Source organism: Kitasatospora sp. MAA4 (assembly GCF_029893355.1).
Lineage (GTDB): Bacteria > Actinomycetota > Actinomycetes > Streptomycetales > Streptomycetaceae > Kitasatospora.
Map to the genome: position 1 here is coordinate 115,343 of NZ_JARZAI010000003.1, position 225,798 is coordinate 341,140.

Annotated in this window: 214 protein-coding genes and 4 tRNA genes (2 of these 218 only partly in view); 102 read left to right on the forward strand and 116 right to left on the reverse strand. The window is 71.6% G+C overall.

What is annotated here, in order from left to right; genetic code table 11:
• A protein-coding gene (locus P3T37_RS05095) for a helix-hairpin-helix domain-containing protein (RefSeq protein WP_280722193.1) crosses the window boundary here: on the forward strand, positions 1–844 show its 3' portion. It extends 188 nt beyond the left edge of the window; 844 of the gene's 1,032 nt are visible here — the last part of the coding sequence; its start codon lies off the left edge, out of view; it ends in the stop codon at positions 842–844.
• Between the two features lie 57 nt (positions 845–901).
• Here P3T37_RS05095 and P3T37_RS05100 read toward each other — a convergent pair whose 3' ends face one another.
• The 3 genes from P3T37_RS05100 to P3T37_RS05110 all read right to left on the reverse strand — a co-directional run bounded on the left by P3T37_RS05100 (position 902) and on the right by P3T37_RS05110 (position 3,288).
• A complete protein-coding gene (locus tag P3T37_RS05100; RefSeq protein WP_280722194.1) occupies positions 902–1,282 on the reverse strand; it encodes a hypothetical protein in 381 nt (126 codons plus the stop codon).
• 1,145 nt (positions 1,283–2,427) lie between these two features.
• Complete coding sequence (locus tag P3T37_RS05105) at positions 2,428–2,652, reverse strand: hypothetical protein (protein ID WP_280722195.1); 225 nt, start codon at positions 2,650–2,652, stop codon at positions 2,428–2,430.
• A gap of 279 nt (positions 2,653–2,931) precedes the next feature.
• Entirely contained in the window at positions 2,932–3,288 is a 357-nt protein-coding gene (locus tag P3T37_RS05110; RefSeq protein ID WP_280722196.1) for a hypothetical protein, read from the reverse strand.
• Positions 3,289–3,746: 458 nt separating this feature from the next.
• On the opposite strand from P3T37_RS05110, the gene P3T37_RS05115 reads away from it, so the two are divergent.
• A complete protein-coding gene (locus P3T37_RS05115) occupies positions 3,747–4,430 on the forward strand; it encodes a DUF4232 domain-containing protein (protein WP_280722197.1) in 684 nt (227 codons plus the stop codon).
• A gap of 15 nt (positions 4,431–4,445) precedes the next feature.
• On the opposite strand, the gene P3T37_RS05120 is transcribed toward P3T37_RS05115, so the two are convergent.
• Complete coding sequence (locus P3T37_RS05120) at positions 4,446–4,730, reverse strand: hypothetical protein (RefSeq protein ID WP_280722198.1); 285 nt, start codon at positions 4,728–4,730, stop codon at positions 4,446–4,448.
• A 61-nt stretch (positions 4,731–4,791) separates the two neighbouring features.
• Here P3T37_RS05120 and holA point away from each other — a divergent pair, with 61 nt between their 5' ends.
• Positions 4,792–5,787, forward strand: a complete 996-nt coding sequence (holA, locus tag P3T37_RS05125; RefSeq protein ID WP_280722199.1) for a DNA polymerase III subunit delta — start codon at positions 4,792–4,794, stop codon at positions 5,785–5,787.
• 12 nt (positions 5,788–5,799) lie between these two features.
• On the opposite strand, the gene P3T37_RS05130 is transcribed toward holA, so the two are convergent.
• The 3 genes from P3T37_RS05130 to P3T37_RS05140 form a co-directional block, all read right to left on the reverse strand.
• Positions 5,800–6,534 (reverse strand): hypothetical protein, encoded by a 735-nt coding sequence (locus P3T37_RS05130; RefSeq protein WP_280722200.1) that lies wholly within the window; start codon positions 6,532–6,534, stop codon positions 5,800–5,802.
• Between the two features lie 286 nt (positions 6,535–6,820).
• Positions 6,821–7,084 (reverse strand): 30S ribosomal protein S20, encoded by a 264-nt coding sequence (gene rpsT, locus P3T37_RS05135; protein WP_035806135.1) that lies wholly within the window; start codon positions 7,082–7,084, stop codon positions 6,821–6,823.
• 131 nt (positions 7,085–7,215) lie between these two features.
• A complete protein-coding gene (locus P3T37_RS05140) occupies positions 7,216–7,521 on the reverse strand; it encodes an antibiotic biosynthesis monooxygenase (RefSeq protein ID WP_280722201.1) in 306 nt (101 codons plus the stop codon).
• Positions 7,522–7,709: 188 nt separating this feature from the next.
• Between P3T37_RS05140 and lepA the strand changes: the two genes are divergently transcribed.
• Entirely contained in the window at positions 7,710–9,581 is a 1,872-nt protein-coding gene (lepA, locus tag P3T37_RS05145; protein ID WP_280722202.1) for a translation elongation factor 4, read from the forward strand.
• Positions 9,582–9,647: 66 nt separating this feature from the next.
• On the opposite strand, the gene P3T37_RS05150 is transcribed toward lepA, so the two are convergent.
• Both P3T37_RS05150 and P3T37_RS05155 read right to left on the reverse strand, forming a co-directional pair.
• Positions 9,648–11,546: an ABC transporter ATP-binding protein gene (locus P3T37_RS05150; RefSeq protein ID WP_280722470.1), complete on the reverse strand. Its 1,899-nt coding sequence runs from the start codon at positions 11,544–11,546 to the stop codon at positions 9,648–9,650.
• Between the two features lie 95 nt (positions 11,547–11,641).
• A complete protein-coding gene (locus P3T37_RS05155) occupies positions 11,642–13,375 on the reverse strand; it encodes an ABC transporter ATP-binding protein (protein WP_280722203.1) in 1,734 nt (577 codons plus the stop codon).
• Between the two features lie 280 nt (positions 13,376–13,655).
• Here P3T37_RS05155 and P3T37_RS05160 point away from each other — a divergent pair, with 280 nt between their 5' ends.
• The 3 genes from P3T37_RS05160 to P3T37_RS05170 are packed head-to-tail and all read left to right on the forward strand — an operon-like array spanning position 13,656 to position 17,455.
• On the forward strand, positions 13,656–15,569 hold the full coding sequence (locus P3T37_RS05160; RefSeq protein WP_280722204.1) for an AMP-dependent synthetase/ligase: 1,914 nt from the start codon (positions 13,656–13,658) through the stop codon (positions 15,567–15,569).
• Positions 15,570–15,627: 58 nt separating this feature from the next.
• Positions 15,628–16,857 (forward strand): radical SAM family heme chaperone HemW, encoded by a 1,230-nt coding sequence (gene hemW / locus P3T37_RS05165; RefSeq protein WP_280722205.1) that lies wholly within the window; start codon positions 15,628–15,630, stop codon positions 16,855–16,857.
• 40 nt (positions 16,858–16,897) lie between these two features.
• Positions 16,898–17,455 (forward strand): Uma2 family endonuclease, encoded by a 558-nt coding sequence (locus P3T37_RS05170; protein ID WP_280722206.1) that lies wholly within the window; start codon positions 16,898–16,900, stop codon positions 17,453–17,455.
• Positions 17,456–17,462: 7 nt separating this feature from the next.
• Here the strand turns inward: P3T37_RS05170 and P3T37_RS05175 are convergent, their stop codons facing one another.
• Genes P3T37_RS05175 through htpX form a run of 3 tightly spaced genes read right to left on the reverse strand, consistent with a single transcriptional unit; the run spans position 17,463 to position 19,893 of the window.
• Complete coding sequence (locus P3T37_RS05175) at positions 17,463–18,290, reverse strand: DUF3097 domain-containing protein (protein WP_280722207.1); 828 nt, start codon at positions 18,288–18,290, stop codon at positions 17,463–17,465.
• Positions 18,291–18,348: 58 nt separating this feature from the next.
• Positions 18,349–18,933 (reverse strand): hypothetical protein, encoded by a 585-nt coding sequence (locus tag P3T37_RS05180; protein ID WP_280722208.1) that lies wholly within the window; start codon positions 18,931–18,933, stop codon positions 18,349–18,351.
• A gap of 30 nt (positions 18,934–18,963) precedes the next feature.
• Positions 18,964–19,893: a zinc metalloprotease HtpX gene (gene htpX, locus P3T37_RS05185; RefSeq protein WP_280722209.1), complete on the reverse strand. Its 930-nt coding sequence runs from the start codon at positions 19,891–19,893 to the stop codon at positions 18,964–18,966.
• Positions 19,894–20,320: 427 nt separating this feature from the next.
• Between htpX and hrcA the strand changes: the two genes are divergently transcribed.
• The 11 genes from hrcA to era all read left to right on the forward strand — a co-directional run bounded on the left by hrcA (position 20,321) and on the right by era (position 29,517).
• The gene (hrcA, locus tag P3T37_RS05190; protein WP_280722471.1) at positions 20,321–21,343 is read left to right on the forward strand and encodes a heat-inducible transcriptional repressor HrcA; all 1,023 of its coding nucleotides are present in this window, start codon (positions 20,321–20,323) and stop codon (positions 21,341–21,343) included.
• An 82-nt stretch (positions 21,344–21,425) separates the two neighbouring features.
• Positions 21,426–22,562 (forward strand): molecular chaperone DnaJ, encoded by a 1,137-nt coding sequence (gene dnaJ / locus P3T37_RS05195; RefSeq protein ID WP_035806116.1) that lies wholly within the window; start codon positions 21,426–21,428, stop codon positions 22,560–22,562.
• Between the two features lie 90 nt (positions 22,563–22,652).
• Positions 22,653–23,402, forward strand: coding sequence for a 16S rRNA (uracil(1498)-N(3))-methyltransferase (locus tag P3T37_RS05200; protein ID WP_280722210.1), 750 nt, complete (start codon positions 22,653–22,655; stop codon positions 23,400–23,402).
• 65 nt (positions 23,403–23,467) lie between these two features.
• Positions 23,468–23,827, forward strand: a complete 360-nt coding sequence (locus P3T37_RS05205) for a histidine triad nucleotide-binding protein (RefSeq protein WP_280722211.1) — start codon at positions 23,468–23,470, stop codon at positions 23,825–23,827.
• A 3-nt stretch (positions 23,828–23,830) separates the two neighbouring features.
• Positions 23,831–24,763, forward strand: a complete 933-nt coding sequence (locus tag P3T37_RS05210) for a ribonuclease Z (protein WP_280722212.1) — start codon at positions 23,831–23,833, stop codon at positions 24,761–24,763.
• 156 nt (positions 24,764–24,919) lie between these two features.
• The gene (locus tag P3T37_RS05215; RefSeq protein WP_280722213.1) at positions 24,920–26,032 is read left to right on the forward strand and encodes a PhoH family protein; all 1,113 of its coding nucleotides are present in this window, start codon (positions 24,920–24,922) and stop codon (positions 26,030–26,032) included.
• 14 nt (positions 26,033–26,046) lie between these two features.
• Positions 26,047–26,541, forward strand: a complete 495-nt coding sequence (ybeY, locus tag P3T37_RS05220; protein WP_280722214.1) for an rRNA maturation RNase YbeY — start codon at positions 26,047–26,049, stop codon at positions 26,539–26,541.
• Positions 26,542–26,545: 4 nt separating this feature from the next.
• Entirely contained in the window at positions 26,546–27,868 is a 1,323-nt protein-coding gene (locus P3T37_RS05225) for a hemolysin family protein (protein ID WP_280722215.1), read from the forward strand.
• 49 nt (positions 27,869–27,917) lie between these two features.
• Positions 27,918–28,286, forward strand: coding sequence for a cytidine deaminase (locus P3T37_RS05230; RefSeq protein ID WP_280722216.1), 369 nt, complete (start codon positions 27,918–27,920; stop codon positions 28,284–28,286).
• A gap of 51 nt (positions 28,287–28,337) precedes the next feature.
• Positions 28,338–28,487, forward strand: a complete 150-nt coding sequence (locus P3T37_RS05235) for a hypothetical protein (protein ID WP_280722217.1) — start codon at positions 28,338–28,340, stop codon at positions 28,485–28,487.
• A gap of 79 nt (positions 28,488–28,566) precedes the next feature.
• A complete protein-coding gene (era, locus tag P3T37_RS05240; protein WP_280722218.1) occupies positions 28,567–29,517 on the forward strand; it encodes a GTPase Era in 951 nt (316 codons plus the stop codon).
• A gap of 66 nt (positions 29,518–29,583) precedes the next feature.
• On the opposite strand, the gene P3T37_RS05245 is transcribed toward era, so the two are convergent.
• Positions 29,584–29,871 carry a protealysin inhibitor emfourin gene (locus P3T37_RS05245; RefSeq protein WP_280722219.1) on the reverse strand — a complete coding sequence of 96 codons (288 nt, stop codon included), beginning with the start codon at positions 29,869–29,871 and terminating at the stop codon, positions 29,584–29,586.
• 384 nt (positions 29,872–30,255) lie between these two features.
• Between P3T37_RS05245 and leuA the strand changes: the two genes are divergently transcribed.
• The 7 genes from leuA (at position 30,256) to P3T37_RS05280 (ending at position 36,906) form a co-directional block, all read left to right on the forward strand.
• The gene (gene leuA / locus P3T37_RS05250) at positions 30,256–32,037 is read left to right on the forward strand and encodes a 2-isopropylmalate synthase (RefSeq protein ID WP_280722220.1); all 1,782 of its coding nucleotides are present in this window, start codon (positions 30,256–30,258) and stop codon (positions 32,035–32,037) included.
• Between the two features lie 269 nt (positions 32,038–32,306).
• Complete coding sequence (locus P3T37_RS05255; protein ID WP_280722221.1) at positions 32,307–32,930, forward strand: TerB family tellurite resistance protein; 624 nt, start codon at positions 32,307–32,309, stop codon at positions 32,928–32,930.
• A gap of 86 nt (positions 32,931–33,016) precedes the next feature.
• Positions 33,017–33,763, forward strand: a complete 747-nt coding sequence (gene recO, locus P3T37_RS05260; protein ID WP_280722222.1) for a DNA repair protein RecO — start codon at positions 33,017–33,019, stop codon at positions 33,761–33,763.
• Positions 33,764–33,765: 2 nt separating this feature from the next.
• Positions 33,766–34,602: an isoprenyl transferase gene (locus P3T37_RS05265; RefSeq protein WP_280722223.1), complete on the forward strand. Its 837-nt coding sequence runs from the start codon at positions 33,766–33,768 to the stop codon at positions 34,600–34,602.
• 106 nt (positions 34,603–34,708) lie between these two features.
• A complete protein-coding gene (locus tag P3T37_RS05270; protein ID WP_280722224.1) occupies positions 34,709–35,023 on the forward strand; it encodes a type VII secretion target in 315 nt (104 codons plus the stop codon).
• Between the two features lie 2 nt (positions 35,024–35,025).
• The gene (locus tag P3T37_RS05275; RefSeq protein WP_280722225.1) at positions 35,026–36,219 is read left to right on the forward strand and encodes a WXG100 family type VII secretion target; all 1,194 of its coding nucleotides are present in this window, start codon (positions 35,026–35,028) and stop codon (positions 36,217–36,219) included.
• 66 nt (positions 36,220–36,285) lie between these two features.
• Positions 36,286–36,906 (forward strand): hypothetical protein, encoded by a 621-nt coding sequence (locus P3T37_RS05280; RefSeq protein ID WP_280722226.1) that lies wholly within the window; start codon positions 36,286–36,288, stop codon positions 36,904–36,906.
• A 13-nt stretch (positions 36,907–36,919) separates the two neighbouring features.
• On the opposite strand, the gene P3T37_RS05285 is transcribed toward P3T37_RS05280, so the two are convergent.
• The 4 genes from P3T37_RS05285 to P3T37_RS05300 are packed head-to-tail and all read right to left on the reverse strand — an operon-like array spanning position 36,920 to position 40,009.
• The gene (locus P3T37_RS05285; protein WP_280722227.1) at positions 36,920–37,372 is read right to left on the reverse strand and encodes a Fur family transcriptional regulator; all 453 of its coding nucleotides are present in this window, start codon (positions 37,370–37,372) and stop codon (positions 36,920–36,922) included.
• Positions 37,373–37,407: 35 nt separating this feature from the next.
• Entirely contained in the window at positions 37,408–38,340 is a 933-nt protein-coding gene (locus P3T37_RS05290) for a metal ABC transporter permease (RefSeq protein ID WP_280722228.1), read from the reverse strand.
• Positions 38,337–39,056 (reverse strand): metal ABC transporter ATP-binding protein, encoded by a 720-nt coding sequence (locus tag P3T37_RS05295; RefSeq protein WP_280722229.1) that lies wholly within the window; start codon positions 39,054–39,056, stop codon positions 38,337–38,339. The genes P3T37_RS05290 and P3T37_RS05295 overlap by 4 nt, the downstream gene beginning before the upstream one ends.
• Positions 39,057–39,067: 11 nt before the next feature.
• Entirely contained in the window at positions 39,068–40,009 is a 942-nt protein-coding gene (locus tag P3T37_RS05300; RefSeq protein ID WP_280722472.1) for a zinc ABC transporter substrate-binding protein, read from the reverse strand.
• Between the two features lie 246 nt (positions 40,010–40,255).
• Between P3T37_RS05300 and P3T37_RS05305 the strand changes: the two genes are divergently transcribed.
• Complete coding sequence (locus tag P3T37_RS05305; protein ID WP_280722230.1) at positions 40,256–41,638, forward strand: glycine--tRNA ligase; 1,383 nt, start codon at positions 40,256–40,258, stop codon at positions 41,636–41,638.
• A 59-nt stretch (positions 41,639–41,697) separates the two neighbouring features.
• On the opposite strand, the gene P3T37_RS05310 is transcribed toward P3T37_RS05305, so the two are convergent.
• Positions 41,698–42,276 carry an NADAR family protein gene (locus P3T37_RS05310; RefSeq protein WP_280722231.1) on the reverse strand — a complete coding sequence of 193 codons (579 nt, stop codon included), beginning with the start codon at positions 42,274–42,276 and terminating at the stop codon, positions 41,698–41,700.
• On the reverse strand, positions 42,273–42,479 hold the full coding sequence (locus P3T37_RS05315; protein WP_280722232.1) for a hypothetical protein: 207 nt from the start codon (positions 42,477–42,479) through the stop codon (positions 42,273–42,275). The genes P3T37_RS05310 and P3T37_RS05315 overlap by 4 nt, the downstream gene beginning before the upstream one ends.
• A gap of 108 nt (positions 42,480–42,587) precedes the next feature.
• On the opposite strand from P3T37_RS05315, the gene P3T37_RS05320 reads away from it, so the two are divergent.
• Positions 42,588–43,832 (forward strand): Ig-like domain-containing protein, encoded by a 1,245-nt coding sequence (locus tag P3T37_RS05320; RefSeq protein ID WP_280722233.1) that lies wholly within the window; start codon positions 42,588–42,590, stop codon positions 43,830–43,832.
• Positions 43,833–43,844: 12 nt separating this feature from the next.
• On the opposite strand, the gene P3T37_RS05325 is transcribed toward P3T37_RS05320, so the two are convergent.
• The 3 genes from P3T37_RS05325 to P3T37_RS05335 form a co-directional block, all read right to left on the reverse strand.
• Positions 43,845–44,255, reverse strand: a complete 411-nt coding sequence (locus P3T37_RS05325; RefSeq protein ID WP_280722234.1) for a type II toxin-antitoxin system VapC family toxin — start codon at positions 44,253–44,255, stop codon at positions 43,845–43,847.
• Positions 44,252–44,545, reverse strand: a complete 294-nt coding sequence (locus P3T37_RS05330) for a type II toxin-antitoxin system prevent-host-death family antitoxin (protein ID WP_280722235.1) — start codon at positions 44,543–44,545, stop codon at positions 44,252–44,254. Before P3T37_RS05330 ends, P3T37_RS05325 begins: the two co-directional genes overlap by 4 nt.
• A gap of 72 nt (positions 44,546–44,617) precedes the next feature.
• On the reverse strand, positions 44,618–45,943 hold the full coding sequence (locus tag P3T37_RS05335; protein ID WP_280722473.1) for an MFS transporter: 1,326 nt from the start codon (positions 45,941–45,943) through the stop codon (positions 44,618–44,620).
• A 239-nt stretch (positions 45,944–46,182) separates the two neighbouring features.
• Between P3T37_RS05335 and P3T37_RS05340 the strand changes: the two genes are divergently transcribed.
• On the forward strand, positions 46,183–47,106 hold the full coding sequence (locus P3T37_RS05340; RefSeq protein ID WP_280722236.1) for a helix-turn-helix transcriptional regulator: 924 nt from the start codon (positions 46,183–46,185) through the stop codon (positions 47,104–47,106).
• A 57-nt stretch (positions 47,107–47,163) separates the two neighbouring features.
• Here P3T37_RS05340 and P3T37_RS05345 read toward each other — a convergent pair whose 3' ends face one another.
• Complete coding sequence (locus P3T37_RS05345) at positions 47,164–47,559, reverse strand: hypothetical protein (protein WP_280722237.1); 396 nt, start codon at positions 47,557–47,559, stop codon at positions 47,164–47,166.
• Positions 47,560–47,596: 37 nt separating this feature from the next.
• Positions 47,597–48,010 carry a hypothetical protein gene (locus tag P3T37_RS05350; protein WP_280722238.1) on the reverse strand — a complete coding sequence of 138 codons (414 nt, stop codon included), beginning with the start codon at positions 48,008–48,010 and terminating at the stop codon, positions 47,597–47,599.
• A gap of 134 nt (positions 48,011–48,144) precedes the next feature.
• On the opposite strand from P3T37_RS05350, the gene P3T37_RS05355 reads away from it, so the two are divergent.
• The 6 genes from P3T37_RS05355 (at position 48,145) to P3T37_RS05380 (ending at position 56,006) form a co-directional block, all read left to right on the forward strand.
• Positions 48,145–49,446, forward strand: a complete 1,302-nt coding sequence (locus tag P3T37_RS05355) for a histidine kinase (protein ID WP_348533211.1) — start codon at positions 48,145–48,147, stop codon at positions 49,444–49,446.
• Entirely contained in the window at positions 49,434–50,078 is a 645-nt protein-coding gene (locus tag P3T37_RS05360; protein WP_280722240.1) for a response regulator transcription factor, read from the forward strand. The genes P3T37_RS05355 and P3T37_RS05360 overlap by 13 nt, the downstream gene beginning before the upstream one ends.
• Before the next feature lie 2 nt (positions 50,079–50,080).
• Entirely contained in the window at positions 50,081–50,875 is a 795-nt protein-coding gene (locus tag P3T37_RS05365; RefSeq protein WP_280722241.1) for a DUF4097 family beta strand repeat-containing protein, read from the forward strand.
• Between the two features lie 195 nt (positions 50,876–51,070).
• Positions 51,071–52,177, forward strand: a complete 1,107-nt coding sequence (gene dusB, locus P3T37_RS05370) for a tRNA dihydrouridine synthase DusB (protein WP_280722474.1) — start codon at positions 51,071–51,073, stop codon at positions 52,175–52,177.
• Positions 52,178–52,740: 563 nt separating this feature from the next.
• The gene (ppdK, locus tag P3T37_RS05375) at positions 52,741–55,449 is read left to right on the forward strand and encodes a pyruvate, phosphate dikinase (protein ID WP_280722242.1); all 2,709 of its coding nucleotides are present in this window, start codon (positions 52,741–52,743) and stop codon (positions 55,447–55,449) included.
• A 146-nt stretch (positions 55,450–55,595) separates the two neighbouring features.
• The gene (locus P3T37_RS05380) at positions 55,596–56,006 is read left to right on the forward strand and encodes a ribonuclease (RefSeq protein ID WP_280722243.1); all 411 of its coding nucleotides are present in this window, start codon (positions 55,596–55,598) and stop codon (positions 56,004–56,006) included.
• Between the two features lie 15 nt (positions 56,007–56,021).
• On the opposite strand, the gene P3T37_RS05385 is transcribed toward P3T37_RS05380, so the two are convergent.
• Positions 56,022–57,008, reverse strand: coding sequence for a hypothetical protein (locus tag P3T37_RS05385; protein ID WP_280722244.1), 987 nt, complete (start codon positions 57,006–57,008; stop codon positions 56,022–56,024).
• Between the two features lie 102 nt (positions 57,009–57,110).
• Here P3T37_RS05385 and P3T37_RS05390 point away from each other — a divergent pair, with 102 nt between their 5' ends.
• Positions 57,111–58,337 carry an ADP-ribosylglycohydrolase family protein gene (locus P3T37_RS05390; protein ID WP_348533212.1) on the forward strand — a complete coding sequence of 409 codons (1,227 nt, stop codon included), beginning with the start codon at positions 57,111–57,113 and terminating at the stop codon, positions 58,335–58,337.
• A gap of 1 nt (position 58,338) precedes the next feature.
• Here P3T37_RS05390 and P3T37_RS05395 read toward each other — a convergent pair whose 3' ends face one another.
• The gene (locus P3T37_RS05395; RefSeq protein ID WP_280722245.1) at positions 58,339–59,082 is read right to left on the reverse strand and encodes a GNAT family N-acetyltransferase; all 744 of its coding nucleotides are present in this window, start codon (positions 59,080–59,082) and stop codon (positions 58,339–58,341) included.
• Between the two features lie 697 nt (positions 59,083–59,779).
• Between P3T37_RS05395 and P3T37_RS05400 the strand changes: the two genes are divergently transcribed.
• Both P3T37_RS05400 and P3T37_RS05405 read left to right on the forward strand, forming a co-directional pair.
• Positions 59,780–60,736: a PAC2 family protein gene (locus P3T37_RS05400; protein WP_280722246.1), complete on the forward strand. Its 957-nt coding sequence runs from the start codon at positions 59,780–59,782 to the stop codon at positions 60,734–60,736.
• Positions 60,737–60,766: 30 nt separating this feature from the next.
• Positions 60,767–61,708, forward strand: a complete 942-nt coding sequence (locus P3T37_RS05405; protein WP_280722247.1) for an SGNH/GDSL hydrolase family protein — start codon at positions 60,767–60,769, stop codon at positions 61,706–61,708.
• Here P3T37_RS05405 and P3T37_RS05410 read toward each other — a convergent pair.
• From P3T37_RS05410 to P3T37_RS05420, 3 genes are all read right to left on the reverse strand, one after another.
• The gene (locus tag P3T37_RS05410) at positions 61,705–62,376 is read right to left on the reverse strand and encodes a spermidine synthase (RefSeq protein WP_280722475.1); all 672 of its coding nucleotides are present in this window, start codon (positions 62,374–62,376) and stop codon (positions 61,705–61,707) included. The two genes, P3T37_RS05405 and P3T37_RS05410, sit on opposite strands and share 4 nt — an antisense overlap.
• A gap of 62 nt (positions 62,377–62,438) precedes the next feature.
• On the reverse strand, positions 62,439–63,761 hold the full coding sequence (locus P3T37_RS05415; RefSeq protein WP_280722248.1) for an MFS transporter: 1,323 nt from the start codon (positions 63,759–63,761) through the stop codon (positions 62,439–62,441).
• Entirely contained in the window at positions 63,758–64,375 is a 618-nt protein-coding gene (locus P3T37_RS05420; RefSeq protein ID WP_280722249.1) for a helix-turn-helix domain-containing protein, read from the reverse strand. The genes P3T37_RS05415 and P3T37_RS05420 overlap by 4 nt, the downstream gene beginning before the upstream one ends.
• A 124-nt stretch (positions 64,376–64,499) precedes the next feature.
• Here P3T37_RS05420 and P3T37_RS05425 point away from each other — a divergent pair, with 124 nt between their 5' ends.
• The 3 genes from P3T37_RS05425 (at position 64,500) to P3T37_RS05435 (ending at position 68,957) form a co-directional block, all read left to right on the forward strand.
• Positions 64,500–65,807: a deoxyguanosinetriphosphate triphosphohydrolase gene (locus P3T37_RS05425; RefSeq protein WP_280722250.1), complete on the forward strand. Its 1,308-nt coding sequence runs from the start codon at positions 64,500–64,502 to the stop codon at positions 65,805–65,807.
• Positions 65,808–65,816: 9 nt separating this feature from the next.
• Positions 65,817–67,724 carry a DNA primase gene (dnaG, locus tag P3T37_RS05430; RefSeq protein WP_280722251.1) on the forward strand — a complete coding sequence of 636 codons (1,908 nt, stop codon included), beginning with the start codon at positions 65,817–65,819 and terminating at the stop codon, positions 67,722–67,724.
• Between the two features lie 138 nt (positions 67,725–67,862).
• Positions 67,863–68,957 carry an RNA polymerase sigma factor gene (locus P3T37_RS05435; RefSeq protein ID WP_280722476.1) on the forward strand — a complete coding sequence of 365 codons (1,095 nt, stop codon included), beginning with the start codon at positions 67,863–67,865 and terminating at the stop codon, positions 68,955–68,957.
• Positions 68,958–68,961: 4 nt separating this feature from the next.
• Here P3T37_RS05435 and P3T37_RS05440 read toward each other — a convergent pair whose 3' ends face one another.
• The 3 genes from P3T37_RS05440 to P3T37_RS05450 all read right to left on the reverse strand — a co-directional run bounded on the left by P3T37_RS05440 (position 68,962) and on the right by P3T37_RS05450 (position 72,215).
• Entirely contained in the window at positions 68,962–70,368 is a 1,407-nt protein-coding gene (locus P3T37_RS05440; protein ID WP_280722252.1) for a glutamate decarboxylase, read from the reverse strand.
• Positions 70,369–70,404: 36 nt separating this feature from the next.
• Positions 70,405–71,841: an FGGY family carbohydrate kinase gene (locus P3T37_RS05445; RefSeq protein ID WP_280722253.1), complete on the reverse strand. Its 1,437-nt coding sequence runs from the start codon at positions 71,839–71,841 to the stop codon at positions 70,405–70,407.
• An 80-nt stretch (positions 71,842–71,921) separates the two neighbouring features.
• On the reverse strand, positions 71,922–72,215 hold the full coding sequence (locus tag P3T37_RS05450) for a hypothetical protein (RefSeq protein WP_280722254.1): 294 nt from the start codon (positions 72,213–72,215) through the stop codon (positions 71,922–71,924).
• Positions 72,216–72,518: 303 nt separating this feature from the next.
• Between P3T37_RS05450 and P3T37_RS05455 the strand changes: the two genes are divergently transcribed.
• Positions 72,519–72,591, forward strand: a tRNA-Asn gene (locus P3T37_RS05455).
• Positions 72,592–72,642: 51 nt separating this feature from the next.
• Positions 72,643–72,715 (forward strand) — tRNA-Asn (locus P3T37_RS05460).
• 61 nt (positions 72,716–72,776) lie between these two features.
• Here P3T37_RS05460 and P3T37_RS05465 read toward each other — a convergent pair.
• Together P3T37_RS05465 and P3T37_RS05470 are read right to left on the reverse strand one after the other, a co-directional pair.
• Positions 72,777–73,556: a hypothetical protein gene (locus P3T37_RS05465; protein WP_280722255.1), complete on the reverse strand. Its 780-nt coding sequence runs from the start codon at positions 73,554–73,556 to the stop codon at positions 72,777–72,779.
• A 111-nt stretch (positions 73,557–73,667) separates the two neighbouring features.
• The gene (locus P3T37_RS05470; protein ID WP_280722256.1) at positions 73,668–74,540 is read right to left on the reverse strand and encodes a hypothetical protein; all 873 of its coding nucleotides are present in this window, start codon (positions 74,538–74,540) and stop codon (positions 73,668–73,670) included.
• 267 nt (positions 74,541–74,807) lie between these two features.
• On the opposite strand from P3T37_RS05470, the gene P3T37_RS05475 reads away from it, so the two are divergent.
• Positions 74,808–74,881, forward strand: a tRNA-Ile gene (locus P3T37_RS05475).
• A gap of 125 nt (positions 74,882–75,006) precedes the next feature.
• On the forward strand, positions 75,007–75,942 hold the full coding sequence (locus P3T37_RS05480; protein ID WP_280722257.1) for a tyrosine-type recombinase/integrase: 936 nt from the start codon (positions 75,007–75,009) through the stop codon (positions 75,940–75,942).
• Positions 75,943–76,486: 544 nt separating this feature from the next.
• On the opposite strand, the gene P3T37_RS05485 is transcribed toward P3T37_RS05480, so the two are convergent.
• The 3 genes from P3T37_RS05485 to P3T37_RS05495 are packed head-to-tail and all read right to left on the reverse strand — an operon-like array spanning position 76,487 to position 78,025.
• Positions 76,487–77,317 carry a helix-turn-helix transcriptional regulator gene (locus P3T37_RS05485; RefSeq protein ID WP_280722258.1) on the reverse strand — a complete coding sequence of 277 codons (831 nt, stop codon included), beginning with the start codon at positions 77,315–77,317 and terminating at the stop codon, positions 76,487–76,489.
• Entirely contained in the window at positions 77,314–77,835 is a 522-nt protein-coding gene (locus P3T37_RS05490) for a DUF6879 family protein (RefSeq protein WP_280722259.1), read from the reverse strand. Before P3T37_RS05490 ends, P3T37_RS05485 begins: the two co-directional genes overlap by 4 nt.
• Positions 77,819–78,025, reverse strand: a complete 207-nt coding sequence (locus P3T37_RS05495) for a hypothetical protein (protein WP_280722260.1) — start codon at positions 78,023–78,025, stop codon at positions 77,819–77,821. Before P3T37_RS05495 ends, P3T37_RS05490 begins: the two co-directional genes overlap by 17 nt.
• Positions 78,026–78,375: 350 nt before the next feature.
• On the opposite strand from P3T37_RS05495, the gene P3T37_RS05500 reads away from it, so the two are divergent.
• Entirely contained in the window at positions 78,376–78,594 is a 219-nt protein-coding gene (locus P3T37_RS05500; RefSeq protein WP_280722261.1) for a hypothetical protein, read from the forward strand.
• A 295-nt stretch (positions 78,595–78,889) separates the two neighbouring features.
• Here the strand turns inward: P3T37_RS05500 and P3T37_RS05505 are convergent, their stop codons facing one another.
• The 13 genes from P3T37_RS05505 to P3T37_RS05565 all read right to left on the reverse strand — a co-directional run bounded on the left by P3T37_RS05505 (position 78,890) and on the right by P3T37_RS05565 (position 95,399).
• Positions 78,890–81,805: an FAD-binding and (Fe-S)-binding domain-containing protein gene (locus P3T37_RS05505; protein ID WP_280722262.1), complete on the reverse strand. Its 2,916-nt coding sequence runs from the start codon at positions 81,803–81,805 to the stop codon at positions 78,890–78,892.
• 55 nt (positions 81,806–81,860) lie between these two features.
• Positions 81,861–83,123, reverse strand: a complete 1,263-nt coding sequence (gene kynU, locus P3T37_RS05510) for a kynureninase (protein WP_280722263.1) — start codon at positions 83,121–83,123, stop codon at positions 81,861–81,863.
• A gap of 27 nt (positions 83,124–83,150) precedes the next feature.
• Complete coding sequence (locus P3T37_RS05515; RefSeq protein ID WP_280722264.1) at positions 83,151–83,954, reverse strand: alpha/beta hydrolase; 804 nt, start codon at positions 83,952–83,954, stop codon at positions 83,151–83,153.
• Entirely contained in the window at positions 83,947–84,792 is an 846-nt protein-coding gene (locus P3T37_RS05520) for a tryptophan 2,3-dioxygenase family protein (RefSeq protein ID WP_280722265.1), read from the reverse strand. Before P3T37_RS05520 ends, P3T37_RS05515 begins: the two co-directional genes overlap by 8 nt.
• Before the next feature lie 57 nt (positions 84,793–84,849).
• Complete coding sequence (gene trpC / locus P3T37_RS05525) at positions 84,850–85,644, reverse strand: indole-3-glycerol phosphate synthase TrpC (protein WP_280722266.1); 795 nt, start codon at positions 85,642–85,644, stop codon at positions 84,850–84,852.
• Between the two features lie 43 nt (positions 85,645–85,687).
• Positions 85,688–86,755: an anthranilate phosphoribosyltransferase gene (gene trpD / locus P3T37_RS05530; protein ID WP_280722267.1), complete on the reverse strand. Its 1,068-nt coding sequence runs from the start codon at positions 86,753–86,755 to the stop codon at positions 85,688–85,690.
• A gap of 55 nt (positions 86,756–86,810) precedes the next feature.
• A complete protein-coding gene (locus P3T37_RS05535; RefSeq protein WP_280722268.1) occupies positions 86,811–88,229 on the reverse strand; it encodes an MATE family efflux transporter in 1,419 nt (472 codons plus the stop codon).
• Positions 88,226–89,671 carry an isochorismate synthase gene (locus tag P3T37_RS05540; RefSeq protein WP_280722269.1) on the reverse strand — a complete coding sequence of 482 codons (1,446 nt, stop codon included), beginning with the start codon at positions 89,669–89,671 and terminating at the stop codon, positions 88,226–88,228. The genes P3T37_RS05535 and P3T37_RS05540 overlap by 4 nt, the downstream gene beginning before the upstream one ends.
• 90 nt (positions 89,672–89,761) lie before the next feature.
• The gene (locus P3T37_RS05545; RefSeq protein ID WP_280722270.1) at positions 89,762–90,850 is read right to left on the reverse strand and encodes a phenazine biosynthesis protein; all 1,089 of its coding nucleotides are present in this window, start codon (positions 90,848–90,850) and stop codon (positions 89,762–89,764) included.
• A 200-nt stretch (positions 90,851–91,050) separates the two neighbouring features.
• Positions 91,051–91,338: an acyl carrier protein gene (locus tag P3T37_RS05550; protein ID WP_280722271.1), complete on the reverse strand. Its 288-nt coding sequence runs from the start codon at positions 91,336–91,338 to the stop codon at positions 91,051–91,053.
• Positions 91,335–93,221, reverse strand: a complete 1,887-nt coding sequence (locus P3T37_RS05555) for an HAD-IIIC family phosphatase (protein ID WP_280722272.1) — start codon at positions 93,219–93,221, stop codon at positions 91,335–91,337. The genes P3T37_RS05550 and P3T37_RS05555 overlap by 4 nt, the downstream gene beginning before the upstream one ends.
• Before the next feature lie 20 nt (positions 93,222–93,241).
• Entirely contained in the window at positions 93,242–94,267 is a 1,026-nt protein-coding gene (locus P3T37_RS05560) for a 3-oxoacyl-[acyl-carrier-protein] synthase III C-terminal domain-containing protein (RefSeq protein WP_280722273.1), read from the reverse strand.
• Between the two features lie 97 nt (positions 94,268–94,364).
• Positions 94,365–95,399: an alpha/beta fold hydrolase gene (locus P3T37_RS05565; protein WP_280722274.1), complete on the reverse strand. Its 1,035-nt coding sequence runs from the start codon at positions 95,397–95,399 to the stop codon at positions 94,365–94,367.
• A gap of 141 nt (positions 95,400–95,540) precedes the next feature.
• On the opposite strand from P3T37_RS05565, the gene P3T37_RS05570 reads away from it, so the two are divergent.
• From P3T37_RS05570 to P3T37_RS05585, 4 genes are read left to right on the forward strand one after another with little or no spacing between them, the layout of a single operon-like run.
• Positions 95,541–96,212 (forward strand): cyclase family protein, encoded by a 672-nt coding sequence (locus tag P3T37_RS05570; RefSeq protein WP_280722275.1) that lies wholly within the window; start codon positions 95,541–95,543, stop codon positions 96,210–96,212.
• Positions 96,213–96,256: 44 nt separating this feature from the next.
• Positions 96,257–97,468, forward strand: a complete 1,212-nt coding sequence (locus tag P3T37_RS05575) for a DUF362 domain-containing protein (protein ID WP_280722276.1) — start codon at positions 96,257–96,259, stop codon at positions 97,466–97,468.
• A 1-nt stretch (position 97,469) separates the two neighbouring features.
• Positions 97,470–98,843 (forward strand): aldehyde dehydrogenase family protein, encoded by a 1,374-nt coding sequence (locus P3T37_RS05580; RefSeq protein WP_280722277.1) that lies wholly within the window; start codon positions 97,470–97,472, stop codon positions 98,841–98,843.
• A 5-nt stretch (positions 98,844–98,848) separates the two neighbouring features.
• Positions 98,849–99,598, forward strand: coding sequence for an SDR family oxidoreductase (locus P3T37_RS05585; protein WP_280722278.1), 750 nt, complete (start codon positions 98,849–98,851; stop codon positions 99,596–99,598).
• Positions 99,599–99,674: 76 nt separating this feature from the next.
• Here the strand turns inward: P3T37_RS05585 and P3T37_RS05590 are convergent, their stop codons facing one another.
• Positions 99,675–100,937 (reverse strand): ATP-grasp domain-containing protein, encoded by a 1,263-nt coding sequence (locus P3T37_RS05590; protein WP_280722279.1) that lies wholly within the window; start codon positions 100,935–100,937, stop codon positions 99,675–99,677.
• Between the two features lie 78 nt (positions 100,938–101,015).
• Positions 101,016–102,308, reverse strand: coding sequence for a biotin carboxylase (locus tag P3T37_RS05595; protein ID WP_280722280.1), 1,293 nt, complete (start codon positions 102,306–102,308; stop codon positions 101,016–101,018).
• Positions 102,309–102,885: 577 nt separating this feature from the next.
• On the opposite strand from P3T37_RS05595, the gene P3T37_RS05600 reads away from it, so the two are divergent.
• Complete coding sequence (locus P3T37_RS05600; RefSeq protein WP_280722281.1) at positions 102,886–104,190, forward strand: helix-turn-helix transcriptional regulator; 1,305 nt, start codon at positions 102,886–102,888, stop codon at positions 104,188–104,190.
• A 166-nt stretch (positions 104,191–104,356) separates the two neighbouring features.
• Positions 104,357–105,418 (forward strand): 3-deoxy-7-phosphoheptulonate synthase, encoded by a 1,062-nt coding sequence (gene aroF, locus P3T37_RS05605; protein WP_280722282.1) that lies wholly within the window; start codon positions 104,357–104,359, stop codon positions 105,416–105,418.
• 85 nt (positions 105,419–105,503) lie between these two features.
• Here aroF and larC read toward each other — a convergent pair whose 3' ends face one another.
• Together larC and larB are read right to left on the reverse strand one after the other, a co-directional pair.
• The gene (larC, locus tag P3T37_RS05610) at positions 105,504–106,748 is read right to left on the reverse strand and encodes a nickel pincer cofactor biosynthesis protein LarC (protein ID WP_280722283.1); all 1,245 of its coding nucleotides are present in this window, start codon (positions 106,746–106,748) and stop codon (positions 105,504–105,506) included.
• Entirely contained in the window at positions 106,735–107,523 is a 789-nt protein-coding gene (larB, locus tag P3T37_RS05615) for a nickel pincer cofactor biosynthesis protein LarB (protein ID WP_280722284.1), read from the reverse strand. The genes larC and larB overlap by 14 nt, the downstream gene beginning before the upstream one ends.
• Positions 107,524–107,576: 53 nt before the next feature.
• On the opposite strand from larB, the gene P3T37_RS05620 reads away from it, so the two are divergent.
• On the forward strand, positions 107,577–108,425 hold the full coding sequence (locus P3T37_RS05620) for an asparagine synthase-related protein (protein WP_280722285.1): 849 nt from the start codon (positions 107,577–107,579) through the stop codon (positions 108,423–108,425).
• Between the two features lie 81 nt (positions 108,426–108,506).
• Here P3T37_RS05620 and P3T37_RS05625 read toward each other — a convergent pair whose 3' ends face one another.
• Together P3T37_RS05625 and P3T37_RS05630 are read right to left on the reverse strand one after the other, a co-directional pair.
• Positions 108,507–109,937 carry an MATE family efflux transporter gene (locus P3T37_RS05625; RefSeq protein WP_280722286.1) on the reverse strand — a complete coding sequence of 477 codons (1,431 nt, stop codon included), beginning with the start codon at positions 109,935–109,937 and terminating at the stop codon, positions 108,507–108,509.
• Positions 109,915–110,919 (reverse strand): zinc-binding dehydrogenase, encoded by a 1,005-nt coding sequence (locus tag P3T37_RS05630; protein ID WP_280722287.1) that lies wholly within the window; start codon positions 110,917–110,919, stop codon positions 109,915–109,917. Before P3T37_RS05630 ends, P3T37_RS05625 begins: the two co-directional genes overlap by 23 nt.
• Before the next feature lie 155 nt (positions 110,920–111,074).
• Between P3T37_RS05630 and P3T37_RS05635 the strand changes: the two genes are divergently transcribed.
• Positions 111,075–111,689, forward strand: a complete 615-nt coding sequence (locus P3T37_RS05635) for a PadR family transcriptional regulator (RefSeq protein WP_348533213.1) — start codon at positions 111,075–111,077, stop codon at positions 111,687–111,689.
• Here P3T37_RS05635 and P3T37_RS05640 read toward each other — a convergent pair whose 3' ends face one another.
• A complete protein-coding gene (locus tag P3T37_RS05640) occupies positions 111,690–113,006 on the reverse strand; it encodes an amino acid permease (RefSeq protein WP_280722478.1) in 1,317 nt (438 codons plus the stop codon). It lies immediately after the preceding gene.
• A gap of 362 nt (positions 113,007–113,368) precedes the next feature.
• Here P3T37_RS05640 and P3T37_RS05645 point away from each other — a divergent pair, with 362 nt between their 5' ends.
• From P3T37_RS05645 to argJ, 6 genes are all read left to right on the forward strand, one after another.
• The gene (locus tag P3T37_RS05645; protein ID WP_280722288.1) at positions 113,369–114,421 is read left to right on the forward strand and encodes an SGNH/GDSL hydrolase family protein; all 1,053 of its coding nucleotides are present in this window, start codon (positions 113,369–113,371) and stop codon (positions 114,419–114,421) included.
• Positions 114,422–114,567: 146 nt separating this feature from the next.
• A complete protein-coding gene (locus tag P3T37_RS05650) occupies positions 114,568–116,790 on the forward strand; it encodes an iron-containing redox enzyme family protein (RefSeq protein ID WP_280722289.1) in 2,223 nt (740 codons plus the stop codon).
• Between the two features lie 46 nt (positions 116,791–116,836).
• Entirely contained in the window at positions 116,837–118,675 is a 1,839-nt protein-coding gene (locus P3T37_RS05655; protein ID WP_280722290.1) for a carbamoyltransferase, read from the forward strand.
• A gap of 44 nt (positions 118,676–118,719) precedes the next feature.
• Entirely contained in the window at positions 118,720–118,851 is a 132-nt protein-coding gene (locus P3T37_RS05660) for a hypothetical protein (protein ID WP_280722291.1), read from the forward strand.
• Positions 118,852–118,925: 74 nt separating this feature from the next.
• Positions 118,926–119,081 (forward strand): hypothetical protein, encoded by a 156-nt coding sequence (locus tag P3T37_RS05665; protein WP_280722292.1) that lies wholly within the window; start codon positions 118,926–118,928, stop codon positions 119,079–119,081.
• An 82-nt stretch (positions 119,082–119,163) separates the two neighbouring features.
• A complete protein-coding gene (argJ, locus tag P3T37_RS05670) occupies positions 119,164–120,318 on the forward strand; it encodes a bifunctional glutamate N-acetyltransferase/amino-acid acetyltransferase ArgJ (protein ID WP_280722293.1) in 1,155 nt (384 codons plus the stop codon).
• A 14-nt stretch (positions 120,319–120,332) separates the two neighbouring features.
• Here argJ and P3T37_RS05675 read toward each other — a convergent pair whose 3' ends face one another.
• The 7 genes from P3T37_RS05675 to P3T37_RS05705 all read right to left on the reverse strand — a co-directional run bounded on the left by P3T37_RS05675 (position 120,333) and on the right by P3T37_RS05705 (position 125,157).
• Entirely contained in the window at positions 120,333–120,458 is a 126-nt protein-coding gene (locus tag P3T37_RS05675; RefSeq protein WP_280722294.1) for a hypothetical protein, read from the reverse strand.
• A gap of 73 nt (positions 120,459–120,531) precedes the next feature.
• On the reverse strand, positions 120,532–120,906 hold the full coding sequence (gene crcB / locus P3T37_RS05680) for a fluoride efflux transporter CrcB (RefSeq protein WP_280722295.1): 375 nt from the start codon (positions 120,904–120,906) through the stop codon (positions 120,532–120,534).
• Positions 120,903–121,262, reverse strand: a complete 360-nt coding sequence (locus P3T37_RS05685; RefSeq protein WP_280722296.1) for a DUF190 domain-containing protein — start codon at positions 121,260–121,262, stop codon at positions 120,903–120,905. The genes crcB (P3T37_RS05680) and P3T37_RS05685 overlap by 4 nt, the downstream gene beginning before the upstream one ends.
• Entirely contained in the window at positions 121,259–121,729 is a 471-nt protein-coding gene (crcB, locus tag P3T37_RS05690; protein ID WP_280722297.1) for a fluoride efflux transporter CrcB, read from the reverse strand. The genes P3T37_RS05685 and crcB (P3T37_RS05690) overlap by 4 nt, the downstream gene beginning before the upstream one ends.
• 27 nt (positions 121,730–121,756) lie before the next feature.
• Complete coding sequence (locus P3T37_RS05695) at positions 121,757–122,050, reverse strand: hypothetical protein (protein ID WP_280722298.1); 294 nt, start codon at positions 122,048–122,050, stop codon at positions 121,757–121,759.
• A gap of 68 nt (positions 122,051–122,118) precedes the next feature.
• Positions 122,119–123,717, reverse strand: coding sequence for an LCP family protein (locus P3T37_RS05700; RefSeq protein WP_280722299.1), 1,599 nt, complete (start codon positions 123,715–123,717; stop codon positions 122,119–122,121).
• A gap of 147 nt (positions 123,718–123,864) precedes the next feature.
• Positions 123,865–125,157, reverse strand: coding sequence for an FtsW/RodA/SpoVE family cell cycle protein (locus P3T37_RS05705; protein WP_280722479.1), 1,293 nt, complete (start codon positions 125,155–125,157; stop codon positions 123,865–123,867).
• A 277-nt stretch (positions 125,158–125,434) separates the two neighbouring features.
• Here P3T37_RS05705 and P3T37_RS05710 point away from each other — a divergent pair, with 277 nt between their 5' ends.
• Positions 125,435–125,788, forward strand: coding sequence for a metalloregulator ArsR/SmtB family transcription factor (locus tag P3T37_RS05710; protein WP_280722300.1), 354 nt, complete (start codon positions 125,435–125,437; stop codon positions 125,786–125,788).
• Positions 125,781–128,450, forward strand: coding sequence for an HAD-IC family P-type ATPase (locus tag P3T37_RS05715; RefSeq protein WP_280722301.1), 2,670 nt, complete (start codon positions 125,781–125,783; stop codon positions 128,448–128,450). Before P3T37_RS05710 ends, P3T37_RS05715 begins: the two co-directional genes overlap by 8 nt.
• Positions 128,451–128,454: 4 nt before the next feature.
• Here the strand turns inward: P3T37_RS05715 and P3T37_RS05720 are convergent, their stop codons facing one another.
• The gene (locus P3T37_RS05720) at positions 128,455–128,901 is read right to left on the reverse strand and encodes a MarR family transcriptional regulator (protein ID WP_280722302.1); all 447 of its coding nucleotides are present in this window, start codon (positions 128,899–128,901) and stop codon (positions 128,455–128,457) included.
• Positions 128,902–129,003: 102 nt separating this feature from the next.
• On the opposite strand from P3T37_RS05720, the gene P3T37_RS05725 reads away from it, so the two are divergent.
• Entirely contained in the window at positions 129,004–130,029 is a 1,026-nt protein-coding gene (locus P3T37_RS05725; protein WP_280722303.1) for an NADP-dependent oxidoreductase, read from the forward strand.
• A gap of 387 nt (positions 130,030–130,416) precedes the next feature.
• Positions 130,417–130,911: a DUF3145 domain-containing protein gene (locus P3T37_RS05730; RefSeq protein WP_280722304.1), complete on the forward strand. Its 495-nt coding sequence runs from the start codon at positions 130,417–130,419 to the stop codon at positions 130,909–130,911.
• A gap of 62 nt (positions 130,912–130,973) precedes the next feature.
• On the opposite strand, the gene P3T37_RS05735 is transcribed toward P3T37_RS05730, so the two are convergent.
• From P3T37_RS05735 to P3T37_RS05755, 5 genes are all read right to left on the reverse strand, one after another.
• Positions 130,974–132,239 (reverse strand): beta-ketoacyl-ACP synthase II, encoded by a 1,266-nt coding sequence (locus P3T37_RS05735; RefSeq protein WP_280722305.1) that lies wholly within the window; start codon positions 132,237–132,239, stop codon positions 130,974–130,976.
• 99 nt (positions 132,240–132,338) lie between these two features.
• Complete coding sequence (locus tag P3T37_RS05740) at positions 132,339–132,587, reverse strand: acyl carrier protein (RefSeq protein WP_280722306.1); 249 nt, start codon at positions 132,585–132,587, stop codon at positions 132,339–132,341.
• An 84-nt stretch (positions 132,588–132,671) separates the two neighbouring features.
• Positions 132,672–133,703 carry a beta-ketoacyl-ACP synthase III gene (locus tag P3T37_RS05745; protein ID WP_280722307.1) on the reverse strand — a complete coding sequence of 344 codons (1,032 nt, stop codon included), beginning with the start codon at positions 133,701–133,703 and terminating at the stop codon, positions 132,672–132,674.
• Positions 133,700–134,638: an ACP S-malonyltransferase gene (locus P3T37_RS05750; protein ID WP_280722308.1), complete on the reverse strand. Its 939-nt coding sequence runs from the start codon at positions 134,636–134,638 to the stop codon at positions 133,700–133,702. The genes P3T37_RS05745 and P3T37_RS05750 overlap by 4 nt, the downstream gene beginning before the upstream one ends.
• Positions 134,639–134,727: 89 nt before the next feature.
• The gene (locus tag P3T37_RS05755) at positions 134,728–135,915 is read right to left on the reverse strand and encodes a helix-turn-helix domain-containing protein (RefSeq protein WP_348533214.1); all 1,188 of its coding nucleotides are present in this window, start codon (positions 135,913–135,915) and stop codon (positions 134,728–134,730) included.
• A 183-nt stretch (positions 135,916–136,098) separates the two neighbouring features.
• Here P3T37_RS05755 and P3T37_RS05760 point away from each other — a divergent pair, with 183 nt between their 5' ends.
• Positions 136,099–136,884: a pirin family protein gene (locus tag P3T37_RS05760; RefSeq protein WP_280722309.1), complete on the forward strand. Its 786-nt coding sequence runs from the start codon at positions 136,099–136,101 to the stop codon at positions 136,882–136,884.
• Here the strand turns inward: P3T37_RS05760 and P3T37_RS05765 are convergent.
• Positions 136,881–137,717, reverse strand: a complete 837-nt coding sequence (locus P3T37_RS05765) for a serine hydrolase domain-containing protein (protein ID WP_280722310.1) — start codon at positions 137,715–137,717, stop codon at positions 136,881–136,883. The genes P3T37_RS05760 and P3T37_RS05765 overlap by 4 nt on opposite strands.
• A 100-nt stretch (positions 137,718–137,817) precedes the next feature.
• Here P3T37_RS05765 and P3T37_RS05770 point away from each other — a divergent pair, with 100 nt between their 5' ends.
• Genes P3T37_RS05770 through P3T37_RS05780 form a run of 3 tightly spaced genes read left to right on the forward strand, consistent with a single transcriptional unit; the run spans position 137,818 to position 139,631 of the window.
• Positions 137,818–138,216, forward strand: a complete 399-nt coding sequence (locus tag P3T37_RS05770) for a MerR family transcriptional regulator (RefSeq protein ID WP_280722311.1) — start codon at positions 137,818–137,820, stop codon at positions 138,214–138,216.
• On the forward strand, positions 138,213–139,229 hold the full coding sequence (locus P3T37_RS05775; protein WP_280722312.1) for an aldo/keto reductase: 1,017 nt from the start codon (positions 138,213–138,215) through the stop codon (positions 139,227–139,229). The genes P3T37_RS05770 and P3T37_RS05775 overlap by 4 nt, the downstream gene beginning before the upstream one ends.
• Before the next feature lie 15 nt (positions 139,230–139,244).
• The gene (locus P3T37_RS05780; protein WP_280722313.1) at positions 139,245–139,631 is read left to right on the forward strand and encodes a hypothetical protein; all 387 of its coding nucleotides are present in this window, start codon (positions 139,245–139,247) and stop codon (positions 139,629–139,631) included.
• On the opposite strand, the gene P3T37_RS05785 is transcribed toward P3T37_RS05780, so the two are convergent.
• Positions 139,616–140,794 carry an alpha/beta hydrolase gene (locus P3T37_RS05785; protein WP_280722314.1) on the reverse strand — a complete coding sequence of 393 codons (1,179 nt, stop codon included), beginning with the start codon at positions 140,792–140,794 and terminating at the stop codon, positions 139,616–139,618. The genes P3T37_RS05780 and P3T37_RS05785 overlap by 16 nt on opposite strands.
• Before the next feature lie 192 nt (positions 140,795–140,986).
• Positions 140,987–141,661 (reverse strand): TetR family transcriptional regulator, encoded by a 675-nt coding sequence (locus P3T37_RS05790; RefSeq protein WP_280722315.1) that lies wholly within the window; start codon positions 141,659–141,661, stop codon positions 140,987–140,989.
• Positions 141,662–141,845: 184 nt separating this feature from the next.
• Between P3T37_RS05790 and P3T37_RS05795 the strand changes: the two genes are divergently transcribed.
• Entirely contained in the window at positions 141,846–143,453 is a 1,608-nt protein-coding gene (locus P3T37_RS05795; RefSeq protein ID WP_280722316.1) for an MFS transporter, read from the forward strand.
• Between the two features lie 52 nt (positions 143,454–143,505).
• Here P3T37_RS05795 and P3T37_RS05800 read toward each other — a convergent pair whose 3' ends face one another.
• Positions 143,506–143,685 (reverse strand): hypothetical protein, encoded by a 180-nt coding sequence (locus tag P3T37_RS05800; RefSeq protein WP_280722317.1) that lies wholly within the window; start codon positions 143,683–143,685, stop codon positions 143,506–143,508.
• A gap of 119 nt (positions 143,686–143,804) precedes the next feature.
• Complete coding sequence (gene aceE / locus P3T37_RS05805) at positions 143,805–146,555, reverse strand: pyruvate dehydrogenase (acetyl-transferring), homodimeric type (protein WP_280722318.1); 2,751 nt, start codon at positions 146,553–146,555, stop codon at positions 143,805–143,807.
• A gap of 526 nt (positions 146,556–147,081) precedes the next feature.
• Between aceE and P3T37_RS05810 the strand changes: the two genes are divergently transcribed.
• The 3 genes from P3T37_RS05810 (at position 147,082) to P3T37_RS05820 (ending at position 149,025) form a co-directional block, all read left to right on the forward strand.
• Complete coding sequence (locus P3T37_RS05810) at positions 147,082–147,519, forward strand: DUF3052 domain-containing protein (RefSeq protein WP_280722319.1); 438 nt, start codon at positions 147,082–147,084, stop codon at positions 147,517–147,519.
• A 254-nt stretch (positions 147,520–147,773) separates the two neighbouring features.
• The gene (locus tag P3T37_RS05815; protein ID WP_280722320.1) at positions 147,774–148,232 is read left to right on the forward strand and encodes a peroxiredoxin; all 459 of its coding nucleotides are present in this window, start codon (positions 147,774–147,776) and stop codon (positions 148,230–148,232) included.
• 217 nt (positions 148,233–148,449) lie between these two features.
• Positions 148,450–149,025: a TerD family protein gene (locus P3T37_RS05820; RefSeq protein WP_280722321.1), complete on the forward strand. Its 576-nt coding sequence runs from the start codon at positions 148,450–148,452 to the stop codon at positions 149,023–149,025.
• A 67-nt stretch (positions 149,026–149,092) separates the two neighbouring features.
• Here the strand turns inward: P3T37_RS05820 and P3T37_RS37020 are convergent, their stop codons facing one another.
• On the reverse strand, positions 149,093–151,405 hold the full coding sequence (locus P3T37_RS37020; RefSeq protein WP_348533215.1) for a PQQ-binding-like beta-propeller repeat protein: 2,313 nt from the start codon (positions 151,403–151,405) through the stop codon (positions 149,093–149,095).
• A gap of 346 nt (positions 151,406–151,751) precedes the next feature.
• Here P3T37_RS37020 and P3T37_RS05835 point away from each other — a divergent pair, with 346 nt between their 5' ends.
• Together P3T37_RS05835 and P3T37_RS05840 are read left to right on the forward strand one after the other, a co-directional pair.
• Positions 151,752–152,336: a TerD family protein gene (locus P3T37_RS05835; RefSeq protein ID WP_280722322.1), complete on the forward strand. Its 585-nt coding sequence runs from the start codon at positions 151,752–151,754 to the stop codon at positions 152,334–152,336.
• Between the two features lie 119 nt (positions 152,337–152,455).
• Complete coding sequence (locus tag P3T37_RS05840) at positions 152,456–153,568, forward strand: DUF475 domain-containing protein (protein ID WP_280722323.1); 1,113 nt, start codon at positions 152,456–152,458, stop codon at positions 153,566–153,568.
• 79 nt (positions 153,569–153,647) lie between these two features.
• Here P3T37_RS05840 and P3T37_RS05845 read toward each other — a convergent pair whose 3' ends face one another.
• Positions 153,648–154,745, reverse strand: a complete 1,098-nt coding sequence (locus tag P3T37_RS05845) for a DUF2637 domain-containing protein (RefSeq protein ID WP_280722324.1) — start codon at positions 154,743–154,745, stop codon at positions 153,648–153,650.
• A gap of 388 nt (positions 154,746–155,133) precedes the next feature.
• Between P3T37_RS05845 and P3T37_RS05850 the strand changes: the two genes are divergently transcribed.
• On the forward strand, positions 155,134–155,820 hold the full coding sequence (locus tag P3T37_RS05850) for a Tellurium resistance (RefSeq protein ID WP_280722482.1): 687 nt from the start codon (positions 155,134–155,136) through the stop codon (positions 155,818–155,820).
• 21 nt (positions 155,821–155,841) lie between these two features.
• On the opposite strand, the gene P3T37_RS05855 is transcribed toward P3T37_RS05850, so the two are convergent.
• Positions 155,842–156,837, reverse strand: a complete 996-nt coding sequence (locus P3T37_RS05855) for a TerD family protein (RefSeq protein WP_280722325.1) — start codon at positions 156,835–156,837, stop codon at positions 155,842–155,844.
• A 393-nt stretch (positions 156,838–157,230) separates the two neighbouring features.
• Here P3T37_RS05855 and P3T37_RS05860 point away from each other — a divergent pair, with 393 nt between their 5' ends.
• From P3T37_RS05860 to P3T37_RS05870, 3 genes are read left to right on the forward strand one after another with little or no spacing between them, the layout of a single operon-like run.
• Complete coding sequence (locus P3T37_RS05860; RefSeq protein WP_280722326.1) at positions 157,231–158,403, forward strand: HpcH/HpaI aldolase/citrate lyase family protein; 1,173 nt, start codon at positions 157,231–157,233, stop codon at positions 158,401–158,403.
• Between the two features lie 46 nt (positions 158,404–158,449).
• Positions 158,450–160,897 carry a phosphoribosyltransferase gene (locus P3T37_RS05865; RefSeq protein WP_280722327.1) on the forward strand — a complete coding sequence of 816 codons (2,448 nt, stop codon included), beginning with the start codon at positions 158,450–158,452 and terminating at the stop codon, positions 160,895–160,897.
• A complete protein-coding gene (locus P3T37_RS05870) occupies positions 160,897–161,790 on the forward strand; it encodes an HAD family hydrolase (RefSeq protein ID WP_280722328.1) in 894 nt (297 codons plus the stop codon). The genes P3T37_RS05865 and P3T37_RS05870 overlap by 1 nt, the downstream gene beginning before the upstream one ends.
• A 20-nt stretch (positions 161,791–161,810) precedes the next feature.
• On the opposite strand, the gene P3T37_RS05875 is transcribed toward P3T37_RS05870, so the two are convergent.
• Both P3T37_RS05875 and P3T37_RS05880 read right to left on the reverse strand, forming a co-directional pair.
• Entirely contained in the window at positions 161,811–162,026 is a 216-nt protein-coding gene (locus P3T37_RS05875; RefSeq protein WP_280722329.1) for a zinc ribbon domain-containing protein, read from the reverse strand.
• Between the two features lie 29 nt (positions 162,027–162,055).
• A complete protein-coding gene (locus tag P3T37_RS05880; RefSeq protein ID WP_348533216.1) occupies positions 162,056–163,402 on the reverse strand; it encodes a hypothetical protein in 1,347 nt (448 codons plus the stop codon).
• 219 nt (positions 163,403–163,621) lie between these two features.
• On the opposite strand from P3T37_RS05880, the gene P3T37_RS05885 reads away from it, so the two are divergent.
• Positions 163,622–163,693 (forward strand) — tRNA-Val (locus P3T37_RS05885).
• 392 nt (positions 163,694–164,085) lie between these two features.
• Here the strand turns inward: P3T37_RS05885 and P3T37_RS05890 are convergent.
• From P3T37_RS05890 to P3T37_RS05915, 6 genes are all read right to left on the reverse strand, one after another.
• The gene (locus P3T37_RS05890; RefSeq protein ID WP_280722331.1) at positions 164,086–165,000 is read right to left on the reverse strand and encodes a terpene synthase family protein; all 915 of its coding nucleotides are present in this window, start codon (positions 164,998–165,000) and stop codon (positions 164,086–164,088) included.
• Positions 164,997–165,218, reverse strand: a complete 222-nt coding sequence (locus P3T37_RS05895; protein ID WP_280722332.1) for a hypothetical protein — start codon at positions 165,216–165,218, stop codon at positions 164,997–164,999. The genes P3T37_RS05890 and P3T37_RS05895 overlap by 4 nt, the downstream gene beginning before the upstream one ends.
• Entirely contained in the window at positions 165,215–165,646 is a 432-nt protein-coding gene (locus P3T37_RS05900) for a hypothetical protein (protein WP_280722333.1), read from the reverse strand. The genes P3T37_RS05895 and P3T37_RS05900 overlap by 4 nt, the downstream gene beginning before the upstream one ends.
• Before the next feature lie 121 nt (positions 165,647–165,767).
• Positions 165,768–166,991: a helix-turn-helix transcriptional regulator gene (locus P3T37_RS05905; protein ID WP_280722334.1), complete on the reverse strand. Its 1,224-nt coding sequence runs from the start codon at positions 166,989–166,991 to the stop codon at positions 165,768–165,770.
• Between the two features lie 328 nt (positions 166,992–167,319).
• The gene (locus P3T37_RS05910; protein WP_280722335.1) at positions 167,320–167,934 is read right to left on the reverse strand and encodes a hypothetical protein; all 615 of its coding nucleotides are present in this window, start codon (positions 167,932–167,934) and stop codon (positions 167,320–167,322) included.
• Between the two features lie 138 nt (positions 167,935–168,072).
• Positions 168,073–168,540 (reverse strand): nuclear transport factor 2 family protein, encoded by a 468-nt coding sequence (locus tag P3T37_RS05915; RefSeq protein ID WP_280722336.1) that lies wholly within the window; start codon positions 168,538–168,540, stop codon positions 168,073–168,075.
• A 318-nt stretch (positions 168,541–168,858) separates the two neighbouring features.
• Between P3T37_RS05915 and P3T37_RS05920 the strand changes: the two genes are divergently transcribed.
• The 3 genes from P3T37_RS05920 to P3T37_RS05930 all read left to right on the forward strand — a co-directional run bounded on the left by P3T37_RS05920 (position 168,859) and on the right by P3T37_RS05930 (position 172,092).
• A complete protein-coding gene (locus P3T37_RS05920; protein ID WP_280722337.1) occupies positions 168,859–170,568 on the forward strand; it encodes a carbamoyltransferase C-terminal domain-containing protein in 1,710 nt (569 codons plus the stop codon).
• A 29-nt stretch (positions 170,569–170,597) separates the two neighbouring features.
• The gene (gene gntD, locus P3T37_RS05925; protein ID WP_280722338.1) at positions 170,598–171,608 is read left to right on the forward strand and encodes a guanitoxin biosynthesis L-enduracididine beta-hydroxylase GntD; all 1,011 of its coding nucleotides are present in this window, start codon (positions 170,598–170,600) and stop codon (positions 171,606–171,608) included.
• A 244-nt stretch (positions 171,609–171,852) separates the two neighbouring features.
• Positions 171,853–172,092, forward strand: coding sequence for a hypothetical protein (locus P3T37_RS05930; protein ID WP_280722339.1), 240 nt, complete (start codon positions 171,853–171,855; stop codon positions 172,090–172,092).
• A gap of 236 nt (positions 172,093–172,328) precedes the next feature.
• Here the strand turns inward: P3T37_RS05930 and P3T37_RS05935 are convergent, their stop codons facing one another.
• From P3T37_RS05935 to P3T37_RS05945, 3 genes are read right to left on the reverse strand one after another with little or no spacing between them, the layout of a single operon-like run.
• On the reverse strand, positions 172,329–173,006 hold the full coding sequence (locus tag P3T37_RS05935; protein ID WP_280722340.1) for a hypothetical protein: 678 nt from the start codon (positions 173,004–173,006) through the stop codon (positions 172,329–172,331).
• A gap of 1 nt (position 173,007) precedes the next feature.
• Positions 173,008–175,260, reverse strand: coding sequence for a DUF6571 family protein (locus P3T37_RS05940; RefSeq protein ID WP_280722341.1), 2,253 nt, complete (start codon positions 175,258–175,260; stop codon positions 173,008–173,010).
• 6 nt (positions 175,261–175,266) lie between these two features.
• Entirely contained in the window at positions 175,267–175,725 is a 459-nt protein-coding gene (locus P3T37_RS05945) for a hypothetical protein (protein ID WP_280722342.1), read from the reverse strand.
• A 920-nt stretch (positions 175,726–176,645) separates the two neighbouring features.
• Between P3T37_RS05945 and P3T37_RS05950 the strand changes: the two genes are divergently transcribed.
• Together P3T37_RS05950 and P3T37_RS05955 are read left to right on the forward strand one after the other, a co-directional pair.
• Positions 176,646–177,101 (forward strand): RDD family protein, encoded by a 456-nt coding sequence (locus tag P3T37_RS05950; protein ID WP_280722343.1) that lies wholly within the window; start codon positions 176,646–176,648, stop codon positions 177,099–177,101.
• A 325-nt stretch (positions 177,102–177,426) separates the two neighbouring features.
• Positions 177,427–178,572, forward strand: coding sequence for an amidohydrolase family protein (locus P3T37_RS05955; protein ID WP_348533217.1), 1,146 nt, complete (start codon positions 177,427–177,429; stop codon positions 178,570–178,572).
• A gap of 112 nt (positions 178,573–178,684) precedes the next feature.
• On the opposite strand, the gene P3T37_RS05960 is transcribed toward P3T37_RS05955, so the two are convergent.
• The 4 genes from P3T37_RS05960 to P3T37_RS05975 all read right to left on the reverse strand — a co-directional run bounded on the left by P3T37_RS05960 (position 178,685) and on the right by P3T37_RS05975 (position 184,362).
• Positions 178,685–181,786, reverse strand: coding sequence for an SUMF1/EgtB/PvdO family nonheme iron enzyme (locus P3T37_RS05960; protein ID WP_280722345.1), 3,102 nt, complete (start codon positions 181,784–181,786; stop codon positions 178,685–178,687).
• Positions 181,787–181,822: 36 nt separating this feature from the next.
• Positions 181,823–182,572: a glucose 1-dehydrogenase gene (locus tag P3T37_RS05965; RefSeq protein ID WP_280722346.1), complete on the reverse strand. Its 750-nt coding sequence runs from the start codon at positions 182,570–182,572 to the stop codon at positions 181,823–181,825.
• Between the two features lie 66 nt (positions 182,573–182,638).
• Positions 182,639–183,526, reverse strand: a complete 888-nt coding sequence (locus P3T37_RS05970; RefSeq protein ID WP_280722347.1) for a DMT family transporter — start codon at positions 183,524–183,526, stop codon at positions 182,639–182,641.
• Positions 183,527–183,531: 5 nt separating this feature from the next.
• On the reverse strand, positions 183,532–184,362 hold the full coding sequence (locus tag P3T37_RS05975; protein WP_280722348.1) for a hypothetical protein: 831 nt from the start codon (positions 184,360–184,362) through the stop codon (positions 183,532–183,534).
• Between the two features lie 76 nt (positions 184,363–184,438).
• Here P3T37_RS05975 and P3T37_RS05980 point away from each other — a divergent pair, with 76 nt between their 5' ends.
• Positions 184,439–184,639 carry a hypothetical protein gene (locus tag P3T37_RS05980; RefSeq protein WP_280722349.1) on the forward strand — a complete coding sequence of 67 codons (201 nt, stop codon included), beginning with the start codon at positions 184,439–184,441 and terminating at the stop codon, positions 184,637–184,639.
• Here P3T37_RS05980 and P3T37_RS05985 read toward each other — a convergent pair whose 3' ends face one another.
• On the reverse strand, positions 184,640–185,155 hold the full coding sequence (locus P3T37_RS05985) for a pyridoxamine 5'-phosphate oxidase family protein (RefSeq protein ID WP_280722350.1): 516 nt from the start codon (positions 185,153–185,155) through the stop codon (positions 184,640–184,642). It lies immediately after the preceding gene.
• 188 nt (positions 185,156–185,343) lie between these two features.
• On the opposite strand from P3T37_RS05985, the gene P3T37_RS05990 reads away from it, so the two are divergent.
• Positions 185,344–186,255, forward strand: a complete 912-nt coding sequence (locus P3T37_RS05990; protein WP_280722351.1) for a diacylglycerol kinase family protein — start codon at positions 185,344–185,346, stop codon at positions 186,253–186,255.
• Between the two features lie 101 nt (positions 186,256–186,356).
• Positions 186,357–187,403: a ferritin-like domain-containing protein gene (locus tag P3T37_RS05995; RefSeq protein WP_280722483.1), complete on the forward strand. Its 1,047-nt coding sequence runs from the start codon at positions 186,357–186,359 to the stop codon at positions 187,401–187,403.
• A 68-nt stretch (positions 187,404–187,471) separates the two neighbouring features.
• On the opposite strand, the gene P3T37_RS06000 is transcribed toward P3T37_RS05995, so the two are convergent.
• Genes P3T37_RS06000 through P3T37_RS06050 form a run of 11 tightly spaced genes read right to left on the reverse strand, consistent with a single transcriptional unit; the run spans position 187,472 to position 197,717 of the window.
• Positions 187,472–188,740: a beta-ketoacyl-[acyl-carrier-protein] synthase family protein gene (locus P3T37_RS06000; RefSeq protein ID WP_280722352.1), complete on the reverse strand. Its 1,269-nt coding sequence runs from the start codon at positions 188,738–188,740 to the stop codon at positions 187,472–187,474.
• On the reverse strand, positions 188,740–188,988 hold the full coding sequence (locus P3T37_RS06005) for a phosphopantetheine-binding protein (protein WP_280722353.1): 249 nt from the start codon (positions 188,986–188,988) through the stop codon (positions 188,740–188,742). The genes P3T37_RS06000 and P3T37_RS06005 overlap by 1 nt, the downstream gene beginning before the upstream one ends.
• A 30-nt stretch (positions 188,989–189,018) precedes the next feature.
• Positions 189,019–190,020 carry a beta-ketoacyl-ACP synthase III gene (locus tag P3T37_RS06010; protein WP_280722354.1) on the reverse strand — a complete coding sequence of 334 codons (1,002 nt, stop codon included), beginning with the start codon at positions 190,018–190,020 and terminating at the stop codon, positions 189,019–189,021.
• The gene (locus tag P3T37_RS06015; protein ID WP_280722355.1) at positions 190,017–191,084 is read right to left on the reverse strand and encodes an acyl-CoA desaturase; all 1,068 of its coding nucleotides are present in this window, start codon (positions 191,082–191,084) and stop codon (positions 190,017–190,019) included. The genes P3T37_RS06010 and P3T37_RS06015 overlap by 4 nt, the downstream gene beginning before the upstream one ends.
• Complete coding sequence (locus P3T37_RS06020; RefSeq protein WP_280722356.1) at positions 191,081–192,037, reverse strand: VlmB-like protein; 957 nt, start codon at positions 192,035–192,037, stop codon at positions 191,081–191,083. Before P3T37_RS06020 ends, P3T37_RS06015 begins: the two co-directional genes overlap by 4 nt.
• A gap of 2 nt (positions 192,038–192,039) precedes the next feature.
• Positions 192,040–192,591, reverse strand: a complete 552-nt coding sequence (locus tag P3T37_RS06025) for a flavin reductase family protein (protein WP_280722357.1) — start codon at positions 192,589–192,591, stop codon at positions 192,040–192,042.
• The gene (locus P3T37_RS06030; protein ID WP_280722358.1) at positions 192,588–193,079 is read right to left on the reverse strand and encodes a hypothetical protein; all 492 of its coding nucleotides are present in this window, start codon (positions 193,077–193,079) and stop codon (positions 192,588–192,590) included. The genes P3T37_RS06025 and P3T37_RS06030 overlap by 4 nt, the downstream gene beginning before the upstream one ends.
• The gene (locus P3T37_RS06035; protein ID WP_280722359.1) at positions 193,079–193,588 is read right to left on the reverse strand and encodes an SRPBCC family protein; all 510 of its coding nucleotides are present in this window, start codon (positions 193,586–193,588) and stop codon (positions 193,079–193,081) included. The genes P3T37_RS06030 and P3T37_RS06035 overlap by 1 nt, the downstream gene beginning before the upstream one ends.
• Complete coding sequence (locus P3T37_RS06040; RefSeq protein ID WP_280722360.1) at positions 193,581–194,882, reverse strand: aminotransferase class III-fold pyridoxal phosphate-dependent enzyme; 1,302 nt, start codon at positions 194,880–194,882, stop codon at positions 193,581–193,583. Before P3T37_RS06040 ends, P3T37_RS06035 begins: the two co-directional genes overlap by 8 nt.
• 8 nt (positions 194,883–194,890) lie before the next feature.
• The gene (locus P3T37_RS06045) at positions 194,891–196,027 is read right to left on the reverse strand and encodes an acyl-CoA dehydrogenase family protein (protein ID WP_280722361.1); all 1,137 of its coding nucleotides are present in this window, start codon (positions 196,025–196,027) and stop codon (positions 194,891–194,893) included.
• Positions 196,028–196,058: 31 nt separating this feature from the next.
• Positions 196,059–197,717 carry an aldehyde dehydrogenase gene (locus P3T37_RS06050; RefSeq protein WP_280722484.1) on the reverse strand — a complete coding sequence of 553 codons (1,659 nt, stop codon included), beginning with the start codon at positions 197,715–197,717 and terminating at the stop codon, positions 196,059–196,061.
• Positions 197,718–198,041: 324 nt separating this feature from the next.
• On the opposite strand from P3T37_RS06050, the gene P3T37_RS06055 reads away from it, so the two are divergent.
• Positions 198,042–198,989, forward strand: coding sequence for a DUF2156 domain-containing protein (locus P3T37_RS06055; protein WP_280722362.1), 948 nt, complete (start codon positions 198,042–198,044; stop codon positions 198,987–198,989).
• 77 nt (positions 198,990–199,066) lie between these two features.
• Here the strand turns inward: P3T37_RS06055 and P3T37_RS06060 are convergent, their stop codons facing one another.
• The gene (locus tag P3T37_RS06060; protein WP_280722363.1) at positions 199,067–199,825 is read right to left on the reverse strand and encodes an AfsR/SARP family transcriptional regulator; all 759 of its coding nucleotides are present in this window, start codon (positions 199,823–199,825) and stop codon (positions 199,067–199,069) included.
• Positions 199,826–200,309: 484 nt separating this feature from the next.
• On the opposite strand from P3T37_RS06060, the gene P3T37_RS06065 reads away from it, so the two are divergent.
• From P3T37_RS06065 to P3T37_RS06075, 3 genes are read left to right on the forward strand one after another with little or no spacing between them, the layout of a single operon-like run.
• Entirely contained in the window at positions 200,310–201,029 is a 720-nt protein-coding gene (locus P3T37_RS06065; protein WP_280722364.1) for an SGNH/GDSL hydrolase family protein, read from the forward strand.
• Positions 201,026–201,655: a helix-turn-helix domain-containing protein gene (locus tag P3T37_RS06070; protein WP_280722365.1), complete on the forward strand. Its 630-nt coding sequence runs from the start codon at positions 201,026–201,028 to the stop codon at positions 201,653–201,655. The genes P3T37_RS06065 and P3T37_RS06070 overlap by 4 nt, the downstream gene beginning before the upstream one ends.
• 16 nt (positions 201,656–201,671) lie before the next feature.
• On the forward strand, positions 201,672–202,664 hold the full coding sequence (locus tag P3T37_RS06075) for a hypothetical protein (protein WP_280722366.1): 993 nt from the start codon (positions 201,672–201,674) through the stop codon (positions 202,662–202,664).
• Positions 202,665–202,675: 11 nt separating this feature from the next.
• Here P3T37_RS06075 and P3T37_RS06080 read toward each other — a convergent pair whose 3' ends face one another.
• The 3 genes from P3T37_RS06080 to P3T37_RS06090 are packed head-to-tail and all read right to left on the reverse strand — an operon-like array spanning position 202,676 to position 206,300.
• Entirely contained in the window at positions 202,676–204,157 is a 1,482-nt protein-coding gene (locus tag P3T37_RS06080; RefSeq protein ID WP_280722367.1) for an MmgE/PrpD family protein, read from the reverse strand.
• The gene (locus P3T37_RS06085; protein ID WP_280722368.1) at positions 204,154–204,657 is read right to left on the reverse strand and encodes a hypothetical protein; all 504 of its coding nucleotides are present in this window, start codon (positions 204,655–204,657) and stop codon (positions 204,154–204,156) included. The genes P3T37_RS06080 and P3T37_RS06085 overlap by 4 nt, the downstream gene beginning before the upstream one ends.
• Positions 204,658–204,716: 59 nt before the next feature.
• Positions 204,717–206,300: a DHA2 family efflux MFS transporter permease subunit gene (locus P3T37_RS06090; protein WP_280722369.1), complete on the reverse strand. Its 1,584-nt coding sequence runs from the start codon at positions 206,298–206,300 to the stop codon at positions 204,717–204,719.
• A 176-nt stretch (positions 206,301–206,476) separates the two neighbouring features.
• Here P3T37_RS06090 and P3T37_RS06095 point away from each other — a divergent pair, with 176 nt between their 5' ends.
• The 4 genes from P3T37_RS06095 (at position 206,477) to P3T37_RS06110 (ending at position 209,889) form a co-directional block, all read left to right on the forward strand.
• Complete coding sequence (locus tag P3T37_RS06095) at positions 206,477–207,091, forward strand: TetR/AcrR family transcriptional regulator (RefSeq protein ID WP_280722370.1); 615 nt, start codon at positions 206,477–206,479, stop codon at positions 207,089–207,091.
• A 136-nt stretch (positions 207,092–207,227) separates the two neighbouring features.
• Positions 207,228–207,650, forward strand: coding sequence for a DUF3052 domain-containing protein (locus P3T37_RS06100; RefSeq protein WP_280722371.1), 423 nt, complete (start codon positions 207,228–207,230; stop codon positions 207,648–207,650).
• Between the two features lie 99 nt (positions 207,651–207,749).
• Entirely contained in the window at positions 207,750–208,181 is a 432-nt protein-coding gene (locus P3T37_RS06105) for a MarR family transcriptional regulator (protein WP_280722372.1), read from the forward strand.
• A 76-nt stretch (positions 208,182–208,257) separates the two neighbouring features.
• A complete protein-coding gene (locus P3T37_RS06110; protein WP_280722485.1) occupies positions 208,258–209,889 on the forward strand; it encodes an MFS transporter in 1,632 nt (543 codons plus the stop codon).
• A gap of 13 nt (positions 209,890–209,902) precedes the next feature.
• Here P3T37_RS06110 and P3T37_RS06115 read toward each other — a convergent pair whose 3' ends face one another.
• From P3T37_RS06115 to P3T37_RS06125, 3 genes are all read right to left on the reverse strand, one after another.
• Complete coding sequence (locus P3T37_RS06115) at positions 209,903–210,346, reverse strand: ASCH domain-containing protein (RefSeq protein ID WP_280722373.1); 444 nt, start codon at positions 210,344–210,346, stop codon at positions 209,903–209,905.
• A 32-nt stretch (positions 210,347–210,378) separates the two neighbouring features.
• Complete coding sequence (locus tag P3T37_RS06120; protein ID WP_280722374.1) at positions 210,379–211,080, reverse strand: DUF899 family protein; 702 nt, start codon at positions 211,078–211,080, stop codon at positions 210,379–210,381.
• A 102-nt stretch (positions 211,081–211,182) separates the two neighbouring features.
• The gene (locus P3T37_RS06125; RefSeq protein ID WP_280722375.1) at positions 211,183–212,178 is read right to left on the reverse strand and encodes a TetR/AcrR family transcriptional regulator C-terminal domain-containing protein; all 996 of its coding nucleotides are present in this window, start codon (positions 212,176–212,178) and stop codon (positions 211,183–211,185) included.
• Positions 212,179–212,328: 150 nt separating this feature from the next.
• Between P3T37_RS06125 and P3T37_RS06130 the strand changes: the two genes are divergently transcribed.
• Positions 212,329–213,888, forward strand: coding sequence for an MFS transporter (locus P3T37_RS06130; RefSeq protein ID WP_280722376.1), 1,560 nt, complete (start codon positions 212,329–212,331; stop codon positions 213,886–213,888).
• Between the two features lie 48 nt (positions 213,889–213,936).
• Here P3T37_RS06130 and P3T37_RS06135 read toward each other — a convergent pair whose 3' ends face one another.
• The gene (locus P3T37_RS06135; RefSeq protein ID WP_280722377.1) at positions 213,937–216,831 is read right to left on the reverse strand and encodes a penicillin acylase family protein; all 2,895 of its coding nucleotides are present in this window, start codon (positions 216,829–216,831) and stop codon (positions 213,937–213,939) included.
• A 130-nt stretch (positions 216,832–216,961) separates the two neighbouring features.
• On the opposite strand from P3T37_RS06135, the gene P3T37_RS06140 reads away from it, so the two are divergent.
• Genes P3T37_RS06140 through P3T37_RS06160 form a run of 5 tightly spaced genes read left to right on the forward strand, consistent with a single transcriptional unit; the run spans position 216,962 to position 221,853 of the window.
• Positions 216,962–218,179, forward strand: a complete 1,218-nt coding sequence (locus tag P3T37_RS06140) for a glycosyltransferase family 1 protein (protein WP_280722378.1) — start codon at positions 216,962–216,964, stop codon at positions 218,177–218,179.
• Positions 218,176–219,324 (forward strand): glycosyltransferase, encoded by a 1,149-nt coding sequence (locus tag P3T37_RS06145; protein ID WP_280722379.1) that lies wholly within the window; start codon positions 218,176–218,178, stop codon positions 219,322–219,324. The genes P3T37_RS06140 and P3T37_RS06145 overlap by 4 nt, the downstream gene beginning before the upstream one ends.
• The gene (locus tag P3T37_RS06150) at positions 219,321–220,205 is read left to right on the forward strand and encodes an SGNH/GDSL hydrolase family protein (RefSeq protein ID WP_280722380.1); all 885 of its coding nucleotides are present in this window, start codon (positions 219,321–219,323) and stop codon (positions 220,203–220,205) included. The genes P3T37_RS06145 and P3T37_RS06150 overlap by 4 nt, the downstream gene beginning before the upstream one ends.
• Positions 220,206–220,238: 33 nt before the next feature.
• Positions 220,239–221,210 carry a zinc-binding dehydrogenase gene (locus tag P3T37_RS06155; RefSeq protein WP_280722381.1) on the forward strand — a complete coding sequence of 324 codons (972 nt, stop codon included), beginning with the start codon at positions 220,239–220,241 and terminating at the stop codon, positions 221,208–221,210.
• Between the two features lie 7 nt (positions 221,211–221,217).
• Positions 221,218–221,853, forward strand: coding sequence for a uridine kinase (locus P3T37_RS06160; RefSeq protein WP_280722382.1), 636 nt, complete (start codon positions 221,218–221,220; stop codon positions 221,851–221,853).
• A gap of 17 nt (positions 221,854–221,870) precedes the next feature.
• On the opposite strand, the gene P3T37_RS06165 is transcribed toward P3T37_RS06160, so the two are convergent.
• Together P3T37_RS06165 and P3T37_RS06170 are read right to left on the reverse strand one after the other, a co-directional pair.
• Positions 221,871–222,290 carry an STAS domain-containing protein gene (locus tag P3T37_RS06165; RefSeq protein WP_280722383.1) on the reverse strand — a complete coding sequence of 140 codons (420 nt, stop codon included), beginning with the start codon at positions 222,288–222,290 and terminating at the stop codon, positions 221,871–221,873.
• 347 nt (positions 222,291–222,637) lie between these two features.
• A complete protein-coding gene (locus tag P3T37_RS06170; RefSeq protein WP_280722384.1) occupies positions 222,638–223,426 on the reverse strand; it encodes an inositol monophosphatase family protein in 789 nt (262 codons plus the stop codon).
• Positions 223,427–223,524: 98 nt separating this feature from the next.
• Between P3T37_RS06170 and P3T37_RS06175 the strand changes: the two genes are divergently transcribed.
• Complete coding sequence (locus P3T37_RS06175) at positions 223,525–224,505, forward strand: Lrp/AsnC family transcriptional regulator (RefSeq protein WP_280722385.1); 981 nt, start codon at positions 223,525–223,527, stop codon at positions 224,503–224,505.
• A 5-nt stretch (positions 224,506–224,510) separates the two neighbouring features.
• Here P3T37_RS06175 and P3T37_RS06180 read toward each other — a convergent pair whose 3' ends face one another.
• Positions 224,511–225,002, reverse strand: a complete 492-nt coding sequence (locus P3T37_RS06180) for a hypothetical protein (RefSeq protein ID WP_280722386.1) — start codon at positions 225,000–225,002, stop codon at positions 224,511–224,513.
• 226 nt (positions 225,003–225,228) lie between these two features.
• On the opposite strand from P3T37_RS06180, the gene P3T37_RS06185 reads away from it, so the two are divergent.
• A protein-coding gene (locus P3T37_RS06185; RefSeq protein ID WP_280722387.1) for a choice-of-anchor A family protein crosses the window boundary here: on the forward strand, positions 225,229–225,798 show its start. The gene runs 771 nt beyond the window's last position; the window shows 570 of its 1,341 coding nt (coding positions 1–570); it begins with the start codon at positions 225,229–225,231; its stop codon lies off the right edge, out of view.

Genomic DNA, 225,798 nt, shown 5'->3' on the forward strand with positions numbered 1-225,798 from the left:
GCCGGTGGACTGGCCGCGCGGCTACGGGCGCCGCCGCGACCACCGCCGAGCCGATCCGGCCGCTGCTCCCCCTCCCCTCCCACCGGAGGCTGACGTCGGATCAGATCCCTCCGCCTCCACCACCCCTCCCCGTGCCGCTTCCCGGTTCCGGTTCCGGTTCCGCCTGCCGTCGGGTCTGCACTCGCTGCTCTGGGTGGACCGAAGAGCCGTCCTCGGCCTCAGCGTGCTCCTGCTGCTCGCGGTGGCCTACGCCGTCCAGCACTTCTGGTTCGGTCGCCCGCAGGCGGTCGCCGTGCCGGCGGCCTCCACCGCGACGGCCGGGGCTCCGAGGTCCGCCGTCGCCCAGGCCGGCACGCTGCCCCTCGCACCGGCGGCTGCCACCGTGCCGGCCGCGGCCGCCGGTGCGCCGGACGCCTCGGCACAGCAGGCCCCCGCCGTGGTGGTCGACGTAGCGGGCAAGGTCGCGCATCCCGGGCTCCGCTCGCTGCCGGGCGGGTCCCGGGTGGCCGACGCGGTCCAGGCCGCCGGGGGAGCCCAGCCGGGGGTGGACACCGACGAGCTCAACCTCGCGCGGATCCTGGTCGACGGTGAGCAGATCCTGGTGGGCGCACCGGCGCCACCCGCCGGGCATGCCGCGACGCCCGCTCCGCAGGCGCCGGTCAGCCTCAACCGCGCGACCTGGGAGCAGCTCGACGCCCTGCCCGGCATCGGTCCGGTTCTCGCCCAGCACATCATCGACTTCCGCGGTTCCCACGCCGGCTTCCGCTCCCTGGACCAGCTCCGACAGATCAGCGGGATCGGCGCACGGAAGTTCGCCGAGCTGAAACCACTACTCACGTTGTGAGCCCGAGCGAAGGGGGTGGCCGCAGTGTCCCAGCTCACCCGAGGCACTGATGACGCGTCAGCCCGTCGTCGGGACGTCCTCGATCTCCGCCTGCTGCTGCCCACCCTCGCGGCCTGGCTCGTTGCGGCCCTGCTGCTCGACGCCGACCCCCGGTACGCGCCGCTGCTGCTGGGCGGGGCCGCGCTGGCCGCCGTGGTCGCCGGTGTCCTGCTGCTCGGTCGGTGCCACTCCCGTCGGACGGGCGGTGCGGCGGCCGCGCTGGCGGTGGCTGCCGCCGTCCTGCTGACCGGCGCGGCGTCCACGGTCTGCACGGTGCTGCAGACCGCGGACCTCCACCGCGGCCCGCTCCCCGCGCTGGCGCGCGCAGCCTCGCCCGGCCGCGCAGCCTCGCCCGCCCGAGGCGTCGAGGTGGAACTCACGATCACGGGCGACCCGCACAGCCACACCTCCCGGGCCAGCGGTTCCACCCCCGGTCAGGACCTGCTGACCATCGATGCCACCGCCGACCGCGTCACCATCCCGTCGACCACCCCCGCCCCCACCCCGACCCCGACCCCGACCTCGCACCCCACCTCCGTGACAACACGGACCCGCACGCCCGTCACCGTCATCGTCCGCGCCCGCGACGCGGCGGGCTGGCAGGACCTGCTGCCCTCCGCCCGGGTTGCCGCCGGAGTTCGCGTTCTGCCGCAGTCCGGGCGGAGCAGCGACACCGGCGCCACGCTGCTCGCGGAGGAGTCGCCCCGCGTCCTGGCGCAGGCGAGCGCCGTCCAGCGGTTGGCCGGCCGGCTGCGCAGCGGCCTGCGGCAGGCCTGCGACCAACTGTCGCCGGACGCACGGGCGCTGCTGCCCGGCCTGGTCGTCGGCGACACCTCCGCCGTCCCGGATGAGCTGGACGAGGCCTTCCAGGTCACCGACCTGGTCCACCTGACCGCGGTCAGCGGAGCCAATCTCTCCATCATCCTGGCTGTCCTGCTGGGTGCCCCCGGCCGCGCCGGTACAGCCGAACGCGGTGGTCTGGCAGCCCTGTTGGGCGTCCCCTTGCGCGTCGCGGCGCTGCTCGGAGCAGTCCTGACGCTGGCCTTCGTCACCCTCTGCCGCCCCGACCCCAGTGTGCTCCGAGCCGCCGCGACGGGCTTGGTCAGCCTGCTCGCGCTGGCCACCGGCCGACCTCGGCAGGCCGTTCCCGCCCTGGCCGGCGCGGCGCTGGTCCTGGTGCTGGCCGACCCGTACCTGACCCGCTCGTACGGGTTCCTGCTCTCGGTCCTCGCCACCATGGGTCTGCTGACGCTGGGTCGGCGCTGGACGGCGGTCCTGCACGAGCGCGGCTGGCCGCACCATCTCGCCGGCGGTCTGGCGGCGGCCGCCGCCGCTCAGGCGCTCTGCGCACCGGCGACGATCCTGCTGGCGCCGCGGGTGAGCCTGGTGGGCATTCCCTGCAATCTGCTGGCCGAACTCGCCGTCGCACCAGCCACGTTGCTCGGTTTCGCGGCGTTGTTGGCCTCCCCGTTCTCGATGTCCGCCGCCCATCTGCTGGCGGGTCTGGCAGGCGTTCCGACTCAGTGGCTGGCCTGGGTGGCCCGCTACGGTTCGTCCGTGCCGGGCGCCGAGCTCGCCTGGACCCCCGGGTGGCCCGGAGTCGTGCTGCTGGCGATCGCCGTCGTGGCCGCCGTCACCGGTGTGCCGCTGCTCTTCCGCCGCCCACCCACCGCCCCGACCGCTCCCGCCGGGGCCACCCCCGAGCCGCCCGTCTCCTCCCTCCTCCAGTCGCCCGCTCCGCGCCCCGCCCGTCGCCGTCGGCTGCTCATCCCGGCGCTCCTTGTCGTCGCGGTCTCCCTGCTCCTGCTGCGCCCACCCCCGCTGGTGCGCATGGCGACGGGCTGGCCGCCGGTCGGCTGGCGGCTCGTCATGTGCTCGGTCGGTCAGGGGGATCTGCTGGTTCTGCCGGTTCGGGGCACGGGTGACGAGGCGCCGGACACGGCGGTGGTGGTGGACGCGGGGCCGGATCCGGTGGCGGCGGACGGCTGTCTGCGGGATCTGGGGATCACCCGGGTCGCGTTGGTGGTGCTCACGCACTTCCACGCGGATCACAGTGAGGGTCTGCCCGGGGTGCTGCGCGGTCGGGCGGTGGGGGCGATCGAGACGACGACCTTGGACGCGCCGCCGGGGGAGGAGGCCCGGGTGTTGGGGTGGGCGGCGACGGCGCATGTGCCGTTGCTGCGGGCGGTTGCGGGGGAGCATCGCAGTGCGGGTCCTGGCCTGTCCTGGGACGTGTTGTGGCCGGCCGGTCCGCTGGGGTTCGACACCCCTGGGCCGAACAACGCCAGCGTCTCGCTGCTGGTCACGGCGGGCCGGCTGCGGTTCGCCCTGCTGGGCGACCTGGAGCCGGCCGCGCAGGCCGCGCTGCTGAACCGCGCCCGCCCGGGCCCGGTGGACGTCCTCAAGGTCGCCCACCACGGCTCAGCCAACCAGGACTGGGACCTCGCCACAGCCCTGCGCCCCCGGCTGGCCCTCATCTCCGTGGGCCGCGGCAACCCCTACGGACACCCCGCCGCCCGCACGGTCGACCACCTGCGCACCCTGGGCGCCACCGTCCTGCGCACCGACCACTCCGGCGACATCGCTGTCCTCGGCGACACCCCCCAAACCCTGCGCGCCCTCGTCCACCCCCACCCCGACACCCCCGACAATCCCCCGGACACCACCACGGCGATGCTGCGCATCACCAGGCGGAGGAGGCCGGTGCGGCAGGGGATCGGGCCGCTGTTCTGGGACAGGACCGAGACACCGTCACAGCTCTGTCCCCACAGCCGTCATAGGCTGGACGACCATGATCGCCTGTGTGACGCTTCTGGTGATCGCGGCGGGGAGCCGCGATTCACCACTCTCGGGAGATCTTCAGATGCGTGTTCAGCGTGCCCTGGCGGCAAGTGCGATGCTGGTCGTGACAGGGCTGGCGCTGACCGCCTGTCAGGACGACGTCACCGTGTCGGCCAGCACGGGCGGCAGTCCCTCGGCGTCGGCGCCGAGCAGCGCCAAGGCTCCCGGTGGCACCGGTGGCGGCTCGTCCTCCGGCACCACGGGCTCGTCCTCGGGTGGCGCCGGGTCCAAGACGCCGTCCTCGGGCAGTACGGGTTCCAAGACCCCTGCCGCTGGGGGCACGGCGGCGACCGCCGCCTGCGCCACGGACAACCTGATCACGGACGTCTCCGCGGGCAACGCCACGCCGCCGTCGCAGGACATGGCGTCGGTCACCGTGTCGTTCTACAACAAGGGCAACACCTGCACCCTGGACGGCTTCGCCGGGGTCGACCTGGCCACCAGCCTGGGAGCCACGTCGGTGCCGCGCGGCCGGAACCAGCCGAGCGCCGTCACCCTCGCCAAGTCGCAGGACGCCATGTTCACCATCTGGTACCGCAGCAGCCCCAAGGGCCACCCCGGTGCCACGGTGACCACCATGACGATCACCCCGCCCGGGGAGACCCACTCGACCAAGATGACCTGGCCGGGCGAGCCTTTGGCCACGGGCGCGGACGCCGGCGGCACGGACACCCTGTACCTGGAGCCGGTCGCCCGCCACGCCTGATCCGTACCCCGCCGCTCAGGCGTCCTCGCGCCAGCCGTCCTGGTCGGCCACCGCGGCGTCGACGTCCGCGAGGAGGGCGCCGTCCCAGCCCGCGGCCGGGGGTTCCAGGACGACCAGCCACTGGGCGTCCTCGGCGTCGTCCTCGCCGGCCAGGGCGTCGCGGACGAGTTCGGGAGTGCCCAGCTCCGGGCGGCGGATGGCGAGGTCGGCCGCTACGGCTTCGGCCGCGTCGCGGTCGGCGAGGACGAGCAGCTGGCGCCCGGTGGTCACGGGCCGGTCATCGATGTCGTGGTCGGTCACCGCTCCATTGTGGCTGCTCGCGGGGCGGGCCTGTCGGTGGCCCGTGGGATGCTGGTGGGCGATGGCCAGGAAGAGTGCACCCGATGACCTGCTCGCCCCGCTGACCCTCGCGGTCGGCCAGGAGGAGCTGCTGCTCGACCGCGCGGTCGCCCAGGTGGTGGCCGCGGCGCGGGCGGCCGACCCGGACACGGACGTCCGCGATGTCGCTCCGGGCGCCCTCCAGCCGGGCAGCCTCGCCGAGCTCACCACTCCCTCGCTCTTCGCCGAGCGCAAGGTGATCGTGGTTCGTGCCGCCCAGGATCTCGGTGCCGATTCGGTCAAGGAGGTCAAGGCCTACCTCGACTCCCCGGTCGAAGAAGTGATCATGGTGCTGGTGCATGCCGGGGGAGTCAAGGGCAAGGGCCTGCTGGACGCCGCCCGCAAGGCGGGTGGCCGCGAGGTCGCGTGCCCGAAGCTGACCAAGGCGGGGGAGCGGATCGCCTTCGTACGCGGCGAGTTCAAGAACCTGGGCCGGTCCGCCAGCCCCGAGGCCTGCCAGGCGCTGCTGGACGCGCTCGGCGGCGACCTGCGGGAGCTGGCCGCCGCCTGCAACCAGCTCACCTCCGACGTCGAGGGGACGATCGACGAGCGGGTGGTCGCCCGCTACTACAGCGGCCGCGCCGAGGCGACCGGCTTCGAGGTCGCGGACTTCGCGGTGACCGGCCGGGCCGCGGAGGCCCTGGAGCGGCTGCGCTGGGCGCTGGCCGTGGGTCAGCCGCCCACCGGCATCACCTACGCGCTGGCCGCAGGGGTGCGCGGCATCGGCCGGCTGGCCACCGCCGACCGGTCGATGCGCCCGGGCGACCTCGCCCGCGAGCTGGGCATGCCGCCCTGGAAGGTGGACCGGGTGCGCCAGCAGATGCGCGGTTGGACGGGCGACGCCGTCGCCACCGCGCTGACCGCGATCGCGCTGGCCGACGCCGCCGTCAAGGGCGGCTCCGACGACCCGGCGTACGCGCTGGAGCGAGCCGTCGTCGCGGTGGCCCGAGCCGCCCGCTCGGGAGCCCGCCAGTACTGAGGGCGGAGGCCGTCAGCGCTCGCCCAGCGCGCGCAGCGCGTCGCGGGTGTCGATCACCAGGGCCTGCCGGATGCCGTCGCGGTCCGGCGCGCTCTCCTTGCCCTCCTGGTACGAGCCGGACCAGTTCAGGTAGCAGGTGAGCGCGCCGTCCCGGACGTAGAGGGTCTGCGTCAGGTAGTGCCGGGTCCGGTCCGCTCCGCTCTGGTCGTCGAGGTAGCCGACGAACGCCTCGTCACCCAGCTCGGGGACGTCGCTGACCTGGAACCTGCGCTGGTCGAAGCCGCTGCGCTGGGCCTCGAACTCGGGCGCCGCGCTCACCGCCCGGTGCAGCTGGACCTCCATCGACAGCGTGATGTAGCCGCTGTCGTTGGCGCTGCGCTTGAGGTACTGGCTGCAGTACATGTCGTCGAGCGCGCGGTTGCGGGTCGTGTAGTGGTACGCCGTACCGGAGGCCACCGGGTAGAGCTGGCCGAACCGGCTGAACGTCGCCGCGCTGCACAGGTCGTCGGTGGTCCGGTAGCTCCCCACCGGCAGGGGCGAGGAGGCTGTGCTGACCATCGACGGCACGGTCCACAGCGCGGCCGTCCAGACCACCGAGGCGAGCACCGCGCCGGCGAACCCCCAGAACGACCGCCGCAGCAGCCGACTTCCCCTCCCGGGTACGGGAGCGGGATGAGGCACCGGAGCAGGTGCGGGCGGCGGCTGCGGGAATCCGTAGCCGCGGGTGGTCTGGTGCGACGTCGACATGGGTGTCCCAGGGGCGGTGGGGGCAGCGGAGCGTGACGAAACCGGACGGAGCGTGGCACAGACGATAGCCGCCCCCTGCCGTCCCCCGAAACGCCTGCGACCGCCCCCGAAACGCCGACAGGCGCCGCGGCCGTCCCCCGAAGGGGCTGCCGCGGCGCCTGCCGCTCTGCTGTGTGCACCGCACCCGCGTGGCGAACGCAGGCCGCGTGCGGTACGTGTCGTGCGCCTCAGGGCTCCGGGTAGAGGGCCGGTATCACCCGAGGGGGGTAAGGCTGAAAGGCTGAAATCAGGCCGAGACGGAGACGCGCTTGGTGATCGCCGACTTCTTGTTGGCGGCCTGGTTCTTGTGGATGACACCCTTGCTGACGGCCTTGTCGAGGGCCTTGGAGGCGGCGCGGGCCAGCACGGTGGCCTTCTCGACGTCACCGGCGGCAGCGGCCTCGCGGGCCTTGCGCACAGCGGTCTTCAGCGAGGACTTGACGGCCTTGTTGCGCAGGCGCGCCTTCTCGTTGGTCTTGTTGCGCTTGATCTGGGACTTGATGTTCGCCACGAAGGAGCCTCAGTCTTGTCTATTCGGTCTGAACTCGGATGCACCCGCCACCCCGAACCTGCTGAGAGGGCATGCCGAGGTGAGGTGCAGCGACCTACGGTACCAGGGGCCTCGCACCCGCCCCAAACCGGTCAGGCCCGGTGGACCGGTTCGCCGTAGTGCTCGACCTCGGGAAACGGCGCGTAGAAGCGGTGCAGCAGCTCGCGCCACCGCTCGTACTGCGCGGAGCGGCGGAATCCCTCGGTGTGGTCGGTCAACTTCTCCCACCGCACCTGCAGCAGGAAGCGCGAGCCGCGCCCCTCGTCCAGGCAGCGCCGCAGTTCCAGCCCGTGGAACCCGGGACGGCCCGCGATCAGTGGTTTGGCCTCGGCGAACGCGGCGAGGAACTCGTCCTCCTGGCCGGGCAGCACGTCCAACAGAGCGCTTTCCAAGATCATGAGCTGCACCCTACGGTGCCCGCGGCAGGGTGGGGAAGAGCTGGACGCCGCAGTCGGGCGGGCTCGTGGGAGGATGGTGGCAGCCATGTCGATCGGACGAGACCGTCCGGTCCCCGGGAAGCGGCTCCTTCTGTTGTCGAAGACGGGGCGAGCACCCGGCCCCCGGAGCAACGGAGAATCGGACCAAGGTGCCCGCGACCCCTACGAACGTGCCACAGCCCAGCCGTACCGACCCGGCGCTGATCCGCAACTTCTGCATCATCGCCCACATCGACCACGGCAAGTCCACCCTCGCCGACCGCATGCTGCAGATCACCGGCGTCGTCGACCCGCGGCAGATGCGTGCCCAGTACCTCGACCGGATGGACATCGAGCGCGAGCGCGGAATCACCATCAAGTCGCAGGCGGTCCGCCTCCCGTGGGCGCCGAAGACCGGCGACAACGTGGGCACGACCCACATCCTCAACATGATCGACACGCCCGGCCACGTCGACTTCACGTACGAGGTGTCCCGTTCGCTGGCGGCCTGTGAGGGCACCATCCTGGTGGTCGACGCCGCGCAGGGCATCGAGGCGCAGACCCTCGCCAACCTGTACCTGGCGCTGGAGAACAACCTCACGATCATCCCGGTTCTCAACAAGATCGACCTGCCGGCCGCCCAGCCCGAGAAGTACGCCGCCGAGATCGCGCACATCATCGGCTGCGAGCCGGAGGACGTCCTGCGCGTCAGCGCCAAGAGCGGCCTGGGCGTCGAGGACCTGCTGGACCACGTGGTGGCGAAGGTCCCGGCCCCGGTCGGCGTCAAGAACGCCCCGGCCCGCGCGATGATCTTCGACTCGGTCTACGACACCTACCGCGGCGTGGTCACCTACGTCCGTGTGGTCGACGGCGAGCTCACCAAGCGCGAGCGCATCCAGATGATGTCCACGGGCGCGACGCACGAGCTGCTGGAGATCGGCGTCATCTCGCCCGAGCCGCGGGTCTCCGACGGCCTGGGCGTCGGCGAGGTGGGCTACATCATCACCGGTGTGAAGGACGTCCGGCAGTCCAAGGTCGGTGACACCATCACCTCGATGCACAAGGGTGCGACCGAGGCGCTGGGCGGCTACAAGGACCCGCGTCCGATGGTCTTCTCCGGCCTCTACCCGCTGGACGGCAGCGACTACCCGCTGCTGCGCGACGCCCTCGACAAGCTCCAGCTCAACGACGCCGCCCTGGTGTTCGAGCCGGAGACCTCGGTCGCGCTGGGCTTCGGCTACCGCTGCGGATTCCTCGGGCTGCTGCACCTGGAGATCGTCCGGGAGCGCCTGGAGCGCGAGTTCAACCTCGACCTGATCTCCACCGCCCCCAACGTGGTCTACCGCGTGGTGATGGAGGACGGCTCCGAGCACACCGTCACCAACCCGAGCGAGTTCCCCAGCGGCAAGATCGCCGAGGTGCACGAGCCGGTGGTGCGCGGGTCCATCCTGGTGCCGAACGAGTTCGTCGGCGCCGTCATGGAGCTCTGCCAGGGCCGCCGCGGCAACATGCAGGGCATGGACTACCTCTCCGAGGAGCGGGTGGAGCTGCGCTACACCCTGCCGCTCGCCGAGATCGTCTTCGACTTCTTCGACATCCTGAAGTCCAAGACCCGCGGCTACGGTTCCTTCGACTACGAGCCGATCGGCGAGCAGACCGCCGACCTGGTCAAGGTCGACATCCTGCTGCACGGTGACGCCGTGGACGCCTTCTCCGCCATCGTGCACAAGGACAAGGCCTACAACTACGGCGTCATGATGGCCGGCAAGCTCCAGAAGCTGATCCCGCGCCAGCAGTTCGAGGTGCCGATCCAGGCCGCGATCGGCTCGCGGGTGATCGCCCGTGAGACGGTCCGCGCGATCCGCAAGGACGTCCTCGCCAAGTGCTACGGCGGTGACATCTCCCGTAAGCGGAAGCTGCTGGAGAAGCAGAAGGAGGGCAAGAAGCGGATGAAGATGGTCGGCCGCGTGGAGGTCCCGCAGGAGGCCTTCATCGCCGCGCTGTCGACGGACGCGGACGCTCCCAAGGACGCCAAGAAGTAGGCGCACCTGGTACACCGAAGGCCACCACCCGCAGCGGGTGGTGGCCTTCGGCGTGTGCGGTGCGGTTCAGCCCGTCTCGGCGACGGCCTCGGCGAACTGCGCCTGGTAGAGCTTGGCGTACGCGCCCTCGGCGGCGATCAGCTCGTCGTGCGAGCCCTGCTCGACGATCGCGCCGTTCTCCATCACCAGGATCACGTCGGCGTCCCGGATGGTGGAGAGCCGGTGGGCGATGACGAAGCTGGTCCGGCCGGTGCGCAGGGTGGCCATGGCCCGCTGGATGAGCACCTCGGTACGGGTGTCCACCGAGCTGGTGGCCTCGTCCAGGACCAGGATGCTCGGCTGGGCGAGGAACGCCCGGGCGATCGTGATCAGCTGCTTCTCGCCCGCGCTGACGTTGGTGCCCTCGTCGTCGATCACCGTGTCGTAGCCGTCCGGCAGGGTGCGGACGAACCGGTCGACGTGCGCGGCCTTCGCCGCTTCGATCACCTGCTCACGCGTTGCACCCACCGACCCGTACGCGATGTTGTCGGCGATGGAGCCGCCGAACAGCCAGGTGTCCTGGAGCACCATGCCGATGCCGGAGCGCAGTTCCTCGCGGGACATCGCGGCGATGTCCACCCCGTCCAGGGTGATCCGGCCGCCGCTGACCTCGTAGAACCGCATCAGCAGGTTGACCATGGTGGTCTTGCCGGCCCCGGTCGGACCGACGATCGCCACCGTGTGGCCGGGCTCGACCTTCAGCGACAGGTCCTCGATCAGCGGCTTGTCCGGGTCGTAGCGGAAGGCCACGTCCTCGAAGGCCACCAGGCCGCGCAGTTCGGCCGGCCGCTCGGGGTGCAGCGGGTCGGCGGACTGCTCCTCGGCGTCCAGCAGCTCGAAGACCCGCTCCGCCGAGGCGACGCCGGACTGCACCAGGTTGGCCATCGAGGCGACCTGGGTGAGCGGCTGGCTGAACTGCCGCGAGTACTGGATGAACGCCTGCACGTCACCGATCGACAGCGCGCCGCTGGCCACCCGCAGGCCGCCGACCACCGCGACCAGCACGTAGTTGAGGTTGCTGATCAGCATCATCGCGGGCTGGATCGTCCCGGAGATGAACTGCGCCTTGAAGCCTGCGGCGTAGAGCGCCTCGTTCTCCTGGCGGAAGGTCTCGGCGGCCTCCTTCTGCCGGCCGAAGACCTTCACCAGCGCGTGGCCGGTGTACATCTCCTCGATGTGGCCGTTCAGCTTGCCGGTGGTCTTCCACTGCGCGACGAACTGCGGCTGGGCCCGCTTGCCGACCCGGGCCGCGACGACCACCGAGATGGGCACCGAGATCAGCGCGATGAGCGCGAGTATCCAGGAGATCCAGAACATCATCGCCAGCACACCGATGATGGTGAGCAGCGAGTTCACCACCTGGCCCATGGTCTGCTGCATGGACTGGCCGATGTTGTCGATGTCGTTGGTGACCCGGCTGAGCACCTCGCCGCGCGACTGCTTGTCGAAGTAGCTCAGCGGCAGCCGGGAGAGCTTGGTGTCCACGTCCGTGCGCAGCCGGTTGACCGTGCGGTTGATCGCGCCGGCCGCCAGCCGCCCCTGCAGGATGCCGAAGAGGCCGGAGGCGACGTAGATGGCCAGCACCCAGAGCAGGACGGTGCCGATGGCGCCGAAGTCGATGCCCCGGCCGGGTGTGAAGTCGATCGCGTTGAGCACACTGGCGAGGTGGTCGCCGCTCTTCTGGCGGACCTCGGCGATCACCTGGGCGTGCGTCAGGCCGGCCGGGAATCTCCCGCCGGTCGCCCCCTTGACGATCAGGTCGGTGGCCTGGCCGAGGATCTTGGGCCCGATCACCGCGCAGCCGACGCTGAGCGTGCCCAGCGCGATGACTCCGCTGAGCGCGGCCCGTTCGCGCTTGAGCATCCCCAGCATCCGCTTGCCGGAGCCCTTGAAGTCCATCGACTTCTCGGCCGCCTGGCCGCCCATGAAGCGGCCTGGGCCGGCCGGCCCGCGGCGGGCGGCTGCCTCCGCGGAGGCGTTGACCACGGCGGGTTTCGCGGTGGTCGAGGTCTTCGGGGTGGTCACGCCGCCTCCTGCTCGGTGAGCTGGGAGAGCACGATCTCCCGGTATGTCGGGTTGTCGGCCATCAGCTCGTGGTGCGTTCCGCTGCCGACCACCGTGCCCTCGTCCAGGACGATGATCCGATCGGCGTCGCGGATCGTGCTGACCCGCTGCGCCACGATCAGCACCGTGGCCTCGGCCGTCTCCCGGGCCAGCGCCTTGCGGAGCCTGGCGTCGGTCGCGTAGTCGAGCGCCGAGAAGGAGTCGTCGAAGAGGTAGACCTGCGGCTGGCGGACCAGCGCACGGGCGATGGCCAGGCGCTGACGCTGACCGCCCGAGACGTTGCTGCCGCCCTGGGCGATCGAGGCCTCCAGGCCGCCGTCCAACTTCTCGACGAAGTCCTTGGCCTGCGCGGTCTCCAGCGCCTTCCAGAGCTCCTCGTCGGTGGCGTCCGGCCGGCCGTAGCGCAGGTTGCTGGCCACCGTGCCGGAGAACAGGTACGGCTTCTGCGGGACCAGGCCGACGGTCTCGGCGAGCAGCGCGGGGTCGAGTTCGCGGACGTTCACGCCGTTCACCAGCACCTCGCCGCCGGTCGCGTCGAAGAGCCGCGGGATCAGGCCGAGCAGCGTGCTCTTGCCGCTGCCGGTGCTGCCGATGACGGCGGTGGTCTGGCCGGGCCGCGCGTCGACGTCGATACCGCGCAGCACCGGCGACTCGGCGCCAGGGAAGCGGAACTCGACGCCGCGCAGCTCCAGTTGGCCGTGCTCGCGCATCTCGGTGACCGGAGCGGACGGCGGGACCACGCTGGAGTCGGTGGAGAGCACCTCCATGATCCGCTCGGCGCAGACCTCGGCACGCGGCACCATCATGAACATGAAGGTGGCCATCATGACGCTCATCAGGATCTGCATCAGGTAGGAGAGGAACGCCGTCAGGGCGCCGACCTGCATCCCGCCGTCGGCGATCCGGTGCGCGCCGAACCAGAGCACGGCGACGCTGGAGATGTTCACGACCATCATCACGGAGGGGAACATCAGGGCCAGCAGGCGGCCGACCCGCAGCGAGGCGTCCGTCAGCTCGTCGTTGGCCTCGCCGAAGCGGGCCTGCTCGTGGCCGTCCTTGACGAAGGCCCGGATCACCCGGATACCGGTGATCTGCTCGCGCAGGATCCGGTTCACCTTGTCGATCCGCTGCTGCATGCTGCGGAACTGCGGGCGCAGGCGGCGGACCAGCAGCGTCACGATGACGCCGAGGACCGGCACCACCACGATCAGCAGGCCGGAGAGCGGGACGTCCTGGTTGAGCGCCATGATGATGCCGCCGACGCACATGATCGGCGCGGCCACCATCAGGGTGAACGTCATCAGGGTCAGCATCTGGACCTGCTGGACGTCGTTGGTGGTGCGGGTGATCAGCGAGGGGGCGCCGAACTGCCCGAGCTCGCGGGCGGAGAAGCTCTGCACCCGGTCGAAGACCGTGGCCCGGATGTCCCGGCCGATCGCCATCGCGGTGCGGGCGCCGAAGTAGACCGCGCCGATCGAGCAGAGCGCCTGCGCGATGGTGACGGCGATCATCACCCCGCCGGTCCGCATGATGTAGCCGGTGTTGCCGGCGAGCACGCCCTTGTCGATGATGTCGGCATTGAGTGTCGGCAGGTACAGGTTGCCGATGGTCGAGATGAGCTGGAGAAGGACCAGCAGGACGATCGGTTTGGTGTAGGGCCTGAGATGGGCCCTGAGAAGTCGGATCAGCACTCGGACACTCTCATTGTCGGCAGGGGGATTCGCATCCCTATTTTCGGTCTTCCATCCGGCCGCCGGACGGTATTACCGTGTCCCGGCCGCCTTGAGTCGTGCTGTCGACTGCACTGGGGTCGGCATGTCGTGCCAGACACCTCACCCCTCTTACGCAGCAGCCTTTTAGCCCCTAGGCTGGCGCCTGTCTAGTTACCAGCCAGTTAACAAGCCCGTCGGGCGGCCCCCACCACCTCCGCTCGACGTTCACCCTCGGCCACCTGGTCCCCCGGAGGTCTCGTTGAGTTCAGCGCAGTCCGTTATCGGCTCCGACAAGATCGCCGGCCGCCCAGCCTCAGTGGCACACCTCTTCCTCAGCAGGGTAGAGGCCACCCCGAACGCCGAGGCATACCGGTTCCCCGTGCCAGTGGACGAGCACGCGGCGGACAGCACGCCCGGCGCCGAGCAGTGGCGTTCACTGACCTGGGCCCAGACGGCCGTACGGGTCAGGAACGTGGCGGCCGGCCTGATGGCCCTTGGCGTCCGCGCCGAGGACCGGGTCGCGATCGCCTCCTCCACCCGGGTCGAGTGGATCATCGCAGACCTGGGCAACATGTGTGCCGGTTCCGCGACTACCACCGTCTACCCGAGCACCAACGCCGACGAGACGGCCTTCATTCTCGCGAACTCCGCCAGCAAGGCGCTCTTCGCCGAGAACGCCGTCCAGCTGGCCAAGGTGATCGCCCAGCGCGACCAGCTGCCCGAGCTGGGCCACGTGATCCTCTTCGACGCTCCCGCCGAGCGCCCCGCCCCCGAGGGGCTGGAGGTGCTCACCCTGGCCGAGCTGGAGGAGCGCGGCGCCGGCTACCTCAAGGAGCACCCGGACGCGGTGGACCAGGCGGTCGCCGCGTTGGACCGCGAGCAGCTGGCGACGCTCATCTACACCTCCGGCACCACCGGCCGGCCCAAGGGCGTCCGCCTGGTGCACGACTGCTGGGCGTACGAGGGGCTGGCCCAGCAGGAGAGCGGGCTGCTGCGCTCGGAGGACCTCCAGTTCATGTGGCTGCCGCTCTCGCACGTCTTCGGCAAGACGCTGATCTCCGGCCAGATCGCCACCGGTCACGTGATGGCGGTGGACGGCCGGGTGGACCGGATCATCCACAACCTGCCGGTCATCCGCCCCACCCTGATGGCCTCGGCGCCGCGGATCTTCGAGAAGGTCTACAACGGCATCGCCGGTCGGGCCAGAGCCGAGGGCGGCGCCAAGTACAAGATCTTCCTCTGGGCTGCCCAGGTGGCCCGCGACTACGCCCGCACCACCCAGGAGAACCGGATCGCCACCGGCCGCGACAGCGCGCCGTTCGCGCTCAAGCTCCAGCACGCGGTCGCCGACAAGCTGGTGTACGCCAAGATCCGTGCCGCGTTCGGCGGCCGGCTGCGCGGCTCGGTCTCCGGCAGCGCCGCGCTGACCCCGGACATCGGCTACTTCTTCCTGGGCGCCGGCGTGCCGATCCTGGAGGGCTACGGGCTCACCGAGACCAGCGCCGGCTCCACGGTCAACCGCGCCGAGGACATCCGGATCGGCACCTGCGGCATGCCGCTGCCGGGCACCGAGGTCCGGATCGCCGAGGACGGCGAGATCCTGCTGCGCGGCCCCGGCGTGATGCGCGGCTACCACGACCTGCCCGAGCAGACCGCGGAGGTGCTGGAGCCGGACGGCTGGTTCCACACCGGCGACATCGGCGAGGTCGACAAGGACGGCTACGTCCGGATCACCGACCGCAAGAAGGACATGTTCAAGACCTCGGGCGGCAAGTACGTCGCGCCCAGCGAGGTCGAGGGCAAGTTCAAGGCGATCTGCCCGTTCGTCAGCAACATCCTGGTGATCGGCAACGGGCGCAACTTCTGCACCGCGCTGATCTCGCTGGACGAGACGGTGATCATGCCGTGGGCGGCGGAGAAGGGCCTGACCGCCAAGACGTACGCCGAGGTGGTCGCGGCGCCGGAGGTGCACGCGCTGATCGAGGGCTTCGTGAAGCGGCTCAACACCGATCTTCAGCGCTGGCAGACGATCAAGAAGTTCACCCTCCTCCCGCGCGACCTGGACATCGAGCACGGCGAGCTGACCCCGAGCCTCAAGATCAAGCGGCCGGTCGTCGAGCGCACCTACGCCGACGCGGTCACCGAGATGTACGCGGGGGCCAACGAGGCGTGAGTCCCGCGGTCCGGTACGGCCGGTGCAGCATGCCCCGGCCGTACCGGACAATGGACGCATGCCCTCCGCACTCCCCGACGGCGAACCCGTGCCGTCCGACGGTTCCCTGCCCGCCCACGCCCTGACGGGGCTGGGCGAGCGGCCGTTCGGCTTCTACCTGCACGTGCCGTACTGCGCCACCCGCTGCGGCTACTGCGACTTCAACACGTACACCGCCACCGAGCTGCGCTCCTCGGGGGCGGTGGCCTCGCAGGAGACGTACGCCGAGAACCTGATCGGCGAGATCCGGCTGGCCCGTCGAGTGCTGGGCGAGGTCGACCTGCCGGTGCGCACCGTCTTCCTCGGCGGCGGCACCCCGACCCTGCTGCCGGCCCGCGACCTGGTGGCGATGCTGGCGGCGATCCGCTCCGAGTTCGGCCTCGCGGACGACGCCGAGGTGACCACCGAGGCCAACCCGGAGTCGGTCGACCCGGCCTACCTCACCGAGCTGCGCGAGGGCGGCTTCAACCGGATCTCGTTCGGCATGCAGAGCGCCCGCCCGCACGTCCTCCAGCTCCTCGACCGCCATCACACGCCCGGCCGGCCGGAGGCCTGCGTCGCCGAGGCCCGCGCGGCCGGCTTCGACCACGTCAACCTGGACCTCATCTACGGCACGCCGGGGGAGTCCGACGACGACTGGCGGGCCTCGCTGGACGCCGCCATCGGCGCCGGGCCCGACCATGTCTCCGCCTACTCGCTGATCGTCGAGGACGGCACCAAGCTGGCCGCCCGGATCAAGCGCGGGGAGCTGCCGATGGTCGACGACGACGTCCACGCCGACCGCTACCTGATCGCCGAGCAGGCGCTGGCCGCGGCCGGCTACTCCTGGTACGAGGTCTCCAACTGGGCCACCAGCGAGGCCGGCCGCTGCCGCCACAACGAGCTGTACTGGACCGGCGCCGACTGGTGGGGCGCCGGCCCCGGCGCGCACAGCCACGTCGGCGGCGTGCGGTGGTGGAACGCCAAGCACCCGGCGGCGTACGCGCAGGCGCTGGCGGAGGGCCGCACCCCCGCGCTCGGCCGCGAGATCCTGCCCGACGAGGACCGCCGGGTGGAGCGCATCCTGCTGGAGCTGCGCCTGGTCGACGGCTGCCCGCTCACCCTGCTCGCCCCCCAGGGCCTGCGCGCCGCCGAACGCGCCCTCGCCGACGGCCTCCTCATCCCCGACGCCTACGCCGACGGCCGCGCCGCCCTGACCCTGCGCGGCCGCTTGCTGGCGGACGCGATTGTGCGTGACCTGGTGGACTGAGCGGCGTTAACTCAGGAGCAGCCGTCCGAGGGAGCGTGTGATGACCACCGTGGATGACCGCGTGGCAGGGATCTTCGAGGGGCTTGAGGTCCCTGAGGGAGTCAAGGCGGAGCTCATCAGGGGTGAGATTGTGCTGACGGTCGGGCCTGACATGGTCCACAACCTCATCGTGGCGGCCATCCAGGACCAGATTCCCCACGCTCGCTGGCGCCGACTCCAGACACAGGACCTGACCATTCCCGGTGCGGCCAGTCAGCCGCAGCCGGATTTGGTGGTCTTCGAGCGCGGGGCTGTCGAGGAGTTCGGGCGTCTGCTGCCCGCCCCTGCGGTGACCCTGGTCGTCGAGGTGGTCTCCAAGACCAGCGTCGACCGCGACTACCGGACCAAGCGCCTGATGTACGCGGAGGGGACGATCCCGGCGTACCTGATCGTCGATCCGGTCGAGGGCGTCTGCGTCCTGCTCACCGAACCCAGCAGCGCCACGCCCTCGGGTCTCCCGGACTACCGGACCGAGCGGACCAGCCGGTTCGGCGACCCGGTGCCGGTCGGCGTGCTGGAGCTGACCCTGGAGACCGAGGACTTCCAGACCTACGCCTGAACCCGCCTCAGTCCGTCGGGCTGACGAAGTCGATCAGCTCCTCGACGCGGCCGAGCAGGGCCGGGTCGAGGTCGCGGTAGGAGTTCACCGAGGCGAGGATGCGCTTCCAGGCGGCGGGGGTGTCCACCGGCCAGCCGAGGCGGCGGCAGATGCCCTCCTTCCACTCCTCGCCGCGCGGGACCTGCGGCCAGCCGGGGATGCCCACGCTGGCGGGTTTCACGGCGGCCCAGATGTCGATGAACGGGTGGCCGACCACGAGGACCGCGTCGCCGGTGACCTTCGCGGCGATCCGGTGCTCCTTGGTGCCGGGGAGCAGGTGGTCGACCAGGACGCCGAGCCGCCGCCCCGGGCCGGGGGCGAACTCGGCGACGATCGCGGGCAGGTCGTCGATCCCCTCCAGGTACTCGACCACGACGCCCTCGATCCGCAGGTCGTCGCCCCAGACCCGCTCCACCAGCTCGGCGTCGTGCCGGCCCTCGACGTAGATCCGCGACTCCCGGGCGACCCGGGCCCGCGCGCCGGGGACGGCCAGCGAGCCGGAGGCGGTGCGGGCCGGGCCCCGGGCGGGTGCGGCGGTGGTCGGCCGGACGAGCGTCACGACCCTCCCCTCCAGCAGGAAGCCGCGCGGGGTGAGCGGGAAGACCCGGTGCTTGCCGTGCCGGTCCTCCAGGGTGACGGTCACCCCCTCCGCGGTCTTCTCGCACCGCACCACCGCGCCGCAGAAGCCGGTGGCGGCCTCCTCGACCACCAGGTCGCGTTCGGCCGCCACCTCCGGCACGGGCTGCTGCCGCTTCCAGGGCGGGGTGAGGTCGGGGCTGTAGTCAGTGCTGCGCATCCAGGGACTATACGAAATCCCACCCCGCGTCAGCGGACGGCACGTCAGACACGGGCTCTCAGAGGCCGGGCGCGCCCCAGACCGGGAACCAGCGGCTGAGATCCGACTCCACCCGCAGGTCGTTGCCGAGCATCGCCTTCACCTGGAGCTCCAGCGGGCTGTTGCGCCGCTCGCCCCCGCCGGGCATCGGCGCGAACGGGAAGAACGTTCCGCGCTTGTACAGGTACACCAGGGCCAGCGACTGCCCGGCCTCGTTGCGGAAGCCGACCAGCGAGCAGAGCAGCTGCGGCCCGAAGCCGTTCGCCTCCAGTTCGCTGTTGACCGCGTGCAGGTCGTTGACCAGCTCCGGCAGCTCCTCGGGGGTGTGCCGGGCGAGCAGCCAGGAGTAGCCGTACTCGTCCTGGCTCGCCTCCACCGGCACGCCGCCGTTCGCGGTGTCGGCGTCCAGCAGGGCCCGGACCTGGCGTTCCACCTCGCCGAACGCCCCACCCTCGACGGCGGCGAAGCAGACCGAGCCGAGGCCGGTCGGCTTGAAGCCGACGGCCGCCTCCAGGGTCAGCGCGGCCGAGGGCACGCCGAAGAGCTGGTCGAGATCGGGCCGGACCGGCTTGCTGCGACCGAGCAGCGCATCCAGGAATCCCACGAGTGTTCCTTCCGCATAGCTATTGGGGGGTCAGCGTCCCAGCTCGGCCGAGATCTTGCCCAGCTGCTCCAGCCGCTGCTCCAGCGAGGGGTGGGTGGACAGCAGCTGCGAGGCGGCCTCGCGCGCGCTCAGCGCGGGGGCGAAGTAGAAGGCGTTGTACGGCTGCGCCTGGCGCAGGTCCTTGGTCGGGATGGCGGCGATCTGCCCGGTCACCTTGGTGAGCGCCGAGGCCAGCGCGCTCGGGCGGCCGGTGAGCTGGGCGGCGGCACGGTCGGCGGCCAGCTCGCGGTAGCGCGAGAGCAGCCGGGTCAGCAGGAAGCTGATCGCGTACACCACCATGCTGACCAGCGGGATGATGATCATCGCGATGGCGGCGTTGCTGTCGTTGTTGTTGTTGCTGCGGTTGTTGCCGCCCATCATTCCGCTGTAGAGCGCGATCCGGGTGATCGCCCCGGCCAGCACGCCCAGGAAGCCGGCGATGGTCATCACCGCGACGTCCCGGTGGGCGACGTGCGAGAGCTCGTGGGCGAGCACGCCCTCCAGCTCCTCCGGGTCCAGCCGCCGCATCAGGCCGGTGGTCACGCAGATGACCGACTTCTCGGGCTTGCGGCCGGTGGCGAAGGCGTTCGGCATGTCGTTGTTCGCCACCGCGACGCGCGGCTTGGGCATGTCCGCCAGCGCGCAGAGCCGGTCAATGGTGCCGTGCAGCTGCGGATACTGCTCAGGGGTGACCTCGTGGGCGCCCATGGCCCGCTCGGTGATCTTGTCGCTGAACCAGAACTGCACGATGAACAGGCCGCCGGCGATCAGCACGATCAGCGGCCAGGCGCCGCGGAGCAGGACGATCAGCACGCCGGTGAATCCGACGTACAGCAGGCCGATCAGGAACATGGTGGTGACCATCCGCCCGGTCAGCCCACGGTCGGGGGCGAAGCGGGTGTGGGGGCCGGACGCCGACATGGCTGCTCCTCTTGAAGTCACTCTCGGTTGCTGTCGATGCTGCCACTTTGTTCCCCCGCAGGCACCACCCATGCCGACCCCGTCCGAGTCGTCCGGGTGGAAAGTGATCCGCGCGGCATCCGGGGACAGGGCGTTCCTGCTGACGGACCCGGGCCTTACACTGGCAGGTACGGTTCTGGCACTCGGATGACCCGAGTGCCAAATCCGTCACAGGACACCGTAAGACCTGGTACCAGGACAACGTGCAACGAGGGAGGTGCGTGCCATGTTCGATGAACCCGAGTCCGACCCTCGCCCGCCCGGCCGAGCGTCGGCTTCCGAGGGGTCCTCGGGCCCCAAGGCCGCGCCCGCCCGCGCCGCGTCCCGGCCCACCGCCACCCAGCGCGCCGCCGCTGCGGCCCTGAGCCCCGAGCCGAGCCGGCTGGACATCCGCCAGCTCGACGATCGCAAGCTCTCCGTGCTGCGGGCCATCGTGCAGGACTACGTCGGCACCGAGGAGCCGGTCGGCTCCAAGGCCCTGGTCGAGCGCCACAACCTCGGCGTCTCGCCGGCCACCGTCCGCAACGACATGGCCACCCTCGAAGAGGACGGCTACATCCACCAGCCGCACACCAGCGCGGGCCGGATCCCCACCGACAAGGGCTACCGGCTCTTCGTGGACCGGCTGGCCGAGGTGAAGCCGATGAGCGCGCCGGAGCGCCGCGCCATCCGCCACTTCCTGGACGGCGCGGTCGACCTGGACGACGTGGTGGCCCGGACGGTGCGGCTGCTCGCGCAGCTCACCCGGCAGGTCGCGGTCGTCCAGTACCCGTCGCTGACCAGGTCCACCGTCCGGCACGTCGAGCTGCTGGCGCTCGCGCCGTCCAAGATCATGCTGGTGCTGATCACCAACACCGGCCGGGTCGAGCAGCGGATCGTCGACACCCCGGGCCCGGTGGGCGAGACCACCCTGGCCGACCTGCGCGCCCGGCTCAACGCCCGGGCCGGCGGGCGGTTCTTCCCGGACGTGCCGGCCCTCGTGGAGGACCTGCCGTCCTCCTTCGAGCCGGCCGAGCGTCCGAACGTGACCACGGTCCTCTCCACCCTGTTCGAATCGCTGGTGGAGCAGAACGAGGAACGGATCATGTTGGCCGGCACGGCCAACCTGACCAGATTCGGCCATGACTTCCCGCTCACCATCCAGCCGGTCCTGGAGGCCCTGGAGGAGCAGGTGGTGCTGTTGCGCCTGCTGGGTGAGACCGCCGACTCCGGGATGACCGTCCGGATCGGCCGGGAGAACGAGTACGAGGGCCTCAATTCCACCTCCGTCGTCTCGGTCGGTTACGGTTCGGGCGACGAGAGCGTGGCAAAACTGGGTGTGATCGGCCCCACCCGGATGGACTATCCGGGCACAATGGGGGCGGTGCGAGCGGTGGCACGGTACGTGGGTCAGATCTTGGCCGAGTCGTAGAGAACGAGAGCGGGCGGGCCCACCGGGGCGCGTCCGAGACCAGTCGCAGCACCTTCTAGAGGCGGAACAAGCGGAGCATTTGGTGGCCACGGACTACTACGCGGTACTCGGCGTCCGACGGGATGCGGGGCAGGACGAGATCAAGAAGGCGTTCCGGCGCCTCGCGCGTGAACTGCACCCGGACGTCAACCCGGACCCGAAGACTCAGGAGCGGTTCAAGGAGATCAACGCCGCCTACGAGGTGCTCTCGGACCCGGCCAAACGGCAGGTGTACGACCTCGGCGGCGACCCGCTCTCCCCGAACGGGGGCGGCGGCGGCTTCGGCGCGGGCGCGGCCGGCTTCGGCTTCTCCGACATCATGGACGCCTTCTTCGGCGCCGCCTCCGGCCAGCGCGGCCCCCGGTCGCGCACCCGGCGCGGCCAGGACGCCATGATCCGCCTGGAGATCACCCTGGACGAGGCCGCTTTCGGCACGACCAAGGAACTCCAGGTCGACACGGCCGTCACCTGTACGACCTGTAGCGGTGAGGGTGCCGCTCCCGGCACCTCCGCGCAGACCTGTGACATGTGTCGCGGCAAGGGCGAGGTCTCCCAGGTCACCCGGTCCTTCCTGGGCCAGGTCATGACCTCGCGGCCCTGCCCGCAGTGCCAGGGCTTCGGCACCGTCGTGCCGACCCCGTGCCCCGAGTGCGCCGGCGACGGCCGGGTGCGCGCCCGCCGCACGCTGACGGTCAAGATCCCGGCCGGTGTCGACAACGGCACCCGGATCCAGCTGGCCGGCGAGGGCGAGGTCGGCCCGGGCGGTGGCCCGGCCGGCGACCTCTACGTCGAGATCGCCGAGACCGCGCACCCGACCTTCCAGCGCCGCGGCGACGACCTGCACTGCACGGTCACCATCCCGATGACGGCGGCCTCGCTCGGCACCCAGGTGCCGCTGCAGACCCTGGACGGCCTGGAGGAGGTCGACATCCGGCCCGGCACCCAGTCCGGCCAGTCGATCCCGCTGCACGGGCGGGGCGTCACGCACCTGCGCGGGGGCGGCCGGGGCGACCTGATAGTGCATGTCGAGGTGCAGACTCCCACCAAGCTCGACCCCGAGATGGAGGAGCTGCTGCGCCGGCTGGCGGTGCTGCGCGGCGAGGAGCGGCCCTCGGGCACCTTCGCGCCCGGCCAGCAGGGGCTGTTCTCCCGCCTGAAGGACGCCTTCAACGGCCGCTGAGTTCGACCGAGTTCGACCGAGTTCGACCCTGGCCGGTCCGCTGCCTACGTGGCGGCGGGCCGGCCACCACCATTTCGTGAGGAACGCCGCATGACCGCGCCCGTCTTCGTCGTCGACACCGCCCGCCTCGCCGGCGCCTCCCCGGGCGCCGTGGTCCGGTTGGACGGGGCCGAGGGGCGGCACGCGGCCGCCGTGAAGCGGCTGGAGGCCGGCGAGGCGGTCACCCTCACCGACGGCCTGGGCCTGGGCGGCCACGGCACGGTGAGCGCCGTGCACGGCAAGGACGCGCTCGACGTGACGCTCGCCGAGCTGGTCGAGGAGCCCGAGCCCGGCCCGCGGATCGTGGTCGTCCAGGCGCTGCCCAAGGGCGACCGCGGCGAGCTCGCCGTCGAGACCATGACCGAGGTCGGCGTCGACGTGGTGATCCCGTGGGCCGCCTCGCGCTGCATCACCCAGTGGAAGGGCGACCGCGGCGCCAAGGCACTGGCCAAGTGGCGCTCCACCGCGCGCGAGGCCGGCAAGCAGTCGCGCCGGCTGCGCTTCCCCGAGGTGCGCGAGCAGATGACGACCCGTCAGCTCGTCCCGCTGCTGGCCTCGGCGGCGCTGGCGGCGGTCCTGCACGAGGACGGCGCCGAGCCGCTGGCCACCGTTGCGCTGCCGACCGCCGGGGACGTCTTCCTGATCGTCGGGCCGGAGGGCGGGGTCAGTCCCGAGGAGCTGGCGGCGTTCGCCGAGGCGGGTGCGAAGCCGTACCGGCTGGGCCGCTCGGTGCTGCGCACCTCGACCGCCGGGGTGGCGGCCGGGGCGCTGCTGCTGGGCCGCTCCGGCCGCTGGTCGTGAACCTGCGTCCGGTAGTTTGACGGCACGTCCGACGGGCAGACCGCCCCTTCCACGGAGAGTGACCCATGTCCGTACCGATCGACGCCGACTGCCTCTTCTGCAAGATCGTGACGGGTGACATCCCGGCCACGGTGGTCCGCGAGACCGAGCGCACGCTGGCCTTCCGGGACATCAACCCGCAGGCCCCGACGCACATCCTGGTGATCCCCAAGGCGCACTACCCGAACGCCGCCACGCTGGCCGCCGCCGAACCGGAGCTGGCCGGCGTGCTGCTGAGCGAGGCGGCCGGGGCGGCCGCCGACGAGAAGATCGCCGACTCCGGCTACCGGCTGATCTTCAACACCGGTGCGGGCGCCGGCCAGACCGTCTTCCACGCACACGTCCACCTGCTCGGCGGGCAGGTCTTCCACGAGGGCCTGGTCTGATCCGTGTCGAGTCGCGAACTGGTCGTCCTCGGCACGGCCAGCCAGGTGCCGACCCGGCACCGCAACCACAACGGCTACCTGCTGCGCTGGGACGGTGAGGGCCTGCTCTTCGACCCGGGGGAGGGGACCCAGCGCCAGATGCTGCACGCCGGCGTCTCGGCCACCGACCTGACCCGGATCTGCGTGACGCACTTCCACGGCGACCACAGCCTGGGCCTGGCCGGCGTGATCCAGCGGATCAACCTGGACCGCGTGCCGCACCCCGTGCACGCCTACTACCCGGCCTCCGGCCAGGTCTTCTTCGACCGGCTGCGGCGCGCCACCGCCTTCCACGAGACGGCCGACCTGCGGCCGCACCCGATCGCCGACGCCGGCCCGCTGGAGGCCCCGGGCGCGCCCTTCGCGCTGGAGGCGGTCCGGCTCTCGCACCCGGTGGAGTCCTTCGGCTACCGCCTGACCGAGCCCGACGGCCGCCGCCTGGTGCCCGAGCGGCTGGCCGCGCTGGGCCTGCGCGGCCCGGACGTCGGCCGGCTCCAGCGTGAGGGCCGGATCGAACTGGACGACCGTACGGTCACCCTGGCGGAGGTCAGCGAGGAGCGGCCCGGCCAGCGGTTCGCCTTCGTGATGGACACCCGGCTCTGCGACGGCGTGGCGGCGCTGGCCGAGGGCGTCGACCTGCTGGTGATCGAGGCGACCTTCCTGGAGGCCGACGGCCGCCTCGCCGAGGAGCACGGCCACCTCACCGCCGCCCAGGCGGCCCGGGTCGCGGCCGAGGCGGGCGTCCGGACCCTGGTGCTGACGCATTTCTCGCAGCGCTACCCCGATCTGGAGGGGCACCTCGCGGAGGCGCGCAAGCACTTCGACGGCGAACTGGTGGTCGCCGAGGACCTCGCCCGCGTCCCGGTGCCCCCGCGCCCGCGGGGCGGAATGCGGTGAGCGGGGAAAAGGGGTGGCATCACCGCCGGAACTGCCAGACCATCGTTGCGGCCGCAGCACGGCGAACTGCCGCGCGGCGTACCCTGGTGACCCCGGAACCGACCGGTCGGCACCCGCAACCACGAATGGGAAGAGGACAGGCCGCAGCGCCGACTCATGAGTGAGCCAAAGAGTGAGACCGCAGAGCACCGCACGCAGGCAGCGAACGGTGCCAGTGCCCGGATCGTGATTCCCGAGAAGCACCCGATGGTCACCCTGCTCGGTGCCACCGACTCCCTCCTGCGAGTGATCGAGCGCTCCTTCCCCGAGACCGACATCCACGTCCGGGGCAACGAGGTCACCGCCACCGGCGCGCGGGCCGACCTCAATCTGGTCCAACAGCTGTTCGACGAGATGATGCTGGTGCTGGGCGCCGGCCAACCCCTGACGGAGGATGCCGTGGAGCGGTCCATCGCGATGCTCAGGAACGCCGCCGCCGACCCCGCAGGGGCCGGCGACAGCCCGTCCCAGGTCTTCACCGCGGCGATCCTGTCCAACCGGGGCCGCACGATCCGTCCCAAGACGGAGAACCAGAAGAACTACGTCGACGCGATCGACCGGCACACCATCACCTTCGGCATCGGCCCGGCCGGCACCGGCAAGACCTACCTGGCGATGGCCAAGGCCGTGCAGGCGCTGCAGGCCAAGGAGGTCAACCGGATCATCCTGACCCGGCCCGCCGTCGAGGCCGGCGAGCGGCTCGGCTTCCTGCCCGGCACGCTCTTCGAGAAGATCGACCCGTACCTGCGGCCGCTCTACGACGCGCTGCACGACATGATGGACCCCGACTCGATCCCCCGGCTGATGGCCGCGGGGACCATCGAGGTCGCCCCGCTCGCCTACATGCGCGGACGGACCCTCAACGACGCCTTCATCATCCTGGACGAGGCCCAGAACACCTCGCCCGAGCAGATGAAGATGTTCCTCACCCGCCTGGGCTTCAACTCCCGGGTGGTGGTCACCGGCGACACCAGCCAGATCGACCTCCCGGGCGGCACCCGCAGCGGCCTCAAGGTGGTCCAGGAGATCCTCGCGGACGTCCCGGACATCCACTTCTCCGTCCTGACCAGCACCGACGTGGTCCGCCACAAGCTGGTCGGCCGGATCGTGGAGGCCTACGAGCGCTGGGACGCCCTGGAGAACGCCGAGGACGCCCAGGCCGCCGGCGGCAGGGCCGCACCCCGGCACACCAACCGCACGCCCCGACAGCCCCATCGCACCGAAAGCTGAGCGCAGACCTCTTCATGTCCATCGACATCGCCAACGAGTCCGGCTGGGACGCCGACGAGGATGCCATCCTCGACGTCGCCCGCTTCGCCCTCGACAAGATGCGGATCCACCCGCAGTCCGAACTGTCCGTGATCCTCATCGACAGCGAGGCGATGGAGCAGCTGCACATCCAGTGGATGGACCTGCCAGGTCCGACCGACGTGATGTCCTTCCCGATGGACGAGCTGCGTCCGGGCAAGGAGGGCGAGGAGCTGCCGCAGGGGCTGCTCGGCGACATCGTGCTCTGCCCCGAGGTGGCCAAGGCCCAGGGGCTGGCGGCGCCGTCGCAGCACTCGATGGACGAGGAGCTGCAACTGCTCACCGTCCACGGGGTGCTGCACGTGCTCGGCTACGACCACGAGGAGCCGGAGGAGGAGCGCACCATGTTCGCCCTCCAGAAGCGCATCCTGGACGACTGGCGCGCCGGTCGCGGGCTGTCGGGGCTCTCCCCGGCGCCCACCACGCACTGATCCGATGAGCGGGGACAGTACGAGTTTTCTGGTCGGGGCGTTTCTGCTGGTCATGGTCGGTTGGCTGGCCGCCTGCGCCGAGGCGGGGATCTCCCGGGTCTCCCGGTTCCGTGCCGAGGAGGCCGTCCGGGCCGGCAGGCGCGGCTCGGACCGGCTGCTGACGCTGGCGAGCGATCCGATCCGCTACCTCAACCTGGCCACCCTGATCCGGGTGGCCAGCGAGGTGGCGGCCGCCGTCCTGGTGACCGTGGTCTGCGTCCGGTCCTTCCAGCAGACCTGGCAGGCCGTGCTGCTGGCGTTCGGCGTGATGGTGCTGGTCTCGTTCGTCGCGGTCGGTGTCTCGCCGCGCACGATCGGGCGCCAGCACCCGCTCACCTCGGCCACCACGGCCTCGTTCGTGCTGCTGCCGCTGGCCCGGATCCTCGGCCCGATCCCGCGGCTGCTGATCCTGATGGGCAACGCGCTCACCCCGGGCAAGGGCTACCGCGAGGGGCCGTTCGCCTCCGAGGCCGAGCTGCGGGCGCTGGTCGACCTGGCGGAGAAGGACGACCTGATCGAGGACGAGGAGCGCCGGATGGTGCACTCGGTCTTCGAGCTGGGCGACACCATCGTGCGCGAGGTGATGGTGCCGCGCACCGACCTGGTGATGATCGAACGGCACAAGACGGTCCGCCAGGCGCTCACCCTGGCGCTGCGTTCCGGCTTCTCGCGGATCCCGGTGGTCGGCGAGAACGAGGACGACGTGGTCGGCATCGTCTACCTCAAGGATCTGGTGCGCCTCACCCACATCAGCCGGGACGCCGAGTCCGAGCAGGTGGACACCATGATGCGGCCGGCCGTCTTCATCCCGGACAGCAAGCCGGCCGGCGACCTGCTGCGCGAGATGCAGCAGATGCGCTCGCACGTCGCGATCGTGATCGACGAGTACGGCGGCACGGCCGGCCTGGTCACCATCGAGGACATCCTGGAGGAGATCGTCGGCGAGATCACCGACGAGTACGACCGGGAGATCGCCCCGGTCGAGGACCTCGGCGACGGCTCGTTCCGGATCACCGCCCGGCTGCTGGTCGAGGATCTCGGTGAGCTGTTCGGCATCGAGCTGGAGGACGAGGACATCGAGACCGTCGGCGGCCTGCTCGCCAAGCACCTGGGGCGGGTCCCGATCCCCGGCTCGGCCTGCGAGGTCCCGCTGCCGCAGGACGGTCCGAGCGGGCTCAGCGCGATCAGGCTGACCGCGGAGAGCTCGGCCGGGCGCCGCAACCGGATCGGCACCGTGGTGGCCGCGCCGGTCGGCCTGCTCGGCGACGTCCAGGAGCAGGCGGAGTAGGACGGTCCTGCCGGTGGACACCCGGTGCCTCGGGGGTGGCCGGCGTTTTATGCTCAGCGGCATGACTGACCTCGATCGCGTCCTTGACCCCGAAGACCAGAAGCTCGTCACCCTGGCCCGCTCCGCCCGCGCCCGCAACGGCGTGGCGGAGGGAGCGGCGGTGCGGGACGAGACCGGCCGCACCTACGTCGCCGGGACGGTCGCGCTGCCCTCGCTGGCGCTCAGCGCGGTGCAGACGGCGGTGGCGATGGCGGTGGCGAGCGGTGCGAAGGGCCTGGAGGCGGCGGTGGTCGTCACGGCCGAGCAGGCGGCCGCGGAGCCGGACCTGGCCGCCGTCCGGGACCTGGGCGGGGCCGGTACGCCGCTGCTGCTGGCCGGGCCGGACGGGGTGCTGCGGGCGCGCGTCGAGGTTTCGTAGGGCCGGCCTGAGTAGTCCGATAATCTCACTCCGACTGAGGGGGAGTGGGGCATGGGGGTACTCGGGTTCTTCGCCGCGTTGCTGATGGTGGTGATGGGGTTCGGACGGTGGCACGAGACGCACTCGCCGTACTGGCTGGCCGGCTCGGTCGCCCTGCTGGTGGTCACCCTGGTCGGGGCGCTGCAGTCGCGCCGGAAGTAGCCGGCCGGGGTGCCGCGGGCCGGCTGCCGAGGCGGCCGGCCCGGGCGCCTGTCCGGTGCGGTCCGGGCGATCAGGGAGAATGGTCCTCATGAGCGACACTCCTTCTTCCCCGGCTGCCCCGTACCGCTCGGGTTTCGCGTGCTTCGTAGGCCGTCCCAACGCGGGTAAGTCGACCCTGACCAACGCCCTGGTGGGGACGAAGGTCGCGATCACCTCCGACCGTCCCCAGACCACCCGGCACACCGTGCGCGGCATCGTGCACCGCCCCGAGGCACAGCTCGTCCTGGTCGACACCCCCGGTCTGCACAAGCCGCGCACCCTGCTCGGCGAGCGCCTCAACGACCTCGTCCGCTCGACCTGGGCGGAGGTCGACGTGATCGGCTTCTGCCTGCCCGCCGACCAGAAGCTCGGCCCCGGCGACAAGTTCATCGCCAAGGAGCTGGCCGAGGTCAAGAAGACCCCCAAGGTGGCGATCGTCACCAAGACCGACCTGGTCGACTCCAAGAAGCTCGCCGAGCAGCTGATCGCCATCCACCAGCTCGGCCTGGAACTGGGCATCGAGTGGGCCGAGATCATCCCGGTCTCGGCGGTCGGCGACAAGCAGGTGGACCTGCTGGCCGACCTGCTCACCCCGCTGCTGCCGCTGGGCCCGCCGCTCTACCCGGACGGCGACCTGACCGACGAGCCCGAGCAGATCATGGTCGCGGAGCTGATCCGGGAGGCCGCACTGGAGGGTGTGCGCGACGAACTGCCGCACTCGCTGGCCGTGGTGGTCGAGGAGATGATCCCGCGCGAGGGACGCCCCGCGGACCGTCCGCTGCTGGACATCCACGCGAACGTCTACATCGAGCGGCAGAGCCAGAAGGCCATCGTGATCGGCGCGAAGGGCGCCCGGCTCAAGCACGTGGGCACCACGGCGCGCAAGCACATCGAGGCACTGCTCGGGACGCCGGTCTACCTGGACCTGCACGTCAAGGTGGCCAAGGACTGGCAGCGCGACCCCAAGCAGCTGCGCAAGCTGGGTTTCTGACACTTCGTCGGCCACGTCGTCCGCCCCTTGCAGGGGCTGGGCGGCGTGGCCGACGGCTGTTCCGAGCTACTCGCCGACCGCCGGGAGGGTGACCCCCTGGCGCAGCACCAGGGAGATCAACTCGCGCTGGGAGTCGGTCAGTTTGGGATCCGCGCAGTGAACTGTCCGGCCGTCCACGACGATCCGGAAGTGGTAGCCGTCCGGCACGCCGTAGGAGGGGATCCGCGAGGCCCCCGCGACGGCCTCGCGGGCGAGGGCGTGCACGTGTGGGGCATCGAGCCGTTCGGCGGTGTCCAGCTCGGCTCGTGCTGGGCGTCCCGCGAGGCCGCCGGTCCTGGTCACCTGTATACGCATGGTCGCCAGTCTGCTACCCAGTGCTCGGAATTGCTCGAATTTCTCGACACTGACGCCTGTCGCGTGTCGCAGTCGGGCAGTTCGAGTTCGTTCGGGCTTAGTTCGAGGCCGTTCGGGAACGCCGTCTCAAGGCGTGGAAACCTCGTGGACTTCACTTCGGTCCCGCCGATCCCTCGGTTACGCTGGTTCACATCATGCGTTACGGGCTGCTTCTTCTTAGCTGCCGCGTCGAGGGCCTGTAGATCGATTCAAGGCCGGCCCCCTCGCCGCGGAGTCTTTGGTGTGCGCATCCATCTCTCCAGCTCTGCGCAGCGCCAGTCGGCCCGTCGGGTGAACCTCACCCCGACTCCGCCCGCATTCGAAGAGAAGCCGAGAGTCTCAACCATGACTGAGCAGTCCTCCATCGCTCGCGCGTTCATCGACCGGCCCACCCCGATCACGGCGGCCAGCGTCCGGCAGCAGCCGTCCGGTATGCCGTTCGCCCGCTACGAGCCCTTCGGTGTCGTCGACCTGCCGGACCGCACCTGGCCCGGCAAGGTGATCACCAAGGCGCCGCGCTGGCTGTCCACCGACCTGCGGGACGGCAACCAGGCGCTGATCGACCCGATGTCGCCGGCCCGCAAGCGCAAGATGTTCGACCTGCTGGTACGGCTGGGCTACAAGGAGATCGAGGTCGGCTTCCCGTCCTCGGGTGCCACCGACTTCGACTTCGTCCGCTCGCTGATCACCGAGGGCGCGATCCCCGAGGACGTCACCATCTCGGTGCTGACCCAGGCCCGCGAGGACCTGATCGAGCGCACCGTGGAGTCGCTGGTCGGTGCGCCGCGCGCCACCGTCCACCTGTACAACGCCACGTCGCCGCTGTTCCGCCGGGTGGTTTTCCGGGGCAGCAAGGACGACATCAAGGCGATCGCGGTGGACGGCACGCGGCTGGTCATGGAGTACGCCGAGAAGATCCTGCGCGACGACACCGTCTTCGGCTACCAGTACTCGCCGGAGATCTTCATCGACACCGAGCTGGACTTCGCGCTGGAGGTCTGTGAGGGCGTGATGGACGTCTGGCAGCCCGGCGAGGGCCGCGAGATCATCCTGAACCTGCCGACCACGGTGGAGCGTTCGACCCCCAACGTGTACGCCGACAAGATCGAGTGGATGTCGCGCCACCTGTCGCGCCGCGAGTTCGTCGCGCTGTCCACCCACCCGCACAACGACCGCGGCACCGGCGTCGCCTCGGCCGAGCTGGCCGTGATGGCGGGTGCCGACCGGGTCGAGGGGTGTCTGTTCGGGCAGGGTGAGCGAACCGGCAACCTGGACCTGGTCAACGTGGGGATGAACCTGTTCTCGCAGGGCGTGGACCCGATGATCGACTTCTCGGACATCGACGAGATCCGGCGCACCTACGAGTACTGCAATCAGATGGTCGTACCGGAGCGCCACCCGTACGCTGGCGACCTGGTCTACACCTCCTTCTCCGGCTCGCACCAGGACGCGATCAAGAAGGGCTTCGACGCGCTGGAGGCCGACGCGGCCGCGGCCGGCGTGCCGGTCGGCAGCTACACCTGGGGCGTCCCGTACCTGCCGATCGACCCCAAGGACGTCGGCCGCTCGTACGAGGCCGTGATCCGGGTCAACAGCCAGTCCGGCAAGGGCGGCATCGCCTACGTCCTGAAGAACGACCACCGGCTGGACCTGCCGCGCCGGATGCAGATCGAGTTCTCGAAGATCATCCAGGCCAAGACGGACGCCGAGGGCGGCGAGGTCACCCCGGCCGACATCTGGGCGATCTTCCAGGACGAGTACCTGCCCACCCCGGAGAACCCCTGGGGCCGGATCGCGCTGCGCGGCCAGCAGAGCCTGACCACCGCGGACGGCCGGGACACGCTGAGCAGCGCCGCCGTCGTGGACGGCGTGGAGACCACGCTGGCCGGTGCCGGCAACGGACCGGTCTCGGCCTTCGCGGACGCGCTGGCCCGGATCGGCGTGGACGTCCGGGTCCTGGACTACGCCGAGCACGCGATGAGCGAGGGCGGCGACGCCCAGGCGGCCGCCTACGTCGAGTGCGCGGTGGGCGACCAGGTCCTGTGGGGCGTCGGCATCGACGGCAACACCGTGCGCGCCTCCCTGAAGGCGATGATCAGCGCGGTCAACCGGGTCAGCCGCCGCTGACGTCAACGCGGTTGGGGTCGGTTGCCCCGAACGTGTGGACCTGCTGGGGCAGATGTGGCCTGGGACACATTTTTCCCCGATGGCGGGTGTTGGAGGTGCTGACACATGCCGGTAACCGTGGCAACATCGACGCACCGGAAACGGGTCGGTGGGACGGCCTCCTCCTCCGGTCGCGTGACCTGCCCGTCGACGTGCAGGCCGCCTGCCATGTCTGGGGAGTTGGCGCCGTGACACGGTTGTGGGGTGTTCGCCCGAGGTGGCGGACGGATGTGCTCGGCGACTTCTTCTGTCCAGGTTGTGGTGGTGACCGCAACTACCGCCGGCAGCACGGCCGGCGGTGGCTGCGGTTGCTCGGCTCGCCGGTGCTTCCGCTCGGGCCGGTGCTCGGCAGTGTGCAGTGCACCTCCTGCCACGGCCGGTACGGCGTGGAGAGCCTGGAGCAGCCCACCAGCGTCCGGCTCACCGGCATGCTCCGCGACGCGCAGTACACCGTGGCGCTGGCCGTCCTGGCGGCCGGCGGCACGGGCACGGCGGCCGCCAGGAACGAGGCCTGCGCCGTGATCAAGGCGGCCGGCTTCGAGGACTGCGGCGAGGCCCAGGTGCTCGCGGCGCTGGCCGCGCTCTCCGGCTGCGGCCACGGCGAACCGTTCGACGTGCACGGCCTCGGCAGCGGGCTGGCCGTCGAACTGCACGCGGCGCTCGAACCGCTGGCGCCGCACCTCGCCCAGCAGGGCCGCGAGCGCCTGCTGCTCCAGGGCGCCTGGATCGCGCTGGCCGACGGCCGCTACCTCCCGCAGGAGCGCGAGGCGCTGGCCGCCGTCGGGACCTGCCTGCGCCTGGGGGAGGACACCGTCCGCCGGCTGCTGGAGGCCGCCACCCGTACTCCGCGCTAGAGGACCGATAATGGGTGGATGGCCACCCTGTCCCGCCGTCCGTCCGCGCCCGGAGCCCGCCCGCCGCACCTCTGCGAGGCCCGGCGATGACCCTGGTGCGCGATGACGGCGTCGTGCTCCGGGCCCAGAAGCTCGGCGAGGCCGACCGGATCATCACCCTGCTCACCCGCCAGCACGGCAAGGTCCGTGCGGTGGCCCGCGGGGTGCGCAAGACCAAGTCGAAGTTCGGCGCCCGGCTGGAGCCGTTCTCCCACGTCGACGTGCAGTTCTTCAGCCGCGGCAGCGAGCTGGTGAGCCGCTCGCTGCCGCTCTGCACCCAGGTGGAGACCATCGCCCCCTACGGCGGGAGCATCGTCACCGACTACGGCCGCTACACCGCCGGAACCGCCATGCTGGAGACGGCGGAACGTTTCGCCGAAAACGAGGGCGAGCCCGCCGTCCAGCAGTACCTGCTGCTGGTGGGCGGACTGCGGACGCTGGCCGCCGGCACCCACCAGTCGCACCTGGTCATGGACGCCTTCCTGCTGCGCTCGCTCGCCGTCAACGGCTACGGCGCCAGCTTCACCGACTGCGCCAAGTGCGGTCTGGACGGTCCCAACCGCTTCTTCTCGCTACAGGCCGGCGGGGTGCTCTGCGGGGACTGCCGAGTGCCTGGCTGTGCCGTACCCTCCCCTGAGACACTGGTCCTGCTCGGTGCGCTGCTGTCGGGAGACTGGCAGACGGCCGACACCTGTGATCCGAGGTACTGGCGGGAGGGCAGCGGCCTGGTCGCCGCCTACCTGCAGTGGCACCTCGAGCGGGGCATCCGCTCGATGAGATACGTGGAGAAGTGAGCATGGCAGCGCGACGGCTCTTCGGCGGCAGCAAGCAGCGGGAATACCTGCCCCCGACCCCGCACCCGAGCGGCGCCCGGCCGCCGAAGATCCCCGGGGAACTGGTTCCGGGCCACGTGGCCATCGTCATGGACGGCAACGGCCGCTGGGCCAAGGAGCGCGGCCTGCCGCGCACCGAGGGCCACAAGGTCGGCGAGAGCGTCGTGCTCGACGTGCTCCGGGGCGCGATCGAGCTGGGCGTCAAGAACATCTCGCTCTACGCCTTCTCCACCGAGAACTGGAAGCGGTCACCCGACGAGGTGAAGTTCCTGATGAACTTCAACCGGGACGTGATCCGCCGCCGCCGCGACGAGCTGGGCGCGATGGGCGTGCGGATCCGCTGGGCCGGCCGGATGCCCAAGCTCTGGAAGAGCGTGGTCCAGGAGCTCCAGGTGGCCGAGGAGCAGACCAAGGACAACGACGCCGTCACGCTCTACATGTGCGTCAACTACGGTGGCCGGGCCGAGGTCGCCGACGCGGCGGCGGCGATGGCGGCCGACGTGGCGGCCGGTGTGCTCGACCCGAAGAAGGTCAACGAGAAGACCTTCGCCCGCTACATGTACCACCCGGACATGCCCGACGTGGACCTCTTCCTGCGCCCCAGCGGTGAGCAGCGGACGTCCAACTTCCTGCTCTGGCAGTCGGCCTACGCCGAGTTCGTGTTCCAGGACGTGCTCTGGCCGGACTTCGACCGGCGTGATCTGTGGCGCGCCTGCGAGCAGTTCGCGATGCGCGACCGCCGCTTCGGCGGCGCGCTGCCGAACGAGACCGCCACCGCCGAGGTCCCGCCGCAGCGTTGACCCTTCGCTCTCGGCGGCGCGGGCCGGGCGGCCCGCGCCGCCGCGAACTTCCTGTTGTACAGTGCCGTGAATTTCCGACAGGCCTTCACGAACGGGGAGTTGGCAGATGGCGGACGATCATTTCTTCATAGATCCGGTCAAGGTGAGCGCGCTCGGCGCGGACTTCCACAGCACGTCCACGGGTCTCGACCCGAAGATCAAGACCTTCGGCACCAACGCCGAGAACGTCAACGACGCCTTCGGCATCCTGGCGGAGTCCACCGCCGCGCTGCAGAAGTACGTCGCGATGACGCAGGCGACGGTGACCAGCCTGCAGCAGCTGAGCACCCAGCTCCAGGGGTACTCCGACGCGCTGGCGCAGACGGTGACCGCCTACCAGAAGGCCGACCAGGCCCACGCGACCCAGCTCAAGGTGGTCTGACGATGGCCCAGGAGCCGGACCCGCAGAGCGCGGCGGCCACACCGCCGCCACCCAAGATCACTTCCAGCTTCGACATCTTCAGCCCCGGCGGGGACCCCGGGGTCCTGCGCGCCTGCGCCACCGCGTGGCGCGGCATGGCCACCGACCTGAAGGCATCCCGGGACCAGCTGGACCACCAGGTGTCCGGTCTCGGCACCTCCTGGACCGGCCAGGCCGCCACCGGCTTCCACACCCACTGGAACACCACCCGGGGCCAGATCGACGCCGCGCTGCCGCACTTCGAGGAGGTCGCCAAGCAGCTGGACAACGCCGCCGACTCCATCGAGTCGGTCAACAACCAGATCACGGAGATCGTCGCGGAGATCGCCGCGACCGCCGCGATCGGCATCGGCCTCTCCATCGTCACCGCCGGCTTCTCGGACGCGGCGGCGGCCTCGGCGGCCGCCGTGGAGGCGGGCGAGGCCAGTGCGGCGGTGGCACGGCTGGCGAAGATCCTGGCGGCGATCGAGAAGGTTCTGGAGACCGTCAAGACCGCGATGGAGGACAACAAACTGCTGTCCTTCGGCGTCAAGTTCGCCGGCAACCTGGCCGGCAACTTCGGCGGCAACGTGCTGGGCCAGGCGATGGCGGGCCAGCAGGTCACCTGGGGAGCGGACTTCCAGGACGCGGCCGTCTCGGCCGGCGTCGGCACCTCGCTCTCCGGCCTCGGCGAGAAGTTCGCACCCAAGGTGGCCGACGCGCTGGGCACCAAGTTCGCGGGATCGGGTGCGCATGCCGGGAATTGGGGCGGCGCAACCGTCATCAGCGACCTGCTCAAGGGCGAGGGCCTGGCCGGCGGGATGTTCACCAACGGCGTCACCAGCGCCGCCGGCACCACCGCCGCGGACACCGTCGACATCGCGCAGGGCAAGAAGAACGCCACCAACCTCTGGCAGGACGTGGTGACCTCGGGCGTCGGCGGTGTGGCGGGCGGCGCAGCGGTGCACGCCGGGAACAAGGTCTACGGACCGGGCACGGGCAGCCACCGCGCGGAGGGCTCGCCCGACAGCAACCTCCCGGGCGACGCCGCGACCAACGGCGCCGCGTACGGCACGGCCGGTGCGGCGGAGAACGACCTGACCGGCGAGCCGTGGCCGGACACCTACTTCGACAACGGGTCGGTGCTGGTCGACCCGAAGGGGGCCTACCAGCCGTAGCTAGGGTGGGTGGCGGGGTCGGCCGGTGGCCGGCCCCGCGCCCGGTCACCGGAAGGAGGGTCCGCAGTGTTCGAGGTCCGCAAGAGCATCCGCAGGTTCCGGGAGGACCCGGACTGGGTGTACGAGAAGCACTCGACGGCCGACTACGCCGAGTTCGACAAGCGCGGCTACCCGTTCAGCATCGAGGCGGGCGACGGCGTGCTGCGCGACGTGCTGCGCGGCTCGGTGGCCGGCTACCCGGTGACGCTCGGGCACGTGGTGGTGCGGACCAGGCCGCCGAGCCGGGGCGGCGCGCTGCACGACTTCTCGATCGCCGCGCTCGACCTGCCGCGGGCCCTGCCGGCCACCGCCGTGACCTACGGCAGGCTGGCGGCCAAGTGGCACGCCGACCGCGCGTGGCCGATCCCGCCCGGCGTCTGGGAGCAGCACCCGCTGCCCGGCGGCGGCCCGGGGGCTCAGGTCGAACGGGTCTGTGCGGACTACGAGTTCGGCGAGATGCTGATCACCGACGAGATCAAGCGGCTGACCGCGGCGGCGGAGATCGGCTGGCGGATCGACCGCGCGCGGCTGATCGGCTGGACGGACGGGCGGCGCAGCTACGAGGACCTGATCGTGCTGGCCGAGCGGCTGGCCGCGCTGGTGGCGGCCTTCCCGGCCGCCACCTGGCAGTGGCGGGAGTGGTCCTGATACCGCAGCACGGCTAGCCGTGCTGCGCGGCCTGCTGCCGGGCCTCGCGCTCGGCCTGCTGCTTGGCGGCGCAGTCGCCGCAGGTGCCGAAGATCTCCAGGGTGTGCGCGATGTCGCTGAACCCGTGCTCGGCCGCGACCGCGTTGGCCCAGCGCTCGACCGCCGGACCCTCCACCTCCACCGTGCTGCCGCAGTGCCGGCAGACCAGGTGGTGGTGGTGCCCGCTGCTGCAGCGCCGGTAGACCGCCTCGCCGTCCGCGGTGCGCAGCACGTCCACCTCGCCCGCGTCGGCGAGCGACTGCAGCGTCCGGTAGACGGTGGTCAGGCCGACCGAGTCGCCCCGGTGCTTGAGCATGTCGTGCAGTTCCTGCGCGCTGCGGAAGTCCTCGATCTCGTCCAGCGCGGCGGAGACGGCGGCGCGCTGCCGGGTGGATCGGGCGCGTGGCGACGGGCCTGCGGTGGTCACCGGTGCTCCTCCTGGGGGTCGGGTCGATTCACAGCTCATTGTGCCAGCCTCGCACTCCCGACAGGGTCCTCGCGGACGGCGACTGTGACCGGCTCCTCGCACCGCTCCCCGCGGGTCGGCCCGCCCGGCGGTGGCGCGGCGGTCCGGTGCCGTCGGCGTGCCAGCGGCGCGGCCAGCAGGCTGAACAGGGCGAAGAGCGCGATGGCCAGCAGCACGATGGCCGAACCCGGCGGCACGTCGGTGCGGTACGAGGTGGCCACCCCGCCGAGCGAGACCGCCACGCCGATCCCGATCGCCAGCGCCTGGGTGGCCGCGAACGAGCGGGTCAGCAGCTGCGCAGCCGCGACCGGGACCACCATCAGCGCGCTGACCAGGAGCAGCCCCACGACCCGCATGGCGACCGTCACGGTCACCGCGGCCATCACCGCCAGCAGCAGGTTGAGCAGCCGCACCGGGACGCCGCTGACCCTGGCGAACTCCTCGTCCTGGCAGACGGCGAAGAGCTGGCGGCGCAGCCCGAGGGTGATCGCGACCACCAGGCCACCGAGCGCGCCGATGGTGATCAGGTCGGCCGAGTCCACCGCGAGGATCGAGCCCCAGAGGTAGCCGTCCAGGCTGCCGCTGCTCCCGGTGGCGGCGGGGGCCTTGCTGATCAGCAGCCGGCCGCAGGCCATGCCGCCGTAGAAGAGCATCGCCAGCGCGATGTCCCCGCGCTGGTTGCCGCGCGCCCGCACCAGCTCCATGACCACCGCGGCCAGCACGCATACCAGCACGGCCGTCCAGACCGGGCTGGTCTGGAAGAGCAGGCCCAGGCCGACGCCGGTCAGTGCGACGTGGCCGATGCCGTCGCCCATCAGGGCCTGGCGGCGCTGCACCAGGTAGATGCCGACGGCGGGCGCGGTGACGCCGACCAGGAGGGCGGCGAGCAGGGCGCGCCGCATGAAGTCGAAGGAGAGCATCTCGGTCATACCGGCACTCCAGAGGTGGTGGTGGAACGGTTCTGCGTGACGCGGCTGACCCGGCCGTCCCGGAGCAGGACCGTGCGGTCGATCAGCGGCGCGAGCGGGCCGAGCTCGTGCAGCACCAGCAGGACGGCCGAACCGCGGGCGACCTCGCGGCGCAGCACGTCGGCCAGCAGCCGCTGGTGGGCCAGGTCGACCCCGGCCATCGGCTCGTCCATGATCAGCAGGTCCGGCGCGGCGACCAGCGCCCGGGCGATCAGTACCCGCTGCTGCTGGCCGCCGGAGAGGTCGCCGACCCCGTCGCCGGCCCGGTCGAGCAGGCCGACCGCGTCCAGTGCCCGGTCGACGGCCGCCGCGTCCCGGCGGCGGAAGGGCAGCATCCGGTGCAGCGGCAGCCGTCCGGTGGAGACCACCTCGCGCACGGTCGCCGGCACGCCGCTCGCCGCGGTGGTGCGCTGCGGGACGTAGCCGATCCGGTGCCAGGCGCGGAAGGCCGCCTGCGGGGTGCCGAAGAGCTCCAGTTCGCCGCCGAGCAGCGGCACCGCGCCGACCACGGTCCTGACGGTGGTCGACTTGCCGCAGCCGTTGCCGCCGAGCAGCGCGACCACCTCGCCTGGGGCGACCGTGAGGTCCACCCCGTGCAGGACCGGACGGCCGCCGAGTGCGGCGACGGCGCCGCGCAGCCGGACGGCGGGCGTGGTGTCGTGGGGCGCGGGTGTCACCGGGACCTCCATCAGGTCGAGCAGCTGAGCGCGGTCCGCAGGGCGGTCAGGTTCTGCCGCATGATCGAGAAGTAGTCGTCGGCGGCCGGCTCGCGGACGCCTTCGATCGGGTCCAGCACGGCGGTCCTCAGGTTCAGGTCCTGGGCGACGGTGCTGGCCAGCTTGGGGCCGGCCGACGTCTCGAAGAAGACCGTCCCGACGCCGTGCGCCTTCGCCGCCCGCTGGATCTCGCCGAGGCGGGCCGGGGTGGGCTCGGACTCCGGGTCGACGCCGTTGATGGCGATCTGCTCCAGGCCGTAGCGGTCGGCGAGGTAGCCGAACGCGGCGTGGCTGGTGACGAAGGCCTTGCCGGCGCAGGTGTTCAGGCCGCTGTGGAACTCCCGGTCCAGGTCGCCGAGCTTCTCGACCAGGGCGTCGGCGTTCTGCCGGTAGTCGGCGGCGTGCGCCGGGTCGGCGGCGGCGAGTTCGGAGCCGACGCCGGCCGCGACCGCGGCGTACCGGGTCGGGTCGAGCCACAGGTGCGGATCGCCGGCGGCGTCGGCATGGCTGTGGCCGTCGTGGTCCTCGCTGTCCAGGTGGTGGTCGACGAGCGGTGCGGCGGCGGTGGCGTCGATCACGTGCCGGGAGTGGGACTGCGCGACGGCCTTGTCGACGGTGGGTTGCAGGCCCTTGAGGTAGAGGACGGCGTCGGCCTGCTGGACCGCACCCACCTGCCGGGCTGTCAGCTCCAGGTCGTGCGGCTCGACGCCGGCCGCGGTGAGGTCGGTCACCTCGACGTGCTCCCCGCCGATCTGCTCGGCCAGGTACCGGAGGGGGTAGAAGGACGCCACCACGTTCAGCCTGTCGTCGCCGGCCTCGGCGCCGCTGCTGTCGCTGCCGCAGGCGGAGAGCAGCAGGGCGCCGCCCGCGGTGGCGGTGGCGAGGGCTGTCGGGAGGCGGCGACCGTAGAGCATCATGACAATCATTCTCATCTTACTTGGAAATGATTGTCAACTTGTCCGGGTTTGGACCGGGCGGCGCCCAAGCTTCGACTGAGCTTCGACCGTCTTTGGCATATCGATTTGAAACCGCCACCCGCCGGGCCGGTAACCTGAGGTATTCGGGCGCGCGGTTACGGTCGCGCCGCCCACATCTCGGCGCGGGCCCTGTCTGCGCCCCGCCCTGGTCCTTGACCGCGTCGTCGTACTGAAGAGAGCACTGTGGCCGCCGACAAGATCGACACGATCGTCAGCCTGAGCAAGCGCCGTGGCTTCGTCTACCCCTGCAGCGAGATCTATGGCGGTACGCGCGCCGCATGGGACTACGGACCACTCGGCGTCGAGCTCAAGGAGAACATCAAGCGCCAGTGGTGGCGTTCGATGGTCACCGCTCGGGAGGACGTCGTCGGGATCGACTCGTCGGTGATCCTGGCCCGCGAGGTCTGGGAGGCCTCCGGCCACGTCGCGACCTTCAACGACCCGCTGACCGAGTGCACCTCCTGTCACAAGCGCTACCGCGCCGACCACCTGGAGGAGGCCTACGAGGCCAAGCACGGCAAGCTGCCGGCCAACGGCCTGGCCGACATCAACTGCCCGCACTGCGGCACCAAGGGCGCCTTCACCACGCCCAAGGAGTTCTCGGGCATGCTGAAGACCCACCTCGGTGTCACCGAGGACGCCTCCGGCCTGGCCTACCTGCGCCCCGAGACGGCCCAGGGCATCTTCACCAACTTCAAGGCCGTGCAGACCACTTCGCGCAAGAAGCCGCCGTTCGGCATCGCCCAGACCGGCAAGAGCTTCCGCAACGAGATCACGCCCGGCAACTTCATCTTCCGCACCCGCGAGTTCGAGCAGATGGAGATGGAGTTCTTCGTCAAGCCGGGCGAGGACGAGGAGTGGCACGAGTACTGGCTCCAGCAGCGCTGGGACTGGTACGTGGGCCTGGGCCTGCGCACCGAGAACATGCGCTACTTCGAGCACCCGAAGGAGAAGCTCTCCCACTACGCCAAGCGCACCGTGGACATCGAGTACCGCTTCAACTTCGGTGGCAGCGAGTTCTCGGAGCTCGAGGGCGTCGCGAACCGCACCGACTACGACCTCGCCACCCACAGCGAGGCGTCCGGCCAGGACCTCAAGTACTTCGACCAGGAGTCCGGCGAGCGGTACTTCCCGTACGTCATCGAGCCGGCAGCGGGCCTCAACCGCGCGATGCTGGCCTTCCTGCTCGACGCCTACTTCGAGGACGAGGCGCCCAACGCCAAGGGCGTCATGGAGAAGCGCGTCGGCATGCGGCTCGACCCGCGGCTCGCCCCGGTCAAGGTCGCGGTGCTGCCGCTGTCGCGCAACGCCGACCTCTCGCCGAAGGCCCGCGGGCTCGCCGCCGACCTGCGGACCGCCTGGAACGTCGAGTTCGACGACGCCGGCGCGATCGGCAAGCGCTACCGGCGTCAGGACGAGATCGGCACGCCGTTCTGCGTGACGGTCGACTTCGACACCCTTGAGGACAACGCGGTCACCATCCGCGACCGCGACACCATGGCGCAGGAGCGGGTCTCGCTCGACCAGGTGAAGTCCTACCTGGGCGCCCGCCTGATCGGCTGCTGACACCCCTGGCACGCAAAGACCCCCACCGCGCTCGTCGCGGTGGGGGTCTTCGCGTGCCGTCACTCCGACAGCTGCCTGCGCGCCTCCATCAGCGCGAAACCCAGCAGGTTGAGCCCGCGCCAGTGCGCCGGATCGGTGGCGAGTTCGCTGTCGGCCGCCAGCCCGATGCCCCAGACCCGGTCCACCGGGCTGGCCTCGACCAGGACGCGCCGACCGGTGCCCAGCAGGTAGCCGCGCAGCGCGTCGTCCTGCCCGAACTTGGCGACGTTGCCGGCCACCACCAGGTCGAACCGCGCCGCATCCCACTTCTCGTCCTCGAAGCCGCGCACCAGCCGGCCGAGCTTCTTCGCCTCGGCGGGCGTGCGGGCCGCCAGGATCCGCGGCACGATCTCCTCGTCCCCGAACAGCCGCGCCTTGCCCGCCATCATCCAGTGCTCGGCCGTCGCGTAGCGGACCCCGTCGACGACGAAGGCAGCCGGCCACCACTGGCTCAGCGACCCCGCGCCGATCCGCCCGTCCCGCTCGGCGCGATGCCCCCAGAACAGCAGGTACTTGGGCTGCACCCCGGTGGCGACCAGTGCGGCCAGCTCCTCGCGGGTGCGGGTTTCGGCGGGGGTGAGGTGCTGGTGCGTCGTCATGGGTCCATGGTGGCAGCGGGTTCCGACAGTCGGCGAACGATTTGTCGCGGCAGTGAGGCGCAGAATGCGGCCGTGTACGCGGGGATGAGCGGCGAGCGGTCGGCGCGGCGCCAGGCGAGGACCAGGCGGCTCGGCGGGAGGTCGTCGACCGGGCGGTAGAGGATGCCCTCGACGCGGTGGCGGGCGCGGCTAGGGCCCTCCACGACGGCTGAGTGTCCCGATTCCGTGACAGTCACCTCCTTCATGCCACGTTCGAACCCCTTCACCGCGTCGGACGGAGAGGAGTTGGATCGAGCAGGGGAGTCGGGACAGTGGAGTCGATTCGTACAAGGTCCATCGGTGCACGGGCGGGCCGTCCGCTAGCGGCGGCGCTGGTGCTGAGCAGCGCGCTGCTGCTGGCGACCGGTTGCGGCCCGAGCGGCGGTGGCCCGAGCGGCGGTGGCCCGAGCAGCGGTGGCGCCGGCGGGACGGGCGCGGCTGGGGCGCCGTCCGCCGCCGCACACCCCTCGGCGGCGGTGCTGGACGTGCAGCCGGGCGACGGTACGCAGAACGTGGCCCCGACCGGCGCGCTGAAGGTCTCGGTGGCCGGCGGCAAGCTGACCCAGGTGACGGTCGCCGGCCCGGACGGCAAGCCGGTGCCCGGCACGGTGGCCTCCGACGGGCTGACCTGGGTGCCGTCGGCCGGCCTCGCGGTGGGGACGGCGTACAAGGTCGACGCCCAGGCCGTCGACGCGCAGGGCGTGCCGACCGCCAGTACCAGCGGCTTCACCACGCTCACGCCGACGAAGACGGCCAAACTGGCCGACAACATCGATGGCGGTGGGACCTACGGCGTCGGCATGATCATCAGGGTCGACTTCCACCAGGCGGTCGTCAACAAGGCGGCGGCGCTCCAGGCCGTCACCGTCGAGACCTCCGACAACACCCCGGTCAAGGGGCACTGGTTCAACGACGACAACTGGCTGGACCTGCGCCCGGAGACCTACTGGAAGCCCGGCACGAAGGTGACGATCCACTACCGCACCAAGAGCGCCGAGCTCTCTCCCGGTGTCTACGGCAACGTCGACAAGGACGAGAGCTTCACCATCGGCCGCTCCAAGATCAGCACGGCCGACGCCGCCACCCACGAGATGACGGTCGCCGAGAACGGCACCACCCGCACCATCGCGATGACGGCGGGTACCGACGACAACCCGTCCTGGAACGGCACCATGGTGGTCTTCGAGAAGGACCGGATGGTCCACATGGACTCGGCCACCACCACCATCAAGGGCCCGGCCTACGTCGCCGACGAGCCGCACGGCCTGAAGATCACCGACTCCGGCTCCTACGTGCACGGCAACCCCAAGGCCGTCGCCGCCGCGGGCCACGAGAACATCAGCCACGGCTGCATCGGCCTGCCGGACACCCCGACCGGCGACGACAGCTCGGTGGCGGGGAAGTTCTGGGCCGACTCGATGATCGGCGACGTGGTGATAGTCCAGCACTCGGTCGGCAAGCAGGTCGCCCTGGACAACGGCCTCGGCGGCTGGAACGCCCCCTGGTCCACCTGGTAACCGCCGGTCGGTCTAAGCCTGGACCTGTCCCGGCGCCTCGACCGGAAGACCGCGCTCGGCGGCGGCCGCAGCCAGCCGCCGGTCGTAGGTGACGAACGCCGTGAGCGCGTGTTCCAGGTGTTCGGCGCTGGCCAGGTGGATCGCGTCCAGGCTGTGCAGGTGCTGCCCGGGCAGCAGGCGTGCGGCCCGCAGGATGGGATCCGACAACCGGATGCGAAGCAGCCGGTCCAGGGCATCCTCGGCGGCGTCGAGGAGATAGGGCGGGGCCTCGACCCTGATCAGAGCCCGTGGCACCTCGACCTGGGCCAGAGCACTGGTGGCATGTCCTTCGGATCCGCGCGCCGAGAGAAAGGTGCGCAGGTCGTCGGACTCCTGCTCGGGCACGATCAGTTTCAACAGCGCGCGGGAGTCGAGGTAGATCAACGCTCCTCCTCGTCCCGCATGGTCTGCAGGGCTTCCGACGGCGAGGCGAGCCCGGCGGGAGCGGCAGGCGGAACCCAGTCCGCGAGGCCCCGAGCGGTGGCCGCGTTCTCCGGATCGATCGTGCCGTCCTTGACGAGGTCCTCGAGAACGCGCTGTTCGGGATCCGGAGGGGACAGCACCGCGATCAGCCGGCCGTTGCGGGTGATCTCGATGCGCTCGCCGGCGGCGACACGGTCGACCAGTTCGCTGGCGTGCTGCTGAAGCTGACGGATCGGGACTCTTGACGTCATACGACTCACGCTAGGAGAGAACGTGCGGCATCTGCCGCACATGTGCGGCAGATCCAGCCGAACGAAGTACGCCTACCCCATCGTGCGCGGCAGCCGGGTGCTGAGCCAGCAGACCGCGACGGAGCCGAGCGACTGGATCGCCAGGACCAGGGCGAGTGCGTGGCCCATGCCCAGGCTGGGGGTCAGGGAGAGGAAGAGCGTCCCGAGTGTCGCCACGCCCAGGGCCAGGCTGGACTGCTGAGCGGTCGCCAGCACGCCGCTGCCCAGGCCCGCGCTCTGCGCGGGCAGGGTGGAGAGCACCACGCGGAAGAGCGGGGTGCCGACCAGGCCGTTGCCGAGGCCGGTGACGAGCATCCCGGGCAGCAGGGTGAGGACGGAGAGGCCGCGGAAGTCGGCCAGCACGGTCGCGATCAGGATGGCGGTGCCCAGCGCCTGGAGGACGGAACCGGCGGTGATCACCCGGCTGCCGAAGCGGCCGATCAGCCGCGGCCCGGCCAGCGAGGAGGAGAAGTAGCCGGTGGCCAGCGGGACCAGGGCCACCCCGGACATCACCGGGCTGAGTCGCAGTCCCTGCTGGAGGGTGATCGCCAGGACGAACATGAAGCCGCCGAAGCTGCCGAAGTAGGGGAGCGCGATGCCCAGGCCGCGCCGCATCTCGGGGATCCGCAGCAGCGACGGCGGTACCAGCGGCTGTCGTCCGGCCCGCTCGGCCCGTCGCTCCACCACCACGAAGCCGACCGCGGCGAACGGGAAGAGCGCCAGCAGCAGCCAGCTCCACAGCGGCCAGCCGGCGGCCCGTCCCTCCATCAGCGGGATGAAGAGGCTCAGCAGTGCGACGCTCAGCAGGACGGTTCCCGGCAGGTCCACCCGGCTGGGCTGCGGCGAGCGGCTCTCCGGCACGTACCGGATCGCGAGGACGGCGGTGAGCAGCGCGAACGGGACGTTGAGCAGGAAGATCGCGCGCCAGCCCGTGCCGAACAGGTCGGCGGTGATCAGCATCCCGCCCAGGACCTGGCCGATCACCACCGAGACGCCGCCGACCGCGCCGTAGATGCTCAGCGCGCGGGCGCGCTGGGTGCCGGAGGTGGCGGCGGTGATGGTGGCGAGCACCTGGGGGACCAGCAGGGCGGCCGCGGCGCCCTGGGTGATCCGGGCGGCCACCAGGGTCGCGGCCGTCGGGGCGAGTCCGCAGGCCAGCGAGGTGATCGCGAAGGCCGCCGCACCGGCGACGAAGAGCCGCCGGCGGCCGAGGCTGTCGCCGAGTCGGCCACCGAGCACCAGCAGGACGGCGAAGGCGATGCCGTACCCGGCAGCGACCAGTTCCAGGACGGCCGGTCCGGCTGCCAGGTCGTGGTCGATGGTGGGCAGGGCGACGTTGACGATGAAGAAGTCCAGCATCGGCAGGAAGGCGCCGAGCAGGACGGTGACCAGGCCGGCGACCGAGAGGGTGTGGTGCCGGTCGGCCGTGCTCCGCTGCGGGGAGCTGATCGGGCGAGCCTGGGGGTGTTCCAGTTGCTGTTCCAGTTGCTGAGTCACGAGTACGAGGATTCAGGGGTTCGTACCCTGGTACCAGAGTTTGTTTATCCTGTTATAAGGAGTACCTGGCACCCGGGTCAGGACTGTCGCATGCTGGGGTTATGCGTACCGCGACCCCCGCAGCCCCGGCCCAGGCCCCCACCACCTCGCACACGCCGCACGCGCCGCACACGCCCGACGTGCGACGCCAGGAGCTGGCCGACTTCCTGCGCAGCCGACGGGAGCGGATCCTGCCCGACCAGGTCGGGTTGCCGAGCAGCGGCCGGCGCCGGACCCCCGGGCTGCGGCGCGAGGAGGTCGCGCAGCTCGCCGCCGTGGGGGTCACTTGGTACACGTGGCTTGAGCAGGGACGTGACATTCAGGTCTCGTCGCAGGTGCTGGAGTCGGTCGCCCGGGCGCTGCTGCTCGACCCCAACGAGCGCGCGCACCTCTTCATCCTGGCCGGGGCCGGCGATCCGACGCCCAGTACGGAGTGCCCGATGGTCACCCCGGCGGTGCAGCTGATCCTCGACCAGCTCTCGCCGCTGCCCGCCTGTGTGATGAACAGCCGGTACGACATCCTCGCCTACAACACGATGTACAGCCGCCTGCTCGGCGACCTCGACGCGCTGCCCTTCGAGGAGCGGAACCTGATCTGGCTGATCTACACCAACCCCGACTTCCAGACCTGCTGGGCGGATCTGGAGTCGGCCCGCACCAACGTGGTGGCGCGGCTGCGGGCCGCGATGGCCGACCACGTCGGCGACCCCGCCTGGAAGTCGCTGCTGAAGCGGCTGCGGCAGGCCTCGCCGGACTTCGAGGCGGCCTGGCAGCGGCACGAGGTGGCGTCGCGCGAGGGCGGCAGCAAGGGGTTCGTCCACCCGGAGGTCGGCCTGCTGCGGATGGACTTCACCAACCTTTGGCTCGGCCTGCGCCACTACACCCGGATGGTGACCTACACCCCGGCCGACCCGGAGAGCCGCGAGCGCCTGGAGCGCCTGGCGGCCTCGGCGGGACAGCCGGGACGGGTTACCGGGGGCCGCTAGGTATCGCGGCCGAGCAGGCAGCCAGGCAGGCCAGGCAGGCCAGGCAGGCCAGGCAGGTCAGGCAGCCAGCGCCAGCGCCACGGCCGGCCCGGCGGGCGCGCGGCGGGCCGGGCGCAGCGCGAGGGTTGCGCAGAACGCCGCCAGCGGAAGCTCCGCGAGCAGTGCCATCAGCACCGCCACCAGCAGCGCCGCACCCGGCCCCGCCGTCCGGACGTCGCAGCAGGCGTCGGCCGTCAGCAGGGCGGCGGCCAGGGCGGCGACCGGTCGGTGCAGGACGTGGCCGCGGTGGAGCAGTCGGGCGGCCCCGAGCAGGCAGCCGGCCTCCGCGACGTCCAGCGCGACCCAGCCGTACGAGCCGCGGACGGTCACGGCCAGCACGACGATCCACGGCAGCAGGGCGAGGCCGGCCGCGCCCAGCAGCAGCGCGGGCAGTCGCGTGGTCCTGGTGCTCATGGTTCCTCCGTCGGCCGTCCAGAAAATGCGGGTGGGTTCAGTGCGCGCGGGTGGGGCGCAGGCGCTCGGTGCTGCCGTCGGGATGCCGCAGCTGCACGCCCGCCAGTCGGTCCGGCGTCCAGGCGAACCAGAACTCCTGGCCCACGACGGCCACTTCGGCGGCCCGCCAGCGCGGTCGCAGCCGGCCGGCGGTGAACGCCACCGCGGGGACCGAGCCGTCGCCGGCCAGTCGCCCCCAGGCCAGCCCGGTGCTCCGCCCCTCGCGGACCTGCCGCCGGGCGCCGCGCAGCAGCCGGCCGCTGAGGGCGGAGGCGACCAGGACGTCCAGCAACTCGCCGTGCTCGTAGATCTCCAGCGTGGGGCGCCTGCTCGGGCGGGCGGGGGTCCGCACCGACCACGGGGCACCGACCGGGCCCGACCCGTCCACCGCTCCTGCTGCCCTGTTTCTCATGGTGTCCAGGATTCCGCTGACGGCGGGTCATGTCGTTGGCTCCTGCTGCCGTCTTGGGGGTGTACCTGGCTACACCCCCCTCGGGTTGCCAACACCAGTGCTGCGGCCGGGCGCCGCGCCCTAAGCTGTGCCCCATGATCACCAGCAGCACGCCGCGCGACCGGCTGGGGAGGGACACCGGGGTCGCCGGCTCCGCCGCCCCGACCGGGCACTCGGCGCGATCGGGGTGGTTCAGGAGCCTCGCGCGCGCGCCGTGGTCGTCCGCCGCCCGGCGGGAGGCGGTGCTCGCCGCCGCCGGGGTGGCGATTGCGCTCCCGGTGCTGGTGATGCTCAGCACCACGGCGCTGGTGGGGCCGATGTTCCTGCTGGTGCTGTCCTCCTTCGGTGCGCTGACGGCGGCCCAGCGCAGCCGGTTCCGGGCCCTCGGCGGCCTGGACATCCCCCGGCGGCCGGCCGTCGCGGGCGGCTCCCGCTGGAATCCGCTCGTCCGGCTGCGCTCGGAGTCGACCTGGCGCCAGGCGTCCTACCACTTCGTGGTCGGTCCGCTGCTGGCGACGGCCGGCGTCATGGTGCTGCTCGGCTGGGGCGCCGGGGCGGCACTGGCCACGGTGTTCGGCTGGGCCTGGCTGATGCCGCTCGGCAGCGTGGTCCGCGGCCCGGGCTGGACGACCGTCGACGCCTGGGCCACCCTGCTCGGCCTGCTCCTGCTGACCCTCGCACCCTGGCTGATCGGTCAGGTCAACCGGGCCGACCGGCGGGCCGCCACCGTGCTGCTCGGCCCCAACCGCGCCCGCGAGCTGGAGCGGCGGGTGGAGGATCTCGCCGAGAGCCGCGCCGGGGTGGTGGACGCGGCCGACGCCGAGCGCCGCCGGATCGAGCGCGACCTGCACGACGGCGCCCAGCAGCGACTGGTCTCGCTGGCGATGAACCTCGGCCTGGCCCGCAAGACGCTCAAGGACGTCCCGCCGGACGCAATGCGGGTGATCATCGAGGCGCACGAGGAGGCGCAGGCCGCCATCGTCGAGCTGCGCGACCTGGTCCGCGGGCTGCACCCGGTGGTGCTGGAGGACCGCGGGCTGGACGCCGCGCTCTCGGGCATCGCCGCGCGCGCCCCGCTGCCCGTCCGGTTGGATGTCCACCTGCCGCAGCGGGTCGCGCCGACCGTCGAGGCGGTGGCGTACTTCGTGGTCTCCGAGGCGCTGGCGAACGTCGCCAAGCACGCCCGGGCCTCCCGGGTGGACCTCGTGGTCCGCCGCACCGGGCCGCTGCTGCGCATCGTCATCACCGACGACGGCGTGGGCGGCGCCGACCCTGCCAAGGGCACCGGGCTGACCGGGTTGCGCAAGCGCGCGGCCTCGGTCGACGGGGTCCTCTCCATAGCCAGCCCCCTCGGGGGTCCCACCACCATCACCGTGGAGTTGCCGTGCGAGCTGTGATCGCCGAGGACTCGGTCCTGCTGAGGGTCGGCCTGGTCAAGGTCCTGGAGGCGGTGGGCTACGAGGTGGCAGCCGCGGTCGGCGACGCCGAGGCGCTGCTGCTGGCCGTCGAGGAGCACGCCCCGCAGGTCGTCGTGGTGGACGTCCGGATGCCGCCCGGCTTCACCGACGAGGGGGTCCGGGCCGCGCTGATGATCCGGCGGCAGTGGCCGGACGTGGCGGTGCTGCTGCTCTCCCAGTACGTGGAGGAGCGGTACGCGGCCGACCTGCTCTCCGCCAACACCAGCGGGGTCGGGTACCTGCTCAAGGAGCGGGTGGCCAATGTGGACGACTTCGTGGACGCGTTGCAGCGGGTGGCGTCCGGCGGCACCGCGCTGGACCCGGAGGTCGTCGCCCAGCTGCTGGTCCGGCGCCACCGCGATCCGCTGGAGCGGCTCACGCCGCGCGAGCGCGACGTCCTGGGCCTGATGGCGGAGGGGCACTCCAACGCGGCGATAGCCAAGTCGCTGGTGGTGAGCGACAGCGCCGTGGCCAAACACATCAACAGCATCTTCACCAAGCTGGACCTGCCGGCGGCCGACGCGACGCACCGGCGGGTGCTGGCGGTGCTGCGCTTCCTGGGCGAGGGCTAGCCGTGCGGAGCCCATCGCGGGGGCCGGAGGGCCGTGCCTGGCGGATCGTCGGCGGGGTGGTCGCCGTGCTCCTCCTGATGACGGGTGCCGGTGAGGCCTGGGCCGTGCTCGTCGAGCAGAACACCACGGTGCCCACCCACTACTCCGCCTCGGTCACCGCGGTGGAGCTCGACCTGCCCGACGGCTCGCTCAACGTCACCGCCGGACCCGACGACGGGCTGACGGTCAGCCAGCACCTGAACTGGATGCTGAGCCGCCCCTCCGTCGAGCAGTCCCTGGTGGGCCGGACGCTGCGGATCAAGGTGCGCTGCCCGCGGATCCTCGGGATCGGCGAGCCGGCCTGCGACGTCGGGCTGGACCTCCAGGTCCCGCCGACGACGGCGGTGACGGTCCGGATGACCTCCGGCTACGGCCGGATCAGCGGGGTCAGCGGCGACCTCAGCCTGCACGCCACCTCGGGGGAGCTGGATCTGAACGGGGTGTCCGGCCAGGTATCGGCCGATGTCACCAGCGGCCTGGTCAAGGGGACGGACCTGGCCGCCGCCCAGGTAGAGGCGTCGGCGACCTCGGGACGGGTGGAGCTCGGCTTCAGCCGGGCGCCGGACCAGCTCGCCCTGACGGCGAGCTCCGGTTCGGTGTCGGCGGTCCTGCCGCGCGGTTCCACCTACCGGCTGACCACCCGCAGCACCTCGGGATCGCCGGAGATCGATCCGGCGCTGTCGGACCCGCAGTCGTCCCGCACGATCACGGCGACCACCACCTCGGGAGACCTGAGCCTCACCTCCCCTTCCGGCTGACCGCGACCACCACCCGGGGGCCCACCGGCGGTGAGGGAGAATAGAGAGTCCCGTCCCGCCCGCCCCGCTTCTGCTGAGGATCTGCCGCGCATGACCATCACGCCCGACCGAGCCCAGACCCCCGCCGCAGAGGCGGCCGTCCTGTCGCCCGCGCCGCCGGCCGCCGGTGAGTTCAAGCCGCTCACCATCGGCCCGATGCAGGTGTGGCCGCCGGTCGTGCTGGCCCCCATGGCGGGCATCACCAACGCCCCCTTCCGCACCCTGTGCCGGGAGCAGAGCGGCGGCAAGGGCCTGTACGTCTCCGAGATGATCACCACCCGGGCCCTGGTCGAGCGCAACGCCAAGACCATGCAGCTGATCCACTTCGACCCGAGCGAGAAGCCCCGCTCGATCCAGCTCTACGGGGTCGACCCGGCCACCGTCGGCAAGGCCGTCCGCATGATCGCGGACGAGAACCTCGCCGACCACATCGACCTCAACTTCGGCTGCCCGGTCCCCAAGGTGACCCGCAAGGGCGGCGGCTCGGCGCTGCCGTACAAGCGCAACCTGCTCCGGCAGATCCTGCGTGAGGCGGTCGCGGGCGCGGGCGGCCTCCCGGTCACCATGAAGATGCGCAAGGGCATCAGCGACGACCACCTGACCTACCTGGACGCCGGCCGGATCGGCGCCGAGGAGGGCGTCTCGGCCATCGCGCTGCACGGCCGGACGGCGGCCCAGCACTACGGCGGCACCGCGGACTGGTCGGCCATCGCCCGGCTGCGCGAGTCGGTGCCGGCCGAGGTCCCGGTGCTGGGCAACGGCGACATCTGGGCGGCCGGCGACGCGCTGCGGATGATGCGGGAGACCGGCTGCGACGGCGTGGTGGTCGGCCGCGGCTGCCTCGGCCGTCCGTGGATCTTCAAGGACCTGGTCGCGGTCTTCGAGGGCGAGACCGACTACGCGCGCCCGAGCTTCGCCGACGTCTCGCGCGCGATGCTGCGCCACGCCGAGCTGCTGGGGCAGTGGATGGGCGACGAGACCCGCGGCGTCGTGGACTTCCGCAAGCACGTCGCCTGGTACACCAAGGGCTTCTCGGTCGGCTCCGAGCTGCGGGTCCGGCTGGCCAACTCCGGGTCGCTGGCCGAGCTGGCCGACCTGCTCTCCCAGGTCGGCCAGGAGCAGCTCTGGCCGGCGAGCGCCGACGGTCCGCGCGGCCGGACGAGCGGCAACGGCCGGGTGGTCCTGCCCGAGGGGTGGTTGGACGATCCGTACGACTGCGCCGTGCCGGGCATTGACGCCGAATCGGACACCTCTGGCGGATGATCTAGCCGGACTGTCGAAAAAGCCTCCTCGGCCCGCTCCGACAGGACGGCCCAGCCCCCTTGGACAATCTGGCCAAGGGGGCTCCCTTTTGGCAGAAGCTGATCACGCTTGGTGTCGGAGTCGGCGCGTTGGGCGACGGAGCGATGAGTTCCCGTACGTACGATGAGCGAGCCGCGTCCGTGACCCTTGCCACACCAGGGTGCGGTTGACGGTGTATCAGGCCTACTCAATGTGCCATGGTGTCCAAAACGCTTCCCGAACGGGCGTCGGGGTGGATCCGGCCCCTTGGGTGCAGGAAATCAAGCCGAGGCAACGCCTCGGGGGACCAGTCGCTACCCTCTGTCGGTTCGGAGCGATCTTCCTGAGTTCTTGCTTTCAAGACTTGAACGCAAGCTAGCGTCAGGCGGACGATTTCGGCAACAGAGGTGAACGCCTTCACAAGCATTTGATCCGGTGGGTTACCAATCGGTATCGGCCCCGGACGGCCTATCAGGGGCGCAAAAGTGCCTTCGAAATGGGTATGTTCTCGGCGTCAGGGCAACCCCGTGCGAGGAGACCGACCCATGCCGGCCACGCAGAAGTTTGTTTACTCCTTCACCGAAGGAAACAGGGACCTCAAGGATCTTCTCGGAGGCAAAGGTGCCAATCTCGCCGAGATGACCAACCTGGGGCTCCCCGTCCCTCCGGGGTTCACCCTCACCACCGAGGCCTGCAAGGTCTACCTGGAGACCGGCAGCGAGCCCGCCTCGCTGCACACCGAGGTGAGCGAGCACCTCGTCGCCCTCGAGCAGGAGATGGGCAAGCAGCTCGGCCAGGCCGACAACCCGCTGCTGGTCTCGGTCCGCTCCGGCGCCAAGTTCTCGATGCCCGGCATGATGGACACCGTCCTCAACATCGGCCTCTCGGACGTCTCGGTGCTCGGCCTGGCCGCGCAGTCCGGCAACGAGCGCTTCGCCTGGGACTCCTACCGCCGCCTGGTCCAGATGTTCGGCAAGACCGTGCTGGGCGTCGACGGCGAGCTGTTCGAGGAGGCGCTCGACGAGGTCAAGACCGCCAAGGGCACCTCCAACGACCTGGACCTGGATGCTTCCGACCTCCAGGTCCTGGTGGAGACCTTCAAGGCGATCGTGCTCCGCGAGACCGGCCGGGAGTTCCCGCAGGACCCGCGTGAGCAGATGGACCTGGCGATCCACGCCGTCTTCCACTCCTGGAACGGCGACCGGGCCCGCCTCTACCGCCGCCAGGAGCGCATCCCGAACGACCTGGGCACCGCGGTCAACATCTGCAGCATGGTCTTCGGCAACCTCGGCGAGGACTCCGGCACCGGCGTCGCCTTCACCCGCGACCCCTCCACCGGCGCGGTCGGCGTCTACGGCGACTACCTCTCCAACGCCCAGGGCGAGGACGTGGTCGCGGGTATCCGCAACACCCTCCAGCTGGCCGACCTGGAGCAGCTCGACAAGAAGTCGTACGACGAGCTGATCGCGATCATGCACAAGCTCGAACTGCACTACCGCGACCTGTGCGACATCGAGTTCACCATCGAGCGCGGCAAGCTCTGGATGCTGCAGACCCGGATCGGCAAGCGCACCGCCGCCGCCGCCTTCCGGATCGCCGTCCAGCTGGTCGACCAGGGCCTGATCGACCTGGACGAGGCACTGCACCGGGTGACCGGCGCCCAGCTCGCCATGCTGATGTTCCCGCGCTTCGCCCCCGACGCCGAGTCCAAGCAGATCGGCTGGGGCATCGCCGCCTCGCCGGGCGCCGCGGTCGGCAAGGTGGTCTTCGACTCCTACACCGCCGTCAAGTGGTCCCGCTCGGGCGAGAAGGTCATCCTGGTCCGCCGGGAGACCAACCCGGACGACCTGGACGGCATGATCGCCGCCGAGGGCATCCTCACCTCGCGCGGCGGCAAGACCTCGCACGCGGCCGTGGTCGCCCGCGGCATGGGCAAGACCTGTGTCTGCGGCGCCGACGAGCTCGAGGTCGACACCAAGCGCCGCCGGATGACCACCTCCGACGGGCAGGTGATCGAGGAGGGCGACGTGGTCTCCATCGACGGCGCCAGCGGCAAGGTCTACCTGGGCGAGGTCCCGGTGCTCCCCTCCGCGGTGGTGGAGTACTTCGAGGGCACCCTGCACGCCGGTGCCGACGTCCAGGGCGGCCTGGTGCAGGCCGTGCACCGGATCATGTCGCACGCCGACGGCCGCCGCCGGCTGGCCGTGCGCGCCAACGCCGACAACGCCGACGACGCGAACCGCGCCCGCCGCTACGGCGCCCAGGGCATCGGCCTGTGCCGCACCGAGCACATGTTCCTCGGCGAGGAGCGCCGCAAGGAGGTCGAGCACCTGATCCTGGCGGACAACGACAAGGACCGCGAGCAGGCGCTCTCCACCCTGCTGCCGCTGCAGAAGGGCGACTTCGTCGAGCTCTTCCAGTCGATGGACGGGCTGCCGGTGACGGTGCGCCTGCTCGACCCGCCGCTGCACGAGTTCCTGCCCGACATCACCGAGCTCTCGGTGCGCGTCGCGCTCGCCGAGGCCCGCAAGGACCCGAACGAGAACGACCTGCGCCTGCTCCAGGCGGTGCACAAGCTGCACGAGCAGAACCCGATGCTGGGTCTGCGCGGCGTACGCCTGGGTCTGGTGATCCCGGGTCTGTTCGGGATGCAGGTGCGGGCGATCGCGGAGGCCGCGGCCGAGCGCCGGCTGGCCGGTGGCGACCCGCGCCCCGAGGTGATGATCCCGCTGGTCGGCACCATCCAGGAGCTGGAGATCGTCCGCGACGAGTGCGAGCGCGTGCTGGCCGAGGTCGCCATCTCCACCGGCGTCTCGCTGGACATCAAGCTCGGCACGATGATCGAGCTGCCGCGGGCCGCGCTGACGGCCGGCCAGATCGCTGAGGCGGCCGAGTTCTTCTCCTTCGGGACGAACGACCTCACCCAGACGGTCTGGGGCTTCTCCCGCGACGACGTGGAGGCGAGCTTCTTCACCGCGTACCTGGAGAAGGGCATCTTCGGGGTCTCGCCGTTCGAGACCATCGACCGCGACGGCGTCGGCGCCCTCGTCAAGCACGCCGTGAAGGAGGGTCGGGCCACCCGTCCCGACCTCAAGCTCGGCGTCTGCGGCGAGCACGGTGGTGACCCGGAGTCGGTGCACTTCTTCCACGAGGCGGGCCTGGACTACGTGTCCTGCTCCCCCTTCCGGATCCCGGTGGCGCGCCTGGAGGCAGGCCGCGCCGCCCTTGAGACTGCGGGCAGCGACTCTCGCTGACCGCACCCCCCTCCAGCGGGGAGGGGCGTACGGCGGTGCTCGGCGCAGGAGAACCGCCGTACGTACAGCGGCCGGGGCGGAACGGACAATGGCGTCCGTCCGCCCCGGCGGCATGTCCGCAGGTACTGCGCTGGCAAGCTGGTCCCATGATCAGCCGCACCCGTCCGACCACCAGCGCCGTCCTGCTGGCCCTCGTCGTCGCGGCGGCCGTCGCCTACGCGCTGATCGGCCGTCACCATCCCGTCGCCACTACCTCTGCGCGCGCTACTGCCTCGTCCGCGCAGGTCTGCCAGAGCAAGCTGCCGAGCCAGGCCAAGGACACCCTCGCGCTGATCGCCAAGGGCGGCCCGTACCCGTACCGCTCGGACGGCATCGTCTTCGACAACCGCGAGGGCCGGCTCCCCAAGCAGCGCAGCGGCTACTACCACGAGTTCACCGTGGTCACCCCGGGCTCCGGCGATCGCGGCACCCGGCGGGTGGTCACCGGCGGCACGGGCGAGGAGTACTGGACGGACGACCACTACAGCACCTTCCAGGGCATCGACGCGCACTGCTGACGACCGGGCGCCCGTTCAGCGGGCCCGCTGCCAGGTGATCCGGCGGTGCGGTCCGTGCGGTCCGGTGGAGAGCAGGGTGCGCAGCTCCTGGAGCAGCGGACCGGGGTCGGTGCGCAGCTGGGCCGGGGTGGCGCGGACCATCGGGAGCCGGGCGGCCTGCAGCCGGTTGCCCCGGCTCAGCGTCCGCTCGTAGTCGGTCGGCCGCAGGTGCCAGGCCCGCGAGTCGATCTCCAGTGCCACGCAGGAGTCCGGCCAGTAGGCGTCCGGGATCGCCAGGAAGTGGCCGTCCAGCATCAGCACCGGGTTCCACAGCGGTTCGGGCAGCCCGCCGGCGCGCAGCAGCTCGCGCGCCTCGCTCTCGGCGATCGAGTACGCCCCCGCCGTCAGCTCGTCCGCGACCTGCTGGACGTGCGGTAGCGAGGCGGTGGCCGAGGAGCCGCCGAGCAGCTTGCCGAGCAGGTCGGCGCGCTCGCAGTGCCGCCCCTGCACCGCCTCCGCGCAGAGCGCGCGGAAGTTGCGACCACTCGTCAGGTGCGGTGCCAGGTCGGCCAGCGCGCGGCTCACCCCGACGCTCCACAGGCCGTCGTCCCGCTCGAACCCGGCCGGCATCCCGGCCGAGCGGTGCACCCGGACGAAGTCCCTGCTGGCGACCCGCCGCCCGGCCGGGATCAGCACGTCGATCACGTCCAGGTCGGCGGGGTGCCCGGCGCTGGCCAGCCCGGCGTCGGCCAGCACCGCGAGACCGGTGAGCAGGACGGCCCCGGGACGCGGGCGCTGCCCCTTCGCCGCGGCGTAGCTGAGCGCGGCGCGCAGCCGCTGATGGGCGGTCAGCCGGCCGCTCTGCAGGCAGATCACCCGGGGCAGCACCCGTTGCCAGGGTCCGCCGGGCCGCAGTCGGTGCGCGATGGTGCCGGACGGCACCCCGTGCTCGATCAGTTGGGCGCGGGTGACGATGTGCTGCTGGTCGGCGCCGAGCAGTCGGACGGAATCGATGGCGGTCATGGGTGAGGAGTGCCCGATGGAACGGTAGGTATGCGAAAGATCCCTCGGAGGTGGCTAACACACGCGGACGTTGACTTGCCATCAGCCCTAGGATGGGCCGCGATGACCAGTCCTCAACTCGACTCCCTGCACGGTCTGCGTGTGGGAGACGCCCTCGGCGCACAGTTCTTCGTCCCCGGTACGGTCTTCGGCATCGATCCACCGGCCCCCTGGCCCTGGACGGACGACACCGAGATGGCCTGCTCGGTCCACGCGGCCCTCACCGAACGCGACACCGGCCGCATCGACCTCGACATCGACACCTTCGACCTCACCCACGCCTTCGCCCGCCGGCACGACTTCGACCGCGGCTACGGGCCCGCGGCCAACCGCATGCTCCGGCTGATCCGGGAGGGCGGCGACGCCCGCGCGCTGGCCGCCGGGCTCTTCGACGGCCAGGGCTCGTACGGCAACGGCGCCGCGATGCGGGTGGCGCCGCTCGGCGCGGCGTTCGCCGCCGACCCGGCCGCCGCGGTCCGTCCGGCGACCGACTCCGCCCTGATCACCCACACCCACCCGCAGGCGGTGGACGGCGCCGTCGCGGTCGCGGTGGCGGCGGCCTACGCCGTACGGGCCCGGACCGCGCCCGTGGCCCCCGCCGACTTCCTGGCCGCCGTCCGGGCGCTGACCCCGCGCGGGGCGCTGCACGAGGCGCTCGGCGAGGCCCGCGCGCTGCTCGGTGAGCCGGACCCGGTGGCGGCCGCGCGGATCCTGGGCAACGGCAGCCGGGTGAGCGCGCTCGACACCGTGCCGTTCGCGCTCTGGTGCGCGGCGCGGTCGCTGGACGACTACCGGGGTGCGGTGCTGGCGGCGATCCGGGCCGGCGGCGACGTCGACACCACGGCGGCGATCGTCGGCGGCGTGGTCGCCGCCCGGACCGGCACGGCGGGGATCCCGGGCGCCTGGCTGGCCGCCGCCGAGGCGCTGCCGGACTGGGCGCTGCCCAGGGCCGGCACGGTCGCGGGCCCGCCGGAGGGCGGGCAGCCGATGCTGCTGCCGCGCCGCCACCCCGTCCCGCCGGAGCTGCGCTGGAGCGACCGGGAGTGGCAGCGGCTGCGCCGCGGCCTCACCGGTCGCTGGGCGAGCCACAGTCGCGAGGGCACCCTGCACCTGTACCGCGCGCGGACCGGCTACGAGATCCTCTCGGTCGCGGTGGCCCCGGTCCGCGACGGGAGTTGGCGTCCGGTCGAGGTGCTGGTGGAGACCCACCCCGCGCGCTTCGCCGGCGCGCAGGACGAGGGGTTCCTCGCAGCCCTGCTGCGCCGGATGCCGGGGTGTCCCACCGGCTGACTCAGGCCGGGATCAGCGAACCGGCGTGTCTGACACACTCCTGGTCGAGTTCGCGCCCGACGCCCCGGGAGAGCCTGCGCTCGGGCGCGCTCGGGGCGATCGCGGCGGCGATCCGCAGCTCGATGATGTCCCGCACCGCGGGCCACTCCTCGGCCAGGATCGAGTAGAACGCGGTGCTGCGGACCACCCCGTCCAGCCCCCGGCTGTGCGCCCGGCGGACGCCCTCGCTGGTCGCGCCGAGCCGCTCGATGGCCGCGCGCGAGCGCAGGTTGCGGGCGTCGGCACGCAGCGAGATCCGCTGCACGCCCCAGGTCTCGAAGGCGTGGCGGAGCATCAGCAGCTTGGCCTCGGTGTTGATCCCGGTGCCCTGGGCGTGCGGGGACAGCCAGGTGCGGCCGATCTCGGCGGCGTCCGGGGTCGCGGTCGCCGGGTCGCCGCTGGGCCCCTGCGGCAGCGGCGGCCAGACCACCGGGCCCTGCCAGTAGTCCAGTTCCAGGAACCGGGTGGACCCGACCACCAGGCCGTCCGAGGCCCGCACGGTGGCGAAGACCTGGGAGCGCCCGGCCGCCTGGTCGGCCTGCGCGGTCGCGATGAACTCCCGCGCGCCTTCCAGTCCCTGCGGGACGGCGGTGAAGGCGTACGTCGTGCGGTCCTCAGCGGCGGCGCGGGCCAGGGCCTCGGCGTGCTGCTCGGTGAGGGGCTCCAGCCGAACGGTACGGCCGGTGAGGGTAACGGGAACTGGCACGGAACCTTCGGTCCTTCGGCGGTCGGAGGATCCCTCGCGCCTGGGGTGCCGGCGGTCGGGAAGGACAAGTCGCCCCGCCTACGGGAGTCGTCCGCCGCGTCCCGCGTACGCCGGAGCATCGGCTGTACGAGGGGAGGGGCGGCCCGGAGGCGGGCAGCACGGTGCCGGAGCGGACACGGTTCGCATGGACCGGTCCGGCGGGGAAGTGCGAGGGGACAGTGTGTGTCCGCGAATGGCCGAGGAAGGAACGAGAGCGCGAAGGGAAGCAGGCGGCCAGGTGAAGGCAAGGTGCGGGAGTCATGACTGGCCGTACACGTTCGGGACGTGGCCCACGGCGTGACAGACGACGTGGCGACGACGCGACGATGCGAGGCAGCGAGAGGACGATACCTGCCTTGGCCCCGTGCGTCACTTCGCGGCGCGCCATTGGGGGCGCGAGAGCGGCGCCGGCCCGCCGCGCTCTCCGCCAAGGGGCCTCTGAGCAGGCAAAATCCGATGCCCGGGGGCGTGGGGGGTGAGATGATTTCTCCGTTGCCCGAAGGGGCAACCCGCGCCTGCGCGGCGAAGACGGCGGACCCGGGCGGGAATGCCGACGAGCTGCCGCACGCTGGAGGGGGAGGGGCCGGTGGCGTGCAGTAGCGTCGCGGCTCCGCAGACAGGCTGGCGATGGATCGACGAGAAACGGGTTGGGTGCGCGGTGCGCGATCTCGAGGCGCTGTACGAGCTTGAGCCGCAGGGCGTGGCGGCGGTGACCGCCGCGAACTCGGCCGTGTCGCAGGACCACGGCGGGCCGGACGGCGGACTGGTGCTGCTCTACCACTTCGACGGCTTCATGGACGCCGGCGAGGCGGGCAGCCAGGTGGTGGCCCACCTGCTGGAGGAGGGCAGCCCGGTGGTGGTGGCCCGGTTCGACCACGACCGCCTGGTGGACTACCGCGCCCGGCGCCCCTCGATGACCTTCGACCGCGAGAGCTGGACGTCCTACGAGCCGCCGGAGATCCTCCTTCAGCTGGTGCAGGACGCAGCCGGCGCGCCCTTCCTGGTGCTGAGCGGCCCCGAGCCGGACGTCGAGTGGGAGGCGTTCGCCGGCGCGATCCGCCAGTTGGTGGAGAAGTTCGGGGTCCGCCTCTCGGTGGACTTCCACGGCATCCCGATGGGCGTCCCGCACACCCGCCCGGTCGGCCTCACCCCGCACGGCAACCGGCTCGAACTGGCCGCCGGCTACCCGCAGTGGTTCGAGCAGGCGCAGGTCCCCGGCAGTGCCCAGGCACTGGTGGAGTACCGCCTCGGCGAGTCGGGCCACGACGTGCTGGGGTTCGCCGTGCACGTGCCTCACTACGTAGCCCGGTCGCCCTACCCGGCGGCTGCCGTGCTGATCCTGGAGGCCACCCAGGCGGCCACCGGCCTGGTGCTGCCCGGCCACCTGCTGCGCGAGCGGGTCGGCGAGGTCTACGCGGACATCGAGGAGCAACTGGCCCAGGGCGACGGCGAGCTGCGCTCGGCGATCCGCAGCATGGAGGGCCAGTACGACGCGGTAGCCGGCGCGGAGAGCCGGGAGAGCCTGCTCGCCGAGACCACCGAACTGCCCTCGGCGGACGAGTTGGGCCGGCGCTTCGAGGAGTTCCTGGCCGAGCACGAGCGCGGCGCGGAGTAGCTGCGCCGTGCAACCCGGGGGAGGGCGAGAGTGATCGGCCGAGTGGGTACCGCGTGGTGGCTGGGGGCCGCCCTGCTGCTGGCGGGCTGCTCGGCCGGGCGGACGGCCCCGGGCCTCCCGCACCCCTCCCCGAAGCCGCCCACGGGCCCGTACGTGGCCCTCGGCGACTCGTACACCGCAGGCCTTCAGCTGGAACCGGCGGCGTCCGGCGGCCCCAAGGGCTGCGGGCGCTCCGGGGTGAACTACCCGTCGCTGGTCGCGCGCGACCTGGGCATCGCCGCCGCGGACTTCACCGACGTCAGCTGCTCCGGCGCGACCACGGCCGACCTGACCGCCGCGCAGCAGGTGGCCGGCGGTGCGAACCCGGCCCAGCTGGACGCGCTGAACAGTCGTACCAGGCTGGTGACGCTCGGTATCGGCGGCAACGACGCGGACTTCACCAAGGTGGTCACCCAGTGCGCCGAGCAGGGCCTGCCCCAGGCGCTGCTGGCCGCCCTGGACCGCAAGGAGGCGCAGGGCTCGCCCTGCCGTGCCTCCTACACCGCCGCCGACGGCCAGGACCGGCTGACCGCGCTGCTGGACACCGTCGGGGACCGGTTGGCCGGGGTGCTCCAGGAGGTCCGGCGGCGGGCCCCGCAGGCCAGGGTCTACCTGGTCGGCTACCCGGCCCTGCTGCCCGCCGATCCGGCCGGCTGCCGGGCGGTGCTGGGCAGCGCGATGGTGCCGGGTGACCTGGGCTTCATCGCCGAGAAGGAGCAGCAGCTGAACACCGTGCTGGCCGACCGGGCCAAGGCCGCCGGGGTGGGCTTCGTGGACACCTACAAACCCTCCGCCGGCCACGACATGTGCGCCGGCCAGGCGACCCGCTGGGTCGAACCGCCCTTCCCGGCCGCCGGCCGCGCACCGCTGCACCCGAACGCGGCGGGTCAGCAGGCGATGGCGAACGCGGTGGCCGCGGCGATCCGCGGCTAAGCCATGGTGGCCAGGTGGACGATGTCCGGGGCGCCGCGCGGGACGGGGATCTCCAGCGTCCACACCCGGGAGAAGCCGGCGTCGCGCAGCCGTTCCTCGAAGACGGTCGAAGGCTGGGCGCTCCAGACGGCCAGCACGCCGCCGGGCGCGAGCCGCCGCCGCAGCAGGGCCAGGCCCGCGCCTGCGTAGAGTCCGGCGTTGGAGCCGGTGACGAGCCAGTCGGGGCCGTTGTCGATGTCGAGGCAGAGCGCGTCGTAGTGGTCGGTGCTGCTCGCCAGGTGGTCCAGCAGGTCGGCCTCGACCACCGCCACCCGCGGATCGCCGAGGGCGCTCGCCGAGAACCGGTTCAGCGGGCCGCTGCGGTGCCAGTCGATGACGGCGGGCTCCCGCTCGATCACCACGATCCTGCCCCAGCGCGGATCCGCGGCGGCCTCCGCGAGGGAGAACCCGACTCCGAGCCCGCCGATCAGGACGGACGGCTCGCAGACCGGCTCCGGCAGCGCTTCGAGCGCGGCGTTGATCAGGCGGCGCTCCGAGCGGCCGTCCGAGGTGTCCATCAGGAAGCACCCGTTGGCGATGATCTCGAACAGCCCGTCCCGCTCCCGCAGGACCACTTCGCCGTAGGGACCCTCCCGGCGGTCCACGGTGACGGCCTGACCGTCCGTCATGGGCAGCTGTGACACACCGAACCCCCTCTGAGATTGCCGTACCCGCCCGATGATATCGAGGGTCAGCAGGCAGCCGCGGCGCGGATCGCCGCGTCGGCGGACCCGCTGCCGGCCACCGGCATGGTGAGCGTGGTCGGCAGGTCGCGCAGCCCGCGCACCGGGGAGAAGCAGAGGATCACGGCGGCCAGCGGCACCGCCGCGGTGGCCAGCCACATCGCGGTGCGCAGGCCCAGCAGCGCGGCCAGCGAGCCGCCCGTCAGCGCGCCCAGCGGGATGGTGCCGTAGGTGAGGAACGAGGTCCCGGCGGTGATCCGGCCGAGCAGTTCGGCGGGGCAGTAGCGCTGCTGGAAGGTCGACCGGAGTACGTTGCCGGCCACCACTCCGGCCGAGACCGCGAATCCGCCGGCCAGGAAGCAGAGCACCCCGGCGCCGCCGGTGGTGAGCGGGATCAGCAGCACCGGTACGGGCACGACCAGCACGAAGATCAGCAGCGCGCGAGCCGTTCCGATCGCCGCGCCGACCCGGCGGGCGACCAGCGCGCCCACCACCCCGCCGGTGCTCGCCAGGCCGATCAGGAGGCCGATCGCGCTCTCCGGGAGGTCGGCCTGCTGGACCAGGAAGACCACCAGGATCGACTGGTAGGCCGTCAGCGCCAGGTTGGATCCCGCGCCGTAGAGGGCGAAGCCGCGCAGCCAGCGGTCCCGGGCCACCTGGCGCAGGCCCTCGCCGACCTCGCTCAGCAGGCTCTTCCCGCGCTGCTGCGCGCGGTCGCGGACGGGCTCGCGGTGCTTGATCCCGGCGGTGCAGAGCAGCGAGATCAGGAAGGTCACGCTGTTCGCCAGCAGGCTGTCCACCGCGCCGAAGACCTGCGCGATGGTGCCGCCGGAGCCCAGTCCGACGATCTGCGCGGCCGAGGCGCTGCCCTGGAGCTTTGCGTTGCCCTCGGCCCGGTCCGCCTCGGCCACCAGGCCGGGCAGGTAGGCGGTGTAGGCGGTCTGGAAGAAGACCGCGCAGGTGCCGGCACCGAGCGCGACGGCCAGCAGCTGGGCGAAGCCGAGCACGCCGAACGCGGCGGCGACCGGAACGGTCAGGAAGAGCAGCAGCGAGCCCGCGGCGGCGGCCATCATGACGGTGCGCCGGCGCATCCGGTCCACCCAGGCGCCGACCGGCAGTCCGATCAGCAGCCAGGGCAGCCAGCTCGCCATGGTCAGCAGGCTGACCTGGAAGGCCCCGGCGTGCAGGGTGGTGGCGGCGATCAGCGGTAAGCCGAGGCCGGTGACCGAGGAACCGAACTTGCCGGCCACCTCGCCGGTCCAGAGCAGTCGGAAGTCGCGGTTGCGGCGCAGCAGTCCGGGGCGGCGGGGGGAGTGGAGGTCGATCGTCATGACGCTGCGGTGTCCTTCGGCTTGGCGAGCAGTGACTGGAGCTGGATGAGGACCGGGCGGGCGGCCGGGTCGACGGGCGCGTCGGGATCGGGGAGGTGGCGCTCGATCACCGCGAGCAGTTCGGCGTTGAGGGCGCGGAGCTGGTCGGGGGTCATCCGCGCCCCGCTCCAGTCGGAGAGCGTTCCGGCGCCCACCCAGGGGCCCTGCGGCGCGACCGACAGCGCCTCCGCGGCCCGCCGGAACTGCCGTTCCAGGTACTGCTGGTGGTAGACGGAGAGGGCCTGGCCGGTCTGCGGGTCGGAGCGCATCCCGGCGGTGTCGAGCACCTGCTTCTCGCGCACCGCCCGCCACCAGCGCTCGCGCTTGGTGCCGCGGCCCACCTCCTCCTCGATGTAGCCGTGCTCGGCGAGGTGGCGCAGGTGCCAGCTGATCGTGCCGGTGCTCTCGCCGAGGGTCTCGGAGAGCCGGGCGGAGGTGGCCGGGCCGTCGTCGCCGAGCTGCTCCAGGATCCGCATCCGCAGCGGGTGGGCCAGCGCGCGCAGGCTGCGGGCGTCGATCGATCGGGTCGGGCGGGCGGCCGCGGCCCGGTCGTTGCCCTCGGTGCTCTCGTTCATGAGGGGAACACTATCGTGCAGAGAGTTCTCTGCATAGGTATCTCTGCAAAGAACTCTCTGCATCATTTCCCGTCGCCGCGCCGCGCCAGCGAGCTGTCGCAGCAGCGGCGTACGGTGGCGGTATATGGATGACACCTCGTATCTGAGCGCCCCGAACCCGAGTGACCCCAGCCACGCCGAAGCCCGCTGGGTGCCCGAGCCCGACAAGCGGCCCGGCCGGACGGCGTTCCAGCGCGACCGTGCGCGCGTCCTGCACTCCGCCGCCCTGCGCCGACTGGCCGGGACGACCCAGGTGGTCGCCCCGATGCGCAGCGACTTCCCCCGCACCCGGCTCACCCACTCGCTCGAATGCGCCCAGGTCGGGCGGGAGTTGGGCGCCGTCCTGGGCTGCGACCCGGATCTCGTGGAGACCGCCTGCCTGGCCCACGACATCGGCCACCCGCCGTTCGGCCACACCGGCGAGGAGGCGCTCGACCAGGCCGCCGAGGGCTGCGGCGGCTTCGAGGGCAACGCCCAGTCGCTGCGCATCCTCACCAGGCTGGAGCCCAAGCGCTTCGCGCCGCTCGACGAGGCCCCCGCCAGGCTGGCCCCCTGGCCCGGCCGCAGCGTCGGCCTCAACCTCACCCGGGCCGCCCTGGACGCCGCGACCAAGTACCCGTGGGCCCGCGGCGACCACCCGGTGGACCCGGCATCCTCCAAGTTCGGCGTCTACGCGGACGACCTGCCGGTCTTCCGCTGGCTGCGCTCCGGCACGCCGCAGGACCGCAAGTGCTTCGAGGCGACGGTGATGGACTGGTCGGACGACGTCGCCTACTCCACCCACGACGTCGAGGACGGCTTGCAGGCCGGCCACATCGCCCCCGCAGCGCTGCGCAGCGGCGGCGAGCGCTCCGAGCTCTTCAAGGTCGCCGAACGCTACGCGCCGGACGCCGAGCCGGAGGAGTTCGGCGAGGCACTGGACCGGTTGCAGGCCCAGGAGTGGTGGCCGCGCGGCTACGACGGCTCGGCCCGCTCGCGCGCCGGACTGAAGGACCTCACCAGCCAGCTGATCGGCCGGTTCTGCCTGGCCGCCGAGCAGGCCACCCGGGAGCGCTACGGCCCCGGCCGGCTGACCCGCTACGAGGCCGAGCTGGTGGTCCCGCGCGGCGTCCGGCTGGAGTGCGCGGTGCTCAAGGCGGTTGCCGTCCGGTACGTCATGCAGCGCGACGAGCAGGCCCAGCTGCGCTCCCGGCAGCGGATCGTGATCGCCGAGCTGGCCGAGGTGCTCACCCGGCGGGCCCCCGAGGGGCTGGACCCGGTCTTCGCCGCGCTCTACGAGGACGCCCCCGACGACCGGGCGGCGCTGCGCGCGGTGATCGACCAGATCGCCACCCTGACCGACGCCTCGGCCCTGGCCCTGCACGCCCGGCTGACCGCTGCGCCGAACCCGTAGACTTCCACAGTGGCCGGGCGGATCAGGGACGAAGATGTACAGGCAGTGCGAGACGCGCTGCCCATTGACGTGGTGGTCGGCGACTACGTCCAGCTGACGAGCGGCGGCGGGGGAGAGCTCAAGGGCGTCTGCCCGTTCCACGACGAGAAGTCCGCCTCCTTCTACGTCAATCCGAGCAAGGGCTTCTTCCACTGCTTCGGCTGTCAGGAGAGCGGTGACACGATCACCTTCCTGATGAAGATCGAGCACTTCTCGTTCGCCGAGGCCGTCGAGCGGATGGCGACCACCGCCAACATCACGCTGCGCTACGAGGAGGGCGGCTACAGCCAGCGCCACCAGCCGGGCGAGCGGACCAGGCTGGTCGAGGCGCACAAGGTGGCCTCGGCCTGGTACCAGGAGCAGCTGAACTCGCCAGAGGCCGAGCTCGGCCGGGCCTTCCTGACCGAGCGCGGCTTCGACGCGGAGGCCGCCGCGCACTTCGGCGTCGGCTACGCGCCGGCCGGCTGGGAGCACCTGGTGCGCTACCTGCGCGGCAAGGGGTTCAGCGACAAGGAGATCCTGCTCGGCGGCCTGGCCTCTCAGGGCCAGCGCGGCGGGCTGATCGACCGCTTCCGCGGCCGGCTGGTCTGGCCGATCCGGGACACCGCCGGCGAGGTGGTCGGCTTCGGCGCGCGCCGGCTGCGCGAGGACGACAACGGTCCGAAGTACCTGAACACCCCCGAGACGCCGATCTACAAGAAGTCCCAGGTCCTCTACGGCATCGACCTGGCCAAGAAGGAGATCGCCAAGAGCGGCCGGGCCGTGGTGGTCGAGGGCTACACCGATGTGATGGCCTGCCACCTGGCGGGCGTGACCAGCGCGGTGGCCACCTGCGGCACGGCCTTCGCCGAGGACCACATCAAGATCATCCGCCGGCTGCTGATGGACACCTCGCAGTACCGCGGCGAGACCGTCTTCACCTTCGACGGCGACGCGGCCGGCCAGAAGGCCGCGCTGCGCGCCTTCGAGGACGACCAGAAGTTCGCCGGCCGCACCTCCATCGCGATCACCCCCGGCGGCATGGACCCGTGCGAACTGCGGCTCGCGCAGGGCGACGAGGCGGTCCGCGAGCTGATCGCCAACCCCGTCCCGCTCTTCGAGTTCGCGCTGCGCTCGGCGGTCGCCCGGCACCGGGTGGACGCCGCCGAGGGGCGGGCGGCGGCGCTCGAAGAGGCCGCGCCGATCGTCGCCAAGATCAAGGACCCGTCCATCCGGCACGAGTACGCCGTCCAACTCGCGGGCCTGCTGGGCATCCTGGACGAGCAGTTCGTGGTGCGCCGGATCGGCCAGATCGCCCGCTGGCAGCGCGAGGCCCCGGCGACGGGCCGCGGGCAGACCCTGCGCCGCCCCGAGCCGCAGCAGCAGGCACCCGCGCCGCAGCGCCCGGCCTTCCGCCTCAACCCGCAGGACACCGGCCAGTTCGTCGAGCGCGAACTGCTCAAACTCGCCGTCCAGTACCCGGACCTGGTGAGCCCGGCGTTCGACCAGTACGCCGAGGAGGAGTTCCCCACCCCGCCGTACGCGGCGGTCCGGCGGGCGGTCGGCAAGGCCGGCGGCACGGTCCACGGCTCCGGCCGGCAGGACTTCGTCACGACCGTCCTGGACGTCTGTGAGAACGACCAGGTCCGGTCGCTGGTCACCGAGTTGACCGTCGAGCCGATCCGCACCCGGCGCAAGCCGGACGAGATCTACGCGGGCGAGTTCCTGGTGAAGCTGCGCCGGGCCTCCGTGCAGCGCCGGATCGACGAGGTCCGCGCGCAGCTCCAACGGCTCGGAAACCGCCCGGACGCGGGCGAGTTGACGGCCGTGCAGCAGGAGCTCTGGGCCCTCCAGCAGTACGACGCCAACCTGCGCACCCGAGGCGCCGCAGGGCTGTAAGAGGGTCCGCGAAGGCTTTCTCCGCCAGAAAATCACCGCACGACTCTCGGCTGACGACTGTGGCGTACCCCACACTGAGGGTGTCTCAGTCCGTACAGGTCGGGCCGCGCGGCCCGCGGAGGGGTGGGTCCCTTGGAGATCGCCGCCGCCCAGGACGCCGAAGCCGAGGGCGAAGCGGTCGAGATACCGGACGACGAGTCCGATCCCGGCCTCAGAGCCGAGTCCGAGCCCGAGCCCGGCTTCGGCGGCACGGTCGAGTACGAGGCCGAGGCCGTCGACCCGGAGGAGGACGCCGCGGGCCCGCTGCTGAGCGAACCGCCGGGCCCGGCTGCCGACCTGTTCCGCCAGTACCTGCGCGAGATCGGCCGGATCCGGCTGCTCACCGCGGCCGAGGAGGTCGAGCTGGCCCGCCAGGTGGAGGCCGGCCTGTTCGCCGAGGAGCACTTACACACCCACGGCCTGCCCGAGGGCCCGCTGGCCGACGACCTGGACCATCTGGTGGTGCTCGGCCGGATCGCCAAGCGCCGCCTGATCGAGGCCAATCTGCGCCTGGTGGTCTCGGTGGCCAAGCGCTACGTCGGCCGCGGGCTGACCATGCTCGACCTGGTCCAGGAGGGCAATCTCGGGCTGATCAGGGCGGTCGAGAAGTTCGACTACGCCCGCGGCTACAAGTTCTCCACCTACGCGACCTGGTGGATCCGCCAGGCGATGAGCCGGGCGCTGGCCGACCAGGCCCGCACCATCCGGGTGCCGGTCCACGTGGTCGAGCTGATCAACCGGGTGCTGCGGGTGCAGCGCCGGATGCTCCAGGACACCGGCACCGAGCCCACCGCTGCCGAGGTCGGCCAGGCCCTGGAGCTCACCGAGATCCGGGTGCGGGAGATCCTGCGGCTGGCCCAGGAGCCGGTCTCGCTGCACACCCCGATCGGCGAGGAGGACGACGTCGCCCTCGGCGACCTGATCGAGGACGCCGACGCGGCCTCGCCGGTGGAGAGCGCGGCCTTCCTGCTGCTGCGTGAGCACCTGGAGGCCGTCCTCTCCACCCTCGGCGAGCGCGAGCGCAAGGTGGTCGAACTGCGCTACGGCCTCACCGACGGCCGCCCGCGCACCCTGGAGGAGATCGGCGCGCTGTTCGGGGTGACCCGCGAGCGGATCCGCCAGATCGAGTCCAAGACCCTGGGCAAGCTGCGCGGCCACGCCTTCGCCGAGCAGCTGCGCGGCTACCTGGACTGAGGCTTCAGTGGTGGAAGGCCGTGCGGGGGGCCACGCCGTGCTCCTGCAGTGGGCCGGGCTGCTGCAGGAGCTCGGGCAGGACCCGGGTCAGGTCGGTGAGCAGCAGGTCGGCCAGGTCCTTGGTGAAGCCGTTGCGGCAGACCACGCGCAGCACCGACAGGTCGGTCCGGTTCTCGGGGAAGCTGTAGGCGGGCACCTGCCAGCCGCGTTCGCGCAGCCGCCGCGACACGTCGTAGACGTCGAAGGCGGTGACGTGGTCGGCCACCGTGAAGGCGAAGACCGGCAGTTGGTCGCCGCGGGTGAGCAGCCGGAAGCAGCCGAGCTTCTCGATGCCGGCCGCCAGGTGCTGCGCCGTCTCCCGACAGGACTGCTGCACCGCGCGGAAGCCCTCGTGGCCCAGCCGCAGGAACGTGAAGTACTGGGCGACCACCTCCGAGCCGGGGCGGGAGAAGTTCAGCGCGAAGGTCGGCATGTCGCCGCCCAGGTAGTTGACCTTGAAGACCAGCTCCTCGGGCAGCGCCTGCTTGTTCCGCCAGAGCGCCCAGCCGACGCCGGGGTAGACCAGGCCGTACTTGTGCCCGGAGGTGTTGATCGAGGCGACCCGCGGCAGCCGGAAGTCCCAGACCAGCTCGGGGTCCAGGAACGGCGCGACCATGCCGCCGGAGGCGCCGTCCACGTGCACCGGGATGTCCAGGCCGGTGCTGTGCTGGAAGGCGTCCAGGGCGGCGCAGATCTCCTGGACCGGCTCGTAGGAGCCGTCGAAGGTGGAGCCCATGATGCCCACCACGCCGATGGTGTTCTCGTCGCAGAGGGCGACCGCCTGCTCGGCGCCGAGGTGGAACCGCTCGCCCTCCATCGGCGCGGTCCTGGCCTCCACCTCCCAGAAGGTGCAGAACTTCTCCCAGCAGACCTGGACGTTGACGCCCATCACCAGGTTCGGCCGGGCTCCGGCGTCGTAGCGTGCCTGGTTGGCGCGCATCCAGCGGCGCTTGAGGGCCAGTCCGGCCAGCATGCAGGCCTCGCTGGAGCCGGTGGTGGAGCAGCCGATCGCCTCGTCCGGCTCCGGCGCGTTCCACAGGTCGGCGAGGATCGCCACGCAGCGCCGCTCCAGCTCGGCGGTCTGCGGGTACTCGTCCTTGTCGATCATGTTCTTGTCGAGGCACTCCGCCATCAGCACCTTCGCCTGGACCTCCATCGAAGTGGTGACGAAGGTGGCCAGGTTGAGCATGGCGTTGCCGTCCAGCATCAGCTCGTCGTGGATCAGCTGATAGGCGGTCTGCGGTGGGATCGGCCCGGCCGGCAGCCGGTGCTTGGGCGGGGCCAGCCGCATCGCTCCCAGTGGATCGGCCTCCCCCAGAAACGCGTTGACGGTCAGTCGGTGGTCCCCGCCCTTGCCGCGATGCAGTGCCATCTCGGGATCGCCCTCTCGCTAGGTGACCCGTCCAAGCTAGTCGCGCTCGGCGATCTCCGGGTGGACCTGGTCGCGGACCACGCCGTACTGCTGGCGGACGGCGTTGCCGAAGGGCTGGTCCGGGTCCGGCTCGATGACGGTGACGTCCGGCAGCTCCCACTGCGGCGGCTCGGCGGTGCCGGCCAGCGCCCAGGCGGCCTGCCGGGCCGCGCCGCGCGCCGCGTAGTCGCCCGGGGGCGGTATCACCACGGTCGCGTTGAACACCAGCGGCGCGATCTCGCGGACCGCGGGCAGCCGGCCGACCGCGCCCAGCAGGATCACCCGGCGGACCGCCACGCCCTTGGCGCGCAGCGTGTCCAGCGCGTCCGCGATGTTGCACAGCATGCCCTCGACGGCGGCCCGCGCGAGGTGCTCGGGCGTCATCGACTCGGCCCGAAGGCCCGTCAGGCTGCCTGCCGCGTGCGGCAGTTTCGGGGTCCGCTCGCCGTCCAGGTACGGCAGCAGCACCACGCCGTACGCGCCCGGGGTGGAGCGCAGCGCCAGCTCGCTCAGGCCCTCCAGGTCGCGTCCCAGCAGGTGCGCGGTGGCGCGCAGCACGCCGGCCGCGTTGAGCGTGCCGACCATCGGCAGGTGGTAGCCGGTCGCGTCGGCGAACGAGGAGACCGTGCCGCTCGGGTCCACCACCGGCTGGTCGTGCAGCGCGAAGATGGTGCCGGAGGAGCCGAGCGAGACGACGGCGTCGCCGGGGCCCAGGCCCAGGCCCAGCGCGGCGGCCATGTTGTCGCCGGTGCCGGCCGAGATCAGCAGGCCCTCGGGGGTGTGCCCGGCGGGCTCGTTGGGGCCGAGCACCTCGGGCAGCCGCATCAGCTCGTGGCCGAGTGCCAGCTTGACCAGGTCCTGCCGGTACTCGCCGGTGATCGGGGACCAGTAGCCGGTTCCGGAGGCGTCGCCGCGGTCCGTGGTGCGCCGCTGCGGGTGGCCCAGCAGCTGCCAGACCAGCCAGTCGTGCGGCAGCAGCACCTCGGCGATCCGGCGCGCGTGGGCCGGCTCGAACTCGGCCAGCCAGCGCAGCTTGGCGATGGTGTACGTGGCGGCCGGGACGGCCCCGATCGCCTCCGTCCAGGCGGCCGGGCCGCCGAGCGCGCTCACCAGCGCGGCGGCCGCGCCGGAGGATCGCGGGTCGGTCCAGAGCAGGGCCGGACGCACCAGGACGCCGCCCGCGTCCAGCCCGATCATGCTGTGCTGCTGAGCGGATACCCCGATCGCCCGGACGCCCTCCAGCAGGCCGCCGGCGGCCGCGTCGCCCAGCGAGTGCAGCCACGACTGCGGGTCGGCCTCGGTGGACCTGGCCTCGGAGGCCTCGGACGCCGGATGGGGGGCCTTGCCGGAGCGGAGGACGGCGCCGGTGTCCGCGTCGCACGCGACGATCCGGGTGCGAAGGGTCGAGCTGTCGATGCCCGCAACGATGGCCATGATGGAGATCATGCCTCAGCCGGAGGCCCTCCTGTTGCCGCTCGCGGCAAGTGTTGCCCACTCGGTACCGCGTACTGCGGTTAGGGACGAACAGTGCCCCAGCTGTCGTCCTCGTCCTGTCGGCGGTTGAAGCAGGAGACCCGGTCGGTGAGGGCGTTCGGCAGGCGGTCGCCGACCCGGTCGGTCACCGCGCCCGCCGCCTTGCCGGCCGCCGCTCCGGCCGAGCGCTTGGCCCGCTCGGTGGCGTCCTGGACCCTCGGGTGCTCCGAGATCCGGCGTGCTGTCGTGGCGATCTGCTCGTAGCGCTGCCGGCCGGCCCTGGCCCCCAGGACGTAGCCCGCCGCGACCCCCACGACGAACGTCAGCTTCCACATGTTCGGCCTCCACCCTCTCGCGCGGCGCTTGCCGCGGTGCCCTACCCGTCCCGGCCGCCGGCGAACCGCCCAACCGGTCGGCGTGTCCCTCCACAGCATCCCCGGCGGGCGACCGAGCCGCCCGCCGGGCGCGCCGAGCGAAGCAGGCGTGGGGCCCCGGCGGAGGGTCCGAGGTGCGCTGTTCGGAAAGCGATTGGCGGACCACCCCCCTGAGTGCGCTAATGTATGTCCCGCAGCGAACGCCGAGGCCCGGGAGACCGGGAACGTCCGGGAGACCGGGAACGACCGAGGCCGCCAGCTCAATCCCGCATAGCTCAATTGGCAGAGCAGCCGACTGTTAATCGGCAGGTTATTGGTTCGAGTCCAATTGCGGGAGCCCAACGTGGTGCCCGGTCCCAACCGACCGGGGCCCACGATGGATGAGCGGTCCCGCATAGCTCAATTGGCAGAGCAGCCGACTGTTAATCGGCAGGTTATTGGTTCGAGTCCAATTGCGGGAGCACACAGAACGCCCCCCGGTTCGCTGGGGGGCGTTCGGCGTTTCACGCTCCGGACGGGCGGTCAGCCGATCGCCTGGTGGTAGAGGGCGGACACCCGGTCGTCGAAGCTGACGCTGTACGAGATGTCCGGGCTGTCGCCGCCCGCCTGGTAGCCGCCGATCACCCCGACCAGGGTGCCAAGGCCGCTCTGCGGGTCGATGTCGGTCAGCCAGGGGCTGCCGCTGGTGCCGTCCGAGAAGTCGCCGCAGTCGAAGCGCTCCTGGGTGGAGCTGCGGGCGACGGTCCGGGTGGTGCAGGTGATCGGCTGCTCGCGGCTGAACGGGTAGCCGGTGACGGTCACCGGCAGGTCGAAGCCGAGGTTGAGCCCCAGCTTGTTGCCGCCCAGGACGTCCTCGATCTGCTGGCCGTCCAGTGGGGCGACGCTCAGGAAGGCCACGTCGTAGTCCGGGTCCTCGCTGTCCTGCCAGTGCGGGTCGACGGTGATCCGGTCGACCGTCCAGCCGCCGTGCGGGGCGTAGCCGTCGTGGTAGCCGGGCACGAAGGTCAGGCCGTCCAGCTGGCCTGCGGAGTGACTGAAGACACAGTGCGCCGCGGTGGCCAGCAGATTGCGGCCGGGGCTGTCGACGACGCTGGCGGTGCAGACCCGGGTGCCGTTCTGGGCGGGCAGGGTGAGCACGCCGATCCGGCTGGCGCCCGCGTTCTGCGGGGCCGTGCTCGCGCTCAGCGCGGGTCGCTCGGCGCCGTCCGTCTCCGAGCTGCACGCCGCGAGCGGCAGCGCCGCCGCCAGCGCGGTGGCCAGCGCCGCAGCGCGCCTGACGTACCCGTACCCCCGCCGGGCCATTCGCCGCCACCTCTCGGTCATCGTTCGACGCCGGGTGCGTCGCAGCAATGATCTACCAGGTGCGGGCCGTCCGGCGCCAGATCGATGATACGGATGATGGGCCGGTCGGTCTCAGTTGGTCGCCCGGTCGTAGAGGGCCTGGACCCCGCTGCCGAAGTAGCTGCTGTACGAGACGTCCGGGGTGTTCCCGCCCTGCTGGTAGCCGCCGATCACGCCGACCACGGTGCCGGTTCGGGTGGTCGGGTCGAAGCCGGTCACCCAGGGGCTGCCGCTGGTGCCGCCGGTGTAGTCGGGGCAGTTGATCCGCAGCTGGGTGGGACTCTGCTGGCTGGTCTGGTTCATGCAGCTGATCGGCACGTCGCTGCTGCTCGGGTAGCCGGTCAGCCGTACGTCGAGCTGGTACCCCTTGCCGATGCCGAGCCGGTTCGCGCCCAGCACCTGCTGCACCTGCTTGCCGCCCTGCGGCTGGACCACGGCGAACGCGACGTCCAGATCGGGGTTGCCGTGATCGGCCCAGCTCTGGTCGACGGTGATCGCGGCCAGCGGCCAGACCCCGCTGGGCGTCTCGCCGCCGCGGTAGCCGGGCACGAAGACCAGGTCGTTGCGCTGGCCCACGCCGGGGTCGTAGACGCAGTGGGCGGCGGTCACGATCAGGTTCTGCCCGGCGCTGTCGACCACGCTGGCGGTGCAGAAGTGGTCGCCGGACGCGCTGCTCGTGAAGACCGCGCCGACCAGGCCGTTCAGGATCGTCGGGGGGGCTGTCCGGGTGGTGCCCTTGTGCTTGTCGAAGGCCCGCAGGAAGCGCTCGCGGGACCACTTCGAGGCGGCGGTTGCCGTGCCGGCGGCGCTGGGGGCGGTGCTGCTGGGCGTCGGCGTCAGGAACAGCGCCCTGCTCGGCTGAGCGGGGGAGGAGCCGCAGGCCTGGGCCGCCAAGCCGATCGCCAGCGCGGCGGCGCCGCCCAGCGCTCTGCGACGCACCGTCATCCGACTCCCTCCAGCGCCCGTTGCTCCGCACAGCTTCACCCGGACACCGGCGCCCTGCCACCGGGATCCCGCCAGTCGGACGGACGGAGGGCGGACGGAGGACGGAAGGAGGACGACACCCGCGGGCAGGCCCGGGGAACGCACTCGTGGTGCGGCCCCGGCGCGCACCACGGCTGATCGACCGGATATGCTGCCCGAGGCGGCCTTGCGGGGCCGCTGTGCTGCGATGGACGGCCACGGTGGTGGCCGGTGCCAACGCGGTGAGTCGGGGCGGTAGCTCAGCCGGTTAGAGCAGGGGACTCATAATCCCTGGGTCGTGGGTTCGAGTCCCACCCGCCCCACTTCGAAGGCCCTGATCAGGTGGAATTTACCAGGTGTCACGGCTCGGTCACAAAGCAACGCGCCGCACAGCGCTCCACCAGCGGAGTAGCCTGGAGGGCAGAAAACTCTCCCTGGCGGGCGCACCATGGTCAACATCCTCGCTCCTGCCGCCCCGGCTGACCTCGACCCCGGCGACATCCGCATCCTCCTCCCCGACTTCCGGCGGCACCTGCGTGCCCGGAACAAGGCCCCCAGCACGATCGCGTCGTACGTGACGATCGGGGAGACGTTCGCCGCCTACCTCACCAGTACCGGGATGCCGCTCCACGCCGACGCGATCGCACGTGAGCACATCGAGAGTTACCTCGTCAGCATCGCGGATCGCGGCCTCGCCCCGGCCACAGTGGCGAAGCACTACCGGTCACTACAGCAGCTCTTCAAGTGGCTGACGGACGAGGGCGAGGCGCCCCACGATCCGTTCGAGCGCATGCGGCCCCCGGCCGTGCCTGAGCAGCCCGTGCCGATTTTCAGCGACGCCGAGTTGAGGACGCTGCTGGCCGCATGCAAGAGCCGCGACTTCGCCGCGGTGCGGGACACCGCGATCATCAGACTGCTGGACGACACCGGGATCCGAGCTGCCGAGCTGGTGGGCCTTGCAGAGGATGATGTGGACTTTGAGCAGGACGTAGTCCACGTGCTGGGTAAGGGGAGGCGCGGCCGCGCAGTCCCGTTCGGCACGAAGGCCGGCGACGCCCTAGCCCTGTACCGACGTGCCCGACGGCGGCACCCGCACGCGAGCGCTGACGCTTTCTGGCTGGGGAGGCTAGGGCCGCTGACGGACAGTGGGCTCCGGCAGATCCTCGAACGGCGCGGCCTGGCTGCCGGGGTTGCCGACGTACACCCGCACAGGTTCCGGCACACGGCGGCGCACGTCTGGCTCGCGAGTGGCGGAGAGGAGCAAGACCTTATGCGGCTGATGGGTTGGCGCACCCGCGAGATGGTCGGCAGGTACGCCGCCAGCGCCGCCGACGAGCGCGCCCGCGACGCACACCGTCGTCGCGCTCTGGGGGACCGGTTGTGATGACGGATCTTGTTCGGGCTATTTGCCATAGTTGTGGGCGCCAACTCGCAAGTCGCCACCTCTGGACCCTCTATTTAGCTTCGCAGATGATCATGGAATCGAAGGTGATCATGAGAATGAAGGGTAGTCGGCCAGGATCCTCTCGCACTGCTCCGAGTGCTGCGCTTCGAGGTGCCTTCGTCGCATCACGCGGACGTCGCTCCGTCGACTGCGGTCACCGATCAGAATTGCGGCCTGTTCCTGCTTGCTCAGCCGGACGCACTCCGCGCACTCCGCGCTCACTGCTGCGCCTCCAACAGTTCCCGATCCGGGCACACCGCACTCCCACACTGACAGCGAGGCCAGTCACTCGCCCTGGACCTTCCCAGCTGAATGTTCGGGTCGTACTCCAGGGCCACGGCGAGGACCGGGCGGCGCTGGCCGCTCTCCTCCGTGACGATTCGCCGGTAGGTGGTCGGCTCTGCTCCTGCGGACATGGCTTGGCTTCCCGTCGCATTGGCTCCTGTGGGCGAGATACCAAGGTAGAGCCGGAATGGGCGACTCCCTAGTCGATTTCCTGTTCCCGCAAGAATTCGTCCCGGATGCTCTCGACCATGGCTCGCATAGCGTCGCCTTTATCCGCCGCATTCTCGAACGCCTGGAACTTCTTGACGTACTGGTCTACGTCCTTCGGCTCACTGGTGGTAATCTCGGCGTGCGGAATCTCCGCGATGACGAGACGGGTATCGAATATCACGAACGAGCATGTCGGTAGATGTGCCTTTGGTGACGCTTGCGGCACTACATCGATGACGATATTCGGCATCCTCGACATGGTGACGAGCTTATCCAGCTGGGCCGCCATCATGGCCGGCCTGATCAGTTCCCATCTGAGGACGGACTCAGTGATCAGGAAGTGAAACTGCCGCCGCCTGTCGTAGAGAACTTCCTGTCGGCGCATTCGAGCGCCGATCATCTTCTCAAGGGCATCGTCTGTCAGCTCTGAATTCTGCTGCACGGCGCGGACGTACTCCGGCGACTGAAGTAGTCCCGGAATGCAGGAAGGCTGAAAGACCCGCAACAAGCGCGTCTGTGCCTCTATCGCCCTGATCTCGTCCTGGTGTTTGTGCAGCCCCGTCCGGCGGTAGATACTCCACGCGGTAGCCTCTGTGGCCACTACGCGGGCCGCCTCGGTCAGCTGGGCCTTGACGACCTCGGGCACGTCCAGAGCTGTGAGGATGCGCTCCACGTCGATGACGCTGGGCGCAAGATGCCCGTTCTCGATTTTGCTCAGCTTGCTTGGAGACATGGCAGCACTGCGAGCAACTGCTTTGGCCTCTTTCCCACTCGCCTGCCGCAGCTCCCGCAGCGCCTTGCCGAGATCAGTACTGTTCACTCGGTGCCGTACCGCTCCCACCACTCAGTGAATGGGACCGCTCCGCCAAGGGCAATGTCTCGATACTCCAACCACTCGGCAGGAATCAGCTGAGCCTCGGCGCTGACGAAAGTTCCTCCCTCGCCGTATTGCATCGTGACTACCGTGGACTCATCGAATACCCAGAAGTCCGGGACCCCTTCTAGAGGGTTCGGCCTGTCCGTGATGTCGAGGATGAAGAACTCTTCGCCAGCGGCGGCGTTCTTCGCGTAGCCCCAGCCGAGTTCAAATAGCAGATATGGCGTCAGTGGACGCGAGACGATGTGAACCCGATACATCCGCTTACCGGCGTCGGTATTCCCGCGTACCTCGTCAGCCCATTCCTGGTTGTAGTCCGATGGCTGAGGTTCGCCAGCGAGAAATGCCCGGAAATTCTCGGCGTTCGATGATCCCGTGTAGTCGTCCAGGGTCTCCAGCCTGAAGGCCTCCCGCTGGAAATCTGAAAACAGCTTTTCGAACTCTTCACCCGAGATTGCCACTGGCAATCCTCCGAATCAGTGAGGCGGGGATGCGGACGGCCGTCTCTCCGGCCGGAAGCTGGATCGTCTCCAGCGCCTCGGTGTCGTCCACAACGTAGCCCTGAACGATCAGGTCCCCCGTACCGTCCACGCTGTACACCGTCGGACATGTGCCCTTCTCGCACTCACCTGCAAGTCGCGTCAGCTTCACCGCTGCTCCCGTCCCGCTCGACTGTGTCTCGTTCGATGCTCCCGAAGTTGTGACGGCGGGGTCAAGGTGCGGCAGTTGAGAGAACAGGAAACCGCCTTGACGGTCTCTCAGCCCTCATCGAGGCCGGGCGGCCTCCCGCTGGGGTGCCCAAGTTGCTCTCGCCAGGATCAGGACCACCTGACCAGCCAGAGCAGCAGGAGACGGCCGCCGAGGAGCGGCAGGCCCCGCTACGGGCCGCCGCTGGCAGGGAGTGGTCGTCCTGTGGGTGCTCGCGCTGCCAGGCCGCTGCGGAGACCCCTGAGGGCCAGCGTCGCCGAGGCCAACCGCCCGCAGCTACTGGGACCGCACGCGTGACATGGTCCCTGTCGCGGCGCGCGAACAGCGCCAGCCACTCGACCTCGAAGAGCTGTTCTGGCCTCACCGGCGACGCGCTCACGACGTGCCAGAACGCCGGAACCACAGGCACCGCCATCGGGGTCGGGCTCGTCATTGCACTTTGGGCAGCAGTGGACGTCATCCTCGGCATCTCGTACCTGGTCTTCCGGCTGAGCAGCAGAGAGCGACGCTGAAGCAGGCGGAAGGAAGGCGGTGTCACGCTCCGTTCAACTTTGACGGCTATCAACGGATGCGGCGTCCCGCTGGGCCGCAGCCTCGCAAGGGGAGCTGGGTGCTTCAGCAGCGGAGTATTCGGCGACCTGCGTTCGGCCGTGACCTGCGTTTGTGCAGGTGAGCACAGCGCTTCGGCGCGGAGCACTCATAATCCCTGGGTCGTGGGTTCGATTCCCACCCGCCCCACCCATGATCAAGAGTGCGAAAAGCGAAGCCCTCGGGGTCGTCCCAGTCAGGGGTGACCCCGCATCGTCGTTACGCTCCGTCGTCGCACTCCGTGGGAGTGCCGTCGCTGATCGCGTCGTGGATCGTGTCGCGGATGAGCTCGGCCAGATGCAGGGCGCGCTTCGCGTCGCCGAGTTGGCTGATCTGGGTGCGGCAGCTGAAGCCGTCCGCGAGGACGACGGTGTCCGGGGCGGCGGCGCGGACCTCGGGCATGAGGACCCGCTCGGCGGCGGCCACCGAGACGTCGTAGTGACCGCGCTCGAAGCCGAAGTTGCCGGCCAGCCCGCAGCAGCCGGAGTCCAGGACGCGGTTCTCCAGCCCGATCAGCGCCTCGACGCGGCGGTCGGCCTCGGTGCCGAGGACGGCGTGCTGGTGGCAGTGCACCTGGGTGACGGCCTGGGCCGTGGTGCGGGGGAGTTGGGCCGGCCCGGAGTCCGAGGCGTGTTCGTCGATGAACTCGGCGAAGGTCCGGATCCGTTCGGCCACCGGCCGGCCCTCCGCGCCGAGCAGCTTCGGGAACTCCTCGCGCAGCGCGGCCGTGCAGCTCGGTTCCAGGCCGACCACCGGAAGGTCGGGCGGCAGGGCGCGCAGGCTCCGCCGCATCACCCGCCGGGCGGTGCCGAGTTGCCCGGTGGAGACCCAGGTGAGGCCGCAGCAGACCGGGCCGTCCGGCAGCCGGACGGCGTAGCCGAGGTGCTCCAGGACCTCGACGGCGGCCCGGGCCGGCTCGGGGTCGAGCAGGTTGGTGAAGCTGTCGGGCCACAGGAGCACGGGCCGGGCGCCCGGGCGTTCGGGGCGCTCGGCGCGGTAGCGGCGGAACCAGTGCTCGAAGGTTTCTTCGGGCAGGGTCGGCAGCTCGCGGCGGGGTTCGATCCCGCCGAGCCGCTTGAGCAGTGCGGCGGCCCGCGGCGAGCGAAAGAGGCGGTTGGCGACGGCGGGGGCGAGCGAGGCGGCGCGCAGGGTCAGCGGGAGCCAGCCCATCGAGTAGTGCGAGAGCGGGCGCAGCCGCTTGCGGTAGTGCTGGTGCAGGAACTCGGTCTTGTAGGTCGCCATGTCGACATGGACCGGGCAGTCGCTCGCGCAGCCCTTGCAGCCGAGACAGAGGTCGAGTGCCTCGCGGACCTCCTCGGAGCGCCACCCGTCGGTGATCGCCTCGCCGCGCATCATCTCGGAGAGGAGCCGGGCGCGGCCCCGGGTGGAGTGGCGTTCCTCGCCGGTGGCCATGTAGCTGGGGCACATCACGCCGGTACTGGTGTCGACGCACTTGGCGACGCCGACGCAGCGGTGGACGGCCTTGAGCAGGCTGCCGTCGTCGTGCTCGTAGGGGAGGGCGAGCGGGAGCAGCTCGCGGCCGGCGAAGCGCAGGTCGGCGTCGAGAGGGCGCGGGTCGACCAGGGCGCCCGGGTTGAGCAGGTTCGCCGGGTCCCAGATCCGCTTGAACCGGCCGAAGAGGTCGATGATCTCCGGCGGGTACATCCGGGGCAGCAGCTCGGCGCGGGCCTGCCCGTCGCCGTGCTCCCCGGAGAGCGAACCCCCGTGCGAGACCACCAGGTCGGCGGCCTCCTCCATGAAGGACCGGAACTCCGGGAGCCGCTGGGGATCCGTCAGCGGGAAGTCGAGGCGCAGATGCACGCAGCCCTCACCGAAATGCCCGTACGGGACGCCGCGCAGCCCGTGCCGCCCGAGCAGCGACCGCAGGTCGCGCAGATAGCCGCCGAGCCGCTCGACCGGAACGGCGGAGTCCTCCCAGCCGGGCCAGGCCTCCGAGCCATCGGGAAGCCTGGTGACGATCCCCGCGCCGGCCTCCCGGATGGACCAGAGCTGGCGCTGCTCGGACGCGTCGGTGACCACCGAGACGGTGGCGCGGGCGGTGCGGCGGACGGCGTCGGCGAGCGCGCGGGCGGCATCCAGCGCCTCGGCGGGGGTGGCGCCGCCGGCCTCCAGGAAGAGCCAGCAGCCGCCCTCGGGCAGGCGGTCGAGGGCGGCCGGCCGGCGGCCGGCGCTGACCAGGGCGGCGATCAGGTCGGCGGCCATGCCCTCGACGGTCAGCGGGCGCAGCGGCAGCAGGGCGGGTACGGCGTCGGCGGCGGCCGTCTCGTCCGGGTAGCCGGCGACCACCAGGGCACGGGCGGCTGGGGCCTCGACCAGCTTGACAGTGGCGCTGAGCAGGATGGCGCAGGTGCCCTCGGTGCCGGCGAGCGCCCGCGCCAGGTCGTAGCCGCGCTCCGGCAGCAGCGCGTCCAGTGCGTAGCCGGAGGTGCGGCGGGGGAGGTCGGGCATGCCCTGGCGGAGCTGGGAGAGGTTGCCGGTGGTGAGGTCCTGCAGGGCGCGGTGCAGCTCGCCCTCCCGGCCGGGGAGGTGGCGCAGGCGCTCGCGTTCGGCGGGGGAGAGCGGGCCGGTGACGGTGAGTTCGGTGCCGTCGGCGAGCAGCAGGTCGAGGGAGTGGAGGTTGTCGGCGGTACGGCCCCAGGCGACGGAGTGGGACCCGCAGGAGTCGTTGCCGATCATGCCGCCGATGGTGCAGCGGCTGTGCGTGGACGGGTCGGGGCCGAAGCGCAGCCCGTACGGGCGGGCGGCGGTCTGCAGGTCGTCCAGCACCGTGCCGGGCTCGACCCGGGCGTAGCGGCCGTCCGGGTCGACCGAGAGCACCCGGTTGAGGTGCCGTCGGAAGTCCAGCACCACTGCGCCCGGACCGATCGCCTGGCCGCCGATACTGGTCCCGGCCCCGCGCGGCACCACGGGCACCCCGAACTCCCGGCACAGCGCCATCGTCGCCCGGACGTCGTCCGTGTCGGCGGGTTTGACCACGCCGAGTGGCAGGTGCCGGTAGTTGGAGGCGTCCTGGCTGTACACCGCACGCTCGGCCGACCCGAAACGCACCTCGCCCCGGACCGCCGAGGCGAGGGCGTGGGAGAGTCCGGTCCGGGCGGTCTCCGCCTGCTTCATCTGTTCTCCGGCTGCGCGGTCGGGGCGGGTGGTCTTCGGGGTACGGCCGGGCAGCTCAGGTGACGGTGGTGCGCAACTGGAACCGGTCCTGCCGGTACTCCCCGGTCACCACCACGTCGAGCAGCTGCCGCATCGCGTCGAGGACGTCCCGGTGCGAAACGTACAGCGCGTTGACACCGAACCGCAGCAGGTCCGGGGCGCGCATGTCGCCGATGACCCCGCGTGCGGTGAGCGCCTGGACCAGTGCGTACGCGTCGGTGTGACGAAGGGCCACCTGGCTGCCGCGGCGGTCCGGGTCGCGCGGGGTGACGGCGGTGAAGCCGTGGCCGTCCAGAAGGGTGTCGGCGCAGTGGAGGAGGAAAGCCGTGAGGGACAGGCTCTTGGCCCGGACCTCGGCCATGTCGACGCCGTCGAAGGCGGTGAGCGCGGCTTCCAGGGCCAGCAGCGAGAGGATCGGCGGGGTGCCGATCCGGGCCCGGCCGATGCCCTCGACCGGGGCGTAGCCCCCGCTCATGCCGAACGGTTCCGCGTGGCCGTTCCAGCCGGTGAGCGGGTGGTCGAAGGCCGCCTGGTGGCGGGCGGCGACGTACAGGAAGGCCGGGGCGCCGGGCCCCCCGGACAGGTACTTGTAGCCGCAGCCGACGGCCAGGTCGGCGCCGATCTCGTCCAGCCGGACGGGGAGCGCGCCGGCGGCGTGGCACAGGTCCCAGAGCATCAGCGCACCCGCTCGCCCGGCCGCGCGGGTGGTCCCGGCCATGTCGTACAGCTCGCCGGTGCGGTAGTCCACCGGCGTGTACCCGGCGACCGCCACCCGGTCGCCCTGCTCGGCGAGGAACTGCGGCAGCTCCCGGGCCGGCACCCTGCGGACCTCCAGGCCGAGCAGCCGTGCCACCGAGTCGGCGATGTACTGGTCGGTGGGGAAGTGGTCCGGATCGGTCAGCAGCAGGGGCCGGCCGGGGCGCAGCCGGGCGGCGGCGACCAGGGCGTTGAACAACTGGACGCTGGTGGAGTCCCCGACCACGGTCTGCCCCGGGGCGGCGCCGATCAGCCGCCCGACGGCGTCCCCGACCCTCAGCGGGGCCTCCCACCAGGCGTTCTCGTTCCAGGACCGGATCAGGTCGGTGCCCCACTGCCGCCGGACGGCGTCCGCCAGCACGGGCGGTACCGCCGCGGGCAGCGCCCCGAGGGAGTTGCCGTCCAGGTAGACGACCCCCTCGGGCAGCAGGAAGCGCTCCCGCAGGGGGGCCAGCGGGTCGGCGGCGTCGAGTGCGGTCGCGTGCGCCGCCAGGGCGTCGCGGGCAGTGGTGGCGGTGGTCACCGCAGGCTCTCCTTCTGTTGGTCGGTCTTAGGCGTGGGTCAGACGGGTGAGCATCTCGATGACCGCCTTGCTGGCCTCCGAGCCCGGCTCGATGAGGGTGTAGTGGCCGGTGCCGGGCAGGCTGACGAGTTCGGCGGTCGGGTGGGCGGCGGCATAGTCCGTGAACTGGTCGAGCGGCACCTCCGGGTCCTCCATGCCGTGCAGGACCACGGTCGGCACCCCGGTGGTGCCCCGGCCGCGGAGCAGCGTGATCGGGTCCGCGAGCGGCAGGCGGGCCTCGACCTCGTCGGCGCTGCCGAGCAGTTCGAGCGCGGCCCCGTGGCTGAGGTCCTCGCGTATCGCCCCGGCGAGGTCGGTGACGGGGGCGAGGGCGAGCACCCCGGCGAGGCGGTCGGCGGTGTACCAGGGCGAGTCGGCGGGCAGCAGCCCGCGCGCCCCGGCCCACAGCGCGAGGTGGCCGCCGGAGCAGTGGCCGACCAGGACGACGGGTCGGCCGGCCGGGATCGTGTCCACCGCCAGCGCGATGTCGTCGAAGGTGGTGGGGAAGCCACCGGCCCCGCCCGTCCGCCGGTACTCCAGCAGCACGGCGGTGAATCCGTTCTCGGCCAGGTGAGCTGCCAGCGGGGAGAGATGGCGCCGGTCGTACGGATCGCGCCAGTACCCACCGTGCAGCAGCATGACCAGCGGGGCGTCCGGGTCCTCGGCCGGCCAGAGGTCGTAGACCTGGTCGGGGTGCTCGCCGTAGGCGTGGTGGAACGGCGGGTCGACCGGGGCCAGGCCGAGAACCCGGTCCTCCTCCTCGGCCGCGGTGGCGGACGTCGTCTCAGACATAGCTGCGGGCCGTCCAGATCTCGGGGAACACGGAGCGGGCGGCGCGCTTCTCCAGCCACGCCACCCCGGGTGAACCGCCGCTGCCCACCTTGGAGCCCATCGCTCGGCGGGTGGCCAGCAGGTGGTCGCTGCGCCAGCGCAGGACCATCTCGCCGACGTTGGTGAGGGCTTCGCCCAGTGCCACCAGCGGGCTGCTCTGCGGCCCGGCGTAGATCTGCCGCCAGACCTCCTCGACCCCGGCGTCGGGCTCGTACGCCACGGTCACGTCGCGCTCCAGGACGTGCTGCGGTACGGGCAGGCCGCGGCGGGACAGGTAGTGCAGCACCTCGTCGTACAGCGAGGGCTGGGTGAGCGCCTCCTGGAGTTCCGCGTGGACCCGGGGGTGCCCCCGGTGCGGCTGGATCATCGAGCGGGACTTGTCGCCGAGCAGGAACTCGATCCTGCGGTACATCGCCGACTGGAAGCCGGAGGCCTGGCCGAACGCCGAACGGAAGCCGTTGAACTGGGCCGGGGTCAGCGCCGCGATCGGCCGCCAGGAGTCGTTCAGCGCCTGGTGCGAGCTGAGGCTGCGGCGCAGCGCCTCCATGGCCCGCTCGAAGTCGTCCTTGAGCAGCGCCTCGCGGGCGGTGTCCCACTCGTGGACCACCAACGTGAACCAGAGTTCCATCACCTGGGTCGTGACCAGGAAGGCCATCTCGCCCGGGTCGTTGGAGAGCGGGTGCTGAAGAGAGGTCAGCACCGAGGCCTGGACGTAGTCGTCGTACGGCGTCGAACCGTCGAACTCCAGTGTGGGGACGTCGGATTCGTTGTCTACGGAGGCAACTGCGGTGTCAGTCATGGCGTCTCCTCGATTGGGGTCTGCGCCGCTCGTCGGTGGGCGGCGGAGAGGGGTGGCTCAGGCCGCGGCCAGCGCGCGCACGGTCGCCTCGGGGTCGGGGGATCGCATCAGGGTCTCGCCGACCAGCACCGCGTCCGCACCGTCGGCCCGCAGGCGGGTGGCGTCCGCCGGGGTGCGGACTCCGCTCTCCGCGACCAGCACCCGGCCGGCGCCGATCCGTGGCCGCAGCCGCCCGGTCAGCCCGAGGTCGATACTGAAGTCCCGCAGATTCCGGTGGTTGACGCCGACGATCCGGGCTCCGGCCGCCAGTGCGACCTCGGCCTCCTCCGCGCTGTGCACCTCGACCAGCACCGACAGCTCCAAGGTCTCCGCGTACCGGAGGAGTTCGGCGTACCGAGCGGGGTCGAGCGCGGCGATGACCAGCAGCACCGCGTCGGCGCCCAGTGCTCTGGCCTCCGCCACTTGGTACTCGTCGACGATGAAGTCCTTGCGCAACACCGGGAGTTCGGTGGCGGCCCGGACGGTGGCCAGATCCTCCGGCCGACCGCCGAAACCGGCCTCGTGGGCGAGCACCGAGAGCGCGGCCGCGCCGCCCGCGGTGTAGCTGCGGGCGAGTTCGGCGGGCCGGTACCGGTCGGTCAGCGGGCCGGCCAGCGGGCTGCGCGGCTTGAGCTCGGCGATCACGCCGAGCCCGGGGGCCCGCAGCGCGGCGGCCAGATCGCGGGTGGGCGGCGCGGAGGTGATCTGCCGCTCCAGCGCGGCCATCGGAACCGTGCTGCGGCGTCGCTCGGTCTGCTCCCGGGCTGCGTCGACCAGTTCGGCGAGCAGGTCCGGCGTGGTGCTCGTGGTCACGTGACGTTCCTCGCGGTAGGGCTCGCAGAGAGATGATGGATGGTCATGTCAGAGTCGGAGTCGGCTCGGTGACCTCGTGGGAGACCGCGATCCACTGGTCGAGCAGCCAGGCCGCCCGTCCGGTGTCGAGGGCGTCGGCGGCCAGCGCCATCCCCTCGTGCCAGTCCTCGGTCCGGCCCGCCGCGCGCAGGGCGGCCGCGGTGTTGAGCAGCACGATGTCGCGCCGCGGCCCCTTCTCGCCCGCCAGCAGCCGGCGGACGATGTCGGCGTTCTCGGCCGGCCCGCCGCCGTCGAGGTCCGCCGGCCGCCCGGGAGCGATCCCGAGTGCCGCCGGGTCCAGCCGGTACGCCCGGCGACGGCCCTGGTGCAGCTCCACGACCTGGGTGGGCGCGCCGATGCTCAGCTCGTCCAGGCCGTCCTCCGCGTGGAAGACCAGCGCGCGTTCGGTACCGAGCAGGTGCAGGACCTCGGCCATCACCGGCACCATGGCGGGGTCGAAGACGCCGAGGACCTGGAACCTGGCCCTGGCGGGGTTGCAGAGCGGACCGAGCAGGTTGAACACCGTCCGCACGCCGAGCTCCCGGCGCGTACCGGCGGCGTACCGGAAAGACTCCTGGAAGACCGGGGCGAACAGGAAGGTGATCCCGGTCCGTTCGAGGCAGCTGGCCGCCTGCTCCGGGCCGAGGTCGATCCGGACCCCGAGTTCCTCCAGGACGTCGGCGCTCCCGCAGGCCGAGGAGGCGCTGCGGTTGCCGTGCTTGGCCACCGGTACGCCGCACGCGGCCGCGACGATGGCGGCGCTGGTCGAGATGTTGAAAGTGCCGCGCCCGTCCCCGCCGGTGCCGCAGGTGTCCAGGACCTGGCCGTCGCCGGGGAGCGGCAGGCCGAAGGCACGGGCCGTGCTGACCAGGCCGACCAGCTCCTCGACCCGGGCCCCCTTGACCGAGAGGGCCATCGCGAAGCCGGCGATCTGGACCGGGCTGGCGGAGCCGTCCAGGATGGCCGACATCGCGGACTGCGCCTCGGACCGGGTCAGGTCGTGTCCGCAGGCCAGCCGGTGCAGCGCCGTGGTGATGGGCGGTCGCGCGGGGGCGGGAAGCAGCGCACTCATCGGGGTGGTGTCTCCAGGGAGTCGGTGATCTCTGCGGGCAGGGTGGAGTAGCCGGTCATGTGGTCTCCCCGGGTGCCGCGGACGGCCCACGGGCGGATAGCAGGACCAGCACCCCTACCTGTGTGCCGACGTTGGCGACCATGGCGACCCAGACGCCGGTCAGCCCCAGGGCGGTCGAGGAGAGCAGGGGCGCCAGCAGCGACTGCGCCACGACTCCGGCGAGCGTGGCGTACGCCAGCAGGCGGCCCTTGCCGCCTCCGAAGAAGATCCCGCTCAGCGCCACGTTGCAGAGGAGCAGGGCGGCGTACAGCGCCATCCAGGGAATCAGGGCGTCGGCGGCGGTGCCGACCGAGGCGTTGTGGGTGAGCAGTCTGGCCACCTGGCCGGCACCGAGCAGCACGAGCAGGCCGCTGATCACCGACCAGGCCAGGCCGAGCCGCAGGGAGGAGGTGCGGGTGTCCTTGAGCAGCTGTTCGTCCTTCGACCCGGTCGCCTGGGCGGCCACGATGGTCGCGGCCTGCCGCAGGGCGTAGGAGGCCATGGTGAGGAAGAGCATCGCCTTGGTCACCGCTCCGTACGCCGCGAGCGGGTCCGGCCCGAACCTGGCGATGATGCCGACCACCAGCGTCGCGGCGCCCATCCGGGCGAGGAAGTCGGCGGAGACCGGCCACCCCGCGCGGAGGATCTCAAGGGCCGGCCGCTCCGGCGCCTCCGCCGGCGCCGGGGGTGCCGCGAGTGCCCCCGCGCGGGCCTTGGCGCGCAGCGGGCTGCGGAGGTAGAGCAGCCAGGTGACGCCGAGCGCCACCGAGCGGGCGGCCACCAGGGCGATGGCCGAGCCGGTGACCCCCAGCCTGGGGGCGCCGAGCCAGCCGAAGATCAGGACCGGGTCGAGCACCAGCAGCAGCGCGTTGGACAGGACCGCCATCCGCATCGGGGTCCGGGTGTTCCCGGACGCCTTGAAGACGCCGTCCAGGACCTGCTGCCCGAAGAAGACGCTCACACCCGGCACCGAGACCGTGAGGTAGTCCACGGCCAGGCGCATGGTGCGGCCGCTGCCGGACCCGAGCATCAGCCGCGCGAGCGGTTCGCGCAGGACGAACAGGATCGCGCAGGTGCCCGTGGCCACGGTCAGGGTGACCCACAGGGAGGCCCGCAGCGCGGCGCCGAGCCGGTGGTACTCCTCGGCACCGACCGACCGGGCGAGCGTGACGGTGGTGCCGACGCCGACGCCGAGGATCACCCCGAGCAGCAGGTTCTCCAGCGAGGTGGCCACGGTGACCGCGCCGAGTTCGGCGATGCCGAGCCGGGCTACCCAGAAGACGCTGATGATGCCCGCGACGACTCCGGCGATGAGCTCGAAGTACCCCGGCCAGGCCACCGGAAGCAGCTTGGCCGGGTCGAGCCAGGCGCGGCGGCCGGCCCCGGGCGGCCCGATGGGGGCGCCTGCAGGCCGGACGGCGGAGGGGGCCGTCATCGGACTGCTTCGGCTGCGCCGAGCGGACGGAGCGAACCGGCCTGCCCGAGGGCCTCGGACATCGGGAGCAGCTTCGCGCAGGTCTCCTGGTACTCCGCCTCCGGCTCGGAGCCCTCGACGATGCCGCAGCCCGCGTAGAGCGAGGCGCGGCGGCCGCTGATCAGCGCGGAGCGAATCGCCACCGCGAACTCGCCGGTGCCGTCCGCCCCGGCCCAGCCAACCGGGGCGGCGTACCAGCCGCGGTCGAAGGGCTCGTTCGCCAGCAGCCAGCTCAGCGCGGGCTCACTGGGGTGGCCCCCGAGGGCGGGGGTCGGGTGCAGACGGCCGACGAGGTCCAGCACGTCGTTCTCCGCCGGGTCGACCAGACGCCCGCGCACCCGGGTCGCCAGGTGCTGGATGTTGGCCAGTGCGAGGACCTCGGGCTCCTGGCCCGCGTCGACGTCCAGGCACACCTCGGCGAGCGACTTCTCCAGCATCCGGCAGACCAGGTCGTGCTCGCGGCGTAGCTTGTCGCCGGAGAGGAGGCTCGCCGCGAGCAGTTCGTCCTCCTCCGGGGTGGCCCCGCGCGGCGCCGAACCGGCCAGGCCCAGGACGTGGGCGTCACCGTCCGCCACCCGCACCAGGTACTCGGGGGTCGCGCCCAGGAAGCAGCGTTCGCCCGACTCGTCCCGGCTGTGGACGGCGAACAGGGTGGAGTCCGGGTACGAGTCCAGCATCCGGCGTACGGCATCGGGTACCGAGAACTCCGCCGCGGTGTAGAGCTGGAGCTCTCTGGCGACCACCACCTTGTCGAAGGACCCGGCCCGGATCGCCTCCAGTGCGCGGGCGACCAGGTCCTTGAAGCCCTCGGGGGACGGCTCCTCGACCCGGCTGGTGACCTCCGGACCGACGCCGGCGGCGGGCAGTGCGGTGGAGGCGAGCAGCATGTCGGCGAGGTCGAAGCGATGCTCGACCAGCTGTTCCACGTCGGTGTCCGCGTCCACCAGTGCATTGACCGTCAAGGTCGTTCCGACGCCCGGGAGTTCGATGATCTGGACGGCCGGTACGATCATCCGGCCCTCGGGAAGCGGGCTGGGCCGCCGGGGCGCCTCCGGGCCGAAGGCGAAGCCGCCGACCAGTACCGGGCCCTGCCCCCCGCCGGTCTCGGCGGAGCCGGCGAGCTTCGTCCAGGCGCGGCGCACCTCGCTGAAGCGGGTGGTGCCGGTGCCGTCCAGCCGGGCGGCCTGCCCGGCGGTCACCATGCGCGGGCCGCCCCAGGCGGAGAGCCAGAGGAAGGCGTCGTCGGTCAGCTGCCGAGCGGCCGACCAGGCACCCGGCAGGTCGGCCGAGGCCACCGGGACGGACCAGCTGACGGGGACGGCCGAGCCGGCGGCGCGGGCTCGTGCGACAGCCTCGCCGAAGCTCTGCCGCGCCGTGTCGTAGGTGGTGATCGGATAGGTCATCGGAGGCTATCCCCAGTTCCGGTCGAGGGAGGGCGGTGAGTCCGCTGCCGGTGCGGACGCGGTCGTCGGTGGGGCGTGGGTGAGCGCGGGTCAGTAGACGCCTTCGACCGGTGCGCTGGCGCCGCGTTGCAGCGGTTGCACGTCGGCGAGCGCGTCCCAGGGGAAGTCCGCGGTCGGTGCGATCCGGATCGCCGAGTCACGCTCCAGCGCGTACGGCAGGAAGAGGTCGCGGGTCAGCAGACTCAGCCGGAGCTGTCCGCGCTCCCCGTGCGGGACCAAGGTGGTGGGGTCCGCGGGATCCACCACCTCGATCCGCGAGTACGGGTGGTAGGGCAGGAAGACGCAGTCCTGCGAGTCGCCGGCCTGGCGGGGGCGCTGCGGGGCGATACCCGCGAGGGTGTTCCCGTACAGGCCGACGAGCGGGATGCCCGGGAACACCTCGTGCTCCAGCAGGTGCCTGGTCTCCGGGCTGATGCTGGTGCCGGCCCAGATGATTCCCCGCACCTTGGCGGTGAACAGGTCGAGCAGCGCGGGCCGGGCGGCCACGGCCTCCAGTACGGCCGGGGTGATGAAGACGACCGCCACGGGCTGCGAGGAGAGCACGTCGGCGGCCTGGTCGAGGATGTGGTCCAGGTAGCGGGCGGCTTCCGGTCGGCGGCCCTCGGCGAGGCAGCGCTTGACCCAGCGCGGGTCGAAGTCGATGAAGTGGCAGAGGGACTGACGGAGACTGGCCAGCAGCCCGATCGACCGGCCCACGATGTGCGGTCCGGTGGGCCCGATGTGCAGCCAGTCACCGGCCCCCTCGCCGGGGATTCCGTGCTGCTCCAGCACACCGCTGACCCAGTCCACGCCCTCGCGGCGCGATCGGGCCTCGACGATCCGCTTGGGCCGCCCGGTGGTGCCGCCGCTGTCGAAGACATGGACGGGGGACTCGGTGCGGCAGCCGGCGGGTAGCAGGTCGCGCGCCGCGGTGTCGCGCCATTCCTCGCTGATGTCCGGGAAGCGGAGCAGATCGGCCCAGCTGCGGATCTCGGTGAGCGGGTCGAAGCCGAGGCTGTCGGCTCGCTTGAGCCAGTAGGGGGATCCGGTCTCGGGGCTGAAGTGCCAGCGCACGGCGGCGCGTACGAACTCGTTGGTCGCTGTGGCGCCGACGGCCGGAGTAGGGAAGACATCGCTCATGAGAGACAGTTCTAGCTTCAGAAACGACTCTAGTCAACACTTTCCATGACCACAGTTGGCAACTGCAGTCATGGAAAGTGTTGACTAGAGTCAATGCCGGGTGGGGCAACCACGGCTGACCAGCGTGGTGACCCACCTGCCACCCCTGCTCGGGGTCAGCACTCGGCGGGTCGACCAGGGGCCCCTACACGTACCTGCGGTCAACCGGACTTGCTCGTGGTGCGCACCAGTGTTGCCAGCTCCGCGACGGTCCTGACGGCGTGGTAGGCGCGAAGGTCAAGCCGGACAGCGAAGGCGTTCTCGATCTGCACCATGACTTCCAGCGAACCCATGCTGTCCCAGTTCGCGTGCCCGGCAATTCTCGTTCCGGAATCAAACTCATCAGGATCGGCGTCCAACACCGCACAGAGGATCGCTATGAGCTCTTGTTCGATCACCTCGGTCCCACCTGCCTCGGACATGGCTCCAACGGTTTCCGGCCGGCTCATCGCTGCCTCTCCTGAATCCGGATCCACTGCGGGATCAATTCGCTACCGTTCTCCGGGGCGAGCCTGAACAGCCGCGTCCCGTCCTCCTCCGCGGCACTCGGCGTGAACCCTGCCTGAACCCAGAGATCCGCCGCCATTCCGTTCCGGGGCAAGCGGACATATTCACCCTCGACAAGCGCCGCACCGGCTTCACGCGCGAACTCTGCAAGTCGCCCCAGCATGGCGAGTTCGACCCCGCGGCCCAGGACGCGGCAACTCATCACGAAATTGAGGACCCGCCATATGTCCTCTCGCTTCTCCACCCACAAGGCACCGACCAACCCCTCGTCACCGAAACGGTCGGCCACCGAGCAGGCGAGAGTGAGGAAACCAGGGTCCTCGGCCATCCGTGCCGTCTCCAGAGCATCGAACCTGACCCCGGTGAGGTTGAACTGGTTCGTCCTGGCCGCGAGCTGCGCGACCCGCTGGACGTCGTACGGTCCGACTCGCCGAATGTCTGCAGATATCTCCAACCCGTGCAGATACGCCGTCGAGGAGGCGAAACCAGCCTCGAACCGACGCCGCTCCCCCCGCTCCTGGTACAGCGAGGGACGCTGTCGGTCAGTGTCAGTCAGCTCCAGGACGTCGAACCATCCTCTGCCCAGCAGCCGGCGGACGAGTTCGGCGGGATCACCAGCGGCGGGGACCACCGCTACGTCCGGGAGCTCCGCTGCCACGTGCCCACACTCGAACGGGGAGTCGTCCATGAAGACGAAAGCATCAGTCGCCAGCCCCAGCTGACTTGCCATCCCGCTGAGGTTGCCGGCCTTCGGAGACCAGTCCACCGCCTGCGCAGAGAACGTACTGGGACGGAGCAGCACCTCCGGGTGCTCCTGCAGCGCCTCCATCACGGGGCCCTCGTCGTTCTTGCTGGCAAGTGCGAGGATCACACCCTGATTGCGCAGCCGTAGGGCAGTCCGCTGCAACTCCTGGTAGCAATTGCCCGGATAAAGGCCGCCGAGTTCCACCCCGGTCGGGCCGACCTCCCCCAGCACTCCGCCCCACAAGGTGTTGTCCAGGTCGAGCGCGAGCACCTTGCGGGACAGGCCGGACTTGGCCTGCAGAACCCGACGCCACTCTTTCGCCAGCAGCAGGAGCGCAGCATCGGTGTACGCGATGTCGGCGTAACGGCGCAGCCGGTCATCAGCAGCCGGAACGGCCGAATCCGCCAGTAGCCCGACCAGGTCCACCACCACGACCGCAGGGGATTCAGCGAGTTCGAGCAGTGCGGCATTCAACCGGTACCACGTCCTGCTGAGTCCCGCTCTGTCCCGCCAGGACACCACCGCGTCACGCACCGTCGTGCTGAGCGGAACAGTGTGCAGGACGATCAGGGAGGATGAGCCACTGTCAGCTGCGGCTCGGACGAGGTCGCACAGGTCCTCGACCCGCCGTTCCACATAGGACAGCAGATCCGGTACGGAAGATCCGTCCCAGCCCTTGGGCAGAAACCAGGAATCGTCCAGCAGACAGCAGACGGCGTCGCGGCCGTCGAAGACCCGCTCTGGTGTCGTGGCAAGATCGGCCTCGAACTGTCCGTACTCGCCGGTGGCAATATCCGGAAGCATGCCGGCCGCGACCAGCACCGCCCGGAACAGCTGCTCCAGCGGGCCGGGGGTCGAGGTCGCCAACAGTCCGACCCTGACCGGTCGCAGAGCACCCGCGCTGTCGTCCTCGCCGCGATTGCCGAGAGCGGCCAGTGCACGGCCCACCAATCGGAGCGCGGCGGGATCTGCGGCGTCATCGAGGGCACGCAGATCCCCGGCGTCGGGCAGCCGACCGGCTCGGGCAGCCTGCCTGACCCGGTCGAGCAGAGCCCCCTGCGGGGTTGTCGTGAGTGGCATGAGATCCCCTTGGGCAGGCGTCAAATGGCAAGAAGGGTGCAGAACCAGTGCATCCCCGAAGCGATCCCGACGAGCGCGACCACGTCCCCCGCCTGGAGGTCTCCCTGGTTCACATGTTCGCGAAGACAGATCAGCTGGTCGGCGCCACCGCAGTGGCCGAGCCGGGCGGCGAGTTCCGCGTTGCTGCGCTCGATGGGCAGGCCCACGGCCTTCGCCGCATCCGCGATCGAGTGCTGGTTGTCGTTCAGGTAGATCAGCCTGGCGATCTTGCCGGGCGCCACACCGGCACGACTGCACGCCCGGTCGACCACCCCACCGATTCGCGCGTTGAGCGTGGTGATGAACTCACGCAGCCGACGCGGGTCGCGTTCGAAGTGCTCGTGAACCCGGGTCAGTGGGTCCATTTCCAGGTTGCTCAGGCCCGCAGGCGGCACGGGGACCGCACTGCCGCCGTACTCGGCCCTGAAGAAGTCCGCGCATTCGGGGTCGGTGATCTGCTCGGTGGCCAGCCAACGCAGTGCCGAGTGTCCGCGGCGCAGCAGCGCCGCGGCTGCGCCGTCACTGCCGAGGCAGGTGTTGGTGCGCATCCGGTTCCGGTGCGCCTCGCTGACCTGGTTGACCGCGACCAGTAGGACATTTTCGACGTCCGGGCGAATCGCGAAGGTCCCGGCGATCTGTTCGAAGGCCAGGACCCCAGAGGCACATGCCTGGGTGAGCAGTAGCGACGGGGTCTCCTTCAACCCCAGCGCCCGGGCCACCGAGGCGGAGAAGTCCCAGTGGAGGTATTCGGGGATCTCCGAGTTGGCGACGATCAGCAGATCGAGATCCTTGCCGTCGACGCCGGCCTCTGCGAGGGCCGCCTCGGCCGCACGCACCGCAAGCGAGGTCGGGGTCGTCCCCGGTGCGGCGCGGTGGTACGTGTGGTAGCCCCAGCGCAGTACGCGCTCAGGGTCGTCGACGTAGTCGCCGACAGTCGCAGCGACGTCCTGTGGTTCGCCCAATGCGGTTGCAAGGGCGGCGATTCCGAAGTCAACCGGGGCTGTCACTCAGGTGCTCCCTATCTGGCCAATGAATATCTCTCGGTGCTGCGACCGGTATCACTCGGCGCTGACCGTCGGCGGCGGGCCGATCCCCGGACAGGACCTAGTCGGCGAGTGCCGAGGCGGTCAGCGCCGCCAGAGCTGACGCTGCGATCGGCCCGTAGGTGAGCCGCCCGGCGCCGTCCCGGTGGGACATGAGATGGCTGAGCCCAGGATGGACTGCCACCTCCACCCTCAAGCTCTCCGGCGCCGAGTCCGCCAGCAGCCAGGACTGCCGGGGCGGCGTCGTCCGGTCGTCGTCGCCGACGTGCAGCCAGACCCGGCCTCGTAGCCCGGAGAGCATGTGCTGGACCGCAGGCTGCGCGCGCCAGGACCGCCAGTACTCCGCAGGGGCGAAGTCGTCCCCGTCGCGGCAGACGCTCTGCACCCACTGGGCGTAGTCACGTTGCAGGCTTCCCGCCAGCCGTTCCAACGACACCGGGCCCTCGCCGAAGGCTGCCTGATCGAACTCGTCCCACCAGCCGCTCCGCTCGGTCGCGAGCTCGGCGACCTGCTGCAGGTCGACCTCACCGTCCGGGCCGACCAGGCCGGCTGCCAGCAACCACTCCACCCGGCGCCCGACCTGCAGCCAGTGCTGCTGCTCGTTGAACGACACCGTGAGGGGCGCCGCCAGGATGAGGCGACTGCTGCCGCCGGTCACGCCGGCCGCGGACACAGCCACCTGCGTACCCAGCGAGATGCCGAGCAAGCTGATCCGGTCGGGGTCGACCCCCGGGTGCGCCTGGAGATACCGCAGCAGGGCGACGGCATCCTCGACCAGACCGGGGAAGGTGACCCGGCCGGGCTCCCAGCGATCCTCACGCCTGGCGGTGACGAACCGGGTGTCGAACCTGAGCACCGCCACTCCGGCCCGCAACAGGGCCGCCGCCAGATCGTCGAAGAGGAAGACCTCTCCGTTGTTGGAAACGTCGTCCGATACGGATCCGCGCCGGTCCCAGGCCCCGGAGGGATGCAGGAGCAGCACAGCCGGCACCCGGCCCGCGATGTCCGGGCGAGCGAAGCAGCCGGCCACCTCCGTCAGCTCGAGCGTGGTGACCCCAGGGATCCCGTGTCCCTCTGTGGGGAAGGCATCGCTCATGAAAGACAGTTCTAACTTCGGAAACGACTCTAGTCAACACTTGTCATGACTAGAGTTGGCAACTACCGTCACCATCGAGATTAACTCAAGTCAATGCCTTGGGGTTGTCAACCACAGCCCCGCCGACTTCCGGGAGCAGAGATGACCTTCGTCGACATCAGTCAGGGTTGGTACGACGGGATGCCCTCCTACGAGGCAGCCTGGTACCCCCAGTTCTCGTCCAACGCCGTGATGACGCCGGCGACCGACCCCTGCGGGGCCGGCCGAACGTTCACCGAGTTCAAGCTCTTCCCGCACAACGGCACCCACATCGAGAGCGGCTACCACTTCTTCCAGGACGGCCAGAAGATCGACGAGGTACCGGTCGACACCTTCGTCGGTGCCGCCGTCATCGCTGACCTCTCGAACAAGCAGGACCGCGACCCGATCACCGGCGACGACCTGGAGAAGGCCGTCGGCGAGGTCTGGCAGGAGGGTTTCCGCCTGCTGATCCGCACCGACCACCCGGAGCGCCACCTGGGCGACGCCGACTACTGGGACACCGCCCCCTACATCGCCCCGTCCGCCGCGGACTGGATCGTCGAGCGCCGCGCCGCGCTGGTCGGCATGGACTGCGTCACCGAGAAGCAGGGCGAGCGCAGCTTCCCGATCCACCGCCGCCTGCTGAAGGCCGAGATCCCGATCCTGGAGAACATCCGCAACCTGCACCGGATCACCGAGCGCGAGGTGCACCTCGTCGCGCTGCCGATCCTGGTGTCCGGCGCCGAGGCCGCCCCGGCCCGGGCCCTGGTCTTCGAGAACTGGGCGGGCTGACCGTCCGAGGCGTCCGCCCCACCCCGTACAGAGGAGCCCTGATCGTGCCCACATCGCGCCCAGTCGTGGCGCTCACCAGGACCAGGGGCGCCGATGCCCGGGCCACGGCGGACGCGGTCGAGGAGGTCCTGGACCTCCTCGACTCCCCGCTCGACGCCCTGGAACCCGGGATGCGTGTCCTGATCAAACCCAACATGTTCCAGCTCAAGCCCGGCTTCCGCAGCAACCCGGACATCCTGGTGGCACTCGCCAGGATCGCCGCCGGCCGCGGCGCCAAGGTCTTCGTCGGTGAGCGCACCCGCAACCTCCACCAGGTGCTGGAGGGAAGCGAGATCCACCGGTACGCCGAGGTGGTGTCCTTCGACGACCGCCCGGTCCGCATCACCCAGATCCCGGACGCCACCTCGCTGCGGGTACCGATCGCCGTACCGGACATCGTGCTCGACTGCGACTACTTCATCGGCGTACCGCAACTGCGCACGCACTCCAGCGTCGTCCTAACCAACGCCATGAAGAACCTGGTCGGGCTGCTCCCGGGCTACACCACCAGGATCGTCCACATGGCCGGGGTCGAGGAGAGCATCGTCGACCTCAACGTCCTGCGCCCGCAGCAGCTCGTGGTCAGCGACGTCACCTCGGTGATCGAGGGCAACTACCCGATGGCCGGCGAAGTCCGGCCGGTCGGCTTCCTCGCCGCCTCCACCAGCGCCGCGGCCGTGGACACCGTCACCGCGGAACTGGCCGGGGTGGACCCCGAGGAGCTCGACTACCTGCGGTACGCGCACGAGCGCGGCCTCGGCCCGGCCGGCCTGGCGGACGTCGAGACCCGCGGCACACCCCTGGGCGACCTGGCCTTTCGGATCAACCGGGCGCCGAGCCGGATCGTCCCCCCGCGCGAGGGCATCCACATCCACGCCGAGACGGCGTGTGCGAGCTGCCGCCGCTTCGTCGCCGCGGCGCTGTCCCGCCTGCACGACGAACTGATGGCCTACCCGGGCGAGTTGACCGTCATCTGCGGGGCCCACGAGACCCTGCCGCCGCTGCGCGGAGCCGTTGTCCTGGTCGGCAACGCCCTGTACGACCACCGGGAGGCCGGGGTCTACCTGGAGGGCTGCCCCCCACGCGCCATCCAGATCGCGGGCTTCCGGCAAGCGATCGGCACGGCGGTCAACCCGGAGGAGCGCACCCAGTTCCGCGTACCCGGCCAGCGCAGCACCGCCGGGCTTCCCCAGCCGGCCCCTGAGGAGTTGGTCTGACATGCATTCTGTTCCCGTACTACGTGCGACCGGCGAGTACCGGTCGCACGAGGTGGCGCAGGTGCTCGCGCTCAGCGGCGAGCCCCTGGCGGAGGTGGATCAGGCCCCGCCGCTGCTGGTGCGCCGCTCACTGGACGAGCAGCGCCGTGCTCCCGAGCAGAGCACCGAGGAGCGGCTGGCCGCGCTGCGTACGGCCGGCGAGCTCTTCCGCACCGCCGAGCTCGGGGGTGAGAGCCCGCAGCAGTACACCCGCTCGCACGCGCTCGCCACCGGCACCCCCGTCGGCGTCGCCGAGCGTGCCCTGGACCGCTACCCCGTGCTCACCGCGGGGCTGGAATCGGTGCTGGCCGGCGAGCGCCCGGCCGGCGTCGGGGCGGGCGCGCGCTGGGTGCCGCGCGGCTCTGTGCTCGGGGTGGTCGCACCCAGCAACCACCCCGGCGTGCACACCTCCTGGCTGCAGGCCCTGGCGCTCGGCTACCGGGTCGCCGTACGCCCCGGCGCCCGGGACCCGTTCACCCCCGCCCGGCTCATCCGGGCGCTGCGGGCCGCCGGTCTGGAGCCGGGGTGGGCCACCCTGCTGCCCGGCTCCCACGCCGCGGCGGACGCCCTGGTGGCGGCGGCCGACCTCGCGATGGTCTACGGCGGCCCGGAGTCCGAGGCCCGCTACGGCGGCTCGGACCGCGTCAAGGTACGCGGCCCCGGCCGGACCAAGGTCCTCGTGCTCGGTGACAACCCGTCCGAGGAGGACCTCGACCACCTGGTCCGGGAGATCGCCGGGGACGGTGGCGTACGGTGCACCAACACCACCGCGGTGTTCACCGACGGCGACCACGGACGGCTCGCCCAGGCGCTCGCCGACCGGCTCGCCAAACTGCCGGTGCTGCCGGTGACCGACCCCGGATCGGCGCTTCCCGCCCGGACAGTCGAGGAGGCCGCGGCGCTCTACCGCACTCTCGACGGGCTGCTGGCCGGTGCCGTGGAGGTGAGCGCGGCGCACTACGCCGGTGAGCGCCACCCGCTGGTGGACGGCTACGCCGTGCTGCGACCCGCCGTGCTGCGCTGCGACCGCCCCGACCACCCCGGGCTCGGCGTCGAACTGCCCTTCCCCTGCGTCTGGGTGGCTCCCTGGACACCGCAGGACGGGATCGCGCCGATGCGCGGCTCGTTGGCACTGACCGTGCTCGCCGAGACCGGCCACCCGCACGCCGAGGACGTGCTCCGGCAGGCCCTCGACGAGCCCACCGTGCGCAGCGTGCTGGACGGCCCGGTGGTCGACTGGGGAGCGGACCCGCAATTCCCGCACGACGGGCAGCTGAGCCAATTCCTGATGGAAGCGCGCGGTTTCGCGCGCGCACAAGCAGAGAGCCGGACGTGACAGGCGTGACCACTGATACCTCTGACACCTCACATGTGCTGATCACCGGTGCCACCGGGGACCTCGGCCGGGCCATCGCCGAGGGCTTCCTGGACCGGGGAGCGCGGCTGGCCCTGCAGTACCGGCGCTCTCCGGAGCCGCTGGCCCCGCTGGTGGCCCGGGCCGAAGCGGCCGGCCGCGAGATCCTGCTGCTCCAGGCCGACCTGACCACTCCCGAGGGGCCGGCCGGCCTGGTCGAGCGGGTGGAGAAGGAGTGGGGCCGGCTGGACGTCCTGGTGAACAACGCCGGCGGCGCGAGCCCCCGATCGTTCGCCGACGTCACCCTCCAGGAGTGGCAGGAGGCGCTGCAGCTCAACCTGACCGCTCCGTTCCTGCTGGTGCAGGCCGCGTTGCCGCTGCTCACGGCCTCGCGGGGAGCGGTGGTCAACATCTCCTCGGTGGCCGCGCTCACCGGCGGTGCCTTCGGTCCGCACTACGCCGCCACCAAGGCCGGTCTGATCGGGCTGACCCGCAGTGCCGCGCGCGAGCTCGGCCCGCTGGGCATCCGGGTCAACGCCCTGGCCCCCGGGCCGGTGGACTCCGCGATGACCGACAAGCTGGCCGGACCGGTCATGGCGGGCATCACGGCAAGCACGGCGCTGCGCCGAGTGGTGCGGCCGCAGGAGATCGCCGACGCGGTGACCTGGCTGGCCGACGCCGCCGGTGCGGTGACCGGGCAGACCCTGGTGGTGGACGGCGGCCGACACTTCCTCTGATCGCGTCACCCGAAAACCGACTGGGCTCGGGAGGATTTCTCCTCCCGAGCCCAGTCGGTTTTCCGCTGTGCGGCCGTCAGTTGGCGTCGGCGGCTTCGAGCTCGTAGAAGCCGGCGCCGTCGAGGTAGCGCACGGTGTTCAGGTCCCGCAGCACGACCTCCTCGACGTCGTGGTGCAGCGTCAGCATGACCGCGTTGCTCAGGTCGTCGATCGTGCGCCGGATCGGCTGTCCAGGCTCGACCAGGATCCGCAGCTCGCGGAAGCTCTCCAGCGCGCGCACCTGGTCCAGCCCGCGGTAGCCCTTGAGGACGCCCTCCACCGGCGAGGCCATCGCCGCCCAGGCGAAGTAGCGCTTGATCACGTACGGCTCGGCCGAACGTGCGTGGAAGCGCTCCGGGTCGAGGTAGGCGTCGACGATCCACTCGACCTGCGACTCGCCCACCGAGAGCCTGGTGAAGGCAGGCAGGTCGCCGCCGGAGATCCGGGCGCCGGCCTCGATCAGGCACGCGCCGTTCGGGGTGAGCTTGATCTCCAGGTGGCCGGGGCCGTGCTGGATCCCGAGGGCGTCCAGCACCTGGAAGGCGTACTCGCAGAGCAGCCGCGCGTCGGACGAGCCGGAGTCGACCAGGGTGTTCTCCACCGCGAGGTCGGTGACGCCGTTGACCGAGAGCCGGCCCGTCCGCCAGATGTCGGTCACATGGTGCACGCCGTCGCGGCTCACGGTGTTGACCATGTACTCGCTGCCGACCAGATACTCCTGGGCGACGACACCCTCGTTGCGCAGCGAGAAGACGTTCTCCCGGCCGAGCAGGGTGCGGAAGGCCTGGACGGCCTGCTCCGGCGTGTCGCAGAAGGACACGCCGTCCCCGGCGGCGCTGCGTACCGGCTTGACCACGATCCGGCCGCCGGTCTCCCGGTGCCAGGCGCGGAGCTGCTCGTCGTCCTCGATCAGCAGCTGCCGGGCGGCCCGCAGGCCGGCCGAGCGGATCTGCTCGATCTGGGTGAACTTGTCCCGGCGTGCCGCGCTGAGCGCCGTCCCGTTGGTGAGCAGCCCGAGGGCTTCGCTCAACCGGTCGGCGAGCTCCACCCCGAGCTCGCCGCCGGGCAGGACCGCTACCGGCTTGTACTCCGCCAGGGCCGCCAGCGTCCGCTCGAAGTCGCCCTCGTGGACGATGTTGTCCACGAACCCGCTGAGATCGAGACCGCCCTGGTAGACCAACGGCACCTCGGCGGTGCTCTGGACCCGGACCGTGCCGTAGCCGGCCTTCTCGAAGGCGGGGGCGAGCTCCTTGGCCGCGGCGTAGGCGTCGACGATGGCGACGTAACCCTGTGTGCTCATTCTGTTGTGCTCTCCTTCCGCGGGCCTGCTGGGACCGCGAGGTGATGTTCCGTCAGTGCTGCTGCTGGTGTGCCTGGTTCAGAGGACGGCGGGACTCAGCGGCTCCGCCGTCACCTTGAAGTCCGTCGCGGTGGCCGTGATCGCCGCCTCCACCTCCGCGGAGCTGTGTCCGCGGAACCGGAAGCGGCCGCCCACGTGCTCGTAGTAGGCATCCGCGAGCGGCAGCACCTCTCCGGCCTGCAGCAGGGACTCCGCGTACGGGCCGGGGTCACGGCCGACCATCGGGGTCACCAGGTCGATCCGGCAGGGGCGTTCGGCGGGGGCGGGTACCAGCAGCCAGCCGGCCACTGCGCCCGCAGCGTCGGCCGCCTCGTCCGGTACGGGGTGCGGTGCCTCGCCGAGCTGGATCCGGAAGGCGGCCTCCATCAGGTCGTAACCGTGGATGTCGCGCCAGAGGAACGGGATCTCGGCGCCGCCGACCCTCGCCCCGGTCTCCAGGAAGGAGCAGGTGATCCCGTCGTCCGTACGCTCGACGAAGACCTCCAGGTGGAAGACCACCGGGTCGGCGGCGAGAGCGCCGATGAAGCGGGAGGCCCACGTGCCGACCGCGGCCACCACGGCCGGGTCGTCCTCCTCCACCGAGCCCAGGACGTCGCCGGTCCGGAAGCCCAGGCAGGTGTTGAGGTACCGGGATGCCCGGAAGACCTCGGTGCGGCCGTCCCGGAACAGGCCGTCCACGTGGTAGATCGGATGCGGGTTCCGGACCTGGACGATCGACGGGCTCCGGGTCTCGAAGTGCACCTCGGCGAGCTCGGCGGGCCCGTCGATGACCACCACACCCTCGCTGGAGCTGCCGATCCTCGGCTTGAGGACGACCGGCCAGCCGTGCTCGCCGGCGAAGGCCATGACCGAGTCAGAGTCCGGTGCGGGTGCGAAGGTCGGCAGGGGCAGGCCCTCGGCGGCGACGGCCTGCGCCATCAGGAGCTTGTCGCGGAACGGCAGCAGCTCCTCGGGCCGCTGGCCGGGGCAGTCCCACTCGACCCGGAGCTCGGCGGCCACCAGGAGGTCGTCCTCCTTGAGCCCGACGACGGCGCTCGGGGCACCGTACCGCTGCGCGAGGGAGGCGACCGCCGACCGTACGACGGCCAGGTCGTCGGTGGCCGGCACCAGGACCACCTCGGCGGCCTTGGCGGGAACTCCGACCTCACCCACCTCGGTGGTGATGTAGGTGACGAAGTATCGGTCGTGATCCAGGTAGTCGAGGTAGTGGGCGTAACTGTCGCGCCATCTGTGGATGACCACGACATGGGGCCTGGCAGGATCGGCCGCAGGGCTGCTGACAGTGACGAAGGTGCTGACGGGGCTTCCCATGGACGCGGGTCCTCCGGCGGACGGCAGGGGGGTCAAAGGAGAGGACCCGGCGTACGAGTCCTCCGTACGCCGGGCGGTGGTCTCCGGGCGGTGAATGAGCGCGCTACGGCGCTTTGACCTGGGAAGAGACCGAGGGAGAGGCTGTTTCAGTTCGGCAGGATCAGCCAGGGCCAGTCGTTCCCGAGGGGGGTGCGGGAAGACCTGACGGAGTTGGACACGAAGCTCATGGCAACCTCTCACGCATTGACTAGAGTTAGTGGTTTCACTCTAGTCAACGCCAGCCCGGGATGACAATAGTCAACATGGAGCCAGTTGGCATGGGCTGCTCGCAGTGGCCGATGGGCACCGTCCATAGCCGTTACAGTTGCAAATGTCTCTGCCTGTGCCCTATGTGAACAGTTAACTGATGCGTATGCTTCGGTTGCGTGTCTCACAACAAGAGGGCGCATCCCTCGTAACACGCTCTGGCGCGTGGTCGTCCTATCATTGGCTTCGCGCACGTGGGGTAAACCTCAGCTGTTGACAGCAGTCAGGTATGGAGCGCTCCGGATCACAACCTGTACTAAAGGAGGCCCCAGTGAAGGCCCTGAAGCTCCAGCAACCCGAGTTCGGCATCAAGCTGAGAGAGTTGCGCTGCGAGCGTGGACTCTCTCAACGGGACCTGGCCGGCGGAGTTGTGACAGCGAGTTACATCTCGCTCGTGGAGTCGGGGGCCCGGATGCCGGCCCTGGATGTCCTGATGCATCTGGCCAGAGTCCTCGGAGTCCAGTTCCAGGATTTGACCGGCAGCGAGCTCCCCGGCGGGCCGCTCCTCGGCGAGAGCCTGGCCGAGCCGGCCGCGGAGGAGCCCGAGATCCGGGCGGACGCCGCCTCTCGGCTCATCCTGGCGCGCAACTCCATGAGCGCCGGCGCTCTGGACACCGCCCGGGAGGAGCTGGAGCGCCTCTACGTCAATCCCGACGCCTCCCCGTCGACCTGGGAGCGGCTGAACGTCGGCTTCGCCCTCTGCGAGGTGCTGACCACCCTCGGCGCCAACGAGGAGCGCCACCGCCTGGCGGTCGAGCTCGTCGAGCTCGCGGACGGGACCGACCGGGAGAGCACCCGGTTCAAGGCGCTGGTCGACCTGGCCGGCGCGGCCCGCGACAGCGGCCGGCTCACCGCCGCCTACCAGGCGACGGAGAAGGCCCAGGGCCTGCTGGCCAAGAGCGGCTTCACGGGCACCACCGAGCACGTGCGCATGCTCGGGGTGCGGCTGTCCGTGGTCTGCGAGCTCAACCGGGACACCCAGATCGACCCGCTCGTGAACGAGATGCTCGACACTGCCGAGCAGGCCGGCGTCCCGGCGATCGTGGGCTCCGCGCACTGGGCGGCGGCCACCGCCTACTCCCGCGGCGACCAGCCGATGAAGGCCGTCAACCACCTGCTGGAGGCCCGGCGGATACTGAGCGGCCTGGACCTGCCGGTCAGGCAGTGGTTGCGGTTCTGTACCGCCACCGCGTCGATCCTGGTCGACCTGGAGGTCGAGCTGCCCACGGCGCGGACCTATCTGGACGTGGCCTACTCCATCGTGGAGGTGTCCCCGGGCGCCAACCGGCCGCTGGTGGACAGCATCCAGGCCAGGTACCTGCTGGCCGTCGGCGACGCCGCCGGCGCGGAGGAGCAGTGCCGGTCGGTGGTGGAGAACGGCGCGCCGTTGGTCGCGATGGATCGGGCGCGGCTGTACGCGGCCTGGGGCAAGGCCCTTGGCCGCCTGGGACGGGCCGCGGAAGCGGTGGAGCAGCTGCGCCAGTCCGCGCTGCTGTACGAGGAGATCGGCGCACTGCGGCCCGCTCTGCAGAGCTGGCGCGCGATCAACGAGCTGGACCTCAAGTCCGGGTCCTGAGGGGTCGTTGGGGCCGGAGCCAAATAATAACTCCAGGCCACCTCGAAGGAAACTATTGTCAAGTGGGCCTGTGACCAACTTTACTACTGTTAAGAAAGGGGTGTGGCGACAGCTTCCCCGGAGGCTGCCGTGCTGACTCCTGTCCATAGCCACAGATGGAGACGCAATGCTGGTGATCTTCAATGAGACGGACGAGGGTCTGGTCCTCGACCTGCTGGCCCGCCACACGGAGGCTCAGCGATCCGCCACTACGTGTCGGATCGGCGCTCGGGTCGTCGCCCATCTGCCGCAGGCCGACGCCGCCCTCGCCGGGCGGCTCCGGTCCCTCGGCCAGGTGGAGCGAGTCATCACGACCCACGCCGAGTGGCCACTGACCGCACGGGAGGCGGCGGAGGAGGACACCGTCGTCCAGATCGGTTCCGGTGCCTCGATCGGCAGCGGCGACTTCGCCCTGATCGCCGGCCCGTGCGCGGTGGAGACCCCGGAGCAGCTGGCGAGCACCGCCTCGATCGCCCGGGCCGGCGGTGCGGTGGCCCTGCGGGGCGGCGCGTACAAGCCCCGCACGTCGCCCTACGCCTTCCAGGGCCTCGGCCTCACCGGGCTGCGGATGCTCGCCGAGGTCAGGGCCGAGACCGGGCTGCCCGTGGTGACCGAGGTGGTGGACACGAGCACGGTCGACCTGGTCGCCGAGTACGCCGACGTGCTGCAGATCGGCACGCGCAACGCACAGAACTTCAGCCTGCTGGCGGCGGCCGGCAGGACCGGCAAGCCGGTCCTGCTCAAGCGGGGCTTCGGCTGCACGGTGAGCGAGTGGCTCGGCGCCGCCGAGTACATCCTCGCCCAGGGGAACTCGCAGGTGATTCTCTGCGAGCGGGGCATCCGCACCTTCGAGGGGTCCACCCGCTTCACCCTCGACCTCAGCGCGATCCCGGTGGCCAAGAAGCTCAGCCACCTGCCGGTCATCGTCGACCCCAGCCACGGCACCGGCCACCGCCACCTGGTTCGGCCGCTTGCGCTGGCCGCCGCTGCGGTGGGCGCGGACGGACTGCTGCTGGACATCCACACGGACGGCGAGCAGGCCCTCTGCGACGGCAAGCAGGCGTTGAACCCCAGTGAGTGGCTCGAACTGACCGCCACGCTCAGCTCGTTGCTGGGCAGCCTCGACCGGACCCTGCAGCGGCCGAAGCGGCTGGCCGAGGTGGGCCTGCCGGTAGCCAGCGGTGTCTGACTGATCGGAAACGGCCGATGGTGGGGGGCGGACCGCCCCCACCATCGGCCGTTTTTGACCGAGGTCGCGTTTCACGTCCGGGCTCTCAGGCCGTGCTCCGGGAGAGCCGGTACGCGGCGACGGCGGCCTCGCAGACCGCCCGCACCGGCCAGCCGAGCTCGGACGCCACCCGCAGCGCGTCGCTGTACTCCGGCTGCACGGTGACGGCCTCGCCGTCGAGCAGTGCCACCTTCACCGAGAGCTCCCGCTGCCCGTCCTCGGGCCCGACCCGGACCGTCTCGGCGGTCCTCGGCAGCACCGCCCGGTCCCACCGGGACCACCGTGCGCCGAGCGTCGAGGTGTGGCGGTACAGCACGTCGAGTACCGCCGGCCGGACCTCCTCGGCACACAGGGCGGTCACCACCTGACCGGGCCGGCCCGAGCGGGCGAGCGTCGTGGTGGTCCAGCAGTCCCACGCACCGGCGGCCCGCAGGGCGTCCAGGACCGACGGCCAGACCCGCGGGTCCAGATCGTCCACGGTGGCCTCCACCACCAACACCCCTTCGTGGTGCGGACTTTCGGGCGCACCCGCGGTGTCGGCCGTGCCGAGTACGATGCGGGTGATGTTGGGACGGTCCGGGGTGTCACGGGAGCCGCCGCCGCAGCCGGTGGCCCGGACCGTCATGGCCGGCATCGGCCCCTGCCGGGCGAGCACCGCCACCAGTGCGGCGCCGGTCGGCGTGGTGCACTCGCCGCTCAGGCCACCGGCGGTGAGGGTGAGACCGGACAGCCGGGCGAGCTCCAGGACAGCCGGTACCGGTACCGGCAGCAGCCCGTGGGCCGCCCGGACGGAGCCGGAGCCGGCCGCCAGCGGCGAGCAGCTCACCCGGGCCCGATCGGCCAGCAGGCCCAGGCTGTCCAGCGCGGCCGCGCAGCCGATCACGTCGGCGAGCGAGTCGTGCGCCCCCACCTCGTGGAAGTGCACCTGCTCCGCGGTGGTGCCGTGCACGGCACCCTCGGCCTCGGCCAGCAGGGTGAAGACCCGCCGGGCGAAGTCCGCCGCGGCCGGGCTCAGCGCCGCACCGGCCACCAGCTCGAGTACCTCGGCGAGATGACGCTCGTGGTCGGGTACCTCCGGGACGTCGACGATCGCCCGGGTGCAGCTGAAACCACCGCGCCGGGTGGTCTCGGCCCGTACCCGCAGCCCGGAAATGCCGAGCGAGGCGACCGCCTCGGCGACCGGGGCCAGCGGGGCTCCCGCGCCGAGCAGCGCGCCGAGCAGCATGTCCCCGGCCACTCCGGCGGTGCAGTCCAGGTGCGCGACGGCGACCCGCGGTTCAGTGGCCGACATGGGCGGGCCCCTTCCGTGCGGCGGCGGCAGGGCCTGCCGGGTCTGCCGGGTCTGCGGGTACGTCCCGTACGTCTCGTCGGTCTCTGGCGCCGAGGATGCGGGCCGCGTACATCGCCGCGCCGAAGCCGTTGTCGATGTTCACCACGGCGAGACCCGGGCTGCAGGAGGCCAGCATCGCCGCCGCGGCGACCAGGCCGCCGGCGCTCACGCCGTAGCCGACGCTGGTCGGCAGGGCCACCACCGGGGCGGTCACCAGGCCGGCGACGACGCCGGGCAGCGTCCCTTCCATGCCGGCCGCGACCACCAGGCAGTCGGCGGCGCGCAGTTCCGGTAGTCGGTCGAGCAGTCGACTCAGACCCGCCACCCCGACGTCGGTGACCAGGCGGCTGCCGATGCCGAGTGCCTGCAGCGTGGCCAGGCATTCACCTGCCACCGGTAGGTCGGAGGTGCCCGCGGTCACCACCAGGACCTCGCCGAACGGCTCGGGGAGGTCGCCCACCACAACGGTCCTGGCGGCGGTGTCCACGTGCACCCGCTCGCCCGGGAAGCTGTCGGATGCCCGGCGCAGGACCTCGTCCGGGCAGCGGGTGGCCAGAGCGGGTGTCGCGGGGTCGCCGACGCGCATCGCCGCCAGCAGGGCCAGGGTCTGGTCGGGTGTCTTGCCGGCCGCGTAGACGGCCTCGGGGGCCCCGGTCCGGCGCCGGCGGTCGACGTCGAGGCACGCGAACTCGGTGACCTCGGGGGAATGTTGACTATGGGCTGGAATAGTGCTCACTTGAGTTAAGGTATGTGATGACTCTTGTAAACTCAATCCGTATGGAGGTCACAGTGCAACCATCGGAAGCCGAGCTCAGGGCCGCCTCTGGCCGACTCCTCGACGAGTGCCGACGACTGGGTTCGGTCGCGGTCGCCTTCTCCGGCGGGGTCGACTCCTCCCTGGTGCTCGCCGCCGCGCTTCGGGCGCTACCGCCCTCCCGGGTACTGGCCGCGATCGCGGTCTCCCCGAGCCTGTCCGCCAGGGAGCTGGCGGACGCCCGCCGGACCGCCGCCGACCTCGGCGCGGAACTCGCGGAGGTCGGCGTGAACGAGCTGGCCGACCCCGGCTACCGGGCCAACTCCGGCGACCGCTGCTACTTCTGCAAGCGGACGGTGCTCTCGGAGATCGGCGCGCTGGCCGCCGAGCGCGGGCTGGCCGCGGTCGCCACCGGCACCCACGCCGACGACCACCTGTCGCCGCACCGCCCCGGGCTCGCCGCCGCCAGGCAGCTCGCGGTGGTGGAGCCGCTCGCCCTCGCGGGGTTCGGCAAGCCCATGATCCGGGCGCTGTCGGCCGCCTGGGGCCTGCGGGTCGCCGAGAAGCCCGCGGCACCGTGCCTGGCCTCCCGGATCAGCGTCGGCGTACCCGTGACCGCGAGCCGTCTGCACAGCGTGGAGCGTGCCGAGGAGACGGTGCGGGCGGTGCTCGACAGCCGGGGGGTGGCGGTGCACGACCTCAGGGTCAGGCTGCTCGCGGACGGCTTCCGGGTCGAGCTGGACCCGGAAGCCGAGTTCGCCGTCGGATCGAGCGGGGCGCTGCGGGCCCAGCTCTTCGAACGCCTGCGGAGCTCGGGCATGGCAGGCTCGGGGGACCTGGCCGTCTACCGGGCCGAGCTGCCGCTCGCCGCCGCAGTCTCGTAGCGCACCGGTGGTCACACCGCGGGCCGGGCGCCGACTGACCTGTCGGTGCCCGGCCCGTGATGGTTGTTCAACTGACCGGTCTCAGACGTCGGCGGTGGCCGGCGCGGGGATCGGGGCAGGGGCGGCGGTCCGGGCCGGCGCGGGGCAGTACCGGCGGAACAGCGCGTACGAGAGCGTGAACTGCGCCACGGCTCCGAGCACCATCGAGATCCACACGCCGCGGATCCCCAGGGCGGAGATGCTGCTGAGCCCGTACGCGAGCGGGAGTTGGACCACCGAGCCCAGCAGCGCGACCCAGAGCATCGACCTGGCGTGGCCGCCGCTCACGAATACCCCGCCCAGGCTGACCGTGCCGGCGATCGCCAGCAGGTACGGGACGAAGAACCACATCAGGACGGTGCCTTGGTGGACGACCGCGTCGTCGCTGGTGAAGGCGGAGACCAGGGCGCCTCCGGCCACCGCGAGCGCGGCGCCCGCGGCGAGCGCGATGAGGCTCGCCAGGAGCAGCGACTGCCGCCCGATGTCGTGCGCGGCGTTGGGGTGCGAGCCGCCGGTGCGGGCCAGGTGGATGCTGGCGGCCTGCCGCACGGCGTAGAACGCCATCGTGACGAACACCAGGACCTTGATGCCGATGCCGTAGGCCGCCAGCGGCACCTCGCCGAATCCGGCGACCACCACGACCAGGACCATGCCCGCCGCCATCCGGATCACGAAGTCCGCGGAGGCCGGCAGCCCGACCCCGAGGATGCGGGAGATCGCCTGGGACAGGCTCAGGCCGCCCGTGTTCCCCGCGTCGCTCTGCTCGCCGAGACGCTTGCGGTACAGCAGCGTCACGCTGGTGGCGAGCGCGACGCCGCGGCCGATGACCATGGCCAGTGCGGCGCCCTGGACCCCCATTCGGGGCAGCCCGGCGCGGCCGTAGATGAGCAGCGGGTCGAGCACCAGGATCAGCGCGTTGGCGAGGATCGCCATCCGCATCGGGGTGCGGGTGTCGCCCGTCCCCTTGTAGATCCCGTCGATGACGTTCTGCGCGAAGAACACCGCGATGCCGGGGAACGAGATCGCGAAGAACTGGACGGTGAGTCGGAACGCCTCGCCGCCGTCCGAGGTGAAGAGCCCCGCGATGTCCTTCCGGGCCAGGAAGCCGCCGATCGCGACGGCCGGGGCGATCGCCAGCCAGAGCACGCCCACCGCGCGCATGACGGTCCGCAGACCCCCGGTCTCCTTGCGGCCGATCGCGCCGGAGATGAGGACCGTCGTCCCGATGTTGACCATCAGGATCACGCCCAGCAGGACGTTCTCGACGCTCGTCGCGATGGCCACGGCACCGATCGCGGCCTCGTTCAGGCGCGCAACCCAGAGGGTGTCGATGACGCCCGCGACGACGCCGGAGAGCAGTTCGAAGTAGACCGGCCCGGCGAGGCCGAGCAACGTCCTGCGGGTGTCGGCTCCGGTGGGCGGAGCCGGCGGCTCCTGTACTGCTGTCGCGTCATGCAGGGAGTCCTGGGCCATGGCTGACAACCTTTCCGATCGCGTTGTTGCTCTCCATGTGGCTGTGCGCGTCGGCCAGCCGGGAGAAGGGGAAGACCTGGTCGGTCGCCGGGTGCAAGCCTCCGTTCGCGACCCGGTCCAGGAGTTCCTGGAGGGTGCGCACGGCCCAGCTGCCCGAGTTGATCAGGCTGCTGGAGTAGGTGGTCAGGTAGACGCCGGACGGGATGTCCTCCAGCGGCTCGAAGGCGGGAATGGTCCAGGAGTCCGACAGAATCCCGGAGTTGCAGACCCGCCCGCGCGGGGCGGTCGAGCGCAGCGAGTCGAGCAGGGCCTGGCCGCCGACGAGGTCCAGGACGCGGTCGGCGCCGTCGGGCCAGAGCTTGCGCACGCCGGTCGGCAGGTCCACGTCGTCCAGGACGACGTGGTGCGCACCGCCGTGCAGCAGTGCGTCCGCCTTGGCGGGGTTGCGGGTGGTGCAGGCGATCTCCACTCCCAGCTCCCGGGCGAGGGCGAGCGCCGCCATGCCCACCGAGGAGGTGGCCGCCCGGATGAGCAGTCGGTGCCCCGCCTGCGGTTCGAGGGTCTCCAGGGAGCCCTGGGCGGTGAGGTACGACTCGGGTAGGGCCGCCACCACCTCCCAGGGCAGGTCGGTCGTGATCGGCATGAGCTGTGAAGCGGGCAGCAGGGTGTACTCGGCATAGCTGCCGTCGAACGTCCTGCCCATCCCGCCCATCGCTGCGGCCACTTTGGTGCCCACGGGCAGGGCGGCCTCGTACGACTCGGCGACCACCCCGACGCACTCGATGCCGAGGATCCGGGGGAACGTCACCGAGGGGGACCAGCCCCGCCGTGTGAAGAGCTCGGAGCGGTTGAGCCCGAACGCCATGACGCGGACCAGTACCTGGCCCGGACGCGCCTCGGGGCGTGGGACATGACGCAGCCGCAGGACCTCGGGGCCGCCCGGGTGTTCGACCACAGCCGCCTGCATCGTCGGAGCTGCCATCGGTTCTCTCCTCCGCAGTCGGCCGGGTGGTCGTCCCTGCAGCAGAGTAACTCTATTCGTGTGGCTCGGAAAGAGGCACTGGAAGATAGCTCTACTAGAGTTACCTCTTTTCGGCTAACTCTGATCGAGGTAAGATCGGGATCACAGGCCCGCCCATGACCCAGGGGAGCACCGTGCTGACACTGGCCATCCTCGGCTTCCTCGCAGAAGAGCCGATGCACGCCTACGAGCTGCGGAAGCGCATCACCGACCTCACCGGGCACACCCGCCCGCTGAGCGACGGTGCCATGTATCCGGCCATCAAGCGGGCTCGAGACGCGGGATTCGTCGAGCGGAGCGCCGAGAGTGCCGGGCGGGGCCCCACCCGGCAGGTGCTGAGCCTGACCGCCTCCGGGCGGGGGGAGCTGCTCCGCCGGCTCGCCGGGCCGGCGGAGGTCGAGATCACGGACGGCGGGTCCTTCTTCACGTTGCTGGCCTTCCTCGGCCAACTGCCCGACCCCGCCGACCAGGCACGGGTCCTGCAACGGCGGCTGGACTTCCTCACCGCACCGGCGAGCTTCTTCCACCGCTCCGGCACCCCGCTCCGGATCCGGGACATCGAGGACCGGTACCGCAGAGGGATGCTGGTGATGGCCCGGGCCACCAGCCGGGCGGAGCGGGAGTGGCTGGTGGAGACCCTCACCGAGCTGGGACACCCGCCAGCCCAGGCCGTTCCCACGGCAGAGGGCGCGCCCCGGACGGAGGGCGCGCCCCGGCATCGGCCGTCATGATCACTCGGCGGCGGTCGCCCGCCGGGAGAAGTGGCTCCGGACCGCCGCGGCGACCAGTACGGCGGCGGTCAGCAGCCCGGTCCCCACCACCTCCGGTCTGGTGGAGCCGTCGGCCGCCAACAGGACCAGGACGGCCGCCATCGCCGTGAGCGCCAGCAGGGTCACATAGGGGAAGCCCCACATCGGGACGGCCGGACGCTCCGCGTCGCGCTGCATCCGGGCCCGCAGGCGCAGTTGGGACATGCCGACGCTGATCCACACCACCAGCCCGATGGCGCCCACCGAGTCCAGCATCCAGAGGAAGACCGTCTGCGGCCAGATCAGGTTGAGCAGTACGGAGACGAAGCCGAACGCGGCGGAGGCCAGCACCGCGCGGCGCGGCACCCCGCGGCCGGAGACCTTGAGCAGACCGGCCGGCGCCTCGCCGCGTCGGGCCAGCGAGTGGACCATGCGGGAGGCGCTGTAGAGGTTGGCGTTGAGCGCCGACAGTAGGGCCGACAGCACCACGACGTTCATCAGCTGGGCAGCAGCCGGGATCCCGATGTGGTCCAGCACCGCCGTGTACGGGCTCTCGCCGACCTTCAGCTCGTTCCACGGGAGAAGCGCCACGATGAGAGCCATCGAACCGACATAGAACAGCATCAGCCGCCACACGACGCTGCGCATCGAGCGGCTGATCCCGCGCACCGGGTCGTCGGACTCGGCGGCCGCGACGGCGACGATCTCGGCCCCGCCGAAGGAGAAGAGCACCGCGAGTGTCCCGGTCAGCACACCGTGCCAGCCCGCGGGCAGCATTCCGCCGTGCCCGGTGACGTTGGACAGCCCCACGGCGTGCGTCCCGGGCAGCAGCCCGAACAGCGCCAGCGAACCGAGGACCAGGAAGCCGACGACGGCGCCCACCTTGAGCACCGCCAGCCAGAACTCGGCCTCTCCGAAGGCCCCGACGGCGGCGAGGTTGGTGGCGGTGAGCACCGCCATGAAGAGCAGCACCCAGACCCAGGTGGCCACACCCGGGATCCAGGCGTGCACGATTCCGGCGGCGCCGGTGGCCTCGATGGCGAGGACGACCACCAGCAGGCTCCAGTACAGCCAGCCGACGGTGAAGCCGGCCCACGGGCCGAAGGCCCGCTCGGCGTGGAGGGAGAAGGTGCCGGTGGAGGGTGCTGCCGCGGACATCTCGCCGAGCATCCGCATCACCGCCAGCATCAGCAGGCCGGCGAGCACGTAGCTGACGACGATGCCGGGGCCGGCCACGGCGATGCCCGCGCCCGATCCCACGAACAGGCCCGCGCCGATGGCGCCGCCCAGGCCGATCATCGTCAGGTGGCGCTGCTGGAGCCGGTTCTTCTGCGTCCCGCCGTCCAGTGCGCCGAGGTCGAGCGGTGACGGTCTTTCGGCCTGCGGGGACGGGGCGGTGTCGCCGCCCGCTTCGGTGAGGTGGAGAGCCATGTCGAGCCTCTTGGGGGTCGGAGTGGCGGAGGGGTGGGGCCCCTGGGCGGCCGTGGCGCGCCGCTGAGGCTGCCGGATCCCGAGAGGCCCATGACTCCAGTTGACATAACTTTGGTCAACGGAATTTGACCACACGGAGGGTCAGGTAACAACAAATATGACTACAGTTACTATCGACGGGCTTCGCCCCGTCATCCCTCCCAGAACCCAGCTACGCCGAGGAGCCGGCAGTGACCCTCAGACGCCACGTGCTGACGCCGCAGATGGTCCAGCACGAGGACTTCCAGGACCGCGGGGAGACCCGTTGGCTCCCCTATGTCATGTACTTCCACCGAGCCGACTACAGCTCCGAGGTCCTGAACACGGACCGCCTCGGCTTCCGTGTCTCGCACGGTCGGTCGGAATCCGCCTCGGTCGCCGGCCGACAGGTCGAGGGGCCGATCAGCCTGCTGGCCGGCAGCTCGACCGCGTTCGGCGTCGGCAGCACCAGCGACGCCACCGCGATCTCCTCCCGACTCTGGTCGCAGTACGCACCCGCGACGCCTTGGCTGAACTTCGGCGGCCGAGGCTACTGCTCCACACAGGAGGTCCTCCTCTATCTACTGCACCAGCAGATGCTCCCCAGGGTCGAGCAGATCGTGATCCTGTCCGGCCTGAACAACCTCGCGCTGGCCGGCCTCCCGCAGGCGTACCAGGGCGACTACGGCGCCTTCTTCTCCGGCAGCGAGTACCAGAACCAGATGGAGGAGCTGCTGGAGAAGCACCGCAAGTCGCGGCGCTCAGGCCTGGCCCGGCTCCGTGAGCGCCTGACCACGGAGCCCTCCCTGGAGGCCCAGGCAACTCCAGGGCTGGACGAGCGGATCGCCACCGCGGTCGAACGCACTGCCCAGGACCTGGAGCGCTGGCAGCTGCTGGCCGGCGCGGCCGGCACCCGGGTCACTTTCGCCCTGCAGCCGTTCGCCACCTGGGTACGGGACAAGCACACCCCGCAGGAGGACGAGCTGTTCGGGGAGTTGGACCGCGAGGGCTCCGTCTTCTGGGAGCTGTTCGGCGAGGTCGCCCCCATCGAGGTCGGCCGCCGGTACGCCGACGAGCTGTCCGCAGCGTGCGCGAAGCACGGTGTCGAATTCCTCGACCTCAACCCGCTGATGGGAGCGGCCGCGGCCGCCGAGGACTGGCTGTTCGTCGACCGCGCGCACTGCACCGACGAGGGCTACGACCTCGCCGCCAGGCTGCTCGCCTCCGGCCTCAACCTCTTGACGGACCTTCACCCCAAGCCGTAGCGCCCTTCGAAAGGAACTCCCGTGGCTCTGCTTCGCGCGTTCGCCGCTCTCTTCCGCCGTAAGTCGAAGAAGAAGAGTGATCCGTCCATCTACCCGATGTTCTGACACCCCGACCGGGCAGGTCCCATCACAGAACAGGAACACTGATGCGACGCCAGCACTCGGCGGCCGACACCGTCCGAAGTCGAACCGCGAGCGACAGGACGGACGCCCGTACGCTCTACGTCCGCGCGTCGGACCCCGAGGAGCCGTCAACTCTCCTCGCGGGTACGGGCGTCCTGCTGCCTGGAGCGGCGGGGCCGGTAGCGGCCGACGAGGACTCCTCGGCCGCCGAACTGCTGGAGCGGCTGGAGCAGGAGGCCGCTGCCTGGTCGGCCGGCGAGGCCGAGCAGTACCTCGCGCTGGTCGGGCCCGACACCGGCGAGGAGGATCGAGCCGCACTGCTACGCCGCGCGGCGCTGGGCGCGGCGCCGCTGGGCCTCGTCTCGGGGGCCTGGCTGCAGTGGCTGACCAGCCCCGCGAACGCTGACAGCGAGACGGCGCTGCGCATCCTCGCCCTCTACGCCGAGGATCTCGCGGCCGGCCACCCGCGCGCCGACCGGGGCAGTGCCTACTTGGCACTCCTGCACCGGCTGAGGCTCGGCGAACGCGCGGTGCCCGCCGCCCGGCTCGCCCACGACCCCGTGATCGCCGACACGGCGTTTCAGCTGGTCGGCCCCCTGCTGGCGATGAGCCGTCGCCCGGAGGACTTCCGGGAGGAGATCCTCGGTGCGGACCTCTGTCTGCGGGCGGCCGGGCTGCTGCCTCCGCTGGCCCTCGTACGGGAGTTGCTGCCGACGGCGGCCGACTGGTCGGCCGTGGACCCGGGCGCGGCCCGCGGCGACGGTGCCCCGACCGGGCTCGCGCTCAGCCGGGCCGCTGTCGCGGCGGTCCTCGCCGAGTCCGAGTCCGAGTCCGAGGCGCAGTCAGAGGTCGGTCGGCGGCTGGCCACGGGATTCCGCTGGGCGCTCGCCGCTCTGCGGCAGTGGAGCGCGGCCCTGCACGCAGAGCTCGAATCCACCCTGGATCCGGCGTACGACATGGCCGAGTTGCTCCGGGTCAGGGCCCGCGAGGCCGAGCTCTACCACCACGGCTTCGAGCTCGAAGGCCGTCCGCTCAACGACTGGTTCGTCGAGGCCCGCAGCGAGCCGTACGGCCTGCTCCGGGCACTCGCGGCCAGCCGTCTGGTGAAACCGGGGCGCCCGGACCGGAGCCCGCTGCTGCGCGCCCTGATCGCCCAGGACGGCCCGATGTTCCGCATCTTCTCGCCGACGGACGAGGCGGTGATCCGTCGGTGGGTCCGCTCGCTTCCCGCGGCCGGCCGTCCCCCGACGATCAGTCCGGACGCAGCTCCGGACGCAGCTCCGGGGACTGCCCCGGCGGTGGCCGTGGCGGCCGCGGCGGTCCCGCCCGTGCCCGACCAGGAGCCGGGAAGCCTGCGCGAGGCCTACCACCTGCTGCTCAACCGGGCCGACTCGCCCGCGCTGCGCCGCTACGCCGTGGCCTACGTGCGGGGTTGGCTGGCCCGCTCACGGAGCGACTGGCACCTGGCCGAGCACCTGCCCCCCGAACACTGGGACCCGCGCGGGCTTCTCCCCTGGCTGCGGGAGCAGCACGACCGGCACGGCCGTGACTTCGACTCGGCCAGGGACACCCCGTTGCCCGGCCGGGAGGCCCTGATCGACTCGACCGTGCAGCTCGCTCCGCTCACGCTCATCGACGGCAGCTGGCTGCAGGGCTTCACCGACTACACGCATGCCTCCTCCGAGGTGGGCCATCTGCTCTTCTCCACCTACTGGGACGAGTTGGGCAACGGGGAGGCCCGGCTCAACCATCCGCTCATCTACCGCGAGGTGCTCCGCGAAATGGGCGTCGAACTGCCGCCCACCGCCGCCAGGGAGTTCGCCCACTGGCCGGGCTTCCGCGAGGAGGCCTTCGAGCTGCCGGTGTACTGGCTGTGCATCGGCCGCCTGCCCCGCACCTTCCTGCCCGAGGTGCTGGGACTGAACGTCGCCATGGAGCTGTCCGGCGTAGGCGGCGGGTACCGGCAGGCCCGACTCGCCCTGGAGGCGCACGGGTTCAGCACCCACTTCGTGGACATCCACAACACGATCGACAACGTCGCGACCGGCCACTCCGCCTGGGCGGCGGAGGCCGTGGACGCCTACCTGGCCGCCGTACCGGAACTGCTCGGCCCCAGCTCGCGCAGCGAGGTCTGGGAGCGGGTCCGGACAGGCTACCGGTCACTGAACCCGCCCAGCGGACGGCGTGCCCGACGCGCCGCCCGGCGTGCCCAGCGCACGGCCCGAGCCGCTGGGAACACCCCGTGAACGTCCCAGCGGCTCTGCGAAGCCCTACCCGAGGAGGCGCATTCCCGTGTCCGACCTGATCCTGGGCATCTCCGCCTACTACCACGACAGTGCGGTCGCCCTGGTCGACGGCGACACCGTCGTTGCGGCGGCGCAGGAGGAGCGGTTCACCCGCCGCCGGCACGACGCGGCCTTCCCCGCGCAGGCGGTGGAGTACTGCCTGCGGGAGGCCGGCGCGACCCTCAAGGACGTGGCCGCGGTCGCCTACTACGAGGACCCGGCCCTGAAGTTCCGCCGGGTGCTGGCCACTTACGCCGGTGCGGTGCCCTTCGGGGCGGCCTCCTTCCGGGACACCTTCCCGGAGTGGATCCGCCGCAAGCGGCGCGCCGGGGAGTCGGTACGCCGGGAGTTGGCGGGACTCGGGCTCGGCCCGGTGCCCGAGGTGCTGTGCCGGCGCCACCACGAGTCGCACGCCGCCTCGGCCTTCTTCCCCTCCCCGTACGAGTCGGCGGCCGTGCTCTGCATCGACGGGGTGGGGGAGTGGGCGACCACCTCGCTCTGGCACGGGCGCGGGGATCGGCTCGATCCCGTCGCGGAACTGCACTTCCCGCACTCGCTGGGCATGCTCTACTCGGCGTTCACGTACTTCTGCGGCTTCAAGGTCGACTCCGGCGAGTACAAACTGATGGGCCTGGCGCCCTACGGCACACCGCGCTACGCGGATGTGATCCGGGAGAAGCTGATCGACCTCAAGGCGGACGGCTCGTTCCGCCTGGACATGCGGTACTTCGAGTACCTCCGTGGTCAGGTGATGACCGGCCGGGGCTTCGAGAAGCTCTTCGACGGCCCGCGCCGGCTGCCCGAAAGCGCGCTGTCGGAGCGGGAGTTCGACCTGGCAGCCTCTGTGCAGGAGGTCACCGAGGAGGTCGTGCTGCGGCTCGCCCGCGCGGCTCAGCAGTTCACCGGGGAGACCCGCCTCTGCCTGGCCGGCGGCGTGGCGCTCAACTGCGTCGCCAACGGCAGGACGATCCGGGAGGAGATCTTCGAGGGGGTCTGGGTTCAGCCCGCTGCCGGTGACGCGGGTGGCGCGCTGGGAGCCGCCCTGGCGGTCGCGATGGAACGCGGAGCGACCAGGACCCACCTGGGCACGGGCCACGACGCCATGTCCGGGTCGCTGCTCGGTCCGGCGTACCGGGACGAGGAGATCCAGGCCTACCTGGACGACGCGGGCATCCCGTACACCCGGCTCGACCGGGACGCACTGGCGGCGCGGACGGCAGTGGAGTTGGCGCAGGGCAAGGTGGTCGGCTGGTTCCAGGACCGGATGGAGTTCGGGCCGAGGGCCCTGGGCGCCCGGTCCATCCTGGGCGATCCGCGGAACCCCGAGATGCAGTCGGCGATGAACCTCAAGATCAAATTCCGGGAGTCGTTCCGGCCGTTCGCCCCGGCGGTCCTCGATTCGGACGTCGAGGAATACTTCCAACTCAAGCAGGAGAGCCCGTACATGCTGGTGGTCGCGGATATCGCCGACGCGCGGCGGCTCCCCGCCGCCGACGACGCCGGGGACGCCCGGGGGCTCGACCGCCTGAAGGTCCGCCGTTCCACCATCCCGGCCGTCACCCATGTCGACATGTCGGCCAGGGTGCAGACCGTCAGCGAGCACGCCAACCCGGCCTTCCACCGCCTGCTTACCGCGTTCAAGGCCGAGACCGGCTGCCCGGTGCTGGTGAACACCTCGTTCAACGTGCGCGGCGAGCCGATCGTCCGGTCCCCGCAGGAGGCCTACACCTGCTTCATGCGGACTCGGATCGACGTCCTGGTGCTCGGCGGCTTTCTGCTCCTGAAGGACGACCAGCCCGTCTGGGCCGAGGACGGCGACTGGCGCGACGAGATCCCGCTCGACTGACGCCCCACTTCCGACGCCCAACTTCCGAGGAAAGGATCCCACCCATGCTGGGTCTCCTGCTCTACTACCTGTTCGTCGTCCCGGTCGGCTTGATCCTGCGGCTCGTCCGCGACCCGCTGCGACGCCGGCCCGATCCGAGCGCCGAGAGCTACTGGATCACCGCTGCCCGGTCCTGAACCCGGGGGCTCATAATCCCTGGGGACAGCTGGGACAGCTGGGACCGCGTCGGGGCCTCGGGAGGCCCCGACGGGTGTTCAGCGCCCAACTGGCCCGGCTGCAGGCGGAGGTCGTCTTCGGCCGCCTGCTGGAGAGCTTCCCCGACGCGTGCGCCGCCGAGCCCGCGACCCGCCACCCGGGTCTTGGCAACCGCGGTTTCAGCCGGATGCCGGTGACCCTGCTGTCATAGCGGGGCCGAGACGATCCCAGTGATGCATAAGTGTACAGTGATCGGAATCTTCATTCATCATCTGTGCAGGGGGTTGGCAACCGTGGAGACCGTGGCACCGCAGGGCTTTCGCAGCATCACCAGGAACATGGGCCTCAAGGACGTCGACGACGACTTCGCCGTCGTCGTCTCCGAGGTGCCAGCCCGATCGGCGGCGGTGTTCACCCGCTCGCGCTTCGCCGGCCCCAGCGTCGTCCTCAGCCGGGAGGCGGCAGCCCTGCAGCACAGCCGTGGCATGGTCGTGCTCTCGCGCAACGCCAACGTGGCGACCGGCCGGGCCGGGGCGGAGCACGCGGCCGAGGTGCGTCGCACGGTCGCCGAGATCGTCGGGATCGCCCCCGAGGAGCTGGTGATCGGCTCCACCGGAATGATCGGCCGCCCCTACCCGATGGAGAGCATCCGGACGGGTCTGGCCGAGCTGAACTGGCCGTTCCCGGAAGCGGACTGCGCGGCGGCGGCCGCGGCCATCATGACCACCGACACCCGGCCGAAGCACCTCACCGTGCGCTGCGGTGACGCCGTGCTGACCGGTATCGCCAAGGGGGTCGGCATGATCGAGCCGAACATGGCCACCCTGCTGACGTTCTTCTTCACCGACGCGGACATCGCGGCCGACGACCTCGACGCGCTCTTCCGGCGGGTGATGGACCGGACGTTCAACGCGCTGAGCATCGACACCGACACCTCGACCAGCGACACCGCGGCGATCTTCGCCAACGGCCTGGCCGGCCCGGTCGACCCGGTCGCCTTCGAGCAGGCGCTGTACACCTGCGCCCTGCACCTCGTACGGGAGATCGCCTCGGACGGCGAGGGCGCGAGCAAGCTGATCGAGGTGCACGTCATCGGCGCCCGGGACGACGCCCAGGCCAAGCGGGTCGGCAAGAGCGTGGTCAACTCCCCGCTGGTCAAGACCGCCGTGCACGGAGCCGACCCGAACTGGGGCCGGATCGCGATGGCGATCGGCAAGCTCGACGACGAGAGCGACATCGACCCGCACGCCGTCCGCATCCAGTACGACGATCTGCTCATGCACCCCGAAGAGCCGAGCGACGCCCTGCTGGAGCGCGCCAGGGCGTACCTCAAGGGCGACCAGGTGGTGATCCGGATCGATCTCGGCATCGCCGAGGGGGAGTTCACCGTCTACGGCTGCGATCTCACCGAGGGCTACGTCCGGATCAACGCCGACTACAGCTCCTGACACCGACCGGTGCCTCAGCCGGTGCCGACCAGGCGCAGCATCGCCCACAGCGCAGTGGTGGCGCAGGCCAGGGTGGCCGGCACGGTCCACAGCCCCAGGCGGGCGAAGGTGCCGGGACCGCCGCGACCGCCTCCGGCCACCCGCGCGGCCGGGCCACGGCGAACGCGAGCACCGTCAACAGCAGGGCGACGGACAGCACTTCGGCGCCGACGCTCACCCCCACAGGGCCTGGGCCAGGGCCGATCCGGTGTACACCGCGCCCAGGCCCGCGACCACGCTGGCGACCACGTTGGCCACCGCGAAGAAGGCGGCGCCGTCCTCGGCGAGCCGCAGGGTCTCGTACGAGAACGTCGAGTAGGTGGTCAGCGCGCCGCACAGGCCGGTGCCGATCAGCAGTTGGAGCTGCGAGGAGGCGGCTCCGGCGCTGACGGCGCCGGCCAGGGTGCCGAGGATCAGGCAGCCGGTCAGGTTGGCCGCGAAGGTGCCCCAGGGGAAGACGGTGTCGTGCCGGGACTGGACGGCCCGGTCGGTCAGGTAGCGCAGCGGCGCGCCGACCACCGCGCCGAGGATCACCAGTAGCCAGTTCACGCCGTCCCCCGCTCGTCACCGAGCCCGCTGCGGCCGCCGCGGACCACCTCGCAGGCGTCCAGGGTGATCAGCGCCTGCGGCACGAGGTCGTCGAGCTGCGGCAGGAAGGCCCGGACCCGCTCCTCGGTGTCGACGATCACCACGGCCACCGGCAGGTCCTCGGCGAGCGACAGCAGCCGGTTGGTGTGGATCACCCCGGACGCGCCGAAGCCCTCGATCCCGCGGAAGACGGAGGCACCGGCCAGCCCGGCGGCGTGCGCCCGGTGGACGATCTCGGCGAACGCGGGCCGGTGGTGCCAGGTGTCGTTCTCCCCGAGGAGGATCGTCGCCCGCAGGGCGCGGCCGGTGGGACTCATGACTGCCTCCAGCTGATCGCGCGGCGGGTGAGCGCGGCCGCCGCCCACACCGCCGCCAGCGCCGCCAGCAGCGTCAGCGCGAGATAGGCCAGTCCGGTCGCGGCATGCCGGCCCTCGACCAGCCGGTGGATGTCCACCGTGTAGGTGGAGAAGGTGGTGAAGCCGCCGAGCACGCCGGTGCCGAAGAACGGCCGGACCAGCCGGTGTGCGGACCAGACCTCGGTGATCAGCACCATGAAGACGCCGATCACCGCGCAGCCGACCACGTTGATCACCAGGGTGGCCCAGGGGAACGCGTCGGGCGCGGTCGGCCACAACAGCCCGGTGCCGTAGCGGGCGCAGGCGCCCAGGGCGCCTCCGACTGCGATCACGGCGAGGGTATCGCCCTGCCCGCGCCAGGCCGCAGGGCGTCGCGCGGGCGGGCTGGGGTCCAGGTCGGGGTCGACGGTTCCGGCGTCCGGTCGCATCTGCGCAATTCTAGCCGTCGGCCACAGTCACCGGTCGCGGTCGCGGGTGGCGCGCAGCAGCCACCGGGCGCCGCGACCGATCGCTGCGCGGCGGCGCTGGCGGCGTGAGATGCCGCGGGCCTGAGCCGGGATCAGGCCCGGGGCGGTGCCCGCCAGATCGGCCAACCGGTTCCCCGCGGCGGCGAGTTGCGTCAGGATCCGGCGCCGCCGGGCCGGATCGCCGGTGCGCCGTAACGCGGTGTGCAGTCCCTCGATCTCGGCCACGGCGGCTGCCAGTCGCAGCTCGGCGGCCTTGTCGGTGTCCCGATCCCCCCAGAGCATCTGAGCGGTACTCCTTCCCGGCTGCGGGCTTGGCCGCCGCCGTAGTTTCAGGTTGCGAACGTCGGGTCTCAGCCGTAGGTCAGGCCGGTGCAGACGTCCGTGTCGGCGGTCCGGGTGTTGTCCGTGATCGCCGGCGGGACGGTGCTGGGCCCCCCGCTCGCTCCCGCGCCCGGCCCGTTGCCCGGGTTCACCGCCGGGCCGACGCTGGGCTGGTCGGGGTTCCAGGGCGGCCCGGCCGCGGCCAGGTAGTCGTGGCCGAGGTCGACGGCGACCCCGACGGCGCCCGCCCCCTCGTCGGCCTGGATCTCGGCGCCGGGGAAGAACCGGGCGATCTGCTCGGCGTCGTCCTGGTGTCCGGGGCCGTAGCCCACGGCGGTGACGGCCCGTGCGATGCCGGGGCTGCCCGCGACGACCTCCAGGTACCCCCTGGCGGTCAGCTCCTGGACGGCCTTGCCGGCCAGGCCGAGCGCCGCGGTGCCGTTGCGCACGACCACCGGGACGGTCAGGTCCGCGCCCGCCGAAGGGCTTGCCGCGGGGGACGCGGAGGCGCTGGGGTCGGGGATCTGCCCGGTGCTCTGGCCGTCCAGCGTCCGATCGCGGCGCAGCAGCCCCCAGAGCGTGTCCACGTCGGGGTGGACCAGGGCCACCCGGTCCCCGGCGTAGCGCCAGGGCGCGGTGACGAAGGTGAGGTCGGTGAGCTTGATCGATCGCATCGACCGGGCGAAGACGGCCAGCTTCAGCGGGCTGCCCAGGCCCGCGTCCACGGTGAGCGAGCGGGTCGCCGCGTCGGCCAGCGGGAGCAGCGTGGTGAGGTCGAAACCCTGCTCCTGGATCTTCTTGAACAGCGAGCCGAGGAAGGCCTGCTGGCGTTTGATCCGGCCGATGTCCGAGCCGTCGCCGATCCCGTGCCGGGCCCGGACGTAGTCCAGGGCCAGCTGTCCGGAGACGGTCTGCCGGCCCTTGGCCAGGTGGATGCCGTAGCCGTTCACCGGCGTCGGCACGCAGACCTCGACGCCGCCGACCGCACTGGTCATCGCGGCGAAGCCCTTGAAGTCGATCACGATGGTGTGGTCGACCCGCAGCCCGGTCATCGTCTCGACGGTGTTCTGCGAGCAGGCGGGGTTGCCGGTGGGCGAGCCGCCGATGGCGAAGGCCGAGTTGAACATCTGCTCGTGCTGCGGCGTGGTCCACCGGCCGCTGGGCAGCTTGCAGGGCGGGATGTCCACCAGCGAGTCGCGCGGGATGGAGACCGCGACGGCGTGCCGGTGGTCGGCGTAGACGTGCACCAGCAGGGCGGTGTCCGAGTTGCCCGCGCCGACCGCGCCGCCGGCCAGCTCGTCGTTGCCACCCGCCCGGGTGTCCGAGCCCAGCAGCAGGACGTTGACGGGGCTGGTGCCGTTGGCGTCGGCGGGTCCGGCGTCGGGGCGGCTGGCGGAGATGCCACCGCTGTCGAAGACGTTGAGGTTGCCGTTGATGCGCTGGTAGAACCAGATGCCCGCTCCGGTGGTGGCCAGCAGTAGCCCGGCCAGCGAGAGGCAGCCGATCCGCAGGATCTTTCGGCGCTGCGGGTGGGCGCCGCTGTCCGGGCGCCGTACGCTGAACTCTTCGGCCGACTGCTGGGCGTGCTGCGGGTACGGCTCGTCGGGGCCGGTCTGAGGATCGGTCATCTGTACGCTCCGTGCGGTCGCCGGCGGGCCGGTCGCTCAGGTGGACGGCTCGATCGTGCGTCCGGTTGCACAGTTGCGCAATTTAGCAAGTATTGGGCGGACGGCAAACCCCGCCACCACGGCCAACCGGGTAATAGAGCCGGAGCGTCAGGCGGCCGCCGCCGCGAGGGTGCCGCTGGGTTCGGGGTCGGGCTCCAGGGTGGTGCGGCCGGCCGCGTCGCTGAGTTTGATCATCAGACCGGTGAGCAGCCAGTTCGCCACCGTGGAGGAACCACCGGCGGCCAGGAACGGCAGCGCCTTACCGGTCAGCGGGATCAGTCCGGTCACCCCGCCCACCACGACGAAGACCTGCAGCGCCAGCGCCGCCGCAAGGCCGGTGGCCAGCAGCTTGCCGAACGGGTCGCTCAGCGAGATCGCGGTGCGCAGGCCGCGCTGGATGAAGAGCGTGTAGACCAGCAGCACGGCGGTGACGCCGGCCAGGCCGAGCTCCTCGCCGATGGTGGTGAAGATGAAGTCGCTGCGCCCGGCGAAGCCGATCATCCAGGGCCGGCCCTGCCCCAGGCCGGTGCCCAGCAGGTGGCCGGTGCCGAAGCTGAACAGCGCCTGGGCCGGCTGGTCCGAGATCAGCGAGGGGTCGTGCACGGGCTTGTAGTAGTCCAGCGGGTGCAGCCAGGCCTCGACCCGGCCGTGCACGTGTGGCTCCAGGGTGCCGACGACCACGGCTCCGCCGACCGCCATCAGGACACCGAAGATCATCCAACTGGTCCGCTCGGTGGCGACGTAGAGCATCACCACGAAGACGCCGAAGAAGATCAGCGAGGTGCCGAGGTCGCGCTCGAAGATCAGCACCAGCAGGCTGACCACCCAGATCGCCAGCACCGGGCCGGCGTTGCGCCCGCGCGGCAGGCTCAGGCCCCAGACCTTGCGGCCGACCAGCGCCAGCGCGTCCCGACTGATCGTCAGGTAGCCGGCGAAGAAGATGGTGATGGCGAGCTTGACGAACTCGTCCGGCTCCAGCGAGATCCCGGGCAGCCGGATCCAGCGCTTGGCGCCGAAGGTGTCGCCGGGGAAGAAGGCGGGCGCGGCCAGCAGCACCAGCGAACCGACCATCAGGATGTAGACGTAGCGCTGGAAGAACCGGTGGTGCTTGACCAGCACGATCAGCGCGATGGCCGCGAAGACCGCGATGTAGAGCCACATCACCTGGGAGGGTGCGGCGGGCAGCTTCTGGTAGTCACCCTTGGCGGCGTGCACGATCGCGTACGACTGGTCGAGCCGGTTGAGCAGCACCATGCCGAGGCCGCTGAGCATCACCGCGCACGGCAGGATCAGCGGGTCCGCGTAGCGCGCGAAGCGCCGTACCGCGAGGTGCATGACGAGCGCGAGCAGCGAGAAGCTGACGCCGTAGACCAGCAGGCCCTTGGGCAGCTTGTTGTTCATCGCGAGGTTCGCGTCGATGTAGCCGTACAGCGAGACCACGACGGCGAACGCCACCAGGGCGAGTTCGAGGTTGCGGCGACGGTCGGCGCCACGCCGCCCCTCGGCCCGAAGGCTGCCTATCACGGAAATCTCCCCATCGGCGCGACATCCTGGACCGGCGAATTCTCGCACGTCCGCGGTGCACCGCGGTCCACGGGCCCCTACGAGACCGCGGGGAGCGCGGCTACACTGAGCCCCCTTGCGAGCCTGTTCGAAAACCAGGGAGAGGGCGGTACGGATGACGGGCTGGTCCGGTCACGACGACCCGTCCCCACAACTCCTCCAGCAGGCGGCGGCCTCCTTCGGGCTGCTCGCCTCCACCATGCGGCTGCACATCGTCTGGGTGCTCAGCCAGGGCGAGGCCGATGTGGGCACGCTCGCCGACCGGGTCGGCGGCACCCTGCAGGCGGTCAGCCAGCATCTCGCCAAGCTCAAGCTGGCGGGCATGGTCTCCAACCGCCGCGAGGGCCGCCGCCAGGTCTACGGGGTGGACGACCCGCAGGTGGCGACGCTGGTCCGGCTGATGGTCGAGAAACTGGACGATCCGACCTTCGGCGGCGAGGTGCACCGGCTGCGGAGCAGCGGTGCCTGAGCACGAGCTGCACTCGCCGGCGCTCCCCGCGCCGGGCCGCCCCGACCCTGTGGACGAGCCGTCCCCGGGGGACCGGCTGGCCAGGATGAGCAGGCTGCAGATCCTGCGCGAGGCCGCCTCCTCCCCGCGCGGCCTCACCGAGGCGCAGGCCGAGGCCCGGCTGGCCGAGTTCGGCGACAACACCGTGCTGCCGCGCCGCGAGGCGGCCTGGTCCCGGCGCGCGCTGACCGCCGTACGCGACCCCTTCACCGTCCTGCTCGCCGGCCTCGCGCTGATCTGTGCGGTGATCGGCTCCTGGGGCAGCGCGGCGATACTGGCGACCCTGGTGCTGATCGCGGGCGGGCTGCGCTTCGCCGGTGAGCGGCGCTCGGCGCGGGCCCTACGGGCCCTGCGCGAGCTGCTGCCCGGCACCGCCACCGTGCTGCGCCGGGCCGAGCAGCAGGATCTTCCGCTGGCCAGGGAGATCCCGGTCGACCAGCTGGTCCCGGGCGACCTGGTCCGGCTGAGCAGCGGTGACGCCGTCCCGGCCGATCTGCGGCTGCTGCGCGCGCAGGGTCTCGCGGTGGACCAGTCGGCGCTCACCGGCGAGAGTGATCCGGTCCCGCGGGCGGCTCCGGACGCCCCGCCGGCGGGCGCGGCCGCGAGCGGCTTCGAGGAGCCGCACCTCTGCTTCACCGGCAGCCGGGTGGTGTCCGGCAGCGCGACCGGTGTGGTGGTCGCCACCGGCGGCGCCACCCTTTTCGGCGCCGCGCACGCCACGGCTCCGGCCTCCCGCGCCGGGCGCTCGGCGGTCGAGCGCGGCGTCCGGCGGGCGGTGTGGGCGCTGATCGCCTTCATGCTGGCCGCGGTGCCGCTCACCGTCGGTGCCGACACCCTGCTGCACGGCTGGAGTGCGTCGCTGCTGCCGTTCGCGGTCGCCGCCGCCGTCGGGCTGACTCCGGAGCTGCTGCCGGTGGTGCTCAGCACGGTGCTGACCCGCGGAAGCCGGCGGCTGGCGGGCCACGGGCTGCTGGTGCGGCGGTTCCCGGCGGTTTCCGAGCTCGGCGCGATGGACGTGCTCTGCGTCGACAAGACCGGCACCCTGACCACCGGGACGCTCGCCGTCGCGCTCTCGCTGGATCCGGCGGGCCGTCCCGATCCGCGGGCGCTGCGGCTGGCAGCGCTCGCCGCCGACGCCGCCTTCGAGAGCGCCGAGCCGGGGGCCTTCGACCCGGCGGACGAGGCGCTGCTGGACGCCGCCGACGCGGCCGGGCTGCTGGACGGCCCGGGGCCCGCGGTGCTGGCGGTGCTCCCGTTCGACGCCGCCCGGCGCTGCGCGTCGGTGGTGCTGCGCGAGCCGGGCCGGCACGTCCTGCTGCTCAAGGGGGCGCCGGAGGCCGTTCTGGAGCGCTGCACCGAGGTACGCACCGGACCGGGTACGACCCGCCCTCTGGACGAGGACGGGCGGGCCGCGCTGGAGCGGCTGGCGGCGGAGCGGGCCGAGGCCGGGCTGCGGATGCTCGCGGTGGCGCGCGCCGAGCGGGCGCCGCGGCTGGGCAGCTACGGCCTGGCCGACGAGCAGGGCCTGACCCTGATCGGATTCGTCGGTATGCAGGACGAGCCGGCCGATTCGGCGGCCGAGGCGCTCGGCCTGCTGGCTGTGGCCGGCGTCGCGATCAAGGTGGTGACCGGGGACCACCCGCGCACCGCCGTCCGGCTCTGCCACCGGCTGGGCCTGGCGCCGGGCCCGGTACTGCTCGGCAGCGAGCTGGAGGCGCTCGCCGCCGAGGGAGGCGGCGCTCTGGCCGAGGCGGTCCGCGGTGCCGTGGTGCTGGCCCGCTGCTCGCCGGAGCAGAAGGCCGCGGTGGTGCAGGCGCTGAGACGGGACGGGCGCAGCGTCGGCTACCTCGGCGACGGCGTCAACGACATCCCCGCCCTGCGGGCCGCCGACGTCGGCATCAGCGCCGGGACGGCGGTCGGCGCGGCCCGGGAGTGGGCCGACGTGGTGCTCGGCGACCGCGACCTGACGGTGCTGGGCCGGGCCCTGGCGGTCGGCCGCTCGGCCGTCACCAGCGTGGCGGCCTATCTGCGGATCGCGCTCTCCTGCAACCTTGGCAACGCGGTCTCGATGCTGGCCGGCGGGGTGCTGCTGCCGTTCCTGCCGATGCTGCCGGTCCAGGTGCTGGTGCAGAACCTCTGCTTCGACGCGGCGCAGCTCTCCTTCGCGGTGAGCAGCCGCGACAGCCGCGCGGGGGCCGCGCCGGTCCGGCTGCGCTGGGGCTCGCTGGCGCGCTTCGCGGTCCTGTTCGGGCTGCTCAACTCGGTCTGCGACATCGCGATGTTCGAGGCGATGAAGCGGGTGACCAGGGGCTTCGTCGTGCCGGACGCCGCGGGGATGTTCCACACCGCGTGGTTCAGCGAGAACCTGGCCACCCAGGCGCTGGCGCTGCCGCTGCTCTACAGCGTCAGCAGCCCGGGCCTGCGTCCGCCGCGTGCGGTGTGGTGCGCGGCGACGGCCCTTGGGCTGGGCGGCCTGCTGCTGCCCGGCAGCCGGCTGGGCGAGCTGCTGGGCTTCGAGGCGATGCCGCCGGCGGCGTACGCGGCCCTGGGCATCGTGACGGTCTGCTACGGCGGCCTGCTGCTGGCCGGCCGCCGCTGCTGGCAGCGCTTCGGGGGCTCCTAGCCGGCTAGAGGTTGGCGCCGGTGAGGATCCGCTGGAGCAGGTCGCGCAGGGTGGTGCGCTCGGTCTCGTCCAGGGCGGCGAGCGGCTCGCGGGCGAAGTTCAGCGTCTTGCGCAGCTCCTCGGTGGCCGCCTGACCGGCCTCGGTGGCGGCGACCAGCTTGACCCGGCGGTCCTGCGGATCGGCCTCCCGGGTGACGAACCCGCGGGTCTCCAGCCGGTCCACGATGCCGGTGATGTTCGACGGCTCGCAGCTCATGGTCTGGGCGATGTGCCGCATCGGCATCGGGCCGCGCCGCAGCAGCGCTAGCACCTTGGCCTGGGCACCGGTGAGCGAGCGGGCGGCCGCGGCCTCCTCGTACTCCCGGTGGAAGAGGGCCACCAGGCCCGCCATCAGGTCCACGACCTCGCGGGTCAGATCGTCGGCCGACGCGGGCACGGGTTCGTTCGACATGCCGCCAGCCTACCTGAATATTTGACATCCTGAACCTTTCATGTCCATGGTTGCTTCAGTAAGTCAACCTTTGATGTGGACCAGAGAGCAGGGAGCAAACCGATGGCAGAGCAGACTGTGCCGACCACCGCCCGCGAGTGGCACCTGAAGGCCCGGCCGAACGGCTGGCCGGTTCCCGGCGACTTCGACCTGGTCGAGGTGCCGGTGCGGCAGCCCGCGGCGGGCGAGATCCTGGTCCGCAACGCCTTCCTGTCGGTCGACCCGTACATGCGCGGCCGGATGAACGACGTGAAGTCCTACATCCCGCCGTTCCAGATCGGCGAGGCGCTGGACGGCGGCGCGGTCGGCTACGTGGTGGCCTCGGCCGCCGAGGGCTTCGCGGTCGGCGACGCGGTGCTGCACGGTCTGGGCTGGCGCGAGTACGCCACCGTGCCGGCCAAGGGTGCGGTCAAGGTCGACCCGGAGCTCGCCCCGCTCTCCTACTACCTCGGCGTCCTCGGCATGCCCGGACTGACCGCCTACGCCGGCCTGCTGGAGGTGGCGAGCCTGCAGAAGGGCGACGCCGTCTTCGTCTCCGGCGCGGCCGGTGCGGTCGGTTCGCTGGTCGGCCAGATCGCCCGGCTCAAGGGCGCCTCCCGGGTGGTCGGTTCGGCCGGCTCCGCGGCGAAGGTCGCCAAGCTGGTGGACGACTACGGCTTCGACGCCGCCTTCAACTACAAGGACGGCCCGGTCCGCGAGCAGCTCGACCAGGCCGCGCCCGACGGCATCGACGTCTACTTCGACAACGTCGGCGGCGAGCACCTGGAGGCGGCCATCGGCGCGCTCAACGTGCGCGGCCGGGCCACCCTGTGCGGTGCCATCGCCCAGTACAACGACACCTCCGCGCCCGCCGGTCCGCGCAACCTCGCCCTGGTGATCGGCAAGCGGCTGCGCCTGCAGGGCGTGCTGGTCGGCGACCACGCCGCGCTCCAGCCGCAGTTCGTCGCCGAGGTGGCCGGCTGGCTGAAGGACGGCAGCCTGCGCTACGACGAGACCGTGGTGGAGGGCGTGGAGAACACCGCCGAGGCGTTCATCGGCCTGCTGCGCGGCGACAACACCGGCAAGATGGTCGTCAAGCTCGGTTCCTGATCTCTCGTCATCTCCCCTCGCGCCCCGGTGGACCGTCAAGGTCCGCCGGGGCGCGCGCGGTTGGGTCACGCGACCCGGGGGGCGCGTATTCGGGCCGGTTCCGAGAGAGCGTCAGACAGGCTTCCGCCCGGCGCGATAGCGTGGCCGCAGCGCCGCACCGGAGCTGGATGGGGCCGTTCGGGGGAGAGATCCCGATCAGGGGTAGACCTCTCTGCGGAACTGACTACCATGGTTGAAGCCTGTCCGTTTTGAGCAAGTTAGTTACCTAATGTCGATTGACCTGAGTGACAAACGGGCAGGAAACCGCCAAGTGGCGCTCAGGACCAAACGGCCACGGGCACGAGGCAGCTGGGGAAGGCGACCCTCGTCCACAGCCTGGAGGTCCCGGTGACGACACGTGGAGTCCTGTACATCCACTCCGCGCCCCGCGCGCTGTGCCCGCACGTCGAATGGGCGATGGCGGGCGTACTCGGCGTGCGGGTCAGCCTCGACTGGATCCGCCAGCCGGCCGCGCCCGGCCACTGGCGTTCCGAGTTCTCCTGGCAGGGGGAGCCGGGCACCGCGTCGCGGCTGGCCTCGGCGCTGCGCGGCTGGCAGCTGATGCGCTACGAGGTGACCAGCGAGCCCTGCGCCACGGCCGAGGGCGAGCGGTACAGCAGCACCCCGAGCCTGGGCATCTTCCACGCCGTCACGGGGATGCACGGGGACATCCTGATCCCGGAGGACCGGCTGCGGGCCGTCCTGCTGCGGGCCCGCCACGAGGGCGGTGACCTGGAGGCCGAGATCTCCCGGCTGCTCGGCAAGCCCTGGGACGACGAGTTGGAGCCGTTCCGCTACGCCGGCGAGGGCGCGCCGGTGCGCTGGCTGCACCAGGTGGTGTGACGCGAAAAGGCGGGCCCCGGCAGGGCCCGCCCACTTCACACGGTTGCGCAGAACGCGGTTGTTCAGACGCTGCGGAAGGCCAGCACCACGTTGTGGCCGCCGAAGCCGAACGAGTTGTTCAGCGCGGCGATCCGGCCCTGCGGCAGCTCGCGGGGGGCGATCCGGACGATGTCGGCGTCCACGTCGTCGTCCACGTCGTCCAGGTTGATGGTCGGCGGCGCCACCCGGTGGTAGAGCGCCTGCACGGTGGCCACCGTCTCGATCCCGCCCGCGCCGCCCAGCAGGTGACCGGTCATCGACTTGGTCGCGGAGATGGCGACGTGGTCCAGGTGCTCGCCGAGCTCCTTGCGCAGCGCCTTGATCTCCGCGATGTCGCCCTGCGGGGTGGAGGTGGCGTGCGCGTTGACGTGCACCACCTCGGCCTTGTCCAGACCGGTGGACTCGAACAGGTGGGCCAGCGCGCGGGCCACGCCCGAGCCGGTCGGCTCCGGCTGCGCGATGTGGTGGGCGTCCGAGGACAGGCCCTGGCCGACGGCCTCGCAGTAGACCCGGACACCGCGCGCGGCGGCGTGCTCGGCGGACTCCAGGACCACCACGCCGGCGCCCTCGCCCAGCACGAAGCCGTCGCGCGCCTTGTCGTACGGGCGCGAGGCGTGCTGGGGGGCGTCGTTGTTCTTGGACATCGCCATCATGTTGGCGAACGCGACGATGGGCAGCGGGTGGATCGCCGCCTCGGTGCCGCCGGCCACCACGACGTCGGCGCGGCCGGTGCGGATCATCTCGATCGCGTAGCCGATCGCCTCGGCGCCGGAGGCGCAGGCGGAGACGGGCGTGTGCACGCCGGCCCGGGCACCGACCTCGATGCCCACGTTGGCGGAGGGGCTGTTGGGCATGAGCATCGGCACGGTGTGCGGGGACACCTTGCGGACGCCCTTCTCCTTCAGCACGTCGTACTGGTCGAGCAGGGTGGTGACGCCGCCGATGCCGGAGGCGATCACGGCGCCCAGGCGCTCGGGGGCGAGCGGGGAGGACTCGTCGACGGCCGAGGTCTCGAAGCCGGCGTCGGCCCAGGCCTCGCGGGCCGCGATCAGCGCGAACTGCGCCGAGCGGTCCAGCTTGCGGCAGAGCGGGCGGGGCAGGATCTCGCTCGGCTCGATCGCGGTGCGCGCGGCGATCCGGACCGGCAGCTCCGCTGCCCACTCCTCGGTCAGTGCGGCCACGCCGGAACGGCCGGCGAGCAGGGCCTCCCAGGTGGAGGCGGCGTCGCCGCCCAGCGGCGTGAAGGCGCCGATACCCGTGACGACCACGGTGCGGTTTTCAGCGGTCACTGGTTCTTCTTCTTTCACGTGTTGCAGGCGGTGGCCGGCCCAAAAAGGAGGGGGCCCGATGGGGGCGGCGGGTTGTGCCGCCCCCACCGGAAGGGTGAATCAGGCGGCGGCGTGCTTGAGGATGTAGTCCACCGCGTCGCCGACGGTCTTCAGGTTCTTGACCTCGTCGTCCGGGATCTTCACGTCGAAGCGCTCCTCGGCGGCCACGACGACCTCGACCATGGAGAGCGAGTCGACGTCCAGGTCGTCGGTGAACGACTTCCCGAGCTCAACGTCCTCGGCCGGGATGCCGGCGATCTCGTTGACGATCTCGGCGAGACCTTCCAGGACCTCGTCCTTGGTAGCCATAGTGGCTGCTCCTCATTCGCTGGTGTTGGCGTCCCGCGGCTGCGTGACGCCGAGTAGTGGTCCCCGTAAGGCGTGTCACGGTGCCTATGGGAGGGTAACGACTGCTGCGGCGTAGACCAGACCCGCCCCGAACCCGATGATCAGGGCGAGGTCGCCGCTCTTCGCCTCTCCGCTCTCCAACATGCGCTCCATGGCGAGCGGAATGGAGGCGGCGGAGGTGTTCCCGGTCTCGGCGATGTCGCGGGCGACAGGCACCGAGTCGGGCAGTTTGAGGGCCTTGATCATGGCATCGGTGATGCGCATGTTGGCCTGGTGCGGGATGAAGGCGCCGAGCTGATCGGCCGTCACCCCGGCGGCGTCCAGCGCCTGCTGGGCCACCTTGGCCATCTCCCAGACCGCCCAGCGGAAGACCGTCTGGCCCTCCATCCGCAGCGCGGGCCACTTCTGCTCCGCCCCGGCGCCGTTGACGGCGTCCGGCTTGGCGAAGGCGGTGTCCCACGCCTCGGTCTGGGTGATGACGTCCTTCTGCGAACCGTCCGAGCCCCAGATGACCCGCCCGATCCCGGGCGTGTCCGAGGGGCCGACCACGGCCGCGCCTGCGCCGTCGCCGAAGATGAAGGCGGTGGAGCGGTCCGTGGTGTCGGTCAGGTCGCTGAGCCGCTCGACGCCGATGACCAGCACGTAGTCGGCGCTGCCGCCGCGGATCATGCCGTCGGCCAGCGAGAGGCCGTAGCCGAAGCCGGCGCAGGCCGCGGAGATGTCGAAGGCGGGCGCGGTGCCGCAGCCGAGCCGCTCGGCGATCTCGGTGGCGACGGCCGGCGTCTGCTTGAAGTGCGAGACGGTCGCCACGATCACGCCGCCGATCTGGGACGCGTCGATGCCGGCCTGGGCGATCGCCTTGCCGGCCGCCTGCACCGACATCTCGGCGACGGTCTCGTCCGGGCCGGCCCAGCGCCGCTCGGCGATGCCGCTGCGGGTGCGGATCCACTCGTCCGAGGACTCGATCCACTCGAGCACCTCGGAGTTCGGGATCACCCGCACCGGCCGGTAGCCGCCCACGCCGTGGATCCGCGCGTACGCGGCGCCGGCGTGCGGCTGGATCCGGGCTGCGCTCATGCGCCCACCTCGGCGTGCTCGTCAACCAGCGCGCGGGCCTTGTCCAGGTCCGCCGGGGTCTTCAGGGCCAGCGTGGCGACGCCCTTGAGGTTGCGCTTGACCAGCGCGGTCAGCGTGCCGGCCGGGGCCAGCTCGATCACGCAGGTGGCGCCGAGCTGCTGGAGGGTCTCCATGCACAGGTCCCAGCGAACCGGGTTGGACACCTGGGAGACCAGCCGGGCGAGCACCTCGCCGCCGGCCTGGACGACCTCGCCGTCCTTGTTGGAGACGTAGGCGACCGACGGGTCGGCCACCGTCAGGCTCGGGGCCAGCTCGGCCAGCCGCTGCACGCCGGGCGCCATGTGGGCGGTGTGGAACGCCCCGGCCACCTTGAGTGCGATCAGCTTCGAGCCGGCCGGCGGGTCGGCCCGCAGGGCCGCCAGCTGGTCCAGCGTGCCGGCCGCCACGATCTGGCCGCCGCCGTTGTTGTTCGCGGGCGTCAGGCCGTGCTCGTCCAGCTTGGCCGCGACCGCCTCCGGGTCGCCGCCGAGGACGGCGATCATGCCCGTCTCGGTGACAGCGGCGGCTGCGGCCATCGCGCGGCCGCGCTCGCTGACGAAGGTGAGCGCGTCGAGGGGGCTGAGCACGCCGGCGAGCGCGGCGGCGGTGATCTCACCGACGCTGTGTCCGGCGAGCGCGCCGACGAGCTTGCTGACCTGGTCCGGGCCGGGCAGCAGCCGGTCGGCGGTGATCAGGCCGGCCGCGACCAGCAGGGGCTGGGCGACGGCGGTGTCCTTGATCTCCTCGGCCGAGGCCTCGGTCCCGTAGTGCACCAGGTCGAGTCCGGCCACGTCCGACCACTGGCCGAGCCGGTCGGCGACGCCGTCCAGTTCGAGCCAGGGGTTGAGGAAGCCGGGGGACTGGGCACCCTGTCCGGGGGCGACGATTACGAGCACGGTTCAACCCTCTCTCGCCAGGCGCCCGAGGGCGGGTAGGCGACGGTAACGAAGATAAGTACGTCGGATTGTGGAATCCCTACAGGCCGTCAACCCTGCTCGGCACTCGACTCCAGTCGGCCCAAGGCAAGGGCGATGCGCAGAGTGAACGCCGAACGTACGTCCGAAGGAGCGTAGCCAGTGACGTCTGTCACACGACGGAGCCGGTAGCGCACGGTGTTCGGGTGGACGAAGAGCATCCTGGCCGCACCCTCGAGTGAGGACGCCTGCTCCAGAAAGACACTCAGCGTCTCGAGCAGTGCCGAGCCCGCCTCGTCCAGCGGTGTGTAGATCTCCTCCACCAACTGACGACGCGCCACCAGATCTCCGGCCAGCGCGCGTTCCGGCAGCAGGTCGTCCGCCAGCACCGGGCGCGGGGCGTCCGGCCAGGCCGCGCAGGCCTTCAGCCCGGCCGCCGCGGCATGGGCGGAGCGGGTGGCCGAGAGCAGGTCGCCGACGGTCGGGCCGACCACCACCGGGCCGGGCGCGAACTGGCCGATCAGCGCGCGGGCGGCGTGCACCGGCTCCTTCTCGCCGCCGACCACCACCACCAGGCGCTTGCCGAGCACGCCGGTCAGCACGTGCAGCCGGGCGTACCGGGCGGCTCTGCGGATCGCCTCGACGACCGCCTCGCTGTCCCCGTCCGGGGCGCTGCCCATCACCACCCGCACCTGGCTGGGCTGGCCCCAGCCGAGCGCGGCGGCGCGCGACAGGACGCCCTCGTCCGCGTCTCCGGAGAGCAGCGAGTTGACCACCAGCGCCTCCAGCCGGGCGTCCCAGGCCCCGCGGGCCTCGGCGGCCTGGGCGTAGACCTGGGCGGTGGCGAAGGCGATCTCGCGGGCGTAGACCAGCACGGACTCCCGCATGCCGTCCTCGTCGCCCGGCGCCGCGACCTCCGGGATCGCCTCCTCCATCACCTCGATGGTGGTGCGGATGAGCTCGACGGTCTGACGCAGCGTGATCGCCCGGGTCAGCTCGCGCGGCGCGGTGCCGAAGACGTCGGTGCTGATCGCCTGCGGGGCGTCCGGGTGGCGGTACCACTCGGTGAAGGCGGCGATGCCGGCCTGGGCGACCAGGCCGATCCAGGACCGGTGCTCGGGCGGCATCCGGCGGTACCAGCCGAGCTGGTCGTCCATCCGGGCGATCGCCGCGGTGGCCAGCTTGCCCGCCGACTTCTCCAGCCGCTTGAGCGTGGCCGCCCGCAGCTCGGCGCGCTCGGCCGCGAGTTGCCGCTCCACGGCTGTCGCGCCGCTGGCGGCTTTCCGGACGGTCCGCTTCGGGCGCGGCGGATTCTGGTCGTTCGCTGCTGGGGCTGAGGGGGCTGGCACAGGGACAAGACTGCCTCACGCCGCGGACTCTTCGCTGCACACCCCCGCGGACCAGCACGGTGGTGCCGCTCACACCGGATACGGTGAGTCGCTGTGACCGACCTCGAAACCGACCGGGGACGCCCCCGGGCAGACCTCCGCCGCACCGCCGAGCGCTACGTCTCCACCCCCGCCGAGGGTGTGGAGTCCCGTCACGCGTTCTCGTTCTCGTCCCACTACGACCCGAAGAACACGCACTTCGGCGCGCTGCTGGCCTGCAACGAGGAGGTGCTGGCGGTCGGTGCGGGCTTCGAGGCGCACCGGCACCGGGACGTTGAGATCCTCACCTGGGTGCTGGAGGGCGCGCTCGCCCACCGGGACGGCGACGGCCACGCGGGCGTGGTGCGGCCGGGCATGGTCCAGCATGTGAGCGCGGGCAGCGGCACGACGCACACGGAGCGCAACGTCGGCGGGGCCGACGTTCCGGTCAGATTCATCCAGATGTGGCTGCAACCCGACGTCTTCGACACGCCCCCCGCGTACGGGCTGCGCCGGGTGCGGCCCGAGCCGGTGGACCGCGTCCTGCTCGCCTCCGGGTTCGCCCGGGACGCCGACTCGCCCGCGCTGCGGCTGCGCCGCTCGGACGCGGCGCTGCACCTGCTCACCGCCGGACCGTGGCAGCCGCTGCCCGAGCTGCCCGAAGCGCCGTACCGCTACGCGCATCTGACCAGGGGCTCGCTCGGCTACCGCACGGTGCCCGGGCCGCAGGGCGCCGGCCGCTCGATGGAGCCGGGGGACAGCGTGCGGATCACCGGCTCCGCCTTCGCCGACCCGACCGCCGGGCCGGACGGCGCCGAGCTGCTGCTCTGGGAGATGCACTCACCGCTCTCTTACGGCTAGCTGCCGCGCAGCTCGTCCAGCACCGCGTCGGTGAACTCCGGCCAGACCTCGGCCGCCCAGGGCCCGAAGTCGCGGTCGGTCAGCGCGACGCAGGCCGCGCCGGCGGCCGGGTCCACCCACAGGAAGGTCCCGGACTGCCCGAAGTGGCCGAAGGTCCCCGGTGAGCTGGTCGTGCCCGTCCAGTGCGGGGACTTCTCGCCGCGGATCTCGAAGCCCAGACCCCAGTCGTTCGGCCGGCAGTGCCCGAAGCCCGGGAGCACTCCGCTCAGCCCGGGGAAGGCCACCTCGCGGGTCGCGGCGGCCACCGTCGAGGCGTCCAGCAGCCGCGGCGCCTGGAGCTCGGCCGCGAAGCGCGCCAGGTCGGCCACGGTGGAGACGCCGCCCGCGCCGGCCGGTGCCCGGTGCGCGGTGTCGAGGTAGGTCGCCGCCATGCCCAGCGGCTGGAACACCGCCTCGGCGGCGTACTGCGCGAACGGGATGCCGGAGGCCTTGGCCAGCGTCTCGGCGAGCACGTCGAAGCCCGCGTTGGAGTAGAGCCGGCGGGTGCCGGGCGCGGCCATCGTGCGGTGCTCGTCGAAGGCCAGCCCCGAGGTGTGGGCCAGCAGGTGACGGACCGTCGAGCCCTCCGGTCCGGCCGGGTCGTCCAGCTCGAAGACGCCTTCCTCGACGGCGACCAGCGCCGCGTAGGCGCTGAGCAGCTTGGTCACCGACGCCAGCGGGAACGGGTGCTCCTGGGGCCCGTTCTCGCCCAGCAGCGCGCCGTCCGCCGCGCGCACCACCGCCGTCGCCGCCGTCGGTACCGGCCAGTCCTCGATCATCCGCAAGCTCTGCATGCACAGAACTCTAGTGCGGCCGAGTGGCAGGCTTGCTTGGAGTGCACTCCAACTCAGTAGCGTCGTTCCCACGTCGCCAGAACCTATGGGGGTTAGCGAGATGATCACCGCCGTCCAGTCGCTGGACCACACGCCACGGCACGCGATCAGCGAGGTCGCCGCGGTCAGCGGGCTCACCGCGCACACCCTGCGCTGGTACGAGCGGATCGGCCTGCTCGACCCGGTGGACCGCTCGCACTCCGGGCAGCGCCGCTACTGCGACGCCGACCTGTCCCGGCTGGCCTTCCTCGGCAAGTTGCGGCTGACCGGTATGTCGGTGGCCGACATGCTCCGGTACGTGGAGCTGGCCAGGGCCGGCGACCAGACGATGGAAGCGCGGCGCGAACTGCTGGTCGCGCACCGCGAGGAGGTCCGGCAGAAGATCGCCGACCTGCACGCGACGCTCGCCGTCCTCGACTACAAGATCGACATCTACTCAGGGAAGAAGCACTCCGCATGAGCCACCCCAGCACGCTCCCCACCGTCCGGCTCGGCGCCGACGGCCCGCTCGTCGGCACCCAGGGCCTCGGCTGCATGGGCATGAGCGAGTTCTACGGCCCGACCGACACCACCGAGGCGCTGGCCACCCTGGACGCGGCCCTCGAAGCCGGTGTCACCCTGTTCGACACCGCCGACGTCTACGGCTCCGGCGCCAACGAGGAGCTGATCGGCCCGTTCGTCCGCGCCAACCGCGACAAGGTGGTGCTCGCCACCAAGTTCGCCATCGAGCGCCGGGACGACGACGTGCACTACCGCGGCATCCGCAACGACCCGGCGTACATCCGCACCGCCGTGGACGCCTCGCTGCGCCGGCTGGGCATCGACGTGATCGACCTGTACTACATGCACCGCCGCGACCCCGCCGTGCCGCTGGCCGAGTCGGTCGGGGCGATGGCCGAGCTGGTCCAGGCGGGCAAGGTGCGCGCGCTCGGACTCTCCGAGGTCACCGGCGCCGAACTGCGCGAGGCGTACGCGGTGCACCCGATCGCGGCGCTCCAGTCGGAGTGGTCGCTCTTCTCGCGGGACGTCGAGATCAGCGCGGTGGGCGCCGCCGCCGAGCTCGGTGTCACGTTCGTCCCGTACTCGCCGCTCGGCCGGGGCTTCCTGACCGGCGCCTTCACCGACGCGGGCGAGCTGGCCGCGGACGACTACCGCCGGTTCCAGCCGCGCTTCACCGGCGACAGCGCGGCCGCGAACGCCGCGCTGATCGCGCCGGTCCAGAAGATCGCCGCCGCGCGGGGCGTCAGCACCGCCCAGGTCGCCCTCGCCTGGGTCCACCAGCGCGCGGACGTGCACGGGCTGACCGTCGTCCCGATCCCCGGCACCCGCAAGCGGACCCGCCTCGCCGAGAACACCGCCGCCGCCACCCTGCGGCTGACCGAGGCCGAACTCGCCGCCCTGGAGCCGATCGCCTCCGAGGTCGCGGGCGCCCGCTACACCGACATGAGCAGCACCGGTGCCGCCCGCGAGTAGCCCTACGGTAGGGGGATGACCTCGGCCCGCGCCGTCCACGGCGTCCATGTCCGCAATGTCCTCCAGAGCGGCTGCGGCGGCCCGTTCGCGATCGTCACCCTCGACTTCGAGCCGGCCGGCGCCGCGTCCTTCGCCTGCGCGCTGTCGGAGGAGGAGCTGCCGGGCGAGTACCGCGAGGCGCTCGCGGCCGGTGTCCGCGCGGAGTCGGACGCGGCGGGCGTGCCGCTGGCCGCGGTGCTGCGCCAGGCCCGCTGGCACGAGGTCGACTCGCACGCGCGCGGCTTCCACGAGGCCGGCGTGCACGCCGTGCGGGAGGCCCTGCGCTGCCTCGCCGAGGGTGATCAGCCGCGCCCGGTGGTCGACCTGCGGCCCGTACGGCGGACGTCTCAGCCGGTGCGGTAGCTGACCGACTCGTAGCTGCCGAGCGCGATGGCGGCGAAGTTGTGCAGGCTGGCGGTGCCGTCGGCGAAGTAGCCGACGTGGCCGGAGGCGCCGGCCGAGGAGATCTCCTCGGCGCCGAAGTCGGCGCTGGTCGGGTCGGCGCCGTGGCCCAGCCCGCCGACCTCCAGGTACGGGACGTCGCCGATCCAGTCGCTCGGGTCGCGGGTGGCCCACAGGTGCACGCCGGTGCCCAGGTCCTGGGCGTTCTGCACGCCCATTCCCGGACTGCCGAGGACGACCATGTCGGTGGTCGCGCCGTGCAGGCTCGGCGCGGCGGTCCCGCAGACCACCGTGCCGTAGGAGTGGCAGATCAGGGTCGGCGGCGCGACCGGGGCGCTGGTCAGCCGCATGCCGTCCAGCAGGCGCAGCAGCCGGGGGGCGCCCGCGTCGGCCAACCGGGAGGTCACGGCGTCCGGTCCGAGGCCGACGGGGGTGACGTACCCGGTCCAGGCGACCACCGCGGTGCGGGTGTCGGGGGACTGGCGCTGCTGCTCGGTCCGCAGGGCGCGGGCCATGCCCGCGGGGGAGCGCAGCGGGTCGACGCTGCGGTCGAAGTGGCCGAGGTCGGTGTCCGAGCCGGGGACGATCACCGAGACCCGCTGGGCGGTCGCCAGGTCGCCGAAGACCTCGCTGACCAGGCCGCGGCCGCGCGGGTCGAAGGCGAGGATCTGCCGGCCGGGGGCCAGCAGCGCCTGACAGTCGTTGGCGCGCGAGACGGCCAGCGCGCGGTCGGTGGCGTCCAGCTTGGAGTCCTCGGACGCCGCTCGCGCGCGGTCGCGCTCGGCGGTCAGCGCCACGGCGTTGGCGCGGTAGCGCAGGTGCAGCGGAGCGCCGTCCAGGTTGCCCACCACGAGCGGGTACTCCTGGACCAGCCGGTCCTGCTGGGCGGGGGTGAGCGTGGCGAAGAAGGCCGCCACGGTGGCCGCGTCGGCGGTAGCGGGGTCGGGCAGTGCCCGGCCGAGCGAGTGGTCCCCGACCCAGGCCGCGGAGCCGGCGGGCGGGGTGGTGATCGCGACCTGTTCGTTGGAGGCGGCCGCCTGGGCCGCTGCCGCACCGGCGTCCGCGAGGACCGCACAGGTGGCGAAGACGCCTATCAGCACACGCTTCAGCCGCCTGCGCTGCATCGCGTCAACTCCCTCGGAAACCCATGACCGTGACAGCGGGCCGGGCCCGGTGGTCGTGCGAATGCCAACTACAGTCGGCCAGCGTATTCGGTCTGAACGGGGGATGTGGACGGACCAAACTGTGGGTTCGGTCACACCGCTGTGGGGTTGACGGCGCCTGACTTGTCCGCTTGTCACCCGTTCGGGGCAGCGTCAGCGCCAGTCGCCGACCAGGGCCGGGCCGAGCTGGTCGAAGTGGCGTTCGATGATCGCGATCATGCCCTCGGGGCCGGCGTCCTGGTCCGGGAACGGTCCGGAGCCCCAGGCCAGGTGGGAGACCCGCAGGACGGCTCCGAAGACCGCGGCCAGCAGGCGCGGCCGCAGGTCGGTCGCAGCGTCCAGCCCCTCGCGGTCGGCGAGCACCTGGGCGACCACACCCTCCTGCTCGGTGGTCCGCCGCAGGTGGGCGGCGAGCAGGGTGGGGGTGCTCTCGATCAGTTGGAGCAGTTCCAGTGCGGCCCGCACGCCGCCGGTGTGCTCGGAGCCGAGGCCGCGCCAGGACTCGGTGATCGCGGCCCGCATCGCCTGCAGCGGGTTCTCCGCGGCCGGCCTGCGGCGCAGGCACTCGATGAAGTAGTCCTCGGCGTCGGCCAGCACGGCGAGCGCGGCCTCGTCCTTGTTGGCGAAGTAGCGGAAGAACGTGCGCTGCGAGACGTCCACCGCGGCGGCGATCTCGTCGATGGTGGTGCGGGCGTAGCCCTGGCTGAGGAAGAGGCTGTGCGCGGCGTCCACCAAGGCGTCCCGGGTGCGTTGCTTCTTGCGCTCGCGCAGGCCGAGTACCCGGCAGGGGGTTTCGGCGTTGGCGGGCGCCGTGGGGGTCGGAGCCATGGGTCAACGATAGCGCTCTGTCAGATGTCAGGTGCCAGCAGAAGACAGTGTTTGCCGATTGTCAGCTACTGACATAATCTGCTGGCAGGTGGCGCTCGCACGGCCGGGACGCTCGTGGGGACGGGTGGGGCCCGGGCGCCACCTCGCCCTCGTACGCCCGTCGGTTGCCTGGAAGGCCCTGTCGATGAGCCAGTCCGATGTTCAGATAGCCAAGACGGACGCCACCGCGCCGCGCAACGCGTCGCCGGGCGGCCGGCGCAGCCTCCAGGGGCACCCCTGGCTGACCCTGCTGACCGTGGCGGTCGGCGTGATGATGGTGGCGCTCGACGGCACCGTGGTCGCCATCGCCAACCCCGTCATCCAGGCCGACCTGCACGCCTCGCCCGCCGACATCCAGTGGGTGACCAGCGGCTACCTGCTGGCACTGGCGGTCTTCCTGATCACCGCGGGCAAGATCGGCGACCGGTTCGGCCACAAGGCCACCTTCCTGGTCGGCGCGGCGGGCTTCGCCGCCACCTCGGCCGCGATCGGCTTCGCCGGCAGCATCCAGACGGTGATCGCCTTCCGGGTGCTTCAGGGCCTCTTCGGCGCGCTGCTCCAGCCCGCCGCGCTCGGCCTGCTGCGCGGGGCCTTCCCGGTCGAGAAGCTGAACATGGCCATCGGCATCTGGGCCGGCGTGATCGGCGCCTCGACGGCCGCCGGGCCGATCGTCGGCGGCCTGCTGGTCGAGCACGTCAGCTGGCAGTCGGTCTTCTTCATCAACGTCCCGGTCGGCCTGATCGCGGTGGCACTGGGCCTGTGGATCCTCAAGGACGTCAGGGCCGAGAACGCCGTCCGGTCCTTCGACATCCCCGGCATCGCGCTGCTGTCGGCCGCGATGTTCATGCTGGTCTTCGGCATCATCAAGGCGCCGGTCTGGGGCTGGGGCGACGGCCGGACACTGGCCTTCCTGGTCGGCGCGGTGCTGGCGATGGCCGCCTTCGCGTTCTGGCAGACCCGGGCGAAGGAACCGCTGGTCCCGCTCAGCCTGTTCCGCTCGGTCCCGCTCTCCGCGGGCGCCCTGCTGATGGTGCTGATGGCCTTCGCGTTCTTCGGCGCGATCTTCTTCGTCACCTTCTACCTGCAGAACGTGCACGGGATGACGCCGGTCCAGGCGGGCGTCCACCTGCTGCCGATGACCGGCATGATGATCGTCGGCGCCCCGGCGGCCGGCGCGGCCATCGGCAAGGTCGGCCCGCGGATCCCGATCGTGGTCGGCATGCTGCTCACCACCCTGGCGATGTACGGGATGTCCACGCTGACCACCACCTCGGGCAGCGGGATGATGTCGCTCTGGTTCGTCCTGATGGGCCTGGGCATCAGCCCGGTCATGGTCGGCGCCACCGAGGTGATCGTCGGCAACGCCCCGCTCGCCCTCTCCGGCGTGGCGGGCGGCCTCCAGCAGGCCGCGATGCAGGTCGGCGGCAGCCTCGGTACGGCCGTGCTGGGCGCGCTGATGGCCGCCCGGGTCGGCGACGTGCTGCCGGGCAACTGGGCCAAGGCCGGGCTGGGACCGCTGCAGGGCGAGCAGCTGGCCCAGGTCAAGCAGGGGGCGCAGCTGGGCATCGGCCAGGCCGGACCAGGGGCGACCCCGGCCCAGATCCACAGCACGCTCGATGCCGTGCACAGCTCCTTCGTCAGCGGCATGTCACTCGCCTTCGCCGTCGCCGCCGTGGTCGCCTTCGCGGCAGCCCTCCTGGGCCTGCTCACCAAGCGCGGCACCACCGACGCCGGCCCGGCCGTCCACATCTGACGGCCCTGCCCCGCGCCCGACCCGAACGCTCCACCGGGTCGGGCGCGGCCTGTTATGCCGTCGTGCGGTCCGCGTCGTCCGAGGGCAGCGCGCGGGCCTCGCGGAGGTAGCGGGCGCGCTCCTCGAGTTCGAGGTCGGGGAAGTAGTCCTTGAGGCGGGTGTTGGCCTCGACCGGCGGCAGGTGGAGGTCGGTGAGGAGGAACCGGGCTCTGGCGATGATTTCGTCCTTCATGGGCCGATCATCGCGCCGACCGGCCGCTGCGGCCCGAGCAGTTGGGCCGACCGGAGCGCGGGCGAACGCCCGAGGGCCGGACCCCAGATAGGGAGTCCGGCCCTCGGTCATGCGTTGACTCAGGCGTCGCCGCCCGCGGCGCCCGGGTGGGCGGCCGACACGTCCAGCAGCTGGTAGCGGTCGATCGCCTCCTTGAGCGCGCTGCGGTCGACCTTGCCCTGCTTGGCGAGCTCGGTGAGCACGCTGAGCACCACCGACTGCGGGTCGATGTGGAAGAAGCGACGGGCCGCGCCGCGGGTGTCGGCGAAGCCGAACCCGTCCGCGCCCAGCGACTGCCACTGGCCCGGCACCCAGCGCGAGATCTGGTCCGGCACCGCGCGCATCCAGTCGGACACGGCGACGAACGGGCCCTCGGCGCCCTGGAGCTTGGCCGTCACGTACGGGACGCGCTGCGGCTCCTCGGGGTGCAGCAGGTTGAACTCCTCGGCCTCCACCGCGTCGCGGCGCAGCTCGTTCCAGGAGGTCGCCGACCACACGTCGGCCGCCACGTTCCACTCCTCGGCGAGGATGCGCTGGGCCTCCAGGGCCCACGGCACCGCCACGCCGGAGGCGAGGATCTGGGCCGGGATCTGGCCGGCGGTCGCCGGGGCGTACCGGTGCAGACCCTTGAGGATGCCCTCGACGTCCACGTTCTCGGGCTCGGCCGGCATCTTGATCGGCTCGTTGTAGACCGTCATGTAGTAGAAGACGTCCTCGCCGTGCGGGTGCTCGGCGCTGGAGCCGTACATCCGGCGGATGCCGTCCTGCATGATGTGCGCGATCTCGAAGCCGTACGCCGGGTCGTACGCGACGACGGCCGGGTTGGTCGAGGCGAGCAGCTGCGAGTGCCCGTCCGCGTGCTGGAGGCCCTCACCCGTGAGGGTGGTCCGGCCGGCGGTGGCGCCGATCACGAAGCCGCGGGCCAGCTGGTCGGCCATCTGCCAGAACTGGTCGCCGGTGCGCTGGAACCCGAACATCGAGTAGAAGACGTAGACCGGGATCAGCGGCTCGCCGTGCGTGGCGTACGACGAACCGGCGGCGATCAGCGAGGCGGTGCAGCCGGCCTCCGAGATGCCGTCGTGCAGCATCTGGCCGCTCGGCGACTCCTTGTAGGCGAGCAGCAGGTCGCGGTCGACCGACTCGTAGGTCTGGCCGAGCGGGTTGTAGATCTTGGCCGACGGGAAGAGCGAGTCCATGCCGAAGGTGCGGTACTCGTCGGGCGCGATCGGCACGAAGCGGTTGCCGATGTTCTTGTCCCGCATCAGGTCCTTGAGCACCCGGACGAACGCCATGGTGGTGGCGATGGTCTGGTTGCCCGAGCCCTTCTTGACGGCCTTGTACGCCTCGTCGCCCGGGAGTTCCAGCTTGCGCGGCCGCACCTTGCGGGTCGGCATGTAGCCGCCCAGCTCGCTGCGGCGGTCGTGCATGTACTGGATCTCTTCGGAGTCCTTGCCCGGGTGGTAGTAGGGCGGGTAGCCCTCGTCGAGCTGCTTGTCCGTGATCGGCAGGTGCAGGCGGTCGCGGAAGCGCTTCAGATCCTCGGTCGTCAGCTTCTTCATCTGGTGCGTCGCGTTGCGGCCCTCGAAGTTCGGGCCCAGCGTCCAGCCCTTGACGGTCTGGGCGAGGATCACGGTCGGCTGGCCGACGTGCTCGCGGGCCGCCTTGAACGCCGCGTACACCTTGGCGTGGTCGTGACCGCCGCGGCCCAGGTGCTGGATCTGCTGGTCGGTCATGTTCTCGACCATCGCGCGCAGCCGCAGGTCGCCACCGAAGAAGTGGTCGCGGATGTAGGCGCCGGTCTCGGTCGCGTAGGTCTGGAACTGGCCGTCCACCGTGGTGTTCAGCTTGTTGACCAGCACGCCGTCGCGGTCCTGGGCCAGCAGCGGGTCCCAGCTGCGGTCCCAGATCAGCTTGATGACGTTCCAGCCGGCGCCGCGGAACTGCGACTCCAGCTCCTGGATGATCTTGCCGTTGCCGCGGACCGGGCCGTCGAGGCGCTGCAGGTTGCAGTTGACCACGAAGGTGAGGTTGTCCAGGCCCTCGCGGGACGCCAGCGAGAGCTGGCCGAGCGACTCGGGCTCGTCCATCTCGCCGTCGCCGAGGAAGGCGTAGACGTGCGAGGCGGAGGTGTCCTTGATGCCGCGGTGCTCCAGGTAGCGGTTCATCCGGGCCTGGTAGATCGCGCCGAGCGGGCCGAGGCCCATCGAGACGGTCGGGAACTCCCAGAAGTCCGGCATCAGCCGCGGGTGCGGGTAGCTGGAGAGGCCGTACGGCGCCTTGGACTTCTCCTGGCGGAACGCGTCGAGCTGCTGCTCGGTCAGTCGGTCCAGGAGGAAGGCGCGCGCGTAGATGCCGGGGGAGGCGTGGCCCTGGAAGAAGATCTGGTCGCCGGACTCGCCGTCCGCGTCCTTGCCCCGGAAGAAGTAGTTGAAGCCCACGTCGTAGAGCGACGCGGACGAGGCGAAGGTGGCGATGTGGCCACCGACGCCGATGCCCGGGCGCTGCGCCCGGGAGACCATCACGGCCGCGTTCCAGCGGGTCGCGTTGAGGACCTTGCGCTCGATCTCCTCGTTGCCGGGGAAGAACGGCTCGTCCTTGGTGGCGATGGTGTTGACGTAGTCCGTGCTGCGCATCTCGGGCACGGCGACACGCTTCTCGCGGGCGCGCTCGATCAGGCGGAGCATGAGGTAGCGGGCGCGCTCGCGCCCCCGCTCGTCAATGGCCGCGTCGAGCGACTCCAGCCATTCCGCGGTCTCCTCGGGATCGAAGTCCGGGACCTGACTCGGAAGGCCGCCAATGATGATCGGGTTGCGATCGGATCCGGAAGCCACGCTGTTCCTTCACTGTCGGTCGAAACTAGAGGTGTGTCGCGCCGCCTCCATCGTGTACCGCAACTCGGAGATCCGTCATCTCTACCGATGGGTAACCGTTTCACCCAGGGGTGAACCGGTCAGTTGGCGTGCGGCAGGGCTGCGTTGCCCTGTCCGCGCACCACCGGGTGATACGAAGAGGTGGTCCGACCTTCAGGCTCCCCGTCCGCCCGATGGCGGGAGGCCGGGGTGAGGGCCAACAGGAGACTCTACGCCCGTGATCGCGTTGCACTCGAATGCCGTTCGTATCGCGGGCACCACGGCCCCTCGCGGGGCCGCCGGACCAGCGGCATCCGCAGCATGGGCGAACCGTCGACAAAAGGGCAAATCGGTGTGATTCCCGACACAGGAATCGGCGTGTCTTGCCACGACACGTCAACCTTTGGGTGGGATCGGGGGTCGGGTACTTGCGCGAACCGCCGGTCCCGTGTGGACTACGGCCACAGCCTTGGCGCCGATGCCAGGCCGAATACTGGAGGTTATTCCCGTGAGCGCGACCGCGGACCCCGCGGACAAGTCCAACCCGGCTTACCGACTGGGCTTCGAGCCCGGTCAGATTGTGCAGGAGCTCGGGTACGACGAAGACACTGACCAGGATCTCCGCGAGGGTATCGAGGAGATCACCGGTGCGGAGCTCGTCGACGAGGACTACGACGACGTCGCCGACGCCGTCGTGCTGTGGCACCGCGAGGACGACGGGGATCTCACCGATGCCCTCGTCGACGCCCAGGAGTACCTGGTCGATGGCGGGTTGATCTGGCTGCTGACCCCGAAGAAGGGCCGCGACGGTCACGTCGAGGCCCACGAGGTCGCCGAGGCGGCGCAGACCGCCGGCCTCTCGCAGACCAGCTCGGTGACCGTCGCCCAGGACTGGGCGGGCACCCGCCTGGCCACTCCGAAGGCCGCCAAGTCCGGGAAGCGCTGAGACTCTCCGGGAACGCACGGCAGGGCCCCGCTGGAGGAAGCTCCAGCGGGGCCCTGCCGCGTCCGGGGTCGGGTTGTAGGTGCTGCCGGGGATCGTGTTCGCCCCGGGCGAAACTCCCTCCATCGTGTCCGGCCCAGTCACTCGTTCGGCCGAATCAACCCGAATGAATGCGAGGATGTGGCCGCGGCCAGCCGCTGCGGCGGCCGCGGTACTGATGCGATCCCGAGCGATCACCGCTGAGAAAGGTCCTCACCATGGCCATTGAGGTCGACACCCTGGCTCCGGACTTCGAGCTCAAGAACCAGCACGGCGAGCTGGTCAAGCTCTCCGACTTCCGGGGCGAGAAGAACGTCGTCCTGGTCTTCTACCCGTTCGCCTTCACCGGCGTCTGCACCGGCGAGGTCTGCGCGATCCAGCGCGAGCTGCCCCGCCTGCAGAACGACGACGTGCAGGTCCTCGCGGTCTCCAACGACTCGCCCTTCACGCTGCGCGTCTTCGCCGACCAGGAGGGCCTGGAGTACCCGCTGCTCTCCGACTTCTGGCCGCACGGCGAGGTCTCCAAGGCCTACGGCGTCTTCGAGGAGGAGAAGGGCTGCGCGGTGCGCGGCACCTTCGTGATCGACAAGGCGGGCGTGGTCCGCTGGTCGATCGTCAACGGCCTGCCGGACGCCCGTGACGAGCAGGAGTACCTCAAGGTGCTCGGCGCGCTCTGACGGCCTCCCGGGGGCTCTGTGTGCCCCTGGGGTCACTCTGCGGTGCCCTGCGGCCCGGTGTGCCGGTTTTCCCCGGCCGCGCCGGGCCGTATCGCTGCCCGGGTCGGGAACCCGGCACTACGATCGGGCCGTTGGCTGGATCGAGACCCCGTTCCACGGGCGCTCGAACCGCACTACGGGGGTGCCGCGAGGTGCCTCCCGATTCTTGGAGGATCCTGTGGGTGTCAGCCTGAGCAAGGGCGGCAATGTCTCGCTCACCAAGGAGGCCCCGGGTCTGACCGCCGTCGTCGTCGGTCTGGGCTGGGACGCACGCACCACCACCGGCGCCGAGTTCGACCTCGACGCCAGCGCGCTGCTCTGCAACGACCAGGGCAAGGTCGCCAACGACAGCCAGTTCGTCTTCTTCAACAACCTGAAGAGCCCCGACGGCTCGGTCGAGCACACCGGTGACAACACCACCGGTGAGGGCGAGGGCGACGACGAGTCGATCAACGTCAACCTGGCGACCGTGCCGGCCGACGTCTCGAAGATCGTCTTCCCGGTGTCGATCTACGACGCGGAGAACCGCCAGCAGAGCTTCGGCCAGGTCCGCAACGCGTACATCCGCGTGATCAACCAGGCCGGCGGCCAGGAGATCGCCCGCTACGACCTCTCCGAGGACGCCTCGACCGAGACGGCCATGGTCTTCGGCGAGCTCTACCGCAACGGCGCCGAGTGGAAGTTCCGCGCCATCGGCCAGGGCTACGCCTCCGGCCTGCGCGGCATCGCCCAGGACTTCGGCGTCAACGTCTGACGCTTGTGCAGCTGCGGCCCGCACCCGATCGATCGGTCGAGGGTGCGGGCCGCGGTCGTTGCGGGCGTCAGACCGGCGGCAGGGCGTAGACCTTGTCGTCCTGGACGGCGATCAGCGTCGAGCCGTTGGTGCTGAATCTCCACGCGACGTCCGAGGAGACGCCGACCTGGTAGATCCAGCGGATCTTGCGGGCCTGGACGTCGATCGCGTAGATGCCCTTGCTGTCGGTCGAGACGAAGAGGGTGTTCTGCACGAGGACGGGCGTGGTGTCCATCGACACCTCGTTCGGCAGTGGGAGCCGCCACAGTTCGGTGCCGTCGGTCGCCCTGTAGGCGATCACCGTCGGGCCGGCGGTCGGGGTGGCGTTGTAGTCCGACAGCGTCATGCCGCCCAGCACCGTGTAGACGACCCCGTCCGCGACCGCCGGGGCGCTGTACCAGAGGTCGTGGCTGCCGGCCGGCGGTGACTTCACCCAGACCTGCTTGGTGCTCGCCACCCCGACCGCCTGGAGGCCGTAGCCGTCGGCCGAGCAGTAGAGCCGGTCGCCGTCGGTGAGCAGCTGGTAGGTGGCGTGCGAGTCGGTGTTGACGAACCAGAGCTGCTCGCCGGTGGTCAGTGAGCGGGCGACCAGGTTCTTCTGGGTGTCGGTGTAGAGCAGCAGGTCCTTGGTGAGCGTCGCGGAGATGCCGATGGTGTCCGCGGTGGCGGCGCGCTTCTGGCTCCAGAGGACCGAGCCGTCCTTGCGGGAGAGGGCGAAGATGCCGGGGGTCGACTGGGCGGACGGGTCGGGGTCGCCGAGGCTGTCCAACTTCATGAAGCTGCACAGGGCGTAGACGGCCCGGTCGTCGGCGGCCAGCACGGTGTCCGGCTCGATCTGCTCGGTGGCGCCCTTCGCCGGGGTCGAGGAGTACGTCCAGAGCACGCGGCCGGAGGCCGGGTCGACGCTGACCAGGTCGGAGGAGTAGTACTCGACGCTTCCGGCGGCGGCCAGGCCGTTGGTGGAGGCGTCCGGCTTGTTCCAGCGCACGCTGCCGGTCTTCATGTCCAGGGCCCAGATGCCGCCGATGGCGTAGAGGTAGGCCGTGTCGCCGACGCAGACCGGGGTGGCGCCCATGCTCACGTTGGTGAGCTGCTTGTTCCACAGGGCGAGCGGCGGCACGCCGGGCGCGCGGGTGGTGGTCGGGGTGGGACTCGGGCCGGTGGGTGCGGGCGCGGGGTGCGGGCTGGGCCTGGAGCCGCCGGACAGCGCCCAGGCGGCCCCGCCCAGGGCCGCGACCAGGGCGGCGCCGCCGCCGACCAGCAGGCCGCGGCGGGAGGGCCCGGTCGCGGCGGCGGGTGCCTGGGCGGCGGTCTCGCGGGCGGCGGTGAGCCGGACCGTGCCGCCGGCCGGTGCGGTCGCGTCCAGCTCGGTGCGGGGGTGGTCGGCCCTCGGCCTGGCGTCGGTGGGGGCGGTGGCGGGCACACCGCGGGCCGGGGTCTCCATGTCCATCACCGCGGCCGCGTGGGTGGCGATGTCGGAGGAGACCGCCGAGGGCAGCCAGCCGCCGCGCAGCAGGGCCTGCCGGCCGCCGAGCAGTTCGGCCAGTTCGGTCGGCGTCGGACGGTCGGCCGGGTTCTTGGCGAGGCAGGCCGTCAGGGCCGGCCACAGCTCGTCCGGCAGGCCGGCGAGCGCGGGTTCGTCGTGGATGACCCGGTAGAGCAGGGCGGCGGCGGAGTCGGCCGCCTCGGCGGGCCGGCTGAACGGGCCGACGCCGGTGGCGGCGAACACCAGCACCGAGCCGAGCGAGAAGACGTCGCCGGAGGGACCCATCGGCGCGCCGCCGGCCTGCTCCGGGCACATGAAGCCGGGCGAGCCGACCACCACGCCGGTGCTGGTCAGCTTGTCGCCCTCCAGCGCCCGGGCGATCCCGAAGTCGATCACGCGGGGGCCGTCGGCGGCCAACAGGACGTTGGAGGGCTTGAGGTCACGGTGGATCAGGCCGGCCGAGTGGACCGCAGCCAGCGCCTCGGCCAGGCCCGCGCCCAGCGCCCGGACCGCGGCGGTGGGCAGCGGCCCGTGCGCGGCGACGGCCTCGCTGAGCGAGGGGCCCAGTACGTAGGCGGTGGCGAGCCACGGCGTCGGCCCGTCCCGGTCGGCGTCCACCACCGGCGCGGTGTACGCCCCGCTGACGGCCTGGGCGGCGGAGACCTCGCGGCGGAAGCGCTCGCGGAACTCCTCGTCCTCGGCGAGCTCGGCCCGCACCACCTTGACCGCGACGGTTCGGCCGCCGGTCGAGCGCGCGAGGTACACGCGTCCCATCCCGCCGGCCCCGAGTCTGGCCAGCAGCCGGTACGGGCCGACGGCGTCGGGATCGGTGGGTTCCAGTGGCTGGAACGGCATGGTGTGGCTCCCCCGTTGCTGCGGCGGCGACTGCCGCTCCGTCAGGGTGACGGGCGGGCCGGCGCCTGTTGAACGGGAGGATCGTACGGCCTGCGCCTGCGGCCTGTGCGGACAGCCTGCGTGCGGCGGCGGCGGGGGTGGCCGGTGGCGGGGAGGCGCGGGTGGCGCGCTTGATAGGTTCGGCGGGTTCGAGATGTTCAGGAAGTTCAGCGTCCGGGCCGTGGCCGGATGGGGGCGTGAGGGCATACACCTGGTGGGTACGCCTTCTGAGCCACCGTGCGGGACGACCCCGCGGAGCTGACGGCGTTCCAGGTCGGGGCGCCAGGGAGTGGGAGGAAGAGCCAGCATGAGTGTCACGCTCGCCAAGGGCGGCAACGTCTCGTTGAGCAAGGCGGCGCCGAATCTGACGCAGGTGCAGATCGGTCTCGGCTGGGACGCCCGGTCCACCACCGGTGCGCCCTTCGACCTCGACGCGAGCGCCCTGCTCTGCTCGGGCGGCCGGGTGCTGGGGGACGAGTACTTCGTCTTCTACAACAACCTGAAGAGTCCCGAGGGCTCGGTCGAGCACCTCGGCGACAACCTGGTCGGCGGTGAGGACGGCGAGGAGGGCGACGAGGAGGTGGTCGTGGTCAACCTCGACCTGGTGCCCGCGCAGGTCGACAAGGTGGTCTTCCCGGTCTCGATCTACGACGCGGAGGCCCGGCTGCAGAACTTCGGCCAGGTCCGCAACGCGTACATCCGGGTGGTCGACCAGAACGGCGGGCAGGAGATCGCCCGCTACGACCTCTCCGAGGACGCCTCCAGCGAGACCGCGATGATCTTCGGCGAGCTCTACCGCTACCAGGGCGAGTGGAAGTTCCGCGCGGTCGGCCAGGGTTACGCCTCGGGCCTGCGCGGCATCGCGCTTGATTTCGGGGTAAACGTACAATAATAGGTCGCGTATAGAGCGCTTCCAGAAACCACGGGCAGTGTGGGGGGCCGGCCGGAAGTCATTTCCGGCCGGCGGGGGTGACCACCCCGGCGCGCCTCGACACCGAAAGGTACTTTCCCGTGTTCCTCCGTACTTTCGGATGGTCTCTCGCGACCACGATCGCCGGGCTGGTCGCAGCCGGACTGATCTGGGGTGCCCAGGGATTCGGCGTGGTGCTGATTCTCGCAATCCTGGAAATCTCCCTGTCGTTCGACAACGCGGTGGTCAACGCCACCGTGCTGAAGCGGATGAACCCCTTCTGGCAGAAGATCTTCCTGACCGTCGGCGTGCTGATCGCCGTCTTCGGCATGCGACTGCTCTTCCCGCTGCTGGTGGTCGGCCTCACCGCGCACATCGGACCGAGCACGGTCATCGACCTCGCGCTCAACTCCGGCCACACGTACGCCGGTCTGACCTACGCCCAGCACCTGGAGGCCGCCAACCCGGCGATCGCCGCGTTCGGCGGGATCTTCCTGCTGATGATCTTCCTGGACTTCATCCTCGGGGAGAAGGACTTCCACTGGCTGCGCTGGCTGGAGAAGCCGCTGGAGCGGATCGGGCAGCTGGAAGCGCTCTCCTCGGTGATCGCGCTCGTCACGCTCGCACTGGCGTCCCGCTTCTTCGCCGGGGTGCACGCCGAGACGGTGCTGCTGGCCGGCCTGCTCGGGCTCGCCGTCTACCTCGGGGTGAACGGCCTGTCGGGCGTCTTCGAGTCCACCCTGGAGGAGGACGAGGAGTCGCAGGACGATGGGGTCGAGGAGGCCGGCGCTCGGGGCAGGTCGATGGTGCAGGTGGCCGGCAAGGCCGCGTTCTTCCTCTTCCTGTACCTGGAGGTGCTCGACGCCTCGTTCTCCTTCGACGGGGTGGTGGGCGCCTTCGCGATCTCCAGTGACATCTTCCAGATCACCCTGGGCCTGGGCATCGGCGCGATGTACATCCGCTCGCTGACCGTCTTCCTGGTCCGCAAGGGCACCCTGGACGACTACGTCTACCTGGAGCACGGCGCGCACTACGCGATCGGCGCGCTGGCGGCGATCCTGCTGATCTCGATCGAGCACAAGATCCCGGAGATCGTCACCGGCCTGATCGGGGTGGCCTTCATCGGCGCCGCGCTGGGCTCCTCGCTGGTGCGCAACAAGCGTGAGGCGGCGCTGGACTCGGTGGAGGATCCGGTGGTCTCGGGGCAGCGTTGACCTGCTGACCCGACGTACCACGACGGCCCGCGCACCTCTTCCGAGGTGCGCGGGCCGTCGTGGTGGGTGGCTGTGCGGGTCAGCCGAGCTTCTTCTCGATGGCGCGCAGCTTGCGCTCCAGGGAGTCGAGCGAGTCGCGCGACTCCCGCGAGTCCCGCGAATCGAACTTCGGCATCGACAGCGTGTCGTCGTCCGCCGTCAGGTCGATGCTGGAGGACCGGTCGGACGAGCCGACGGCCGTCCGGCGGGGCGAGGCCGACAGGGCGGCGGGCTCCAGCGAGGACGCCGACCTCAGATCATCGGACGCCGCTAGCGCAGGCTCCGTAGCGGGCTGTCCGTCGCCGGAGCCGGCGGTCAGGGCGGGCACCTGGCGGCCGCCGCGGGCCCGGGACAGCATGCCGCCCTGGCGGGAGATCGCCTTCAGCTCGGCCCGCTCGCGGCGGTCGGCGTTGCGGGCGCGCAGCTTGGCGTCCACCTTGGCCTGCCGGTCCTCGCGGACCTCGTCGACGGCCTCGTCCAGGCTGCGGACGTTCTCCAGCAGCATCAGCGACCAGGCCGCGAAGGTCTCGCGCGGGGCGCGCAGCCAGCGGACGATCCGGATCTGCGGCAGCGGACGCGGTATCAGGCCCTGCTCGCGCAGCGCGGCCCGGCGGGTCTGCTTGAGTGCGCGGTCGAACAGCACGGCCGCCGAGATCGACATGCCGGAGAAGAACTGCGGGGCGCCGGCGTGGCCGCCGCCGCGCGGCGCGTGCACCCAGTTGAACCAGGCCGAGGCGAAGGCGAAGAGCCAGACCAGCAGGCGGGAGCCGAGCGCGGCGTCACCGTGGCTGGCCTCGCGGACGGCGAGCACCGAGCAGAACATCGCGGCGCCGTCCAGACCGAACGGCACCAGGTACTCCCAGCCGCCGCTGAGGCCGAGGTTCTCCGTGCCGAAACCGACCAGGCCGTGGAAGGAGAGCGCGGCGGCCACCCCGGCGCAGCAGAAGAGCAGCACGTAGGAGGAGATCCCGTAGACCACTTCCTTGCGCCTGCGGCGCTCCTCGGTGCGCTCCCAGGAGTCCCCGCTCTCCTGGGCCTTGGTGTTCTTGAAGCGCAGTGTGGCGACCAGGACGGCGGTGAAGAGCAGGGCCGCGCCGCCGACGACGGCCCAGACCAGCTGTATGGAGGTGAGTGTCATTGCGGGGTGGGCCTCTGCTTTCCGCAGCTCAGGGCAGGGGTTGATGCGTGGTACCGGAGCGGTACCACCTTGGCGTCAGTTCCCGTCGCGGATACCACGCCTGACGGGCCGTCGCGCGAGCTCGAGCCGGCAGAGCGTACCCGTGCGTGACGGAGGGGACACCTGTGCGGCTAGACGATATCGCGTCCGAAGGGGCGGCATGCTACGGGAGTCGGGGTTGGCGCCGCCACCCGCCGTTCCGGGGGGTTGACCGACGGTGGCTCAAGCCCGTTGAGGGGTAGGTGCAGCAGGGCACAATGGTGCGTCGGGCTGGAACGGACGAGAGCTTTGGGGGCGGTCGGGGATGGCCACGGTCTGGGAGTACCTGCGCGGGGAGCGGAACAATCCGATGGACAGCGGGGTGCACGGCAAGATCACCCTCACCAAGTCCCAACCGCACTACTCGATCACCGGCTCCGGTCCCACCACCGGCAACCTCTACGTCAACCTGCACTGGACGGCCCGGGCCACCCAGCGCTCGACCAGCCAGCTGCGCCGCAAGCTGCTCCAGCCGCGGCTGCTGAAGCCGCTGGAGGTGCAGTCCTACCAGAGCGAGCAGCTCAACGTGGACCTGGACCTCGCCTGCATGTACGAACTCGCCGACGGGACCACGGGCGTGGTGCAGCCGCTCGGGCAGTTCTTCGGCGACCTCCAGCGTCCGCCGTACATCAAGCTCAGCGGTGACGACCAGTACGGCGCGCCCTCCGGCGAGACGATGTACATCAACCTGGAGAAGAAGGACCAGTTCAAGCGGCTGCTGATCTTCGTCTACATCTACGACGGCACGCCCGCGTTCGACCAGACGCACGCTCAGATCCAGATCGTGCCGCCGACCGGCCCGCGCCTGGAGATCAACCTGGAGGCGCGGGAGCCGGCCGCCCGTTCGTGTGCGGTGGTGCTCATCGAGAACAAGGGCGGGGAGTTGACGGCCCGTCGGGAGGTGCGCTATGTGCACGGGTTCCAGTCGGACCTGGACCGGCTGTACGGCTTCGGGATGCAGTGGCAGCGCGGGTACAAGGAGGAGCAGGGCAGCTGACGGGCTGGTCGGGTCGGCTGGTCAGTGGGCCTGGCGCGGTTGGAACTGCGGGCCCTGCGGGGGGAGTACGAAGCCGGCCGGGTCGGGCTGCGGGGGGTAGCCGTAGGCGGGCGGCTGGGGCTGGGGCTGGGGCTGGGGCTGCGGGGCGGGGTAGCCGTAGGCCGGGGGGTAGCCGTACGAGGGCGGGGGCTGCGGCGCGGGGTAGGCCGTCGGCGGCCCGGGCTGCGGGGGGTAGCCGTACGCGGGGGCCTGGGCGGGCACGGGGGCCTGCGTCGGGGCCTGCGTCGGGGCCTGCGTGGGCGGTGCGGGGATCGCCGGGGGCGGGGTGGACGGTGCCGGCGGGGTGCTGGGGGCGGCGATCGGGACGGCGGGGGAGAGCGTGTACGTCGCCGGGTCCTGGCGCGGCTCGGGGATGGCGGCGGGGGCGGGCGCGGGCGGCGTGGCCGGCTCCGGGGGCTGCGGGGTGTCGTCGTCGTCCACCGTGATGCCGAAGTCGGTCGCCAGCCCGACCAGGCCGGAGGCGTACCCCTGCCCGACCGCGCGGAACTTCCAACTGCCCGCGCGGCGGTAGAGCTCGCCGCAGACCAGCGCCGACACGTCCTCGACGTCGGTCACCGGGAACTCGGCCAGCGGCGCGCCGCCCGCCGGTGCCGCCGCGTCGTACAGCAGCACGTGCAGCCCGCTGACACTGCGGAACGACCCCTCCTCGGTGGATCCGGCCAGCACCACCCGGTCGATCTCGGCCGGCAGCTTGCCGAGGTCGACCTCGACCGTGTCGGCGATCTCCTCGGTGCCGGGCACCCGGTGCTTCGGCAGGTGCCGCACGACGCCGGACGGGTGCCGGGGCTGGTTGTAGAACACGAAGTCGGCGTCCGAGCGGACCCGGCCGTTCGGGCCGAGCAGCAGCGCGGAGGCGTCCACGTCCGGTCCGCCCGGCAGGGCGACCCAGCGCAGCACGGCGCGAACCGCTGCCACGGTCAGCGAGATATTGGCGCCCTTCGCCATCACGTGCGTCATAACCGCCCATCCTGCACGCTGCTCGGCCCTGCGGACAACGTGGGGGTGGGGACGGCGTGGCCGGGGAGCCGGAACGGTGTGACGGGGGAGCCGGAACGGTACGGCCGGGGACGGGTGGGGCGGCGCCGGGGGCTTCGCGGGGTTTCGAATACTTGCGCGACGTCGCAAGCGGTTTGTCGTTGATGAAGTGGACGGTAATCTTCCGAAAATTCGATGTTTCAGGACTCGACGCGCTCGGATCCATCCGTACGATGAGCGACCAACGGCGGGCGGCGGGGACGCGTTTTCTGCCGCTCCTACTCGCTCCCCTTTTCTCACGTCTGCGCTGCCCACTCCTCAGTAACCCCGCCGCCTCCTCCACCCCTTCCGCCGCGACTCTTCCGGGAGTGCACTTTGCGCCATTTCGGCCACCTGGGTAAGGAAATCCGCCGCCGGCTCTTCCTTACGGAGCCTGGTTCGTTCGACCGCAACAGCGCGGCCGACACGCTTTCCACCGCGCTGGGCGCCACGCTCTACAGCCCAGCCACCCGGCCGACATTGGCCGACGACATCCGCAGACAGGCCGCCCGCGGTGTGGTCTCCATGGTGCTCTGCCTGGAGGACGCGATCCGCGACGAGGAGGTCGAGGCCGCCGAGCACAACCTGGTCGAGCAGCTCCGCGGCCTGAGCGACTCCGCCGCGCTCCCGCTTCCGCTGCTCTTCGTCCGGGTTCGCGCCCCGCGGCAGATCGCCGACCTGGTCCGGCGGCTGGGCCCGGCCGCCGGGCTGCTCAGCGGGTTCGTCCTGCCCAAGTTCACCGAGGACAGCGGCGGGGAGTACCTGGAGGAGCTCACCGCGGCCGAAGCGGCCTGCGGACGGAGGCTGTTCGCGATGCCCGTCCTGGAGTCGCCCGAACTGGCCCACCTGGAGACCCGGCGCGAGCAGCTGTTCGGCACGGCGGCCCTGCTCGCCAAGTACCGCGAGCGGATCCTGGCCGTCCGGCTCGGGGTCACCGACCTCTGCGCCGCGTACGGCCTGCGCCGCTCGGCCGACCTGACCGCGTACGACGTCGCCCTGGTGGCCGCGGTGATCGGCGACGTGGTCAACGTGCTGGGCCGGGCCGACGGCACCGGGTACACCGTCACCGGGCCGGTCTGGGAGTACTTCCCGGTCCAGGAACGGATGTTCAAGCCGCAGCTGCGCCGCACCCCGTTCTCCAGCGCCTCCCCTCCGCGCGACGAGGTGCGCCGTCGACTGATCGAGCACGACCTGGACGGACTCATCCGGGAGGTCGAACTCGACCGGGCCAACGGCCTGTTGGGCAAGACCTGCATCCACCCCAGCCATGTGCCGGCCGTCCACGCGCTGTCCGTGGTGACCCACGAGGAGTTCTGCGACGCGGGCGACATCCTGCGTCCCGAGCGGGCCGGCGGCGGGGTGCTGCGGTCGGCGTACACCAACAAGATGAACGAGGCGAAGCCGCACCGGGCCTGGGCCGAGCGGGTGATGCGCCGGGCGGAGGTGTTCGGAGTGGCCCGCGAGGACGTGACGTTCGCGGACCTGCTCTCGGCCGGGGTCTGCGGATAGCCCGTTCCGTCGTCGTCCAGTCTTCAGTCCAAGAGGAAGCAGCACCATGGAAGAGACCGCCTGGAGCGGCCAGTGGGTCACCGACCGGCTCGGCATCGGCCTGACCGGTTCGCCCGAACTCCCCGACCTGCTCGGGCTCGCCGTCCGGCAGAACGCCAAGCGGGCTCACCTGCTGGTCTCGCAGGTGCTCGGCAAGCACGTGCCGCAGCGGCCTGCCGTGGTGTACGACGCGGGTCGGCGGTTGGGGGAGCTGGTTCGCGCCGCGCTCGGGCCGGCGGAGGCGGGCCGGGCCGTGGTGCTCGGCTACGCGGAGACCGCGACCGGGCTCGGCCACTGCGTCGCCGACGCCCTGGGCGCGGACTACCTGCACTCCACCCGGCGGCCGGTGCCCGGGGTGGCTGCGGCGGCCGGGTTCGAGGAGGAGCACTCGCACGCCACCGCGCACCTTCTGCTCCCGTCCGATCCGGAACTGCTGGGTGGCGACGGCCCGTTGGTCGTGGTCGACGACGAACTGTCCACCGGGCGCACGGTCCTGAACACCATCGCCGCGCTGCACCGCCGCCGCCGGCGCGAACGGTACGTGATCGCCTCGCTGGTGGACCTGCGCGGGGAGGAGGACCGGGCCAGGATGGCCGAGTTCGCCGCCTCGCTGGGCGCGCGGGTGGAGGCCGTCGCGCTGGCCGAGGGCCGGGTCCGGCTGCCCGAGGGGACCTTGGAGCGGGCACAGCGGCTGGTCGCGTCCACGCTGTCCGAGTCCCTGGACGCTGTCGCGGCGGGGTCGGCCGGTGACCTGGTCCGGGTCGAGCTGCCCTGGCCGGCCGGGCTGCCGGACGGTGGCCGGCACGGGTTCACTGCCGCGCACGCGGCCGAACTTGCCTCCACCCTACCGGGGTTGGCCGCACGGTTGGCCGGCGCGCTGTGCGGTGGCGAGCGGCGGGTGCTGGTGCTGGGCTTCGAGGAGCTGATGTACGTCCCGCTGCGGCTGGCCGGCGCGCTGGCCGACGTGTTGGGCGAGTCCGCCGAGGTCCGGTACTCCACGACCACCCGCTCGCCGGTGCTGGCCGTGGACGACCCCGGCTACGCGATCCGTACCCGGCTTGCCTTCCCCGCCCACGACGACCCGGCGGACGGCCCGGGCGAGCGGTACGCCTACAACGTCGCTCCCGGGCGCGACCGGGCGCGGCGCTTCGACGCGGTCGTCCTCGTCCTGGACGGCCCGGCCGACACCCCCGCGCTGGCCGGGCTGAGCTCGCAGCTGCGCGAGGTGACCGACCGGGTGGTGCTGGCGGTGCTCCCCTCGCACGTCCCGTCCACGAAGGTGAGCCTGCCGATGTCCACGACCGACCTCCCGACCCTGCCCCGGCCGCTCTACGGCCCGGCCTTCTCCTCGTACGCCTCCGAGGAGGTCGGCTGGCTGCTGACCGACCTCTCGGAGGTGGCCCTGGAGGCGCCCACCGAGGAGCGCGAGGAGGCCGTCCAGTCCGGCGGCGCCCACTACGCGGAGTCGCTGCCCGTCGAGTACCAGCCGAGCCCGGAGTACCAGGAGCTGTTCCACCAGGCGCTGCGCGGCTCGGCCCGCCGGATCGCGCTGGCGGTCGGCACGGTCGCCGAGACGCTGGTGCGCGAGCGGGGATCGGGGGTCGGGCGGCAGCTGGTGCTCGCCTCGCTCGCCAGGGCCGGCACGCCGATCGGCATCCTGCTGCGCCGCTGGCTCGCCGCCTCGCACCGGATCGAGGTGCCGCACTACGCGGTCTCCATCGTCCGGGGCCGCGGAATCGACCCGGTCGCGCTGCGCTACCTGGCCTCGCAGCACGATCCGGCCGGCGTGGTCTTCGTGGACGGCTGGACCGGCAAGGGCGCGATCACCCGGGAGCTGGCGGCCGCGCTGGAGGGCACCCCGTTCGACCCCGAGCTCGCCGTGCTCGCCGACCCGGCCCGCTGCGTGCGGACGTACGGCACCCGGGACGACTTCCTCATCCCGTCGGCCTGCCTCAACTCCACTGTCTCGGGCCTTGTTTCACGCACCGTGCTGCGCGAGGACCTGATCGGCCCGGATGACTTCCACGGTGCCAAGCACTACGGGGAGTTGGCCGCGGCGGACGTCTCGCACGCCTTCCTGGACACCGTCGAAGACCATTTCGAGGCGGTGCGCGAGGCGGCGTCGACCGCCGCCCTGCTGCTCAGCTCCGAGGACCGCACGCCGAGTTGGGAGGGGTGGGCCGCTGTGCAGCGGATCAGCACCGAGTACGGCATCGACAACGTCAACCTGGTCAAGCCCGGGGTCGGCGAGACCACCCGGGTGATGCTGCGCCGGGTGCCCTGGCGGGTACTGGCCCGGCGCGGCGCGGGCAGCGACCTCGACCACGTCCGCCTGCTCGCCGCCCAACGCGGCGTGCCGGTGGAGGAGGTGGACGATCTGCCGTACTCCTGCGTCGGCCTGATCCACCCCCGCTACAACCGCGGTGCCGTCGGTGAGCACGGGCAGGGTGTGTGATGACTGCTCGTCAGAATGTGGTGGTAGCAAGTGACTTGGATCGCACGCTGATCTACTCGGGGCGGGCGCTGGCGCTGTCCGGCCCCGACCGGCTCGCTCCGCGGCTGCTCTCGGTGGAGGTGCACGACGCCAAGCCGCTCTCCTTCATGACCGAGCGGGCCGCGCGGATGCTGGTGGAGCTGGTGCGGGAGGCGGTCTTCGTCCCCGTCACCACCCGTACCCGGACCCAGTACGAGCGGGTCAACCTGCCTGGCCCGGTGGACGGTTGGCGGCCGCCTTACGCGATCTGCGCCAACGGCGGACGCCTGCTGGTGGACGGCCTGCCCGACCCGGACTGGGACGCGGCGGTCGCGGCACGGCTCGCCGCCACGGGCGTCGCGCTCGGCGAGGTGGTCGACCACCTGGCCCGCTGCGCCGACCCGGAGTGGACCCTCAAGCGCCGCGTGGCCGAGGACCTCTTCGCCTACCTGGTCGTCGAGCGCGGCCAGTTGCCGGACGGCTGGCTGGCGGAGCTGACCGGCTGGTGCGCCGAACGCGGCTGGACGGTCTCCCTGCAGGGCCGCAAGGTCTACGCCGTGCCGGCCGCGCTGACCAAGAGCGCGGCACTGGCGGAGGTGGTCGGCCGGGTGGGCGCTCGGGCGGGCAGTGGGGTGGGCGCTCGGGTGGGCAGCCGGGTGGGCGCTCGGGTGGGCGCGACCTCGGTGCTCGCCGCCGGGGACTCGCTGCTCGACGCCGACCTGCTGCTCGCGGCCGACCAGGGCTGGCGCCCCGGCCACGGCGAACTCGCCGACAGCGGCTGGACCGGACCGAAGGTCACCGCGCTGGTGGAGACCGGAGTGGCGGCGGGCGAGGAGATCGTGCGCTCGTTCCTCGCCCGCGTCCGGGAGGGCTGAGAGGCCTTTTTGGGGAGCCTTCAGCCGCAGCAGCCGCCGCCGCAGCAGCCTCCGCCCGAGGGTGCCTGCGGGGCGGCGCCGGCTCCGGCCGCCCCCGTCACCGCGACGGTCGAGAGCAGCTTGACGGTGTCCGGGTGGCCCTCCGGGCAGACGGCGGGGTCGTTGGCCTGGGCCATCGTGCGGCGCAGTTCGAAGGTGGCGCCGCAGGAGCGGCAGCGGAAGTCGTATCGAGGCATGTCCGCAGCGTACCCAGTTCTGCTCGGCTTCAGTGGATGCCGTGAGCGCCGCGGATCATCGCCACCACCTGGGCGGCGGTCTCCCGCGCGGCGTCCAGCTCGGTCAGGAACTGCCAGTAGTCCGGATGCCGTCCTGCCGACTCCAGCGAGGCCACCGCCCGGTCCATCCGCCCGACGGCGGCGTCCAGCGGTCCCGCGTGCCGGGGGTCCGGAGTCTGGCGCCCCGCCATCGCCAGCCGCTGGGCGTCGCGCACCGCGAACCGGGCCTGCTGGATCTCCTGCTGCGGATCGCGCTCCACCTCGTTCAACCGCCGCAGCCGGTCGGCCACCGCCGCCACCGAGCCGTCCGCGGTCTCCAGCAGCGCGCGCACCGTGCCGATCAGCGCGGTGGCGTCCGGCCAGCGCTGCTCGTCCCGGGCCGTGGCCGCCTCGGTGAGCTTGGCCTGCGCCGTCCGCACCGCCTCGGCGGTCTGCTGCGGCACCCGCTGCAGGTCCTGCCAGCAGGCCGCCGAGAAGCGCCGGCGCAGCTCGCTCAGCGTCGGCTCCACCGAACCGGACTTGGTCTCCAGCGCCTGGATCCGGGTCCGCAGGCTGGCCACCCGGCGGTCGATCTCCCGTGCCCGCTCCGGGAGTTGCTCGGACGACACGCGCAGTGCGTCAGCCCGTCGGGCCACCTCCTCGGCCCGCGCGAGCGTCGCCGCCACGCCGTGCCGGGCAGCCCCCTCGTTGAGCTTCGTCAGCTCCGGCGCGAGCTCGGCCAGCCGGGCCGCCAGATCGTCCGCCCGCAGCCCGGCCGCCCGCACCGCGTCCAACGCGCCGCTCGCACCGAGCAGCGCCTGTTTCGCCTTCGCCACCGCCGGGGTCACCCGGATCAGCTGCGCCTCCGCGTGGTCCAGCAGCGGCTGGAGCCGCCGCAGGAAGTTGTCCAGCTCGGTCTGCTTCGCCGCCAGCTCGTTGCGGGCCTGCTCCAACCGCTGCCGGGCCTGGCCGGCCGCCCCCGGCGGCAGCTCGGGCGCGTCCAGGTCGCAGGCGTCGAGCGCGGCCAGGTAGCCCACGTTGACCTGGTCGATCCGGGCGGACAGCCCCTGGAAGTCGGCCAACGCCTGCCGCGAGGTGGCGTTCTCCTCGGCTGCGCGGACCGTCTCGACGGCGATCTCCACCTCGCGCTGGGCCGAGTCCAGCTCGTAGAACGCCTGCTGCGCCGCATCCCGCGCCGCCAGCGCCTCCGCCCGCTGCCCGTCGCTGCGCCCCCGCCACCAGCCCCGCCCGCCCCCGGCCCCCGGCCCGGACCCCGGGCCGGACCCCGAGAACGACGCCAGCGCCACAGCCGTCAGCACCCCGGCCACCGCCAGCGGCGCCAGCACCACCTCCGCCACGAGCGCCCCGGCACCCCGCGCCCCATACCCTCGTGCGCTACCCGCCTGCACTCCGCGCTCCCTGCTCCGCAGCCGATCCCGGCCCTCATTGTCGCCGATCGCCCCCCGTTCCCCCCGACGCGCCCCCACATTCCCCACTGCCGTGCACCACGCCCCCGGCGGAACCAGGTATTCTTACCTCTCACCGCATGGCCACCCCCGGGTACACCCACGCGGCAGGGGTGCGTAGCTCAGTGGTAGAGCGCCGCTCTTACAAAGCGGATGTCGGCGGTTCGAAACCGTCCGCGCCCACCCGGTTGAGCAGCATGTTCAGCGCTATCGGCCCAGGTCAGGATCATGATCCCGACCTGGGCCGTAGTCATGTCTACGGTCTGGCTACGGGCTGACTACGGGCTGGCTATGCAAGATCATCTCCTGGATATCCCCCAAATGATCATGGTGAAACGCCCAGCTCGCGGCGCTCGCAAGACGAAGGCGCCCCCGGTCGCTGTCCACGGTCTGCCAAAGGAGTGGGGCAGCGGCACCAAGCAGGACATCTGGTCCTCGGTGAGGCTCTCTGACCTCGCCGTTGACGCTCTCACAGACCCGTAGCGGCCAGGCGGGTTGCCGAGTGCTGGGCTGCGAGCGTCCCAGTGCGGTGCGGCCGAGGCGGTGCGTCGCCGCGTCGGCCGGCTCACGCGGGATCACGGCGCCTCCGCCGGGGCTGCCAGCGCGTACCGGGAGCTGGACACCGTCCACTCGGACAGCGCGACCCGGAACTGATCGAGAGCTCCGGCGAATCGGCTCGTACCCAGGGCCGGCGCACCTTCGCGCTCCTGAAGCGCGGTGCGCGCCCACCAGAAGCTCAACTCCTGTGCCCGCAGCAGCTCGTGCACTCGCCCCTCAGCCTCGCGCACCGACAGTCCGCCGGTGCGAACCAGCGCAGCGACTGCGGTGAACGTGTCCTCGGATCCGGAGGCGAGATCGTTGACGAGGTACCCGCAGGCGGAGAACGCGGCCAGCAGGGACTGCACCAGCGGCGTGTTCCAGTCCGGCGTGATGCACTGCTCGGCGAGCTCGCACCACATCGCGGCGAGCAGCATCCCGCCGTCGGCCGGCCGCAACAGCTGGTACTCGCGCAGCGTCGGGGTGCGCCCCGGCCGCACGTAGTCGGTCAGCTTCTCGTTGGCCGCCTGGACCCAGGCGGCCAACTGCCGCCGGTACCGCCCCCACCAGTAGCCCGGCATCATCTCCCGGCTCCGCTCGACCAGATCCGCGAGCGCATGCACCAGAGCGTGGTCGCCGGCCACCGGGCGCCGGGCGCAGGCCGCGGTGTTCAGGAGCGCGAGGACGAGCCGGTCGATGACCTCCGGAGCGGCGTCGCGCTGCTCCTGGTCGAGCTCGTCGTCCAGGAGCCAGACCAGTAGGGCCCACTGGGTGGCGAGGTGTAGGGGCGCACCGGTCGCGGTCGGCCACGCCCGCAGGCACAGGCCGACGTAGCCGTGCGCGAGGTAGGCGTCCGGGTCCGGATGGAGGCCGTGCTGCACCATCCACGTCCGAGCGCCGACGTACAGGTCCGTGCGCCGAAGGTCGGACGGCGCGGGCTGCTGCGCCGTCATTGGCCCAGCCTGTCGAAGGTGCGCTGCTGCTCGATGTGCCGCTCTGCGCCTTCGCGCCACGGGTAACCGTCGACTTCACCGCTGCCCCGGAGCAGTTCGCTGGTCCTGCGGTCGCGGATGGCCCACCAGGTCCGGCCGTTTTCGTCCGGTGGCTGCTGCTCGGGGACGTACCGGTCGGGGGCGTAGCGGCCAACGCCGGGCGTCTCGGTGGAGTTCATCGGGTGGCCGCCGCGATGAGAGCGAGGGACAGCGCGGTCGGGTCATTCAGGTGCCCGCTGCCGTCCGGCGGCGTCAGCCAGTACGGGCCCGGCTGCGTACGGCGGGTCACGGCCGGGATGCGCAGGTAGTGGAGCACGCCGAGGCAGCGGGCGAGCTCCTGGTCCCAGGTCTCGGCGGTGCCGGGCGGCACGAGGACGTGGACGCGGCCGGAGGTGTCGTCGCGGATCGCCGGGCCGTCGGTCCCAGCTGCGCCGAGCACTCGGGCCGCCGTCGCGGTGCTGATCTCGATGGCATCGAAGAGGCGTCCGGCGGGGAGGATCGCGAAGCCGTCCAGGTTGGAGTCCCACCAGGTGTAGGCGTGTTCGGGGTCGGTGTCGGCCTGGGCGAGCCACGCGCGGGCCAGATCCGTTTTGACGGGCGTGGACATGGAACGATCCCCTCACTCTGAGTCAGTAAGGGGATCGTTCCATTCTGTAACTGCCACCCCTGGACAGAAACTGTCCAGGGGAATACCGGCCGGTAGCACTTGACGTAGCGTTAGATGTCTGTCAGGAGCTCATCCAGCGCGCCATCGCAGCGAGATCCTGGTGGGGATGCGGGTCCAGGCGCACCAACGTGCCCACCGTGTCCCGAGCCTTCGGGTGGAACCGCGTGTGCTGCGGAGCCAACCGCCGAGCCTCAGCTAGCGATGCGAACGCCTCATCACGCTGCCCCTCGGCCAGAAGCGCCGACGAGTAGTCGATGAAGTGGTGAGAGGACCGCTCCGCAGCCAGGCCGGTCGGCGGCCGCCATTCCCCGTTCCGGCCCTCGTCACGACCCCACCGTCCCGGGAGCGCCACAGCCTGCTCGGTGTCACCGATGTCCAGCAGCGCGGCGATCCGGTGGATCCGAACCTGCGACGGCCCGAACGAGGTCTCTCTCACGACGACGTCGTCCCCCACCCGAGAGGCGATCTCCTGCGCCTCATCAAGGAGCGCCCCGGCCTTCTCGGCCTGCCCCTCGCGGGCCTCCAGCATGGCGAGCTTGAGGGCGAGCGCCCCGTCGATCGCGTACGCCTGCTGTGTGAACGACCGCTCCGGCTGCTGGCGTTCAAGCTCACCGCGCAGGCCCTCCAGCATGCGGCGGCCGGGGCCGTACGCGCCCTGCCGCAGCATGGCCCCGGCCACCAGGTACGCCGCAGTGAACTGCATCAAGGGGTCGCCGGACCGGTCCGCAGCCCACCGCACACGTTCCAACGCCGTGTTGCTCAGGTCGTGGTGCCCAAGCTTGTGAGCCAGCGAGTTGACCGCCCGATAGGCCCTGGCCAGCTCCGAGTACGCGCGCCACTGATCGCGGCCGGTGCTGGTGAGCGCTACCTGGGTCAGCTCGGCAACCAAAGGCGGCAGGAGCGGCCCCATCCGGGCGAACTGAGCATCGCGCCGTAGCGCGGAGATCTGGTCGACCTCCGCGCTGAGCACGAGCAGCGGCCTCGGGGGGACCTCCAGCTCCTCTGGTGAGTCGTAGCACAGCATGAGGCGGCGCAGGGCCGGCACTATCGCCTGAACGCGGTCCTCGCCTTCTGGCGTACCGAAGTAGGGCTGACCCGAGAGCACCTCAGGGTTGACGTGCAAGACCCTGGCCAGGTCGAGCAGTATCCGAGTGCTGGCGTTGCGCGAGCCGGCCTCTATCTTGAGCAGGTAGTTGGCTGAGATGTGGACACGGTCTGCGAGCTGCTGTGCGGACAGCTGTCGCATGTGCCGAGCAGAGCGGATCCGTTGTCCGGTCGAGGTCATGGCGTCCATCCTCGGTAGGTGCGGTCCCTGCAGGGTAGATGCTGCGCGTCTGGCGCTGATAGAGCCCTCGGTGAACTCTGCGTTTCCGCGCCCCCTGCGTGCGTCCTGCGCCCGCTCGAACGGCTCCGGCATGACGAAGCGCCCCGCCCGGCACGAGGCCGGACGGGGCGAACTGCTACTGCTGCGCAGGGCCGTTGGCGCCGACCTGGTCGGCCACCCGGTCGACCGCATCCCCGCAGTGACGCGCCGCTGTTGGGGGTGCAGCTCGTGCTCGATCCGGTCTGACCGGGCCATCACCCCGAGTCGGCTGGCGGCCGCGCTCGGGTGGTCAGTTGCCGGCCCCGTTCGGGGGGATGGGCAGTGTCTCGTGATGGTGCCAGATCAGTGATCTGTCCTCGTTGCGGAGCTCTGCCGACCCCCACTCCAGGCGGATGACCCCGCTGTGTTGGGCGCAGGCGTAGGCCACGAGGACGAGCTTGGTCTCGGGTGAGAGTCGTCCGAGATCAGCGTGGAGCTCGTCCGGCTCGTCGTAGTCGATGCCCAGGTCCAGTACGCCCTGCATTGGGTCGGGTCCGTGGCGGCGGATGAGGTCGGCTCGAAGGCCGGACGTTCGGCGCAGCTTTGCGCTGCTGACCGGCACGTCCATCTTCGAGTAGCGGAGCGGATAGAGGACATGGCCGGCGACAACCATGACGGTGCGCGCCTGCAGTCGGACCGCCTCCGCGCCGGGAAGTTCCGCCAGTCCGGAGGCCAGCTCTTCGTACTGTGCGGCGTAGAGCCCGTGTCCGTAGGCCTCCAGGGTCTGGGTGTGCACACTTTGGTGTGCGTCCCGTGCCCGTTCGTGTGCCCGCGTGAGGCAGGCCGGAATGATCCGGGTCAGGCCGGGGGCGAGCGGGCCGAAGACCTGCCAGGCCCACGGAGAAGCCGCGTCTTCATCAGTCATGCATTCCCCCAGGTCCAGATCCGATGCTCAGCTCTGACGGTCTGGTGATCGACGCAGCGCGGCAAGGGCGCATCGGGGGATCGCTTGGAGCACGAGAGGAGGGCGAGTGCTTCAGCTGGCGAGGCGGACCTGTCACGGTCAGGGCGTGCAGGGCCGGGTCTCGGTCCAGTCGACCATCAGGCGGCGCTCGGCGAAGAGCCACTCACCGTCCTGCTTGACGAATTCGTCGAGGTAGCGGATGGACGCGATCATGATCGTGCGCTCGGCGTCCGTGCCGTACGAGATGTGGTGGGCCAGGCAGTAGCTCTCGCCGGTCGCCCGGTCGCCGTCGAGGGACACTGTGCTCTGGCCGTTGAAGTGGGTGGTGGCCTTGTAGGTGTTCAGGTTGTCGAACACCGGGGCGAGGGCTTCTCGGCCGTGCAGTTCCTGGGTCGGCTCGGCCGCGGTGGCGTCCATGAAGACCAGGAAGCGGGTGTCCTCGGTGAACAGGGCCTGCTGGCCCTTGGCGTCCCGACGGTCGGCGCAGTGCGCGTAGGCGTCGATCAGCTCGCGGATGGCCAGCCGGTCGGCGGCCGCCTGAGGCGAGATCGAGGTGTGCGAGGGCATGGGGACCTCTTTCGTGAGCGGCGTCAGCTGCGCAGGGTTCGGATGGCCGTCGACCGGGCCTCCAGTTGGTCGAACAGGGTGGTCGCCGCGGTGTCGTGGTGCGCCGCGGGGGCGCCCTCCACTACTTCACTTTAATCGTCAAGTCACCATGCGCACCAGCGAGCGCGCGGGTGAGTCGATGCTTTGCAGGATGCGCTCGGCGTCCTGGCCGAGCCCTTCATGTGAGGCGCCGCGCCGAGCAACCGGCTTTCGCCGCATGTCTGTTCCTGACGGAGCAGGCCGTGCAGAATGACCCGACCGCCCCGGTCGGAGGTCGACGTGAAGGTCCTCGGTATCAACTGCGTGTACCACGAGTCCTCAGCCGCCCTCGTCATCGACGGTGACGTGGTCGCCGCCGCTGAGGAGGAACGGTTCAACCGCGTCAAGCACGGTAAGCCCGCCCTGGTGTCCAGCGCCGACGTCCTGCCGGAGCGGGCGATGGCCTTCTGTCTGGAGCGGGCGGGGATCGCTCCGGAGGAGCTCGACCTAGTCGCGATCGCCTTCGAACCCGGGCTCCGCCGCGACACCTTCCGGCTGGACCCGCTCAGTGTCCCCGGCGACTGGGGCAGCGCCGAGGGTGAGGCGGAGTTTCGGGCCGGGCTGGCGCGGATACCGGAGCGCCTGTCCGAGTTACTCGGCGTCGACTGCGAAGCGGTCATCCGCTGGGTACCGCACCACCTGGCCCACGCGGCCTCCGCGTACTACCCGTGCGGCGAGGAGGGAGCCGCCGTCCTGGTGGTGGACGGCATCGGGGAGTCGGCGACGGCACTGCTCGGCGGCGGCCGCGGGGTGCTGATCGAGTCCCATGGCGAACTCGGCTATCCGCAGTCCGTCGGCTTCGTCTGGGAGAAGCTCAGCGCCTATCTCGGGTTCAGCCCCTATGACGCCTCGAAGGTGATGGGCCTTGCCTCCTACGGCAACCCGCACACCTGCACGGCCGCACTCGCGGAGATCGTCGGCGACGGTCCGGAGCCGGCGGTGCGGAGCGAGGCCTTCGAGTTCCGGCTCCCGCACTTCGACGCCCTGGAGAAACGTTTCGGTCCACGGCGCCTGCCCACCGAGCCGCTCCTGGAGCGGCATCTCGATCTGGCCGCCGCACTGCAGAGCTGGAACAACCGGACGATCCTGGGGCTCGCCGAACGGACCTACGCCCTGCACCCCGCCCGGACGCTCTGCTTCTCCGGCGGCGTGGCGCTCAACTGCACCACCAACTGGCTGCTCAAGGAGGAGGGCCCGTTCCCCCGGGTGTACATCCCCTCCGCGCCGCACGACGGCGGAACAGCGATCGGTGCGGCCCTCGCGGCCTCCTACGCAGCGGCCTCCTACGTGACGGAGACGGTGTTCCCCAAGCCCGCGACCACCGGCTGCGAGTACACCGGCCCGGAGTTCACCGGCGAGCAGATCCGTGCGGCCTTCGCCCAGGCGGGCATCATCGCGCGACGCTGCCCCGACATCGCCCGCGAGGTGGCCCGGCGGATCGCCGGTGGCGAGGTGGTCGGCTGGTTCCAGGGCCGGATGGAGCTGGGCCCGCGGGCCCTGGGAAACCGGTCGCTGGTGGCCGACCCGCGTGACCCCGGGATGCGGGACATGCTGAACGAGAAGGTCAAACACCGGGAGGCGTTCCGGCCGTTCGCGCCGAGTGTGCTGGCCGAGCGGGCCGGGGACTGGTTTGACCTGGGTCGGGATTCGGACAGCTACCGCTACATGCTGTTCACCTGTCCGGTCCGCCCCGGCCTGGCCGCCCGGATTCCCGCCGTGGTGCACGTGGACGGCACCTCCCGGGTGCAGACCGTGTCCAAGGAGGTCAATCCGCGCTACCACCGGCTCATCTCCGAGTTCGAGTCGCTGACCGGAGTCCCGATGGTGCTCAACACGTCGTTCAACGACAGCGAGCCGATCGTCTGCACCCCTGCCGACGCACTGGCGACCTTCCGGACGACCCGCATCGACGCGGTGGCCGTCGGCGACTACCTGGCGACCCGCAGCTGACGGCGCTGAAGCCGGAAAGGAGCCATCCGGTGCTGCACTTCACCCTGTCCCCCGAGGAGCGGGACCAGGCCCGCGCGGCCGTGGCCGGTCTCGCATCCGAGCTCGACGAACTCGATGCGCGCGCTGACCGGAGCGGGACCGGGTTCTTCCGGGCGTTGCCGGTGGCGGCGCGCCGGCTGCCGGAGCGACTTCTCCGGTTCCTGGAGGCATTCCGGCGCGAGGAGCCCGCCGGTGGCTTCGTCCTCAGCGGCTGGACCGTCGTCGACGACGAGCTGGGCCCCACCCCCGCGCACTGGCGCAGGCCTGCGGGAACGGCCGGCACGGCATCGGTCCATGAGCTCTACCTGGTTCTGGTGGCCTCGGCGCTGGGCGATGTCTTCGCGTGGAGCACCGTGCAGGACGGCAGCCTGGTCCAGGACCTGATGCCGGTGCGCGGCGAGGAGTGGGAGAAGAACGCCGGCAGCAGCGCCAGCGTGCTGGATCTGCACAACGAGGACGCGTTCTCGGCGCTGCGCTGCGACTATCTGGGCCTGCTCTGCCTGCGCAACGACGACCGGGTCCCGACCGTCTACGCGCCGTTCGACCCGGCCGGGCTCAGCCGTGAGCAGCGACGGATCCTCTCGGAGCCGCGCTACCTGCTGGCGCCGGACGAGGAGCACCTGCGGCGGGCCGCCGAGCGTGGCGAGGAGCCGCCCGCGCCGACGCGTACCGGGGTGCTGTTCGGCGGCGACTCGGCTCCCTACCTCGCGTTCGACGAGTACTTCGTCGAGACCGACCCCGAGGACGCGGAGGCCCGCGCGGCCCTGGCGGCACTCACCGACCAGCTCCGGCGCAGCCGCAGCGATGTAGCGCTCGCGCCGGGGGAGCTGCTGATCGTGGACAACTACCGTGCGGTGCACGGGCGTCAGCCGTTCCCGGCGCGGTACGACGGGCGGGACCGCTGGCTGAAGCGGGTCGGTGTCACCCGTGATCTGCGGCGATCAAGGGCGGCGCGCGCGGACGTGGGGTCGCCTGTGGTGCTCACCGGGCTTGCGGGGTAGGTGGGGGCGGGTGGGGCGGAGATGGGGGTCTCAGTGGGATGTCAGGGTGGCTTGCGATGGTGCTGTCGGGTGCGGTGGTGGATCGGTTGGAGCGGGCGGGGATTGAGGTTCGGGTCGTGCGGACGGGGTGTCCGGGGCACGCTTCGGAGCTGGCCAGGGAGGCGGCGGACGCCGGGGTGGACGCGGTGGTGGCCGTGGGGGGACGGGACGGCCAGTGAGGCGGCCGCGGGGCTGGCCGGGGTCGGTGGGCGACGCGGACCCCGTACCGACCGACCCGCCCCTGCTCGCCAAAGTCATCGTCGCGGGGGCCAACGGCGTTGGCAAATCCACCCTGCTGGCCGCGCTCAGCGATACGCCTTCCCAACTGGCCGAGGAGTACGTCAGCGTCACGGCGCCCGGCCACGCGGCGGATCCGGACGCGACCGTGGCCCTGGCTGTCGGCCGACCCATACAACCCCTCAGGCTGACCAGGCCCCCGTACTGACACCGTTGCAGCGGCTCCGTCTGTTTCGCTACACACCGGACGGGTTGGAGCCGCTGGCGGTGTGGCTGAGCATCGACGGCATGCCTCATCAGGCCCACAGCTGGGAGGAGACGTTCACGCCCGCGAATTCCCGGGATGCGGAAGCGTGGGCGCACTCGCGCTCGCCGGAATTCGGCGGCCTCGGTCACGAGGAGCAGGCCAGGCGCAGGGCTCAATGCGCCGAGCCCCTCAGGGCGTCAGCTCTCGGTCGTGGGGGGAACGGTAGGCGCCTTGTCGGCGAGGTGGACGGAGTTGGTGCACGGGTACTGCGTCACGGCGGTGCGGGCGATCTTCAGCGCGATGTCGGCGTAGGCCTGGCGCACCCGGGTCCGTGAGTACTGCGACTCCTTTGGGTCCCCGTCGATGTTGATCAACACGTACGGATCGGCGGGTTCGTCGGCCTTGTCGGCCGGCAACGGGTAGTCACACCGGAGGACGACGACCAAGATGTCGTTCGGGTCCTCGAACCGCCCTTGGGCGTCCGGGCCGAAGTCCAGGGTCCGCCAGCCCCTCGCCTGGTCCTCCGCCTTCGAGATGCCATTCGGAGTGGTGTTGACGTTCACGTCGAGGACTGGTCCTCCCGCCCACCGCACGGTGCACCAGTCCTTCATATCCGGGTCGGCCGCGGTCATCGGGGTCTCGAGGCCGCCTCCCGAGTAGGCGACGGCCGTCCCGTTCGTCCCGACCAGTGGCCTGAGGTCGTCCGGGCCGAGCGCGGACCAGCAGGCCGACTGCGGCAGCACGACGGACTGCCAAGGCTTCCACCAGAAGGTCGTGACCCCAGCTGCGACCAGCACGGTGGCGACGATCCCGGCCCACAGGCGCCGACGTGTCCCGCGGCCCGTCGACGGCATGTCTTCTTGCTGTTCGGTCATGTCAGTTCTTTATACCAGTGAGATATTTCGAGGCGCCGTCAGTAAAGCCGAGCCTGGCACCGTCGAACGCGGCGTCGGCCAGGTCGCCGGCATTGGTGGTGTCCATGCCCTGCGACAGGGCGATCGACATGACCGCGTTCTGGGCGGCGTTGCCAGCCCCGGTCTCAGCGGCGCTACCGGTCCGCAGGACCTGATCGGACGCCAGCCCGTTCGTGTCGACCTTGTAGCAGGAGGCCACGCTCTGGATGATGCCGCTGGCCTGCCCGTTGACCGCGCCGCCGCCGGGCAGATCGCCGACCTTGCCGCCGCCCGTCATGTCCCAGAGCTTCTGCGCCCAGCCCGCGTCGCGGTCGATGGCCTTGTTGTAGGCGGCGTCGCTCTGCTGGTGCTGCGTGTAGATCGCATCCGCCTTCCCGCCGGTGATGAGGGCCGCCACCGTACCGCCCGGGACGGCTGCGCTCTGCACCGCAGAGTTGAGGTACTTGTGGTCCGTGGAGTGGAGCATGATGTCGCTCACATGGGCGGTGGTGTACGCCTGTTGCGCCTGCGCGACGGTGCCAAAGGCGTCGGGGTCGTGGCCGAGCGCGGCGAGGAACTTCGCGGTGGCCCCCGCATCCAGCTTCGACGGCTGCGGATTGTTGGGATCCACGGTCTCGTACAACGGCAGGTGGTCGCGCGGGTCGGCGAACGGCGCCTGCACCTCGCCCATGTAGGCGGCGGTCATGTGGCCGAGACTGGTGTTCATAGAGTGGAAGACGGCACCGTTCCCCGTGATCAAGTTGGGACCGTTGTTGGTGCCGAATATGCCCACCGCCTGCTGAAAGACTCTGTTCATGGCAGGAGTGTGCAGCGGGTACGGCACGCCCTCGGCGTTGTACGGCTGGCCGATGGTCGCCGCTTCGAGCGCGTGACCGAGCGCGGTTGCCTCCAGGTCGCAGGCTTTCCCGCCCTGGGTGGCGTCCGTGGTCGTGATGTCCTGAAGGACCGAGTTGTAGCCGGGATCCGTGAGCTTCGCGAGGTAGTTGTTGCTGTCGCTGGTGACTGCCTTGACCGTCCCGTCCTGGTTGTACAGCGTCGGGTGGTCGTCGAAGAACTTCGTCGCCGCGTCCGGGCTGTGCCCGAGGGCCTCCAGCATTCCCGACATCGGGTTGAGGCCGCCGTCCCCCGGACCGAGGAACAAGGTCTGCTGCAGGGGGTTGGCCTTGATGACCGCGTCCTCCCACATGCTGGGGTCCTGCTCACTGAGCTGGGTCATGTGCTCGGCGATCGGCTGCAGGAAGTGCGCGTCGTAGTTGCCAGTCCGCAGGATGTTGGACAGGATCTGGTAGCCGTACAGATTGCCGCCCTGCAACTGGTCGGGCAGCAGCTGGTACTGCGAGGCACCCGCCTTGCGCAGACCGGCTTCCCAGGCGTCGGACAGGTGCGGCACGTTCTGGGTGTTGGTCGCGCTGGCCAGCGCTGTGCCGAGGTTGCTCTGGAGCTGGGTGAGGGCGTCCTTGCTGGGCGTGCCGTAGTAGCTGTACTCGCCCATCGCGCCGTACGACTTCAGGAAGCCTTCCGGGCCCAGCGTGTTGTAGAAGTCCGTGTTGAACTGCGGGTCGTTGGCGTGCGCCTTCAGGATCGCGTTCAGTTGGGCGACTTGGGCGTCGGTGGCCTTGCTGCCCAGGCTCAGCAGGTCGGCGGCCTGCTTGACCTCGCCGGCCTCCAGTCCGGCCACCGGCGAGCAGTTGAAGCTCTGGGTGCTGACGCCCGTATCCGCACCGACGGTGTACGCCAGGCCCTGATCGGCTGTGGTGGCGCGGTCCAGCGCTGCCTGGATCTGCTGGTGGATCCCGTCGGCCTTGCCCTGCCAGGTCGGACCGTACTGCGGGTCGTTCTTGTCCGCGTCGCTGGTGGCGGGCGGCCAGTGGACGGCACCTGACGAGTCGATCGTCAGGCCCTCCTGGGTGCCCGACTGGACCGCGGTCTGCAGGGCCTTCTGCGCCGCCGCGAACTCGGTGTGCGCGTCGCGCAGGGCCTTGGCGAGGCCGCTGGCCTCCTCGAAGGCCATGTCGATCTGGTTGCGGACGTCGGTCAGCGAACCGGCACAGGCCTCGGCTGCCGGGCCGGTCCAGCCGCAGCCCTGCAACGTGCCGATGACCGTGCTCTGCAGCTGGGTGGACAGGTCCCAGTTGCGGACCAGCGCCTCGAAGTCGGAGGCGGCGCCATCGAGACTGCTGAGGTCGGTGTTCTGGAGTTCGTCGAAGGTCACCATGTCCGGTCAGCCCCCCGCCTGGACGCCGAAGCGGCCTCGGTTGTTGCTCTCGGCGGTGTTGTAGTTCTGAGCGGTGGTGTGCAGGTTCTGCGCGACGGCGTCGAGGCGTGCTGCCAGTGCCTGAACCTGGGACTCCCAGGTCGCCCAGGCATTGTAGAGGGCCGTGCTGCTCTGCCAACCCTGCAGCGCCCCGACAGCGGGACCGACGTTCGTCCACGGCTTGTCGCACTCGGTGTGCAGGGTGGCCCGCAGCGTGGTCGCGTTCTGGCTGGCGGTCTCCAGGGTGGTGGTGCTCACCGTGACAGTTGTGCCGCTACCACCGTTGCCGCCACCGCTCGAACTGATCGTTACCGGGCCGGTGTCACCCGCGAGTTCGGGGAACTGCTTCTTCGCTTGCTCGGTAAGATTGCCTGAGCTGTCGAAGAGCCACGGATTGACTTTTCGCTCGAAGTCCAGGTCGACCATTCCCATACCCCCACCATGACGCGCCGCGACCATTACAGGATCAAGATCAAATTATAATAACTTTACACCAATACCGTTGCGTTTTACGCCCGTTCGCGGTTCGCGAGTCCGTGTTCGAAGAACGTAACGGCGCTGTGGACGGTGTAGTTCTGGCTGGTCGCGGGGTGTTGTCCGGCGTTCGGTCCGTACTTGCTGGCGGGGTTCTTGCGGGTGCGGGCCCTGACGCGGTGTCGGCACCGGGCCGGGTGCAGGGTGTCGAGGACGGCCCGGCCGATGGGTGCCGATGAGCTTGGCTGGTCCTGCCGGGGGCAGGATCCCGGTCGAGGTGACGACCGTGTCGGTGGCAGTGGTCTGCAGGGCGGTGAAACTGATCCGGTCCATGTCCACCTCCGGGCCGGTGCAGACGGTGTCGGCGGCTGCATGGATCAGGGCCTGGTAGGTGGTCACAGGGTCATCGACCAGCCCGGCACCGCGTGGCCCTGCACCGCGGCCGTCGTCCGCCGGGCCCTGCGCCTGAACGACCCGCAGACCCCTTCGTGACGACCGACATAGCCGAACACGGCCGGGTGCAGATCTTCTGAGGGTGCAAGCAAGACCGGGGTGACCTGCATAGTCACGCACTCAACCGCACCGTGGGGCGCCTCACGCAGGTGGCGTCCGTGCTGGTCGGCGCGACTCGTCACCGCAGCTCGAAGGTCCCGCATCGAAAATGACACGACGCGACCCCTCCTCGATCAAGAACCAATGACAAACCTGCTGGTCACAGACCTATGCCCAACCCTCAGACGATCTGCACCCCGCTGGTTTGCCTCACCTGCGATGCATCCGATTGGATCACGCGTGTGAGCCAATACCCTCCACCACCAAGTCCGTACGCCTATGCCCCGGCGCAGCCGTCCCTCCAGTACAGCCCGCCGCCGATGAGCGGGCCGCCCGAGCAAGCGCTGGCAAGCCGTGGTGCCCGTCTTGGCGCTCGTCTCGTGGATGCGGTCATCGTCCTGGTGGCTCTGATTGTCGTGATGGGGGTCTCCGGGCTGCTTCAGTACGTGGGACCGCAGAACACCGTCTACCAGATCGTCATCGCAGTGCTCTGTGTGATCGGCATGGTCGCGGTCTTGCTCTCCGAGCCGGTGCTGACCTGGAAGTACGGTGCCACCCTTGGCAAGCGTCTGCTCGGGCTGCGCGTCGCCCGCCTCGATGACGGACAGAACCTTTCCGGTGGCCGGGCCTTCGGACGCTGGGCGGCCGGACTCGCGATGAGCGTCGTCCCGTTCCTGTCGCTACTCAACGTGCTGTGGTGCTGCTGGGATGCGCCCTACCGGCAATGCCTCCACGACAAGTCGGCCAACAGCGTCGTCGTAAGGCGCACCCTGTAGCGGTCAGCGGCTGAAACCAAGAGCGGTGCAGATCTTCTGAGGGTTGGGCATAGGTCTGTGACCAGCAGGTTCGTCATTGGTTCTTGATCAAGAAGGGGTCGCGTCGTGTCACTTCGATGCGGGACCTTCGAGCTGCGGTGACGAGTTCGGTGCCCCGCCTTGGTGGACTGGCCCCCGGTACATCGCATCCACAGGCCAGAGCCGGATCGTCGGCTCGTGAGCGGCACTCGGTTCGTGGCAGACAAACACGATTGGATCAAGGAGACGGATGATGGAGCTGTTGATCTCGGCCGGACGGGTACTCACGGGCCCTGGCGGAGAATGCGTGGACGATGGGGCCGTACTTGTCAGCGGAGGCTCCATCGCTGCGGTCGGGACACGCGACGAGGTCGAGCAAGTTGCCCCCGACGGCGTGCGGAGGGCGTCCTTCCCCGATGGCACCGTCCTCCCGGGCCTGATCAACTGCCACGTCCATCTCGCCTTCGACGCCGGGCCGGACCCGATTACTTCGTTGCAGGAGGCAGACGACACGAGTCTGCTACTCGGCATGGCCGGCCGGGCGCAGCAGGCTCTGGCCGCGGGTGTGACCACGGTGCGGGACCTGGGTGACCGGGGTGGCCTCGCGGTGCGTCTGCGTGACGCGATCGCGGAGGGAGTTCTGCCTGGTCCGCGGATCCTGGCGGCGACGGCTCCCCTCACCCCGCCTGGTGGACACTGCTGGTTCCTCGGTGGCGAGGTGTCCGGCGAGGAGGCTATCCGGGACCGGGTGCGGCGCAACGCCGAGAGCGGCGCCGACGTGATCAAGGTGATGGCCACGGGAGGCAGCCTGACCAAGGGCGGGGCGGCAACCTGGCAGTCCCAGTTCAGCACCGAGGAGCTGCACGCGGTGGTGGCGGAGGCCCGCCGGGCCGGTCTGCCCGTCGCGGCCCACGCCCATGGCGCGGACGGTATCGCCGCGGCGGTCGCCGCCGGAGTGGACACCATCGAGCACTGCACCTGGATGGTCGACGGGGGCTTCGAGATGCGCGCCGACGTGGTCGCCGACATCGTCGCCAAGGAGATCCACGTGTGCCCGGCGGCCAGCCACAACTGGCGGCGCTTCGCCGAGTACTTCGGGACAGAGCGGGCCGAGCAACTGTTCGGCCAGATACGGTGGATGGCCGAGCAAGGGGTCCGTCTGGTGGCCGGAACGGATGCCGGGGTGCCGGGCTCCGTGTTCGACGGCTTCGTGGGCGCTCTCGAGCTCTACGAACACCTGGGCCTCTCCCGAGACCGCGTCATCGACATGGCCACCGTCGACGCTGCCCGCGCACTCGGAATCGACACCGACACGGGACGGGTCGCCGCCGGCTACCGCGCCGACCTGCTCGTCGTCGACGGTGACCCGCTCCGCGACCTGAGTGCCCTGCACGCCACACGCCTCGTCATTGCAGGAGGACGTACCTACGGCAATGGAGCAGCCGACCGTTAGTGAGCGTGTCCGGGGCTTGGTCAGCGGAGACCGAGCCCCGGAGGCGTTCACCGCGAGCAGCAGCCCGTCCTCGATGTTGATGGGCCCTTCCGGGAGAGGAGGGACCTTGAGGTCAGCCGCGGGCGAGGCGGAAGCTCAGGTCGTCGTTTCGGACGAAGCACTGGCCGCGGCCGCGGTAGGCGGCGCGGGCCCGGATCTGGTGGTGGCGCCAGGAGCCGCCACGGCAGATTCGCACGGCTTCGGGGGCGTCGGAGCCGCGCGCGGCCGGGTCGTGTGGGTAGGGGGTGGCGGGGCTGGCGGTCCACTCGAAGACGTTGCCGGTCAGATCGTGGCAGCCGTGCGCGGAGACACCGGTGGGGAAGACGCCCACCGGGCTGGTGGTGCGTAGGTGGAGCTCGAAGGTGTTGGCCGCGTACGTGTCGAAGGTGTCGCCGTAGCTGAAGACTCGTCCGTCGGGGGCTGCGGCGGCCTCCCACTCGTTCTCGCTGGCCAGGCGGATCCTGCTGCCAGTGACGGCGGTGAGCCACGCACAGTACGCCTCCGCTTCGTAGACCGAGACACCGACGACGGGGTGGCTGGGGTCGGCGAGGCGGCTGTCGTGCCAGTACGCGGGCGCCCCGGGCGCGCCGGTGCCGTAGATCAGGCCGAGGGCATCGCGGATCTCCTGGTCGCTCATTGCGGCGAGTTTGACCATGCTGACCGCGTGGTGCAGGGTCGTGGTCCCGTCGCGCAGCATCCGGACGGGCAGGTGGGGACGGCGGCGCAGGCTGTCGCGCTTCTTGGCCCACTCGCGGGAGATGAGGTCGAGTGTGCCGTGGCCGGCGCGCCAGTTGCGAGCGTGGGTGCTGTGCCACCAGCGGTCGTCCTGGTAGCCGCCGGCGTCGATGAAGTACGAGTACTCGGCGTTGGTGACGGGCCATCGGGCGAGCTCGAAGCGGGCCAGTTTGACTTCGTGGATGGGTTGCTCCAGCGGGTACGGGCTGGTGTTCGCGCCGATGCGGTAGCGCCCGGCCGGGATGGTGGCGAACTGGGGGAGCAGTGCCTGGCCGTGGGCGCTGGTGAGGCGGGTGTAGCGGGGGTCGTCCACGGTGGCGAGGACGCGGCCGAGCTGAAGGCGGGCGCGCAGGTCGACGCCGGGATCCGCGAGGTGGTCCGTCAGGCCCTGGGTGACCTGGCGGCGAGTGGAGGTGGTGAGACGGACGTCGGGGGCGGCCAGGCAGCGTCCGGCCAGCGCCGGGTTGGCGGCGAGCAGTTGGAGTACGTAGCCGTCCGGGTCCGGGGTGAGGGCGGCGGCCATGACTGCGGTCTCCTCCCAGCCGGTGGTGGCCAGGGGAGGTAGGGGCTCGCCCGGGGCAAGGTCGGCCAGGACCTGTTCCAGGGAGGGCTGGACCGCCGAGGCGCGGAGTTCGACCGTGATGCGCTGCGGGTCGGGGACGGCGGCCAGCTGGCGGGCGGCGAAGAACTCCTGCAGCAGCTGGTGGAAGAAGCGGATTGCTTCTTCGTCGTCGTCCAGGATGCCGGTGTCCGTGCCAGCGCGCAGGGAGGAGTCGGCCAGGCGGGCCAAGCCGTTGAGGAGTTGGACGGCGGTGTCGTAGTCGACGACCACCGCGCCCTTCTCCTCGCCGCGCTTGGCTTGCTGCATCTGGTAGGCCAGGCGCGTCAGCGCGGGGATGAAGTGGCCGCGGTCGGGCAGCCAGGTCGGGTCGGTGACCCCGTCGCGTAGGAGGCGGCGTTCGCGTTCGGTGAGCAGCTCGGGGTCGTGAAGGTGCTGGTTGCCGGAGAGGATCTCACGGCGCAGGAGTTCGCGGACCATGCCGGCGAAGGCTTCGGTACGGCCGATCGGGACGGTGCCGACCGCCTGGACCCTGTTGATCAGCAGGCGGAGCATGTAGGGGTTGCGGTAGAGGGACAAGGCGCGCGGGTCGCGGCTGAGTGCCTGCTGGACCAGGTCGGCCTGCTCGGGCAGGCGCAGCCGCAGGTACTCGAAGACCTGGTCGCGGGTCATCGGCTCCAGGCGGATGTGCGGGACGCCGACGTCCTTGCTACTCAGCATCGCGCCGTAGTCCAGCGTGCGGCAGGTGAACAGGGCCTGATTGCCGGGGATGTCGCGAACGTGCTCGTACAGGAAGGCCCGCCAGGCGTCCACGCGCCCACGAAGGTCGGACGGGTCGCTGTGGGCGAGTTCGTTCAGGCCGTCCAGGAGCAGCAGGACGCGGCCCTCGGTGAGAAGCTTGGGCAGGCCGGGCAGGGCGGGATGGCGGGTGCTCCAGCGGCGGGAGAGCCACTGCAGCGGGTCGGGTGGCGGCTCGGTGGCGCTGAGCCCGTATTCGGCCAGCGACACGCTGAACGGGATGACCGGGTTGGCCGGGTTCTCGATGCCGCTGCGGGCGACGTCCATCTCCAGTCGGCGCAGCAGGGTGCTCTTGCCCGAGCCGGGCGCACCGAGCAGCACGTGTGCGAACGCGCCGGAGGCACGCAGGACTTCGCGCAGGTCGTCGCTGGAGCGAGTCGAGGGGTAGGCGGTCCAGCGGTCGGCGGTGTCGGTGCCTTCGTCGACGACAAGGGTCAGGCGTACGAAGCGGCGGTCGAGCTGGTACTGGGGTGCACACCAGCGCGCGTAGCAGGCGAGCAGGTACTCGCGCAGCTGGCGCGGCTTGTGCGCGCGGATCTCGTGGAGCTGCTCCTCGCTGAGGACGACGGCGCGATCGGGGTCGCGGACGGCGTGTTCGAGCGCGGCCAGGGCGCCGGGCAGGGAGCGGCTGGGGGCGAAGGGACTGGTGACCAGGTGGATCACGGCCGAGTCGCGGTCCGGCCAGGTGAAGGGGGCGCGAAGTTCCCGCACGAGCTGGGCGATCCGCTCGTCCCAGGGCCGGGGCGGGGTGGCGTTCCATTCCAGGCGCTGGAAGGGCAGGAGCTGGTAGTGCGGGTCGCAGTCGTCCAGGCGAATCAGGTGGAGCGGCTTGCGGTGCTGGTAGAAGTAGAACCACTCGTTGAAGACTTCGGCGGAGGCCATCGCCGCCTCGGTGAGCAGTACGACCAGGCGGTCCGCGTCTCGCAGGGCGTGGTCGATGGCCAGCGGCCAGCGGGCGGTGTGCCGGATCTGCTCGGTGTCCAGCCAGGTCTCGAACCCGGCCGCGGTCAGGGCGTCGCGCAGCCGCCCCGCGACCTCGGCGGAGTCGCGCTGGTAGGAGATGAAGATGCGCTCGCCAGACATGCCATGCCCCCGATGCCGCGTAAGTTCCCGGACAGTTCAGCCGTGGCCGAGGGTGAAACCGGCATCGGCGGTCAACAGGGTCCCGGTGACGTAGGGGGCCTCAGCGAGGTAGACGTAGGCGCCTGCGATGTCGTCGGGGGCGATGAAGTCCTTGAGCGGGATGTTCTCCAGCCACGCCTGTTTGAGCTCGTCGGTGACCCGGTCCATGTAGGAGGTGGCGACGAAGCCGGGGGCGACCGCGTTGACCCGCACGGTGGGTGCGAGCTCCTTGGCGAGGGTGCGCGTGAAGTTGTTCACGGCGGCCTTGGCTGCCGAGTAGGCCATGACGCCCTCGCGGCCGTTGGCGTCGAAGCCGCGGATGGAGGAGGTGTTGATGATGGTGCCGCTGCCCTGGGCGGTCATGGTCTTGGCGGCGCGGATGGAGCACAGGACGGTGGACATCAGGTTGATGTTCAGGATCCGCAGCCAGTGCTCCTGGGTGGACTCCAGGAGCGGCATGCCCTCGGTCAGCCCGGCGTTGTTCACCAGGACGTCGACGCGACCGTAGGCGGCCTCAGCGCTGGTGAACAGGCGCTCGACGTCGGCGGGATCGGCCACGTCGCCCTGAACGTAGAGGGCCTGGCCACCACGGGCGCAGATCGACGCAGCCAGCTCCTCGCCTCCGGCGGTGTCGCTGTGGGAGTTGACCACGACCTGTGCGCCGCGTTCGGCGAAGGCCAGGGCGACGGCCCGGCCGATCCCCCGCGAGGAACCCGTGATGACCGCGACCTGACCGTCCAGTGCCATGCCCTGTCCTTTGCGGGTCGGAATCGACGCGAGAGTGCGTAACGCACACTGTAGCCGTTTGATCACTCAACTCACCGGTATCTCAGGCATCTTGCCTGCCTGCGCGGCGGCTGCACCGGCGGCCAGCACCAGTGCCGCCCCCGCCCAGGTCGCGCCACCCGGCCGCTCACCCAGCAGCGCCCAGCCGCTGACCAGCGCTGAAACCGGTTCCATGAACAGCAGAATGCTGGAAGTGGTCACCGACAGCCGGCGCAGAAAGGTGAGATAGGCCAACTGGGCGGCGGCGCTGTAGAGCACGCCCAGGGCCACGATCACACCAAGGTCGCGCGCACTGAGCACGTTTGTGCGCCAGATCGAGACGGGAGCGAGCAGCAAGGCGACCAGGCCCAGCTGAACGAGCGTCACCTGGGCCGGCGGGACACTGGCGAGTGCATGCTTGCTGGCCAGAATGGATCCTGCATAGGCCAGGGCGGAGAACGCGATCAACCCGATGCCCGACCAGCCGACGCCCGCGTGCGGGTGGAGGATCAGCGAGCATCCGGCGACGGCGAGCGCCAAGGCGCCCCACTGCCGCCCGGGCACCCGCTCACCCAGCGCCGGGCGGGCGGCGGCGGCCACCAGCAGAGGGGCCAGGTAGATGCCCAGCAGCACGGTCCCGATCGGAAAGCGCTGCAACGCCATGACGAAGGTCAGCCAGTGCACCGCCAGCAGCGCCCCCGACAGGACAAGCGACCCGGCCGCCCCGCGCGGAACCGCCTGTGCGAGCCGCTCCTGCCGCGCGCTGGGCGTCAACTGCCAGGCGCCGAGCGCCAGCGCCCCGGTCAACGCCCGCCCACAGGCGATCGCTGCCGCAGGCAGCTGGACCTCGCGCACCAGCACTCCGCTGGTGCCCCACAATGCCGCCACCAGGGCTGTCCCGGCGGCAGGCCCCCAGCCCACGAGGGCGGCCGGCATGGTCCTCACGCCGTGGCCTCGGCCGGGGCAAGCAGCTCGGCGGGATGACGCCCGTCGCGGACCACGGCCCGCAGTAGCCGCAAGAAGCCGGGGACGTCATGGCGGTTGTACGTCTGCCGCCCGAAGCACACCCCCGCGGCCCCGGCCGAGACGGCGCCGTGCGCGTTCTCCAGCGCCTGCTGGAGCGGGGTGCGCGGGCCGCCCGCGATGATGATCGGCGTCCCCAGGGACGCCGCGACGACTGTGGCGAAGCTTTCCGGATCACCGGTGTACTGCGTCTTGACCACGTCCGCGCCCAGCTCCACCGCGATCCGTACCGCGTGCCGCACCAGGTCGGCGTATGCCGCGCGGTCCCGCTCCTTCCAGTCCAGGTAGTTGTCGTCGCCGCCCTCGCCCTCCCGGCGCGGGTACATGATGGCCAGCAGCGGCAGCTCATGCTCCTCGCAGGACTCCGCGATCCGCCCGAGCGCTGCCAGCATCTCCGGCTCGTGCACGGAGGACACGTTGACGTGCGCCGCCACCCCGTCACAGCCCTGTCGAAGTGCTCGCTCCACCGAGCCGACGACGATCTTGCGCGTATGGGCGCCGAGCACCGTGCTCGCGGTCAGGTTCGCCACGAACGGCAACAGCACTCCGCGCCCCGTGTACGTGGTGTGCAGCTGACGGAAGCCCAGCGCCGCGTCTGCGCCTCCGAGTTCAACCTCGCGCACCTTGGCCACCGTGTCACTCAGTCCGTCGTACGGGCCGTTGATCAGCGCGTCGTCGAAGGGCACCATCACTGTGCGTCCGCCCGGCAGCAGCCGGGACAGCCGGACCATCTTTCCCGTGGATCTCATCAGGGTCCCCTCCCGAGCATTCCGTGGATAGCCTGGATCACGCACCGCCGCCGCCACGATCACCAGGGGTACGCCGATGGCCGAGACCGGACAGCCCGCACTTCCCGTGGACTGGGTACAGCAGCATCAGAACGGGCAACTCGCCGCCGACGACGCGCGCGTGCTCGCCGAACTGCGGCGCCTTGCGGACGCCGTCGACCCGGCCGACAGCCTCGCTGTCTTCGCGAACGTCGACGTTCCCGAGATCGACGAACCCGAGCAGCCGACCGCGCTCTGATTACCGGGCGACCGTCGCACTGATGTAGTTGCGCCGCCCGAAGCGGGGCTCGTCCAGGAGCGTTAGCGACTCCACCCGAAAGCGGTACAGGGCCGACGGTGCTGTGCCGGTACGGAAGCGCTCGTGAAGCTCCGGGTCCTGGGCGAACTCTGCAAAGCGTCCCTGGTACACCTCCAGCGCGTGGGCAAGGACCGCGCCATCGCACTCCTCCACCCGCCCGAACAGCTGAAGCCCCTGCAACTGCTCGCCGTACAGCGGTGCTTCACAGAACACCGTCGCCGCTGCGCGCGGATCGGTGTCGATGTTGCGACTGTGCAGCGTGGTGCGCTCACTGACGAAGTACAACGACAGCTCGTCGTCCATGGCGAAGAACGCAGTGTTGGCGTGCGCCCCCGCCGCCCCGACCGTGGCCAGCGCGAACAGGCGACTCCTGCCGAGGATCTCGCCGACGCTGTCGCGGAACTCGTCCGACGGCGCCTCGCTACGCGTGAATTGCACCCCGTACCCCAAGGTCACTCCCTCAACTCCCAGGTGGCGCACTGCTACCTACAGACTCCCAGACGGAGAGGCGTGAGCGCACACGAATACGGCAGGCGCGCGGTGGGGCGGTGGGGGCGGGTGGGGCGGAGATGGGGGTCTCAGTGGGATGTCAGGGCGGCTTGCGATCGTCGGAGGGTGTGGACATGACGACGTGAGGGGCAGGCATGGGGCGTTGGGCGCGCAGGGTGACGGTGATCGCCAATCCGCGGGGTGGGACGGCTGCTGAGGTGCCGTCGGGTGCGGTGGTGGATCGGTTGGAGCGGGCGGGGGTTGAGGTTCGGGTCGTGCGGACGGGGTGGCCGGGGCACGCTTCGGAGCTGGCCAGGGAGGCGGCGGACGCCGGGGTGGACGCGGTGGTGGCCGTGGGCGGTGACGGGACGGCCAGTGAGGTGGCCGCAGGGCTGGCCGGGGTCGGTGGGACGGCGCTGATGGTCGTGCCCGCGGGCACCGGGAACTCGTTCTACCGGGAGATCTGGGCGGACCGTCCGTGGGCCGAGGCACTGGACGAGGCGTTCGGGGCCGGCCGTCCGGTGCTGCGCGGGGTCGACCTGGCGCGGGTCGCCGAGACCGGCGAGCTCGCCCTGCTGGGCGCCTGTTCGGGGCTGGTGGCCGAGGCGCTGGCCGTGGCGTCGGGGCTCGGCGAGGTGGTCGGGCGTGATCGCTACCAGCAGGCCGTGGCGCTGACGCTGCGGGACTTCGCGCCGTACCCGGGCCGCGTCAGCATCGACGGGGAGCTCGTCCACGAGGGCACCGTGGTGCTGGCGAACGTGGGCGGCGGGCGTTTTCGCGGCGGCAGCTTCATGGTGCTGCCGCACTCCGTGCTGGACGACGGGCTGCTCGACGTCTGCGTGGTCACCGGCCGGCTCGACCCCCGCGAGCTGCCCGGTCTGACCCGCGAGGGCCGCCACACCGAACGTCCCGAGGTGGTCTACCGCAGGGGCCGCAGCGTCCTGTTGGAGCGCACCGACGGCGAACCGCTGACCTTCGAACGCGACGGGGAGGTGATGACCGGATCCGCCACGCGCTACCGCCTGGACGTCGTCCCGGCGGCGCTGAACGTGCTCGCCCCCGGCTAGGGCGGGCCTGACAGTTCCCGACGTTTCCCCGACGTTCCTGAGGAGTACCGATGAGCAAGTCCGCCGTGCGACTCGGCACGGAACCGAGCTGGACCTTCCCGATGCAGGGGGACAACCACTTCACCTGGGAGTACGACCAGGGCCGCGACCAGCTGCTGACCCTGTACCAGAAGGGCAAGGAGAAGCAGTGGGACAGCGCCAGGCGCATCGACTGGTCGCTGGAGGTCGATCCGTACGACGTGCTGGGAACCCCGGAGAACACCCTCGCGCTGTACGGCTCGCGCCAGTACGACCGGCTCGACGACCGTGCCCGCAAGGAGATGCGCCAGCACATGGCAGCCTGGGAGTTCAGCCAGTTCCTGCACGGTGAGCAGGGGGCGATGATCTGCTCGGCGCGGATCGTGGAGTCGGTGCCCGACATGGACTCCAAGCTCTACGCGGCCACCCAGGTGATGGACGAGGCCCGGCACGCCGAGCTGTTCGCCCGCTTCGTGGACGAGAAGATCGGGCTTCGCTACCCGATCAACCCGCACCTGAAGGCGCTGCTGCAGGACGCGTTGAGCGACTCGCGCTGGGACATGCCGTACCTGGGCATGCAGGTCCTGATCGAAGGGCTGGCGCTGGCCGCCTTCGGCATCCTGCGCGACCGCACGGACAAGCCGCTGCCCAAGCAGATCCTCACCTACATCATGCAGGACGAGGCGCGCCACGTGGCCTTCGGGCGGCTGGCGCTGCGCGACTACTACACCCAGCTCACCAGCAGCGAGATCGCCGAGCGCGAGGAGTTCGTGATCGAGGGCTGCTACCTGATGCGCGACAAGTTCCGCATGCAGGAGGTCTGGGAGACCCTCGGCTTCGACATGAAGGAGTCTCTGGAGTACATGAACCGCGGACCGCGGATGCGGGCCTTCCGCTCGCTGCTCTTCGCGCGGATCGTGCCGTGCGTGCGGGACATCGGCCTGTGGGGGCCGCGGGTCCGCAAGGCGTACGACGACATGGGCGTGCTCGACCTGGCCACCAGCGATCTGCTGAAGCTCATGGCGGACGACGAGGCGCAGGCCGAACTGCTCGACCGGGAACGGCGCGAGCTGGAGGTCCGGCGCGACGAGGTGCACCGGATCATCGCCGCGGGTGCTCGGCAGAACTGATCGGAAACGTCCGCGACCCGCCGCAGCCCGATCAGGCTGCGGCGGGTTGCGGACGTTGTTGCGGACGTTCAGGCGCGGGTGAGCACCAGGGCGGCGTTCTGCCCGCCGAACCCGAAGGAGTTGCTGAGCGCCACGTCCACCCGTCCGGTCCGCGGTGCCTTGCGGACCAGGTCGACGTCGATCTGCGGGTCGGGGCTGTCGAGGTTCGCGGTGGGCGGGATCACCTGGTGCTCCAGGCTCAGCGCCGTCACCGCCGCCTCGATCGCGCCGGCCGCGCCCAGGGCGTGGCCCAGCACGCCCTTGACCGAGGTGACGGCCGGGCGCGCGCCCAGCACGCGGCGGATCAGCCGCGCCTCGGCCACGTCGTTGAGCGGGGTGGAGGTGCCGTGGGCGTTGACGTGGTCGACGGCGTCCGGTGCGATCCCGGCGTCCAACAGGGCTGCTCGGACCGCGAGTTCGGCGCCCCGGCCGTCCGGGTCGGGTGCGGTGGCGTTGTGGGCGTCCGCCGACGCGCCGTACCCGCTGACGTGGGCGTGGACGCGGGCGCCGCGGGCGCGGGCGTCGTCGGCGCGCTCCAGGACGAGCACGGCGGCGCCCTCGGCCGGCACGAAGCCGTCCCGGTCGACGTCGAACGGCCGCGAGGAGCGGGCCGGTTCGTCCCGGCGCCGGGAGAGCGCGCCCATCTGGCTGAAGCCGCTGATGATGGACGGCACCAGGCAGGCCTCGGTGCCGCCGGTGATCACCACGTCGCAGGCCCCGCTGCGCAGCAGTTCGCGGGCCGCTCCCACGGCGGTGGTGCCGGACGCGCAGGCGGTGGAGGTCACGAAGTTGGGACCCTGCGCGCCGTACTCCATGGCGATGTATCCGGCGGACATGTTGATGGCCAGCATCGGGATGAGGAGGGAGGAGACCTTCTCCGGACCCTGGTCGAGCAGGACCCGGTGCTGGCGCTCCCAGGTGCCGGCCCCGCCGATGCCGCTGCCGAGCACCACGCCGACCCGGGCGCCCTGCCAGCCGGCGGGGTCCAGGCCGGCGTCGGCCAGCGCCTCGGCGGCGGCGGCCAGGGCGAGTTGGCTGCTGCGGTCCAGCCGCCAGGCCTTGCGCCGGCCCACCGCCGCCACCGGGTCGAAGCCGGTGACGGCGCAGCCGAGGTCGGCGGGGATCGGGGCCAGGTCGGGCACCGGGCCGCAGAGCGTGCCCTCCGCGGCCAGCAGGCGTTCCCAGGTGGCGGCGGTGCTCCCGCCGGCGGCGGTCACCAGTCCGATGCCGGTGATCGCCGCGTCGAAGCGGGTGCGGACGGAGGGGGTGCGGACGGAGGGGGTGCGAGCGGAGGTCATCACGCGGCCGCCGTGGCCTCGACCACCTTGGCCTCGATCACCTTGGCCGCCTGGGCGATGGTGCTCTCCGCGCCGAGGTCGTCCTCGCTCAGCGCGACGGAGAACTCGTCCTGGGCGGCCAGCGTCAGCTCGACCAGGGCCAGCGAGTCCAACTCCAGTTCGGCGAAGGTGTAGTCCGGCTCGATCTCGTCGCGCTGCAGACCGAAGCTGCGGGCCAGCAGGTCGGCGAGGCGGTCGTAGACGGTCATCAGGGGTCCTTTCGAAGGGCGGGTAGCGGTTCAGAGTGCGGTGACGTCGGGCCAGCGCAGTGCGCAGGCGCCCCAGGTGAGGCCGCCGCCGAAGGCGGTCAGCACCACCCGGTGACCGGGCCGCAGCAGGCCGGAGGAGGCCGCGTCGGCCAGTGCGAGCGGGATGGAGGCGGCCGCGGTGTTGCCGACGCGGTCCAGGTGGACCGCGCACCGGTCGCGCTCCAGGTGCAGCTGGTCGGCGACCGCGTGCAGGATGCGCAGGTTGGCCTGGTGGGCCACCAGGACGTCGACGTCCGGGAGTTGCCACCCGCTGCGCTGCACGACGGTGCGCGTGGAGTGCGCCATCCGCTCCACGGCCTGCCGGAAGACGGTCGGGCCCTCCATCCGGAAGTACGGGTCGGCGCGGTCGAGGGTGTCGGCGCGGAAGGGGGAGCGGGAGCCGCCGGACGCGATGCCGATCAGCTCGGCGCCGCCGCCGTCGCTGGCCAGGTCGAGTGGACCGAGCGCGCCCGGCTCCTCGGCCCCTCCGGCCCGCAGCACCACGGCGCCCGCGCCGTCGCCGAAGATCGCCCGGGTGGAGCGGTCGGCCGGGTCCAGGATGCGGGAGTAGGTGTCCGCGCCGATGACCAGGACGCGCTCGGCGGTGCGGGCGGCGATCAGCCCCGCCGCGGTGCCGAGCGCGTACAGGAAGCCGGTGCACACCGCGGACAGGTCGAAGGCCGCCACCGGGCCGAGACCCAGCCGGTCGGCCACCTGCGGTGCGGTGGCCGGGCACAGCTGGTCGGGGGTGGTGGTGGCCAGGATGACGGCGTCCACGCTCTCCACGGACGCGGACTTGAGTGCTCGCCGCCCGGCCTCCACGGCGAGGTCGGAGGTGGCGGTGCCGGGGTCGGCGATGTGCCGTCGGCCGATGCCGGTGCGGCTGCGGATCCAGGCGTCGTCGGTGTCCAGCTCGCGGGCCAGGTCGTCGTTGGTGACGACGCCGGGCGGCAGCCAGGTGCCCAGCCCGGACACGACGGCCGCCCGGTTCACCGGGACCTCCCGGCTTCCTGCATCTCCAGGACCTGGACCTGCTCGCTGACCTCGCCGAGGTAGTCGGCGACCTCCAGGTAGGAGCGGGCCAGTCGTACCTCGACATACGGCAGGCCGTGCTGCACCAGGTACTTCTTGACCAGCGGCTGCGCCCGGCGCAGGTTGCGGCGGGGCATCGAGGGGAACAGGTGGTGTTCGATCTGGTAGTTCAGGCCGCCGTAGAAGAAGTCGGTGACCCGGTTGGGCACCATGTTGCGCGAGGTGACGACCTGGCGGGTGAGCCAGTCCAGGCTCTCCTCCTCGCCGTCGCGCACCGGCAGGCCCTTGTGGTTGGGCGCGAAGAGCAGGCCCATGTAGAAGCCGAACAGCGCCTGGTGGACCACGACGAAGACGATTGCCTTGCCCACCGGCAGGACCAGCAGCACGGCGGCGAGGTAGCCGACCAGGTGCAGCACCACCACGGCGACGTCGGCGCGCGGGTAGCGCTTGAGCGCGCCGCGCCGGGCCGCGATGAACCCGGACAGGTGCAGCCGCACGCCCTCCAGCATGATCAGCAGATAGAACATCCAGGCCTGGTGGCGCACGATGAACCGGGCGGCCCGGCTGGTGCGCTTGACCCGGTCGCCGGCGTCGAAGATGACCTGGCGGCGCAGGATGTCCGGGTCCAGCGAGAGGTGGTTGGGGAAGTTGTGGTGCTTGGTGTGGTGCCCGACCCACCAGCCGAAGCTGACCCCGATCAGCAGGTTGCCGTGCAGGAAGCCGAGCACCTCGCTGCCGCGCCGGGTCCGCACGATCTGCCGGTGGCCGGCGTCGTGGGCGACCAGCGCGGTCTGCCCGAAGGCGACGGCCAGCAGGACGGCGGTCGCCACCTGCCACCAGCTGTCGCCCAGCAGCGCGAAGCACACCCAACCGGCGCCCAGCAGAACGGCGTTGAAAGCGATCCGGGCGCCGTAGTAGAGCGGCTGCGGATCGGTCAGGCCGGCGCCGCGCATCAGCCGGGTGAGCTCCTCGAAGCTGGCGCCGCTGCCGGTCGGGCCGGCCGACGCCTGTGCGGGGGCGGTCACGTCGCCTCCTCAAGACCCATGTACCGCAGCCGGGCCCGCTGCATCCGCTCGGCCCACGCGTGGCCGGTGGCCACCCGCTCCTCGGCGGTGGTGTCGACCAGGCGGCGGCCGGGCCAGGCCTCGTAGTCGCCGAGCAGGTGCCCGTGCTCCTCGATGCCCTGCTGGAAGAGGTCCTCGCGGCGGCGCACCAGCTCGGTGGACGGCAGCTTCTCCCACAGTGCGTAGCCCTGCTGGATCAGCTCCAGCGCCCGCGGCTTGTCCTCGGGGTGGGCCAGCAGGTGCGAGCGGACGATGGAGCTGCCCACGCTCAGGTGGCGGATCTCGTCGATGCCGGCGCCGCGTTCGATGTCGGCGGCGGCCGGGTCGAAGATCCGCCACTTGCGTTCGCTGAGTTCCGCCGCCGGGGCCAGGACGCCCTCGACCAGGATGGTCAGCACCAGGACGCCGCCGATGAAGTCGTGGTTGTCCCGCAGGACGTGCAGCCCGAAGTCCTCCAGCGGCACCAGCACGCGGTCCCGGTCCTGGCCCGCCAGCCGTTCGACAGCCTCGGCCAAGTCGCCTTGCTTGACGCCGAGTTGCAGCAGGTGGCTGCGGAAGACCATGGCGTGCCGGGCCTCGTCGAGCAGCTGGGTGGAGTAGAACTCCAGGGTGTCGGTGTCCGGCGCGAGGGCGACCATGTGCGCGATGGCGCGGGTGGCCTTCTCCTCGGCGATCGAGCGGAACGCCAACTCCTGGGTGAGCGCCTGGTTGAGCGGACCGGGCGCGCGGACCGCGTCCAGCGGGCGGGCGTCCTGCGGGTGGCCGAGGATCTGGCCGCGCAGGGTGCCCTGCGGCACGGCGGCGAGCCAGTACTGCAGGTTGCAGGTGGCCGGGCTGAGCTCCAGGGTCATCGCGCCGTCGACGAGGGACGGCGCGCGCTCCCAGTCGGCCTCGGCCGGAATGCTGTCGGGCATGGTCACTGGTTCCTCTCCTGGGGTGAAGGCATGGGGAGTTGGGCGTGCAGCAGCCCGTCGAAGTTGGCCAGCGGCGAGCCGGTGCCGCGGGCCGCGCCGACCACCCGGGCCAGCAGCAGCTGGTGGTCGCCGACCGGGACCACGTGGTCCACCCGGCACTCCAGCCAGGCAGCCGCGCCGGCCAGCATCGGGACGCCCTGCGCGCTGACGCCCGCCCAGGCGGCGGACGGCAGTTGGCCCAGCCCGTAGCCCCGGTCGGGGCGGGCGAAGTGCCGGGCCAGCGGCTCCTGTTGGGCGGTCAGGCTGTTGGCGACGAACGCCGGGGTGTCCAGCAGCACGTCCAGCGCGCGGCTGCCGCGGCGCAGGGCGACCGAGATCATCGGCGGGGACACCGAGGCCAGCGCGAGCGTGCTGACCGTGATGCCCTGGACCACCTCGCCGTCGCCGCTGGTCAGCACGGCCACCGAGGTCAGGAATCGGCGGATGGTCAACCGCGGTGAGGCACCGGCGACTTGGCCGACCAGGCGGAGCTGCGGCGGACTGGTGGCGTTCACGAGCTGCTCGTCGTCGAGAGCGGCCCGACGGGATGCCCCTGGTGGCTGGCCGCGGCGAACTCGCTGGAGAAGCGCCGGTAGGCGGGGTCCGCCTGCGGCTCGAAGTGCAGCCCGAAGGGCTTGATGAAGTTGCCGAACAGCGCCCGGTCGCCGAAGAGGTGGATCACCAGCACGAGCAGGGTCCACTGCGCGCCCCACAGCCAGGTCCAGGCCAGCGCCACCAGCCCCTGGGTGACCATGCTGTGCATCAGGTTGTAGAGCACGTAGTAGGCCTTGGAGAGCTGCTTGGTCTTGCTGCGGTGGTAGGCGATCGCGCCGGGGATGTAGCCGATGAGGTCGATGTAGAGGAAGAGGCCGATCGCCGCGGGCCACTGGATCTGGCCGAGGTGGCGGAAGAACAGGCCGACGGCGACCAGGAGTCCGAGGCCGTACTCGGCGCGGACCAGCCAGTAGGTGTTGCGGGTCATGAACAGGTTCTTGGCATCCATCAGGCCACCGCGCTCACTGCGACCGGCGCGGGAGCCAGGGCCAGGGCCCGGGTCAGCGCTTCGTCGCCGAGGACCACGGCCTCGCCGAACAGGCCCGTCACGACCCGGGCGATGGTCTCCTTGAAGACGCGCTCGGCGACCGGGTCCAGGATGCCGGCGAGGCTCGGGATGCCGAAGTCGAAGTCGGCGTCGAAGTCGACCCGGCTGGCCGTCGGCCCGTCGGCCTCCACGCGCCAGGTGCCGCTGAACGTCTCGAAGTCGCCGTCCAGTTGGGCGAAGGCGATGACGCCGGTGTCGGGGGAGAAGAGGTCCCGCTCGGTCCAGCGCAGGATGCCGTTGCGGAAGTAGACCTCCCAGTCGCTGGTCTCCTCGCTCTCGCCGGTCTCGCGGACGGTCACCGCGCGGACGACGGGGACCAGTTCGGGGTAGCGGGCGAAGTCCTTGACACGGCGGAAGGCCGAAGCCGCGTCGGTGCCGGGCAGGCCGAGGGACACATGGACGTTACGCATCGGCGGAGCCTCCTTGGGTGGTCGGGTTGTAGCGGGCCGCCTGGGCGCGGCAGGAGCGGTCGAAGGCCTCGTACAGGTAGTCGACCTCCGCGCGGTCGAGGATCGCGGGCGGGGTGAACCGCAGCACCAGGTGCGAGTTGAGCGAGTGGTTGGCGACGACCCCGTGGGTGATCAGCTCGATCAGCAGGTCGCCGGCCGGTCCGGCGTCGGCGAACTCGATGCCCAGCAGCAGGCCGCGGCCGCGCACCTCGCGCACCACGGACCCGTAGTGGTGGCGGGCGATCCGGCCGAGCTCGGTGAGCAGTTCGGCGCCCAGTGCCTGCGAGCGCGCCACCAGGTCGTCCTCCTGGATGGCGGCCAGGGCGCCGCGGGCGGCGGCCATCGCGAGCGGGGCACCGGAGAAGGTGGAGGTGTGCAGGAAGGGGTCCTTGTCGAAGGCCGCGAAGGCGCTCGCGGTGGCCACCACGGCGGAGACCGGCACCACCCCGCCGCTGAGCCCCTTGCCCACCAACAGGGCGTCGGGGCGGACCTGTTCGGCGTCCGCGCCCCACCAGCTGCCCAGCCGGCCCAGGCCCGTCTGGACCTCGTCGAGGACGAAGAAGGCGTCGTGGGTGCGGCACAGCTGCTCGACGGCGCGCAGGTAGCCGGCCGGCGGGATCACCACGCCCGCCTCGCCCTGGACGGGTTCCACGACCACGCACGCGCGGCCGGGCACCGCCTTGAGCTGGGCCTCCAGGGCGTCGGCGTCCCCGTACGGCACGTGCGCGACCTGGGGCAGCAGCGGCCGGAACGGGTCCTGGAAGACGTCCTTGCCGGTCAGGCTCAACGCGCCCATGGTCTTGCCGTGGTAGCCGCCGTGGGTGGCGATCAGCTGGTCCTTGCCCAGCGTGCGGGCGAGCTTGATGGCGGTCTCCACCGCCTCGGCGCCCGAGCCGGCGAAGTGCACCCGCTCCAGGCCGGGCGGGGCGACCCTCACCAGGTCGTCGGCGGCCAGTGCCATCTGCGGTTCCAGGAAGATCCGGCTGGCCACCGGGTGGCGGTGCAGCTGGTCGGTGACGTACCGCAGGACGGTGGGGTGGCGCGCGCCCATCAGGAAGACGCCGTAGCCGCCGCAGTTGAGGAAGCGCCGGCCGTCCGAGGTGGTCAGCCAGGCGCCCTCGGAACCGGTCTCGATGTGGCCGCCGAACAGTTCGCCGAGGGTGGCCCGGCCCTTGCTCAGCCGCTTGCGGTAGAGCCGGCCCAGCTCGTCCCGGTCCATTGCGGGGAGGAGGGAGGTGGGGGCGGAGAGTGTCATGGTCTTCCTCAGGTCAGTCGCAGGGGACGGCCCGCCACGTGGTCCAGATACGGCTCGGCGAAGCTGGAGCGGGACGGCGGGTGGAAGGAGAGGCCGTGGCAGGCGGCTGCCAGGTAGGCGACGTCCGGCGAGGAGATGAAGGCCATTCCGCCGAGCAGTTCGACGGCCTGGTTGACCGCCGAGCCCAGCGCGTCCTGGGCGCCGTAGCGGGCCACCAGGGACTTGGCGAGGGAGTCGTTGCCGGTCTCGCCGTCCATGATCATCCGCGCGCAGCCCTCCAGCAGCAGGTTGGCGCTCTCCAGTCCGGCGACCAGCCGGGCCCGCTCGGAGACCGTCCCGCGGCCGCGCTCGCAGACGCGTTCCACCAGCGCGCTGGCCATGCCGAGGTAGCAGGCGGAGATCAGCAGCTCGAACCAGATGAAGCCGACGGTCTGGAGCTCGTCCAGCTGCCCGGCGTCCCCCAGCTCGGTGCGCATCACCTGCTGCTCGTTGACCAGGACGTCGGTGAGCCGCAGCTCCTCGCTCTCCGCGCCGGCCAGCGCCCAGCTCGACCAGAACGGGTGCACCGTCAGCCCCTCGGTCTGCCGCGGCACCAGCAGGACGGCCATGTCGGAGCCCCCGTCGGCGTTCGGCAGGGCGACGCTGGCGGTGAGCAGGTCCATCGAACGCGACAGGCTGCAGGGCTTCTTGGCGCCGTTGATCAGGAAGCCGCCCTCGGCGGCCCGGGCCGTCATGGTCGGGCTGAGGATGCCCTGGCCGGGGTTGCCCTCGGCGAAGCCGGAGGCGACCAGCAGGTTCTGCTCGGCGATCCCCTCCAGCAGGGCCCACTCCACGCCGCTGCTCTGCAGGCTCTGGGCGAGGGTGAACAGGGTGGCCACGGAGAAGTGGTGCATGGTGGTGCCGACCGCCAGCGACGGCGCCCGGGCGGCCAGCGCGCGGGTGACGGCCAGCGCCTGGAGGGGATCGGCGCCGCGGCCCTGGTAGGCCTGGGGGATCACCAGGGAGGCGCCGCCGTGGGAGCGGAAGAGGTCGATCGCCGGGCCGCCGGGTTGCTCCAGCTCGGTCAGCGGGATGCCGGAGAGCTTGTCCAGCAGGCCGGGGAGGAAGGTCTCGCAGGTCTCGCGTGCGGTGTCCAGTGCGCGCATCGCATCCTCACAGTCGAAGGGGTTGTCGGGTTCAGGCGCCGGGGTGGTGCAGGGCCTGCCAGGCGCCGAAGACCGCCTCACGGGAGTGCGAGCCGGTGGAGATGCTGACGCCCTGCAGGTGCGAGGTGCGCAGGATCGGGTAGTTGGCCTCGCCGAAGACGCCGCCGGTCAGCCCGGTGCCGCCGTGGGTCGGCAGGTAGGGCAGGAAGGCGATGTGCGAGTCGTTGACCTTCAGCAGGCCGCCGGTCCTGACCTCGGCCACGAAACGGTCCACGACGGCCGGGTCCTGGGCCCACAGCGAGTTGCGCAGCCCGTAGGCGTTGGAGTTGACGAAGCCGAGGAACTGCGCGACGAGCTCCTCGTCGGGCGCCGGGTCGGCGACCACCACCGGCAGCAGCGGGAAGAAGGTCTCGTTGCGGACCGCGTCGATCTCCCGTGCGCCCGCCAGGCCGTGGACCAGGACGACGGTCGGTTCGAGGAAGATGCCGGCCGCGTCCCGGGTCTCGTCGATCTGCATGGCGTGCCCGCCGCAGGCCAGCGTGGCACCCTTGGCGAGCGCGTCCTCCAGGTAGGCGAAGAACTTCTCGTTGCGCAGCACGGGCGTCAGCAGGACGTCCGGCTCGGCGGGGTGTCCGGGGCGGATGTGGCCGACGAGGCGGACCAGGCGCTCGACGAGTCCGGCGGCGGCGTCGGGGTGCACCAGCACCTGGTTGGGGATCATGCACAGCTGGCCGGAGCCGTAGAAGCTCTCGGTGAGCGCCTCGGCGGCCAGGTCCAGGTCGGCGTCCTTCCAGACCGTCACCACGTCGTTGCCGGCCAGCTCCAGGATGGGCTTCTTGCCGGCGGCGACGCAGCGGTTCTGGAAGGCGAGGCCGTTCTCGCTGCTGCCGAAGTACATGATGTCGTCGACCTTCGGGCTGGCCAGCCAGGCGGAGAGCATCGGCGCGGGGTCGCCGCAGACGACGTTCAACGTGCCTGCGGGCGCGCCCACTTCCTCCAGCACCGGGATGACCACCTCGTTCATCACGAACATCACGCCCAGCGGCGCACTGCGCGGCGCCCGGACGACCAGGGCGTTGCCGGCCATCACCGAGGTGATGCCGAGCAGGGCGCTGGAGAGCGGCGCGTTCTGCGGCGGATTGAGGCACACCACGCCGTCGGGCTGGCGGCGCACCAGGATGCGGCGCCCGGCGTGCCGGAACTCCTGCTGCATCTGGGCGCGGTAGAAGTCGATCGACTCCGGCCCGAAGCACTCCAGCATCCCGGACACCTGCCAGCGGGCCAGCGCCAGCGGGTGGCCCTCCTCGACCAGGACGTCGACGATCTGCTGGGCCTTCTCGGCGAGCCGTTCGTGCAGCAGCGCCCCGACCCGCTCCAGCCGGATCGCGGGCGGTACGGCGGCCCAGCGCGGTGCCGCCTCGGCGGCCGCGTCGAGCGCGAGGGCCACGGTGCGGGCGGACGCCTTGGCCACCCGTCCGACGATGGACGGCGGCAGGTTCTCGGGCGGGATCCGGCCCTCCTCCAGGCGGCGCTTGAGGGTGAGGCTGGCGAAGGCGTCGTCCAGCAGCGCGGGCGAACCGACCACGTACACCCACCCTTCGGCCTCCGGGAACGTGCCGTTGACGTAGGACCGGTACGAGCGCAGTCCGGGCGCCGGGACGAACGGGTCGGTCGCGTCGTCCCGCGGCACTGCTCGGGTCAGCTGTGTACTGGACAAACTCACTCCCTGATATCTGCGGACCGTCGGGCCGAGCCGGCCGACCGCCGCCGGTCGGTGGGCCGGCGCCCGGCCGAAGCCCGCTGTTCCAGCCTTGGCGGCGAACTCTTCTCCGCGTCGCTGAGAAGGCGCTTGAATGCCGCTGAGATCGCCGTGTCAGCGACATCTCTTCGCGGCCTGCTAATTTCACCGTCCCCGACACGAAGAGGGCGGCATCCCATGGCACAAGCACCGCGACAGGAGCAGTCGGTCACGCGAGAGGAATCAGGAGAGGAATTCGATCGGGTATTGGAGACGGTGCGGAAGCACGCGGACAATCCGAGTGCTTTCCTGGCGCTGAACAGCGGCAACGCCTATTTCTTCGGATCGGACGGCGGGTGCGTCGCCTATCGCCGGGCCGGCCGCTTCCTGATCCAGTTCGGCGGGGTGTTCGCGGCCCCCGAGCGCCAGGGCGCGGTGCTGGAGGAGTTCCGCGCCTTCGCCCGTCGCGAGCGGCGCAGGATCGTCGGCGTCCAGCTCCAGCGCGAGGACGCGGAGCTCTACGCCGGACACGGCTTCACGCTCAACCAGCTGGGCGGCTCCTACGGCGTGCAGCTGCCGGAGTTCTCGCTGCGCGGCTCGAAGTTCGTGAAGCTGCGCAACAAGATCTCCCGGGCCAAGCGCCTGGGACTCCAGGTCCAGGAGGCGCCGGTGGCCGACCACGCCGAGCGCATAGCAGCGATCGACGCCGCCTGGCTGCGCTCCAAGGGCCGCCATGTGAAGGAGATCGAGTTCATGGTCGGCCAGGTCGGCGGCCCGGCCCAGCGCCACCGCCGGCTCTTCCTCGGGCTCCTGGAGGGCCGCCCGATCGCCTACATCTCCTACTCGCCGGTCTACGGCTCGCGTTCGGGCTGGCTGCACGACCTGAGCCGGCGGATGCCCGACACGCCCCCGGGGGTGATGGAGGCGATCAACGCCTCGGCGGTGGAGTCCTTCCGGGGGGAGGGCGCGCAGTGGCTGCACTTCGGCTTCACGCCGTTCACGGCCCTGGACCCCCGCCACGAACTGACGCCGACCAGCCCGCTCACGAACAAGTTCCTGCGCCTGCTGGCCGACCACGGGGAGGCGGTCTACCCCGCGGCCAGCCAGCTCGCCTACAAGGAGAAGTGGGCCCCGGAGCTGGTGCTCCCCGAGTACCTGGCCTTCGACGGCGGGGCGAGCATGGGCGCGGTCTGGCGGCTGCTGCGGGTGACCAAGTCGGTCTGACCCGCCACGTGTTCACGGCCCGTCCCCCCGGTGCTTTCGGGGGGACGGGCCGTGCTGCGCGGCGGATCAAGCGGCGCTCAAGCGGCGCGGTGGATCGGCTGGAGGATCTGCTGGAGCTGGGCCTGGAGGCCCGGACCCGGCTCCAGGCCCAGCTCGCGGCCCAGGCGCTGGCGGATCTGCTGGTAGACGTTGAGCGCGTCCGCCTGCTGCCCGCAGCGGTAGAGCGCCGTCATCAGCTGCTCGCAGAAGCGCTCCTGCAACGGGAACTGGGAGTGCAGCCGCTCCAGCTCGGGCACCAGCAACCGGTGCTGGCCGAGGGCGAGCTGGGCGTCGATGAGCTGCTCGCGGGCGATCATCCGGGTCGCCTCCAGGCCGGCGTAGGCGATCCGGCAGATCATGCCCTGGCCGGCGTCCACCAGCGCCGGCCCGCGCCACAGGGCCAGCGCCTGCCGTAACTTGGCGGCCGTGCGCTCCGGGGCGCCGGTCAGGCCGGCCGCCTCGTCGACCAGGGCGCAGAAGTGCACGGCGTCGACGGCCACGGCCTGCGCGTCGATGAGGTATCCCGAGCGGGAGGTGCGCAGGATGTCGCGCATCCAGGGTTTCCCGCTGCGCTCGGCGAGCAGCCGGCGCAGCCTGACGACGTGCCCCTGAAGCGAGTTGGCGGCGTTGTGCGGGGGCAGCTCGCCCCACAGCTCGTCGATCAGGTCGTCGCGGGAGACCCCCTGGCCGGGCGTCAGGGCCAGCGTGGCCACGATCGTCCGCAGCTTTTCTCCCGGGATATCCAGGGTTAAGTCCTCTTCCTGCAGCTCCAGCGGTCCGAGTAGGTTGATCCTCATGCTTCCCCCGTGATGAATGACTGCCTCCCGTCCGGCGAAGGGCGGTCCGAACGCGGTCTTCGCAGCGGAAGGAATGTGCAGGGCCGAATGCGTCGACGTGCGGGCTTGGCTGAGCCGTATCAGACGACGGGTCGATAGCGGATAACGGACCCGCTGCTTCCGGAAGGAGAGATCATCTCCTCCGTACTTCGTCGGCATTTCGCTTTCCTTGTCTCCAAGGAATCGTAGGCAGCGCATATGTCCGGGTCAACAGTTGTCAGGACGACCACGGCGCAGTGACCTTGGGGTGTATCGGAGTGGCGTGTACATGCGCGGTGATCGCCGCAGCTCGGTGCTGTCGTGGGCCGGAGCGTTCGGATACGGGCCATCGGGTGTGACGTCCGACACATTCGGGGGTCCGGCGGCCCGGGTGTCCACGTACCGACCGGGGGTATGTAACACCACGAGCGATCTCGCAGCCACCCGCAGCAGGAAGGCACGCGTCATGAACGCAACCCCGACTCCCGCACACGAGACGACCGACCCCCACTGCATCGCGGACGACGATGCCGCCCGGCTGCTCGAAGGAGCGCCGTGGCGACGCCTGGTGGTGCTCGGGGACAGTATCGCCGAGGGCCGGCTGGTCGGGCCCTGCCCCGGCTACCGCACCCGGTCCTGGCCCGACCGCCTGGCCGCCGCCTTACAGACCGCCCAGCCGAAGAGCGCGTACCTCAACCTCGGCAGACGCGACCTGGTCGCCGCCGAGATCCGCTCCCAGCAGCTGGGCAAGGCGCTGGCCTTCAGGCCCGACCTGGCGGCCGTCGTCGCGGGCGGCAACGACATGCTGCGCAGATCCTTCGATCCGGACGCCACCGAGGCCGAACTCAGCCGGATCATCGGGCCGTTGCGGGACGCGGGCGCCGACGTGATCACGCTGGGCCTCTACGACGTCAGCCAGTCCCCGCTGGTGCCCGAGCAGCACCGGGCCGGACTGCGCCAGCGACTGCGCCAACTCTCCGAGCGGACCAGGGCGTTGGCGCTGCGCCACGGCGCGATCCACGTCGACCTGACCAACCATCCGGCCGGCTCCGACCGCGGGATCTACAACGCGGACGGACGGCACGCCAACGCGCGCGGCCAGGCGATCGCCGCCGCCGCCGTGCTGCGCAGACTCGCCGAGCACCTGAACGCTGCCCGGGCAGCGGGGCTGAGAACGCGCCGATGACGTCCAGCGCCACACAACCGCGCGGGCGCCGCACCCAGCAGCAGCGCTCCGACGCCACCACCCACGAACTCCTCGCCGCCGCCCGCACGTTGTTCGCCCGCGACGGCTACGCGGCCACCTCGCTGGAGGCCATCTGTGCGGAGGCGCACTCCACCAAGGGCGCCCTGTACCACCACTTCCGGGGCAAGGAGTCGCTGTTCCGCGCCGTCTACGAGCGTGAGCAGCAGCGGCTGTCGGCCAACATCGCCGAGACCTACGCACGCTACGACGACCCCTGGGAAGGGCTCTACCAGGGGCTGAAGGCGTTCCTGACCGGGTCGATGGAGCCCGGCGTCCAGCGGATCACGCTGATCGACGCACCCGGCGCGATCGGGTGGACGGCCATGCGGGAGATGCGGGCGGACTGCCGCCGCAACCTGGTGTACGGCCTGCGCCGGGCCCTGGGGCCCGACGCGCGGTGCGAGATCGAGTCGCTGGCCTCGATCCTGTACGGCGCGCTGTGCGAGAGTGCCGTCGCGCTCGCCCACTGTGCCGAGCCGGCGGCCCTGTTGGACGCAACGCTGGCTCAACTGCGCATCCTCTTCGACGGGTTCGCCCCGCCGCCGCACTCCGTACTCCGGCCCTGAGAACTGGAGAGACCCGATGCCCGAATCCGTCATCCTCGCGGGAGCCCGCACGCCCGCCAGCGGGCCGCTGGGCGTGCTGGGCAGCCTGGCGGCCGTGGACCTGGCAGCCATCACCATCCAGACCGCGCTCCAGCGCGGGGGCCTCGAGGGGGCCGACGTCGACCAGGTCATCGTCGGCCCGGGCCTGGCGGTGGGAGCCGATCGCGGGGCGGCCCGCCGGGTGGCGCTGAAGGCCGGCGTCCCCTGGTGGGTGCCGGCCTACGGCACCGACGAGGTGGGCCTGTCCGGGCTGAGCGCGGTCGCCTGGGCCGCCCGGCGGATCCGCCTCGGCGAGGCGGACGTGGTGGTGGTCGGCGGGGTCGAACCGGCGGACGGGCTGCGCTGCCTGCCGCCGGGGCCGCTGCTGCCACCAGGCCCCGCAGGCCCAGCAGGCCCAGCAGGCCTCGCCGGTGGCGTCCTGGTGGCCGGATCCGGCGACCGGGGCGGGGTGCTGCTCGACTTCGACCGCGGCCTGCGCGGCCGGCGGCGGGCGGCACAGGCCGCGCCCGTCCCGCACGCCGTCCCGCACGCCGCGCCGGCGCCCGTGCCGTCCGTGGCGCGGCTCGGGCCGGCCGCCGGTGGCCTCGGCGGCGCCGCCGCGGTGGTGGTGATGCGCCGCACCAAGGCGATCCGGCTGGGCCTGCCCTGGCTGGCGGAGATCACCGCGTACGGCATGGCGTGCGACGCGGACGGCGTCGCGCCCTCCTCCCACACGCCGCCCGCGCCGCACGCGCGGGCGCTCGGGCGCGCCCTGGAGCGCTCCTCGCTGAGCGCCGCGGATCTCGACCTGGTGGAGATCGCGCCGGGCCGGCTGGCCGCCGTCTCGGGCGTGCGGGTCCTGCTGGAGGTGGCGTACGCGCTGCGCCGGGTCGGCGGCGGGCTGGGCGCGGCGGGCATGGCGGGCCGGCCGGGCGCGGGGGAGGCGCTGCTGATCCGGGCCGCAGGTGGCGCGGCCCGGCAGTGCAGGTGAGCGCTCGACGGTCAGCTGTGCTGGTTCGGTTCGGTGAGGGCGCTCTCCAGCCATTCGTGCAGTCGGCCCGGGAGCATGTCGCCGAGCGTGCCGGCGGCGGCGGCGGTCTTGGGGTCGCCGCCGAGGGCGGTGTACTTCTGCTGCATCAGTTCGGCGTGGTGCGCCCGGGTGTGCGGGCCGGCGCCGCCCAGCGGGATGATCCGCTCGCGGGTGATGGCGCGGCCGTCGGTGAGGTGCACGGTCACCCGGGCGGGGGTGGCCTTGCTGGAGTTGGCAAAGTCGGGGCGGGTGGGGTCGGTGGTGGCGGCGAGTTGCTCGGCTTCGGGGCCGCCGAACTCGCGCAGCCAGGGGCCGGCCGCCGGTCCGGCCTGCCGCAGGGCCTCGCCGAAGGGGGCCTCGGAGGCGAACAGCGCCTTGGTGAACAGCGGGTCGTGCTGGAGGCGGGTGCGGGCGGCGACCTGCCAGCGCGCGGGATCCTCGACGAGCGGCGCGGCGAAGTCGTCCACGGTGAGGCCGCCGGTGAGCAGGGCGGTGGCGACGGTGTACGGGGTGTCCAGCACCAGGGCGCCGAGCGGCGAGCCGGGGCCGGTGACGTAGCGGGCGGCGCGCTGGCCGACCCTGACCGTGTAGAGCGAGGCGTCCACCACGATCTCCTCGATCTCGTGCGGCTGCAACTGGCCCAGGTCCTGGTGGAGTTCGATGGCGCAGTCCACGGCGGCGTCGATACCGGGCCCGCCGGGGTGCATCTTGAAGGAGAGCGTCTCGGTGTGCCAGTGGTGCCCGAGGCCCGCCGTGACGGCCTGCGGCAGCGGGACGGAGGAGAAGCGGGAGAGGAAGCCCTCGGGGTGTTCCAGGATGTCGGGCGCCCCGCCGAGGCCGGCCGCCGCGGCGTCGCAGGCGTCCATCGCCGTGCGGACCGGGGTGAAGGCGTTGAACAGGCGGGCGTCACTGCCCATCAGGGCCGGGGCGAGCGGCCAGTTGGGCATCGAGTAGGCCAGCGAGAGTGCGTCGGCCCACTGCCGGGCGGGGGCGCCCTGGCAGTGCAGCCGGCCGGCGACGGCTCCGGCGAGGTGGGTGTGGACGGCGGCCTGTCCGCGCAGCTTGCCCAGCGTCGCGGCGGCGGTGATCCGGGCCGCGCACTCGTTGGCGGCGACCACCGCGGTGATCAGCGCGGCGCCGTCCAGCCGGTCGGCGCGGGCGTACGCGACGGGGACGGCGACGGTGGAGTTGGAGAGGTGGCCGGCGTACGCGGTGTCGTCGAGGTTGAGCCAGGAGCCCAGGCCCGCCAGGACGCAGGCACTGCTGCGCGGGTCGCTCTGCAGCGGCGGGCCGAAGGCGGCGATCATGCGCCGGCCGAGCGGGTGCTCGGCGCCGGCGCGGATCGAGGCGAGCTGCGACAGGATCTGACTGGCCGCCAGATCCCTGACGCGGCGGGGTATGTGGTGGGGGCGCAGCGCGCTGGCCCAGGCGGCGAGCTCGTCCAGCAGGGTCACGGGGTGGTCTCCTCGCTGTCACTGACGGCGGTCCGGTGCAGGCCGAGCAGCCGGGCGGTGTGCCCGGGCAACTGGTCCTGGGCGCGGCGGCGGACGATCTCGCCCCACGGCACGTTGCCGGTGAAGACGGTGCTGCCGGCCCGGTCGACCAGGCGCACGCTCACCGGCGTCGTGCCGTGGTGGTAGGGGATCCGCTCCAGCAGGGCGGTGAGTTCGGCGGCGTTGCGGCGCACCATGTCCACCCGCTGGAAGTGGCTGGTCGCGTCGACCAGGGCCGCGATCGCCTGCGGGGACATTGCGGCGGTGTTGTCGAGCTCGCCCGGCCGTGCGGCCAGGATGCTGCGGGCCGTGGAGGCCAGCAGGCGGTCGCTCAGGGCGAGATGGGCCAGCGTCCAGTCGACGTCGGCGCGCGCGGCCTCGCTGAGCGGATCGTCCTCGGTCAGGCCGTTGGCGGCGTCCAGCAGGGTGCGATACGCGTGGTTGAGCTGCGAGGTGTCCATGGGAGGGCTCCGAGGAGAGGAGAGGGCCGGCGGTCCGGGCCGGACCGCCGGCCCGGGGCTCAGCGAGTGGTGGTCTGGGGAGCGGAGTCCTTGGCGGCCGACGGGACGCCGGCAGCGGCGGCGGGCTTCTTGCGGCTCGGCAGCACGAACAGCGCGAACAGCCCGCCGACCAGCGTCGCCGCCGCGGCGACGACGGCGCCCATGTGCAGCCCGTCGGTGAAGACCGGGGCCGCCGCGCGCAGCACGATCTCGCGTGCCGCGGGCGACAGGTGGCTCACGGCGGCCAGGTCGCCCTTGGCCAACGCGTTGGTGAGGGCGGCGCGTTGGGCCGGCTCCAGCGGGAGCGGCGCCACCGCCTTGGGGATGCCGCTGGACAGGTGCTGGGCCAGCAGGGTGCCGCAGAGGGCGACGCCGAAGACGCTGCCGACCTGGCGGAAGGTGTTGGACACCCCGGAGGCGGTGCCGGTCTGCTCGGGCCGCACCGAGCCGAGCAGCGCGACGGTGGCCGGCGCGCCGACCAGCGAGACCCCGGCGCCGATCAGCGACATGGCCCACCAGTAGCTCCCGTACCCGGTTCCCGGCTGCAGCTGGGTGAGTTGGAGCAGGCCCGCGGTGCTCGCCACCGAGCCGATGACGATCGGGATCTTCGGGCCGAACTTGGCGGCCAGCATGCTCGCGACGTAGGAGAACACCATGATCGCCACGTTCAGCGACAGGAACCGCAGCCCGGCCTGGAGGGTGGAGAGGCCGTTGATCTGCTGGAGGTACAGGGTCAGCAGGAAGATGCTGCCGTACAGGCCGAACAGGCCGAGGAAGTTGACGGTGCCGGCCACAATCAGGACAGGGTTGCGGAACAGCCCCAGCGGCAGCATCGGGTCGGCGCTCCTCGACTCCCAGGCGACGAAGGCGCCCAGGGCGACCGCGGCGACGGCGAAGGCGGTCAGGATGATCCCCGAGCCCCAGCCCTTCGAACTCGCCTCGATCAGGCCGTAGGCCAGCGAGGAGATCGCCAGGATGAACAGCAGCTGGCCGGCCACGTCGGGGCGTCGGGTGCCGGGCAGTTGGGCGGAGGGCAGGCGCACGATCAGCACGCTCAGGGCCAGTGCCCCGACAGGCACGTTGACCCAGAAGATGCTCTGCCAGCCGAACTGGGCGACCAGGTAACCGCCCAGGACCGGGCCGGTGGCCAGCGCCAGACCGCCGACGCCGGCCCAGACCCCCACGGCCTTGGCGCGGTCGGCGGGGGCGGGGAAGAGCCCGGAGATCAGCGCCAGCGAGATCGGGATCATCACCGACCCGGCCGCGCCCTGGAGGATCCGGGCGACCAGCAGGAACGTGTAGTTGGGAGCGACGGCGCACAGCGCGGAGGCCGTGACGAAGCCGATCAGGCCGCCCAGGAAGATGTTCTTGCGTCCCAGGATGTCCCCGAGGGTGCCGGCGGTCAGCAGCAGGGAGGCGACGACCAGTGCGTAGGCGTCGACGATCCACTGCAACTGGGTGATGTCCGCGCCCAGCTTCTGCTGCATGGTGGGCAGCGCCACGTTCACGATCGTGGCGTCCAGGTACACCATGAAGATGCCCACGCAGATGAAGGTCAGGAGTAACGCCCTGCCTGGATGCGGAGCCGGGCTGGTGGTGGTCATGTCGTCCTCACAGTTCACACAGTTCAGGGGAGGGGGACGGGCAGCGCGAGGCCGCGCCAACCCGTGGGCAGTGGCCTCAATCAGGTTGCGCGACAGCAAAGTTGACTGAGCATCACTGTAGACAGACGGCTCCCGGGCCGTCAATGACCGAAGGTCAGTCATGTACGCTGGGGACCATGGCCACCCCCACCACCCGACGCAAGCGTGTGACCAAGAGCGCCGAGGACCGCCGCGAGGACATCCTGCGGGCCGGCGAGAAGGTCTTCCGCGACATCGGCTTCGCCGACGCCACCATCGCCGACATCACCACCGCCGCCGAGATCGCCAAGGGCACCTTCTACCTCTACTTCGACACCAAGGAGCACCTGCTCGGCGCTCTCTGGGAGCACTACGTCGACAAGTTCCTCACCACCACCCGGCGGATCCTCGACTCCGGCAACGCCTGGTGGCCCACCCTGGACGAACTGAACTCCACCCTGATCGAGCACGCCGTCCGCAACGCCGAACTGCACCGCATCATCTACGGCTCGGCCAACGGCAAGGCCCTGGAGCTGTGCAAGCGGTCCAACCAGCGCGTCATCGACCTCATCTGCGCCTTCGTCGCCCAGGGCGCCCGGGCGGGAGCCTTCCGCGCCACCGACGACGACCTCGCCTGCCGGATGCTCTACCACGCGGTCGACGGGCTGCTGGACGAACTCATCTCCCGCCGCGAGCCGTTGGACACCCCCCGGATCATCCGGTCGGTCCTGGAGATGTCCCACCGCACGCTGGGCGACCCCGACCTCCCGTAGCAGTCGGCGGCCGTACCCGTGGATGGCATCCGCGCGTCTCACTCGATCGGGTGAGGCGGCTGGCGCCTGCCGAGTTGCGGGGCGCCGGTCCGAGATCGTTGGTCGGAATTCCCGCACGTGACATGAGGAGATGGTGATGACGGCTACCACCGACCACGCCGAGGAGCGCGTCAACCCGGCGGCCAGGCTGGGGTTCCAGCCGGGGCAGGTCGTTCAGGAGATCGGCTACGACGACGACGTCGACCACGAACTCCGCGAGGCGATCGAGGAGATCACCGGCCAGGACCTGGTGGACGAGGAGTACGACGACGTCGCCGACGTGGTCGTGCTCTGGTTCCGGGACGAGGACGGCGACCTCACCGATGCGCTGGTGGACGCCATCGGGCTGCTCGACGACGGCGGGGTGATCTGGCTGTTCATGCCCAAGAGCGGTCGTGACGGATACGTCGAGCCGAGCGAGGCCAGCGAGGCGGCCCAGACGGCGGGGCTCTCGCCGACCAAGTCCGTGAGCGCGTCGGCCAACTGGGCCGGGACGCGGCTCGTCGCGCCCAAGCGCTGACGCAGGGTGGTCCGCGCCGCTCCGCAGGTCGCGGAGCGGCGCGCAGGTATATCCTTGGAGGGATAGTAAGTCTGAACTGATAAGTCTAAGCTGATGGCCATGGACACCGATACGGCACGCATCGCCGCCGACCTGCGCGCCTGCCTCGGGCCGCTGGTGCGCCGGCTGCGGCAGGTGAAGCCGGACGGCGAGCTCACCCTGTCGCAGACCTCGGCCCTGGTCCGGCTGGACCGCGAAGGCCCCGCGACGGCCACCGAGTTGGCCGCGGGCGAGGGCATCCGTCCGCAGTCCATGGGCACCATCGTCGCGACCCTGCTGGAACGCGGCCTGGTGGCCCGCGCCGCCGACCCGGCCGACGGCCGCCGGGCCGTCCTCTCGCTGACCGAGGCCGGTCGCGAGGGACTGCGCGGCGCCCGCGAGGAGCGGGCCCGCCGCCTGACCGCGGCGATCAGCGCCGAGCTGACACCCGCCGAGCAGCAGCAGCTGGCCGCCGCCATCCCCCTGCTGGAGAGGATCAGCCACCGTGTCTGAGAGCGCGAGCGCCACGGCGCGCACGGCCGGCGGCAGCACGGCGGCCGGACCGCCCCGGCCGGACCGCTACAAGTGGGTGGCGCTGTCCAACACCACGCTGGGGATGTTCATGGCCACCGTGGACGCCTCGATCGTGATCATCTCGATGCCCGCGATCTTCCGCGGCATCCACCTGGACCCCTTCGCTGCGGGCAACATCAGCTACCTGCTGTGGATGATCATGGGCTACCTGCTGGTGACCGCAGTCCTGGTGGTCACCCTCGGCCGGCTGGGCGACATGGTCGGCCGGGTGCGCATCTACAACCTCGGCTTCGTGGTCTTCACGCTGGCCTCCGTCGCGCTCTCCTTCGACCCGGCGACCGGCGGCGGGGGAGCGGTCTGGCTGATCGCCTGGCGGATCGTCCAGGCGCTGGGCGGCTCGATGCTGATGGCCAACTCCGCGGCGATCATCACCGACGCCTTCCCCGCCCACCAGCGCGGCACGGCGCTCGGCATCAACCAGATCGCCGGCCTGGCCGGTCAGTTCGTCGGCCTGGTGCTGGGCGGGCTGCTCTCCGCCTGGGACTGGCGGGCGGTGTTCTGGATCAACGTGCCGGTCGGCGTCTTCGGCACGGTCTGGGCCTACCGCTCACTGCGCGAGACCTCCGTGCGCCAGCACGCCCGGATCGACTGGTGGGGCAACCTCACCTTCGCCGTCGGCGCGGGCCTGCTGCTGGTCTCCATCACGTACGGCATCCAGCCCTACGCCGGCCACACCATGGGCTGGACGAGCCCCAAGGTGCTGACCGGGCTGAGCCTGGGCGTCGTGCTGCTGGTGGTCTTCGCCTTCGTGGAGACCCGGGTCGCCCAGCCGATGTTCACGCTCTCGCTGTTCCGCAACCGCTCCTTCGCCGCCGGGAACGCCGCAGCCTTGCTCGCCTCGATCGCCCGCGGCGGACTCCAGTTCATGCTGATCATCTGGCTGCAGGGCATCTGGCTGCCGCTGCACGGCTACGACTACGCCGACGCGCCGCTGTGGGCGGGCATCTTCCTGCTGCCGCTGACCGCCGGCTTCCTGGTCGCGGGCCCGCTCTGCGGCTACCTCTCCGACCGCCTCGGCGTGCGCTACTTCACCACCGGCGGCCTGCTGGTCTTCGGCGCCAGCTTCGTCGGCCTGCTGCTGCTCCCGATCGCTTTCCCCTACTGGGCCTTCGCGCTGCTGATCGCCCTGAACGGGATCGGCTCGGGGATGTTCTCGGCCCCCAATACCTCGGCGATCATGAGCAGCGTGCCGGCCGCCCACCGCGGCGCGGCCTCCGGCATGCGCTCGACCTTCCAGAACTCCGGGATGTCGCTGTCGATCGGCGTCTTCTTCTCGCTGCTGATCGCCGGGCTGGCGAGCAGCCTGCCGCACACCCTCAGCGCCGGACTCCAGGCCCAGGGCGTCCCCGCCGCGGTCGCCCAGCACGCGGCCTCGCTGCCACCCGTCTCGACCGTCTTCTCGGCCTTCCTCGGCATCAACCCGGTGCAGACCCTGCTCGGGCCCACCGGGGTGCTGCACACCCTGCCCGCCTCCAACGCCGCCGTGCTGACCGGCAAGGAGTTCTTCCCCAACCTGATCTCGGCGCCGTTCCACCACGGCCTGATCATCGTCTTCGCCACCGCGACCGGGATGTCCCTGCTCGCCGCCGCAGCCTCCCTGCTGCGCGGCAACCCGGCCAAGTCCTAGGGCCGGACGGGTCCTAGAGCACGGCGACCAGGCGGAACCGCTCCAGCACCACCGGCGTGCCGTCGTCCACCGTGAAGTCCGGGTCCTCCAGCGCCTCGCGCATGGCCGGGCTGTGCCAGAACCGCTCGTGCTCGGCCCGCCAGGCGGCGACGGTGGTGTAGCCCTCGCCCTCGTCCACGGCGTGCGCGAGGTCCACCTCGCCGAGCGGGACGACGCGTGCACCGGTGACCTCGATCACCGCGACCGGGCGCTGCTGCGAGTCGACCACGACCGAGCGCGTGCCCGGTTCGGGGATCGGGTCGCCGTCGTGCTCGTAGTCCGCGAGCACGCCGGTGGTGGAGGTCTTGGAACCGTCCAGGATCGCCGCCACCAGCTGGTCGCGCAGCGGGCCGGGGAACGCGAACTCGGCCGTGCGCAGCGCGGCGAGCTCGTCGGGGTGGATCTGATCACCGGGCATGGCCCGACCCTACGGTCTCCCCCCGGACGGTGTCAGTAGTCCAGCCCGCCGGACCAGTCGCCGCGCCCCTGCGGGGTGAGGTCCAGGACGTGCCAGACGGGGGAGAGCAGGTCGATGCCGCGCTGGTCGATGTCCTCGGCCATCCGCGGGTGGGCCGAGTAGCGGTGCCGCACGGTGCCGTCCGGGTCGCGAGTGAAGACCGAGACGGTGGAGTCCTGGTTGCCCTGCTCGTCCTCGCTGCCCAGGTCGTACTTGAAGGTGTTGGCCGCGCAGCTGAGCAGCCGCAGCCGGTCCCAGCCGCGGGTCCGGGCGTAGGCGCGCAGCGGGTGCGGGTCGGCGGCGGCGATGACGACGAAGTCGACGTTCTGCGTCAGGTGGCGGACCACCCCGTTGAAGCCGTCGATCCACAGGGTGCACATCGGGCAGGGGCTGGTCTGCCGCTTGCCGTACATGAACTGGTAGACCACCAGCGGGCGTTCGGGTCCGCTGAACAGCTCGCTCAGCTGCACCGAGCGGACCGGGTCGTCGCCCTCGTGCAGCGCGGCCGGGCCCTCCAGGAAGGTGTAGTCCTGGACGGCCGGGCCCGGTGGCAGAGCGCGACGTTGGGTGGCGACCCGCTCGCGGTGGTGCATCAGGTCGATCTCGGCGAGCCGCAGCTCCTCGCGGGCCGAGCGGTAGGCGGGCGACTCGCCGGACAGCCGGGTGTCGTGCGGGCGGGGGCCGGGGTCTGTCATGGGAGGGGACCGTTCCTGCTAGCGGGCGGACAGTTCTCCCGGCCAGCCTCGGCGCCGCCCAGGGGCGGGGCAAGCCGACTGCCGCCGCCCGGGGGGCGCCCGCTACCCGGCCGCCGCCGCGCGGCCCTCGATCAGCAGTCCGAGGCCGTCCAGCAGCCGGGTCAGGCCGAACTCGAAGAGCGTGTCGAGGCTGGAGTCGAAGCCGGCCGTTCCGCTCGTCGCGTCCAGCTCCCGCATGAGCTGGGAGAACGCGGGGAACGCGCCGCTGGACATCCGCGTCCGCATGACGCTCTCCTGCGCGTCCATCCACTCCTCGTCGGTGATGCCGCTCTCCTGCTCGGCCTGCGCCTGGAGTTCGAAGTTGAAGGCGATGCCCCGCACGTAGCTGAAGAGCAGCAGGTGCGCGTGGAGCTTGGTGGCCGGATCGAGCGGGAGGCCGTCCATCGCGCTGATCGCCCACTCGCCGTGGCGCATCGCGTTGGGCGACGGCGCCGGCCGGGTGATCGACATGGCCGGTGCCAGCCAGGGGTGGCGCTTGAAGACCTCCCACTGCAGGCGGCCGACCAGCTCCAGCCTGGCCCGCCAACCCACCGGCGGGTCGTCGGGGTAGCTGGTGTCCCCGATGGCGGTGTCCGCCATCAGCGTCACCAACTCGTCCTTGCCGGGCACGTGCCGGTACAACGCCATGGGTGCGACGCCGAGTTCGGCGGCGACCCGGCGCATCGACAACGGGGCGATGCCCTCCGCGTCGGCGATCGCGATCGCCGCGCGGACGATCCGCTCCCGGCTGAGCCCGTGCTCGCCCTCGCGCGCGGGCCGCCTGACGGAGCTCGGCGGCGGGGCTTGCGGTGCGGGCACGAGTTCCGCGGTGACCACCGTGCCGACCCCCGGTCGGGCCTGCACCAGCCCCTCCTGGCGCAGCGCCGCCAGGACCTTGCTGGCGGTCGCCATGGCGACGCCCCACTCCTGGGTGATCTGGCGGGTGGAGGGCACCCGGTCGCCCGTCCGCAGCTCACCGTCGACGATCCTGCGCCGGATCTCCGCGACGATCCGGAGGTAGGGCGCCTCCCCTAGTGCACTAGTGCGCCCTGAGTGCACTGATGCACTGCCCGATCCCTGAGCGTCCAATGGTTCCTCCAGTTTTCAGAACTCAAGCAGGGCTTGTGTGCACCACCATCCATGCGTACTTTGTACGCAGTGCACCGCGTACGGTGTACGCCAGGATGGATACTACCGGGGGAGACCCGAATGGACACCACGGAACACCCGTTGGCGGGCCGTCGCGAGTGGATCGCGCTCGGCGTTCTGCTGCTGCCGCTGCTGCTGGTCTCGATGGACGTCTCGGTGCTCTACTTCGCCGTCCCGTTCATCAGCCGGGACCTGGCCCCCAGCAGCACCCAGCAGCTCTGGATCTTCGACATCTACGGTTTCGTGCTGGCCGGCCTACTGATCACGATGGGCGCGCTCGGCGACCGGATCGGCCGCCGCCGACTGCTGCTGACCGGCGCGCTGGGCTTCGGCGCCGGATCCGTTCTGGCCGCCTACTCCACCAGCGCCGACACGCTGATCGCCGCCCGTGCGCTGCTCGGACTCGCCGGCGCGACGCTGATGCCCTCCACCCTGGGCCTCGTCCGCAACCTGTTCCACGACGCGAAGCAGCGCGGCAAGGCCATCGGCATCTGGACCGGCGTCACCACCGGCGGTATCGCGCTCGGCCCGGTGCTCAGCGGCCTGCTGCTGGAGCACTTCTGGTGGGGTTCGGTTTTCCTGGTCAGCACCCCGGCCATGGTGCTGCTCCTGGTGCTGGGCCCGGTCCTGCTGCCGGAGGCCCCGACGCTGCGCGAGGGCAGCTTCGACCTGCTGAGCGCGGCGCTCTCGCTGGCCACCGTGCTGCCCGTGATCTACGGCATCACCAACCTGGCGCGCAACGGCCTCCAGCTCTCGTCGGTGCTCTCCGTGGTGGCCGGCCTCGCGCTCGGGGCCGTCTTCGTCCGCCGTCAGCTCACCCACCAGCACCCGTTGATCGACCTGGAGTTGGTCCGGCGCAGGGCGTTCAGCGGGTCGATCGCGATGAACGTGCTGGCCATGTTCGGGGTGGTCGGCTTCGCGATCTTCGGCACCCAGTACCTGCAGTCCGTGCTGGGGATGAGCCCGATCCGGGCGGCGCTCTGGAGCGTGCTGCCGTCGGTCGTGGTCGGCGGCGTCGGCCCGGCGTGTGCGGCGCTCGCCCAGCGGGTCGACCGCGCGTCGATCATGTGCGGTGGGTTCCTGGCCATGGCGGCGGGATTCGCGGAGCTGGCCTTCGTCGGGGTGGACTCCGCCCTCTGGGTCGTGCTGCTCGGCACCGCCTGCTACGCCGGCGGCACGATGGCGGTGATGTCGCAGGTCACCGAGCTGGTGATGGGCGTGGTGCCGGCAGAGCGGGCCAGTTCGGCCTCCGGCCTGATGGAGTCCGGCACCGAACTGGGCGGTGCGCTCGGCATGGCGATCCTGGGCAGCATCGGCACGGCCGTCTACCGCAGCCGGCTGACGCCGAAGCTGCCCGCCGGACTGGACGCGGACAGCGTGCGGGCCGTCCGGGAGAACCTGGGTGGCGCCCAGGCGGTGGCCGCTCGACTGCCGGGCGCCGGCGGCCAGGCGGTGCTGCATGCCGCCCGCGAGGCCTTCACCGGCGGCATGCACGCCGCCGCGGTGGCGGCCGCCGTGCTGATGGCCGCCGCCGGGGTGCTTGCGCCGGCCCTCCTGCGGGACGTCCGGGTGGAGTCGGCGGCCGTGCCGCTGGACGCCGCCGAACTGGTCAGCGCCTGACCGTCGTTCAGGAAGGGGGCGCCCGCCGGCGCCCCCTTCCGTCCGTACTCAGCGGTGCGACGGGAACTGCACCACCTGCTGGTAGGTGGGCCGGTTCTGCCAGGTGGTCTTGGCGTCGGTGACCCCGCCCAGCGGGCGCTGGACGATGGTGTCGGCGCACCACTGGTCGCCGGCCGAGCAGGTGCTGTCGCCGGGGTAGACCTGGGCCGGCGTCTCGGCGGCGGCCTGCTCCAGCGAGCTGATCACGACGCTGCGGCAGGCCGACAGGCTCCCGCCGCCGCAGAACGGCTGGGCGAGCGGGCCGGCCACCGACTGGCCGAGCACCGAGCGCAGGTCCTTGTCGACGTAGCTCCACCAGCCGTACTGGAAGGACGAACCCTTGTGCGGGATCGACTCGTTGGCGCTGACGCCGCCGCTGACCGGGCCGGTCTGCCCGCCCGACGGCGACTCGTTGATCTGTAGTGCACCGGTCAGTGCGGTGAACAGCCCGGCTCCCAGGCCCGGTTGGAACTCCGCCTGGGCCAGCAGCGGCCACCAGGCGTCCATCACGCGGATGGCGTCCGCGTCACGGTAGACCTGGCTGCCGGCGCTGGTCTCGGTGCGCTTGGTGCCGTCGGCCTGCCAGTTCTGCAACTCCTGGACCAGATTCGCCACTTGCGGATCGGTGACCGGAGAGCTGTTGATCACCTGGAGCAGGTCGGGCAGCACGTCCTCGCCGCGCAGGTCGGTCAGCGCCGCGCTCTCCATCGCCTGGGTGAGCGAACTGCGGCTCACCTTCCCGCCGCCCGCGATCAGCGCCCTGACCCGGGTGTCCAGCAGGTTGGCCCGGTGCACCGAGCCGTCGCCGAACGAGGCGGAGCCGTAGCCGGGGGCCGGCTTGTTGTTCCAGGAGACGTAGTAGTCCTGGTCGACGGACTGCGGGTGCTGGGAGGGCGGGGTGTACTGGGCGGTGTTGGTCGCCGGGTCGAAGCCCTGCCACTCGTACGCGGGGTCGGCGACCACCGGCAGGCCGGGGTCGACGCCGGGCGCCCGCACCGGGTTGCTGCCGGAGTTGTAGTACGCCGTGTCGTTCGCGTCGGCGTAGAACCAGTTGAAGGTGTAGTTGATGTTCTGCGCGGCCTGCTGGAAGCTCGCCGCGTTGTGCACCGCGCCGGGGTCGTTGAACATCTGGAAGCCGATGATCGAGTCGGCCTCGTGCTTGTAGCTGGAGCGCAGCGAGGTGAAGGCGACCGGCTTGCCGCCGACCGTCCCGCGCGCCGTCACCAGCCCGTAGTCCGAGCGGTACATCACCAGGTTGTACGAGCCCGCCGGGGTGGAGTCGGCGGTGGTCGGCGACCAGGAGTCGGACTGGGTCAGCTTGTCGAAGGGCAGGCACTGGCCGTGGTAGAGGTAGGACTCGCTGGCCGTCGTGACCGGCGAGCCGTCGGTGGTGCAGAGCGGCACGGCGTACGTGTCGGTGATGTCCTGGCCGGCCGAGGTGGCGCTCCACGCGTAGTCCGCGCCGCGGCCGAGCTCGACGTAGAAGCTCAGCCCCGCGAAGGCGGCGCCGCGCGCGCTGATCCCCGGGCCCTGCAACTCCTCCAGCATCAGCAGCTGCGGGGCGAAGTAGCCGGTCTGCGGGCCGAACACGGCGACCGGGTGGCCGTCGTCGGTGTGCGCCCCGGACACCACCAGCGCGTTGGACATGCCGTGCTTGGCGGTCAGCAGGTTGCCGGGCAGGACGCCGGCCGCCTTGCTGGTGTTGCTGGTCGCCGAGCCGGTGGCGTTGTAGATCAGCTGCTCGGGGACGACCGAGCCCGGGTCCGGCATCGCCACACCCTGCGGGTTCGCGGGCGGCAGCGCGTACGGGAAGGACTGCCCGTCGTGCACGGTGGTCAGCGCCTGCGGGTCGTCCGCCTCGCGCAGTGAACTCCACACGGCGTCGCCCTGCGCGGTGCCGTACTGCGCCTCGGCGGCCTGCTTGACCTGGGCGGACTGGAGTTCGCCCCCGCCGCCGGAGCCGAACAGCGCGCCGATCACCGAGGCCAGCGCGACCAGGTCGGTCAGCTTGAAGGGCTGGATGGTCCCGGCGTTGGTGATCGCGTTGATCTGGCCGGTGAGGTCGTACTCGCCGGGGAAGGTCCGGCTGTTGTACGCCGTGCTGATGTACTGGTTGATCCCGTCCAGGTACGCCTGCGCGTCGGTCAGCGCCTGCTGGCCCCGGCCGCCCTGGCTCGCGATCGAGTCGATCTGCTGCTGGAGTTCGGCCTCGGTGTACGGGGCGACCTGCCAGAAGCTCTGCTCCAGCTGCCGGTTGGCCACCGCGCCGCCCGCGAAGCCGGACAGCTCGCCCCGGCCGACGTGCCGGAACAGGTCCATCACCCAGAGCCGGTCCTGGGCGGCGGCGTAGCCCGCGCCGTACTCGGTGCCGTAGCGGGTGGTGCCGGTGATGTGCGGGACGCCGGTGGCCTTGTCGCGCACGATCGTGACGTCCGGGCGCGGGCTGATGCTGCTGGCCACCTGGCTGGGCTGGACGCCGAACGATGCGTCGTTGAAGAAACTGCCCAACTGGCTGTCGGTGAGCCCGGGGTAGGCCGCCGCGAGGTTGGCGTACGGGCCGAGCTGGTCGTTGGTGTGGGCCGGACTGGTGCCGAAGATCTTGTTGCCGAGGATGTCGGCGAGGGTGGCGTTGCCGTTCTCGCCGGGCGGCAGGATGTCGTCGCACTGGCCGCCGCAGTAGTCGGCGGCGGCGTGGGGGATGGCGGCGACGGCCGAGCCGCCGGTGACGGCGGGCGCGGCGGACAGCAGGACGAGCGCAAGGGCGGCGGCCGGGAGCTTGCGGCCGAGCCGACCGAGGGTGGGGGCGCGTCTGGGCAAGTCACTACTCCTCACTCTGAACTGTGGGGAGTTGACCGTAAGTTGGTTACTGGTCGGTTGCCTAGCTGTTGTGCGCGGATTTGTCATGATCCTTTGTCATGTCTTGATCGGGCTTGGGGGAGGCCCCCGGCGACCTGCGGGAAAGTGCTGGCCACCGTTCGCCCGTTCGACAGATCCCTTTGGCCCGAAGCACGCCTGGCCAGGCAACAACCATGGCATGCGTGTCGTCATCGCCACCGAGTCCTTCCCGCCCGAAGTCAACGGCGTCGCCCACAGCGTGCTGCGCACCGCCGAGCACCTGGTCCGACGCGGCCACCAACCCCTGATCGTCACCCCTGCCCCCGCTCGCGGCGCGAGCGTCCCGGCGCACTCCTTCGGCCCGGACGCCACCGTGCTGCCCGTGGTCCGGATCCCCTCGATCCCGCTGCCCGGCTACCCCCAGGTCCGGCTCGCACTGCCCAGCTCCCGACTGGGCGCAGCGATCGCCGGACACCGGCCCGACCTGGTCCACCTGGCCAGCCCGTTCGTGCTCGGCGCCCGCGCGGCGGTCGAGGCGACCAGGCTCGGCGTGCCCTCACTCGCCGTCTACCAGACCGACCTGGCCGGCTACGCCCAGGCCTACCGGGTCGGCGGCGCCCTCGGCGCGGGCGCCGCCTGGCACCGGATCCGCGCGGTGCACCGCGCGGCCGCCCGCACCCTGGCGCCCTCCACCCCCGCCGCGCAGGACCTCACCGCCCACGGCGTACCGCGGGTCCACCTGTGGCCGCGCGGCGTCGACTCGCTGCGCTTCCACCCCCGCCACCGCGACGAGGCGCTGCACCGCGCGCTGGCGCCCGGCGGCGAGGTGCTGGTCGGCTACGTCGGACGCCTCGCGCCCGAGAAGCGGGTCGACCTGCTCGCCGGGGTCTGCTCGCTGCCGGGCGTGCGCCTGGTGGTGATCGGGGACGGCCCCAGCGCGCCCGCGCTCAGGTCCGCGCTGCCCGGCGCGGTCTTCCTGGGCCGCCGCACGGGCGAGGAACTGGCCCGCTGCTACGCCACGTTGGACCTCTTCGTGCACACCGGCCCGCTGGAGACCTTCTGTCAGACCATCCAGGAGGCGATGGCCAGCGGGGTGCCGGTGGTGGCCCCGGCGGCCGGCGGTCCGCTCGACCTGGTCGGGCACCGGCGCACCGGCCTGCTGATCGCCCCGCGCGACGCCCGGGCCGTCGCCCGGGCGGTGGCCGAGCTGGCCGCCGACCGGCCCCGGCGGGTGGTCTACGGGCGGGCCGGGCGGGCGGACGTCACCGCGCGCACCTGGGAGGCGGTGGGCGACCTGCTGCTGCGGCACTACGCGGAGGTGCTCGCCGAGCACCGCGGCGAGCCGCTGCCTCTGGAGCCGGTTGTCCCCGTGCTGCCCCCGCTGCTGCCCGTCCCCGCCGAGGAGCAGCCCGCATGAGCACCGGCCTGCGCATCGTCCGGCTCGCCAACTTCGTCACGCCCGTCTCCGGCGGCCTGCGCACCGCCCTGCACCATCTCGGCGCGGGCTACCTCGCCGCCGGGCACGACCCGGTCCTGATCGTGCCCGGCCCCGACCACCGCGACGAGACCACCGCCCAGGGCCGGGTGATCACCCTGCCCGGCCGGGTACTGCCCGGCAGCGGCGGCTACCGCGTGCTGACCGACCGCCGCGCGGTGGCCCGCACGCTGGCCGCCCTGGCGCCCGACCGACTCGAGGTCTCCGACCGCACCACCCTGCGCTGGACCGGCCGTTGGGCCCGACGGCACGGCGTGCGGGCCGCCATGGTCTCGCACGAGAACGCCACCGGTCTGCTCCGCGCCCACGGACTGCCGCAGCGCGCCGCCGAGTTGCTCGCCGACCGGGTCAACTCCGGTACCGCGCAGGCGTACGACGCGGTGGTCTGCACCACCGCCTGGGCCGCCGAGGAGTTCCGCCGGATCGGCGCGCGGAACCTGCTGGAGGCACCGCTCGGCGTCGATCTCGACCAGCTGCACCCGCGGTGGCGCGACCCGGCCGTCCGCGCCCGGTACGCCGCCCCCGGACAGCCGCTGCTGGTGCTCTGCTCGCGGCTCTCGCCGGAGAAGCGCCCCGAACGCGCCCTGGACGCGCTCGCCGAGCTGCGCCGCCGCGGGCAGCAGGCGGCCTTGGTGGTGGCGGGCGCGGGTCCGCTGCGCGAGCGGCTGGAAGCCCGTGCCCGGCGGGCCGACCTGCCCGTGCACTTCCTCGGCCACGTCGCCGAACGGGAGTCCCTGGCCGCCCTGTTGGCGTCGGCGGACGTGGTACTCGCGCCCGGCCCGGCGGAGACCTTCGGGCTGGCCGCCCTGGAGGCGCTGGCCTGCGGCACCCCGGTCGCGGTGAGCCGCTCGTCGGCGCTTCCGGCTGTCGTCGGCCGGGCCGGCGCGGTGGCCGAGGACACCGCGGCGGGCTTCGCGGACGCCGTCGCCGCGCTGCTCGCCCGCCCGGAGCAGGGGAGCCGCGCGACGGCCCGGGACCGGGCGCAGGCGTTCGGCTGGTCGGCCGCCGTCACGGCGTTCCTGGCGGTGCACGAGGCCGACCCGGCCGAACTGGCAGGGCGGCCATGACGGCCGGGACCGTCCGCTTCGCCGCGCTCGGCGACTCGCTCACCGAGGGCGTCGGCGCGCCCGGCCCGGACGGGTGGCAGGGCTGGGCGGCTCTGCTCGCGCCGTCGCTGGCCGCCGACCCGGCCCGGGTCGCCTTCCGCAACCTGGCCGCCAGCGGGGCCCGCGCCACCGACCTCCCGGACCGCCAACTGCCCGCCGCCCTGGACTTCCACCCGCAGCTGGCCGCCGTGCTGGTCGGCGGCAACGACACCCTGCGGGCCGACTTCGACATCTCCCGCACCGCGGCCGCACTCGACCGCACACTGGGCGAACTCGGCGGCGCCGGGGCCGTCCTGCTCACCGCCTGCCTGCCCGATCCCGGCCTGCTGATCGGCCTGCCGCAGCCGTTCGCCCGCCCGCTGGCCCGGCGGATGGCCGCCGTCAACGCGGTGGTCCACGAGCTGTCCGACCGCCACCGCGCCCTGCACCTGCACCTCGCCCGGCTGCCCTGGACGGCCGACCGCACCCTGCTCAGCGCCGACCGGCTGCACCCGAGCCCGTCCGGCCACCTGCTGATCGCCCGCCACTACCACGCGCTGCTCGCCGACGCCGGCCACCACCCCGGCCCCGCGCCCGCCGCCGTCCACACACCCCCGCCCCCCACCCGCGCCGCCGACCTCTGGTGGCTGGCCACCCGCGGCACCGCCTGGCTGGCCCGCCGCAGCGTCGACCTGCTCCCGGGCCTGCTGGCACTGGCCGCCGCCGACACCGCCCACCGCCTGCGCGGGACGCCCGCGCTGCTGGACGAGCAGTCCCACGCGGCGACGGCCGCCGGCCTGTCCGCCCTCCCGCATCCTCCCTCGATCCCCTTGACCTCAAGTCCGCTTGAAGTGCGAGGCTGATCGCGTCACAGCAGCCCGACTGAGGAGTTCCCCGTGCGCGCCGTGTGGTTGAAGGAGTTCGGCGGTCCCGAGGTGCTGGTCCCGGGGGAGGCACCCGACCCGGTGCCCGGTCCCGGGCAGGTGCTGGTGGACGTGGCCTACGCGAACATCACCTTCGTGGAGACCCAGTTCCGGGCCACCGGCGCCGGCCCGTTCCGCGCCGAGCTGCCGATGATCCCCGGCAACGGCGTCGGCGGCGTGGTCGCGGCGGTCGCCGCCGGCGTCGACCCGGGCTGGGTGGGCCGCCGCGTGGTCACCGGCACCGGGGGATCCGGCGGCTACGCCGAGCGCGTCGCCGTCGCCGCCGACGGGCTGTACGAGGTGCCGCGGGAGCTCGCGCTCGACGACGCGGTGGCCCTGCTCGCCGACGGGCGCACCGCGACCCTGCAGCTGGGCGCCGCCGAAGTGCGCCCCGGCGACACGGTGCTGGTGGAGGCCGCGGCCGGCGGGGTGGGCAGCCTGCTGGTCCAGCTCGCGAAGGCGGCGGACGCCACGGTCGTCGCCGTCGCGGGCGGCGCGCGCAAGCTGGAGCTGGCCACCGACCTGGGCGCCGACCTCGCGATCGACTACCGCGAGCCGGACTGGGCCGACCGCGTCCGCGCGGCGGTCGGTGCCGTGGACGCGGTGCTCGACGGCGTCGGCGGCGCCGTCGGTCGTGCCGCCTTCGAACTCCTGGGCCCGGGCGGCCGGATGGTCAGCTACGGCCTGTCGAGCGGCAGCTGGGCGGCGATCCCCGAGGAGCTGGCCGCCACCCGCGGCGTCCGCCTCACCCGCGCCCTCCCCACCCCCGAAGCCCTCCGCGCCGCCACCCTGCACGCCCTCACCGAAGCCGCCGCCGGCCGTCTCCACCCGGTCATCGGCCAGCGCTTCCCGCTCACCCACGCCGCCGCCGCCCACGCCGCGATGGAGTCCCGCGGCACCCTCGGCAAGACACTGCTGGAGACGGCCGCAGCCGGCCGGGCATGATGGGATCATGCGGCTGCACCCGATCACCTGGCCCCGACTGACGGACCGACTCGCCGACCGTGTCGAGCGGATCGAGCCGTCCGACGGCGGCGCCTGGCCGCGGATCGCCCTGGACGGCGCCCCCGCCGCCCAACCCGACCGCCTGGCCGACGAGTTGGCCGAAGCCCTGCGCCTGCGCGGCCGATCCGTCCAACGCGTGCGCAGCACCGGCTTCCTGCGCCCCGCCTCGCTGCGCCTGGAGTACGGCCACCAGGACGCCGACGCCTACTACGACCTCTGGCTCGACGCCGACGCCCTCTTCCGCGAGGTCTTCACCCCCCTCGACCCCGGCGGCACCGGCCGCATCCTCACCGACCTCCGCGACCCCGCCACCGACCGCGCCACCCGCAGCCCCTACGTCGAACTGCCGCCCGGCACCGTCCTGTTGCTGGACGGGCCGCTCCTCCAGGGCCGCTGGTTCCCGTTCGACCTCACCATCCACCTCCGGATGTCACCCGCCGCCCTGCGCCGCCGCACCCCACCCGCCGACCACTGGACCCTTCCCGCCTTCGACCGCTACACCACCGAGCTCGACCCCGCCACCACCGCCGACGTCCTGATCCAGACCGACGACCCCAACCACCCGGCCACCACGCTGACTTGAGCGTTACAGCGGCGACATCAGTCCGCCGTCGCCGACGTGGCATCCCGCTGCTGGGGTACAGCGGCCCCGGCTCCGGCTTCGTCCGGGATCTCGCGGTGGTCGGCGAGCGCCTCCTCGATCGACCCGTGGACCTCGAAGATCTTCTCGATCCCGAAGAGCGAGAGCACCTGGCGGATGTGCGCCTCCGGGCCGGGCAGCACCAGGCGCAGCCGCCCGCCGCGAGCGGCGATCAGGCGGCGGGTGGCCACCAGCACCGCGAATCCCATGGAGTCGCAGAATCCGAGCCTGCTGATATCCACGACCATCTGATGGCAGCCCTCGGCGATCAGCCGCTGAAGCCGTTCGCGCAGCGCCGCCACGCCTTCGAGGTCCACCTCCCCCGTGACCTGGACGACCGTCCAGCCGTACCGCTCCCCGTAGCTGACGTTCAGTGTCACGCTGATGCCTTCCTCGCCGTGGCGCCGTCTTCTCGCAGGCATGAGGTGCCTCCAGGGCGTCCGGAGAGACGACCCTATGCCTGCCCGAGTGGCGATTCTCCGGACAGAACGTTCGTCCAGAAAGGAGAGGCCCGGCGCCGTTTCCCCGCTATCGTCCGCCCGAATCATCGATGCCGTGACGATCTCGCGGATAGTCAGTACACATTCGGTGAATCGCGGCGATCACTTCTGGCCATTCCCGCAGATCGGGCGCGATCATCCGATAATTGGGGGGCGCCACATTCAGTAAACCTTCGCAATATCCACCGCAACGCCTCACTGATCGTTTCGGGATTTCGACAGCCCACTCACTCCACCTCCGCCAGCAGCGCCAGCAACTGCGCCCGCTGCCCCGGTGCCGCCGCCAGGAATCCGTCGGCGCCCGGAGTCCACCGCGCGCCTGCCGTGTCGGTGACCGAGGCGCCCGCTTCGGTGGCGACGAGGGCGCCGGAGAGGAGGTTGTGGGCGTCGGGGCCGTACTCCCAGAACGCGTCCAGGTGCCCGGAGCCGACCTGCGCGACCTGGAGGGCGGTGGGGCCGAGGTTGCGGACGGCGAGGACGGCGGGCAGCACCAGCGAGAGCGACTGCCCGGCCCGGCGGAGCACCTCGGGGCGGGCGGCCGCCGTGGGCGGTTGGCTGGTGGTGACCACGGCGGCCGCCAACTCCCGTGCGGAGGGCCGGATCGGGTGCCCGTTCAACTCGGCGCCGCCGCCGCGCACGGCGGTGTAGGTCTGGCCGAGCCGGGGTGCGTGCACCACCGACAGGACGGCCTCGCCCCCGCGCAGCAGCGTCGCCGTGACGGCCCAGTGCGGCAGGCCCAGCAGGTACTGCACCGCGCCGTCGGTGGCGTCGCACGTCCACCACTCGCCGTCGGCCGGCACCTGCGTCTCCCACTCCTCCGCCAGCCACCCGGCGGCCGGCCGCAGCGCGCCCAGCCGTTCGCGCAGCAGCGCCGACGCCGGCCCGTCCACCGCCGCGAAGGCCGCGAAGGCGCCCTCCCGGGTGGTCGCCGCGATCGGGGCGTCGCCCTGCCGCTCGACCAGCCGGGCGCCGACCTCGCGCACCACTGCCTCGACCTGTTCCATCAGCTTCCGCATGCGTTCCTGCCCTTCTCCGTGCGTGGAGCACCAGGAGTACCGTCAGCACGGCAGAAGAGGACGCAGGAAGCACCGGATACGGCGGAGATCGGACAACGATGGATACCAGTTCAGCGGATCCGGCCACCCTGCTGGACCAGCTGGACCGTCGCCTGGTCTGCGCGCTGCAGATCGACGGCCGCGCGGAGCCCGGCCGGATCGCCGAGGTGCTGGGTGTCTCGGTCCGGACGGTCACCCGGCGGTTGGCCCGGCTGCGCGGGACGGGCGTTCTGCGGGTGGTGCTGATGAGCAGGGTCGCGGACGAGGCGGTCGGGGCGCTGCTCCTGCGCGTCCGGGTGCTGCGCGGCCGCGTTGAGGCGATCGCGGACGCGCTCGCGGCCCGCGCGGACGTCCCGTTCGTCGACGTCATGCTCGGCGGCGAGGAGATCGGCGCGGTCGTGCTGACCGACCGCAGCGGCCGCGACCGGCTGCTGCACAGTCAGTTGCCCGGCACGGGCGCGGTCACCGAGACCACCGTGCACGCGGTGCTGCACCTGTTCGGTGACGCCGGGCAGTGGCGGGCGGGCTACCTGACCCCGGACGAGACGGCCGCGTTCACCCCGGCGGCACCCACCGAACAGGCAGTGCAGCCGGACGAGTTGGACCAGCGACTGCTGCGCGGCCTCACCGAGGACGCCCGGCTCTCCGCAGCCGCGCTGGCCGCGTCCGTCGGCGCGCCCGAGTCGACGGTCCGGCGCCGGCTGCACCGGCTCGGCGCCGCCGGCCTGCTGCGCACGCACGCCACTGTCGACCCCAGGCTGCTGGGCATGGCGGTGGACGCCAACCTGTGGCTGGAGGTCCCCCCGGCGCGGCTGGCCGAGGCCGGACGGACGCTGGCCGCGCACCCGCAGGTGCACGGGGTGGTGGCGACCAGCGGCCCGGCCAATCTGATGGCCACGCTCTTCTGCGCCGACCACGGCGGGTTGTACCGGTTCACCACCGAGGTGCTCGGGCCGCTGGGGGTGGGCCGGGTGGAGACCGCGATCGTGGGCCGGGCGGTCAAGCGGGCCGGCGTGCGGCTCACCCTCCGCAAGCCCTGACGACGTCAGACGTGCGTGGTCGAGCCGGGCCGGACCACCATGATCACCGTGACCGCGGCCCAGAGCAGCGCGAAGACCCCGGTGCTCATCGCGAGCAGCTTGAGCCCGCCGAGCGCCGACGCGCTGTCGGAGTCCTCCTCGCCCGCCAGCGCGGCCACCACTGCCTCCTGCCGGGGGAGCACCAGCACCAGCAGCACCAGGGCGGCCACCGCGGTGAGCGCGAGCGAGACGATCAGCCAGATCTGGCCCATCACGCCCATGACCTGCGCGAGCCCCACTCCGAGGATCGGGACGGCGATCCCGAGCAGCGCGTACACCTTGGTGATCCGGTGCAGCAGCCCGACCGAGGCGACGGCTTCGGGTGCGCCCGCCTGCTGCCCCTCGCCGCCGGCCAGCGCGGCCTGCGCCTTGCGCGGGAACATGCTCGCGGCCACGGTGACCGGGCCGATCGCCAGGATGGCGACGAGGACGTGCAGGCTGAGCAGGAACTTGGCCATGGGGACGGCAGCCTTAGCGGTAGATCGAGGGGGCCGGAAGGACCCTTCCGGCACGCTAACACCCACCCGTTCGGTGGCTCCAACTGGCCCGCGACTGGACCGTTCGACGGATTTTCAGCCCGGACCCGGTGCGGCCCGTGCCCGGTCGCACCCTCCCCGGATTCGATGACCCGGACGCGCGCGTCCGACCGGGAGCGCTGAAACCGCAGACCCGAAGGGGACCCCGATGAGCCCAGCGAGCACCCTCCGCAGCAGAGCCGCGCTACCGGCCGCGATCGCGCTGACATCCGCGCTGGCGGTGGGCGCGCTGCTGCTTCCCCGCCCCGCCGCCGTCGCCGCGCCGCTACCGTCTCCGCTCGGCGCCTGCAGCGGTCCCGACTGCCCCTCCCCCTTCCCGACTCCGCCGAACAACAACGACTTCGCGGGCCGCGACGCGACCATCAACATCTTCACCGGCGGCGACTACACCGTGAACGGCCGGGCCGCCGAGGCCGAGGGCAAGATCGTCACGCTCGGCAACCTGACCATCGACAAGGACGGCGGCGGCGTGTTCAACACGGGTGCGGTCGGCGTCGGCTCACGCGTCCCACCGCCCTCGGGGACGGACTACGTCTCGGTCGGCGGCAACCTGCTGGTCAAGCCGACCAACCGGCTGCTCGTCGGCGCCCACGACTCCAGGGCCCCGCAGCCCGTCGGCGTCGCCTGGGGCAACCTGCGCTACGGCGGCACCACCACCGGAACCGTGGAGCTGGAGCCGACCGGCAAACAGATCCACGACCCCACGGTGGCCTCGAAG

Bases quoted from the DNA above. Each gene is read 5' to 3' on its own strand.
- P3T37_RS05170 (WP_280722206.1), top strand. From the start codon at position 16,898: ATGACCACCGTGGATGACCGCGTGGCAGGGATCTTCGAGGGGCTTGAG.
- P3T37_RS05980 (WP_280722349.1), top strand. From the start codon at position 184,439: ATGGCCGAGACCGGACAGCCCGCACTTCCCGTGGACTGGGTACAGCAG.
- P3T37_RS06145 (WP_280722379.1), top strand. From the start codon at position 218,176: ATGAGCACCGGCCTGCGCATCGTCCGGCTCGCCAACTTCGTCACGCCC.
- P3T37_RS06175 (WP_280722385.1), top strand. From the start codon at position 223,525: ATGGATACCAGTTCAGCGGATCCGGCCACCCTGCTGGACCAGCTGGAC.
- P3T37_RS05205 (WP_280722211.1), top strand. From the start codon at position 23,468: ATGTCCGTACCGATCGACGCCGACTGCCTCTTCTGCAAGATCGTGACG.
- P3T37_RS05150 (WP_280722470.1), bottom strand. From the start codon at position 11,546: ATGGGCGGCCAGGCGGCCGAGAAGTCGATGGACTTCAAGGGCTCCGGC.
- P3T37_RS05910 (WP_280722335.1), bottom strand. From the start codon at position 167,934: ATGACTGATGAAGACGCGGCTTCTCCGTGGGCCTGGCAGGTCTTCGGC.
- P3T37_RS05890 (WP_280722331.1), bottom strand. From the start codon at position 165,000: ATGACGGCGCAGCAGCCCGCGCCGTCCGACCTTCGGCGCACGGACCTG.
- P3T37_RS05790 (WP_280722315.1), bottom strand. From the start codon at position 141,661: ATGGCTCCGACCCCCACGGCGCCCGCCAACGCCGAAACCCCCTGCCGG.
- leuA (WP_280722220.1), top strand. From the start codon at position 30,256: ATGACTGAGCAGTCCTCCATCGCTCGCGCGTTCATCGACCGGCCCACC.
- P3T37_RS05995 (WP_280722483.1), top strand. From the start codon at position 186,357: ATGCAGGGGGACAACCACTTCACCTGGGAGTACGACCAGGGCCGCGAC.
- P3T37_RS05650 (WP_280722289.1), top strand. From the start codon at position 114,568: ATGCGACGCCAGCACTCGGCGGCCGACACCGTCCGAAGTCGAACCGCG.
- P3T37_RS06005 (WP_280722353.1), bottom strand. From the start codon at position 188,988: ATGACCGTCTACGACCGCCTCGCCGACCTGCTGGCCCGCAGCTTCGGT.
- P3T37_RS05915 (WP_280722336.1), bottom strand. From the start codon at position 168,540: ATGCCCTCGCACACCTCGATCTCGCCTCAGGCGGCCGCCGACCGGCTG.
- P3T37_RS06170 (WP_280722384.1), bottom strand. From the start codon at position 223,426: ATGCGGAAGCTGATGGAACAGGTCGAGGCAGTGGTGCGCGAGGTCGGC.
- P3T37_RS06000 (WP_280722352.1), bottom strand. From the start codon at position 188,740: ATGACCTCCGCTCGCACCCCCTCCGTCCGCACCCCCTCCGTCCGCACC.
- P3T37_RS05705 (WP_280722479.1), bottom strand. From the start codon at position 125,157: ATGAACAACAAGCTGCCCAAGGGCCTGCTGGTCTACGGCGTCAGCTTC.
- P3T37_RS06040 (WP_280722360.1), bottom strand. From the start codon at position 194,882: ATGACACTCTCCGCCCCCACCTCCCTCCTCCCCGCAATGGACCGGGAC.
- P3T37_RS05225 (WP_280722215.1), top strand. From the start codon at position 26,546: ATGAGCGGGGACAGTACGAGTTTTCTGGTCGGGGCGTTTCTGCTGGTC.
- P3T37_RS05385 (WP_280722244.1), bottom strand. From the start codon at position 57,008: ATGACCGCCATCGATTCCGTCCGACTGCTCGGCGCCGACCAGCAGCAC.
- P3T37_RS05175 (WP_280722207.1), bottom strand. From the start codon at position 18,290: ATGCGCAGCACTGACTACAGCCCCGACCTCACCCCGCCCTGGAAGCGG.
- P3T37_RS05420 (WP_280722249.1), bottom strand. From the start codon at position 64,375: ATGAACGAGAGCACCGAGGGCAACGACCGGGCCGCGGCCGCCCGCCCG.
- P3T37_RS05695 (WP_280722298.1), bottom strand. From the start codon at position 122,050: ATGCTCTGGGGGGATCGGGACACCGACAAGGCCGCCGAGCTGCGACTG.
- P3T37_RS05350 (WP_280722238.1), bottom strand. From the start codon at position 48,010: ATGAGAAACAGGGCAGCAGGAGCGGTGGACGGGTCGGGCCCGGTCGGT.
- P3T37_RS05990 (WP_280722351.1), top strand. From the start codon at position 185,344: ATGGGGCGTTGGGCGCGCAGGGTGACGGTGATCGCCAATCCGCGGGGT.
- P3T37_RS06070 (WP_280722365.1), top strand. From the start codon at position 201,026: ATGACGTCCAGCGCCACACAACCGCGCGGGCGCCGCACCCAGCAGCAG.
- P3T37_RS05545 (WP_280722270.1), bottom strand. From the start codon at position 90,850: ATGAGCGATGTCTTCCCTACTCCGGCCGTCGGCGCCACAGCGACCAAC.
- P3T37_RS06100 (WP_280722371.1), top strand. From the start codon at position 207,228: ATGACGGCTACCACCGACCACGCCGAGGAGCGCGTCAACCCGGCGGCC.
- P3T37_RS05630 (WP_280722287.1), bottom strand. From the start codon at position 110,919: ATGGCAGCTCCGACGATGCAGGCGGCTGTGGTCGAACACCCGGGCGGC.
- aroF (WP_280722282.1), top strand. From the start codon at position 104,357: ATGCTGGTGATCTTCAATGAGACGGACGAGGGTCTGGTCCTCGACCTG.
- P3T37_RS05800 (WP_280722317.1), bottom strand. From the start codon at position 143,685: ATGAAGGACGAAATCATCGCCAGAGCCCGGTTCCTCCTCACCGACCTC.
- hemW (WP_280722205.1), top strand. From the start codon at position 15,628: ATGCCCTCCGCACTCCCCGACGGCGAACCCGTGCCGTCCGACGGTTCC.
- htpX (WP_280722209.1), bottom strand. From the start codon at position 19,893: ATGTCGGCGTCCGGCCCCCACACCCGCTTCGCCCCCGACCGTGGGCTG.
- P3T37_RS05335 (WP_280722473.1), bottom strand. From the start codon at position 45,943: ATGCTGGACTTCTTCATCGTCAACGTCGCCCTGCCCACCATCGACCAC.
- P3T37_RS05540 (WP_280722269.1), bottom strand. From the start codon at position 89,671: ATGACCTATCCGATCACCACCTACGACACGGCGCGGCAGAGCTTCGGC.
- era (WP_280722218.1), top strand. From the start codon at position 28,567: ATGGTCCTCATGAGCGACACTCCTTCTTCCCCGGCTGCCCCGTACCGC.
- P3T37_RS05725 (WP_280722303.1), top strand. From the start codon at position 129,004: ATGGCAGAGCAGACTGTGCCGACCACCGCCCGCGAGTGGCACCTGAAG.
- P3T37_RS05105 (WP_280722195.1), bottom strand. From the start codon at position 2,652: ATGAGCAGCCGACGGCGACGGGCGGGGCGCGGAGCGGGCGACTGGAGG.
- P3T37_RS05940 (WP_280722341.1), bottom strand. From the start codon at position 175,260: ATGGTGACCTTCGACGAACTCCAGAACACCGACCTCAGCAGTCTCGAT.
- P3T37_RS05795 (WP_280722316.1), top strand. From the start codon at position 141,846: ATGAGCCAGTCCGATGTTCAGATAGCCAAGACGGACGCCACCGCGCCG.
- P3T37_RS05900 (WP_280722333.1), bottom strand. From the start codon at position 165,646: ATGTCCACGCCCGTCAAAACGGATCTGGCCCGCGCGTGGCTCGCCCAG.
- P3T37_RS05565 (WP_280722274.1), bottom strand. From the start codon at position 95,399: ATGAGCGATGCCTTCCCCACAGAGGGACACGGGATCCCTGGGGTCACC.
- P3T37_RS05635 (WP_348533213.1), top strand. From the start codon at position 111,075: ATGACCCAGGGGAGCACCGTGCTGACACTGGCCATCCTCGGCTTCCTC.
- P3T37_RS06115 (WP_280722373.1), bottom strand. From the start codon at position 210,346: ATGCCCGGTGATCAGATCCACCCCGACGAGCTCGCCGCGCTGCGCACG.
- P3T37_RS06020 (WP_280722356.1), bottom strand. From the start codon at position 192,037: ATGCCCGACAGCATTCCGGCCGAGGCCGACTGGGAGCGCGCGCCGTCC.
- P3T37_RS05660 (WP_280722291.1), top strand. From the start codon at position 118,720: ATGCTGGGTCTCCTGCTCTACTACCTGTTCGTCGTCCCGGTCGGCTTG.
- P3T37_RS05520 (WP_280722265.1), bottom strand. From the start codon at position 84,792: ATGACTGACACCGCAGTTGCCTCCGTAGACAACGAATCCGACGTCCCC.
- P3T37_RS05440 (WP_280722252.1), bottom strand. From the start codon at position 70,368: ATGGCACTGCATCGCGGCAAGGGCGGGGACCACCGACTGACCGTCAAC.
- ybeY (WP_280722214.1), top strand. From the start codon at position 26,047: ATGTCCATCGACATCGCCAACGAGTCCGGCTGGGACGCCGACGAGGAT.
- P3T37_RS06160 (WP_280722382.1), top strand. From the start codon at position 221,218: ATGCGGCTGCACCCGATCACCTGGCCCCGACTGACGGACCGACTCGCC.
- P3T37_RS05230 (WP_280722216.1), top strand. From the start codon at position 27,918: ATGCTCAGCGGCATGACTGACCTCGATCGCGTCCTTGACCCCGAAGAC.
- P3T37_RS05380 (WP_280722243.1), top strand. From the start codon at position 55,596: ATGATCAGCCGCACCCGTCCGACCACCAGCGCCGTCCTGCTGGCCCTC.
- P3T37_RS05270 (WP_280722224.1), top strand. From the start codon at position 34,709: ATGGCGGACGATCATTTCTTCATAGATCCGGTCAAGGTGAGCGCGCTC.
- P3T37_RS06140 (WP_280722378.1), top strand. From the start codon at position 216,962: ATGCGTGTCGTCATCGCCACCGAGTCCTTCCCGCCCGAAGTCAACGGC.
- P3T37_RS05465 (WP_280722255.1), bottom strand. From the start codon at position 73,556: ATGGCCCGGCGGGGGTACGGGTACGTCAGGCGCGCTGCGGCGCTGGCC.
- P3T37_RS05785 (WP_280722314.1), bottom strand. From the start codon at position 140,794: ATGCAGCGCAGGCGGCTGAAGCGTGTGCTGATAGGCGTCTTCGCCACC.
- P3T37_RS37020 (WP_348533215.1), bottom strand. From the start codon at position 151,405: ATGCCGTTCCAGCCACTGGAACCCACCGATCCCGACGCCGTCGGCCCG.
- P3T37_RS05115 (WP_280722197.1), top strand. From the start codon at position 3,747: ATGCGTGTTCAGCGTGCCCTGGCGGCAAGTGCGATGCTGGTCGTGACA.
- P3T37_RS05340 (WP_280722236.1), top strand. From the start codon at position 46,183: ATGCGTACCGCGACCCCCGCAGCCCCGGCCCAGGCCCCCACCACCTCG.
- P3T37_RS05700 (WP_280722299.1), bottom strand. From the start codon at position 123,717: ATGACCGATCCTCAGACCGGCCCCGACGAGCCGTACCCGCAGCACGCC.
- P3T37_RS05740 (WP_280722306.1), bottom strand. From the start codon at position 132,587: ATGGCTACCAAGGACGAGGTCCTGGAAGGTCTCGCCGAGATCGTCAAC.
- holA (WP_280722199.1), top strand. From the start codon at position 4,792: ATGGCCAGGAAGAGTGCACCCGATGACCTGCTCGCCCCGCTGACCCTC.
- P3T37_RS06060 (WP_280722363.1), bottom strand. From the start codon at position 199,825: ATGAGGATCAACCTACTCGGACCGCTGGAGCTGCAGGAAGAGGACTTA.
- P3T37_RS05355 (WP_348533211.1), top strand. From the start codon at position 48,145: ATGATCACCAGCAGCACGCCGCGCGACCGGCTGGGGAGGGACACCGGG.
- P3T37_RS05870 (WP_280722328.1), top strand. From the start codon at position 160,897: ATGACTGCTCGTCAGAATGTGGTGGTAGCAAGTGACTTGGATCGCACG.
- P3T37_RS05275 (WP_280722225.1), top strand. From the start codon at position 35,026: ATGGCCCAGGAGCCGGACCCGCAGAGCGCGGCGGCCACACCGCCGCCA.
- P3T37_RS05410 (WP_280722475.1), bottom strand. From the start codon at position 62,376: ATGACGGACGGTCAGGCCGTCACCGTGGACCGCCGGGAGGGTCCCTAC.
- P3T37_RS05570 (WP_280722275.1), top strand. From the start codon at position 95,541: ATGACCTTCGTCGACATCAGTCAGGGTTGGTACGACGGGATGCCCTCC.
- P3T37_RS05450 (WP_280722254.1), bottom strand. From the start codon at position 72,215: ATGTGGAAGCTGACGTTCGTCGTGGGGGTCGCGGCGGGCTACGTCCTG.
- P3T37_RS05425 (WP_280722250.1), top strand. From the start codon at position 64,500: ATGGATGACACCTCGTATCTGAGCGCCCCGAACCCGAGTGACCCCAGC.
- P3T37_RS05945 (WP_280722342.1), bottom strand. From the start codon at position 175,725: ATGGTCGACCTGGACTTCGAGCGAAAAGTCAATCCGTGGCTCTTCGAC.
- P3T37_RS05505 (WP_280722262.1), bottom strand. From the start codon at position 81,805: ATGAAGCAGGCGGAGACCGCCCGGACCGGACTCTCCCACGCCCTCGCC.
- P3T37_RS05215 (WP_280722213.1), top strand. From the start codon at position 24,920: ATGAGTGAGCCAAAGAGTGAGACCGCAGAGCACCGCACGCAGGCAGCG.
- P3T37_RS05710 (WP_280722300.1), top strand. From the start codon at position 125,435: ATGACGGGCTGGTCCGGTCACGACGACCCGTCCCCACAACTCCTCCAG.
- P3T37_RS05745 (WP_280722307.1), bottom strand. From the start codon at position 133,703: ATGAGCGCAGCCCGGATCCAGCCGCACGCCGGCGCCGCGTACGCGCGG.
- P3T37_RS05310 (WP_280722231.1), bottom strand. From the start codon at position 42,276: ATGACGACGCACCAGCACCTCACCCCCGCCGAAACCCGCACCCGCGAG.
- P3T37_RS05865 (WP_280722327.1), top strand. From the start codon at position 158,450: ATGGAAGAGACCGCCTGGAGCGGCCAGTGGGTCACCGACCGGCTCGGC.
- P3T37_RS05685 (WP_280722296.1), bottom strand. From the start codon at position 121,262: ATGAGTCCCACCGGCCGCGCCCTGCGGGCGACGATCCTCCTCGGGGAG.
- P3T37_RS05975 (WP_280722348.1), bottom strand. From the start codon at position 184,362: ATGAGATCCACGGGAAAGATGGTCCGGCTGTCCCGGCTGCTGCCGGGC.
- P3T37_RS06150 (WP_280722380.1), top strand. From the start codon at position 219,321: ATGACGGCCGGGACCGTCCGCTTCGCCGCGCTCGGCGACTCGCTCACC.
- P3T37_RS05580 (WP_280722277.1), top strand. From the start codon at position 97,470: ATGCATTCTGTTCCCGTACTACGTGCGACCGGCGAGTACCGGTCGCAC.
- P3T37_RS05590 (WP_280722279.1), bottom strand. From the start codon at position 100,937: ATGAGCACACAGGGTTACGTCGCCATCGTCGACGCCTACGCCGCGGCC.
- P3T37_RS05550 (WP_280722271.1), bottom strand. From the start codon at position 91,338: ATGAGCCGGCCGGAAACCGTTGGAGCCATGTCCGAGGCAGGTGGGACC.
- P3T37_RS05640 (WP_280722478.1), bottom strand. From the start codon at position 113,006: ATGATCGGCCTGGGCGGCGCCATCGGCGCGGGCCTGTTCGTGGGATCG.
- P3T37_RS05960 (WP_280722345.1), bottom strand. From the start codon at position 181,786: ATGTCTGGCGAGCGCATCTTCATCTCCTACCAGCGCGACTCCGCCGAG.
- P3T37_RS06105 (WP_280722372.1), top strand. From the start codon at position 207,750: ATGGACACCGATACGGCACGCATCGCCGCCGACCTGCGCGCCTGCCTC.
- crcB (WP_280722297.1), bottom strand. From the start codon at position 121,729: ATGCGACCGGACGCCGGAACCGTCGACCCCGACCTGGACCCCAGCCCG.
- larC (WP_280722283.1), bottom strand. From the start codon at position 106,748: ATGTCGGCCACTGAACCGCGGGTCGCCGTCGCGCACCTGGACTGCACC.
- P3T37_RS05895 (WP_280722332.1), bottom strand. From the start codon at position 165,218: ATGAACTCCACCGAGACGCCCGGCGTTGGCCGCTACGCCCCCGACCGG.
- P3T37_RS05515 (WP_280722264.1), bottom strand. From the start codon at position 83,954: ATGTCTGAGACGACGTCCGCCACCGCGGCCGAGGAGGAGGACCGGGTT.
- P3T37_RS05765 (WP_280722310.1), bottom strand. From the start codon at position 137,717: ATGCAGAGCTTGCGGATGATCGAGGACTGGCCGGTACCGACGGCGGCG.
- P3T37_RS05625 (WP_280722286.1), bottom strand. From the start codon at position 109,937: ATGGCCCAGGACTCCCTGCATGACGCGACAGCAGTACAGGAGCCGCCG.
- P3T37_RS05595 (WP_280722280.1), bottom strand. From the start codon at position 102,308: ATGGGAAGCCCCGTCAGCACCTTCGTCACTGTCAGCAGCCCTGCGGCC.
- P3T37_RS05555 (WP_280722272.1), bottom strand. From the start codon at position 93,221: ATGCCACTCACGACAACCCCGCAGGGGGCTCTGCTCGACCGGGTCAGG.
- P3T37_RS05200 (WP_280722210.1), top strand. From the start codon at position 22,653: ATGACCGCGCCCGTCTTCGTCGTCGACACCGCCCGCCTCGCCGGCGCC.
- P3T37_RS05480 (WP_280722257.1), top strand. From the start codon at position 75,007: ATGGTCAACATCCTCGCTCCTGCCGCCCCGGCTGACCTCGACCCCGGC.
- P3T37_RS06085 (WP_280722368.1), bottom strand. From the start codon at position 204,657: ATGGACACCTCGCAGCTCAACCACGCGTATCGCACCCTGCTGGACGCC.
- P3T37_RS05130 (WP_280722200.1), bottom strand. From the start codon at position 6,534: ATGTCGACGTCGCACCAGACCACCCGCGGCTACGGATTCCCGCAGCCG.
- P3T37_RS05390 (WP_348533212.1), top strand. From the start codon at position 57,111: ATGACCAGTCCTCAACTCGACTCCCTGCACGGTCTGCGTGTGGGAGAC.
- P3T37_RS05415 (WP_280722248.1), bottom strand. From the start codon at position 63,761: ATGACGATCGACCTCCACTCCCCCCGCCGCCCCGGACTGCTGCGCCGC.
- P3T37_RS05845 (WP_280722324.1), bottom strand. From the start codon at position 154,745: ATGACACTCACCTCCATACAGCTGGTCTGGGCCGTCGTCGGCGGCGCG.
- P3T37_RS05835 (WP_280722322.1), top strand. From the start codon at position 151,752: ATGAGTGTCACGCTCGCCAAGGGCGGCAACGTCTCGTTGAGCAAGGCG.
- P3T37_RS05770 (WP_280722311.1), top strand. From the start codon at position 137,818: ATGATCACCGCCGTCCAGTCGCTGGACCACACGCCACGGCACGCGATC.
- P3T37_RS05445 (WP_280722253.1), bottom strand. From the start codon at position 71,841: ATGGCCATCGTTGCGGGCATCGACAGCTCGACCCTTCGCACCCGGATC.
- P3T37_RS05970 (WP_280722347.1), bottom strand. From the start codon at position 183,526: ATGCCGGCCGCCCTCGTGGGCTGGGGGCCTGCCGCCGGGACAGCCCTG.
- P3T37_RS05330 (WP_280722235.1), bottom strand. From the start codon at position 44,545: ATGACGTCAAGAGTCCCGATCCGTCAGCTTCAGCAGCACGCCAGCGAA.
- P3T37_RS05935 (WP_280722340.1), bottom strand. From the start codon at position 173,006: ATGACCGAACAGCAAGAAGACATGCCGTCGACGGGCCGCGGGACACGT.
- P3T37_RS05470 (WP_280722256.1), bottom strand. From the start codon at position 74,540: ATGACGGTGCGTCGCAGAGCGCTGGGCGGCGCCGCCGCGCTGGCGATC.
- P3T37_RS05235 (WP_280722217.1), top strand. From the start codon at position 28,338: ATGGGGGTACTCGGGTTCTTCGCCGCGTTGCTGATGGTGGTGATGGGG.
- dusB (WP_280722474.1), top strand. From the start codon at position 51,071: ATGCAGGTGTGGCCGCCGGTCGTGCTGGCCCCCATGGCGGGCATCACC.
- P3T37_RS05290 (WP_280722228.1), bottom strand. From the start codon at position 38,340: ATGACCGAGATGCTCTCCTTCGACTTCATGCGGCGCGCCCTGCTCGCC.
- P3T37_RS05815 (WP_280722320.1), top strand. From the start codon at position 147,774: ATGGCCATTGAGGTCGACACCCTGGCTCCGGACTTCGAGCTCAAGAAC.
- P3T37_RS05905 (WP_280722334.1), bottom strand. From the start codon at position 166,991: ATGACCTCGACCGGACAACGGATCCGCTCTGCTCGGCACATGCGACAG.
- P3T37_RS05850 (WP_280722482.1), top strand. From the start codon at position 155,134: ATGGACAGCGGGGTGCACGGCAAGATCACCCTCACCAAGTCCCAACCG.
- P3T37_RS05855 (WP_280722325.1), bottom strand. From the start codon at position 156,837: ATGACGCACGTGATGGCGAAGGGCGCCAATATCTCGCTGACCGTGGCA.
- P3T37_RS05245 (WP_280722219.1), bottom strand. From the start codon at position 29,871: ATGCGTATACAGGTGACCAGGACCGGCGGCCTCGCGGGACGCCCAGCA.
- P3T37_RS05140 (WP_280722201.1), bottom strand. From the start codon at position 7,521: ATGATCTTGGAAAGCGCTCTGTTGGACGTGCTGCCCGGCCAGGAGGAC.
- P3T37_RS06130 (WP_280722376.1), top strand. From the start codon at position 212,329: ATGGACACCACGGAACACCCGTTGGCGGGCCGTCGCGAGTGGATCGCG.
- P3T37_RS06095 (WP_280722370.1), top strand. From the start codon at position 206,477: ATGGCCACCCCCACCACCCGACGCAAGCGTGTGACCAAGAGCGCCGAG.
- P3T37_RS05300 (WP_280722472.1), bottom strand. From the start codon at position 40,009: ATGCTCTACGGTCGCCGCCTCCCGACAGCCCTCGCCACCGCCACCGCG.
- P3T37_RS05720 (WP_280722302.1), bottom strand. From the start codon at position 128,901: ATGTCGAACGAACCCGTGCCCGCGTCGGCCGACGATCTGACCCGCGAG.
- trpD (WP_280722267.1), bottom strand. From the start codon at position 86,755: ATGAGTGCGCTGCTTCCCGCCCCCGCGCGACCGCCCATCACCACGGCG.
- P3T37_RS06065 (WP_280722364.1), top strand. From the start codon at position 200,310: ATGAACGCAACCCCGACTCCCGCACACGAGACGACCGACCCCCACTGC.
- P3T37_RS05950 (WP_280722343.1), top strand. From the start codon at position 176,646: ATGAGCGGGCCGCCCGAGCAAGCGCTGGCAAGCCGTGGTGCCCGTCTT.
- P3T37_RS06180 (WP_280722386.1), bottom strand. From the start codon at position 225,002: ATGGCCAAGTTCCTGCTCAGCCTGCACGTCCTCGTCGCCATCCTGGCG.
- P3T37_RS05875 (WP_280722329.1), bottom strand. From the start codon at position 162,026: ATGCCTCGATACGACTTCCGCTGCCGCTCCTGCGGCGCCACCTTCGAA.
- P3T37_RS05775 (WP_280722312.1), top strand. From the start codon at position 138,213: ATGAGCCACCCCAGCACGCTCCCCACCGTCCGGCTCGGCGCCGACGGC.
- P3T37_RS06075 (WP_280722366.1), top strand. From the start codon at position 201,672: ATGCCCGAATCCGTCATCCTCGCGGGAGCCCGCACGCCCGCCAGCGGG.
- recO (WP_280722222.1), top strand. From the start codon at position 33,017: ATGACCCTGGTGCGCGATGACGGCGTCGTGCTCCGGGCCCAGAAGCTC.
- P3T37_RS05535 (WP_280722268.1), bottom strand. From the start codon at position 88,229: ATGACGGCCCCCTCCGCCGTCCGGCCTGCAGGCGCCCCCATCGGGCCG.
- P3T37_RS06120 (WP_280722374.1), bottom strand. From the start codon at position 211,080: ATGACAGACCCCGGCCCCCGCCCGCACGACACCCGGCTGTCCGGCGAG.
- P3T37_RS06030 (WP_280722358.1), bottom strand. From the start codon at position 193,079: ATGGATGCCAAGAACCTGTTCATGACCCGCAACACCTACTGGCTGGTC.
- P3T37_RS05780 (WP_280722313.1), top strand. From the start codon at position 139,245: ATGACCTCGGCCCGCGCCGTCCACGGCGTCCATGTCCGCAATGTCCTC.
- P3T37_RS06090 (WP_280722369.1), bottom strand. From the start codon at position 206,300: ATGACCACCACCAGCCCGGCTCCGCATCCAGGCAGGGCGTTACTCCTG.
- P3T37_RS06135 (WP_280722377.1), bottom strand. From the start codon at position 216,831: ATGACAAATCCGCGCACAACAGCTAGGCAACCGACCAGTAACCAACTT.
- ppdK (WP_280722242.1), top strand. From the start codon at position 52,741: ATGCCGGCCACGCAGAAGTTTGTTTACTCCTTCACCGAAGGAAACAGG.
- P3T37_RS05965 (WP_280722346.1), bottom strand. From the start codon at position 182,572: ATGGCACTGGACGGTCAGGTCGCGGTCATCACGGGTTCCTCGCGGGGG.
- P3T37_RS05265 (WP_280722223.1), top strand. From the start codon at position 33,766: ATGGCAGCGCGACGGCTCTTCGGCGGCAGCAAGCAGCGGGAATACCTG.
- P3T37_RS06045 (WP_280722361.1), bottom strand. From the start codon at position 196,027: ATGCGCGCACTGGACACCGCACGCGAGACCTGCGAGACCTTCCTCCCC.
- P3T37_RS06035 (WP_280722359.1), bottom strand. From the start codon at position 193,588: ATGCGTAACGTCCATGTGTCCCTCGGCCTGCCCGGCACCGACGCGGCT.
- P3T37_RS05345 (WP_280722237.1), bottom strand. From the start codon at position 47,559: ATGAGCACCAGGACCACGCGACTGCCCGCGCTGCTGCTGGGCGCGGCC.